Below are 230,686 nucleotides of genomic sequence, written 5' to 3'. Positions count from 1 at the left end.
ATTATCTACATAGATCCTTTGGTCCCCGCCAATACGAACCTTCTCGACGTTATCTTTCGAAGGTACATTTGTCGCATAACCATTCCAGTCTGCGACAGGCACGTAAAGAATAAGTGCAGCTGCAATCCCATATACAGCAAACTGTGGTAATAAGCTGCGGTTCCAGATCAACCAGGTTTTGCGAATAATCATCTCGGCTCCAACGTATCCCGCAACGCCTCCGATGATATATCCTGCGACGCCCCATTCTTCGGTGTTTCCAGGTGAAATCATTGAAAAATATGCGCCACTAAGCAAAACAATAGTGAACATCAATCCAAAACGGAAAATCGGTTTTACGATTTGGAATGTAATGGCTTGCGTTGCCGATTCCACATGCCGCTTGCGGTACAGGAGATACGATAGAGTAGAGAGTACCACTGTCAAGGTAGCATAGATTCCAATTTCGCCCCATCCCGGAATCGCATAACTTAAGCTACCCATACGGGAGATTGGAGAAATGGTCTCTATTTTGAATCGGAAAATGTCCACCGGATAACCATACAAAAAACGCTTCAGATGCATCTCAAAAGTTCCCCAGAAAATTAATGGAATCAGGCTGATACCATACACGGTAAGCCCTTGTAAGATCGACTGTCCAATACACATGCCCACCGCAACGGTCAGCGTAAACATGAACAAAGAAACAATGCTCATTGTTACTCCCCACATCCAAACAGCAGTACTGTCAAAACTGAACGTGGGCTCATCTAAAACTGCGGATACCCACCCGGTAACTCCAGCTGTAATCCAAATAGGAATCAGTATCATCGCATATCCGGTCATCAGGTTCATCGTGAGCATATGGTTACGTTGCAAAGGCAAACTATGATACAAATCCGCCGGCCCACCTGCTTGAATGTAACGGAACAGGAACAAGGCCATCACAACGGGAACCGTAATGGCCATTAGCCAATGAAATTCTCCGTTTGCTCTAAAAAGGCTGTTGATTTCCTCAGTATAGTCTCGATACTGTGTACCGATATACAACGGCAACGAAACTAATAAAAGTAGCAGATAAACAATACCTAGCCAGCCATGCTGCCTGAAATTTTGGTGCAGGATGCCGCGGTTAAAGTATAATCGGTTGAATGTCATACCCTGCACCCTCCATTTCATAGATAAAAATCTCCTCCAGTGTCAGCGGCAACACATCCAGCAGATACGGATCATGCAAACGAAATTGTGCCGTAACATCTTCACGATGACCTTTAACAATATACAAAGAGACACTTCCTCTTTTTTCTTCATGCAAAATATGAACTTGTTCTTTTAATAAATCGGCATGATCCGGGTGGCGGAAGGCAACCTGAATCTTATGTGTATCAGCCTTAAGGTCATCCAGATCCTTCTGCACGATGATTTGGCCTTTGTGCATGATCGCTACATGGTCACAAAGATCTTCAATCTCCCGCAAATTGTGAGACGAGATGATAATGGTCACTTGGCGCTCCGCCGCTTCCTGGAACAGCAGGTTTTTGATCTGCTGGCGCATGACAGGATCGAGTCCATCAATCGGTTCATCCATCAGCAACACCTCAGGCATACAGCTGAGTCCCAGCCATACCGCAGCCTGACGGCGCATGCCTTTGGACATGCGATGTAGCTTGCGTTTTACATCTAATTTGAAGACAGTCCCGAGTTGGTTGAAACGTTCCTCGCTCCAACTCGGATAGATTGAACGATAGAATGCGGCCATATGAGTAATCGAAGATTGCGGGAAAAAGGTTGGCGAATCCGCCATAAAAATAGTGCGGCCTTTCAGGTCTAAATTTTCGTAAATTTCGGCTCCGTTAATGCGTACCGTTCCACGGTCTTGACGATAAATGCCGGCAATGATTTTGAGCAATGAAGTTTTGCCTGCCCCGTTGGAACCGAGCAAACCATAGATCGATCCCTTATGTATGTACATGGTTACGCCATCGACGGCCTTTTCCTGTTCAAAAGCTTTGATAACTTGATTCAGCTCAATCATGAGGCACCTCCTTCTCTATACGGGCCATCGCTTCTTCGAATAAAAGAATCATCTCCGCCTTGGTTAAACCGGAAAACGAAGCTTCGGCAATCAGTTTCACCAAGGATTCTCTGATCTCGTCTTTCATAGCCTCCTTCGGATGTTCCACAGATGGTGATACGAAACTTCCTTTACCCTGCACGGAATAAATATAACCTTCCCGCTCAAGCTCACGGTATGCCTTTTGAATCGTATTCGGGTTCACGGTGAGCTGTGTTGATAATGACCGAACGGAAGGAAGCTGCTCATCGGGTTTCAGAATACCGTATACGATCATTTCTTTGACTTTATCCACCAGTTGCTCATAGATCGCCTTCCGGCTACGTACATCCAATTCGAACATCCCGCACCTCCTTTCTTAACTCAGTAAGTTGCCTTGCTTGTTTTGCTGTTAGTGTACTATCTGTACTACTATTAATAATACAGTTAATACAGTTTGTCAATCTTTAACTTTAACTCCATGCGTGAATTTGGGAATAGCAAAATGTATATAAAAATAATCAATATGGTATAGTTGACATATAAAAATGCGCGAGAAAATGCTCATGTTATTGTCTGAAATCATTTCCTAGAAACCGAAAGGGATATCCCTTTGAAATAGAGTTTAGCGAGAAAGATTGGATAGCTTCTACAACCAATCGTTCCTCCTTATTAGGCTGGTGCGATTATGCTCGAAACTGGCCTTGGTGCAAATATGTTCGAAAGGTTGTCCTGCGCCTGTCCCTTCGTTATGATGAGTTACAATGGCTTAGAATGAGTTAGGATGAATTAAGAAGAATTAAGATGAGGTATGACGAGGAATGGAAAGACATGACAAAGCACGACGAGATCTGAATAAGAGTAGTGAGTGTGGGTTAGATGTGGTGTGATAAAGTTAAAATGTTAGAATGAGTTAGAATGAGTTAGAATGAGTCAGGATGGGTTAGTGTGAGGTAGGAAGAGTTAAGATGGGTTGAGTCAGAGTCAGTGTCAGAGTCAGTGCCAGAATCAGTGTGAAAGTGATGAGTGAGTGTGAGTAACAGTATGGTGGAAAGTTTTCATTTTGCTATTCGGTGTTCCGGCTTTGGATAGGACATGATCTTGTTTATACCTTGTCCACTTGTCGTGTACATTTGAGGATTTTGTTTATCAAAAGGTGGACACTTTTTCAAAAAGAACACACTTCACCTACCAACCTACATATAGATAAAAAATAAAAAAATTGATTTTTCCATCTATATATGGTGTTACAATCATTAGCGGAGGGACATGCTCTTTTGGAGAGTACTGTCCACTCTTTGAAAGACAAAAAGGATCGTTTTGTTTCCATAGAGTGGACATTTATATATACGTATAATGTATGGTTACGAGTTTGAGTTCGGGTTATGTGTATGTGTATGTGTATGTGTATGTGTAATACTAAAGCAGATAGCCTTCTGAACACTATAACCTTATACATGCTGGGCTTGGCAACTGCGATCTATCTACTAATACAATTAAAATCGAGGTAAATAACCCATGAACATAACAAAAGGTACGATTTCTGATAAGGTTGCTTCTACAGCCGGGCTCTGGGCTTCTCCACGCATACTTATTGTAACGGCTGTGGACGCGGAAAAAGACGCCATCCTTCGCGGCTTGGGTAATGATGCCGCTACACAGTTTGATGTTATCGCAGCGGGCGTCGGCCCCGCCTCGGCCGCTGCCGGAACTGCCGCTGCGCTAGCTTTTGCTTCAGCAGCGGCACGTGAGCTGGCGCACGGCATGGCCGCGCCAGAGGAACTTGATGCGGCGCACGGCACAGCCGCATCTTCAGGGCCGGGGCCCGTTGCCGGAACCTGCGCCAGATCATCAGCCTATGGGCTGGTGATCAGTGCCGGCATCGGCGGCGGGTTCCCCGGCCGGGCGGACGTCGGCTCCCTCGTGGTAGCGGACGCCATGGTTGCAGCCGATCTGGGCTCGCAGACGCCAGACGGCTTCCTCTCTGTGGACGAGCTCGGATTCGGCTCGTCCCGTGTGGCGGCGGACGCGGTGCTTGCCGCGCGCCTGCGCCATGAGCTGCAGCGGGCAGGGCTCGCTGTCAGCGGGGGCACTGCGGTCACCGTGTCCACGGCGACCGGAACCGCGCAGACGGCCGCGGAGCTGCTGCGCCGCGTGCCGGATGCTGCCGCCGAAGGCATGGAAGGCTTCGGCGTAGCAACAGCTGCGCAGCAGTTCGGCCTGCCGGTGCTCGAACTGCGCGGCATATCTAACGCGGTCGGTCCACGCGACCGCGACGCTTGGCGCATCAAGGATGCCTTGGATGCGCTCCAGGTAGCAAGTTCTATTTTACGGGAGGTTATCACATCATGAATATTGCTTTTTCCCCTTGTCCTAACGACACTTTTATCTTTCACGCATGGGTACACGGTCTGATTCCAGGTGCACCTGAGCTTGAAGTTCGCTATGCGGATATCGATATAACAAACGGCCTTGCTGCAAGTCCAATCGGACCAGACATTCCGGAAGTGATGAAAATCTCTTATGCAGCGCTACCTTATGTATTGGAAAATTATGCTTTGCTACCTGCTGGCGGCGCTCTGGGCAGAGGCTGTGGTCCTTTGGTTTTGACAGCTAATGGAACAACTGACCCGTCATACCTGTCTGGACGAAGTGTTGCCGTACCAAGCGAGCGCTCGACAGCCTATCTGTTATTCCGTCTATGGGCCGCGCAAAATATTCCCGGCGGTGTCGGTGAAATTGTTGTCATGCCTTTTGAACAAATTATGCCTGCCGTTCGTGATGGTCATATCGATGCCGGGCTGGTTATCCATGAAGCACGCTTTACGTACCAAAACTATAATTTGCAACTGATGACTGACCTCGGCAATTGGTGGGAAAATGACACAGGCCTGCCTATTCCACTCGGTGCTATTATTGCCCGCCGTGATCTGGATGCTCACGCTCTGGCTGGATGGGCGCGTGCCTCTGTCGAGTACGCTTGGGCTCATCCTGAAGAGTCGCAAGCATATGTCATGGAGCATGCACAAGAGATGGACCCCAACGTAGCCGCTCAACATATCGACCTGTACGTCAACGAGTTCAGTGCTAATTTGGGTGAAGACGGTTATGCTGCGATTACAGCGCTGCTTGGTCGTGCCATGCAAGAAAAATTGGTTCCCGAGTTCGACCTGAACTTGTTAAAGATCTAACCGTCACGTTACGGTGCTCGTGCTCTCTGTATTGGGAGATAAGAATTGTTGTTGAACTGATATTGCCAATTTAGATACTGGAAATTTTAAATGCTATAGTTTAGTAGTTTAAATTTCCCCAACGTGAATGTTGACTTTCCATATCTCATTGGTATCTCAAGTACCATGTAAAACAAGTGTTACCTCACCTGTACCTAACTTGTATCTAAACTTGTATTTGACTTCAAGCATACCCATCGTTGCTGGATAGCTACACCTATATCTTTTATGTGCCGTCTTTCTCTAACGATCCTGACAGACCTTATTTGACTCATTTTTGCAGTCTGCAAATTCTAACGATCACCAGAAACCTTATTTAGCCGAAAATGGCCCTTTTTCATCTCAATCTGCTCTATTTTGGCGAAATAGCGTTCCTACGGATCGTTAGAATTTTAACACGCCCAAATTGGTATAAATAGCGTCTGTGGGGATCGTTAGAATTTGCACCAGATGATATTGAAGTATCATTGAGTCTAATACGCAGTAAGAATTGAGTCTAAACAAGGTTTTCGCCTTGATATTGGGTACTAGCTCGTAAAACTTCCCTCTGATTGGGAGATATATATTTAAAAATCAAACTAACCACATACCACATATGAATAGGGCAACTCCTCTCGCCACCTTTGTGACGTATTGGAGTTGCCCTTTATTCATTGAGTTGGGTTATGGCCATGGGTTATAGGTTTGTGCTACGGCTTATGGCTTGTGTTACCGCTTATGGTTTGTGCTACGGCTTATGGCTTGTGCTACGGCTTATGGCTTGTGCTACGACTTATGGTTTGTGCTACGGCTTATGGCTTATGTTACGGCTTATGGTTTGTGCTTCGGCTTATGGCTTGTGCTACGGCTTATGGTTTGTGTTACCGCTTATGGCTTGTGTTACCGCTTATGGTTTGTGTCACGGCTTATGGTTTGTGTTACGGCTTATGGTTTGTGTTACCGCTCATGGTTTGTGCTACGGCTTATGGTTTGTGTTACCGCTCATGGCTTGTGTTACCGCTTATGGTTTGTGTCACGGCTTATGGTTTGTGTTACTGCTCATGGTTTGTGCTACGGCTTATGGTTTGTGTTACCGCTCATGGCTTGTGTTACCGCTTATGGTTTGTGCTACGGCTTATGGCTTGTGCTACGGCTTATGGCTTGTGCTACGGCTTATGGTTTGTGCTACGGCTTATGGTTTGTGCTACGGCTTATGATTGGTTGTTTGTTGGTTTAATGATTACCTGGTTTTTGGTTTCCTCGTATTCGTTTATCATTGTTGTGCCTCGTTGTTGTCGGTGTGGTTATTATTTTCCTCGTTAGCAATTTAGTATAGTTGTTTGCCTGATTAGTGTTGATTGTCCGGGTTCGGTTTTGGTTGGTTACCTGGTTGTTGTGCCTCGTTGTTTGTTACTGCTTGGTATAATGGCAGTTTATTTATTCATTTGTTTATTTGTTTCCGTCTCTGACATCACCGTGCGAATGATGGATCGCAGTGCATCCAGCATCACCGGAAGTGGCAAAGATGGCACAGAAGGTGCCTGAACCGCCATTTCCGTCGACGCTGGAAAATGAACAAAGCCTGCCCGCACAGGCAACTGTTGCAACCGAATGTAATCGAGTATCCGGTACATCGTGTTATTACATATATACGTTCCTGCTGTATTGGATACCGTTGCCGGTATACCTGCAGCCGTCATATCATTAACCATCGCCCGGATGGGCAAGGTGGAAAATAAACCATCGGGACTTCCGGCTGCAATCGGCTCATCCACAGGGCGCTGACCCTGATTGTCCGCATATGATCCGGGCGGAATGTCCTTCACATTAATGGCGATGCGCTCTGGCGTAATTGCCGTTCTACCTTTTGCTAACCCGCAGGCGATAACGATATCCGGTTGAAAAACCTGCATCTCTGCAATCAGCATGTCTGCACACTCATCAAAATTCACAGGTAGCAACACGGTTTTCAATACTGCTCCCTCAATCACCTCATGCGCTAATGCCTCCATTAACGCTCCTGTCGGGTTGACGGCATCCCCGCCAAATGGCTCATACCCTGATATCAGAAACTTCATCATTTGTTGTACTCCCTCCTGCTGGAACAATTCAATTGCCACAACCTGCTTCGCCTCATTGAGTCGTTATTTAGTAACCTCGCTCTTCCTTTATACAACTGCAAGGCTTGTACAATTCCAGCGCCCTTTTTAACCAACCCTTTGTTTAGCTCTGCGGATTCAACAACAGATGCCATCACATTTAACTGACTGGACTACATCTCTGCAAAAAACACTCGCCATATGCGTGGAAACTCTCATTAAAATTAGATTACAAAAACAAATCGGATTTGAGATAACAAAGAAAGCGAACATCACCAATCATCGTCTCTAAAGCTGTAGCATTTTTTCACCCGCCCCGACCTTTCCAGCGTTCCATCCAGCTACCGTGCATTATAGTCACTATAAATAAGTGCTTCCCATCATTATCTAGCGACCTTACTCCGATCTGTAGCGCAATCCCCACTGCCGACGAACTGTATCCATCAGCTTCATGATCTCCAGAGATTCGTCCAGTTTCATGGTATGACTCTCTGTGCGGCCTTGTAGAATGCACCGTCCCGCCTCTTCTGCTTCAAACGCATACCCGAGACACGTCCGATCGTCCACAAACTTCTCTGGCTCGTCCTGTCCGTTCACATGTAAATAGGCTTCTTTGCCTGCGAGGAAAAAAGGCAGACGAATTCGGCCTTCCGTACCATAAATAACGGCCTCATTGTTCAGATTCAAACGAATGGCACCGCTCAGTGACGCCGAACGCCCCTCGGAATAAGACAACAATATCGAAAATTGCTCGTCCACACCGGTTTCCCCAATATGGGCCGTGCTCCATACATGCTGAGGTTGTTCACCGAAGATCATGGACGCGAAAGAGATCGGATATACCCCGGCATCCAGCAACGCACCACCGCCCAGATCCGGGTTAAGCAGCCGTCCTTCCGGCTCCCAGCCGATGCGGAATCCAAAGTCTGCCTGCACCATCCGTACTTCACCAATACGACCTTCCTCTATCCATGCCCGTGCCTGCGCAATTGGCGGCAGGAAGCGCGTCCACATGCCCTCCATGAGGAAAAGCTTCCGTTCTCGCGCCGTTTCCACGAGCGGCTCCAGCTGGCGTGAGTTCATCGTAAACGGTTTCTCACAAAGTACCGCTTTGCCCGCTTCGAGACAGGCCATCACATTCTCCTTATGTACCGGATGCGGCGTTGCCACATAGATGATATCCACCTCGGGGTCCCGCAGCAATTCATCATACGAGGCGTAAGCGCGTTCAAAACCATATTCGGCTGCAAACTTCTCTGCACTGCCCGCGGTTCGTGAACCGACCGCTGCTTTAACTGCATTCCCGGCATGAGCCAAATCCTTGGCAAACTGGGATGCAATCCATCCCGTGCCCATAATGCCCCATCGTACCTTATCCTGTCCCGCTGTCTGTGTCATACGTATATCCTCCCTACTGCCAATTTGCGTGTTACTAGGTTCATGATTCAGACCAGCCAACATGGTATCTCTCTTATTTTACCAAAAAGAAACGTTTTCGTCAGAAAAGCCTGCTTCCCTTTATCACATTTCAATTTAGCAACAGATTTGCTAAGATAACTTGGAGACATACAGTGAGCACATGTACCCTATTGAAGAACACAATGACCCCAATGAAAGGAAGGTACGCCATGATCTCCGAGCCAAAACAAGGCCATAACCGCATACCTTCAGATCTCAAACGGACTGTACGCCCTAGCAGCGATTTCAATCATATAAATACACGTGCAACGGCTCGCAATGAACTTCACCAGTTCCTGGATCATGCCCTGGTTGAACTTCGGCGGGCAGAACATATTAACACGCACCGCCAATTTCAATGGCATGCAGATGAACTCCCGCATCATACCTTCATCTACATACATCGATTCACGGGTACACAGATCGTGGACGGCGAGCCATCCCGTGTCGTTCGCAAAGCGGCCTGTCTGTATCCACCCGGAACCCGTCTGGAACTTGTATCTGATGCCGATCACGATGCTGAGTTGTATATTCTTGAATTCGACCTGTTTCGAGTGACGGAGAGAACCGAAGCGAAGCGCATCTATGAACGTGAACTTCATTCACCTGTTGCCGGATGGATTCAAGGGCCATTTTACGGCATTCAACGGATCGCTGCACAACTGACCGAACTTGCACATCCCGACAGCGAAACAGCATCCCGTGGAATCAAGGCACAATTGCTATTGACGGAGCTACTCTATCTACTCTGGCCTGAAAAACATGCAAGCCCTACGGAAGAACCGGAGCAGGACGATCCCGAGTCCTGGTTAAAATCAACATTGCAATATATACAGCAGCATTATATGCATGAGATTAAACTGGATACCTTAGCCGAGCTGGCTGGCATGCACCCGTCCTATTACTCTCAACTGTTCAAAAGCCGGATGCACAAAAATCCGATCGAATATATTACGCATCTGCGTATGAACCGGGCGAAGGAAATGTTACTGACCTCCGACCTGCGTATTCGCGATGTCGCCCGTGAGGTCGGTTACCGTGACGAGTTTTATTTCAGCAGACGGTTTCGTAACTATGCCGGCTATGCACCAACGGCTTATGCCAAGCAAGTTCATCGTAACATTGTGTCACTTTCTTATCCCTATACCGATCACCTCATGACACTTGGCATCACTCCTTGCGCAGCACAGATCCAAGGCCATCTGCCACATCTGCCCCGGTCGCTTACCATGCCTTTTCATGCCTATGAACCGTGGGAACAAGGGCGGCAGGCATTTCTTGATGTGAATCCCGACCTGATTCTGACCAAAGATAACGCTACGGCTAAAGCGATGGAACATATCGGTGATGTTGCCCCCATCATAACCATTCCGTGGAACCAGACCGACATGTTCGGCCATTTGGAACAGATCGCTTCGATTGTAGACCGGACTCAGGCGGCCAAAGAATGGCTGGAAAAGCATGAGCGCAAAGCAGAGCGTGCGCGCAAGAAGATCAAAGAACGGGCTGGCGGCCTCACTGTAGCTGTAGGCACGTTGACTGCCAAAGGGCCGCGGATGTACAGCCACCGCAACTTCGGTCATGTGTTCTACCGTACGCTTCAACTCCATGCACCACAGCGTATTCAAGCCGAACTGAAAGGCAAGGCTCCCGGAACAGGTTTCAACTGGATGCCCTTTACACCCGGAGAATGGGACGGTCTGGAGGCCGATGTTCTTGTGCTTGCGACAGACAATCTGCATAATCAAGCAGCATTGTTGCAAAAATTAAAGCATGATCCGCTATGGAACAGCCATCCCGCCGTTCGTAGCGGCCGTGTGCATCTTGTAGATTGGAACACTTGGGTTGTGTACGCTCCATATTCCATTAACATCCAGCTTGAGGAAGCGCTCTCGATGTTGACGAACAAGCCCGTACTTTTGTAATCTAAAAAATGTCCATTTCCCAAATCTTAATTTATGCCATGTACGGGCCTGGATTAAGATTTTATAATATTCACTAATTGATAATGATAATCAATAACAATGAATGTTGTTATTTGTTATAAAGGAGTGACCCGTATCCAACATCCGGGACTGCCTCATCGCCCGTCCAAGATTCAACGATCCGCAGTCACCGTTGGTCTGATGTTTCTGTCTGCCACCGCGTTCCTGCTGATCAGCATGTTTGTTGCTATCTCATTAGGAGCCAAAGGCTTGACACTGGAAACCGTGTGGACAGCTATTTTCCAGTACAACCCGGCTCTGACACCCCATCAGATCATTCATGAATTGAGACTGCCACGTGTGCTTGCTGCCGCTGTGATTGGAGCGGCCTTTGCTGTAGCCGGAGCCTTGATGCAAGGCATCACCCGGAACCCGCTGGCGGACACCGGCATCCTCGGCATTAACGCTGGAGCAACGTTTGTCGTGGCATTAAGCTTTGCGTTCTGGCCGGGATTATCTTACGGATGGATTATGCTTCTGTCGTTTATAGGAGCCGTGCTCGGCACATTACTCATCTTCCTGCTTGGCATGGCTGCTCCCGGAGGACTTAGTTCAATCAGACTCACAGTTGCAGGCGCAGTCATTGCTGCGATGCTCGGTTCTCTGAGCACGGGAGTAGCCATTTATTTTGACTTGAGCCAGGATCTGGCCTTCTGGTATGCGGGAGGTTTTGGAGGAATAGAATGGCGCCATCTGAAACTGATTCTTCCGGTGTTGCTGCTCACACTACTATTAACCATGCCGCTCGCACGTCGTATATCGCTGATGTCCCTCGGGGAAGAAGTCGCCATTAATCTCGGGATGAACCTGCGCTGGACTCGCTTTCTTGCTCTTGCTGCTGTCGTTGTGCTCGCAGGGGTGTCCGTCTCCGCTGTTGGTTCAATAGGATTTGTAGGACTGGTCATTCCTCATATCTCCCGTAAACTGGTGGGCGTAGATTATCGGTTGATCATCCCGATGTCTTCGCTGCTCGGAGCGATTCTGCTTGTGCTCGCTGATCTCGGGGCACGCATCGTGAATCCGCCTCAGGAACTGGCGGTAGGTATTATGGTCGCTTTTGTCGGCGTACCGTTCTTCCTCTATCTGGCCCGCAAAGAAAGGAGGGCTTTGTAGTGATGAAACGGGGAATGAAATCCGTCGTCAGATTTCCATTAGAGAAGTTGAATCAGACCTCTCGGGGCAAAAGAGCCGTAATCGTCGGCATTATACTGCTCTGTCTCGCAGCTTTGGTAGTTCTCATCAGTTTGAACACGGGTACCGTTCGCGTATCCCCTCTCGCCGCCCTGCAGACCTTGATGGGACAGGGAAGCGAACAGGATCAGATCATCCTGTTTGACTACCGATTGCCCCGCATTCTGGTCACCGTGCTTGCCGGGGCTGGATTAGGAATTGCAGGTGCTGCGCTACAAGGCATAACGCGCAATGCACTTGCCGACCCGGGAATTCTGGGTTTACATGCCGGGGCCGCTTTTGGGTTAATTGTTTTTGTCAGCCTTTCATTCAGCATGGATACCTCAGTAGCACTTTTGATCCCACTCTTTGCGTTTGCCGGCAGTGTAGCTGCTGCACTGATTATTATGCTACTGTCCTATGACCGAAACAGCGGTGTATCACCAATTAAACTCATTCTCGTCGGTATTGCTGTTGCTGCTGGATTTCATGCGCTTACGCTCTATCTGTCGCTACGTCTCGACGAGGACACGTATTCCTTCGCTGCACGCTGGCTCGCAGGCAGTGTATGGGGTCGTGACTGGATTCATGTACAGTCTTTGTTGCCTTGGACCGTGATCTGCATCGCCTATATCTGGAGCCGCTCCAAAACGTTGGACGCCTTCCATCTAGGCGATGCCGCCGCGACCAGCATCGGCACGCCTGTGCGCTCGCGACGCATCCTGCTTCTGCTCTGTGCCGTTGCCTTATCTGCGGTCAGTGTATCTGTCGCTGGAGGTATTGGCTTCATTGGACTCGCCGCCCCGCATTTGGCCCGCAGACTGGTGGGGCCACTGCACCGGCACTTGATTCCCGCCGCAGGACTGATCGGCATGGTGATTCTGGTGACGGCCGATACGGTCGGCCGGACGATATTTGCACCAAATGCTATTCCAGCGGGTGTTGTTGTAGCCGCGATTGGCGCGCCCTATTTTTTATACCTGCTTGTACGAACGAAATAAAGCTATCCAAAATATGAATTTCATCCATGAGATGTTTAAGGAGAACGCGAATTTATGTTAAAGAAAAATCTTATGCTTTTGCTAACCATCAGTTTGGTGCTGGTTCTTGCAGCCTGCGGGACAGCCAAAACGTCCACATCGGGCGCAAACGATTCAAACACCACTTCAAACCCAAGCACCTCGGCAGACAATACAAATAACAATGCAGTTTCGGGTGAGCCGCGTATCGCTTCCATGTCCATCCACCTGACCAATGATTTGCTTTCCCTCGGGATCACGCCTGTCGGTTCTGTCATCGGCGGTGAAGCGAAAGGTTTCCTGTCCCATGTGGCTGATCGCCTGAAAGATACGACACCACTTGGCCCCGTCAAAGATCCGGATATGGAAGCACTGCTCGCGCTTAAGCCGGATGTCATCTATCTCGATGAGGAGTTTTCCGGTGACGATGTAGCCAAATTCGAAAAAATCGCACCTGTACATGTGTTCAATCTGGACGACGGCACATGGCGGGATCACCTGAAAGAGATTGGCAAGCTGGTAAATCGCGAGAAGGAAGCGGAGCAATATATTCAGGACTACGAAACGGAAACGAAGGAAGTTAAGTCACTGATTCATGATCAGATCGGTGACGGCACCGTGATGGCGATTCGTGTGACCGCCAAGGAATTACGTGTATTCAGCACACGCCGTCCTATGGGCCCTATTTTGTACGATGATCTCGGACTGACTCCAGCCAAAGGCATCAAAGAAATGGACACTTCCAAACCGTATCAGGTTGTATCCCGTGAGGTGCTGCCGGACTATGATGCCGATGCGATCTTTGTCGTGGTTAACTCGGACGATGAAGCCCAAACGATGTTCAAGGAGCTACAAAACAATCCGATCTGGCAAGGGCTGAAAGCGGTCAAAGCAGGTCACGTATACCCAATCGGGGCACAGCCTTGGCTTGATTATTCTTCCATCGGGAACAAGATGGCTATGGATGAAGCAAAAGAAATGTTTTCCAAAAAATAAATCCAGCTTCGCCTATTTATAAAAACAACAAAAAACCTCGCTTCGGTAACGGAAGTGCGTTTGCGAGAGCACAGAGCAGATGAATCATGCTCCAGGCTTAATGAATGCAGGGATCAGACTTCGTAATCGTCTTACTCCCCGTCACTCGCACGCTTCCTTACCCAGCTGAGGTTTTTTATTTTAGATACAGCATACCGATTGTACTCCATCATACCGTACATACAACGATCTCGATATCCATCTCCGCAAACGTATTCTGAATAATGACGCTGACCTTCTCCCACTTCAATCTGTCCAACCCGCAACCGATTCGGGGCATAGCCAGCTCAGTAATTCCCTGCTCTATACAGACGTCCCGCATTGATTCAACCGCCTGGGTTAATGATGAATACGTAGGTTTATATGAAAATTTGGCTTTGGTCACCAGGTTCAGCGTCCTTCCAACCGGATAACATCGCCCAATGTCCAGCGGCTCCAGCTTCGCTTGCTCCTGAAGAGTCTGTAGATCAAACCGCTCTTTGAATTGCACCGCGATTCCTTTACCCATTCTCGCATCGGCTGATATGCAATGTGCCAGCGCATAGTGATCCTCTAGTTCAAACAAATCCTGTTGTCGTTCATGAAATTGCATGTTGGTTCACCCTTTCTATGACATGACGTCCGCGCTTCCCGACTTCCCCTGCTCACCCCAACGTTAGTAAACGCTTGAAGGTTTCCAACGTTCGCTGTCCTGCACTCCGGTCATATACGGCAAATACGATGTAATCGAAGTAGTCCCTGTATCCTTCTTCATCCAAGACCTCGGCAAAATACGAAGCGACCTGTTCCGGCTCATTCCGAAACACACCACAGCCAAAGGCTCCAAGTACGATGGTTCTATGGCCTTGTACAGTAGCGACCTCCAGTACATATCGAATGCGTTGCTTCATGACCGACTTGATCTCAGCATATGTTGCTTCCTTCCGCTCTTTGACCACACCTGCATTTACCGCTGGAGCGGTGATAAAGGCGGTTGTGTAATATTGATCCAGCAATCGGTCATAGTCGTCACGGATCACGGGAACACCTGGAGAATAGATCATATGGTCTGAGTAGAGGCAAGTCCGCTGCTTGCGATTATACTCATACATCTCTGTCATCTGTGCAATACATGGATACAGCCCCGTTGCCCGTGCCAAGCTTTCCTCCTGAGCCTGACTTCCACCAAGGAAACCACCGCCCGGATTTTTGGCCGATGCAAAATTTAAACAAACAACATCCGTTCTACCTTCCTCCAGGGTCAGACGCGCTGCTGCTGCAAGCGTCGTTTCACTGGTTACTTCTATCGGTGCCAGGTTTCCTCCGGACTCCATAGACCGGGATTCTTGCTGGTTCCCTGCCGAGCTTGCTTGCTCATCTATGCGTCCCCGTCCCCCTTTGCGTAGCTTCTCCCCTAGTTCAGAAAGCTCCGAGGGCCGATAGAGAACTGAATTCTGAATGGCTTGCTCCATGTCTTTCTTGATATGAACAGCACGATCATAACCGTTTACATACAAGCCTTCTTCCAGAATCTCCAACGTCTGATGCGCTATACGCGAGCGTCCGGAACGCGAGTTAATACCTGTGCCCTCTGCTGCTACGGTAGAATGACGAGACCCCGTAGTCTTATGAATTGAATGATTGATTTTGTTGTGTTTGTTTTGTTTATCGAAGTTACTCATTTCGATCCCTTCCTATCTCTTCTCTCAAACGAGTAAGAATCTCGCCTAGCCAGTTCGTTCCTCGCCATGTTTTTCGGTTACGAATACGCGGATCTTCCTCCGCCAACCACACCCCAGATTCGGTCATCCGGACTTGCTTCTACGAGTGTTGTGCCCCGGGTGGCAAGCAAAGCCGCCAGCAAATCCTCGTTCTGTTTAAATTTTGCCTGATTGCCTTCATAGACAATGCGCTGGCACTCGCTTTCCCATGTCGTCTGGTTGAAACCCGTGACCTGGCGGCCCAGCTTTTTTTGCACAGAAGCCGAACGGCTGTTCATGATTTTATCCGCAATCTGTTGATCGCCAAAGAGCAGCGCTTTCTGATGCATCATATATTGCTCTGCACTTGTATACTGAACCCCGTTCACCGTAAAGTCAGCCTTAAACCACTGAGAGAACGGCGATTCTGTCCGCCAGAAAAACGTAAATTTTTCCATCCATATCACCTCTTACTTCTATCTGTCCAACTATTGCTTACTTTCTTCGGATTGAATCATTTCTGCTCATTACTGAATCCGATTACTAAATTCAACTACCATTCTTCTCTCTCCGGATTTAATCGGTACAACCGGGATGGCCGATGCCCGGCACTACTTGCATATTCACCCGTCTCGATGACCCAATCCGTCATTTTGCGCCGAAATGCAGCTGCCAGCAGTTTTTTGCCGCTAATAATTTCATATACCTTCTGCAACGCCGTTAACGTAAATTTCTCAGGCATCAGATTAAACGCAATATCCGTATATTCAATCTTGGAACGCAGCCGCTCTAACGCATAATGTATAATCTGGGCGTGGTCAAACGCGATCCCTTGAACATGCACTATACTCAATTTACTGTTCCGCACGCGCCCCTCTACCTGCTCTTTGGTTTCTATGACGGCGGACAACTGTTCTGTTTCATTGCTCAAAATAAGTTGCAATCTGCGCTCTGTCACCCGTCCGCGTTCATGAATATGACGTTTCTCTTCGATGAGCTTCTGCTCTACCCGGAACCAGCTTGCATCGCTGGCATCATCACCCGCCTGAAGCTCCAGCTCACTGCTGTCCACCAAAGCCATGTAAGAGCAACTAATGACCCTTGTACGCGGATCGCGCCCTACATCTCCCCATGTATACAGCTGCTCCAAATAGATATCGTCCAGTCCTGTTTCCGTCTGTAATTCCCGCCGGGCAGCATCCTCCAGTGATTCATCCATGGAGACGAATCCTCCTGGCAGCGCCCACTGCCCGAGGTACGGATGACCGCCCCTGCGAATCAGCAGCAAGCCAAGCTCCGGTTCCGCCAGCTTACGGTAATTTTCCTGTTCTCCGCTTCGGATCGTAAATACAAGCATATCCACAGTAACCGAGGGACGTTCGTAATCTCCGGCATCATAGGTTTTTAGGAACTCCTCTTCGCTAATGTTAACCGGGTCAAGCGCTTTGTCTCCATGAGACATGATTCATGCACCTCATTCTGTTATTAACATTTTGTTATTAACAAATAGTTAATAACAATGTAGCACAACTGTAACCAGCAGGTCAAATCTTCCTTAAATCCAAAAAAACCGTTGCCCTTGCTCTTTACAGAGCTAAGACAACGGCTATAAACACTGTTTTAGAATTCCATAAGATAGATATCGCAATATAGTTCTCAGAGGCCCACCAAAACGTTCTTAAAATACGCTATCTGGAACGTAGTATATTTTCTGCCCATTTGGTTTGTTTCCCGGATCGGTCACAATCAGAAAATAAACGTTCCCGTTCTTCGTTTGCACACCCTCGATTTCATGTTTTCCGACATTCGTTATTTTTACAAGAGACTGATACGCGCCTGAACTTGAGATTTTAGCAATCTGAGGCGTATCTCCTTCTGCCCCACCGGATGTAAATATTTGAGTCTTACCCAGCAAGTCTACCCCTTGGAAAGAACCATTTGGCCGAATAATTCCGCTGCCAGACTGCGTAAAGCTGGAGACTGCTGCTTTAATTGCCGCTGGGCTGTCCATGCGAACCTGCTTGTTCTGATCAAGCAGCCTGTTTAAAGCAGCCGTATTATATACAGACCACACTACCTTATCCGTTTTGGATTGTCCGCCTTCCCTTGTCTGAATCCGGAACACGGTATAATTACTGTTGCCACCGCCATCCACTCGGTATGTCGTTCCCTGTTTTGTTCCCTTTTTATTTGCGTAGTTCATATAAGTAAACCGATGAAGATCGGTATAATCTACGGTTTTACCAGCCGAGTATTGAAGTCTCGCTACCTGAAGTGACCACACATTGGTAGGCGCTACATCCGCTTTGGAACTAAAATAAAAATAGTTCGATCCGTTATACGTATACATATCGAGCGTCTGGCAATGCCCGCTGTTGGTAATCGTCATATGATCCACGTATTCGGCATTATTACCTTTGATCAGTAGTCTGGACAGTTGACATGTCGTATTCACGCGCTGTGTAACGTATACGTACTTGTCTGCTATATAAGCCTTCTGCACAACTTTGTTAAACTTGAGTCCTTTAAGATTATAAGCCAACTTGGCTGAAGCATTTACGGTCTTTCCCGGAGAAGCTGCAAGAGCCGGGACAACGGACATCATAAATAACATTACTGCCAGAAAAGCAGAGATCATTGTTTTCCACTTCATTGTTACAGGGTTCCAAGAATGTTTTTTTATCACACAAGTGCCTCCTTTATGACTTGAATCCAAAGTACATTCGTTAAACTAGCCTGCCTCTGAGAATAAAGCGTATCTAATAGATAATACCATATTTTCCAAATTACAAAACATCGATTGCGAAACATGATATGTACCTGCCGCATTATCCATGAACCTGATGTCCATAAAATTTAATATTTCTTTTTAGTACATCTGTGTTATATTGTTTTTAATTCATATGTATCAAAAAAGGAGGACTGCATGAAACGTATTGCCTTACTCGATATCCTTCGGGGTTTTGCGATTATTGGGACCTTGGGAACCAACATCTGGATTTTTGCTTACCTTGGCGATCTGAATCTGGTATTCGGTAACGCGCTTGAACCGTGGTGGAGTTCAGGAGATCGTCTGGTGCAGACGATCATGCTCATCTTAGTGAATGGAAAATTTCTAGGCATGCTCACTTTGCTATTTGGAGCCGGCATGGAGTTGAAACGTCAAAAAGCAGCTCGTGAAGGCTATGCCTGGCCCGGTGTCTATATCTGGTCATGTGCACTTCTGCTGCTGGACGGACTCTTGCATTATATTTTAGTAATAGAGTATGACGTGTTAATGAGTTATGCCGTTACTGGCATGATTGTTTCCCTCATTATTCATCGCTCCAAACGCTTTATGCTAACGATGATGGTGATTGCAGGAAGCATACATGTGATCGCCGTTACAGGCATTACAGTCTTGCTGGCATTCGAATCCGGTTCATCCTTTAACGGGATGGATACCATTACTCATCTGTACGCTTCCGGAACGTGGTGGGAACAAGTGACGTTCCGGCTCAACAATTTTGGTTTTTTCCGTGCAGAATCGATAGCTATCATCCCACTGAATGTTTTTCTTTTTCTGCTAGGGGCACTGCTCCTGCGAACAGGTGTATTTTCTAACGACGAGTCTGGACGCCGTAAGCGCCGTAAACTGATGATGATCGGACTTGCGGCAGGTATTCCTCTGAATCTGCTTCTGCTCGTTCCCGGTGGAGTTATGGATATTTGGGTACGATATATCAGCGCGCCAGTACTTACGCTTGGTTATCTCGGAATCATTGCTTATGGGTTGGAAAAAGGGCTATTCCCCTCGCTGTTCCAGCGTTTCGGTGAAATTGGAAAAATGGCGCTAAGTTGTTACATTGTACAAAACATCATCGCTTCTGCGCTCTTCTATGGATGGGGAATTGGCCTCGGCGGACACCCGTCTTCACTGTTTATTTTGCTGATATGGCTTGGCATCTGTCTGCTCTTAATGCTTTTCTCTCACCTCTGGCTGCGCAAATATCCACTAGGTCCAGTCGAATGGTTATGGCGCAGATTGTCGCTCTCCCCTTCTCCCAGACCCGGAAGTACGTCTCAAGACACATCTGTATAAATGCGTTTCGCGCAAATAAGGGCATTCCGGAACTCCATCGATGATTGATCGTAATCAATGACCGATGGAGTTCATAGGATAGCCCTTGTTTATTCCATATTACTAAAAGACCCAGCACGCCTTCTCCCCCTTTTGCGCTGGTCTGGCCTATAAAGACCAAGCATTATTCGCCCGACTCTACGGGCAAACATAACGTGAAAGTGGAACCTGCACCCATTTCACTGTGAACGGTAATATTACCGTTATGATCCTGAGCAATTTTTTGACAAAGTGCTAGCCCCAGTCCCGTTCCCTCTTCTTTTGTCGTAAAGAACGGGTTGAAAATCGCGGTTAACGAACGCTCAGGAATCCCGCTCCCCGTATCCGCTATGGAGATCAACACGTTATCCCCTTCCTGTATCATATCGATATGTACCTCTCCGGGGTCTGACATCGCTTCAAAAGCATTACGGATCAGGTTGATTAGAACTTGTACAATTTTATCCCGATCCATGTTCACGCAAACCGACTCGTCCCGCACATGAAGGGTAATCCGGTGTCCTCTGGAAGCCGCATCCGATTCGGTCAGAGACATCACCCGTTCCAGACAAAGCGACAGCTTCTCCGGTTTCATATGATGGACTTGAGGTTTGGAAAATTGTAAAAATTCCCCCGTTAAATCAGTGACTCTTGTGACCTCACTCATAATAACTTCATACCACGGTGCGATATTAAAGGATTGCCCACGAGACAGTTGCAAAAATCCTCGGATTGCAGTGAGTGGATTACGGATCTCATGTGCCATCCCTGCAGCAAGCTCGCCTACAGCCCGCAGTCTTTCGGAACGGAACACTTCCTCTTCATTTTTAATCCACTGACTGCGCTGTTGCTCGATCAGTTGATCTTCCGCACTGGTCATGAATTGCTGCAAGGTCTGTGATGACCTCGGATAACGCGATAGGCTATAACTCGCTTGCAATCCCTGTAGCTGATTTAACAACAAGGAAGATATCCGTTCTTCGATATAGGGTATTTGCGGCAACACAATGGCAAATCGGTCACCCGCATACCTCGATATGCCATAAGATTCGGGGAACTGATTCGTGATCTTTTGTCCGATGCCCTTAATGACTGCACACCAGGGATCGTCTAATTCTTTTTTGTATCCACTAAAATTATTAACATTCAAAAGAATCAAGAGGAATGATCGTTCTTCCTCCAACGTCTTATGAAGCACCTGCATGTATCCTTCGTAATTCAACAATCCCGTAAGCGGATCATGAAGGGTAAGAAACCGATTTTTTTCCCGAAGCTTCCGTTGTTCAGACTCACTGTTCATTAAAGTATGATATAGCCAAATAACCAGTACCGCGGTCAGCAAATCAAATAAAGACACGAGCAAGCTGTATGGTTCTATCGGGACATATGACAACCTGATGATCGTATACTGGAGCATAAGCAGCAGTGAAATGGGTAAGGTCTGTACCATCCTCTGCTTGTTCTGAATCATTGAAATGATGAGCATATAATAGAGCAGATTACACCAGTTTAATTGACTGAAATAATGAAATGCACCAAGGATGAGCCATTGGGTCCATGTTAAAAATGGATAACGCCTTTCCGCCCATATGCTGATCATTAGCAGAATCCCTGTGACGATCATCAAGGTTGGATGCGATGCTTGTCCCAGTACAGTAGAGGATACAATGACAAGCAGACAACCTATTGGGAAAATTACCATCTTCATTGTGTAACTTAGCAAATAGCCTCGCCCCCTTAGACAAAAGTCACACTAACAAACATATACACAAATATTATATCGATTATGATTAGCCGATGTTGTCGATTATTGGAAGCTGTTAAAATTCGCAAGGATGTATAATTTTCAAAAACAATAGGACATATGAATGAATTGAAATGTTAGAATGTGTACATGAATATTGTTACACGTATTTCGCAACGCAAAATTTATCATAAAGTATTCAAAGCCAGCTCTCGTGGAATGAGGGCTGGCTTCTTTGTTGTTTTTCCATATTAGATCAATCGTTCTGGAAGATTAAGAAGATATCCTGTTATTTCTTAGCCATGTATTTGCGAATATCAAACGCTACAGCCGCAACAATAATCAATCCTTTAATAATCAATTGCCAGTAAGGACTTACCCCGATGAAGGTGAGGCCGTAGTTAATGACGCCAAAGATCAGCACGCCTGCCATCACACCGGGTACAGTTCCGATTCCGCCAGCCGTAGACACCCCGCCAACGACACATGCAGCAATGGCATCCAGTTCGTACATGTTACCGTAGTTGTTCGTCGCTCCACCGGTACGAGCCGCTTCCAGTACACCGCCGAGTCCATAGAGAGCTCCTGCAATTGCATACAGCGCAATCAGGTTTCGTGCGACATGAATACCGGATACGTGAGCGGCCTGAATGTTTCCGCCGATGGCATACATGTTTTTACCCAGACGGGTTTTGTTGAAAACAACCCAGCAGATCAGTGCTACTCCAATGGCGATGAGCACGATGTAGGGAATCGAATAACCTCCACCCAGATCAATATAACCTGATCCTATGGTCGTGAAATCCGGTCTAAGCCCTCCGATGGGTTGCGATTGGTTGGGTTCTGTATCGAAGTAGATCGAGTTCAGACCATAAACAGCGACCATCGTACCCAGTGTGGCAATAAAAGGGGGTACATGCAACTTGGCAACGATGAGGCCATTCACCAGACCAACGAGCAACCCTGCTATGATACCGATTACAATCGGCAAACCCACCCATAATTGCGGCAGATCCGGGAAAAAGCGATTGGCATAGGTATCAATCTGTAACATGGATGCTGATACCACCGCTGTCAGACCAACGACGCGTCCGGCAGACAGATCGACGCCTCCCGTCACCAGAATGAAAGCCGCGCCAAGTGCGATAATCGCGCGAGTAGAGGATTGTTGCAAAATATCTCTCAGCGTGGAAAATGCGAGAAAGTTCGGATCGGCAATGGCGATACCGATAACAAGCAGGATCAGCACGATAAAAATCGCACGCTGAGCCACGTATTGCTTCACTTGATGAACAAGGGTTGTATTCATGTGTGTTCCTCCTGACCAGCCATCCGCTGCTGCGCGGCCAGCCTCATAATATGCTGCTCCGTCGCCTCGGCTCCGTCCACAATGCCGGTGAGGCGTCCTTCGCTCATGACCATAATGCGATCTGACATTCCTAGCAATTCAGGCATCTCGGAGCTGATCATGATAATGCTTTTGCCTTGCCGGGCCAGTTCCGTAATGATCGTATAGATTTCGAACTTGGCCCCGACATCAATTCCGCGTGTGGGTTCATCCAGCAACAGAATCTCAGGGTCAGTCAAGAGCCAGCGAGCCAGCAGTACTTTTTGCTGATTGCCTCCAGACAGGTTTCGAATCAGCGTGTTAACCGAAGGCGTTTTGGTTCTGAACTTTTGCGTCTGTTCCTGCGCCTCTTCGCGTCCCTTCTTCTCATCCAGTAAACCCAGACGATTCCGGTAACGGCCAAGGCTTGCGATAATCGTATTCTCATAGACGGATAACACGGGGAATATCCCGGTCACTCGCCGTTCCTCGGTCAATAGTGCTATGTTATGACGTTTGGCTGCAGCGGGCGAGTTAATCTTCACTTTGCGCCCATGAATAGAAATCGTACCTGAAGCGAGTCCTCTTAAGCCAAACAAGGATTCCATCAGTTCCGTCCGCTGCGCGCCAACAAGCCCACCGATGCCAAGTACTTCGCCTTTGCGCAAATGAAACGAAACGTCCCGGAACGAATTCGGCTGATTCGACGTCAGCCCCTCTGCTTGAAGAATGACTTCACCGGGGACATTAAGCCTCTCCGGGAATCGTTCACTTAAATCCCGACCAACCATACGTGTAATGATCAGGTCTGTCGTCAGGTCCGCAGCGTCCCAGGTGCCTACAACAAAGCCATCACGCATAATGGTTACTTCATCCGAAATCGTTAAAATTTCCTCCATCTTGTGCGAGATATAGATGATGGACACGCCGCGGCTTCGCAGCTTATTGATGATCGTAAACAATTGCTCCACTTCTTTACCTGTAAGGGATGAGGTCGGTTCATCCATTACAATCACTTTGGAGTGAAACGATACCGCCTTGGCAATCTCCATTGACTGAATTTTAGACACAGACAACGTTCCAGCGAGTGCCTTCGGATCAATGTCCAAGTTCAAATCCCGGAACAGTGCCAGCGTATCGGCATACATCCGTTTCTCATCCACCAGCAGACCCTTCATCGGGAATCGTCCCAGCCATATGTTTTCCGTCACCGGACGGTGCGGAACCGGATTCAGTTCCTGATGAATCATGGATATACCCTGCTGTAACGCAGCCTTCGAATTCGGGATTTCTACATCCTTGCCTTCGATGCGCACTGTGCCTGCATCGGGACGATACATTCCAAACAAACATTTCATCAAGGTTGACTTTCCCGCCCCGTTCTCGCCCATCAACGCATGAACGGTTCCCGGCTTGACCTTCAGTGTAACTTCGCTGAGTGCCTGCACGCCGGGGAAAGCTTTGGAAATCCCGTTCATCTCCAGCAGATAAGGTGACTGCATCTTCTATCTTCCCCTTTCATCTGACCGGCAAAAAAAGGACGCTGCCTGGGTGACATACGTCCCTCTCTGCTGCTATTATTGGGCGTCGGCAATGTTGTCTTTCGTAATTTTTTTGTAAGCAATCCAGACATACTTCCCGTCTGTAATATCAAATTTGGTGTTTTCTTTGGTTGGTGTCTCGCCTTTGGCCAGAACAGTAGCCAGAGCAACCGTTGCCGCTCCCTGATTTTTGGCATCATTCAGCACGGTGCCTAACATGGTACCATCCTGCAGCGCCTGAATCGCCGGAGCTGTAGCATCCACGCCTACCACAGGCATGGTTTTGCCATCCTTGAAGTAACCCGCTGCTTTCAATGCTTCAATCGCACCCAGTGCCATGTCATCATTGTTCGCCAGTACCGCTTCAATTTTGTCGCCATGCGAAGCAAGGAAGGCCTGCATTTTCTCTTGGCCTTTTACCCGATCCCACATCGCCGTATCTTCAGCCAGCGCTTCGACTTCAATGCCGGCATCCTGAATGGCCTGAACGGAATATTTCGTGCGTAGCTCGGCATCCTGATGACCCGGTTCACCTTTCAGCATGACATATTGCAGCTTGCCATCGCCGTTTTTGTCAGCTTCCGGGTGTGCTTTCCAGTAGTCCACGATCAACTGACCCGAGATTGTACCGGACTCTTCCGCTTTTGCCCCGACATAATACACTTTATCCCACTTATTCATGTCCTCTGCTACAGGCTCACGGTTCAGGAACACCACCGGAATGTTAGCCGCTTTCGCCTTGTCGATAATGACACCTGCTGCGGTCCGGTCTACCGGATTCACCGCCATGGCATTGTATTTCTTGGATACAAACAGATCGACCTTTTCATTCTGTGTCGGTTGCGCATTCTGACTGTCTACAATATCAAGGGTAGCTACCCCCTCCGCTGCCGCAGTCATCGCGTTCCTTACTCCCGTCATAAACGTATCGTCAAACTTATAGATGGCAACGCCAATTTTCGGATTTTCCGTTTGCGTTCCAGCTTCTGCTTTCGTACCGCTGTCTGTTCCCGCATTTCCGTTTCCGCCAGAGCTATCTCCCCCGTTGCTGCATCCTGCCGCCACCGCCATGCACACCGTAAGCAACAATGTCATCCACGTTTTCTTTTTCATTCTTCATGACCTCCCCCAAGTTCATTCGGCTTTACCGATGTCTTTATTATGAAAGGGTTTACATTGTTTTCGAATACAATATCTTCATCTGTTCTATCGAAATCCTCATCAGTTCATTGCACAAACGGAAATAACAGCTTCTGGTTATCCATCCAGAACATATTGTCTGTGCTAACGACCTTGGTCTCCAGGATGACCCTTGTCTGAACATGCTCCCGCTTCAGTTTGGCAAGTGCCTGATTAAGCCCCAGGTAGCCAGCACTGTACCCATTCTGCACAATCAATCGTTGAAAAACGCCTTCCTGCAACTGCTCTAACTGTTGTTGTTCGCTGCCGAACCCAACAATGCTGATCTGCCTTCCATCCTTGCGGCGATGCAGTTCATCTGCCGCGCCGAGCGATGCCGACTCTTGCAGGGCAATGATTCCGGCCAGCTCATGCTGATCCAGCAACTGCTTGACTGTTTGCCAGCACGCATCCCTGTTGTTGCATACGGATTTGGGGATGATGTTGATACCCGAGTATTGCTGCAACGCTTCCACGATCCCTTGTTCCCGTAGAACCAGACCTGCACTTAGCGGGTCCGGGCCTACTAAAGCAATATGGCCATGGCCTTCCAGTAATTCGGCCATGGCCTGCCCGGCCTGACGTCCTGCCTCGAGATTATCCATGGAGATGACACTGGTGATGCCTTTGACGGGAAACTCATCGTTGAGCACAATAACAGGTACGATACTTCCATCCGTTCTCGCCGTCTCTGCCTCCCGAATGATATCAGCCAGGGTATCTTCACTTAACGGATCAACCAGTACCGCGGCTGCCCCTTGTTTCAATGCGAGTACGGCTGCCTGAACCTGTGCCTGTTCACGCTCACTGCGGGTAAAATCCCGATCTGCTGCGGCTGGTGTGCCCAAAGGTGGCGGACTTATCGCATAGTCCGCGTTGGGTGAGGTGTGTGAAGCGGAATCCACGGGATACGCTTCAACGGTAATGAGCTGTGCGCCGCGCTCTTTGGCGGCTGCCTCGGCTCCCAGGCGGATCGCTTCGGCGAGCTCCCCCGTGCCCGCAGGCGTAATCAGCGCTATGCGCTGCGGCGACGCCGGTTGATCCGCCCCTGCCATGCCGCAGGCGGCACAGATGAACAGACAGCAGGCTACCGCCGCTGCCTGGCACAAGGCTTTGAATAGCCAAAATCCCGGGGAACCGGGAAGAGTGGCCTGGCTTTTTTTTGCCAATACACGGCGTGTGCTTTTGCTCTGGTTATTGATCTTGTTGCTGGTTTCACCAGTGGTTTTGCTACTGATTGGGCTATCGTCCATCATTCATCCCGTCCTCCTTCTCTTCCTCCTGAACAGGAATCCGAATCCATACCGTTGTACCTTCCTCCAGCTCACTTGCAAATTCCAGGCCGTATCTCTCGCCATAATAGTGCCGGATGCGATCATGCACATTGCGTACAGCGACACCGGAGCCCGCCCCGCTCTTCACCACCGGACGGCCGCTGAGCAATCCCTCCATCTGTTCCTCCGACATGCCTACACCGTTATCTGTAATTCGAAATACCAGAATCTGCTCTTCTCGCTGCACATGCACCTCGATACGCCCCTCGTCCATGTGATACTCGATACCGTGCACGATGGCATTTTCGATGAGCGGCTGTAGTATCAGCTTCAGTGTCAGGCAGTCCAGTACCTGCTCATCCGCATGAATGGTGAAAGTAAACTTGTTTTTGAAACGCATCTGCTGAATGGTCAGATAATGACGGGCATGCTCCAATTCTTCACGGACGGTAATGATCGTTTTCCCCTGGCTGAGACTGATGCGAAATAACCGGGAAAGCGACGTAATCATCGTGATCACTTCGTCATTACGGCTCATGCCAACCATGCGTACAACCGAATTCAGCGTGTTATACAGAAAATGCGGATTAATCTGGGCTTGTAAGGCCTCCAGCTCCAGACGGCGTTTCTGCTCCTGTTCATGAATGATCTCATCCATGAGGTTACGGATTTTGTTCACCATCAGGTTGAACCTGCGCGCCAGGCGCTCGACCTCAAGTGGTCCCGTTATAGGCAGTTCCACGTTGAAATCCCCTCGTTCCACCGCCTTCATCTTCCGTTCCATAAGCCGGATTGGACGTGTCAGACTCGAAGAGAGAAACAGGGATACCACAATGACAAGCACCAGCACAACAACCAGCACACGAATGAGGTATCCGTTCACTTCCTGACGTGTCGTCATGATTTCATCCAGATACGCCACACCGACAATTTTCCAACCGATATTTGCCACCGATTTGACGGTATTCAGCCTTTTTTGCCCATCGGCCTCATCTTCGTAACTCCCCGTAGCTACCAATGCCTGCTCAATATTTTCTTTTTTCAGTCCCATATACATGAGTTGCTGCTGCGGATGATACACAATATTGCCTGCGCTCTCATCAATGATATAGACGTACCCCCGCTGTCCCAGGCTAACCCGACTGCTCAGTTCGTCCATTTGCTTGAAATTAATATCGACCAGCAGGATCACTTGCTTTTCCTGACCTTGCTGTTTGATGGTAATACCCTTGCTCATGGAAACGACCCATTGATAGGGTCCAGCATACATATTTTGAATATGAGGCAAGGAGAAACTTAGATGATTAGGTACACGCAGGGCTGATTGAAACCATCCTTGCTGCGTGACATGAGCACTGCGCTTCAGTTCAGCAGCCGGTCTGTTCTTGAGCAACTGTCCGTCCGCGTCGAGCAGTGTAATGGAGATGATGTCTTCCCGGCTACTGAGCAAGGTATCCAGCTGTTTGTCCACCTGCTCTCCTTCCCATGTACCGTCCCGTAGCATATGTTCCTCAATCGCACGGTACAGATGGGACATGCTGCGCACGTAATCCTCCAGGTTATAACTGACCTGATCCACAATCTGTCTGGTCGACAGTTCTGCACTGCGCTCCGCAGCCTGAGTGAATTTGTCATGCAACAATATCGCCATAATGGTGAGTACCAGTACAATGAAGATGGAGAAAGACCATGTAATAATAGAACGAATACTGCTGACCTTGGAGGAACGTACAACCAAGCGGAGCTTCATCACAATAGACTTGATTCGTGCGGTTAACGTGTTCCAACTCATTGAAGGGAACCTTCCGGGGTCGTAGTTGCCTGTTTCCGATACTCTTTGGGCGAGACGCCAATATGCTTTTTAAAACAAAAGCTGAAATAATTCGGCTCGGCAAAGCCTACCTTCTCGGCTATCTCAAACGACTTCAGCTCCGTGGAGCGAAGCAGTTCCCTTGCTTCATCCATTCGAATCTGCATCAGATATTGCAGGAAGGTAAGCTGTACTTCTTTTTTGAAAATACTGCAAAAATAACCGGAACTGATATGTAGATGCGCGCATACCTTCTGAATGGACAGATCCGGATCGGCATAATGTTTCTTCGTAAACGTGAGCGCCTGCTCCACAATATCTTTATACACATGCTGGCGCCCGCTGGAGATTCGCTGTTGTACAAGCAGACAGACTTCACTCACCTTATGTTGTGCCTCGGACAGACCCGGAAGTCGGAACAGATCCGTATACAGCTGGAATCCGGCACCGAATATATCCTCCATCTCTTCACCCGAAGCCTGTGCGGCCTTCCAAACGGTAGTTAATACCTCGATCAAATACAACTGAATATCACTGCGCCCATGCTCCACCGTAATTTCCCGGAAAATGATCTGTAGCCCTTGCTCCAGCTCTGCCTGAGTTCCCGCTTTCAAGCAGCGGGTTAACGTCTGTTGTTTCAATTCATCAAAACGCAGCTTGCCAGCCGCCTGACGCTCCACGTCGGCAATGTAGATCAGGGAATCCGTTCCTGGCACAAGTCGGTAATCCAGCGCCAGCAAAGCATCCTCGTAAGCATGCTTCACATCGGGAAGGGTGCCCACAAGCCGACTCGACCCAATCGTTACAGGTACACGTAAATAGTGACGGATGCTTCGCATTACATTTTCCAGTGCATGCTGTTGCAGGTTTTCCGCATTCCCTGCTACTCCGTCCAGCGGTTCCACGTAGAGTAATACAACCGTCTCTTGGTGCATAAAGGCATAGCCTGCCTTGTGATCTGCCCATACTTCTGACGCAATATTCAGCGCTGCAAACAGCTTCAATTCCGGATCTTCGGTCGGATGCAATGTTAGGATCGATACGCCATAACGTTTACCTCCCAGTTCCAGTCCGCACTGGCTTGCCCGGCTTAATATATATGCTGATGATTTTTGGCGATGTAACAACGTTGCAATCAAATCCGCCTGCAATAAAGGCAAGCTGGTGCGATAGTGTTCTCGTAGCTGCTGCACGTCCTCACGTTCCGCAATCTCCGACTCCATCTGAGCACGCAATCTGGTGAGCAGTTCGGTAAGATGTCCTGCCGAGAAGGGCTTCAGCAAATATTCATCTACACTAAGCGATACCGCCTGCCGAGCGTAATCAAATTCATCATATCCCGTTAAAATAACGACCTTCACCAGCGGATTCCGCTCCCTTAATCTTCGTGCCAGCTCCAATCCATCCATAAACGGCATGCTGATGTCGGTAATCACGATGTCGGGTTCTATCCTCTCTGCCATCTCCAGAGCCTCACGGCCATTCTCGGCCAGACCCACAATGCGTAGATCCAGTGCCTCCCAATCCACCTCGACAACCAATCCTTCACGAACATCTTCCTCATCGTCCACGAGCAGCACCCGGTACATGATATGATTCCTCCCTTTTTCTCTAACAAACGAATATGCACGGTCTTTAACCGATATCATAAAGCGCAAGGTTTCCAACATAATATACAATAAAATTTTATTTATGTAATCGCTTTCTTTTTAATGGGGAAATACGATCTATTGATGAAGCATTTTATCCGGTCTGGCAAGGGATTGTGCTTCCTTGGGCAATTTTTTTTTAGAAAATACATTCAAAAATTGACTTATATTGGTACGCATGTTATGATGATATAGGTCGATACATTAGTGGACAGAACGTCACGGTTTAACTACCGAATGAGCATTCATATCAGAATGAAATATTGCTCATACCAATGGTCGTACAAAACTTATTATTTTTGGAGGAATCACATGCAAACAGGTACAGTAAAATGGTTCAACGCAGACAAAGGATTTGGCTTCATCGAAACTGAAGAAGGAACAGACGTATTCGTTCACTTCAGCGCCATTCAAGGTGATGGTTACAAAACGTTGGACGAAGGTCAACGTGTAGAGTTCGAAGTAACTCAAGGTAACCGTGGTCCACAAGCGGAGAACGTTACTAAACTGTAATTGATACGAGGGCTGCCTCCGGCAGCTCTTTATTTATGCCCAATGACGCTTACTATGTTGTTTTATCTACATCAACCACTATATAAGTTTGGACTTTTTGTTTATACAACTTATATCCATTACAGAAAAGAGGTTTTTATTCCAACAGATCATTATAAATCCAGTGAACACGTTGTATTTTCCACGGTTGACGACATCATTAACTTCTACTCACCTCAGCAAACGAGCACTGAACGTACTGAAGCTCACTCACGTCCTGCGCGTGCGGCTGATCCATCCAAACACAAGGATCACACGGATTACAAGGCCGAACGTTAACCACGAAAAGAAAGCAACCAACCTATCCGACAAAAGCAGAAGGCCCTAAACCGCTTGAACGGTACAGGGCCTATTTCAAATTCGATTTGTAATCCTACATCTGTATGCTTATTTTACATAACCGTTTCGAATGGCAAAGACCACTGCCTGCGTCCGATCCTCTACCTGAATCTTCTGCAGAATGCGATGCACATGCGTCTTTACGGTGCTTTCGCCAATGAACAACTTTCGGGCAATCTCTTCATTCCTTAGCCCGTAAGCCATTTGTTGCAACACTTCAAGTTCACGTCCCGTGAAGGCATCTGCGAGTGGTTCGAGCTCTCTCGTTTCCTGTCCGAAGGTTGGATTCTCAGCTTCTCTTGCCTTTTTTTCGTCCTGGGCTGATGTTTCGGGCGATCGTACCGCAATGCCGATCACCTTCGCAGCAACAGCGGTTCTGTAGATCGCTTCACCGCGATAAGCCGCCCTGACCGCATCAATCAGTTCTTCCGGCGCGGCGTCCTTCAGCAGATAACCTACTGCCCCGGCACGTATTCCCTGATATACGTAATCTTCTTGATCAAACGTCGTTAAAATGACAACCTTGCATTCGGGCTGCAAATCCATTAAAACCTGTGTGGCTTCCAGTCCGTCACCGTCCTCCATCTGCACATCCATAAACACGACGTGGGGGTTTAACTCTGCCGCGAGCCTCACCGCCTCATGTCCGCTCCCTGCCTCACCAACCACTTCCATATCTTGCTGGGCATTAATTATAAAACGTATCCCATGCCTGACCAGATGCTGGTCATCCACCAGAAGCACACGAATGATTGGTTGCTCTGTCATGACTCACCACCTCCTGTTGCCGATTTTATGCCGCCATGTGGAATGCAGACAGTCAGCTTCATCCCGTGCGGATGGATCGCTTCGATAGTCAGTGATCCTCCAGCCCTTTCACACCTTGCTTTCATACTGGATAAACCAAAACCCGGTACAAGCGATTGTTCCTGGATGAATACGCCGTTATCCTCTACCTGCATGAACAGATCCTCTTCCTGTTCCTTGATATGTACGCTTACTTGGGTAGCCTGGGCATGACGAATAATGTTGGATAAGGCCTCCTGTAGAATCCGGTACAGTAGTTCGGACGTTTCCTCCGTCCACGCTTCCTTTGGCCCAGCATAGCGCAGTTCAATGGAACAACCCGTTAGCTTCTGTACTTCATTGACCAGACTGTTCAGCGCAACTAATCCAAGCCCTGCTTCACTACTCCCCATCTGGTGAGCCACCGTCCGCACTTCCTGCAAGCTTTGCCGCACCACGTCCAGCACGGTGCCAATGGTTTTATCCGCTTCAGTCGCGTCTACCTTCATCATATATGGAATGGCTTGAAGCTGTACAATGGCCGATGTCAGACGATTCCCGATACTATCGTGCAAATCCATCGATATTCGTCCCCGCTCTTCAAGCACCGCATAGTGCATTAAACGAACGGTTGCCCGTTCCAATTCTTCATGCGTATGATGAAGCTCGTCATGCGCCTGGCTCAATTCGGCATGTACAGCCTGTAATTCGGCATAATGACGTTCACTCTCTCGCCTGCTCTCCCGCTTGATCCGTGCTCCCCAGCAAAAAATGTACGTGACAATATAAGCCATCGTATATAACCAAATCAGATGTAACTCCACTCCAGCGGCATATAATAATAGCCCGTTACCCACGAGAATGATTAGACCCAGCCACCAGGAACGCAATACGGGCAGATTCAACGCGGCATATCCGATGAGATAAAAGGTAAGTTCAAAAATGCGGTACTCTGCATGGAACCATGCTGCATAGAGTAGCGTAGCCACCCAGGTTAAACCAATCATGATCGTACGAATCCGATCTTTTTTTAACCAGTTCGGTGTCCAGACCAGTACAAAGTATGGTAAACGGATAACAAGACCTGCACACAAACCGAGCCAGGTGAATGGTTCCATTGGACTGACCAGATTATACAGCAGCAACAGACTGAGAATCATATCCCCTGTATGATCAGCCATAAATTTTCGTATGTTATCCAGCGTGACAAGTTGATTCCGCATAAGTATTCCTTTCGCATCACCTTGAATCCACCAAGCCTGATCGGGTGACTTCTCGTGAGGATTCCAGTGTAATTTTGACTATACGTTGAACTAACTATACCTTGGTAGCTTGCATGTGACGAACCCGATAATAAATGATAAACCGACGTGCGGCAATACTTCCAAGCGGTATGAATAACAATGCACTGCTCAGAGCAACCACGCTGTGATGGACATCCATTGTACTGATGTAATGCTTAACCAGCATAATGATGATAAGTACAATAGCTGTGCCCATGGAACCTTTAGACATCACTTTGCCAGTCACCGTATCCACCCGCAACCGTTCCATCCAGGCACGCCACAAGCCTATCCCGCAGCCAATGACCAGAAACATAATATAAAAGAGCAACGTCAATCCTGTAAGAGGCACTTGGGAAATATTGAAAAAAATTGCGACCGCAACAATCACAGGCAGCATCCACATGCGATCAAGCTTAACCTCTTTTTCCCTCATCGATAACAATACAATAATCAAACCTGTAATCACCATATTCAACATCTAACATTCCTCGCTTTCTTTCATTTATCGTCTCTTCTTACCGCTCCGTCTAGAAACAGTATAACCCGCCCAAAGTAAATAAAAGTCCACCCGCAGGTGGACTTGATGCAAATTCACTTCAATCTGTAGGTGGATCGTGTTTGAAAGGCCAAGAAGTTCAGGGTGCATGTTAGATCTTGAAAGGTTTCAGGGATGCTTGCAGTTCTGCCGAAACGTCAGACAGCATCGATGCGGACTCTTTGATCTGCTCCACAGATTTGAGTTGCTCTTGTGCAGACCCGGCGGCATGCTGAGAATTGGCGCTGGCCGTCTGTGCATGACGTGCGATCTCGTTCACGGATGCCACAATCTGCTCCACACCTGCCGACATCTCTTCACTGGTCGCCGCCATATCTTCGATCTCTGTTGCAATGCGCAGGTTCGTATCCCGAATCTGGGTAAAGCTTTGCTCGGTTTCTTTGGTAAGTCGCAAACCTTCACTTACTTCTTGCTTCACTTTGGCCATCGCTGCCAAGGAATGCAGCATGTCCTGTTCCATCGCTCCGACAAGCGCTTCAATCTGGCTCGACGATTGCCCGGCCTGCTCAGCCAGCTTCCGCACTTCGGTAGATACAACGGCAAAACCTCTGCCTTGCTCTCCCGCTCTTGCCGCCTCGATGGAAGCATTAAGCGCGAGCAGATTCGTCTGGCCTGCAATGTCATGAATAGCAGATACCATCTGACCGATCTGGGCAGACTTCTCCTCCAGCATACGAATCACTTCATCCGTTGCACGGACGGAAACTTCAATAGCAGCCATCTGTTGCACCGTTAGCTGTACCGCTTGTCCCCCAGTATCCGCTTGATCCCGTGAGTACACTGCGGCATCTGCAATGCTGGAAGCTCTATCTGCTATGCGCTGTACGCCGATAGCCACCTCTTCCATCGCTTGCAGATTCTCTTCCGTACTTACTGTCTGACTTTCGGCCCCTCGCGCAACCTGTTCGACAGAGACAGCAATCCGTTCTGACACACTTGTGGTCCGTTCCGCAATCTGTAGCAGCAATCCCGTGGAATGACCTGCTTTGTCTGCTGCGTCCAGCCCGCCTTGAATAATGCCCTGCAAGCTGCTTCTCATTTCATTGTAACCTGCACCTAGCATACCAATCTCATCTCTAACATGATCGACCACTGGTTGAGTGAAGTCTCCCGTTCCCGCACGTTTAATGGCAAGGGATACCCGATTAATTCTGGCTCTCACCCTGCGAACGTACCAAACGATCAACACAATGGCAATCAACATTGCAAGACCCACAACGATGAGAAAGGTTCGAAGAAACGAAGAGATAATCACATCAATTAATGATTGGGAAGCACCCACATAGAAAATACCGATGATCTCTCCAGATGCATTTTTGATGGGTTCATACGCGGTTTGAGTCTTCTGTCCGACAACAACGGCTTCCCCGAAATACTTTTCCCCCTTCTGCAAAACGGTCTGTGCCACCTGTTCGGACACCTTCGTGCCAATGGCGCGTTTCCCGTCAACCATTACATTCGTAGCGATTCGTTCATCTCCGCGAAAAATGGTCACGGTATCCCCTGATGCGTTGCCGATTTCATCCACGAGATCAAAATTTTCTTCCAGCAATGCATCGCCTTTGTACAACTGCCCATCTTTAATGGCCCAGTCTCCAGGGTATTTATATGACAAGATGTGATTCGCCATCTCGAGGTCCCGTTTTGCCTTTTCGGTAGCGAAGGTCTTAATGCCATCTCTCATCTCCATCACGACGCTGACCGCTACAGCCGAGGAGAACAACACAAAAATGCCGATCACGATCAAACTGATTTTAGTACCAATGCTCATGCTACGCATGTGTGAGCCACCCTTTTCACGATTAAATTGTCTTGATCTCCGGCAGACTCAGTTCTGCCTGGAGAATTCACATATAGACTTATCGGTGGTGATATACACATTTTTAATAATTAAACTGTGACTTTTATCACATTTTTTCTAAAATATTAGCTAGTCGTTTACGCATTTTCCGTAATTGTGTCAAAAGATGTATGGGGCTGGGAGATTAGCAGTAATAATTACATGCCATATGTCCTGAAAGTGCAGATAACTCTTCGTTATGGAAAGTAAACCAAATAAAGCCGTACCCCCTCCGCTTATCAGGAGGAAGATACGACTTGGCGGGAATTTTACAATCGCTCGCTCACTTGCTTGCTCTTGTTGATCCGGTTCACCCACCCGGGTTTTCTATTCTGATGTCAGACTCACCAATGCATCGGCTGCGTTCCAATCCACCTTCAATCCCAACCCTTCCGAGATGAAGCGCAATGGAACCAGCGTACGATTGTTTTGAATAATGCTCGATGTATCCATCTGGAGTGCCTTACCATTCACTGTTACTGTGTTGCTGCCGATCTGGAGAACAAACGTCTGGTCATTCAGAACGGCTGTTACGGTTTTGGTTGCTGGATTCCACTTCACTTCCGCACCAAGAGCTTCAAGGAGAGCATTGACGGGAACCATCACACGACCATCTTGTACCAAGGGATTCTGATCGGGGAAAGTCATGTTCTTACCGTCCAGTAAAACAGTAATGGTTTGATTGGTAGTCCCGGCACCGCCGTTTGAGCTTGCCTCATCGTCAGATGTGTCAGGCAATGGAGTCACTTCACGGCCCAGCTGCTCCTGCAGATTGGCAAGGCGGTTAAGGGCAAAGGTTGTTAACGAACCTGCTGTCATGAGTCCCATATTCATCCCGAAGCCGCCAAAGTTACCTCCCGGACGAGTTGGCATATTATCGTTGCTGGCATCCGCACCAGATGTATTGTCTCCTGCAGTTGTCCCCGATTGAGCGGGAGGAGTCATCCCATTCGGCGGAGTGAAGCCTTCGAAGCCCTCTGGAGGCATCATGCCTTCCATACCTTCCGGCGGAGTCATGCCCTCGAATCCTTCAGGGGGTGTTCCCATACTACCTGCTGCATCTGTAGTTGCGGAATAAACAATGTTGGATTCGAATTGCTCCGTTGTGTAAAACTTGGTCGGGTCTGCTTCAATATACGGACGAATCTCATCTGCCAGACTTGTAATGCGATCCTGGATCCCTTCCAGATAGTCGGTCAACTCGTTGACGTAGGCAAGATACTTCGCTTTGTATTCCGGCACCGCAAGCAAATTATTAATCATCGGCACCTGATCCATGCGAATGCCCAGTACAGGCTTGTCTACCGATACATTCGTTGCGTTCGTATTCACTGCTGTGGTAGACGCTCCGGCCTGATTACGGCCACCGCCACCGAAACCTAAACCGTTAAAGGACATGTTGAAATCCCAAGGTACAACGGTGAATTTGCCGTCGGCATCGCTGTACAGCATGTAGTTGTGCCCTTTCTCTCCGTTGTAACTGTCGTAATTGCCCAGTACAACGTTACCAGCAATATATTGAAGAGCGGAATCAACATCCAGCACGCTTTCGATGTCTCCTTTTTCACCTGCGGGCATGTCGTTTAAGGTTTTGATAAAGTTTTTGAGCTTGGCCTTATCCTTGTCCGTTCCCAAATCCTTGGTGAGAGTGCTGTAATCGCTGCCATCTTTGTATTGAAGATAACTTTTTTCTTCTGTGTCATAGAGGACGCCCTCTTTATAGCTTTCACCGTAATTGCGCTCCAGGTAACTGTCATCTACCGCTTCCACACCTGTGTAGAAACCGGCCAGTTCCCCGTTGATATACAGATTGACGTAATTCGTCATAGGCACATCCATGCCAATGCTGCGCAGCGCTTCATAATGGAGCACCTCGCGCATATAAGAGGGATCGCTAAAATTGTTGTTCAGTACCATCTTGTCCAGACCAAGCAGTGTTTGTGTTTTATCATACTTGTCGAATTTCAGTCTGAAGCTGTAGCGGTCTGAATCCTTCATCGAAGAAACCGACATCAGAGTCAGGTTTCCTTTGGTGGAGAAACCGACATTGTCGAGCTTGTTGCCATCCACTTCAACACTGACATTCTTGTAATCCTTATCCATTGGGCTCTCTAGCATGCTTTTCCAATCGGCTTCGTCGATCGTAATTTTCACGTCAATCACGTTATCCGTTTGAAAGAGCGACTCATAAGCCTTTGTGACCCCTGTACTTTTCGCTGCTGTAGATGCCTCTGCGGCCCATGCCGCATTCGGATTCACAATCAGTCCATAAGAAGAGCCTACCAACGCTACGGACAGTGCCGTAATTGAAACTTTTCGTAATAAATGCTTCAAACGATAATTCCTCCTTTTGGTTTTCTAGGGCGTGTCTGAAAACGCTGAAGGAAGCCAATTTTGCTGCATTTTCGCTCCAAGCCAGGGAGTTTTCCGCAGGCATGCCGGGGCACGTCAAGGGAAAGTGACGCAGCAGGGGGCGAAAAGACGGTAAAAGATGCACTTCAGTAGGTTTCAAGACACGTCCCAGTAAGCAACTGAGGCTTGTAAAACCATGATAGAGGATAAACCTTTAGTGAATCTTAAATCAAATCTCACACCATATGTTCTGCGTAGATGCTGGTTCTCCGATTTTCCAACGAACATCCATTTATATGAAATTTTTTACGCAAAAATTAAGATGTGATTCAAAGGTTCCGGTTCATAAGTCCTATTTTAGTAGATAAACCTAACATTAATATGTCGAAATAACGATATAAGTGAGGAGTAGAACTTACCTGGATTTCATATACGTGAATATTAAAATGAGTATCGTTTAGTATTTTTATTTTTTCCGTAGCACCATAAAAGCATTTCCAAGCCATTGAGGAAGTCCATTCATTGTAATGGTAAAGACATACGCAACGTATACGACGTCCAGGTGAAGTCCTTTTAATTTTACAGGAGGAGTGAATGACCTTGTTTAAAAAGCTTCGCTGGAGTACCATGCCATTTTTCGTCAAAAATCTGATCATTTCATTCGGGAGCATCGCTCTGATTGGAATTATTCTGATCACTGCAGCTTATCAGTTGCAAAAAAGCATACTAATCAAGCAACTGCAAGATCAAGCCGAGATTACAACCTTGAAATGGTCTCAGGATCTGGACACAAGTCAGGTCGAACAAGCCACATCCGAAAAGAGTTATTCCGATACATATCAGAGTAAACTGCGGGAGTATCTGGATTCCATCCACACCTTTAATCCCAATATCGCGCAAGCTTACATTTTCAGTTCGCAGCTGGACGAAAATAACGGAGCTCCCATTTATGCGATTCCAACGAGTCTGGTCGAACCATTCGAGAAAGACAAGTATTTGCCCGGCACAAACTATCCGTTATCCAAACAGATTGAACATGGTATAGATGATATGAATGCAACGGGTAAACCTGCATTTAGTGATTTTTATACCGATGATTTCGGTACATGGACAACACTGATGTATCCAATCAAAAAAGCAGACGGCTCCATCTACGCAGCTCTATACTTTGATGTCGATGCAAGTGCAGTCCCTAACGGACTTAACAAATTGCTTATGTACGGCTTGATGTACCTGGTTGGTTTCCTGATTCTGTTCATGGTACTGCAATTTATTATGCTGAAAAAAACCATGCGCCCGATTCGTGACCTTATGAAAGGCATTGAAGAAGTAAGCACAGGTAACCTGAACGTTGCAATTCGGACAGGACACGATGATCTCGGGGTAATCAACGAGAAGTTTAATTCGATGATTGATCGTTTTAATACTACGCTTTTCAAGGTAAAGAATACGTCTCTTCATCTCTCGAATTCGTCCAGAGAACTGCTGGATATTTCGGCGAAAAACAATGATAACATTCAATCCATCAGCACCAACATCCGTGAGATCTCTACAGGTCTGGTGTCTCAGGACAAAGCAACGGTAGAAAGTGCACGCGCCATGACCGAGATGTCTACCGTAGTGCAGAACATTGCCGGAAGCTCAGCCGAAGTAGCCGATGAAGCGCTCAGCATGGAGCAGCGTTCGAATAGCGGACATGAAATTATGAAACAGGTGATTGATCAGATGGGGCTGATCTCAAGTGCAGTCCAGAACACCTACGCGTCAATTCAATCCTTGGAGAACCGTTCTAATGAAATTAGTAGCATTGTCGGTATCATTACGGATATCGCTGGTCAGACGAACCTGCTCGCCCTGAATGCTTCCATTGAAGCAGCACGCGTTGGAGAAGAAGGACGCGGCTTCGCAGTCGTGGCTGGAGAAGTCCGTAAACTGGCGGAACAGTCCCAAGAATCTGCAACTCAGATTCGTGCGTTGATCGATGAGATTCAGCGGGATATCGGACAATCGGCAGACGCGATGGAACGTGGTTCAGAAGAAGTGCAAAAAGGCCTCAACGTTACGCGTGAAACGGGTGTTTTCTTCGAAGATATCTTGACGGCAACCAACAAAGTCGCGAACCAGATTCAGGACATCTCCAGCTCCACCGAGGAAATCTCGGCAAGCACGCAAGAAATGTCCGCGACGGCAGACGAGTTGTCCGCAAGTGTCAGCAAAGCAGCCAGCAGCACCAAACTCATCGAGAACTCCATCACCGAACAGGAAACTTCCATGGCTGCCATCGTCAGCGCATCCGACGAATTAGCCGAAGTATCCGAGCAGTTGCAAGAACTCATCTCGTTCTTTAAGGTGAAGGAAGCGTAAACTGGGGAGCATTATATATTCCCGGGTATACCGCGGATGAGAGAAGTACAGATTATGCGGTGGTTGTAAATTGTATTGCATAAGAACCCATAGAAATTGCGGGGAATTGCAGGCATATCACCAAGTGCTGATCATAGGCGGTATGCGCCATAGAAGTAAAATGAAACCAAGGCTTGAGTGTTTGTGCACTCAAGCCTTGGTTTTTTCTAGCTTGCTCTGACATTGCATTCTAATTCTAACGATCTCAGGAGACGCTATTTGCCTGATTTTCTGCTTCATAGAATTCTAACGATCACCAGAAACCTTATTTGTTTCAAACACCCTGTTTTCCGTCGTTTTCTGCTGTATTTCTTCCAAATAACGTCTGTGGTGATCGTTAGATTTGGAAAAGGTCATAAACTGACCAAATAAGCTCTCCTGTGATCGTTAGCGCTCATCCGAGACTAGTTCATCGTATCTGCTATACTGCTCAAGCTGCTTCTAACTTCCTCAACGCTTCGATAAGCGCCAGCAATCTTAACCAGCTTCCATTTCTTTTTCTGCTTCAAGTAATGCAACGTCACCGCACTGGGCAAAAGGCATACTCGCTCATCACCCATTTCGAACCATTCCAGCTGCATTCCCACATTTGCCGCAAAACGTTGAATACCTTCCACTGTCTCCATTGCAGCTAATTTAGAAGTAACTAAAGTAGACTCTACTGAACCTGAATCTAAATCTGACTCTGACTCTACATCTATTTCTGTCGCTACTCCTACGCTGTTCCCTACTTCGGCCCAAACATCCACACTATCGAACAAATAACTTCCGTCCGTCCGGAATGTCATATTTACCGTATATCCTTTGTAATCCAAGCTGACTACTTCCAGTTTCTCTTTTTCCACACTCCATACTTCATCCGCCTGCGCCTTGGCCTGCTCCAGAGTGATCTGAGCATCTGCTGGTAAACATTGCGATAACTTCCCCTTTTGCACGTACTCTTCCAAAGAGATCGCGCCGATAAGTGACTTGGTTTGCTCGTTATTCATCGTTGTTGTCAGCACCTTTCTGAGTCTGTTGGTCAAGAACACACGCGTATAATTTCAATCCATGCATTCGTGTAGAGTGCGACAACAACCGCAAACTCACGAAATTCCCCGTCATTGCCATTTCAATCCACGCACTCGTGTAGAGTGCGACAGCGAAAAATAACGTATAAACATTTTCGTAAATGAAAATCTTCCGTAATTCCGCACTTTCTAACTATGATTTCACCTTATACAAAGCAAATAAATAATTCAATAATATGTTGCCAAAAGGGAATAAACAAAACTAAAAATGGTGCGAATCCCCCAGGAAATCATGTGAGCTTGGCATTCGCACTCAATCACTCTCATTAGAATTCAGCTTATTTATATGGAAATACTAGTATTTATTGAGAACGATCTAGTTTAAACCTCCTGTCTTACCGTTCCACAGTCCACAACAAAACATCTGTAAGAAATGTCAAAGTAGCCGTTCCAAACAATTGCTCTTCGTGGAATGGGCAGAGCAGAACTGCAAGTAATACATATTAGCCCACCTCTATCTTTATCTATTTTTACTCCGCTTTTACTTGCTCTTCTACAGAAATGAACAGATAAAGACGCTCGGTCAGGTGCAATATCCTGTCTGGGCGTCTTGTTTTATGGTGTAACTCTTTTATTTCAGGTATCCTTTGGATTTCCAATATCGCTTCGCAAAGGATTCAACGGCATAGGGCAGTTCCCCATCGAGCAAATCCCTATTCGCTTGCATCAGCTCTTTGCTTCCATGCTCCAGCAATTGAACGGCATGTAGTAATTGGGGACCACCTATATAATGTAGTTCAAGCAATAACGGCTCTTCCTCATCCTCTTTCTCCTGAGCCGAGTATTCAATTAACACAACTTCCGTGCCGTCCGCATGCTGGTGTAGCGTATAGAAGTATTTCTCGACCTTCGTCTCCCCTTGTGTATCCGTATACTCTCTACCAATACGCAGCATAGCTGGCTGGGGAACATCATTATACATTTGACCTGCTTGTCGAAATGCAAAGTAGAAGTCTTCAATCCACAACCCATGCCGGTCATCATCATAATAATCGTCATAAGGCTCCACGATAGGTAACGCTAATAAATCACGAATACGTTTCGGCGAAATCAAGGTGCGGGCATACTGGTAATTCGATACGGACTGCAGCAAGGTATCCCATCCACGGTTGCTTAACTGCTGAATATTCGAAGGTGAGTCTTCCGTAAATACGCTCCATTCGGAGTTCTCACTGTTCACATAACGATATGCGCCTGAGATCATCCAGATAGGAGTGCCCCCTTGCTCGGCAAGTTCATTAGGAAAGCTTGAAGATTGGTCTGCTGGCTCTATTTTGAGCAACAATGCACAGCCGTGGTCGTCTTGAAAATACAGACTCCGGAAATAGCCTTCGGTATACTCATCCCCGTAGACAGAACCTCGGCAAAACTTTCCATCTACCCAAAACTCATAGCTATTCAGCAACTCACCCTCCTCTCTTACAGGTAATAATGAAGGGTGAGTAAGACGCTCAATGTTCGCAGCTGTGAACTGATGATCTTCGAACCAATCCGGTACATCTGGCGCTAGTTCTGCGGCAAAAATATACTCTCGTTTAATGATAGGCTGTCCCTGCTGTAGCCTCTTTATCATCTCTTCTCGCCATGGAAAAGGCTCTTCTGTATCTTCGTCAATTACACACTCGGGAACAAATAACTCCAGCATGTCAAAGCCTTGCCATGGTCCGAGATCCTCCCAATCTTCAAGCTGACGCTTCACTTTCCGCTGTCCTTGAATCTGAATTCCATATTGCTCTGTACTTACTAGTAGCCCACCTTCTACGTTGCCTCTCACCGTCAATTCTCCATGGTTGTAATCTCCCCAGAACATATCCTCCACATAAAGATTACCTGTAATATATATTTCCTGCCCCCCCACGAGCATATAAGGCGTTGTAAGATCACCAAGCACAACCAGGTTAGAAGAGGCCGCGTCGGATTCTGTGTTTCCAATATAACGATCAACGATCAGATTTCCCTCCACCATAATTAAAAAAGGCCCCTCATCCAGCAACAGTTCATTGACATGAAGATCACCTGAATGCAGCCATACTTCCTCGGCATCAAATTCACCATCATGCGCTTCATTCTGTGTATACATCCAGCTTTCGTGAGGCAACCTCGTTTTGATATCGGCAAAAGTAACCTTTTGACCTATGTGATGTATGGACATGTCCTGACACTCCTCATCGGTTGATATACTACGGATAACATCTTCCAAACTTCTAATCTTCGAAACTCCGAATCTATTGGCAGCGTGACTAACCAGTTTAATTATACTAGAGGAAATTGAGTTGAGCTTTCTGCTGACTAATACTTTTGTAACGCTCTAATCTCCGTTGAAATCTCTCTTCTTCACGCCTAGCTTCATTTGGTACGCGCATTATCTTGATCCACTTCGAATTGCTTTTGAACAATGGTAGTAGCGAACCAATGAGGGAATACTTTTACCTTGTCGTTAGTTTTGAATCTTTTAACAAATTCCGATTGATTGCTCAGAGTGAGTAGCCGATTGTTCATTTTGATACCGACTACCCTCTATGATTTCAATCCACGCACTCCATACGGAGTGCGACAGCGAAAAAACACGTATAGTACATACCTATACGTCACAAAACTACGTTTTTACACTACTATTCTATGTGTTCCCGCCAACAAATTCAATCTTTTTCCAGCTCAATGATGCCAAAAGGTATCAAAATGCACTGTTTTCACTACTTTCAAGGTGCGAATCCCCCGGGGTTTTCATGTGAGCTTCACATTCGCACCGCATAAATCACTTTCTACTCTCTACTTAATCTTCCTACGTTTCTATGTACCTCCCCTCCTACTATCCTTTTCAAGTCTCCTCCTTTCCCTACTCCTCCAACTTCTCCCCACCCCACCATCACAACGTTCACTTTCCAAACTATGACATAGATCACATCCATCCTCATACACAAGTGCTACATTAAATAACGACCAACTGACCAAAACAGTAAAATGGTCAATCGAAAGGTTAGGTTCATCCTTTTCAAAACCAGTCATAATTGCTTCAACCTGTGCTTCAACCAGCTTCACCATTTTCAAAAGTTTCTACTGCTTAACACTGCTTCTTGTGTTTTACCCGCTTCACCCATTACACACGTCAGCCCCCAAGGAGGTGCATAGCCGTGAAAACGATAGATCGAAGGCAACAGGTGATGGACTCTGCCGAGAAATCCTTTGCCTTGTTTGGCTACAAAGCCACAACGATGGAGCAAGTGGCGAGACTGGCCAATGTGGGCAAAGGAACGATCTATACCTTTTTCGAGAACAAAGAAGAATTGTTTGATGAGATCCTGCGCTCGATTATTGCAGACATGAAACGGATTACGGAGCAGACGGTGAAGGAAGAACACTCTTTTCTGGATAACGTGCATCGGAGTATGGACTCGTTGCTGGAATATCGGGAGGAGCATGAGCTGCTGATCAAGCTTTTCCAAGAGGTTAACGATTTCGGAACACCCCAAGCGAGAGAGGGTCTGCAAAAAGTAGAGAAAGCCATTCTCGAATACCTCGAGCGTCAAGTGAGTCGGGCCATGGAATTACAGCAGATTCGTACCGACGATCCCAAGCTGGTCTCGTTTGTGCTACTGAAGTTATACGTCGGCCTAACATCCGATTGGAATAAAGCGCATCCTACTTTGCACAAGGATCAGATCAAAGCGTTTGTGGGCCTCTTTCTCAAAAATGGATTATCCCCCACCTAGAGAAACGCCCGCGGACGCGCACATACCATACTAAATAGAAAAACAAGGGATAAGCGTAAGATAGGGAGAGAACATCATGAAATCATTTCGTGTATTTGGGCAGGATCTGAAATCCGCCTTCAAGAAACCAAAAGTATTTATTCCAATTCTCGTTGTACTGTTCATTCCCGTGTTATATAGCGGACTGTTTCTGAACGCCTTCTGGGACCCATATGGCAAAATGAATGAATTACCTGTAGCCGTGGTCAACACGGATCGGGGTGCGGTTTACAATGACAAATCGCTAGAAGTCGGCCAGAATCTGGTCGATGAGCTGAAAAAAAGCGATGATTTTAACTGGCAATTCGTCACTCGCAACCAGGCAGAACAAGGCATGAAGGACAACAAATATTACATGACCATTGTCATTCCGGAGGACTTTTCCGCCAAAGCAACTACCCTGATGGATGAGCATCCGGCTCCGGCTGAGCTGATCTACGAGCCCAACGAAGGCTACAATTTCCTTGCAGGTCAGATCGGGGGCACGGCGGTCAAACAGATTCGCTCCAAAGTCTCTGCCAAAGTCACAGAATCATATACCGAAACCCTGCTGGATAAGGTCGAGAAAATCTCGGACGGTTTGGCGGATGCCGGAGATGGCGCAGGTAAGATTCATGATGGAGCAAGCAAATTAGACGAAGGGGCGGCTACGTTAAAAGAAAACCTGGCGAAACTGGCTGACGGTGCAGGCAAGCTGCAAACCGGCGCCGTTTCGTTAAAAGAAGGCACAGCCACCCTCGCCAAAGGCACAGGTGATCTTCACTCCGGCGCGAGCACATTATCCAGTGGTCTCGCACAATTAGCTGCTGCCGGCACCAAGTTGGGTGACGGCGCAACACAGGCGGCAGCTGGCAGCAAACAGCTGCATGCCGGTATCCAAGCTGCTCAAGAAGGCGCGTCCAAACTGGACGCCGGACTCGCAGCTACCGAACAAGGCAGTGCCAAGTTGACCGCCGGACTGCAAACTTCCGTGGAGGGCAGCGGCAAAGTCAGCGAAGGCGCCAAAGCGGTCGCCCAAGGCCTCGCCCAATTAGCAAAGTCCAATCCCGAACTGGCAGCCAGCCCCGCTGTTCAACAGCTACTCGCAGCTAGCCAGGCCGTTGCCGCTGGCAGTGAGCAGGTATATCAAGGCGGACAGCAGCTCGTTGCCGGAAGTCAGCAACTGCAAGCTGCACAGCAACAATTGCATCAAGGCAGCAGCCAGTTGGTTCAAGGTGAAGAGCAGCTAGTAGAAGGCGCAGCACAGTTATCCGGCGGACAAGAAAAGCTGAGCGCCGGGCTTAACCAATTCAATGCTAAATTGAACGAAGCCGCCGCTGGCGGTGCCAAACTGGCAGCAGGTTCAGAGCAATTGAATGCTGGAGCAAGTAAGCTTTTGTCTGGCGTAAGCCAGCTGGAGGGCGGAGTTTCCACCCTTACGGACGGATCTCATAAGCTGGCTGATGGTGCAGGTAAGCTACAAGAAGGCACGATCAAGTTAACCGACGGTTCCGGTAAACTCGCCACCAAATTAAACGACGCTGCGCAGCAAACGAGCAGTGTCAAAAAGACCGATGAACTAGTAACGATGTATGCCGAACCGGTTCATGTCGATGAACATAAATTAAACGAAGTGCCCAACTACGGCACAGGTTTTTCGCCCTATTTTCTCTCACTCGGATTATTTGTCGGTGCGTTGATTGCTACGCTGGTTGTGCCAACACGTGGTAGTAGTGTAAGTGACGCAAGTGGCTGGAATCGATTTGTCAGCAAAACCCTTGCGTTTACCATCATGAGCGGCGTTCAATCGTTGCTCGCTTCCGGGCTGGTATTGTACGGGCTTGGCTTGAAGGTACAGAGTGTGCCGTTATTCCTTTTGTTCAGTTTTGTAACGAGTCTGAGTTTCATGTACATCATTCAGGCATTGGTAACTTGGCTGGAGAATCCGGGACGGTTCATTGCTATCCTGTTGCTCATCTTCCAACTCACCACCAGCGCGGGAACGTTCCCACTGGAACTCATTCCGAACTGGCTGAAAGTGTTCAATCCATGGTTACCAATGACGTACTCCGTAACGGGATACAAAGCGGTCATCTCCAGCGGACAATTCGGCGTCGCCTGGGATCAGATTGGCATTCTGTGCATCTTCGCCGTTCTCGGTCTGGTCGGTACGTTAACGTATTTCCTGAAACATCGCACGGCCCGAAACGAAAGTCTTGGTAGTGAAGCTGTGCTTCAAGCTTAGGCCAGAGATTCTGATTTGGTATAGAAATGTAAAAGGCATATCCATTGTTCTGACTCGCTTCATCACAGCAAGTCTGACACAAAGGATATGCCTTTTTAGTATGCTTTTGTCAATTTGCTTTTTTAACTAATATGATAGCCTTTGCTGATTTCACGTTATACGCCAAAAGATTTTATACTTATCGTCAGGCTCTCACAACATGTTCTTCAACAAACTTTAGAAACACTGCTTGCATGGAGCCGAGCGTAAGCATTTTTTTGATGATGCTAAACCGATAATGAATACCATGAGACTGAAATGACCATATCGACGCCAACGAAACCCCGGATTTGAGTCGCTGTTGCTCCAGATCTGAAAGGGGTATTCGAACCATTTGGACAACTTTGGAAGAAAATAAATTAAGGAACAAAATTTTAAGCACGTCATGATTGATCAGCAATATAGCTCGAGTTGTCGTTGAGGAAATCCCTTGTGATGTAACGTAACAGGCCAGCATATCGGCTTCTTTGTAAGGTTCGATTAGTCGATCTATTAAGTTTCTAGTAATCAGCAGCATATTGATCGTACTCCTAATATGTAAAATACACCCGCAGTCAAAACTATAACACTAAAGACTGCATCAACCAACCGGCTCACAGTTTTATCAAAAATAGTGGTGCGTGTCTCTCGGGTAGAGTATATGAACTGGAGGTTTCTCCCACCTATATTTTCTCTGGGGAACGTTTCGTTCTAAATGAACACTAGTATGGGCGATCTCCGGTTTGCCAGATACCAGATTCACCCGACTGTGGACGATCTCCGGCTTCCCAAATTCTAACGATCACCAGAGACCCTATTTAACCCTTTTCAGCCATTTTAAAATTCTAACGATCACCAGAAACCTTATTTACTTGAAATACAGCGATTCACGCTACATTTTGAGGATTTCAGCCCAAATAGCGCTCGTGGTGATCGTTAGATTTTCAATGGTCGCTGAAATCGCAAAATAAGCTCCTGTGTGATCGTTAGCGTGTTAGGTGTAAGCGAAGCCGGGAAAATCAGACATGATATCTAAAGTTCCATATCCTATTTCGATCCACGCACTCTAAACAGAGCACGACTCGTGATCGGGACGGATAATGACGCGGCTGGTGAATTTCAATCCACGTACTCTATACGGAGTGCGACAACTCTCGTGATGTAAAACTGCCGTCACTCTTAATATTTCAATCCACGCACTCCATACGGAGTGCGACCGATGGATTCACACGAGTGGCACATGAGGTCATTATTTCAATCCACGCACTCCATACGGAGTGCGACATTGATCCGATTTACGAGTTGCTATCCTACGAGGAATTTCAAACCACGCACTCCATACGGAGTGCGACGTAGGAACAACGCGACCCGAAAATAAACCGAAAAGATTTCAAACCACGCACTCCATACGGAGTGCGACAGCAAAAAAACACGTAATAAAAGCATAGATTGTATACTTTATTACGTGTTCTCGTTTAATTCATACACTAATTAGTTTCATCTTAATATAAAAAACCTAAAATATTCAAGGTAAATTGCCAAAAGGGTTCAAATTAGCCTATGGTCAGGTGCGAATCCCCCAGGGATTTCATGGGAGCTTGGCATTCGCACCTGTTTTACATCACTTTCCACCGTTACTCTTCCATATCCACCCGTTTCAAAAACGTCTGGGTACGTGCGAGCTTTGGTGCACCAAAGAGTTGATCTGGCGGGCCTTGCTCGGCAATTTCGCCATTGTCCATGAAGAAGACGCGATCCGCCACATCGCGAGCAAAGCTCATCTCGTGCGTGACAATCATCATCGTCATGTTTTCCTGTGCCAGTTGCTTGATGACGCGAAGTACTTCTCCCGTCAGCTCCGGGTCGAGAGCCGAAGTCGGCTCATCAAAGAGCAGGATATCCGGTTGCATCATCAGAGCGCGGGCAATCGCTACGCGCTGCTTCTGTCCACCGGACAGATTCGACGGATAAGCATCGGCCTTGTCCGATAGTCCAACCTTGGCAAGTAATTCCGCACTGCGGCTACGAATGACTTTGGTACTCTCTTTTTTCAACGTCTTCGGTGCGAGTTCCAGGTTCGCCTGTACAGTCAGATGCGGAAACAAGTTAAAATGCTGAAACACCATGCCCATACGATCGGTAATCTTCCGAATCTCGGCAACCCCTGCGTACCTTCCATCGTCCACCAGCGACTGATTCTGAATGCGAATCGTTCCGCCCGTAACGTCTTCCAGGTGGATCAGGCTGCGCAGCATCGTGCTTTTCCCCGAACCGGAAGGTCCAATAACTGCAATCACTTCCCCTGGCTCCACGTTAAAAGAGACTTGTTTCAGCACATCCAGCGTGCCAAATGATTTTTTCAACTGATTTACTTCTATACTATAGGTCATATGCAGACAGTCCTTTGATTGAACAGATTTGATTTATTCATACGAAAAACGCTTCTCCAGAACCTTGAATAACAAGGTAAGCACCAGAGTCATAAGCAAATACATAATCGCCGCTACGAAAAATGGAATGAGTTGCAAGTCCCGATTCACTGCGGCTTGCGCATAATAGAGCAACTCGGGTACAGCTACAGCGTAGAGCAATGCCGTATCCTTAACCAGCGTAATTGCCTCATTTGCTGTCGCTGGCAGTACTACCCGAACCATCTGTGGAATGATGACCTTCGTCATGGTCTGCCACTTCGTGAGTCCAAGCACTTTGGCCGCTTCATGCTGCCCTTTATCAATGGACAATAATCCGCCCCGGAAGATTTCGGCGAAGTAAGCTGCATAGTTCAGAATAAATGCGATGGCCGCTGCAATGAAACGATCAAAGACCAGATACTCTCCGATGACTGGAAGTAATGGAAGGCCGAAACAGAAAAATAATACTTGCAAAAGTAACGGTGTCCCACGCATTACATAGACGTATGTGTGTGCAATCCACGCCAGCGGTTTGAACTGGCTCCGCATCGCCAACGTTACCGCGAATCCTAGGGGTACCGATAGCACAATCGCAAGTAAAAATAAGAAAATCGTCGTTTGTGCACCTTCCAGCATCGGTTTTATAATCGTTGAAATATAGTCCCAATTCATGAATTAGTTCTCCTCTAATCTGTTAACCCCGCACTCCTTGGAAGCATATCGCTCCAGCATGGAATACGGGGTCATCGTTTTCGTGAGTACAGTTTCCCCAACTAGGAAAAGCTCACATCATTATTTGTCAGGTGTGTTTCACCTGGCTACTTTCCAATTCGCAAATTCAATTCTAAATGATTCTTCTTACTTCAGAACCTTATCCTCACCAAGCCATTTCTTAGAGATTTCAGCGGCTTGGCCGTCCGTGTTCAGCTCATCCAGCGCATTTTGCAGCTGATTGAGAAGTTCTTCATTGCCTTTTTTGATCCCGATGCCATATTGCTCTGGCGCCAGCGATTCGTCCAGCAATTTGAAGGTGCCTTCTTCCTTCGACATATAATATCTTGCGACCACTTCATCAATGATGACTGCGTCCAGACGTTTCGTTTTCAGATCAGTCAGCGCCAGTACATTATCTTTGAATTCGGAAGCTTTAACTTTATCCTTTAGAGGACTTGCCGCCAGCGCATCTGCCGCTGAGGACAGTGCCTGCAATCCTACATTTTTGCCATCCAGTTCATCCAGCTTCGTAATCGGGGAGTCTGCCAGAGTAATCGCCACCTGACTGTTCTCCAGATAAGGCTTGGTGAAAAGCACTTTCTCTTTGCGCTCGTCTGTAATCGTGTATCCGTTCCAGATCATATCGATCCGGCCGCTGTTAAGCTCCGACTCTTTGGAAGACCAATCAATCGGCTGGAAAGTCACCTTTTTACCCATTTTCTCCGCAGCTGCACGGGCATAATCAATGTCGAACCCGACAATTTCATTCTTCTCATCCCGGAAGCCCATTGGAGCAAACTTATCGTCGATCCCTACAATGATCGTATTCTCGTCTTTACTTGCCGAGCTGGAACAGCCCGCCATAATGATCATACATATGCTAATAAATAATAGTAGAATTGCTTTCTTTCTCATCTCTCGTACCCCTCCATGTCTATGACCAAGCTCAAACGCTTTAGTTCGTTACCACGTTATCAGAGCCTTATAATAACATAGCATGAGAGAAGAGTCGAGCACCTTGCCCATTTCCAGCGAATTCAACCCTAAGAATTGTCAACAATTTGTGAAAATAAAGCCCGCACTTCAGCCGGTTCCACCAGCTTCTCGCGAACGGTAGAATCCCAGCACTCCGGCTTCTGTAGCGCATTAAGCTCTGTTCCAGCCCATCGCTGCGCGAGCTTACGTTCAAATACAACCCGTGTGTCTTTGAACTGGTAGACAATCTGTTCCAGATTATCGATCAGTACAAAGTTTGCAAGAGCGTTATACACGAGGATTCGATCAAGTTGCACCGCATCCATCTCATCTGTATTCACACTGTAATTAATCTGAGCGGTCAATGTCTCAGGAAACAGCTGATAGCCATCCAACTGCTCATGTAACGGCAGATTCTGATTCAGATGACTTAGATTAGAGAAATTCCCCATGTATGCATTCTGATATTTGGCCAAGGCGGTAAAATCATGCGTCAGCGGGCTATTCTGCTCGGCTTCATATCGACTCTGTTCTGCCGCAATTTTAGGATTAATGAACCCTTCCACCACGACAAGACCCAATAACCCGATAATAAATAAGGAAACAATCCACAGATTTTTCCTGTTCATATGCCATCACTCACTTCATATTTGCTAACGATCCGGTATGCCCGGTGAATAACCAACGGAATGAGGATACTAAGTAGCGGTAACGCAAAAGCAAACAAAATGACAGCGAGCTGGTAGGGTCCATTCACCTGAAAGGGTCGGTTAAACCAAATATTGCTTCCAAACCGCAAAGCCGCCTGCGTACCCCAAAGCGCAAGTACGACTGCCGCCCACAGCCACCATGCTCTGCGTTGCCACTGCTTCAAAATGGGCATACGAATCCGCGTTGTATGATCTGGATTGGAAGATCCATTGCCATTCTCCCTGTTGCTCATCAAATAAACGACATAAGCAGCGCCCACAATCAGGCTAATGATCAAAAGCAGATTGTTCAGAGCAGCACCGCCCAACATCACTCGTGTAGGAATCGTGATAATCCAGGCAACCAGGCTGTAGATCAAGGTCGATTGCCACAATGCTGTCCAGTAAGGAATACGTTTTACGAGTCGGTAATCACTCATGAATTGTTCCATACCATCCATATGCTGTATCGCTGTCTGGAAAGCTTGCTCCTCGCTCATGCCTTCGGCCAGATAATCATCTATTCGTGCGGCGAGGTTGCTGCGAATTTCTTCTTTCAACTCCCGATGCTCCAATGTATCCTGTACACCTGCAAACAAACTCTCCAAATGCCGATTCATCCGTCTTTCGAGCGTCATCCTTACTCATCTCCTTCTTCACTGGTGGCAATCATGCAATCGATTAAGGTTTTGGCTGCATGCCAAGCTTGAACCTGTAATTGATAAACTTCATGTCCTTGGCTGGAAATCCGGTAGTATTTCCGCCTTCCGCCCTGCGTCTCCTCACCCCAATAAGACTCCACGTACCCACTCTTCTCCAGCCGTTTCAGACTGGAATACAGCGTCGGCTCCTTGAGTTCAAACTGCTCCCCGCTTTTGCGATATATTTCCTTAATAATGCCATATCCATAGTTGTCTGCCGGAATAAGCACACTCAAAATAATGGGATCAATATTGCCCCGAATCAGGTCACTGTTAATCACTTGTACATCCATCTGTGCGTCTCACCGCTCTCCCTCTTACTCTGAGTATACTATAAGACATATTACTATGTCTGTAAAGGTAATATGTTGTGCATTGTAATTGAATTTATGTTCTTCTCTACCCCTTTGTTTTCCCATTCGCAATTTCCCTGCAATCCAAAAAAAACAAAAAGACGAAGCAGCCCTATTGCTGCTCCGTCCTCATTTCCTCTTCTTTTCCGCTTCTTTCTCTCTGTAATCTAAGTCAGATTATCAAGCTGTTATACTGCCTCATTCATGCTGTCATTTCCATCAGCAAACTTACCATCTAGCTGTTTGATGCTTTTGCGCTGGTTATTGTTATACCTCTGTACTGACTATTTTCCCCCGCATCCTCTACTGTTATCACACTCTCTACTGCTGTACCTTCTCCCGATCCTTGCCTTTGTCGGACTCACCTGCGTTTTTATTCGCGGCCTCCCGATCTTCCTGCATCTCTTCTACCGTTTTGACCTTCAGACGTGCAGCGCCTTCGTATGCCTTGGTTGGAATAAGATCGTCCTTAGCAAGTCTCTCTTCTGCAGCTGTAATCGCGTCACCGTACTGTGGCAACCACTTCGCCTGTGCAACCAGCATCTCATCGACCATCTGCCAGATTTCCTTCGGATTACAAACCGCGCCTACCAGCGGGTCCATCATAAATGCCTGTCGCAACAGCTGATCGTCCCCATGCACTGCAGCTTCCACCGCCAGACGTTGCACGGATATGCTTACATTACACACCGCCGCTGGGCCAAGGGGCAGTTCGCCGATATGCGGCATCGAGATGCCGTTACGATCTACATAACCCGGTGCTTCGATGATGGCATCATCCGGCAAGTTGGAGATCACCCCGTTGTTCACCGTGTTAAAATGACCCCGATACACACGTCCCGTCTCCAGACTCTCTATGATATAGGAGCCGTGCTCTTCGCCGCGTTTCTCCGGTAAATACTGCATCGGATCATCCTTCATCCAGTTTGGAAAATCCGTTTCGAACCAGTTGCGGCCCTCTGTACACACGCGTAGATATCCACCCGTTTCACCGTTAATCCAGCTTCCCATGTCAATCCAGTCATTAATCTCTTCAGGACGTTTGCGATACCATGGCACATATTCACTTAAATGACCATTGGATTCCGTACTGTAATAACCAAAGCGGCGCAGCATATCGATCCGAACTTTCTCCGTCCGGTTGTACTCGGGATGCTTCTCAAAAGCTTCCAGCAAACCTTCGGTAAGATCCCTGCCTTTGTGGGACGCCTGAATATACCATGTTTGATGATTGATACCTGCACAGACAATATCCACTTCACTCTTTTGCAGTCCGTACACTTCCGCAATCTGTTGATGTCCATGCTGAACGCCGTGGCATAGTCCGATCGTGCGCACACCACCGTATTTGTTACAAGCCCATGTCAGCATTGCCATTGGATTCGAGTAATTCAGGAGCAATACATCCGGCGCACTCTGTTCGCGAATATCTTTGCAGATTTCAAGCATCTCGGCGATTCCGCGCTGTCCATACATAATGCCGCCTGCACACAGCGTATCCCCGACACATTGATCCACCCCATATTTGAGCGGAATATCGACATCGGTTGCAAAAGCTTCCAGTCCCCCTACACGAATCGTACACAGAACATACTTGGCGTCTTTCAACGCTTCTCTCCGATTGGTTGTCGGCTGAATCCGAATATTCAATCCGTTCTCTCGGATATCCCGCTGGCACAGCTCGGTGACCATGTCCAGATTATGCTGATTAATATCGCAGAATGCGATCTCGATGTTATTAAATTCCGGTACGGTGAGCAAGTCACGCAACAATCCCCTTGTAAAACCAATGCTTCCCGCCCCGATAAACGCCACTTTAAACGACATGTACATGTCCTCCCGTAATCCGAACCTTCCGGCTTCGGTTAATGACTTGCTTCATGGGTTTATTGTAGCAACAGAGGTAAGGAGAGCGTTATCAAAATCATGACCTGTTCAGGAGCATGGTGTCAAAAATCCTAACTTAATTCTCCTATTCCTTTGATATTCACTTGTATCTTCTTACATATTCGATGAATACCTGCTAAACTCTGAAACGATGAACCGGCCGTGTCTCCCCTACAGCCGGCTGTAGCTAATGAGTTGAATACCTTGTGCTGTCACATATTCCCGTAGCGCGGGATTGATCAACACCGCAAGATCATGCTCACGCTCATCTACCAGAGATGAGATGCTGCGCAGTTCCTCATCCGCATAACCTGGATGTCCAGCAATCTCAACAATATTTTCCGTATCCTTATACTGATTCAGTACCCCGCGCAACCATGATTCCTGCAGAGTAGGCATAGCTGGATCACCACACAATATATCCGTAGTCCGAATCCCCGCATCCACAAGCTTGCCGTTCAACTCCGGAGATAAGATATCATCTCTTCTCATGGGAACGTTATATTCCCGAGCCAGTTCCATGACCAAGTCAAGCATTTGTGCATCTTTCACACTCACCCCATGATGGGTATCCAGATGATTCAACGTTAACCCGGAAGCCAGAAACTTCTCGATCTGTGCCTTCAACTCCGCGCGTACTTCCCCGGGATCATAGGTCGAAGGAATAAGTCCAGGTTTTCGATAGAAACGGCCCGACTCGTCCACGATACTCTGAACAGCCGAAGCTTCCAGCACAGGGGTCATGAACGTCAAGTTCAGATGAACCCCCATAGCCGTAATGCCCGCTTCAAGGGCCATAACGCTACTCTTCTCAAAATGTACCGAATTCACCAACGCCGAGGTATCTGTAATCAGACCGTGTTTCATTCCATGAAGGATGCCTTCGCTCACTCTCAGCGTGATACCGTAATCATCTGCGTTAACAATCAGCTTCATCTTGCTCTACTCCTCTCTGATCTGATTTAGGATCGAACAGATAACAGTTCCTCTGTGACAGCAACCGTTCCTTCTGACAGCAACGGCGTAATATCGCGGAATTGATCGGAGTTCGTCACCACAATTGGCGTGGTTAGCTTAAAACCTTCGTTCCGGATCTGATCCATATCAAATTCAATCAGTACCTCTCCCTTGCGGATTCGATTCCCCTGCTGCACCTTCTGAGTAAAATACTGCCCTTTCAATCTTACCGTATCTATGCCGATATGCATGAGAATTTCAACACCTTCATCCGAGGTGACTGCGATGGCATGTGCACTTTTCATCGTGACCGACACGACGCCGTCTACCGGGGATACCAGCTGACCTTTGGACGGAATGATGGCTACGCCCTTCCCCATCGACTCCGAGGAAAATACGACATCCTCCACTTCATGAAGCGGAATTACTTTGCCTTCGAGTGGACTCGTAATCAAGCTTTCCATCGCTACGTTCGCGTCGATCCCAGCCGCATTTTGTTCCATTTTCGCCGTGGACGATTCAGATGCTGAGTGCTGGTTACTTGCACTTTCACTTTTTCCTTCAACGGGGTTATTCTCGTCTTTCTGTACCTTCGAACCTTCAGCAACCTGATCATTTTTCTTACTCTCGTAGCCAAACAGCACCACACACAGGGCTCCGCCCGCAATCGCAGTCACTACCCCAATAATGTAATACAACATCGGACTCTGGGCTGGCAGTGTGAACACATTGAGGAAGAAATTGAACACAATTAACTTCACGCCGAGATACCCCATCAGACCACCAGCAATGGCTCCAGCGGCTACCAAATAAATAAGTGTTTTGCGATAACGCAGAATGATACCGTACAGAATCGGTTCAGTAACCCCGGACAAGATGGCAGAAAGGAAAGATGAACCGCTCAAAGCCTTAAGATCTTTATCCTTTGTTTTCAGGAATACCCCGAGACCAATCCCCATCGAAGCCGCTACAGATGTCGCCGCAAGAGGTGCAATAAGATCGCCGCCAGCGCTCAGATTCCCCATAATAATAGGCACCGTCGCCCAGTGTAATCCAAGCAATACAAGAAACGACCACGTTCCCCCCAGAATAATTCCGGCGATGACTGAGTTGCTGTTAATCAGGAAATTAACGATATCCCCAATCCATTGACCTACATACTGTCCGAAAGGACCAATCAACATGGCCGTGAGCGGTACCATAATGACAAGAGAGAAGAACGGGACCGCGAACAACTGCACATTTTTGTGCATCATTTTCTTCAAAAACTTTTCCAGAACCGCGTAGATGCTAACGGCGATAAACATCGGAAAGACCGACGAAGCGTAATTCATTAACGATACAGGTATTCCTAGAAAATGAGTTGTATTTCCTGCAGCTGTCAATGCCGTAAAATTCGGTTCCATCAATGCAGCCCCGATTGCAGCCGCCACATATGAATTCACATTTAGAACTTTGGCAATCGTGATGCCAAGAAGAATCGGCAAGAAATAGAAGATAGAGTTCCCCGCAGCAGCCAATATAGCGTATGTTCCGCTATCCACGGCAATCCAGCCTGCTCTTTCAAGAACAATTAACAATGCTTTGACCAGACCAGCTCCGGCAAATATCGGGATTAATGGCGTTAGGCTACCCGATATCAGACCAAAGATGGCTGAACGAAGGCTCTTCTTTTCTTTTTCAGAGCCTGCACCGGACCCTGCTTTATCGAATTCCCCTTCGGCAACGATATGTTTGTACACCTCTGACACGTCATTGCCTACAACAACCTGAAATTGACCGCCGCTTTCAACCACCTTCAGGATGCCTGCCGTGTTTTCGAGTGTGTCTGCATCGGCCTTCCGGTTATCGTTCAAGACAAATCGCAAACGGGTAGCGCAGTGCGTCAGCGATTGAATGTTCTTCCTTCCTCCAACGCGGTCTACAATGTTTTGAGCTAATTTGAGATGATCCATGTTGTTCCCCCCATACTTTGTATAATCTCTACAATTCAGAACTTTACTTCGTCCATTCGCATGACATATTACGATGACAAAATAAAAACCTGAACTGAAGCTCGTCTACTGACCTTAGTCAATACACAAGCCTCAGTTCAGGTTTCGCCTGCCGAACAGTCACAATCCCTAATGTATAGTTTGTATCAATATTTCTTCATTCTTCCGTCAGATCATGCTCACGGTTCGTGACCCGGTGAATGTGGATCATGAAATAAACCATTTCCTCGTTCGTTGTTTTCTTCTCGTAGTTAATCTCCAGGTAGTTTCTAATCTTTTTCGCGCACGCGTACGATTCGGGATACTTGTCCTTTACATGATCGTATAAAGAATCTCGATCCTCCGGAATCAACTCATCATGAAGGATTCGGTACGCAAAATACCGCAAATGTGTGAGGAAACGGCTGTAATTAATCGAGTTTTCGTCCAGTTTGATTCCAAAATGGTATTTCACAATGTTGGCCAGATCGTTAACAATCTTCGTCATCTGATAGGTTTGTTTCATATCCTGCCCACGCTGCTGTGCATTCACAAAATGAAGGGCAATGGAACCAGCCTCATCCTCTGGCAGCTTCACACCTGTTTTCTGTTCAATAATGTGGAGCGCCTTAAAGGCAACTTCATATTCGGCTGCATAAAATTTTTTGATCTCCCACAGCAAAGCATTCTTTACAATGATACCTTCAGGGAATCTTCTCAGTGCGAAGCTGATATGATCTGTCAGGGTAATGTAGATGTTGTCACTGAATTTGAGGGCAAGCTGTTGTTCCGCATATTCAATAATTTCGTTCGACAACTCCAGATGTTCGGTTGGAATCTCGCCAATCAGCCCCATCAGTTTGTCAGACGTCGCTTTTTCAACGACGAACTTTTTTTCCACTTGCGAAAAATCGATAACATCACTGTTATGTTTGTTATACCCGATCCCTTTTCCCATCACGATCATTTCGTGCCCGTTATCATCCGTCAGTAAAATTACATTGTTATTAAAAATTTTCCTAATCTTCATCTGCATCACCCCCAACTCATCACAGGCTCGTCCCGCTATAATATTCCATGAAATTTTCCAAAAAATTAAAATCTCCTATAAAAAAAACCTAAATTGAAGCAGTAACATGCACAACACATGTTTACTACGAACAATTTAGGTATCGCCTGCCGAACAGTCACAATCCTGAATATATTCAATTACTACTACATTATCGACGAATGGGTTACTTCTGAACAAAGGATATCATGAATACCCTTTCAGTTCAACATTTAGTTTCTACCCGCCTGTTCTGGCCCGTCGGCCCTGCTTTTACTCCAGTTCCTCGGGGTAGCTCCACTGTATTCGCTCCATGGAATCCCGGTATTGAACAGGCGTCTTGCCTGTATATTTTTTGAAAAGCATATGAAAATACTGCCGACTGCCCACACCCACATAGTCTGAAATTTCGGAGATAGGAATATTGGTCTGCTGGAGTAACATTTTGGCCTTCTCCATCCGTAGCATCGTCAGATAGTCGGTCGGAGTCCATTGCATATAATTACGGAAAATGCGGTGCAAATACCCTGGATGTAAATTGACTGCTGCCGCGATATCCTTCATCTGAATACTGCGATCCATATTGTGATGCATAAATTCAATCGTACGTTTGACATAGAGCTCTGTCTGATCCAGTGCACTTCGTTCCATCTCGCCTCGCAACCTGGCAATCCGAACGAGTAATTGGATAAAAAGGGTTCGTACTAACGTTCCCTGCTCCTGTCTCTGCCGTTGCTCCATCAGACCACGCTGATCCAGTTCAAGCACCAGGCTTTTCATGGTGTAATACACCTCTTCCGGGTCGGGTAATACAAGATAAGGCGCCATATGTTTCAGAAAAGCATGAACCGTATCCTCTTCCAGCGCAAGTTGCTTTATGGTAAGTTGTCCAGATGCTGTACGCGCAAAACCGAATTCCACATTGAGCATTCGGCACGGCACGCCGTCCTGCACCATCAGCCGATGGGGAACCCCTGCATCCAGCAGGATAAACTGTCCTTTTTTCAACACCGCCTGTTCCGAGCTTCCGTCTGCCATCATTACATCCACTCGGCACATGCCCGTAATGATATACATAATTTCCGTGGAGTCATGAGTGTGGTAGGACATCTGATAATCATCCCATTGTTTATAATAATAAGCGAAAAAACGCGGCCCCCAATCTTCGGTGCGAAGGCGTTCCTGAAAAAGACTGCCTGAAAAGGATTGTGTATGATTCGTTAACGATCCTGATCCTGATCCCGTTCCCATCCCTGCAACCTCCCTTCAAGCACGATATGGCGTGCAGAAGTATTCGCTCTATTTTTGAAATAAACATCGTTAAAATTGACGTTAGATGCTACTAATCCGGTACTGCTCCCCATCCATGACAATAACCTGGGAGTTCGTTATCGGCACGAGAGGCAGTGTGGACTGATACTCATCCATGACCTGAGCTGCCGACTCTACAAATGGGGGACACCCCACATGCGGCACGGGATAAAAATCAATGGCATTCAGCCCTTCGTAACTGGACAAGTCCGGTGCTACCGTGCAATCATCCATAGCTTTCACATATGCAATATCAGGGGCGAGAATGATGGAGCCTGCCGACTCTCCGATATATATTTTCCCCTCTTGAATGTGAGCCTGAATCCACTTTGCTGCTCCGCTTCTGCGAAGCTCCTGTAACAGAAAAAAGGTGTTGCCACCCGACACATAGATCAAGTCACTTTGTTGTAGCTTCGTTGCTACTTCTTCAGAAGATGCCGTGGATACTTCCAATTCTTGTACGATAAGTCCCCACTTCTCAAGCGCCTTTCTGCCCTCGTGTATATATGCATCATATGTCTCGGGAAACGCGGCTGTCGGAATAAAGGTGACGGTTCTTCCGGCTAACGTTGCTTCCAGTGTGTTCAACAAGCTTGCTGTGTCATCAAAAGAAGAAGACAAAAACAATTTTTTCATTTTAATATCCTCCAAATTGTAATGGATCGAAAGGTTAAGTTCCTATAAGCTTAGTATAAAATCATTATATCATTATCTGCCATTTCTAAATCCAATGTTGAAGGAGATTTCATGCGATGAGTACAACCTTTTATCTGGTCAGACATGGTGTCAAAAAAAGTGATATTGGAGACGTGCCGCTTACTGCCGAAGGTAGCCGTCAGGCCCAATTGACCGCCCGGCATTTCTCGAAAGCTCCATATCCCATCCACCGGATCGTAGCGAGTCCACTCCGGAGAGCACAGGAAACCGCCGAAGCCATTGCTTCCCTTACCGGGTCTGACGTCTTGGAAGATGCACGCTTGCGTGAGCGAGCCAATTGGGGTGATGATCCCGAGCAGACTTTTGAACAATTTGTAGCTTTGTGGGACCAGTGTACCGCAGACCCGGAGTTCATTCCACATGTTGGTGACTCCGCCAAACAGGCAGGTACACGGCTGGCCTCTTTGCTTGACGAACTGGCTGCGCAGGCGCCAACCGGCAGTCATATTGTATTGGCTACCCATGGCGGTCTGATTACCGATTTCCTGGTGCAAACGTTTTCCGAAGAAGAACTGAACAGATGGCATCCGAATTTCCTGGTTGAGCAGAAACGTCTCGTTCCCGAGTGTTCCATCACCAAGTTACTGATTCAGGACGGTCAATATACGCTGGAATCATTTGCTTCCGCAACACACTTGACTGAAGACATCGAGAAGTAGTTGAATGTACAAAAAAGCTCTGGAATGTCTCTGCGTGATCATTACACAGAAGCGAATTCCAGAGCTATTTGCGGTTAGCTTACATCTTTTCTCTTTCTATTCTAAGCGGACAGTCTTATTTATCCCCTTTGCCTTTCCCCGGAGTATAGAAGTTCGGCAACGTCACCTTCGACCAATCGATATCCGATGCCATGTAGAAGGAAGGATACGAAGGCTGGTTATATCCGCTATTCTGTCCAGCAATACCTACACGATACATCGCATCATGCATGAGCGTATACAGCTTGCGATCTGTTTTTTCGGTGCTCAGATAGATGCGGATCGCTGAACTGTCGGCTGTACGCACCAGCATCTCCTCACGCCAGTCTCCGAATACATCGGCAACCAGCGATGGTGTACCTTTCGTGTGGTTATTGGTTAAGGTTCCTGTCGCGGTCAGCACTGTGCCGCGTGTCCAGTCTTTGATTGTAGGCGTAACATCGATGGCACCGTCTACGATTTGGGTGGTCATGTCGGCGGCCCAGCGAATGCTCATATTGGTTCCAGGCGCCTGGTCACTTATTTTTTCGCCCTGTGCCGTCCATAATCCGACAGCCCATGTCTCCAGCCCGCGCCGGGTTGGATCGACATCTCCGACCATACCGCGTCCGGTATCTTTGCCTGTATATCCGCCATAAATCACTTCTCCGGTCTTGGCATCACGCAGGGAATATCCGTACGGCGCCCAAGGTCCGCCCTCATGCACCATAAAGATCTCCAGTCCCGGGCGATCCGGGTCGATATCCGCGACATGCAGTGCATCTCCGTGTCCTAGACGGGCAATCGTTCCCGGTGCAGCGCTCTCCGGCGGCATCACATCAGTGGAACTGTATAACACACTACCATCGTGGTCTATGGTAGCCGAACCATAGATGATCTCCTGTTTGCCGTCACCGTCTGCATCCGCCACACTGAAATAGTGTGCTCCCTGTGTTGTAATCGAACCGTACTGCGGGTCTGTACCATCTACACCATGCGGCCCGTCATTGAACGGATTTTTCATCGGTGTCCAGCCACTGTCTACCATCCACTCTTTTTTCAGTTTCTTGCCATCCCAGTTGTAGGTAGCCATGGTGGAGCGAGTATAATATCCGCGTGCAAAAATCGCAGACGGTTTCTTGCCATCCAGGTAGGCAACTCCGGCCAGAAAACGGTCTACCCGGTTTGCCGGTTCAATGCGTGCCATCGCGTAATCGCCCCACATCAGGCCGTCATCATGACGTTCGGGTTCATACGGGACGGTCTGTAATTCTTTTCCCGACTTGCCTTCAAATACGGTAATATACTCCGGCCCGTCCACAATAAACCCTTCGAACTTGCGCAGTTCATTGCGGGCGCTCCGTTGCGGTGCATATACATCTATAAAGTAGTCGGCCAGACTTTCCGCATCCTGCCCGGATAACGGATAGTTGTATTTCTTCTCGATTCCAAATGCCTCTTCCAGTGTCGCAGGCCAGTTTCCTTTTACAACCTCTTCGTGTTTATGCCAGTTCCGGAACATATCGACCACATGGTCATAGTACCCTTCCGCACTGAGGCGATAATCGTCCTCGTGTGTCACCCCCGCCTTGCGATCTTCCTTCGGCAGTGTGATGTACTTTTGTGAGGTTGGTTTGCCCTTTTTGTTGTACTTGATTATTTGTGTGCCCGGGGCAGTCTTGAACATCAGTTCAGCCTTGCCATCTCCGTCAAAATCATAGACAAGCATCTGTGTATAATGTGCTCCCGCACGAATGTTAACCCCGAGATCGATCCGGTACAACAGTTGTCCGTCCAGTGTATAACAATCGACGTAGGTGTTGCCGGTATATCCTTTTTGCGACACGTCCTTGGCGTTGGATGGGTCCCATTTCACAAAAAACTCGTACTGACCATCCCCGTCGACATCACCGACACTCATGTCATTGGCACTGTAGGTGTATGCTTCGCCCGCAGGCGTTACACCGTCAGCTGGCTTTTGCAAAGGAATATCAACATAACCGTTCGCCCAAGGACTGACGGATGAGCTACGTTTGCTTTCTTTGCCTTTGCTGTTCACGGCGGCAACTTCATAACGAGAAGATGTCGTGCCTGTGCTGTCCACATAATTGGTACTGTCTGTGACGGTTGCGATTCTTTTGCCATCCCGATAAACGTTGAAATCCGTCCCGGTCAGCCCCTTGTTGCTGTACCCTGTTGCCTCGTCCCCAAGTAATCTCCAGCTTAGAAACACACCTTCGGACGTCGAAGCCGCTACCAGCCCGCGATCCAGCTTCTCCAGTTGAATGCTTTTCTCCTGAGATTGGGGTTGGGATTGTGAAGCATCCGCTCCACTGATCCCGGCGGTTCCGCTTAGAATCAAAGCCAGGCTGAGTGCAGAAGAGAGCACTTTGGCCCCGAGAGGCATGCGTGATCGTTTTGCCCTATGAGTGCTAATGCTCTTCTTTTGGCTGACATTCGTACTGACATGGGTTCTGTCGCCGGTGCTGTTACTATGTTTAATTCGATTATCTTCTACTGATCTTAAGTTCATCAACCTTCACTCTCCTTGGTTAGAATGGGTAATAATGCTTCTACCTGAACAAGTTAATGGTCTGGTCAGTTTCGTGTTCATACGAAGATCAGATTCATGCTCGTTAGGTCAGGTTCATTTTCATACATCAAAGGAAAAATGGTTGCGCTTACATTATGGAGCGAAATGAAATTCAAGAAAGAATTTAGTGGGTCTGACGTACTTCTATCTCCGGTTCCTCCGATCCCCCTTCCGCTCTCTTTACTTCCTTCGTAGCAAGAGTTACCATCCATCGGGTACTATTATAGACATCCTTACCGCCTAACCATAGGCAAATATCCGTGCAAAACGATCAATATTCAGTGTATATCGGTCAGAGTGTACAACGGTGAATGATGAAAAATGGACCGTCTTCAAAGCCTTATCATTATAGCTCATTCATCCCAACCGTCGGATAGCGCTCCAAGCTCATTCATCCTGTTATGCTTTTTCAACAAACACGTCCTTCTAAAAAATGCTAAGGATCTCCACGGAGCCTATTCAGCCGTTTTCAGCCACTTTTGAATTCTAACGATCACCAGTGACCTTATTTCCTCCCAAACAAGGCAAATTACATGGAAATCACCAAAATTCATCGAGATAGCGTCGCTACGGATCGTTAGAATTTCATCATGCCTCTTTTTCACCAAATAAGCTCTCCTGAGATCGTTAGACAAAAACAGAGCTGCCTCCGGTCAATGGATGACCAGAAAACAGCTCTGTTTTGACAAGTTGTGGGTACACTCACACGTACCTTAGCACTAAATCACCAAATGAATAACCTTTAAGGCTCAATTCCCCATACAAGGCTGCCACCTTGATAGAGTGTGACTTTATTCCAATCCTGATAAGATGTTTTCGTTGGATCATAGGAATAGTCATCGCTCTCGTCAAAGTTGGACCAGTCCGTTTTGAACATACGAAGCTGAATATCGCCTGATTGCCCACCAGCAGCAATGCTTCCTGCTCCAGACTTAAAGCTCAGCTCAACATATCCATCTCCAAAGGTACGGTCGATGTTGGCTGCGCCAACCACTGCCCAGTCAATGGCAGAATCCATTGCCGCCGAACCTTCTTTGGTGAAATAATAACGAAGTTTCAAATCACTCAGATCCACTGCGGTGCTACCCAGGTTTTTGATGTTGAACAACGGTCTGATCTGGTTATCCGTTGCATTGGTATCCCCTGCACGATATTGCACCACCAGATCACTTGTTGGTACAACCACACCCGTTGGTGTTGCAGAGGCTACCGTAGAATTAGCACTTTGCCCAGCTGCATTCACCGCACTCACCACATAATAGTAGGTTGTGCCATTCGTCAGCGAAGTATTGATATACGACGTTGCCGTTACATTGGATGCAACCGTCGTGAATGGACCCGCTGCCGTCAGGGCACGTTTCACGTTATAGCTGGTCGCACCTGCCGATGCCGTCCAGGCCAGACTCACCTGTGCATTGCCAGCTGTTGCTGTCAACGCTGTGGGTGCCGCTGGAGCCGTTGCAACGGCTGCCGGTGTTGCCATAGCAGATGCAGAGTTCACACTCTCGCCTGCTGCATTACTTGCTGTCACGACATAATAGTACGTTGTCCCATTCGTCAAGCCCGTGTTGGTGTAAGTTGTTCCGCTGACATTCGCAGCAACCGTTACAAATGGACCGGATGCTGTCAGGGCACGTTTCACCGTATAACTCGTCGCACCTGTCGATGCCGCCCATGTCAACGTCACTTGAGCATTGCCAGCCGCAGCGGTTAACGTAGCTGGAGCCGCTGGTGCTGTATTTCCACCCGGAGGGTTACCTCCACCATTCTCGGAGAGTACAGGGAAGGAGTTCTTCACCAGTTGTACGAACTGATCATGGAACCAGTGACCTGATACCGGCGCGTTAGGCAATGCGCCAGTCAGCACGCCATCTTTGGTTGTATACGTTGGATCACACATCCGGTCGAAGCCTTTACCCTCATTATTCGGAATTTCAGAACTGGAGCCATCGGATTCACCTGGCGGTTTCACCCACACATACGCATCCAGATGCGCAGGTCCTGGAGCTGCCTTTGGCGCTTCTCCGATACCTGCTCCGCTTGCATTACACCAGTTACCCCGGTGCTCCCGGCGATCCACACGACCAGAATTCACATAATCATTGATATTGCTGCCTGTAGCCGTAGCTGGACGATTCACCCCGCCCCATCCGTTACGGCTGGTATCAATGAGGAAACCTGTGCTCGCTGGCCATCCTGCCTGTACGAAATCGGCATACAACTTCGCTGTGAAATCGGTTTCGTCAAAGTACGGATTCCATTCATAGAACTTCGCTGAACGGATCGGTTGTCCACCAATGTTCAGATCCGGGTTGGTGAGGTTTGGTTCGGACAGCGGTGTTGTATTGGCAGTATTCGTAATGAATCCATCCGCACTGCTCAGTCCACCAAGCGTGTCCCCTACTACATCGGTATAGAGCGCGACTGCTCCAGAACGGTTGTTATCCCATCCGAGCCAGCCGGAGTGACCGATATCGAGATAGTTGTATACGTTTGGAATCGCATGGAGCTTATCGAGCGTATATTTAATCCCGGCTTCATAAATCCCCGTTGAAGCCGCTTGACCACAAGCTGGTGTGCTCAGATTGGTTACCAGGTTAGGCAAACTATCTGGCTCAATAACAGCGATAATGCGGATGTCCTGATATTTGGGATCAGCAAAAATATCTGCGATCACGTCAATGTAATCCGTTTTATACGTCTGTAAAGCTGCCTGGGTTAAAGGAAGCTCACCGTTAGAAGCGAGGGCATGGCAGTCCCGACCCGGCAAGTTATAGATGACAAAGGAAGCCGTAATAGGTACGCCTGGCTTCTTCTGAGCGAGAACCGCATCCAGATGCTCTTCCACGCTCTTGCGACCAGCATTCTCGGCCCCGCCGTAGATGGCTGCAATACGGTCAATCCATACCGCGGTAGGGTAAGATTTCACCGTTTCCATCTTCGCTTTCAGCGAAGCATCGCTGGTAATTGCAATAGAGGTGTCCACAAGTGCAGAGTAGTCCTCATTGAGATAAGCCGTGGCGCCCACAAAAGGATTGTTCACATGTGCCTCCGCCGCCTGTGTCACACCTGGAGACATGCCGGGGAAAATTCCTGCCGCAAGCAGCGCAGCTGCCATCATTTGTTTTACACCTTTACGTAGCAGCTTCTGGCCTCTTGATTTGGTTTTCAATGTTTTCTTCATAGTTCCACCTTTCCCTTAGATAAGATTGGTCTCGACTCATGTCTGCTGTTCCTCTGTGTAGAAGCAGGATGCATGGCACAAAGTGCATGAAAGAATGTGTGGTGTTTCGGTCACCTCCATAATTAAAAGGGCTGAAGTCAAAGAGCAAATAAAAATAAACGTCGGGTGTTTTCAGTAGAATTGCTGTGTGTGAGCTTGTGTGGGGGTTGAATCTTGAGAGTAAACCGTGGTGGAGTAGTTAAATCATCATCTTGGAATTGAAGTGTGAAGAGAACGTTGAATGCAAACTAACTTTGCGTAAGCGCTTTCCATTTAACCTTTAAAAAAATTTGATCTCTCGTATGACTCCTTGCTCACCTCCTTATAGTGTGATTATACGACATGTAAATATTACAGTAAATTGAATTATATAAATTAAATTATATTTTTTTCCACATAAAAAGAAGGAATTTGCTTCTCTCTGTCGCAATAGAAAAAGCTCATTACGGCACAAAACCGCAATAAGCTTTTACCTCCTTCTATGGAATAACAACAACATCCCCTGGCTTCAAACCACTAACAACCTCCGTTTTATCTCCCGATTCCATGCCTGTCTTAACCGCTTGCTGCTCCGTCTGTCCGTTCCCTTTATCCAGTAGCACGTAAGGTTCGGGCTGATCACGCATAATGGCAAGACTCGATACGGCAGTCACCTTGTCCTTGCGCATCGTTTCAATGTCTCCTTCCAGACTGACACCTCCATACATGCGAACATCCGGCTTCAGATCAATGACAACATCAAACTGAGAGGCCTGCTTCAGATCGGTATCCGTGCTTTTCCGGGCAAATTTGGATACCTTGCTTACTTTTCCGGTAAATTTCAGATCCTTCTGCGCACTCATGCGCACCTGTACTGGCATGCCCTCCTTCAGCTTGAACATCTCTTCCTCACCAACAATCGTATTGAATTTCATTTTGCCCGTGTTCGTGATTGAGCCGATTAACTGCCCTTCCGTAACGGCCCGTGTTTTGTTATCCTGCTCGTTCAACTGAAATATTCCCGTGGTCGCAGCATACACAACTGCCTTGCTCATGACGTCCTGCTTCTTTCGGATCTCCTGCTCTTTGAGAACCAAAGCTTTTCGGCTAAGCTCGTTCGCCAGACGTTTGCTCTCCCGGTCCGCGAATGCTTTTTTACGTTCCTCTTCCGTCACACCTAATGTTTCGGTCATGCCGGCCTGGTCGATGCTAATCTGATTCATCTCCACATCTAACCGGGCTTTATCCAGATCACTCTGCATCTGACTGACTTCTGTCTGCAATGCCGACGTATCGAGCGTGAACAAAACATCCCCTTTTTTCACCTGTTCCCCGTTCTTGACATGCCACTGTTTAATGTTAGAAGTATACGGTGCAAACACATCCGTCTGCTCGGTATAGACCGATTTCCCTTTCACTTGAATGGTCTGTGTCATCGTCTCCTGTGTCACATCAAAGGTGATGGGCGGTGGAATCTCAACAGGCGCTTCGGGCTGGGGTTTGTATTTCTCATACACCCAGTATCCTGCGCCTGCCATAAGTACAATCGTAGTGATGATGCTGATCCATTTCTTCATGCCTGTATCCCTTTCACTGATAAGTTTGAGTCTGTTCATATTTCCAAGTGTCCCCACGTTTGGCCCTGCACGCTCGTCTCTCATTGAGCCATCACACATCACATCGATTTAATAACGCTTAGCGCGTTGGTTCGCGATGCACTGATGGCTGGATAGATACCCGATACCACACCGACGAGCACAGCAAAAACAATCCCCAATGGCAATGCCGATTGCTGAATAATCACCGTCATCGGTCCGCCTGCCTGATCCGCCATCTGACTCGCAAGTAGCTGGTTCACCCCACCGAGCGCAGCAAACGCAATGCCTACACCAGCCACACCACCAATGAATCCCAGCATGGCCGCCTCCGCGATAAACATCTGACGAATCTGCCACAGGTTGGCGCCAAGCACCTTCATAACCCCGATCTGTTTACGCCGCTGATGCGTGGACATGATCATTGCCACAATAATGGACAGTGAAGCCAGCACCATAATAAAACCGCCAATACCGATGGCTGCTTTCTGATACATCGCAAGCTGTCCAGCCATGGCTTCTTCCTGGAAAAGATTGCTTTGCGTGTTCAACGTGAGCTTTTTGATCTGCTCTTCCACCTGAGCCACATGCCGTTTGTTATCCACTTTCACTAATGCGGAATTGAGACGTTTGAGCGCCGGGCTGTCAGCCTGTTGTAGTCCAAGCTCATCCTGCAAAGCTCGTGCTGTATCCAGCGGCACATATACTTTCTTGTCATTCTGAGCGCTCATATCATCCATATTGGATGGTTTGGCTAGTTCACCCGATACACGTATCGTTCCACTCATCTTGGTCTTTCTGCCATTCGTAAAATCCTCATACCGAAATTGTATACGTTGCTGCATCAGTTGATCCTGCTTCATCATCATCTCGTTGTACTGCTGCAAAAGATCATTGTTATAGGGATCGGAATTTAACTGCTCAAACAGCTTCTGAGTTACTTTTGAATCAATAAATCCGTAGGTCGCTCCGTAATTCACAACGGCAACTCTGCCATTGCCAGTTCCGCTACCCTGTGCATATTTATATCCAAACCCGCTCAACGTCTGCATCTCGGTTCCAATCACTTCCACGTAGGAGCTGCGTCCATCCGGAAGCACCATATCGAGCGCATCCAGTTTCAGCATAGGAGCCACAGCGACAACATGCGGAAGGCGCTGAATAATCCGAATTTTCTCCATCGTCAGCGCGCCGCGTTCAAACGTACTCTTCGCGCCTCCGCCGCTTCCATTTCCCGTTTTGATTCCCTCGTTCGGGCTGATCGTAATCTCATCCATCTTGTAGTTATCATTTAACGTTTTCTCGCTGTATGTCTGTACCGACTGTCCCACACTCAGTGCAATAATCATCGCTGCCGAACCGATTGACAGACCGATCATACAGAGTAGTGTGACCACTTTGCGCCGAATGATCTGTCCCCAGGCCATGCGCACTACGTCCCGTATTCTCACTGTTCCTCTCCTTTTACATTAACTCTCATACATGCTGCAACTGGGCAACCTGTTGCTGTTCGACCAATCTCCCCTGCTGTAACGTCAGTACAACCTGCATCTGTTCGGCCACCTCGGCTTCGTGTGTCACAATGACAAAGGTTGTTTTCATCTCTCTGTTCAGTTGCTGCAAAATGGAAAGAATCTCTTCCTCGGTCTCCGTATCCAGATTACCCGTCGGTTCATCTGCAAAGATGACCGAAGGCTCCGTGATGAGCGAGCGGGCGATACTGACCCGTTGCTGCTGACCACCGGATAACTGCGACGGAAAGAGATTCGTCTTGTCGCCGAGTCCCACTTGCTCCAGCAGGCGAAGCGCCTTTTCTTTGCGTTTGGATGGTCTGATCCCCATAAATACCAGAGGCAACTCTACATTTTCCCGGATCGTCAGATTGGACAATAGCTCGTAGGATTGAAAAATAAAGCCAATATGGCTGCGCCGAAACTCCGCCAGGCGATTCTCGTTGAAACGCACAATATCTTGTCCCGCGATCCAAATCTTGCCTTGCGTGGGCTTCATTAGACCAGCCATCAGATTCAGCAGCGTGGACTTGCCTGAACCTGAACTACCCAGCAACGCAACCATCTGCCCCTCTTGAATCGTCAGATTAATATCTTGCAGCACGGGAACATCGCCCTGTGCATTGCGGAAAGCATGGGATACCTGTTCAACTTGAAGCATTCGCGCTTGTCTTCCTTTCCATTTCCTGATTATGTATTTCTGTGTATCTCACTTTATTATAGTGCGCAGATGTATCGGGGCAGGACGCAGTTGTATCCAACTTGTAACATGTCAACACAAAAAGCCCTGCGGCAGAGCGTACAACGCTTACCCGCAGGGATATATGTTCTTTCAAATTCAAAACCTACCACGCCTTAAAGCTAAAACGATACAACTCACTCTTGCTGGCGGTGCTGCTTGCCATGAACAGTTCTTCCTCAAACCATTTGAGCTTGATAAAGTTGTTGATATTACGGTAGATCACCGTATCGGAGGACAAGCTCTGATCATTCAGGAAGGCAATATGAAGCTCGTTTTTCTGATTCTCCAGTGTATTCAGATAAGCAATTCGGGATTCGTCCGCGCTCAGATCAAAATTCCAGAATGTGCCCTTGGCCAGCAAGTTCAGCTTATTTTTTTCCACCTGATATCGATATAGTCCCTGCACCTGATTCACTTCACCCTGAAAGATCATATCCCCATTTTTCATCAGATGGTATTGCTGAATATCCTTCGATCTAAGGTATAAGGACACGTCTGGATTTTTCGCCAGCGACACGCGATAGACGGCAAAATCATCCTTGTGCATGACCAGAACATACGCCTGCTTCATATCCTGACTAATCTCAAAACTGTCAATAACGATGTAATTCTTGCCCGACTTATCCTCATGCGTCTCTACTCCGACTTTCTTCATCATGGCCTCATCGGAAAACAGGATCTCTTCCTTGCCCGTTCTCAGATCGGTCTGAATGAAACCACGCTCATCATGACTGATGGATGTGTCGTTACTGAGAAACTCCCTGAAATAGGAATGTTCCTTGCCCAGTTTGTTTCGTTCGCCACTCTTCATATCGTATATATAAGCCGTGCGCTGGGCTTGTCCCGAGCGATACTGAGCATACATCAGCTTGGTTCGATCCGGGCTCAGTACAACGCCAAAATCGGTGTTGCCACTGATCTCCTTCACCTGGTTATCATCCAGATGCAGTTTGAGCAGCCGTAATCCTGTGTACGAACGTTCGGTACTGTTAACAACAATCGTATTCCGATCCCCGATATCAAAATCATAAATGACAAAATCATTCGGAATTTTAGTCGCTGACTCAATCTGGATTGTACTGCTCGATGGGGGCGCGAGACGACTGTTGAATTGTTCCCCAGGCAATATCACCGTACGTGGTTTAAGGTGACTCATGCTGAACAGACTGCCAATCCCGAATATCCCCCCCACAAAGGCAACGAGTAGCCCGGACAGCATCAGCTTATCGCGATGTTTACGCCAAAAGCCGGTATATTTCATGTGTTTCGATCCCCCGGCAGGCGGATATGGACTTGCGTCCCTTCCCGCATGATGCTTTTCATCTCCACTGTTCCTCCATGACGCTCCACAATGTTTTTCACAATCGACAGCCCCAGGCCTGCGCTGCCTTTTTCGACTCGGTTCACACCCTTATCTTGGTAAAAGGGTTCAAACACATGATTCAGGGCTTCTGCACCAATGCCTTCACCCTGATCTCGAATCATAATGGCAATAGACTGTTCTTCCCGCGAGGACTGCACTTCTATGATCGAATTCACATCACTATACTTGACGGAGTTATCCAGTACGTTCAGGAATACCTCTTTCAGCTTGTCCCGATCCCCCCGTACATATAGCTCTTCTTCAAGTTCATAATGAATGCCGATATTGTACTTGCCTGCCTTGATGGACATGTCCTCACACGCTTCGCGGATAATCTCCGAGACGTCTACCCGTCCGAAGCGATAGTTCTCAATCACTGCCGAAGACACGGACACTTCCAAAATATCCGCAACCATCGTATTCAGACGACGGCTTTCCTTGATGATATAATTCATGCCCTTGTCGAAGAAATCCGGGTCGGTGAATCCATTATCCCGCAAAATCTGTGCATAGCCCAGAATGGTCGTCAGCGGTGTTTTTAATTCATGTGTCACATTGTCAAAAAACACCTTGCTTCGCGCCTGCACTTGTTTCACTTCGTCCCGTTCTCGCTCAATCACATCAATCTGCTCTCTTACCCGGTCAATCATGACCGTGAAGCTCGCCGCCAGTTCCCCGATCTCATCCTTCGTCGCAATCTGAATATCCGCGTTCAGGCTACCTTGGGCCACTTCGGCAGAACGTTTCGTCAGCACACGAATGGGCTGCGTAATTTTCCGGGAAATAAAAATGGAAGCAATGAAAACAAACACAAATATCGTCGCTGCGAACAGCTTAATCGTATCCTGAAAGCGCATATTGCGTCGATAAAGATCCGTATAATCTTTTTCAAGCTGCACAATGCCGACAAGTTGCTGGTCACTCTGAAGCGGGAAAGAGAGGCTTGCTACAACCCGTCCTTGATCGACTTTTGTCGTATAGGCAATGCGGGATTGCATCGCTTCTCTCAAATCTTCTATGTCGGTGTGTTTAACCAGTTTTCCTGCACTCGTACTGGAGCCATAAGTGGAGGCATCGGGGCGATAGAGCGTAATACTTCCACCCACAGCAGAGCCAATCTGCTCTTCCAATTCGCGGCTACCCGCCTCCAGCGAATCTTTACTGATACGTTTGTTATGGATGAGAAAATACTGATTCAAGGCGATATCCAGATTTTTTTTGGATTGCACCATATCCTCTCGCACTTCACGGTACATATTCTCTTGAGCGACCTTGTTGGACAGAATCAGCAGTGCCGAGAAACCGATAAACACGATCACCGAGAACAGCACAACCATTTTGAACTGAATCGTCCATTTCATGTCTGCACCTGAATATTCAGCTTGTACCCTACGCCAAATACCGTTTCAATCATCGATATGCCTTGATCGCCGCTGTCCAGCTTTTTGCGAATGCGCTGCACATGGATGTCCACGGTACGCGTATCTCCTGCAAAATCAAATCCCCACACTTTGTCCAGCAGCTCTGAACGTGTATGTACTTTGCGGTGGTGGTTCACGAGGAAGAGTAGCAGGTCATACTCCTTGTTGGTGAGCCCTGCCCGTTCCCCGTCCTTCCACACCTCGCGCTCATCCTTACGAATCTCGATATGTTTGCCTAGTCTAACGACTTCGTAAGACTGGTTCTCCAGCGTTTCGCTGATGAGATCGATCCGGCGGAAAATAGCCCGGATGCGGGCAACCACTTCGCGGATATCAAAAGGCTTGGTAATGTAATCGTCAGCCCCCAGCTCCATACCAAGCACCTTGTCCAGCATATCGGACTTTGCCGTAATCATGATTACCGGGATTTTGGAATTCACAGACAACTGTCTGCACACGTCGAAGCCGCTCATATCAGGCAACATCAGGTCAAGTAGAATCAGATCCGGCCTCGACTCCCGAAGCAGATTCAGCCCTTCTCTACCGGAAGCCGCCTCCTTGATCTCGAAGCCTTCCTTGCGAAGCGAATAGGACAATATATCGCGAATGGACTCTTCATCTTCGATGATTAATATCTCTTTTGGTCTCATAATACATTCGTAATCTCCCTGCTCTATGAATTTCATCTGTCTATATTCTGTATCCCAAGCCGTCTGCTTGAACAGAGGAAATCAAGAAATGTTACAACTCCGATACAACTCTGAACCTTTTGGAAACAACCTCCCGCTATACTGGCATTAATAGAACGCCAAACGGACCGGAACCAAGGCTTGATCCATATCCAAGGGGGATTCACATCTTATGAACCACTCACAAATTAACGATGCTTACATTAACTATAAATCAGAAATCACCAGGTATCTATCCCAAATCGTCAAACAGCCGCAGGATGCGGAAGACTTGGCACAAGATTGTTTTATCCGTCTCATGAACGTCACTGTCCATATCCCTGAAGACCGAATTCTCTACTATCTCAAACGCATCGCCCGTAACCTGGCTATGGACAGCTTTCGCAGACGTACGCGCACTTTACGCCGTGACAGCAGGCTTGAATCCCCTTCATACCATGTTGATACCCCTGAGATGGAGATTAATGAAGGAATTAACGAAATCGTCTCCCATATCCACAACACCGAACATCGCCAAATTTTGGAACTGCGCCTGATCCATGGGTATTCCATTAAAGAAACAGCCCAGTTGGTGAACCGTAGTGAAGGCATGATCAAATCTTCCGTTTTCCACGCCGTCAATCGTATTCGTGCCAAAGTCATCTCGTAGAGATGGCTTTTTTTACGTTGTGTTCATCTCTTCTGTTCACGACTCGTAAGTTTCTAATCCACATGTTCTTTCCGCTCTATCTTTCCATGCTTGTTCCCCCATATCATTATTTCCATTCCTGTAATAACCAATAATCCAAATGGCCTATTCGTATGCCAAAATGCCTAATTTTACAAAGTTCGATCTAATTTTTACAAATTGTTATGACTATGTGAGATTTTCATGTGGTAGAATATGGACGAACTTATGAATCAACTAATATTTGGGAGGGATTTGGTTGGGTAAAATGAAACGTTTGCGGGGAGTTTGGTTAAAATCGCTCCTGGCATTAGCCGTGGCTTTGCCACTTCAAGTCGGATTATGGAACGGAGATGCTTCGGTTCATGCGGAAGGACCAACAGATCCGGCTCCATTCATTCAAGCCAAGGTCGTTAACGAGAACGCTGGCAAGAAAGTGTTGTTCGACAATTCGCACGGTCAGACTGCCGGAGCAGCCGACTGGGTCATTGATGGCGGTTTCTCCGACTTTGCCAACGCTTTGGCAAACGACGGTTATTATGTGAAGGAGCTGCGCAAAGCGACACCGTTTACCTATGATGATCTGAAAGAATACAACGTATTCGTCATTGCTGAACCTCAAATTCCTTTCAAAACGTCTGAACAGGCAGCTTTAAAACAATATGTAGAATCCGGCGGCAGCATCTTCTTCGTTGGAGATCACTACAACGCCGACCGTAACAAAAACCGCTGGGATGGCTCGGAAGTCATTAACGGCTATCGCCGCGGTGCATACGAAGATCCTGCTAAAGGCATGAGTGCAGATGAACGCAACTCCGAAGCCATGCAGAATATAACCAGTTCAGACTGGTTGTCGGATAACTTCGGCGTACGTTTCCGTTATAACGCACTCGGCGATATTAACGCCAATATCATCGTGCCAGCGGATCAAGCATTCGGCATTACGGAAGGCGTCTCTGCTGTAGCGATGCACGCAGGCTCCACGCTGGCGATCACAGACCCGGAGAAAGCCAAAGGTATTGTGTACTTGCCAAAAACGAATGCCAAATGGAATAATGCCGTAGACCAAGGTGTATATAACGGCGGCGGGATCGAAGAAGGTCCATATGTGGCTGTATCCAAACTGGGTGCAGGTAAAGCGGCCTTCATCGGTGACTCTTCCCCGGTGGAAGATGCATCCCCGAAATATTTGCGCGAAGAAACAGGCACACGCAAAACAACATATGACGGCTTCAAAGAAGTCGATGATGCGGTATTGCTCGTCAATACGGTAAACTGGCTGGCGACACAAGAAAACTATACTAAACTGTCCGAAGTAAACGGCCTTACATTGGATACAGCTACAGCGCTGTTGCCTTTCGAGGAGCCAGCGGCTTCGACTGAACCGCAAGCTGAACCTTGGGCTGCCCCGGCTGCCGGATACAAGTGGTATGATCGTTCCACGTTCAAGCCAGGCTCTTATGGCGGCCCTGCGTCCAGTGCTAACGCGGCTTACAGCTTCGTGAAGCAAAATACATTGCCTAATGCCGAAGACTTCCAGATTCGTGTAGTTGTAGAAAATATGGCTCCTAACACTACCGTTTCCGGTTACAGCGCCGGTATTTATCTGACAGGTGGAACACAGGTAGCTATGATCCAGAATGACAGTGGAACATGGCCAACTTCATACGGATACAGCTCTGCTTTTAGCGTAACATCGGATAGCAACGGACGCGGGATCAAAGATCTGAATGTACGCATCAAACCAGGCACGAATGGTAACGCCAGCCTGCGTCTGCGCCTGAACGGAAGCAACCTGATTACTAATGCGGTAAGCATTGCTAACGTACCTGCGGAGCCACTGCCAGAAGAACAAGGTCCAATTCCAGCAACCATTAGCGTAGCCGAAGCGCGCAGCAAAGCGGTTGGCGCTACAGTTACTGTTGAAGGTGTTGTCACAACCAAACCGGGTTCTTTCGGCGGACAAGCCTTCTATCTTCAGGATGATACAGCGGGAATCTACGTGTTCCAGCACACGAGCGGATTCGATGTAGGTGACAAAGTGAAAGTGACCGCACCAACAACGATCTACAACAGCGAGTTCGAGTTAACCGATGTGGTTGCGATTGAGAAAACAGGAACCGCTTCTGTTCCGGCTCCAGCACTGGTTACAGCCATTAACGATACCAACCAAGGTCAACTCGTTCAATTGAAAAATGTAACGGTGCAGAATATCATCAGCGCTACGCCTGCCGGTTCATTTGAATTTGATGCAGTGGCTGCGGACGGAACAAGCACACACGTGCGTGTGGATACGCGTACCGGTGTGAGTGAAACGACTTTCCCTTATGTTGCTGGTGACAAGATTGATATCACAGGTGTGTCTGCCATTTTCAAAGATGTCTATCAATTGAAACCAAGAAGCTTGGGTGACATTGTAGCTTCGGAAGAACAAGGTGGAGGCGAGAACCCTTCCACTCCAGCCGAAGGAGCGCCGGGTAAACCGGTGCTTTCTTCCGATAACGGACATACCACCGGGCTGTCTGACGGTTCGTTCAACGTGAGCATGAATCTGTGGTGGGGCGAAAATGCAACCGAGTACAAGCTGTACGAGAACGATGTCTTGGTAGATACGCAAAAGTTAACGGCGGCTTCCCCTTCTTCACAGTTTGCTAAAACGGCGATTAAAGGCAAAGCGAACGGAACTTATACGTATGTTGCCGAGCTGATCAACGACAAAGGCGCTACTCGCAGCGATGAGTTAACGGTTCAAATTACGAACGCGGCTCCAGGTAAAGCCGTTTTGTCGCAAAACAACTGGGACGGTGATGGCAACTACACCGTAACGATGAACCTCTGGTGGGGAACCAACGCAACCGAGTATCGCCTCTATGAAAATGATGTACTGATCGATACGCAAGCGTTGAACGCTGCTACACCATCTGCTCAAACGGCGAAAACCGACCTGAGCGGTCGTGCGAACGGAACGTACACGTATCGCGCGGAACTGATCAATGCTGCAGGTGTGACCAGTACGGAAACCGTTACGGTACAAGTAAGCAAAGCTACTTTGCCTTTGGCGAGCTAGTATAAATTAACATTAGGATTAGATGTAGATGCAGGAATAGAGTAGGCGCAAATGCCGAACCGAAGTAGCAATATAAGTAGAAGTAAACACACCGAAAATGAACAGAAACTTAGGCATAACGTAGATCAAACCGAATATAGTAACACCGATAGAAACGAATCCAGGAACGGAAGTAATTAATACCTTAAGTAGTAATGAAAACGGAAATTAATGAAGAGCAGAGCCTGAGTAGTAACGAAAGCAGTCACGAAAGTAATAATGAAAGTAGTAACGTAAACAATAACGAAAAACCGAAACCAACCCAACGGCCAGGAAAGAGGCTGCGGTGATTTCGGTTTTTTTGTAGTCTTTTTTAGGTCTTTGTAGTTTATGGAATGTTCTATTGTGGTTTTATTATGGTTGTATTATGTTTTCATTTCTGGCGCACCATTGAACCCTTGAAACTCTCTACTCCCTCAGCGCTAACGATCCTGAGAGAGCTTATTTGGCCCGTTTTGCCACATTTAAAATTCTAACGATCACCAGCGACGCTATTTGGCTATTTTTCAATATTTTGAGGGATAAATCGGGCTAATTGCAACAAATAACGTCTGTGCGGATCGTTAGAATTTTAATCCAGACTTTTTCGACTAAATAAGGCTTCTGGTGATCGTTAGCGCTTCAAGCTAGGTTCAACAGTACCCTGCCCCCTCAATCCATGAGAGTTAACTTCCTACTTGTACACATATCTCTACACGATCCATACACGTAACGTAAATCAGCTCATCTCAGTCGAGGTCTCTCATAACCTTCTCTTACAAAAAGAATGCTGTTCCACACCCCACTATATGCCGCTAAGGCCATGATACCAATAACAAAAATAAGGTTCATCTGCGTAAATGAATAGCCGCTCCCCGTAAAAATTATCAGAATCGCGCTAAGTCCGATATTCTCCCGGTTATGCTTTTTAAACTCCTGAAAGATCAATCGGTACAGCAATATAAGCACCATAAAGAGGAGCCATATCAAATAAAATTTTTCCATAGAATAGTTACCTCCTTGCAAAAAGGTCAACTTTAACGTTAAAAGTTAACGTTTCGAGCCACATATCCAACATCATTATGTACGTTCCAACTTGTCCAACGGCTATATTCATCAGGGCAACTGACTTCTCAAACTTCTTCGATTTACTCACCGGCACTATCTATTCATCTCGTCACTACTACAATTGTAACACAGACAACATTCTAATTTTACCAATATATCTGATTTCTAAGAATTAATGAACCACATAAACCCGACTATCCAGGATGCAATAAACAGATACACGATAATTTAATGAACATATATTCTTTTTTTTCGCTTAAGGAAATACACCACAACAACAAGTGGGAACAGGGTTACCGCCATATTCAGTATAAGACGAGTTCTTCAGCAACACTCAGAATGCCCGTTAGAATCAACAAAATAATCCGTATAATAACCCACACCCCCTTTAATTAGAGCATCTGTATCTTATACGGATAAATGAATGATAACTAGAAATTCTTGCGATCGGGAAAAAATATGTATAGTTAATTTTGATTTTAAATTCAGCTACCTACAATAATATTCATCACTACAACTTACTTCTTTTCCCTTGTCAATTACAATTGAGACATGATTGACATTCGCTTTGTCTATAATAACTAGTCTAACGTCTGTCTCAAATGACATACTAACTAGTGGCTTAATCTCGTTTTTTTGTAAATCTCCTTCCGTTGTCGTATTCATATAGACAACCGTCCGAATCGCTTCATCCTGGGTTTGTCTTTCACTTACTTTTGGATCTATAACAAATGGCAGTTGGTTACGATCAATAACTTGTTGAACTTGACTCTGAATCTCCAATTGGACATGTTTCGAAGGCGTTCTAAAAAAGTCTTCAATTGCGCTTTGGTTAAAAAGAATTATAAAATACATTACAACAGATGCTATAAAACAAACGATAATGGTTCCAATTATTCCTGACTTCTCCTTCTTGTTAAGTACATACACCGCGACAACAAACGGAAGAAGTGTTAACACAAGATACAAGAGAGTATGACTTGCTGGAGGAACATCAAAGATAATGAGGCCTTCGTCTCCAGATAGCATCAGTAGCATTATTAAATAGCCAAAAAGCCATCCTCCTCCAATACTCAATATCGACGCAATAATAGGTAAAATAATTCTCAAAATGAAATGCACCTCCTTTTCATATTAAAATCGATAAATTACAAAACGTACTTAGCGGATTTAAAAAGGACTGAACGTGCCCTAACAAATCGAAAAATCAGGTTTTCCAAACAGTTCTAAATTTTGCTTTTTGATGAGGAAACAATATGTAAAGTCACTACTAATTCTCAACTATCTACATAAGGATTCATTACTACAACCGCTCTCTTCCCCCTTATCTATTACTATTTTGAAAAGTTCGCCCTCTCTCTTGTCATTAAAAACCAGCAAAACATTCGTTTCAAATGTCGTCCCCAAAAATGGCTTGACTTCCTCCTTTTTAAGTTCCCCAGGTAGTGTTTTGTTTAAATAAACAACTGTTCGTATTACTTCGTCATCGGTCCAACTTTCACTTTCTTTCTGGTCTATGACATAAGGCAACTGTTGTTTATCAATAATTTGCTGCACTTGACTTTGAATCTCCAATTGAACATGTTTCGAAGGCGTTCTAAAAAAGTCGAGAATTGCAACTTGATTTGGTATTAATATAAAACTCATTACAAAAGATGCTACAAAAGAAGCGATTATTGTTTTTTTTATTACATGCTGCTGCTTCTTGTTAAGAACATATACCGCGACAACAAACGGTAGAATAATTAAGGCAAGTTTGAGAAGAGTCTCGCTTTTAGGCGGACCAATGAAAATACGAAATCCACCATTGTCTATAGATAAAAGCAGTATAAGTAAAAAATAGGCAAAAACTCCCCCTCCTCCAATACTCAATATCGATGCAATAATAGGTAAAATAATTCTCAAAATGAAATTCACCTCCTTCTCATATTAAAATCGGAATAAATTACAAATAATTGAATAGAGAATTAAGCAAATTGTACAACTATTATCACAAATTATTTCAAGAGAAAAATTAGGCAACTACCGACATATCACTAGATTTAGAGCCTGTGTATTTTAAAAACAACAGAAAAAAGACTATCCACTGCCGTATCATCCAGCAAAAGATAGTCCTTCTCTCTACCGCTTCATTCCGTTAGCTACACCAGCTTCTTCCGAATATACCCCGAGATCAGATCAATGATCGTGATCATCACGATAATGCCTAGTAGAATAATGCCGACACGCGGCCAGTTGCGTGTGCTGAGTGCAAAGATCAGCGGTGTCCCGATACCACCTGCGCCGATCACACCGAGGATCGTGGCAGAGCGAACATTTATTTCGAACCGATACAATGTATAGTTCAGGAATCCCGGGATGACCTGCGGCAAGATGGCAAACCAGAGTTGCTGCAACCGGGTTGCTCCGGAAGCCAGTAACGCTTCGGACGGGCCATAGTCAATATTTTCAACCTCATCCGCGTACAGTTTACCCAGCATCCCGATCGAGTGAAGTCCAAGGGCTAACACCCCCGCGAATGATCCGGGGCCTACAGCCTTGATGAACAAGAGAGCCATGATAATTTCAGGAAATGTACGGATGAAACTAAGCATCATTTTACCCGCACCCGAGATCGCCCGATGTCCACTCATGTTCCGTGCAGACCAGAAGGCAAACGGGATACAGAGCACAGCAGAGATTACAGTACCCAGTACAGAGATCGCCAGAGTATCCAGCAGTCCGCGCAACAAATCCTCGCCTTCAGGCAAATAAACGAAATTCCAGTCGGGCGAGAAAATACCCGCAATAATAGCTTTCATGATCTGTCCCGCAGTTTCCTTGAATCCGGTAAAAGGTACGCCCGCAAGCGCCCACGCATAAACCAGAATTAACAGCAGAATGATAAGCCAGCGGAGCGGATTTTTCCGTGGCTTGGGTCTTGGCCGAATACGGCTCGCTTCATTTTTCATCATAACAATTTCTCCCGCAGCTTAGTGCTCACATAGTCGATAATCAGAACGATGGCCAATGTGAAAATAATAATGGTATTCGTCTTGTCATACTCCAGGAATCCAAGTGTCGCTTCGTAATAAAGTCCGATACCACCCGCTCCAACGAGTCCAAGGATGGCGGCGGCACGTACGTTAATTTCGAAGGCATACAGTACATAGGACGTGAACTGGGCTGCCAGTTGCGGCACCACACCATAGACAATAAGCTGAATACGGTTCATGCCCACAGCAGTCATCGCTTCAAGCGGCCCTTTGTCAATCGTCTCCAGCGTTTCATAGGTGAGCTTGGCGATCAGACCTACCGAGAATACAGCCAGCGCGAGAATACCCGGAACCGGCCCCAGTCCAAATACAGCAACGAACAACGCCGCCAGCAACAAGTCCGGAACCGTCCGAATCAGATTCAGCAGAAAGCGTGCCGGATAATAGATCCAGCGACTTGGCATGAGATTCCCCGCACAGATGATGGAGATCGGAATGGCAAGAATGGCACCAATCGTGGTTCCGATCAAAGCCATCCGGATCGTCTCCAGCATGCCCTGCACGATATTGTCAAAATAACTCCAGCGCGGCGGAAACATCTCCTTCAGCAGCTTCCACATCTCCGGGCCACCTGTGAACAGTTCTGCAAAGCTCGCATCCGTCTGCTTGGCACTCGCCCACAAGAGCAGCACAATGATGACCAGCGTTAGCAGATGTTTGGTCTTTCCCGGTGGTTTGGGGCGATTCACGATCTGCTTCGGGCTGGAGCCAGGTTCCTTGCCTACGTCTGCACGCCCTTCATGTTCAAGTGAAACGCTGGTTTGTCCTTTCATACCAGTACTTCTCCCTGCTCATGCACTGCCTGCTTGTCCAGCAATTCATCCGCCAGAATCGGTCTGCCGTAAATTTCAGCAAAACGCTCATCCGTTGCCTCTTCCACCGGACCGTCGAATACAACTTCGCCTGCCCGCAAACCAACAATACGTGTCGCATACTCTCTCGCCAGATCAATAAAGTGCAAATTAACAATCGTTGTAATGCCGAGATCCTGATTAATCCGTTTCAGGTCATCCATGACCTGTTTCGTTGTCAGCGGATCAAGTGAGGCCACCGGTTCATCGGCCAAAATAATTTTTGCTTCCTGAGCGAGTACACGGGCAATCGCCACACGCTGCTGCTGTCCACCAGACAACTGATCTGCACGAGAGTAAGCCTTCTCGGAGATATTCACCCGATCCAATGCATCAAAGGCCAGTTCTACATCCTCTTTTGGAAAACGACCCATTATGGTACGAAGTGTAGAATGGTACCCCACCCGACCAGCCAGTACATTGCGTAACACGCTGGATCGTTTCACCAGATTGAAGCTTTGGAAGATCATGCCGATATCCCGCCGGATCAGACGCAGGCGTTTGCCCTGTGCCTTGGTGATGGAGCTGCCGTTAATCAGAATTTCACCTTCACTAATATCATGCAGCCGGTTGATCGACCGCAGCAATGTGGATTTGCCTGCACCAGACAATCCGACCACCGCGATGAATTCTCCCTGCTTGAATTGCAAATTTATGTTATTGAGGCCTTTCGTGCCGTTTGCATACGTTTTGGTCACGTTATGAAGCTCAATCATCGCGTTAATCCTTCTTTCATCCATAATATTTATCGATATAAGTTGAACTAAAGGTTGATTTACACAGGCACTTCGATCGCAGAATAATGTGTAAATTAAAAGTTCAACATATATCGTTTCCGCTGTTTCCAGCAGAAACTTATAATAACGGCACAAGCCAGAACAGCGTCAATTACGCTGAACTGGCCTGTTCACTGTGCAAAGTCATGATTTGCTTGTTGGAACGAAAAACTACTCGGTTTTCACTTTCTCGTTATACTGGCGAACGATATCAAACTTGCTGTCATCGGACTCCACATAACCTTCGTGCGTGTAGATTTCTTTGATGATCTTGTGACCTTCCGTATCTTTACCGATATCGATGAAGGCCTGTTTGATCTTCGCTGTCCAATCTGCGTTCATGTCGGTACGAACGGCGATCGTATCGTTAGGAATAGGCTCAGTGAAGGCAAGAACGCGTGTGTCTTTGAATACATTCGGGTAGTCTTTAGATACTGTGTTACGGGCATCCTGGAAAATAGCGGCTGCATCGACGTCACCGTTCAACACGGCCAGAACAGCTTGGTCATGACCTTTAACGGTCACAGGCTGTACATCCTTGAGCGGATCAATGCCGCGATCCAGCAACAAGGCTGCCGGCCATACATAACCAGCGGAAGATGTTACGTTCTGGTAAGCCATTTTCTTGCCTTTCAGATCCTCTACCGATTGGATCGGGGAGTCTTTTTTGACAATAATCATGGATTTATACGAATCTGCCAGTTGCTCTGTCGGAGCGCCAGTCTCATCATTCACACCGAAACGTTGTGCTTGCAAAATGACTTGTGCTGCTCCTTTTTCTTTCGCAAGTACATAAGCTGTTGGAGGCAAGAAACCTACATCTACTTTTTTGGAAGCCATCGCTTCGATAATCGTGTTGTAGTCCGTGGATACGCTGACTTTTACCGGGATACCCAGCTTGTCGCCAAGCAGTTTTTCCAGCGGTTTTGCTTTTGCTTCAAGGGTGTCTGCATTCTGTGAAGGAACGAATTGCACAGTCAGTTCCGTAGGGACATAACCTTCAGCGGTTTTGTCTTTCTCTGCTGTGTCGGTTGATGTGCCGGACGCGCTTGAATTGGCTTCAGCGCCATTTGACGAATTGGATGTAGCGTTAGACCCACATGCACTCAGGAACAGTACCAAAATCAACAATGGTAAGAATAAAGCAGACTTCTTCAATCGAACACCCTCCAAAAGTTTTTCTGATTTTCAATACTTGTCTACTATAATTGGCAAATATTTGCGCGATGTGAAACGAAATTTGGAGTTTTGTAAAGTTTCCTGGCAGGCTGTCAGCGTCACATTCTTCTGTTAAAATAGGCTCATTATGGTCGATGAATTCAGAGGAAATACGCCTGGATTAAGGCTTATCACCTGTTGTTAAGACGATTTCTTCTGCTTCTTTCTACGGTTTATGCCATATATCTAAACTTATATATTAGAGGAGATTGTAAAATGACACGCATTCCCCCTACGACAAACTTCGATATCCTGTTCACCAGTGACCTTCACGGGGCGATTCGCCCGATCCATTACAATACCAACGCATATCGTCATGCTGGTCTTGCTTTGCTGACTTCCCTGATTCGGCAGGAACGTGAACGGTCGCCCGAATTGCTATTAATCGATAATGGAGACTTGCTGCAAGGCTCCCCTCTGGCTTCTTACGCAGCTTCTCATGCACCCCAAGCGCAGACGCATCCTTTTATTCACGTCTTAAATGAGCTTGGATACGATGCGGCTGTGATGGGCAATCATGAGTTTAACTATGGTCAGGAGTTGCTACGCGGTGCGGTGGAAGGTTCCTCCTTTCCTTGGCTGTCTGCCAATATTCTGATGAAACGGGAAAAGCAACAAATTGTAGGACTGCCGCTTGCCCCTGAAGGAGCAGGTATTCCGGCTTTTGGCGAACCGTATCTGATCAAGACGCTCTCGACTGGCGTAAAAATCGCCTTGCTCGGCGCAACCACCCATTACATCCCCAACTGGGAGCATCCGAAAAATATTGAAGGACTTCATTTCATGGATGCACTGGATACGATTCGTACGTGGGTGAAATATATACGGGAATATGAACAACCCGACGTACTGGTGGTCAGTTATCATGGAGGATTTGAATGTGATCTAGACACGGGAGAACCTGCAGAGCGCTTGACCGGAGAAAATCAGGCATATGCCATCTGCCGAGAGATTGATGGCATTGACGTACTACTGACGGGTCATCAGCATCGCCAATTGACGGGCGAAATCCATGGGGTAACTGTAATTCAGCCAGGGTTTAATGGCAGTGGATTAGGTCAAGTGTCCGTGCAACTTCAGCAATCGCCGGACACGGGCAAATGGGTAGTAACGGAGAAAAAAGCGAAGTTGCTGTTGCTTGAGGATTACCCCGATCTAAAGCCTGATCCAGTAGTAATGAAGCTAACCACTGAGCTGGAGGCTTCGGCACAATCGTGGCTGGATCAGCCTATAGGTGAAGTAGCCGGAGACGGAGATCTATCGATCTCCAGCGCGACACAGTTGCGGCTTCAAGCGCATCCTTTTATTGACTTTGTACATCAGGTTCAGATCGAAGCGACAGGGGCACAGCTTTCCAATACGGCTATGCTTAGTGAAGAAGCTCGTGGTTTCGGCAAGCAGATTACGGTGCGTGATGTGTTATCAAACTTCATTTATCCCAACACTCTAACTGTGCTTGAACTCAGCGGAAGGGATATTCGGGAAGCTTTGGAGCAAACAGCACGATATTTCGAACTGGGCACCTCCGGCAAAGTAGTCGTTAACCCAGCGTATATGCAACCCAAACCTCAACACTACAACTACGACATGTGGGCTGGTATCGATTATGAACTGAATATTTCCCAGCCTGTAGGCAGCCGTGTTGTGAAACTGGAACGAGATGGAAAACCACTGGAGATGGATGGTACATACTCCGTCGTGATGAACAGTTATCGCGCGGCAGGCGGCGGAGATTATGCGATGTATCCCGGCAAAAAGGTGCTGCACGAAGGCGCCACGGACATGGCCGCTCTGGTGGAAGATTTCATTCGCAGGCACCAGCCGTTACAAGTTCGGGAAGTGCATAACTGGAAGGTCACCAACTGAAGTTTGGATTGTGAAAAACGAAAAATGAACAAGTACATGAAAAAAGGACGGAGCCGGGTTATCCGGTTTCGTCCTTTTAAAACAATGAATCCGAGAGAAGCAGTACAATGAGAAAAGCCCCTAACCAGAACAGAAACAAATTTGCAGTTGCGGTTGCCCATTTGCTTTTGCCCGAATGATAGAACGCCCAGCATAATAAGGAAGCTAACACACCAATGGGATACGTAGCCATGAGGACTGCCGCAATTGTATCTAACAATGGATGTGCACCTGATTCCCGATAGGCATATAAATACACACTCATGATCAGTACAACCGGATAGGGCAAAAGGGTTATTCCATAAATCGCATTGAAGAATATGAGCCGATATGCAAGTTTGGGATTTTTCAAAACAGATGAACAACCTCCTTGTGAACACCAAACTCATTTCAGTATATCCACCTGTTTCTATCATGTCATGGTATATTTTTCCATTAATTAATCAGTACATATCCACGTATATCTCCTTTCAAACAGCAACCTGTTTGTGCATTCTATTGATGCGTCCGTAGTGGTAAGCGAACAGGATCAGTCCCAGCGCACTTGTAATGATCTCCGTTACTGTCATAGACCAGATGATGCCTGTAAGGCCATAGAATTTATGGAAAACGATAATTACCGGAATAAACAGCGTGCCTTGGCATATTGCCATGATATTGGTCGGGATGCCTTCTCCTGCCGCTTTGAAAATACCCGTAAACAGTCCTGTTAATCCAGTGAACAGAGCAGAGATCAACATGGCCACCAGAATCGAACTTCCCGCCTCCAGTACGGCTATATCCGAAGAGAATAACCGAATTACAGATTCCTTGAACATATAAACGATGCCTATGAAAAGAACACCAATACCGATGATATACAGCGAAGCCTGCTTATACGTAGCCTTTAAACGACCAAACTTCTTACTCGCGAAACTGTGTGCCACCAGTGGGATAATCCCCATAAAGATACCCATCGCCAGAAATTCGGGAAGCTGCACAACCCGTAAAGCAATACCGAATCCAGCGACTACGCTTTCTCCATAGATCATGGCATAATGGTTCAGTAGCAGCGTAGATACGATTAGAAACGAGGTCTGCAACAACTCGGAAACTCCAATTTTGAATACTTCCATCTGGTCTTTGACCTGAAGTTTCCAATGTCCCAGAAACCCTCTCAAATTCTCGCTGCGGCGGGACAGAAACCAAACATAATAGGCTGCGGAACAAGCATTGGCTAATACAATGGATAATGCGGCTCCAATCACATGCCAATTCAATACCAGGATCAACAGCACATCCAGAACGATGCTGGCTGCGATGCTAATAAACATGCCGATCATGGATTCTTTCGAAGCCCCCTCCGACCGAACGAGCTGTTCCAGCGCAAAATTAAGAATAACGATAGCCCCTCCTGCCAAAAGTGTAATGGCATATTGACTGGTGTATTCATATACAGCCTGATCCGCTCCCAGTCCCTGAACAATAGGTGAGATGAATAACCAGGCAATCAGGGCAATGAGCAAACCGATACCTAAACTAGAATAAAAGGAATACCCTGCGACCCGTTTTGCTTTTTCCTTCTCTCCCGTTGCCGCCAAGCGTGTAATGAATGTGCCACCACCCACCCCGAACATATTGCCAAAAGCCATTAATACCGTAAAAATCGGCAGTCCCAGCGTGATAGCGCTAAACATGCCTGTATCATGAACCAGACCGATAAAAAACGCGTTGATAAGGTTATACACTGTCCCCGCAGACATACCAAGCATCATCGGAATGGACAGATGCATAATCGACTTGTGGACGGGCGCTTTGTCCAGATAATAGGAGTTTGAATGTTTTTCTTTCATGGTAACCTCCACCTTTCTTAACCACTTAACAATTAGATTTCTAAGTATTACTGCAAAAAAACACCAAGTTAAATTCATCATCATCTGCAAGGGAAATTAAAGCTTGATACACTTAATTCCATAATTCCATGATTACATGTAGAACTACGGCCACAATTACAGCTATATTTACAGTTTGATTAATAGAACACTAATAGTTCGAATTCTAAGTTTTTACCTAAGAGCAGTTCATCTGCTCTATATATCCCCAGTCATCGTAATCAGCCTTATAAATTCTGATTAACCTTGGTCAGCAAACGCATCAATGTTGCCTGCTCTTCCTCTGACAGGCTTTTCACGATCTCGTTCTCCACGGTCGAAAACATCTGCTCTATATCCTGAATCACTTTCTCGCCCTTCGGCAATACATACAGATTCTTTTGCCGCTCGTTATTCGCTGGAATTTTACGAACGATATAACCGTTCTTCTCTAGTCCTTTTAACATACTTGTAATCGTTGCATCTCTGCGGTTGAATACGTCAGCCAGATTTTTCTGAATTAATCCTTCGTCCTGGTGCTCGTAGATATATCCAATGATTCTTCCTTGCTGTGCGTTCAATCCCAGTTCGTTCACCTGCTCATCCGCTTTGCGTTTGATCTTGATGCCGATCGTTTGAAATAGATCCGAATACGGCGTATTTTCGCGCATAATTCTCTCCTTCCTGTTCTGCTTCCTCTCTAATTTGTTTCATCACTGTTCTCTTACTTACTCAATCTCTAACTCAGACTCAGACTCAAAATCTAAATGTTAGATATCTAACTATTCGCAAACTAAATATACAACTGCGGCTTCCTCTCTGTCAAGAATCAATTTTTCTTTCTTTACTGCACATATCAACATATCAAAAAAGGATTGAAGCCCCCTTCCGGGCTCCAATCCTTCCGCTGTTACACCGCTAGCCTGAGTCTACATTACCGTCTTTACACCGACCGGAAGGAACAGTCCCTCCCTCGCTTCCTACGACTCTCCTGCTTGCTTCAAGCCACCCGCACACTATTGCGCCTTTTTCCGCAACTGACTGTTATATAAATCACTATAAAATCCACCCTGTTTCAGCAGTTCATCATGTGAACCCTGCTCCAGCAGTTTCCCGTCCTTAAGTACCAGAATCCGGTCGGCCTGACGGATCGTATTCAGCCTGTGGGCAATGACAAAGCTGGTGCGGCCATGCATCAGACGTTCCAGCCCCTCCTGAATTTTGATCTCAGTCACCGTATCAATGCTGCTGGTCGCCTCGTCCAATACCAGAATGGACGGATCAGCCAGGATGGCCCGGGCAATAGCAAGCAATTGCTTTTGTCCTTGGCTAATACCGCTCCCGTCCGCCTGAAGCACCCGGTCATACCCGTTCTTCATTCGCATAATAAAGGAATGTGCATTCGCCAGCTTGGAGGCAATCTCCACTTCTTCATCGGTTGCATCCAGACGTCCGAACCGGATATTTTCACGAATCGTTCCCTGGAACAAAAATGAATCCTGCAATACAAACGCCATGTGCGACCGCAGGTTTTCCCGCCGAATGGTTGTCATCTTGTGCCCATCCACGGTAATCGTTCCACTTGTCGGATCATAAAAGCGGGACAAGAGCTGAATCAGCGTTGTTTTGCCTGCTCCTGTTGGACCGACCAGCGCTATCATCTCGCCGGGCTTCGCTTCAAAACTAATCCCGCGCAGAATATCACGCCCCTCATCATATCCAAAGGAAACCTTATCGAACCGAACGTTGCCCTGAATGTTATCCAAGGCAATGGCAGCCCCTTCATCCTTGGATTCCTCATCCTCATCCAGCACCTCGAACACCCGCTCTGCCCCCGCGATCGCAGACAACAGCGTGTTCCACTGATTCGCCAGATCGTTCAACGGACGTGTGAATTGACGCGCGTACTCTACAAAAATAATGATGACCCCTACCGTAACGGAACCCTGTATCGCCAAAATACCGCCAATCCCCGCGACGATTGCAAAGCTCAGGTTGTTGAGTCCATTCATCAGTTTGGGAATAAAACCTGAAATCGTCTGTGCCCAGAACGCGGAAATACGAATGCGCATATTACGCTCCTCAAAGCCGCGAATGACCCGTTCTTCCTGCGAAAAGGCCTTGATGATCCGCTGTCCGGATAACGTTTCCTCAATATAACCGTTGAGTTCACCCAGATTGCGCTGCCGCTCTTTGAAAAGCGGACCCGTTCTGCGCGTTATCCAGCGCATCCCCACAGCCATTAGAGGTACAACAATAAAGGTGAGTAACGTGAGCAACGGACTGAGCCACAACATCACGCCTAATGTGCCGATTAGCGTTAACACACTCGAAAAAATCTGAATTGCCGAGCTGTTCAGCGTACTGCTGACGTTCTCAATATCGTTGGTGACCCGGCTCATAATCTCACCTTGCTGACGCTTGCCAAAGAACGGGATCGGCAGCTTATGCAGATGAGCAAACAGATCATAACGCATACGGAATACCGTCTCCTGAGCAATCTCAATCATCCAAATATTCTGGAGCCAGGATGTAAGCGAAAAGAGTACATACACCGCTACCAGTCCGAGTAGAAACCAGGTCCAGCTGGAACTGGTCGACTCTCCTTCGATAAATTGGTCAACGGCCACGCCGACCATATAAGGCCCAAGCAGAGCAAGGGCTGAGCTGGCAAATACCATCAGTAACACAAGTGAAAGCTTGATTTTGCGGCGTGAGAGGTAGCTCCAGATCCGACCAAGCGTGCCTGACCAGTTTTTGGCTCTCGCTTTCGGCTTACGCTGGCCTCCTGAACGGAGTGACTCGGAATCCAGAACGGGCCGTGGCTGACGGAAAGGCTCAATGAGTGCTTTGAACATACTGTGCGCCCTCCCCATATTGTGATTCATGAATTCGGCGGTATAACTCCGACGACTCCATCAAGTCTTCGTGTTTTCCCTGTCCAATCAAGCGTCCATCATCCAGGAGCAGAATCAGATCGGCCGAAGTGGTTGAACTGATCTTCTGTGTAATCAGAAACGTCGTACAGGAGAGATCTTCCAGTGCACCTAGAAGCCTGCCTTCAGTAGCTACATCGAGAGCACTTGTACTGTCATCCAGAATAAGAATGCTTGGACGGCGTACCAAAGCTCTCGCAATGGAGAGGCGTTGCTTTTGTCCACCCGAAAGGTTAACACCCCTTTGACCGAGCAACGTATCGTATCCGTTCGGCAACTGCTCGATGGTCTCGTGAATCTGAGCCCGTTTTGCCGCTTCCACAATCTCTTCCATCGTGGCATCTTCTCGTCCCCAAGCAATGTTTTCACGCACAGAGCCCGTGAACAGTACGACTTCCTGAGGAACATAACCAATGGCTTTACGAAGGGTCGGCAGATCCAGCTCGGATGCATCTGTAGCATCAATACGCACCTCACCTTGTTCTTCCGTATACAGGCGTGGAATGAGCTGCACCAGAGAGGATTTTCCTGATCCGGTAGCCCCCATAATAGCAATTCGCTCACCTGCTTTTGCCGAGAACGTGATATCTTCAAGCACTTTAATCTCACTGTTGGGATAACTGAATCCTACACTGCGGAACTCCACTTCACCTTGTACGGTACGTTGGTCCTGCTCATGCACATGCTGTATGGAACCAGAACTATGCAAAGGAGCCAACGAACTTTGGGTATCCGTATCCGTGTGTCCGGCCTGTTCCCGCTGACCCGTACGCTCCGTCTCTGACGTATCCTCGGTTTCAAACACTTCATTCAGACGCTGTGCTGAAGCACTCGCCCGTGAAAATGTAACCAAAATCCAGGAAAGCGCCGACATCGCCCCAATGGTACGCAATAGATAGTTAATCACCGCAACGACTTCACCAACGGTTGCCGAGCCTGATACGATGTCCTTCCGCCCAAACCAAAGTACGGCGATAATACAACCGTTCATCATCAGTAGCATGAATGGCATCGTGGTCTCCGTCAGGCGCAGCGCGGAGATCGTGCCTTTCATCAGCTTGCCGCTGAAGCTGGCAAAGCGTTCAATCTCGTGGCCCATCCGTACAAAAACACGGATCAGCCGGATGCCTGTCAGATTCTCCTGGATGACACCGTTCACGGCATCCAGTCTGCGCTGCACATTGCGGAACAGCAGCGCTGCCTTTTTAATCATCCAGATCACAACAACCAGCAACACCGGCACCATAACAACAAGCAACAATCCCAGCCTCGGACTGACCACCACTGCCATGATCATGCTTCCAATCACCACGAGCGGAACACGGGTCATAAAACGAAGACTCATAAAGATGGTATCCTGCACCTGAGTCACGTCACCGGTTAACCGGGTGATTAGCGATGAGGTCGCGAAGCGATTAAACACTGCATAGGAAAACGTTTGCATCTTGTCATACAGCTTCTCTCGCAGATCATACCCGAATCCAAGACTCGCATGCGAGGCAAAAAACGAACTTGCAATCCCGGCGGCAAATGCGATGACCGCACTGCCAACCAGCACGCCCCCCCACATCCATACGACGGTCAGGTCTCCCTGCTGGATGCCATTATCAATGATTTTCGAGATCAGATAAGGCTGAGCCAGCTCCACTGTTAATTCAATCAGCATCATAACTAACGCTGCAATGGCGGCGACCCGGTACTTTTTCAAGTGAACGAACAGCTTGAGCATTCCCATACCTCCGGCCCGGAGCACGTTACTGGCGATACCGCATTACAATCACACCGTCAGCTCCGTTATTCTCTTTCTTTAAAGCTATGTAAAATTTCACGTAACCAATACGACTATTATATCGCATTTTCCATCTGCACACCGTTATGTTCTTCTCATTCTTAGTATTAACCTCAAATTTTAACCTGCAATCGAATCCTGAAGAACATGCTGGCTTAATCAAAATAAAATACCCGAGGCAGCGTCGCCCGTTGCCTGGGCATCCTTTTACAGCTGTTTCAACGCGGTGCCCACGTACTCACGGCGTTCTTTCACATACGTGCGAATCTTCTCCGGTTCATTCAGAAAGACATTCATGGGCCACTTCATATAAGGGTCGTTCCCTACATCTTCCCGAATTCCATCGTGTAATCTATATACTAGCGGCATGATTCTTTTCTCCGTGAAGGCACGCTCCAGATGCTGTTTCATTAGTCTTTTATACTGCTCACGAAACGTACGAAATGCGAGTATTCGCCCCGTCAGTTTGTTATACCCCTGAATGCGAACCAGATTCGGATTGACCTTGGCCCCGTAACAGTTCCTACCCCAGGTTCCTTCGTAATCCCAAGGCAGAATGCCATATTTTCCACTTTTCACTTTTTCGTACCATGTATAGTTCTGATGAAATCCGTCAAAATTGCCTGTCAGCACAGCTCCGCTCAACCAGCGCAAATAGTTGTCAATATCCACCCGTGATTGTAAAAAACGAAACAGATCCATCTTGGACTTCATATTCAATTGTTGAATAAACCTGCGTAGTCTTTGGCGGTCCTCCACATTGCCGCGAATCAGGCTGTATCCGGACAACTGGCTGTTTTCTGAATGAGTTGATCCGGTTGATAATGCAAAATTGGCGTTGTCGTTGACGGCGTAGAAAATACTCCGGACAGGCATTCTCCGCTGGCGAAAATAAGAAGACTTCACGCCTTCAATTCTTACATACACCCCCGCGAGTTGATCATTGAGATACAGCACACAGTGGCGCGTAGCAGGCGCCGGAACTCGAATGGATTCAAAGAACTGAAATGAAAGTGCGTTCCGCAGCAGTGAAGGGTCATCATATTCCGCATTGAAGTGGAACGTACGGCTTGCCGTGCGAATCTCGAATGATTTTTTCTCATAAGCGCGTGTATGTCCACCCCGGTACCGAATTCGAATGGGAAGCTGCTTGCCGTCCATCTGCATCGTGCCGTTCACAAACGTTTCTGACCATATGTTCGATGTTAATCGCTGGTATTCATTCGTCGACACATGGATGTGGTAGACAGGTAGAGTCATTTCCATCCGCCTTTCGGTCACCTGTGAGTTAAGCCCGTAGGCTATTACATCATCCTATGCACAAGCACAGCAGGCCGTAAGGGCTAATGCACAGCCCATTTATGGAACCATCCGCGAAGTCACAGTGTAAATTTGCTGAAAATATATCACACCAATCTAAAAATTACCATTTTTCTCATAGATTACTGCCAATTTGCTATACAAATGGTTGTCTGCTGGTTCCTCAGATGCTAGGTACACATATGATTAAACTACAGACAGACTCCAATGACGAGTGGCAGGGATTCAACGAACATCAGCGAACAACCGTCAGCGGCCTATCTGAACTTATATCTGGGAAGGGGCAAAATACAATGTCTATGAATGGTCAGGGAATGAGAGGTTTGGTTGGAAGAGAAGTCAAGATTAATCGCGGTGGACCCGATTCAATCCAAGGCACATTAATGGATGTACGCTGGGACTACATGGCTGTGAGCTGCAAAGAAGGTATGGTGTATGTGAATGATGCTCATGTCAAAAGTATTACTGACACAGGTCGTTCCGGCGGAGCCAGAGGACCTATGGGGAATCCGATTCCGGCGAACACATTCCTTGGCGTGATGCAGGCACTTCGCTTCCGTCCTGTACAGATCAACCGCGGAGGCCCGGAAAAAGTGGAAGGCATCCTGGCCGATGCCAACCAGAGTCAATTAATTCTGACTTTGAAAAATCAGGAGATCATCCGCATTCCTTTACAGCATGTGAAATCCGTCTCCCTGGTTCGCGGAAGCAGCAACAACAATAGCAATAACAACGGCAACAACGGTAAAAACACAAGCCAAGGGAATAAAACACAAAATACGCAGTCCGGCGGCAATCGTTCCCAAGGGAATCGCAGTGCAGGCAACCAAGCGTGCGGAAACAAATCACAGGGAAATAAATCGGGCGGAAACAAATCACGGGGAAATCAATCACGCGGAAATAAGTCCGGAGGCAGACGGTAATTTGTAAACAACAACAAACGAAGCTACTACCAGTTTAAAGGGGGGAATGATCATGCTGATCTTTATCGCAATCGTCTTGACAGGTGTGCCTTTGTATTGGATTGTTATGCCGGGAAGGCCCACTTCGACTCATGAACATCTGAAACAGTCTTCACAAGGACTTCTCCCCCTGGGAGGTGAATCACAGTAAATGCCTGATTACCAGTTGTGGTTAACCTTCGGGGTATTTATCATCACAGTCATTTTCCTGATGTGGCGGCCTGGCGGATTAAATGAATCGATTCCCACTTCGCTTGGGGCGCTGCTTCTTATCCTGACCGGTGTAAGCAGTTTGGGGCATATCCTGGGCATTTTCGAAATTGTATCCGGCGCAGCGATTACGATTCTCTCCACCATTGTCATGTCCATTATTCTGGATAGCATCGGCTTCTTTCGCTGGATCGCTGTGAACATGATTGAAAAGGCACGGGGTTCAGGCTTCCGATTGTTCTGGCTGATTCTATTACTTTGTTTTCTCATGACCATCTTCTTCAACAACGACGGCAGCATACTGATCACTACCCCCATCATCATTCGAATCTGTTCCATGTTACGTCTGAAAATCCACCAGCAGTTGCCCTACCTAATCTCCGGTGCACTCATTGCTACGGCTTCCAGCGCTCCGATCGGACTCAGTAATCTCGCTAACCTGATCGCCTTAAAAATGGTTGGATTAAACCTGAACACCTACACTCAGATGATGTTTGTGCCATCCATGCTCGGAATTATCGCCATGACTTTGCTGTTACTCTATTATTTTCGCAGAAGCATACCCAAGGTTATTCACCAGTTCCCCGTATCCATGCAAAGTTCATCTCGATCAAGTTATCACCCACTGAAGACAACAGAATCCGAATCGGATAACTCCAAAACGAACGTAGACTGGTGGTTGTTCCGTGTCTGTATCGGGATTGTTGTATTGATCCGGGCAGGATATTTCCTCGCTGAGCAAATCGGTGTACACATGGAGATTGTCGCCATTACCGGTGTGGTTCTGATGCTTGCTGTACGGTGGTATCGTACACGATCCGGACTGAAAGATGTCGTCACACAGACGCCGTGGCATATTCTTCTCTTTGCCTTCAGCATTTATATTATCGTGGACAGTCTTCACCGAGCCGGGATGACCACATGGATTACCGAATTTACAGGCCCGATTGCCGAAAGAGGCAATGCCAGTCTGATTGCCGTATCCGGATTATTACTAACGGTGCTGTCTAATTTGTTCAACAACTTGCCCTCGGTCATGATTGGAACATTCGCCGTTACTGATCTTCATTTGAGTGATACTCAACTTCATCTGGCATATCTCGCTAATATACTAGGCAGTGACATCGGAGCATTATTGACACCCATAGGCACACTTGCCACCTTAATCTGGATGTATATATTACGGACCCACCATATTCGAGTCTCATGGAAACAGTATATGAAAGTAACCTTCATTGTGATACCCATCAGTTTAATTATCAGCCTATTTTCCTTATATATTTGGGTGGCTATGCTGTATTGAGAGGAGGTATACTGTGAAATCTGCAACGACGTGGTTAGGTAAAACGATAGAGTTTGAATTATCCGGCTGTAAACTACCGATCCAAGGCGAGGTTATTGATGCAGGAGAGGACATTATAGTGGTTTATGGGAATCAACGCTACATTTATGTGCCGCTTCACCATATTCAAACGATGCATTTTACGAAATCAGAGGAAACTTCAACTAGCTCGGACGTACCTGCACCTGATCCCGAAATGGACCATGACAACATCTCTTATCGAAAAGTACTAATGAATGCCCGCGGAAGATTCAGTGAAATTTCCATTGGTGGGCGAACGCTGCATGGTTATATTACCAGCATCATGAACGATTATTTTATCTTCTATTCTCCGTTGCACCATTCGGTCTATGTCTCCATCCATCATCTGAAATATATTATCCCTTCTCCCTCCAATAGCAGACCGTATGCGATGGAACATCAACATTTCCCCATACAGCCATCATCCATCTCACTCTCTCGCACACTCGATCAACAGCTGCAAAAAATGGCCGGAGAACTCGTCATCTTAAATCTGGGTTACAAGCCCGAACAGACAGGATTGCTCAAAAGTATCAACGACAAGTTGCTTGAAGTCATTGATGCTGAAGGTCGTGCGCGGTTCATGCACACCAGCCATGTTCAAACGCTTCATTTACCGTAATGGTTAAAATAGAACGCAAACAGGGATATTCCGGAGATTGGCATTGTGACCTGGAATATCCCTGTTTCATTTTTTTTGTGACTCATTATTCCATTCTTCCGCTCGCATCTTTACTTGTTAATCATTAATCTGTGTGCTGGCGATTTAACTGTCTATATATTGCTTATTTAATTCCTTTAGCCTTAGCCATGTGCTCGGCCCGAATCTGATGATCCGTTGAATTCACTGCGTTCAGCATGTTCCAGATCGCCTGAGTATCCTGTTCTTGATATAAGGTCTCCGGAAGTTCTGTCTCCAGTCGTTCTGTTTTGCGTTGAATGGTCTCCACCAATTCATGATCATAAATAATCATTTCATCGGAATTGACATACCTTACGGCTGGATCAACACTGATCCGGCATCGATTCGTGAACGTCACCATGGAAACCAGCCGAACACGCTTGTAATCCCCGAGATGTGCCTGAATCGCTTCAACATGGGCGCGGTGCTGCAAGAGCGGATTATACATTTTGACCCTGCTGCTGCTCACGGACCAATTCGCTTCGCGGCGGCCCCCACGAATCTCTCCAGTTGTCAGATTCCGGGTTTCGATGACAAAGATCGCCCGCGGGCCAATCACGACATGATCAATCTGGGAATATCCCGAACGTGACTTCGGATTGGTAACCAGCAGATCGTTCAACACTTTATATTCACTGGGCAAACCAAGCAGTAATTCGGCGGTTGTTGGTTCTTGCGGTGTGCTGATCCAATCGGGTTCAGACTTCTTCTTTTTGCGCCGACTACGAGCCAGACGGGGAGGAATTGCTGTAACTGGCGGCAGAGCCGAAGCTGCAACAGAATCGGTAAGCGGGCTCACAAGCTCTGGCTGCGTCTTGAACAGAGACCAAATTTTCTTGAACATGGGCAAGCTCCGTTCTATTTGGAATGGTTAATGAAATATGGCTTATGAATTATGGTTTATGTAGATGTTTAGTACCTTTCACATGTAAACTTCTATACCTTATGTCGGATAAAGTCGAACAAAAATAAAGAGACATTGACCAAATTCATTGTTTCGTTAAATGCGCACGACAGTATATACCCAAACCCGAGACTTTAGACGCACAACAAACCCACCAATAAGTCCATATCCAATCCATACCCAGTTCATTTCAAATCCATATGAAGTTCCCTTCAATTCCAATATATAAAGAAAAAGCAGCATCCCCTTTTCCCTAAGCAAAAGAGTCCGCTGCTGTCTTCCCATGTTCATCTTCTACGCCTGGAGATAGTACGTGTACAGTACTTGTGTACCTTTCTCATCCAAGCCATCCTTCGATATTTCCTGATAGAGCGATTCCGCCAGAGCCAGTCCCGGTGTGTTCATGCCCATCGCTTGAGCAGACTCCAGTGCAATGCCCATGTCTTTGATAAAATGTTTCACATAGAATCCAGGCTCATAGTCGCCTGCGATCATGCGCGGACCCAAGTTGCTGAGGGACCAGCTTCCGGCTGCGCCGGTCGCAATACTCTTCAGCACATTCTCCGCGTCCAGTCCCGACGTCTTGGCATAGGCGAGTGCTTCGCATACGCCGAGCATGCCAGAGGCGATAGCAATCTGGTTGCACATTTTGGTATGCTGTCCGGCGCCCGGCTTGCCTTGTAGCACAATGTTGGTGCCCATCTGTTCAAAAATCGGACGCACCGCTTCAAAAGCTTGCGCGTCACCACCCACCATAATGGACAGCCTGCCGTCCCGTGCGCCGATATCGCCGCCGGATACAGGCGCGTCCAGAGCATGCAAACCTTTAGCCTCCGCAGCTTCGGCAATGCGCGCAGCCAGCAGCGGGCTGGAAGTGGTCATGTCAATCAGTGTTGAACCTGGTTTGGCATGAGCAACAAGCCCGCCTTCTCCGAGATATATCTCCTCGACATCCTTCGGATAACCGACCATGGTAATGATTACATCACAAGCAGCAGCGAGTTCCGCAGGCGTTTCATGCCAGACAGCTCCTTCTTTTACGAGCGCTTCTGCCTTAGCGGCAGTGCGCGTGTATACATGAAGCGGATAGCCTGCACGCTGAATGTGACCAGCCATGCTTTTTCCCATAACGCCTGTTCCAATAAAGCCTACATGAATCTCTTCAGGTGATTTAGTTGATTGTGTCATCGCAAGTTTCCTCCCTTTTATCTTGAGTGATCCACAGTGATTGATTGATCGATAGTGATATTTAGTGCTGTATAGTTCATTTGAGTGCTACATAGCGTTGTTGAGTGATGCAAGTGCTTGTCCATACTCTGGTGAAGAGAATGTAGATACGGAGTCGATTGCGATTAGGGACACCGATGTGGGCGAGTAAGTGGATACTGATGCTACCATCCGCTAACGATCACCAGAAACGCTATTTGAGCAGAATCACACCTTTTTATACTCTAACGATCTCAGGAAAGCTTATTTTCGGGAAGTGGTTCGAAAACGGGCGTTAATCTTCTCTTTTCAGTAAAATAAGGCTTCTGGTGATCGTTAGAATTCCAAAACTCCCCATTTCGCTTAAATAAGCTCATCTGAGATCGTTAGAATATTTAAGTGGTGAGCGAGTGCTCACTTCTCATACCTTCTACTCCATACCTTGACCAATACATTATATCGTATATGTTATATCTTTCTTTCCCCTCCGTCCATCTCGGGCTGCTTTTTCTGTGAAAAAAACTGAAAAACGAATCATTTTCTCATAGACTGTACAATCTAACGAAAACACATTGAATGGGGAGGGGATGGACATGGGGCAGGAAAAAGGACAGATCACCATCTGGTTATCCATCTCCATTATTTTGCTCAGTGCCGGACTGGTCTGTCATGTCTTGTCTGTCCCCGCCATTCTGGATGTGGCCGGAAGGGATGGCTGGCTCTCTGTTCTCGCGGCAGCGCCATTGTTCCTGTTGTTCCTGGGTATGATGTACATCATCATCCGGCGTATTCGCGGACAGCGACTGACCGATTGGATTACCCGTGAGTTTGGCTTGGTGCCCTCCTGGATCTTTCGCATGACTGCGGTCTTGTTGCTCTTCTCACTAGGTACACACACCTTATATGAAACAACCAATTGGACGGTATCCACCTATCTCCCTTTTACACCGACCTATGTGCTAGCTGGAGGAGGTGCGTTGGTAGCTGCCTGGTCGGCAGCCAAGGGCATTCGCTCGATTGCGATGACTTCCAGCATCCTGTTGCCTCTGGTCATTCTGCTTGGCTACTTTGTCATGTCAGCCAATATGAAATACAAAGATTACAGCCAGCTCTTTCCCATCATGGAACACGGCTGGACTCCCGTTGTCCGAGGAATGATCTACTCTCTAGCCGGACTCATGGAGATTTGGGTGCTGATGCTCTTCCAACATGACATTAAAGGCAAACTACGCTGGTGGCATGTGTTGTTGCTTGGCCTCTTCATGATCAGCATGGCACTGGGGCCTACGCTAGGAGCCATTGTTGAATTCGGGCCAGAAGAAGCGGCGAAACAGCGGAATAGTCCATACGAACAGTGGAAACTCGTCAATATCGGCAAGCTCTTTCAGCACGTTGATTTTCTCTCGATCTACCAATGGCTCAGTGGTTCCTTTGCGCGTGTCGCTATCTCCATGTATCTGATGGTTGATCTGCTGGATATTCGAAAACCCAAAAAGAGATACATTGCTATCCTCTGTCTCACGCTGATCATGTGTGCTTTTGCTATTCAGTGGTGGCGTATTGATTACGTTGATTATTATGTCGATCACATACAATTTCCGGCCATGCTCGCTTATGTGGCAACCATCACCACTCTTCTGACACTGGCCGCTCTTATTCACAAAAAGGACAAGGAGGCTCCTGCTCATGGTTCAGACGCCGCGAACGATACCACCCCGTCCAGAAACTAAACCGTTCCGTATCGATCAGCATCATCTGGAAACCTATTTCGCAGGCTCCGATGATGTTATTATCGACAGCCACCGGCTTGGTGACGGACAGATGAAGCTCGTTGTCGCTTATTGCAGTGGCATGATCGATACACAGATTATCCATGACATCATCTTGCCGGAAATGAAACGAACCTACGAAATCACACATTTCATTCACAAGCCTGACATTGAAAAAAATATTAACCTGCAATGGAACAACGTTGACCTTGATGATGCGCAGTATGGAACGGAGTTAATATCGCTTCGTGTTTTTGAAGGGCATCTGCTCCTATGCCTCCCCTCTCTGCAGACCATGTGGAGCGTCGATATCTCCAACATGGCTACACGAACACCAGAAGAATCAACGACAGAGGTCTCGATCCGCGGAGCAAGGGATGGTTTTATTGAACCACTCGCTGTCAATGTATCCTTGATCCGTAGCCGTTTGCGTACTGCCGAACTTGCTTGCAGCATCGAACTCATCGGATCACGTTCAGCAACCAAAGTGGCTCTGATGTATATGAAGAACATTGCCAATCCAGAGTTGATCAAGGATATCAAACATCGTCTCCATGCCATTCAAACCGAACGCCTGATGACGGCAAATGATCTGGAAGAGTTGCTATCACCCGCCAAAATCACCTTGTTTCCCTTAACGCATTACACGGGTAGACCGGATTTTGCATCGGAATGCTTGCTGAGCGGTCGCTTTGTTCTAATCGTAGATGGCAACCCCAGCGTGATCATTGGCCCTGTGAATCTGTTTCTGCTACTCAAGTCACCAGAGGATGCCAGTTTCCCCTTCCTTCCGGTGAACATGGGGCGCTTGCTTCGATTCATCGGTCTATTTGTCACTATATTTCTGCCCGGTTTCTATATCGCTCTGACATCTTTCCATATGGATCAAATCCCGTTTCCACTCGTCGCAACGATATCTGTCGGTCGCATGGGACTTCCCATGGAGTCTGGCATTGAAATGTTTCTCATTATGCTACTGATGGAGCTGTTCCGGGAAGCAGGCGTCCGTTTGCCCAGCGCCATTGGACAGACGTTAACCGTGGTCGGTGGTCTGATTATCGGAGATGCCGCCATAAGGGCCGGTATGGTCTCTCCGCTTATGATTGTCGTCATCGCCATCACTGTTGTAGCCGGAGCAACCATTGTCAATCAAGTCATGACCAGTTCTATACTCATTTTGCGCTTTCTTTGCTTTATCTTGGGAGCGACACTGGGGATTTACGGGTTCATCCTGTCCATGATCCTGTTCCTGATCTATCTGACGGACTTGAAATCGTTTGGCATCCCTTATCTTACGCCCTTAACACCGCTGAATTTTAAACAAGCCATTGCCTCTCTGTTCAAAGTCCCGACGGGTTTGGGGAAACGCAGACCTGTCTACCTGGAGACACAAAAACCCCGTAAGGATGGCAAAGGTCGATGAGCCGCGTACTACACCGCTGGTTGCTAGGTGTGTTAAGTCTGGTATTTTGCCTTATGACCACGGGGTGTTGGAGTGCATATGAGATCCAGCAGGTGGATTATGCGAAGGCGATTGGTATTGAATATAAGGACGGCATGTATCATATTTACGTGCAAACTCTTGATTTTTCAAGTATAGCCAAAACGGATAATTCAGGGAAAACAGCCGAATCCCCTCCCATCTGGGTCGGACATGCTCAAGGGAAAACGATGAGCCTTGCCATGAACGAGTTATGGCGTGCATCACAGCTCCACATTGCTTGGGGGCATGTGACAGCCATCGTTATGGCAGAGAGCGTGCTGAACAACCAGCACATCAAGGATGTTTTCGACATGCTCGGACGATTTCCGGAAGCACGATATACCACATGGGTATACGGTACGCGGGAGCCTTTGCTGGACATTCTGAGCACCGCTTCGATCTACAACTTGTCTCCACTGGACAGCATTTTGCACAATCCGTTGCCCAGTTACATGGAAAATTCGCTGTTTGCGCCTGTACTCAGCTTCGAACTGATTGCCAAGCATAATGATCCTGCAACTACGACGTATCTGCCTGTCATTGCCTTAAACAAGGACTTATGGCTGCAAAATAAAAAAGAACATGACTTGTTCCTGATTGAAGGAGCTTATTTTGAAAAAATGGGAGAGAAGTTTAAATTTTTGTCGCGAGACGAATTGTCTGGCTATCATTGGTTGATCAAAGGTATGCGCCGGGCTCCTCTATTGGTTCAAAAAAACGGTGTAATCTACGGGGCACTCAGTGTCGGTCTGCCCACAATAAAAATAGAACCGATCATCCGCGGAGAGAAAGTTACCTTCAAAATTGACGCCAAATATCTGACCGCCCTGTATGAATATCTCGTTCCCATGTCATATGACGAAATGACCCGAGTAAGCGAGGATACGCTTAAAGAGCAGATCATGGAAACTTATCGAAATGGATTACAACGGGGAGTGGATGTCTATGGTCTACAAGAAAAACTGTATCGCAAAAATCCAAAACTGTGGCACAAGTTATCCGGAGATGGGGAAAACCTCATTCTTACGGAGGATTCCATTGAAACTTTAAATATTCACCTGACGATTCCGTATACTGGGAAATACAAAAGGAAAGTGTAAAGGAAGAAACCCTTCTGCCGATAACAAAACATGTTCAGCAGGAGGGCTTTTAGGCATCTTTTTTTCAGATCAGATGGTTACGAAAGCAGGTTTTCCGCAACCAAGCACTGCAATCTGACAAGTAGTAAAATGTTGCTATCAGGCCTTGGAGTTGGTGCGTAAGCGCTGCACCTGTTCCAGCACCCAACCGATGATGACTGCGAAAGACACGCCAAACAGCAAAATCGGGAAGTTGTAGTATAGCGTATTCGTATATTGGTTCAGCCAGCCAAAACGATACACTGCCGATTCCGGGTCATGTGTATAACCGTTAAGCTGCACACGCAGGTCTTCAAAGATGTAGATTTCCCAGAAGACAGACAATACACACAATGCTGCCGCAACAACACTGACCACCGCATTGCCCCATTTGCCCCAGTACTCACGTTGGTCATAGAACCACCATTTCGTGACATATGCCGTCCAGAAACATAAGATCAGAAAAGTAAGCACGGATGGAAATAAAGCAAGAATGCCCAAATTGCCATTCCCAGATACACCTTTACCCATTTCATGCTTGATCGTCATTCCATCTACGGCAAAAACCATGAGCACATTCCATATCAGGAAGATCAGATACGGCTTGTTAATGCGTTTGATTGCCTTCATTTTACCCTCTCCTCTCCTATCCCGGCTCACTTCCAATAATAATCCATCACTCGTAATCGAGTAACGAGAATCATAAGTTGTGGGATAAACACAAAGGCAATATACACCAGAATAATTAACCACAGATGGGCGGCAAAATGTTCAGCACCAAACGATGGCTTTGGTCGCTCCACAAAGTACCACCATATTGGAATAGCCACGACCCATGTTAAGGATGTCGAAGCCAGCATGTCCTTCACACCACTCCAGAGAAAGCAAAATAACGCAGCAAATAAGATTGGAACCGTCCATGAGTTCAATATAGGGCCCCAGCTCTGAAAATAGAAAATGATGGCGGGATACAGAAGAATAGTCGTCCATCTCCAGATTGGATTTTTATAAATCCTCATATTTGACCTTCCTCCTTGTTTAACCTGTGTTTAACATCGATGCCCTCATGCCCTGCCTTGTTACATCCTAATTATTTCGATAGGGATGCATCGCATCCTTAAAATTCAGGCATGTTTTTGGAAAAAATAGCTCATACTACTTTCAGGAAAATATTGAAGGAGTGACAACATGAGTTTAAAACGTATCGTTGCTATTGGAGCGATTCTGGCATGTACATCTCTAGTTTGGGGATGCGGTAACGGCAACAACAGCAATAACATGCCTACTGCCGAGCAAACGAACCCGAGCGAACAACAAACCCGAAGCTGGGGAGATCCCAAACGGTTAGAAGCTTCTCACCTGGAAGCTCTGGAAAGAATGGAGAAGGATCATATCCATCGCATGGTTTCTCTGAGCGTTAACACGGATGGCGATCAGGTCATGACAACGCTGGAGCGTTCAAGTCAAAAACTTGAAGAGATGAGACCACTCGCCGAGATGCTCCAGTATGAAGGCCACCCTGCTTTGTTACAACGAATTCAGGAAATGTCAGGAGATATTGAGGGCTCCAAAAATGCAGTCACCGAAATGAAAAACAATCCTCCATCCGGAAAAATTAAAATCCAGTCTGCGAAGACAGATGCCCTGCACCATATCAACAGTTTTCGTGACTATCATGAATATGTACAAGGTCAGGTCAAGGTGATGAATAAGTAACAACAAGTCTCCTTTATCTCAGGCCAGCCACATATATTATAAATAGTTAGACTCGGAGCCTTTGATCTGCCGATTCTAACTATTTCTTCGTTATCGTCATATCTATGGTTATTGAGACATACGCCTTGCTTTGCGATCTTCCCGATCCGCTTCCTCCATTTTACGAATATATCGTTTGAGTTCCTCTTTATGGGCTTCAAGTTCGGCAAGTTTAGTGGAGGCTCCTTCTACAAAAGACTGCATTTTGGAGGTTAATTCGGTTGCCGATACCCCTACCCAATCCTGCTGCAATCTTCCATGGATCGTTCGCATTTTCTGCTCCTGCTGCATAAGCCGTTGTTGTAACTGTTCACATTGCTGAACTGCTCTTCTTAAGTCTGATAAGGATACGGAAATTCTGCCCATGTCCTTCCTCCTGTTAGTCTGAATAAGATGCCTTGTGCTTTACTGCTGGTCTGCAATGACAAAATCTTCTCGCTTACGCTCAATGTAATCTGCAATCTCACTAATCGATTCCTGGTACCAACGATTGATCCGTTGCAGAGTCGCTGTCGCGTTATAAGCAATCGGAGTAAAAGACTGACTTTCGCTTGTGGAAATATGCGTCTGAAACATCTGAATCGAAGCTTGCGCATCGCTTGAAAACCCAGTTAGACTCATTCTCATTTCACGAGCAGACTGTGCCAACTCTTCCGGTGTTAATTGTATCTTTCCTCCGCCTAGTCCCCCTTGGTTGCCAGCAATAGCAGATATCAAAGTGCCGACTGCTCCTGAGGTGATCTTAGAGAAGGCCGCAAGAGCCTCTTGGTGGGCAGTCCATCTTGGAGAGATATCCAGTGTAGCACCTGTTTTCCGATCAATTAATGGACCAATCAAGTTCCCTCTCTCATCAAAACGATATTGTTTCATGGAGTGGTACCCTTTCCCCTCATCCTTGGAAAAGGAATCCATGAGTCTGACAATGTTGCCCATTTGTAGTTTATCCAGATCAAAACCGAGTTTTAAATCATGCACCAGCATCGGTGATCCAGCCCCCAGAGGTTGAAACGGGATTTTCAGCTGTAATTGGAATTTCCAGTTTTGATACATCGCGTTGGCCGTCTCGAAATCCTGCCCTTTATATACGGTAACACCGACATGTCTGTCATATTCACTTAATCCGCCCGCACCTACAGAGTCATTGGGATGAACGACATTAAGTATTTTGTTATCGAAGTGGCCTTCATTGACTTTAGCAATACTGGCATCATCCAGCAGATTCATCACACTTGGGGCACTGTAGGTCATCCCGGATACATCATTCCGAGCTGCAACATATTGAGCCAAGCCACCACCAAGAGAATGACCTGTTACCGTAATATCGGAGTCAGGATATGCCTTCTGTACCACCTCATATAGTTCCTCGGCTTGGTGAAACTGGTTGTTCTCCCAAGACATTTTATCCATAAGAAGTTTGAAGGGACTATTTTTAAAAATGTTATGGCGTCCCGGGTCAGTTACTGCATCTTCGAGTCTTCTAGTTCTGCCACCTAAAACATCGAAGGCATCTGTTTCCCAATCCGCAGCCATATCAGTCACGTTACCTCCTGGTTCTGTTCCACGATAACCTATAATTACTTGATTCGTTTTTGGATTCTCAAGTACAACTGCATCAAATCCTGAATACTTTCTATGCAATTCTGCACCAACAGGTTCGACTGTAGTCCAATCTTTATATTCATCCTTATCTAAAATATTACTTCTTCCAGCAGGGACATTCGTATAAGCAAGTTCTGATATTTTCATATATAATTCGTCCGGCTTGTAAGAATTCAATCCAATCACCCTTTTCTCAATTTAGAAGAAGTTGTATAATGCACAATATCTAACGACAACATTAGGAATATGAGGTGAAATATTGAAAAAGTCGTTTTTTCTTTTTCTAATACTAGGCACGGTTGCACTTACTTTATTAGGTTGTATGTCCAGCGAAAAAAAGGAGATTATCCAAAAGGCCGAGGAAGTAAGCTTGGCTTATTTCAAAGAAACCTACGGCATTGACGTTGTGTTTACAGATCACAAGTTCATCCCCGCGGATCTATCTCATACGGTTTCACTGACAGGGTATGTACAAGGACACAAAGATCAGGAAATTTTTGCAATGGTTGATTATGATACGTATACGGTAAAAACCGGGTCAGTACCTGATGAGATCAAATCTGCCAAATAGAATATAATGTCTACCAGCTTTCACCCTGCGTAAGAGCCTGATACTCCATCAGGCTCTTTTTGGTATAAACGTATAGGATTGAAGCTATCCTGCATTTTCCAAAGAAGTAGAATCATTATAGATCATCTAATACATATCGTGTATAACAACGCCTATAAATGAGTAAAAGGTCATTATACACATCCTAATCTAAACCTAGTTTATTTGGTTTATTCATAGGACGTTGTTACCAGAACATTAACATCATATTGCATCTTTACACGTACTCTATCAATACTTCTTCATCGACCACATCTTGCGCTTCACTCCACCCAAAGGGATGCCCAGATAAATAAGCAGAAAAATACAACGGGAGCCAGCGCTCCAGCGGCAATCCAGATCCATAACTTAACTGGCCTAGCGTCCCTCCCATACTGCTTTAGCCCATTCAAACGTGCATTGCGCCAGTTGGCGGACTTTAACTGACGAATCATTCGCCGCATCGCTTGCTCTCGTTCTTTCCCTTGCGGTATGCCTTGCAATGCACGACGAAGCTCCTCATATAAACGAGTCTCTTCCTGACTTGTTTCTTCTATATGTAGATTACTCATCTTCTAACCTCCCCAAATCATGATCCCTATACCTACTCAACAAACGAACCCAGCCTAAAGTTTGGTCCATTCCATGAAGAAGACAAGTGAATGACACTAAATCCAACATTAAAAAAAGAAAAAAGCCCAAGTGTTCCTGGGCTTGTTAACTTCTTCTCAGGCATATTGAAATTTTAGCAAATCCAAGTTAATTCACATTTGGTTCTACCATCTCTTGCGCGGATGATCTCCAAAATGATGACCGTTAATATCACCCAGACTTTCAATGGTATCTTTATAGATCTTAATGAGAGACTGAACCTTGCGAAAATCAGGATCTTCAGGTCCGATTCCCTCCATAAACATTCTCTGAATGATCTGTTGAAAAAAGTCCACCCTTGCACCCAGCTGCTGTTTCTCTAGTTCAAGCACCTCTTCAAAACTATGATTCTCTATGTAATCCATTAACTCATCGTTCTGTGATGACCGATCATCCCACCGATGATCCCTCTCGAACTCTTCCGAATCATCTGGTTGAAGATTAACCGTGGTTCGCAGACGCGATAATACGATTTTTTCTTTGGCAAGCATCACATGAAAATCCTTGTTTTGTAACAGATCCGAAACGATCAGGCGACACATCTCCCGATTCTCAATCAGAATGCCATCAAACGGATGCAACTTCCATTCTCCATTGGAACAGAACAGATTAAAGTTAAAAAACTGACTACCATACTTGTATTGAATGTTAATTTTGGCCTCATCAATGATTTCGAAAGTAAACTCCAGCATGTTAGGCGGCTCCTTCTTCGACTTCCAAAGTTTACCTTCATCTTATCAAAGACTTCCCGGAAAATACAGCATATTAACGGTCATTTAATTCCGCAACAGACTCTGCCTTTTCACTGCTTGCTACGACGATCAGAACACCCACGATACCGGCAATAATGAGAGATAACATGTCCTGCCTGCCCCCTTCACGATGAAGATGTACATGTTCACAGTGTATGCAACAAACTTCAATCTATGCCCAGTATCGCCCGCTAGAGATTCGAATAAACCTGTGCCAATTTCGGACTTGAGAGTTTCTTCTCTTCGATGCAACTACAGAAAAGCAAAAAGAGACGCCACGGCGCCTCCTTCTGACAAACTATGATAAATACATAAGCTAACTTACTAGCAGCCAGGCACCGAACTAATCCAGATAAGAGCTTAACGCGTTCGCATCCGGTTGATTTTTAGCCTGGATACTGCCAGCTTTGGGAGACTCCAGACCTAACCGTTCACTCATGCCTGCATTAAGCGCAGTCATCTTGGCTGTATAATCATTGCAACTTTCGATAATACGGCGGTTCGACTGCTCCGAGAGATCCAGAGCAGACATCAAATCTCCAATAGCCTGATTAACCGATTCCATCGACATCGCCGGTTTGGCTAACAGATCATTTGTCTTTTCGGTCGTGGTGCGTAGCAATCTTGCATTCTCCTTGAACTGTTCCTCAATCGTTCTATTGGTAGCTTCCACAGCCGAAATGACCTTTTCCTGATCATTCAACGCCATCGCAATCATGGCCGATACCGTGATCAGATTTGCCGTTTTATCAATCGCATTGTTTACGGAATCGATCAGTTTATCGTTGTTATCATTAATAATATCGGTAGCTGCAATGGCCTGATTGTAGAGCATAATCATCTCGGTCATGGATTGCGTACGCGTAACGACCTTTCGCAATCCACGTTCCAGGTGAGCCTTGCGGTTCTCATTTTCCGGCTTGGCAATCTCTGCCTCGAATAGTTCCTTCAACTGATTACCAAAAGCAATTTTGGTTTGCAAGTTATAGATTTCCTGAATCGAAGAGCGTTTTAATTGACGCATGCTTACAATGCTCTCTTCCAGATTGTCCTTACCATCTCTCAACCCATTAATGATACTATCAATGTTGGTTCTGACAGATTGGTAGCGATAGACATAGTTTTTCAGAGGGCTTTTGCGCAGTAATCGTCCTACAAAACTCACATTTTTGCTCTGTTGCAAGCTTTCACACTCATCACGTAGCTTCAAGATCATCGTTGACACTTCTGCCCGGTTACCAGACATCAGATCATTGACAGGTCGGTCCAGCATTTTTAGCGTTTGGCCCGCTTTTTCTTGCGTTTTGACACCCAGTTTGCCGATATCGTCCATTAACAGATCCAGCTGGACAACATCCGTCTGTGACACCTTCTGGATTAATTGGCTTGCTTCCTGGTTAATTCGCTGCTGATCATCCTGCTTCAGTTGAATATATTCCGTTGCCATCTCTGACCATCCCTCCTATAATTCGGAGCTACTATACCTCTGATGAATAAGCTCCGCTTTATTCTGAAGCTCCATTAAATCCTTATGTTCAATGGTAGATACAATCTCTGAAACTTTGGAATCTACATCCTTCAAACCATTTAACAACATCCGGCGATTATTACGCTTCGCTTCTCCACTCAAACGCAGGAAGGGATTAATAAATCCATTGAGATCTTTCAAAATCAATCTGCGCATCGTATGGTTAATATCACCATTGTTTAACTCTTTCAGTGCCGGAATGACTCGTTGTAATCTGGCAAACAAAGCTAACGACTTCTCTACAATTTCATTGTCCAGTTCATTCTTTTGCCCTTCGGAGATCACCATATCCTCGAGCACCTCAAGATACTCAATGACCGGCCCAAAAACAGGGTCCATATCCGTGTGTTTATGCTTTGAACTGACTTCGGAAGCGCTGGTCGTCTCTGCTTGTCCGGTTGTTGGATGAATTCGCTGATTAGACGAACGCTCAACACGTTCAACTGTCCCCTGCTCACTGGATGCATTATTCAACGCCGAAGGTTCAGGGTATCGATTTGAATCCAATGTCTTCACTACGGGCTCATGCGGCCTGGATGGAATCAAGGCACCGACCATTGTCGCCACAGCCGGGATGGCCCAGGTTACAAATTCAGGGACAAAAAAGCTGCTTACAGCGGCGAGTCCATACCCGATCAGTGCACCTAATCCGATTTTTGTTTTGCGTAACATCTGCTTTCCTCCTGCCTGTAACAACACTATCGTATACAATGAACAAATGAAGATTACACTTGATCACTTCGCTGCGGTGTACCTCTCAAGATCATCTATATAATCGTATTGTAAAAAAATCAGTCAGAAGGTGTCAATCTTTGGCAACGGTTCTTTAATGGTTCCTAACCTTCTGCTCATCCATAATGAGTGGCTGCTCCACATGACTACCCAATATATCATACTGTGGGTGTAGTGGCCCCACCTCATAACCTAAAGCTAGCTTTACAGCCAGATAAGGGAAATTGATTCCTGAAAGACAAGACACATGTAGCCCTCCGGACATCCTTGGATTAATCTCTAGCAGTTTGGGCGTTTCATTCTGATACTTCATCTGAATATTAAAGTTATATGGAATGCGATATGCGCTAGCCACCTCACTCGCGATGTTCAACAGGTCTGCATTTTCCTCAAGTTTTCTTAAACGCCCGCCTGCTTTGCGGCGAGGCACAGCTACCAGCAGATTCCCTTCGCTGTCAGCCAGACAATCGATACTGTACTCATATCCCTGAAGTCTCTCCATAACCATAAGATTCGGAAAAGATTCTACAGAGGAAAACGCTCGAAATGCGTCTTCAAATGATATACGATTCTGCGTATGTCCAGACAGTTCTTCCAGCGGATTACGACTATTATCAATCACCCTGAAGCCCATACCGCCCTCACCGTTACAAGGCTTGAAGCATACTTCATGTCCTGCGCTAGTGAGTGCTTCATAAGCATGTTTGAATTGAGAGGCATTGCTGACCGTAAAGTAATCTGGAATGCTCATGATTCCAAGTTCACGAACAGATTCGTAGAAGTGATCCTTCTCCATTAACTGTTCCATTAATTCTGTATCTCTGCAAACCAAGACCTTGGTTCCAACCTCCTCAAAGAGGTGTATATTCCGGCTGATATCCAGCATGTGGAGACGTGGGATAAATAGATCAATCCGATGTCTGCGGCAAAAATCAACACAGAAATCGATATACTCTTTTCCCGTCACCTTCGGCTCCAGCTCTGCATGATCACATGCCTGAAGCGCCATGTTATTCGGATCAGAATGTGTGCCATAGATTTCGAACTGCATCCCGTCTTCGTTGTTTCGAATCATATTCATATAGTGATATGCCACCGAAAACCAGCGATTAAAATATATACGAGTCTTGGTCATGAGACAACATCTCCTATCGCAGCGTGGTGTATAGAGCGAACATAGTTTAATATCTCGTCAGCGGCAAAAATACCGGATTGTTCGGTGAACTGGTAGTGAACTGCATCAGGATTCCGCTGTTTCTCGCGGTATAACTCTCCATGGCGTGGAGCAATCGCATAATCTGCATAATCGAGCAGACAACGATCCAGTAAAGAATCACCGGATGCAACAACGGGTACATCGCCGATCTGATGGCGAATATGTTCTACCGCAGCTCGTTTATTCACCGCCGAAGGAACCAGATATAACTTGCGTCCTTGAACGGAAGCCTCCCAGCCGAGGGATTCCACAAGCTTGATCTTTTCTGTAACCTCTTCTACCGGCATGCGATCACGATGGATGACAAAAGCAAAAAACAACTCATCACATAGTCGCTCTCCTACAACCCATTCCTTGTTCAGTACACCGTCAAATATCTGGCGCACCTCAGCAGCCGTTGCTGCATGCTCTTGAAGCTTGGAACGAACATATTCGTTCCAAGAGGGATCAACCTTGCCATTCATCAGAATGTTGCCACCATTGCTAGTTATCGCATAGGACGGAATAACCTCTTGCTGAAAGATCTGTATCCGCTGATACTGCGCCACTGTCCGTGTCGTTACAGGAATAAACAGGATATCCTTGGGGAGTGTCATCAGTTGATTCAACGTCTCGGCTGACATAAAGGCAGACAACTCACCACGGATCCATTCTGCAGGAACCAACCCGGGCGCATCCTCGGCAACGCCCATAGAACGGCGAGAATAGACCAGTGTCTGATCCAAATCACTTGCGTAGATCATTCGCCGCCCCCCTTTACAGATCGAATAATGCCACAACATGAATAACTTAGCCCAGGGAATACCTCAACGGGAACTCCACGATCTTGAGCAAGTAACATGATATGCTTCAGGTTCGGATTGTTCGGACGGTCAATCAGTATTTTCCAAGGCACACGGCGCAGCAGTACCCGCGTCGTCTCTCCAATTCCTGGTTTGATCAGATTTACATCCTGGATATCAAACGCCTGTTGAATGGATTGAATATCCTTCATTCCCTGCCATGTGACTTCCGGAGGATCGGCTAGTGCATCCTTTGCTTGAAGCGAGGCCTCCGTTTCAACTTTGGTAAAATATTCTGAAATCTTGTCTACATACATCGTCGACAGATCAGAAGAAGTCCACTCCTTGTACCATTTGGCTCCATGGAAGTCATTCGGTCCAATAAGATCATCCCGTAGCACAGTCCGACTCATCAAGCCCGATACGGTCGAGTTGAGACAGGCACTTGGAATCAAATAATCTTCTCGGGTGCCATAGGTATCTGAGCAATGACCGGGGTCAGCGAGTACGGCCAGATTATCATTCAACCGAATGCCATAACGTTGATCCAGGCTGTCGCAGGCATCGACCAGCACCTTGCGGATGGCACCTTTGCCTGTCCATCCGTCGATGAATTGGATTGGCATATCTACCCCATGCTGTTGCCAAATATATAGAATGGCATTCTCATCTATTCCTTTGCCACGGATAATCGAAATGCTGTAATGAGGCAAGTCCACATTATATTTCATGGAAATATAACGTTTCACCAGAATGCCAATGGGCGTTCCTGCACGAGCCAGCGAGACAAGAACGGTGTTCAATCCCCGCTTGCGTACAATAATCTCCGCTACCGTTGCGGCAGCTCTGGCTACTTTTTCAGCGGATTGTGCTAATGTCTCGTGAAATAGCTCAATATATTCATCCGAAGGGTGGTACTCCACAGGCAACATCTCTGAATAATGCACGCCCGACTGAATTGCATGTTCACGCTCTCCGGTCTCTTTTTCTAATGAAATATTACTTAGATCCTTCAACAAAAATATAACATCGGACGGGTCATAACTCCCCATGGGTTCAGGAGGTTTAATCTGCTTCTTGATTATGCTTTCCATTGCAGGTAAGTTCATCGCTTGTCTTCTCAGCCTTCCTGTGGAGCACCGCAGTACACCACATGTATTTGCTTACATCCGAGTTGTAACAACACATCAAGCATAGGCCGCATGCGTTCCTCCGGCATATGTCTTTCCATCAAAACAAAGATCTCATCATATTGCCCAGGCAATATATTGTAAATATAATTTCGGACAGCCGGATCTTCTGGAGAAGCATATCCTTCACCTGAAACAACAGCATATCCCGGGCGATTCACCGTATAGATCGGACTTCGAGTCGTAGACTGATATAGAACGCCGTCGCCCATTTCAGCCGCAATCCGCATCGGGATATGCATAAACTCCCCCGTTCCCATGACAAGGGTTCGTTGTCCTTTTCTTTTTTCACGTAAGATGGATGCGATCCTTGAGATGCCTTCATTCAGTATTGAATTGAGGCCGGAATGAATGCCGAATCGTCCCGAATATTTCAGGTAGGGCAGTGAACAGCGATTCCCTTCGGAATCTGCGGACACCATAGCCCAAGGCTCCAGTTCCCCTGCTACAGATATAACACTTATCAGAGATGTGGATTCAGGGATTTTCTTTTCCCCAGAGATATCAATGGTTGGCTCACCCGTGACCTGAATTTTTCCTTTTAACAAAGAGAGAGCGGTGATGGTTATTCCGAGCTCATCTTCTAATGAAGAAAATTTTTGCTCATCTGCATCCGTACGCCAATCCAGTAATGACGCAATATAATAATGTTTACGCGGATAATTACGCTGAATATCCCGAATGATGTTTAACGTGGTGTTGCCTGTTGTAATCTCATCATCCACGAGGACTAACGGCCCACCCTCGGCAAGGGCGGAAGAGTCCATTGCATAACAGCGATGAGACATCGCATGGGAATGCTCCTCCTCGAACTGGATATCCGGCTCAATCTCGGGAAGGTATTCTCTCGTAGAATGAATGTACGTTGCACGGTTAGCAAATAGCTCGTACATGCTGTGTCCCAAAGCTGTGGCCGTCTCGGCAAAACCAACAAAGCGAACCTCTTCAGGCAAACTCATCTGCACACCCATTAGATACTCATAAGCCTCACGGGCCTGCTCCGGATCGATTAGTCCACGGACCATTTGTTGCTTCCACTCTATAATACGCTTGTCTTCTCCGTGCGTTACATCCTCATACAATAGAACGGCCAGAGCAGCTCCGCTTAGGAGTGAAGTATATGGATTAACAGCAATATGCTTGCCCAGCAGCTTGCTGACAAAGAGAAAAGATCTCTTTTTATTCAGGCGTGCCGCCATAGAGAACAGATTTTCCAATGGGATTGCAAGCGGATTATGTGTAGCTTCAACAGAGACTTCAAACTGATCAAGAATAGGAAACGTAAGTCTGTTCGTGTTTGGGCAGGAGCCCGACAAAATGCTGCTGTTCATGTAACACCCCATATATTTGTGATCGGATCAAGATTCGTTTAGCCCAGCTTAAATGCGGTTTAATTTCGTTCATTTTATTGGTATACGTGCTTTTAAAAACACCCAGGCTCCCATCATTTCGAGCGATAATCCCCTGTGCATCCATGAATTCCTCATGCGTAACCACATACATCGCCTGAACAGGCTTGATCTGTGTCGGATGGATGATCGTTTTACCTACGATGCCGTTCTCCTTATCCATCATCACTTCACGCATAAGCCCGTCCATGGAGTTCGTAATATATTTCATTCTGAGGTTCCGACCTGTCTTGCCCAGGGATTCCTCGAATGGCGTCTGTCTTAATTGGGGTTTGAATACACGTTCACGCTGGCTAAAATACTCCCAGACCGGCCCGGATATCACATATCCCTGATCTGCACGCCCGAATAAATTGACAATATCAGCTATGCAATCACGTATCGTTGCAATGTCGTAAATCGTAAGCTCCGGGCTTCTTCTCAGTCCGAACAGGCTTGAGAAATCTGTAGCTCCAATTCGGATATTCAGCACGTATGGTGCATATTCATCCACAATCTGTTTCAGGTCAATTAATGTCTGCCAACGTGTCTCACGGTAAATGACCTCCGCCGTCTCCAAAATGGGCATCGCATATAAGAGTGGATGTGAGCGATCTTTCTGCTGATTATACTGGTGAACAAGCTGCAAATAAGCGCGTCCATTCTCACAGCTAAACTTCGGCAGTACAACACCTGTTAATAACGAGATTCGTTCTCCCAACATTTCGATAAGGTGTTCCAACTGTTTAGGGGATCTCATCCGGATGAATAATAAAGGCATGTCATTGGTGTTTAATTTCCCTGCCTCCATGTAATCCGCGATATGTCCAAGTTGCTGAGACAAACATTGTTCCGCAAATTCGACTTGCTCGTCGCCTACCGCATCTTCCAGATCAATAACGATGGTTGTAAGTCCTTCATGTTTACGTTGTAAAATATCGTCCGCGATATGCGGACGTGTGGCCGGCATGTACAAAGCAGCCCCAACAGCGTATGCCAGTATTTCTTTGGAGGTCCGGTGACTAAACGATATGGGCGAAGAAAAAAATAAAGCTTCTTCTTCCTCTGCATTCAAAAAACTAAAATATTTCAGGTTATTCTCCTCCTTGCACTTCTGACTTGAAGTCAGTCTGCATCATAAAATGAATGCTGTCGGGGTATAAAAACCAATCCCTCCAAGGTGCGGAGGGATTGGTAGTAGATGTGGCGATTTTTAAAACTAAGCCTGGCCTTGATTTTCTTTTTTCTTTCTTGCGGAACTTATCAGCATAGCTCCAACAAAGACAACAATCAGTAATGAGAAGAAGAGTACGTTAGGGATATGGAAGCCAAAAGCACTCAACATCATTTTTACAGAAATGATCGCAATAAGAATAAATGCCGCTTTTTCCAATTCAGGAAATTTGTCAATGAGTTTGAGGAACACTTGTGCAACTCCACGCATCATGAGTACCCCGATAATACCTCCGAGGAACAACACCCAAATCTGCTCACTGATACCAAATGCAGCAATAACACTATCGATACTGAAGGCAATGTCCATCAGTTCGACCATAAGTACGGTTTTCCAGAACGAGTATTGCTTTCCTTCCTGATTCTCCTCTTCCTGAGGCTTGAATAGTCCCTTGTAAGCAATGTAGAGAAGGTACAACGCCCCGAGGACCTTGACCAAGGTAATCTTGACAAGGAATGTTCCGAGCCCAATGGCAATAAACCTGAAAATATACGCACCTAAAATACCATAGAACAATGCTCGTTTCTGTTGCTCCTTAGGCAAGTGCTTAACCATTACGGCAAGTACCAGCGCGTTATCTGCGGACAAAAGCCCTTCCAGCAAGATCAAACTGCCGATAATTCCCCAACTTACGGGGTCGGAGAGTGTGGCTACGATTTCGGTCCAAGAGAAAAAATGACCGTAATTCTCACTAATACTTCTAAAGAAATCACTAAACATGAACAGAGAGCCTCCGCTAACTCAAATTGTTATTTACTGCCGGCAGTCCAGCGCATGCCCCATCCATGGGCTTCATCCAGAGCGCGGTGTCCATTATAGAACTGAACAATCCTCTCAATACTAAATGTTTCATCATCCACGTTGCTGAACATAGCGATTCCGCACATCCCTAAGGAACTTCCATATTCATTCATGCGCACGATAATATCCGGGCCGTCTTTCTGGTTAATGGTAACGACGCCATCCGCCTGTGACCAATTCGTAACCCCTTCATAAATGTAGGTGAATACGAGGAGTCGTTTGATTTCGGAAATCCGTGCACCGTTAATACGCAGATTCTCTCCCGTCTTCACGGAACCTGTCCGGTCATCGCCATCCAAAGCAATATAAGGATATCGATTCAAAGAACCAAACGATTCACCTAACGCCTGGATTACCCCTTTGCTGCCATCCTTCATTTCGAAAAGGCAACCCAGATCCAGATCCACGCTTTTGTTTCGCCCGAACAATCCCTTGCTCGTCTGTTGATTCCAGTTCAGATTAATTAGAATCTCACCAAGTCCACCTGCATTTTTCTTCAGGTTGATGGTATCGCCCTTTTTCTTCAGCTCAATCTTGCTCAGGTTCAACTCGATCTTGGGTTGAGGCGTCGGGGGTGGAACTGGTGGAGCAGGAGGTTTAGGTGTAGGCGGCTGAGGCACCGGAGGGACAGGCTGTGAAGAGGATGTGTCGTTCTCCACACTCACGCCAAAGTTACTGCATAATGCATTCAGTCCACCGGAAAAACCAGCACCTACAGCGTTAAATTTCCATTCTCCGTTATGTCGATATAATTCACCAATAACGATCGCCGTTTCCACAGTAAAGCCGCTATTCAAATCATAACGAAGTGCTTCCGGTCCGCCATTCGTATGACCAAAACGAATATAGGTGTTCTGAACCTGGCTAAAACTCTGGTTTTTGGACTCTCCTTCATAGATCGTCAGACTGAACGCAATCTTTTCAATACGGGCAGGAATTAGGCTCAGATCGAGTTCAAACTGCTTTTTATCTGATTGTTGCGGTGTATCCTTGTAGGTAATAAAACCGCCTGTTGGCTGGTTATAGAAGATAAAGTCTTTATCACCCGATACCTTTCCGCTAGCACCAAGAAGAAAAGCTGATGTGTCTAGATCAAGCGCAGGAGAAGAATCCCAGCCAATGCCCACCGTCAGCCGGGTCAGCCCGGGATTCGTTTTAGTGAGGTCCGTTTTTTGCCCTTTGACGACTGTTACAGCCATAACAGATTCACCTATCCTTCTCTTATTTCGCGTCTAGTCCATAATTCTGGCATAACGCGGCGAGACCGCCTGCAAAACCACTGCCGATCGCCTGGAACTTCCAATCTGCGCCGGAACGATAAAATTCACAGAAAACAACAGCCGTCTCGGTAGAGAAGTCTTCGCCCAGGTCATAACGTAAAACTTCACGGTCACTAGAAGCATCTACAACCCGAACAAAAGCGTTGGATACCTGACCAAAATTTTGTGCGCGTGCTTCATAATCGTAGATCGTTACTGTAATACCGATTCTCGTGATGTTTGCGGGAACCTTGCTGAAATCCACGATGATCTGCTCATCATCCCCGTCTCCCTCACCCGTACGGTTATCTCCTGTGTGAGTCAGTGATCCTGCGCCGCCTGTTGGATTGTTATAAAAGACAAAATCATCTGTTCCTTTGGCTTTGCCATCCTCATGAAGCAGGAAAGCGGAAGCATCCAGGTCGAAATCGACTCCGCCACTATATTTGTTGGTATCCCATCCCAGGCCCACCACAACTTTAGTCAGACCAGGGTTTGTTTTCGTAAGGTCAATCCGCTGTCCTTTAGCCAAGCTAATCGTCATCTATTCGTCCGCCCTTCTTTTCAGCAAAAGATTTTAAAAGATCTTATTGTAATGAAAAGGAAAACCGTCAGATCGACGGCTTTCCGGTATTGCTATACATTCACAAGTTGATTAACAATTCTATTGCAAGCCATAATCCCGAGTCAGTCCAACCAGACCGTCTTGGTAACCACTACCGATTGCGCTGAATTTCCACTCACCGCTATGACGGTACAACTCTCCAACGACAACACCTGTCTCGATAGAGAAATCTTCGCCCAAGTCAAAACGGATCAATTCTTCGGAATTTGCTTCGTTTACAATACGCACGTAAGCGCGTGATACTTGTCCAAAGTTCTGGCTGCGCTCCTGCGCTTCATAGATCGTAATGGTAAATGCAATTTTCTCAACATCAGCCGGAACGTTAGGCAGGTCGATTTTCACTTGCTCATCATCGCCGTCCCCTTCTCCAGTGCGGTTGTCACCTGTGTGCACGACAGAACCGTTCTCATTTTGAGGATTGTTGAAGAAAATAAAGTTTTTCTCCCCGTTTACTTTACCGTCAGCGTTAGCACAGAATACGGAGACATCGAGGTCGAAATCTTTACCGCCATCATATTTGTTTGTATCCCAGCCCAAACCTACAGTGATTTTAGCCAGTCCCGGGTTCGTTTTTGTTAAATCAATCTTTTGACCTTTAGACAAATTAATAGCCATTCAAGATTCATCTCCGCTCACTATAATTTTAGTTGCTGCATTTATTTCAGGTAATCCTATTTTTACGTATAACGACGAGCAAGCTCATCGATATGTACAGCATGAGCACCTTCCCCAATAGCTGAGAATTTCCATTCGCCGCCATGTCGGTACAGTTCACCACAGATGAGGGCTGTCATACCCGCATAGCTATCGGAGAGGTTAAAACGAACCAATTCTTGCGAATTGCTACCATCCAGAATACGAATATAAGCACGTTCAATCATTCCAAAATCCTGTTTACGATTAACACAATCATATATGTTCACGACGATCAGAATTTTATGAACATCAGCAGGTACGACGGAGAGGTTAATTTTGATTTGCTCATCGTCCCCTTCACCTTCGCCCGTCAAATTATCTCCGGAATGAACGACAGATCTACATAAACTCGTTTTATTATGAAAACAAACCAGATTTGTTTCTTTGGTTAACTTTCCATTTTCACCTAATAGCAAAGCTGAAGCATCACAATCGATATTGGCTTGTTTTTTTCTTCCGAAAAACCCCTTTGAAGCTACAGGGTCCCAACCCAAACCGGCGATCACATGGGTTAATCCAGCTTTACCTTTGGTTAAATCAATTTTCTGTCCCTTTACCAAGCTAATACCGGCCACTAATATTCACCTCCTTTCAACTTCTCTATCAAACAGACTCTAGAGACTAAACTCACCTGGATTCAGGCCCAGAACAGTACAAATTTCCGCCACTACTCTGCGCTCTTGATCATCAAAGTTACCATCAGCAGCACCAATGGCACTGCATACACCTACAATGACACGCCCTACTTCAGGTTTGGACTTGAACTTGGCAATCGCCTTCAATGCTTCCTGCTTCCCGATCTCAGGGGAAAATTCGAAATTATTCACATAATGATTGAATCTTTCAATCACCGTTGTCATATCAAAAACTTTTAATTCCTGACTCAGGTTAATGTAACCCGCCATTTTGTTCTTCTCCGAGGCATCGACGGACCCATCTGCGAATGCTACCAGGGCACAACCAGCTACTACGGCATCCATGAAATCTTTGTTCTTGAATCGCTTGACTTGATCCTCTAACCCTTGCTTGGTTGAATTGAGCCAATTCTTGAAAGCACTCATATGTAACCTCCGTTAAATTCATATTAAATGTATTTATTTGGTTCAACACACTGTAAAATACCAGTATATTGTTTACAACCTAAATGTCAGGAATAAATAGTTAAATTCTTCCTCAACTATACTCTTTTCCGTGCCAATTTTCTACAATAAAAAACAAAAACCAATCTTTTATACCACTTCATGTTTTTTTCTAATAAAAATCGTATTCTTTTCATTCGTTCTACAATTTATTACAATATTCGACATCATAATTCGACAATAAATGCACTTATGAACAACACCTCTTGAGGAAAATAGGGATCATATAATCTCCAAAATTTGCGAATTTCTACTAAATAACATAAATTGGTACTAGAGAAAGCCTTTAATTTAATCTATTACATGAGAATCCTATCTACACGCTACATACCAGAAGCATATCTACGAACGGAGGAATATATGAAATCAAAATCAAACTACTCCAAGCTGTTCGGTGCCTTTTCCCTTACTTTTCTAGGCGATGGATTAACTCTTGCCGCCGTACCTTGGCTTGTCTCCACCCTAACAACGGATACGTTATATGCATCCATTACGATGACTGCCCTGCGATTACCTTGGCTGATTTTTAGCCTGCCGGTTGGCGTATTGATCGACCGATATTCACGCAAACATATGCTGGTTGGAGCCAGCTTTACCCGGATGATATTTCTATTGTTCCTAACGATCTGTATCTGGGGAGGCTGGATCAGCATCCCTCTGCTTGCCTTGTTTATGTTCGGGATTGGTCTAAGCCGCGTTGTCTTTGACAGCACCGTGCAGACGATTATTCCTCAGGTTGTGGAGGAGAAAAAACTGGAAAAAGCCAACGGCCAATTTACTGCCGGGCAACTGATCACCAGTGATATTCTGGGCGTAGCGCTGGGCGGCTTCATTATTACGATGCATATCGTTTATCCTTTTGCCATCGACACCGTGACGGCTATACTCTCGTTGTTACTCATTAGTGGCCTGCGCGGCAGCTTCCGACCCGCGAAATCAAACGAATCCCCAGCTCAGGAAGCATCAACGGAAACTTCTAAGCAAACGACTCAGGATGAATCGGAGCAGAAAGCTCGCCCGATGAAAGATTGGAAACGCGAGATGTGGTCCGGCATCCAGTATGTGTTTCAAGACCGTTTTCTTCGCGGTCTGGCCATCTTGTCGGTGACTATTACGTTAATGTTCTCGATGATTCTGGTGACTCAAATTTTCTTTGTACGTGAAGTATTACAGCTGGAAGCATATGCCTTCGGCATTCTGATTTCCATTGCAACCATCGGCAGTATTCTGGGCAGTCAGGCTGTAGCTTATATGCGGAAACGCTGGAGCTCCAAGCAGCTCATTCTGCTCTCCATCCTGTCGATGGGTCTGCTCTATGGAGCTGTTGGTCTGACGTCCAATGCGTACGTGGTCGGTGGTCTATACTTCTGCGCAGCCTTCTTCATTGTTGTCTATAACGTAGTCCGTTCGTCGATTCTGCAGCGCTCCGTTCCAAATGAACTGCTCGGACGGGTAGGCAGTGTGTTCCGTTTCCTGTCGTTTGGTATCAGCGCCATCGGCACCTTGCTGGGCGGATTGCTCGTTCGCGTGAGCGAAACCTTTTTCGACCGTCTGTTCTCGCTGCAATTGCCCTATCTGTTACTTAGCGTGGTTTACATTCTGGCTTGCTTTCTGTTTGCTTCCAAAATGCGCAATATACCTGAGCAGTAAACAGCAGCAATCGTCAGCATAAACATACCCTATCGTTGATTCGTTTCCTTCAAAAACAGTGACCATCTTAACTACCGTTTCAGTATGAGGCTATTCGTGAAACTCCATTTTCAAACAAAAAAGCGGACTCGGAAGGAATATCCTAACCGGGTCCGCTTTTGAATTCATTCTGTCTTTATATAGCTATAATCAAGCCGGATTAATTCAATTCTGCATTCAAACAGATCGATCCGTGCTGACGCACGTTAACGACAATGACTGGTGTATCCAGCATACCGTGCATCCAGTTCATATACTCTTCAGCCTTCTCGTTTGGCACAATCGCCAGAATAACACCTGCGAATCCACCACCATGCACACGACATGCGCCATCGCCAAGGTTGCTCAGGTAGTTCTCGGTTAAGGCAAGTGCCACGGAAATCTCTTGTTCACGGGAAGCCCCGCCTTGATACACGTTCTGCAACCATTTCCATGAAGAGTTACCCGATGCAGTGATCAGTGACAAGAAATCAGCAAAACGTCCTTCACGCAATGCGGATACCTGTCCATCCACACGTTTGTTCTCAGCCAGGAAATGCAATGCACGTAATACCGCACGGTCTCCTGCTGCTTCACGAATCGCTGGCAATTTTGCGTAAATATCTTCTTCTGAGATTTCACGCACGTATTCAGCGCCAAGTGCTTTCGCAACAGCTCTCATCTCGTTAGGTACAGAAGCATAATCTTCTGTCAGATCGGCATGGTTTCCACCTGTATTCACGATGACCAGGGAATATCCGTTCTCTTGGAAATTCCACTCCACAGGCTCAATCACAGGTTCAGCCGGATTAGCAAAATCAATCGAGATCAGACCGCCGTATGCACAAGCCATCTGATCCAGCAGGCCGGACGGTTTGTTCCAGTAGTGATTTTCCGCATATTGTCCGATTTTGGCCAGCGTTACGACATCCAGCTTGCCATCGTTATAGAAATGGTTAAGGATCGTACAGATCAACATTTCGAAGGATGCAGAAGAACTGACACCCGAAGCCGCAAATACGTTACTGGAGATATCCGCTTGGAACCCACCAATGTTGAATCCAAGCTCTACAAAGCCCGCTGCCATACCACGAATCAATCCGGTAGTACCATCATCTTCTGCGTTAGGTTTCAAGTCCGCAAGGTTGATGACATACTTTTTGTCGTATCCCTCGGAGTAGAACGTAATCACGTTGTCGCCTGTCGGCACAGCCACGGCAATCGTGTCCAGCGTAATGCTTCCCGCGAGCACTTTACCATGGTTATGATCTGTATGGTTACCGCCGATCTCACTGCGGCCCGGGGAACTGAATAGATGCATTTGCTCCTGCTCACCGAAATGCTCGCGGAACGAAGCATCCAGCTTCTCGTAACGGGCACCCTGCTCCTCTACATGCTGTGGTCCGTACATTTGCGCAAGCAAAGCTTGTCCCTGTTTTGATTGAATGAGTTCTGTTACCTGTGTGGTCATCTCTATTCCTCCCATTTCATATGCAAGCGGCATGTAACCGCTATCCCTTATGTCGTCTAAAATCCTTCATCGGATTAGCCATCCCCATTATCTCAGCTTCTGAGCCGAAAAGGTAGGGCAGAATTGAAATTTTGGAAGCGTTTTTTGAAACATGTGTCCATTTGGGAAAATGCGTAATCCCTAACTTGAGGGAGATTATGGAATATGAATCTTGATGGAGTATTTTCTTCCATATCTTTGTTGAAAAGGAGCGGTAATATACATGCCGATTACAGTAATATACGTGAGTAATATAAGGGCTGTAATGCTTTAGGCTGTTTGGTTGCGTATCGGGTCTGATCTTATTTTGTTTTGTTGATTTGTTCGCCCGCCTGAAAAAAGAAAAAACCTTTAAGACTTATGCTCCGTTGTGGGAGCATGTCTTCAAAGGTAAGGTTCGGATGGATCGGACTTCCTTCCATGAACAGTCTGCAAACATCGACCCATATCGTATCTAGCTCAAACATCGTTGTGAACATGAAGCTATTGGATGCTCGACATTTGCGCCGAGATGGACACGTTCCCCTCTTTTACAACTACCTCGTTGAAAAAAGGTTCAAAGAATGCAGCAGGCACGTACGTTATGCCTTTTCTGGATTGAACGGGTACAGGCAACTCCACATCCTGAGTCAGATTGATGACTTTCAGTTTTCCCGTAAACTTAGCCAGCGTACTGCCATCCTTCACGAAAACGGATTGGATGCTGTCTTCTACACGAATGGCCTTCTCTGCCGGCAACCAGCTGACCTTGTAGCCCAAAGACTCTGCCGTAGCGCGCAAAGGCACCAAAACCGTTCCTTTATGCTCGAAAGGCATCAATTCCGTTTTACTCGTCTGTATCTCTTTGCCGTTCACGGTTAAGGTGTAGGCCGGTGTGGATGCCGCTGCACTAGCTTTGGTAGCTGAAGCATACAGCGCACCGGCTACGGTGACAACGCATAGTGCGGTAGCAAACAGTATCCATTTTTTCATAAAAGTGTGCTCCTTTCTCGCTTATCCTCGGTTTGGGATTTATGTTTCAGACGTGAGTCGTAGCTGTTTTGTTTCACAGCATACTTTATAAGCCCCAGTCTAATTACAAGCCTTGTAGCTCATAACTATGTGCCAAAGCCCTATTGCAAAAAAAGCTTATCTGCTTCGTTAATGATGAAGCAAAGATAAGCTTTCTTAATGGCCTATTTTTAATCAGTCCAATTATATCTTACATTTTATTGTGATTAAAAAATATGAATCTCCCAAGAAATAAAATTAGCTGTACATTAAACAAATACTTCAGTGATTTCCCCATAACTACACGCTCTAATTTTAGTAGTTATCTGAACTCACCAGCTAAATCAACTCCATCGAATGTAGCTTTAGGATAGTAAAACACAAAAATAGGTAACCCAGTGAAGGAATCCGTCTTATTCAACGTCAGATAACTTACTTTACCAGATGAAGCCTGGCTCACTGTATTATTATAAATCTTCCCCATTGAACCATTTTCAAAGTTGACAATACCTACACAATCAATCTTGATTTCTGCTCGAATATTTCTTTTTATTGCACTAGTGTCCCATGCATCCATGTATAGTTTCCAACTATTTTTACCAAAACTAGAGTCATACTCTACATATCCGGTCAAGGCTAATGTTTTATCATTTCCTGTGAAATATTTCTTTGATGTAGATAAAATTGAAACTTCACCTTTATTTTGATTATATGTTATATTATTGTTTAAAGATGAATACTTTATTAAAATTTGTGTGTCCTCCTCAGAGAAAGGTTCGTTTATATCATACTTGTCCAAAATATTTTGTATTTTAGATGTAATATCTTCTTCTCCAACACTTGCATATGCTGAATTTGTAAAAATAGTAGAAATAGATGTAGAAACAAAAAGTATAATCAAAAATATACTAATCTTCTTCATTGCACTTCCTCCTGAGATTTATTTTATGAAAGGGGTTTAGACATGGATATTGTTTGGAGCAATATAATATTCTTCATTCTTGGTCCTATAGGTTTAGGAGTATTAATCTTCGGAATAATTTATTTTAGTAAGAAAAAGTCTTAAATTTATCACCTCCTACAAACAAACCTCCTCCCATATAATATTATATATTCAATAATTATCCTTTTAACCCTTTTTATAATTTTATTTTCCTACAAAATAATTGTGAATATATGTTTTATTCATTCTTATAACTTCAACATACCAATAGTATGCTAATTAAAAATCCATCAATACCCTTGTTCACCTTGAAAGGGGTATTGATGGATAAATTCTAAAAGCAAGTATATCTATATAAAATACCTTGTACCTTTAAGTTCCTCTGATTTTTCTCCCCCGCTCAAAATACGCATGCAACCGATACAGACATATTTCCCGTGTCCAGCCATGTAACACTGCTCGTTCCTCTGCATCCTCCAATTCTACATTCAGCGAGAACACACCATTTTCAAACCGCGTCATACTTCCCTTTGCCCCGCTCCACTTAGACATAGGCATGTCAATGATTAGCTTCTCAATCTCCCTTGCCGTCTTCTCATTCCATTCCACGAGTGAAGCCTTACCTTCGTCCGAGAAGTCCTTTCGTTTCCGATACTCCTTTTCCGTCAGGTACGTATAGAAAAATTCAAAAGCTTGTCAGTGGCTTGGAACTGCTCATGCTTCTTACTATGCTGGAGATTGACCGCTGTATTCATTCCATCCATCTTTACTGCTCTATAGTAAATCTCATTATCTTCTACTGCAATATATTCGTCTGTCTCTACATTTTTCACTTTAAATAATTTTGTGCCTTTTTTATATTTGTTGGAGAACAGATTGGGTAATTTATCGCTCTCATTTGTAGAGTGTTTTTTAATTGTTCCAATTTCGATTTCCACATCAGTTGTAGGAACAGTTTCAGTTGTCACCTTGTAAACCCCATTCTCCCAAGTTACGACATCAAATGCCCAACTTTGAAGTTCATTTTGCCCTGAGTTTGAGCATGCCACAAGTAACAACATAGAAGTCAGAATGAATACAAAAGCCCTTCTCATAAAAATCCTCCCACTACAAAATAATGTTATATCATAATCCGGATAATTATCATTATGCCAGAAGTATAGTAGTAGGATAGTTAAAAACTTAGAATAAGAACCTCCAAATTCTGTTACCTATAAGGAGTTCGGGTTCACATAACACCAATCAGACATTTTTGAAGTTTTCAAAGCTTTCTCCAGATCAGACAATGTATACACCCAATCTTCCTCCATCCAAACCATCATCTGTGGGTATCTCGTAAGAAAATGATACAGAAAGATTAGGGTGATCTCTTCATTTTGATAAACCTCATCGATCATAAGCGTGTTAAAGTATACCCGCCCGTCCTCTCTCCATTCCAATTCTATGTATTGATATGGAGCAAGCTCATCATATACATCGACTCTAATCGTATTATTTACCGTATCAAGGTCTGATACTTCTTGCTCTGAAAATGAAATTCCAAAGGCACCATGTTTCAAGTTCTGTTCTGAATCTACATCTTGTATTCCAGAAAAAATATGTAATCTCGCTTCCCTACAGGCTTGTTGTACATCTCTCACCAAACGATCTATCGGTATTTTACTGTTCTCTTCTACTAACACAAAAGCGGTTGCCATTCCTTCATTACCTCCAAACGAAAACAGCCCATCACTCCTCTACTAGAAGTTGAGGCGGGCCTTTGATTTAAACTTATTTATTTATTGAATACGGTATTCTGCTGTTCACTCTCAACAATCTTATTCTCATATATCTGCCAGCACCAATGATAATCTCCATCATAATCATCTATCAGAAAATATCCTGTTACATCTTGAATGTTAGCCATCTCAGAAAGCTGCTTTTTCATAAAATCAAGATGATACTCTCTGACATCTGCCCCATAAAATACATAAGCTGTCCAATTAATTTGCCTCTCCGGGAATGTCCAGCCCGACTGATACATTTCCAATTTATCTTCTTCTAGTAAACCTTCATTAGAACTCGCTGTGAAGTCATCCCTTATCTTTTTCACTTCGTTAACTGTATGCTCATCACACTCCAGCCAACCTCTAACAGATACATACTTCCCCATGTCCAAAACTCCTTTGGTCAGTAAAAATGCAATAAAAATCATTACGTCCAGAATGACTCTATATAAGTTTACAGGGCCTGGACTGAAATTCCGTGTTGTTAGATCAATCTCTCAATATCTCCATCCATTTGAATATTCCATCTTTTAAGGATTCATCACATTGTTCAAGAGCTCCATCTAACAATAGGTTAAACATCTCTTTACGACTTCCCGTTGTCAGCCACTTATCTAATTCAATCTCCTTTAATCCTGGTGGCAACTCTTCAAAATCACTCCACCACTCCTCTATTGCATGCAATAACCACCCGATTTCGTCAGAAAATTTCGTGGCATTTTGATCTACAACTATAAAAACACACTGAAGTACTGCACCTAATTGAACAGCTTGTATATAACGTGTTCGCTGATTATAACGAATTGCACTTTGTGACAAACGAATCTCCCCCTACTCACTCATTCGGTATGGTAGGTGGATAGAGTTGTTTATGCTCCAGCTCGAACCATTGCTCAATATGGTTGCATAATAGAGGTATATCTTGAATTGCCAGTTCACAGATGTCCTTATACGATTCTTGAAGCACTTTCTTCAGCTCCATATTCACCTGATATGTCTCGGCTTGTTTCGCATAGTATACATCAGCAGGTTCAACAACATAATTTTGATGTCTGGTTACAGGACTTACATGAATTATCCATTTCAAGTTACCTTTGAACTCCTCAATACATGGCTTTAATTGTTCATAAACCTGATCGGCATTGTGAAATCTGAAATAAAAACCAGCAGGACGCTCATAAATCCGATTCGGTTTGTACATCTCTGTCCTATTCCATGCGTAAGATCCTAATTTGGCCAATGTATAAGCCATAAGTTCCTGTGGCAATAACTCTTCTTTGTTCTTTAGATAAATACTCTTTGACACACTATCCACCAACCTCTAGCAGATTCACACTTCCACTATATCCACTTTCCATTTCAGTTATGAAGCAAAGTAACTACTCACAATTTTTGTTAGTTTATCATTTCCAAGTTCAATATTGGTCAAGTAATCTATAAAAAATGCATGGATATATTCTTCTTTGAATAAACTCAAATACTCGAATGCAGTTATCAACAAATCATCTTCTGAATAGATATGCTCTACCAGCCTTGTCTTGGCGAACTGAATTACTTCATGTGTGAATATGTCACACTTCGTGCGTATTAACATATTAAAAACAAAGTAAATCTCATCTTCGTTGTTACTCTCCAGAATATCTTTAGTTTCGAACGCTTCTAATTCTGCGAGATATAGTCTAGCCTTAACTTGTCTAAAAGCACGTAAAGCCCTTGGATCATCATTATAAAACTCTTCCCAAAATGGGATATAAGCGAACTCCCCGGGAACTCTGGCAGATGATTGATTAGACTTGTTTAAGACCGTCCATTCACCATATAATTTATCTGAAACTACATCAAATAACATCGAATCATACGGAACAACCTGCTTCGCTTCATTTTCAATTCTATAGTACTTATTTCCTGAAGCCGTAGATTCTATCTCATATACGATATAGCTTTGATCCAATGATAAATTGCTTTGTAATGTTACTGTATCTTTAAGCTGCACTCTCATCATCTCACTCCAATCCGTTATTCTTCAAACATGTTAGAAGAAGCATTTCATATATGTCAGCCTAATATATTCTAATTATAATCCCAAAAAATTATCTTTAAGTACATTTATCGAACCCTTCTCAAAAGAAATCTAGTCATCCTAAACGTACATTGGATCTCTAGCTTATGCTAGCTCTGATGTAGCTTACTTTGATCGGTTTTCTAACTCTTTCAGTATTTCTTCTGTTCGTTGAAGTAGTTTCTTAATGTAATTTGGTTTTATTGTCTGCCCTTGATCAAACTTCTCTAAGGAAGATATATGTTGAATCGTACCAATGAACAAAGCAATATCCAGCCCGGGCTCAGTATCCGTATGCACTAAAGGCAAAATCTCATTCATGGTGAGCTCCTCCGGCGGATGTACTGCATGATACTTTTGGATATATAATGCTTTGACCATGCAAGCTAGTGCCCAATCGCAGAGGATGAGACAAGCTTGGAATTGATTGTGACTATGCATAATGTTGGCAAGTTTGATGTGATGATTGGAAAGTTTCTGATATTCAATTGTCTCAGTCTTTAAGCGAGACAAACTATCATTCAGGCCAATAGCAAATTCTTCATTCTGCCGATTCGTGTAGGAGTAAACGTGATTCATATCAATCAACTCCTCAATATATTAGTTTAGAAATCACCCATACATTGAACACCCTGTTATGATATTTGTTATTTTGGACAAGATATAACTGAAATATTACTACATAGTAGTTTTTATTACAAATAACTTATTTTCTGTTAGTTAAATAACCATAGTTCTTTCTCTACACTTCTAATTAAAGAGAGGTGTTCATATGTCTGAACTTTTGGAACTGGTGGGCGCGAGGATCAGAGATCTAAGAAAGGCTAAAGGTCTTTCTCAAGAGGTATTAGCTGAAAATGCGGGATTTAATCCGAGTTACATTGGTTTCATTGAAAGAGCAGAACGAAACATATCATTGAAAAATCTAGAGAAGATTGCGGCTGCCCTAGATGTCGGCGTATACGAACTGTTTACATATGTTAAAGAGCGTGAAGAGCTCTCACATTATGATGAAAATATTGTTAAGATTATTTCTCTTCTAAGAACCCACGAACCTAAGCACACTCTAATGGTGCTTAATGTCATTACGGAAATCTTTGATACTTACGATAAAAACTAAAATAACGAGGTACATCGATCCAAGAAGATCGAATGTACCTCGTTATTTCATTATGTCTTCATCTTTTATTCACGTAATTACGTACTATATTTACTTTATTATGTAATTTAGACATTGAACATTCGTTCGTATTACGATAAAATCAATATACATTCTACGTTATTACGTACGTAAAACAGGAGGATGCCTATGAATTTTAGTTATAGTTTTCCAGCAATTCGCGGGATTCAAGCTGGAAGAGATTTTTATACAGTAATGTGTCCATTGAAATTAATACCCAGGATATTCCTTTTTGATGAGGAGGAAATTCCGGCCGATCACCGTGCACAACGCTTAATGAATAAATCAAGAATTCCGGATATTACAAATTATATTCTTGAGAATCCTGGAGATTATATTTTTTCTTCCTTAACAGCGTCGGTAAATGGCGAATTGATTTTTCAGCCACAGTCGGAAGAGTTTAAGGACCTAGGATACTTAAATATTTCTTTAGATGCTCAATTTCTCATTAATGACGGGCAACATAGACGAGCAGCTATTGAAGAAGCTCTCAAAATCTCACCCGAACTTGGTGATGAGACAATTTCTGTAGTTTTCTTTCACGATCTCGGACTGGTGCGCTCCCAGCAAATGTTTTCGGATCTGAACCGTCATGCGGTAAACACTACGTCTTCGATCGGAATTTTATATGATCATCGAGATCAACTATCCTTGATTACCAAAAGTCTAATTAATGAAATCCCTTTGTTAGAACGTTATACAGATCGTGAAAAAGTTTCTTTGTCTAAAAATTCTCCAAAATTATTTGCACTGAATCACATATTTAATACAATATGTAGGCTTTTAGGAAAACGTAAAGGTGAGTTGATTTCGGAACCGGAGAAGAAATTCGTATCCGATTTTTGGGCTCTTCTTTGTGTTTCTATTAATGAATGGCAAGATGTATTTAATAAGCGAACCTCTCCAAGAGATCTTCGTGTTGGCTCCGTTGTCGCCCATGGTGTATTTCTAGAAGCTGTTGGTATAGTCGGTCACTATCTTTATCGTTATCATGCAGATGAATGGGATTCATATGTTAAAAAGTTCTCAAAAATTGACTGGAATCGAGATAATAAAGCGGATTGGCTAGGGCGAGCTTACGGACAAACTGGACGTATAAATAAGACTAATGAGACCATTCAATTGACTGCTAATCTTATAAAAATCAAACTTGGTCTCCCCCTCACAGAAGCCGAGCAGAAAATTGAAAATAAAATAAAAGAAGGTATATCTGCTGATGTTTAATATATTTGATACAGGAACAAAGTTTATAGAAGCCAAAGAACTTGTTAAAGAAGTCTATTTAGCTGATGAACGGCCGTGGGTCGTCGGATTCAGTGGAGGAAAAGATTCAACAGCGGTTGTACAGCTGGTTTTCCAAGCCTTGACCGAATTGGAACCTTCTCTTCTGAAGAAAAAGGTATACGTTATTTCATCCGATACGCAAGTAGAAACACCTCTAATTATTGACAAAATTACTAGAACTCTTGGACGCATACAAAACAAAGCACTTGCAATAGGTTTGCCTATCGAAACTCACAAAGTACGTCCAAAAGTTGAACAAACGTTTTGGGCTTCTATTATCGGAAAAGGGTATCCTACTCCTCGTCAAAAATTCAGATGGTGCACAGATCGCTTGAAAATTGAACCTGCAAACCGTTTTATTTTGGATAAGGTAGATCAGTTTGGTGAAGTCGTTATGCTACTAGGAGTACGCGATTCAGAAAGTTCAACAAGAGCAGGAGTAATGCAATCTCATACTATAGAAGGTTCAAATTTAATGCGTCATTCTACTCTTCGTAATGCATTTGTTTTTGCACCGATCCGCTCCTACAATCTAGATGATGTATGGGAATTTTTATTGCAGCATGAATCGCCTTGGGGCGATGACAATAATGAGTTACTTCAACTCTATCAAGATTCAAGTAGTGAATGCCCCCTCATCGTAGATAAAGAGGTTAAAGAAAGTGCAGGATCTTGCGGCAATAGTCGTTTTGGTTGCTGGACTTGTACAGTTGTCAGTGAGGATAAGGCTTTAAGTGGGTTTATTAACAATGGCGTGGACTGGTTACGACCTTTATATGATTTCAGAAACTTCCTAGTTCAAATTCGCGAAGACCGTACAAAAAGACAGAAACATCGGATGAATGGCGAAGTCTATTTGACGAACAATTTAGGCGGTATAGATCCTGAAGATCTGAGTAATGCAAGAATTTACAAATCTGAAATCAAACATTTCATTGAAGAAAACAAAATCGATCTTGCCTCAGTTGAAGAATTGGATGTTTTAATTTTTGATGATTCAAATCCAGATGCTCCTCCAAAACGCTTTGGTGTTGGTCCGTTTACAATGAAAGCACGTGAAGAAATCCTAAGAAAGCTATTGCAAACTCAGGAAGAAATACGCCGCTTGCATGATCCTAATGTCGAAGTGATTACTTTTGAAGAACTTAAGGCAATTCGTAAATACTGGCATGATGACTTGCAATGGGAAGATCGACTCCCACTAATTGTTGAAGAAGAAACAGGTATTTCCTACGACTGGCATCAAAATGATCGTCCTGTTTTTAAAGAAGATCAGGTTACTGATCTAGAATCTCTCTGTCAAGAAGAAGGGGTCAATCTTAATTTGCTTAAAGAGTTAATATCTGTTGAAAAAGAATATTCAGGTGTGAAAGTTAGAAGAGGTTTATTCCAAGCATTTGATAAAACACTCAGACAAGATTTCTTACATTTATAAAGGTGGATTAACAATCAATGCACATTCAAAAACTTGCTCTTCGAAATATAGGAGCTTACCATGGAGAGCTTAATAAATTTGATTTTCGTACAACAACTAACCGTAATGTAATTCTACTCGGCGGTAAAAATGGTGCTGGTAAAACAACAATATTAGAATCATTAAGAATCGTTTTGTTTGGTTCAATGGCATATGGTTTTGTTACAGAAAATGAACCTTACTATCGTAAAATTAGAACACTGCTGAATCGTAAAGCCATTAATGAAAATGAGACTGATGCATTTCAGATTACTCTTGATTACAGTTCTACTGAGGATTTCGAATTACATGAATATTCATTAATAAGAAGCTGGCGAATAAAAAATGATCGTATTCGTGAAAGTTTTTCAGTAAAAAGAGATAATCAATTTTTAACAGCGCAACAGACTTCCGATTTCCAGAGTCGTTTACGGGAAGAAATGCCTCCAAAATTGTTCGAACTTTGTCTTTTTGATGGTGAAGATATATCACGAATCGTTTCTGAAGAAAAAATTCCAGAATACTTGAAAGAATCAGGTAAAATACTCTTTAACCTTGATCTCTTTGTGAATCTCGAAAAAGATCTGAACACATATCGAATGCAATATGCTCAGCAAAATGCTAGTGCAGCGGAAGAAGTTGCTCAGTATGAGAGACTTGAGAATGAAATTAGGCAGCTCCAAGAGACCATTGAAGAAAAGCAACTACTTTCAATTTCATATGAAGATGAAATCAACGATCTGAATCATGTAATTAAACAAGATAAAAAAGATTTTGAGACTCACGGGGGCTTATTACAAGAAAAGAGACAAGAAATCGTTTCACGGATCAATGTGATTGAAAACAAACGCAAAGTAAATTCAGAACATGTTCGCCATTTCGTTTCTTCCCTTCTTCCCTTTTTTATAGCAAGAAAACAGCTCCAACAAGTGGATCATCAGTTAAATGCAGAAAAACAATATGAGTCATATGAGTATGCTGCGAATACGCTTAAACAAGACAAACTAACTTCACTTCTGACAAGTACTCTTGGACAAACTAAAGAAATTGAAAGTTCCGAAATGAAGTCCATTTTCGAAGGTATCCTGGATTTAATCAAACCGAATCATACGGAATTAATACATCGTGCATCTTTTGAGCAACGTAGCGAGATTCATAATTTGAATAAACAACTTGAAGCTCTTAATATCACCGATTATGTTAACCGTTTCGATGAAAACGCCCTGCTGTTAAAAGAGTCTCAAGAACTAAGGACTAAATTGGAGACCAATGATCAGGCCAGCGAATTTAAAGAACTTCTTGAACGTATTGAGAAAAAAACAAAATTATCTGAACAACACAAGATATTAGTTGAACAGCTTGGATCGGAAATTCATAATCTCACAGAAACCTTGCACACTAAGCTGTCTCAAAAAGATAAAGTTGAAGAAAAGATTAGAGAATATCATAAATCAGAAAAGTCATATGAAATGACTGAGAAATTATTGATAGTTAGTCAACGTTTCAGAGAACGGCAATGGCGTAAAAAACTTGATGATGTAGCTAATGAAACAGTACGTATGATTGACGTACTGTTCCGAAAGAAAGGTTTTATCAAAAGAATTCACATCGACCACACTTCTTTTGAATTAAAACTGTATAACTTAATGAATCAAGAAATTTCAAAAGAGCGCTTATCTGCTGGTGAAAAGGAAATGCTCATGCTCACTGTCATATTGGCAATGTTTAGAGTATCCGGTTGGAAGCTGCCTTTTGTATTTGATACGCTTATGGGAAGATTAGACCAAGACCACAAAAAGTCACTTATTCAACATTTTATTCCGCGTTGTGGAGAACAAGTCCTTATGTTTACAACGGACTCTGAAATAACGTTAGAACAGTTTCCTGTGATTGAAGAAATTACAGCACGTTGTTACACCTTAGAATATGATGCCTCTCAGGAAAGTGCAGTTATTGTGAAAGACCGCTACTTTGATATTATTAGAGAGGCGGTACAATAATTATGAATTTCACCTTAAGAACATCAAAATACGCTAAAGAAATTCTTACGCAACTTCATGCCTCTACTGGAATCACACCTAATATCCTAATCCGGTATGCTGTTGCTTTATCCCTAAGAAACACTACTGAGATTGTGCCTATTACAAAGGATTTTACAGATGGTTTAGTATTGAATCGAAGTACTGTTACTGGTGAATATGACTATGCCTTCCGAGCGATGATTACTCAGGCTGCAGGCTGCGAATTGACAGATGAGGAGTTTTTCCCTGCTTATTTTAATGCTCATTTGGAACGTGGTATACGAATGTTGGCTTCAGAATATAAAGCGGCAGGAAATTATGAGAAATTCATTCGTAATTTGTTATCTTAACGAAAGTAGTGATCCTAATGCTATATCTCGACAATAGCGCTACAACAAAGATCCATCCTGAGGTTTTGGAAGCAATGCTCCCTTATCTCCAAGAGGAGTTTGGTAATCCCTCCAGCAAGTTTTACTCCTTGGCGGAGAATGCTAAAAAAGCGGTGGCTACTGCAAGAGAACAAGTTGCTCAACTTTTAGGGTGTGACCCGGACGAGGTTGTATTCACAAGTGGGGCTACTGAAAGTAACAATATGATTATTAAGGGTGTAGCTGATTATTATAGTCATAAAAACAATTCTTCTAAATATTTGTTAACCTCTGCTGCTGAGCATCCTTCTGTACTCGAAACAGTAGAGTTTCTCGGTGAACGTGGGTACAAAACGAAATTCCTTGAAGTGGATAGTTTTGCAAGAGTTACTATTCAGAATGTTACTGAAACAGTTACTAAGATCAAGCCTCTGCTTACTTCATTTATGTGGGGAAATAATGAGATTGGGTCGTTAAATCCGCTTAGCGAACTTTCCGAATTTTTCGAAGCGAATAATTTTTTCTTCCATACGGATGCAACTCAGGTTATAGGTAAAGTACCTGTTAATTTGCGGAAGCATAGTGGAATTCGCTTTCTCTCTATGTCAGCACATAAAATAGGCGGCCCCAAAGGAATCGGGGCCGCCATCATACGGAAACAGTCGAAAGAGATTTTCACTCGCCTTACCCCGCTTTTACACGGGGGAGGACAGGAGAACAACTATCGAAGTGGAACTCTTGCTGTTCACAACATTGTTGGACTAGGCAAAGCTGCTGAGCTAGCTTCTCAGCATTTAGAGGAAAACGTCATCCGGCTGACTCAATTGGAGAACTATTTAGTTGATATATTAAAGAATAATCTTAGAGACAAAATTATTTTCAATAGCGATGATCACGACAAAATTCCGGGATTAATTAGTCTTCAATTCATAGGTGTGAACAATGAGTTGTTGCTAAAAAAACTCTCTGGTCTCATTGCACTCTCTTCAGGTTCTGCTTGCAGTTCTAGTAAGCCAAGTCATGTTCTAAGTGCCGCGGGGAAAACATTGGAAGAGGTTCGTCAGACGATTAGAATTACTTTGAGTGCTGATATAAGCGAAGCTGAGTTGGACTTGTTTAGTAAGATTAATTGAATTTAATTCTGGTCACGATTTAGATAAAACTGAAACTTCATCTGACTCGTGGCCTGTCAGTTTTGCTTAAAAATTTTATTCAAAAGTTGGTCAACATCATTTTTCATCGTAAACATCGCGCCTTCTAACTTCTTCAGTTCGTATTTCTCATCAAATTCACTTAATAATCCTTCTAATTCTATGAGATTACTATCTAGCTTTGATAGCAACTCTTCATTACAAAAAAGTTTATTACCGTATTCCTCTATTTTATTTAGAATAAAAGGATTCATCCTAAGATGGTCCAAATTTAGGTAATAATTAAATCCAGCAAATCTTGATAATATTCCAATAATTTCAAAAAAATCTACATAAGTTGCCTCATGAACTTCTAATATATGCTGAGTTCCTTTACTGTTAAACTCCAACTTCATTCTACAGAATGAAGTTCCTAAACTTGGAAAATGAGCAATTGAAAGCTTTAACTTCTCTCTACCCAACACGAACTCTTTTCCTGAATTTAATAGACTTAACAGGGTTATTTCTGTTCTAATTTTCTTTAATACCGAAGAGGCTAACTCCTCATACTTTATAAGATCACTCTTTGTCATTAAGCAATGATTGTGTGCCCAAGGGTTTCTAAAATTATACAATTCCCCCCATTCTTTTGCTAAATCTGAAGTGATATGTTTATATAATTCTGAAACTTTTAGTTCTGTTTTTTTAGAGTGTGTAAGTTCTTTAATTTTACTCAATTCAACTATCATAAGTTCTAAGTCATCCCTTGTGCCGCCTACAGTAGTATTCGAGGTCAATAAATCTTCAATTATATTCAATCTGTCGGAAATGCTAGAGCTAGAAAATCGTATCCTTTCTTCCACAAAATTTTTCAGATGGACAAAATCTAAATTATCCAGTGGATTATCAATTAATTCTAAGATGTTGTCTCGATTAATCGTTCTTTTCTTTTCATTATCTTTATTGTGAAAATAATCTTTAAACCAGTTTGCCCCTTTTTCCCTTAAGAAAATAATTTCTATTAAAGTACGAAACTCACGTTCTAATACATATACACTCTCTGAAATTTTCCTCATGTAATCAATAGTTTGATTATCGTAAATGATTGAAATGTAATCACAAACTGGTTTTATTTTCTCTAAATATCTTTTTTTATTTGTATCAAACTTTCTTTCTTTATTATCTATAGGGTACATTGTGATAAATATTATCTTACCCTCCTTATTAAGTAGAACTTCAAGTTCTTCATGAAAATTTCCTGTCTCAAATATATCGTGTAATGTTTTCTCACTATAACCTGGTTTGCACGAAACAATCAGACTTGTCTGAAATTCTCTATATCCCGTTAGGAAACTATTCTTAATCTTTAACATATCACAATTCCTTTCTTCTCAAGCTTAAAATTTCATCCATTATTGTTTGTTTAGTAGCTGCAATTTCTTTTACTGCGCTAACATTATACTCAAGGAACTCTTCTTTATTTGATATTATTTTAGTAATATACTCCTCGAAAATTTGTCCGTCGGTTGTATGTCCTGTTGTGGATAACGTTAAAAGTTTCCTCTCATCATAAAATGCTTCAAAGATTTTTTCTAAAATCTGCTGTATGATGCTATTATTGATTATCTGCTCTGTATATGCTTGAAGCAGGCTATTAAAATAAAGATAGTTCCTTAATGATTTATATACATCTTTTCGGACATTCTCCATCCCTGTATACCTAATTGGCATCTTATTAATCATTTCATTTAATGAATTTGTAATAACCTGTTTTATCTGATCTATAAGGATTTCTTTATCTTCTGCTTTTGCTTGTAATTCTTCCTGTCGCTCTCTTATCCTAATGGATAAATTTTCAATCAGCGCTCTTAAAGTGATTTTTTTTCTGAAAAAACCTTGCTCTTCTTGACCGAGAGTATCAATTAATTCAAAGTAACAGAGCCAGTATCCTTCGACTATTCCGTAGTATTCTGCCTCTTGATAAATTAGGTCTCTCTCACAATCAAACCAATCTTTTATTAACGGATATATGATAAGATTTAACTCCCTAATGCAGTCGGTCATATGTAAATAAACTATCTTCTCCCTAGACTGCTTATCATTCCATTCTATGCTATTAAGAAACATTTTATTATTTGAGATGAATTTTAAACCCAACAGATTTTCTAATTTGGGAGCAAATCGTTCTGAGACATTACTCTCAACATTTTTAGGAGTTTCATTAATCATATAGAACAGATCTCTATGCTGATAATCTTCTAATCCTTCAACAATAAAAATTGGAAGTTCCATTCTATTTAGTAAATCTCTTTGCTCACTTCCAGATTCATTCATAAGTGAAATGATGGCTTTTATCCTATGTTGTCCATCAATAACAGTAAAACATCCACGCTTCACTTCCAGAACATTTTGATCTTTATACGAGATTTCAGCTTTGCTATTAAGTATAGTAGGCGGAAAAAATGTAGCTGGTATATCATTTAAAATATACTGTTTTATTTTATCAACTCGTCTTTCATCTATCTTTCTATTCATTGAAATATCTGATCGAATATCTACTATACTTTCAAGTTCCTTGTATCTAACTTTACCTATATAACACATATGATCATTCCATTTATAAGGCACAACATCTAGCTTTACTCCCATGTAACTCCCTCTTTTCATACTCTTTTTTGGGTTATGCTTAGATAGCATAACCCAGTATTATTAATTATTATAATTCCCAAAAAGCCATATCTCGCATCCAAATGGGTTGAATCGAACCAGCCTTCACAAGGCTATAATGCTTCTGCAACGATTTAATCCTACTCATAATGTTATCCTCTTCTGACTTACTCTGCGTGCTGAAAACCATTCGAATTTCCTTCGCAGACATTTCAGACACATTATGCACAATCCAGGTCAAAATGTAATTCGCATAGTCATTATCAGAAGTTGAGAAATGGCTTAAGAATTGCGTAGATAGGATTGTGCCAACCCCATACTCTCTTCCTTCCTTCAGAATCTTTTTAATCGAAGTGAAGTCTTTACTGAGAAAATTATCCGCCTCATCAACCAAAATCATTCGCGTAATTTCACGATAAGCTCCATCAATTGCACTGTGTCCAAACATTTGCATTTGGTTGTAGAAGACATCGAGCGTAATGGATACTACGAGGTTTTGAATACTCTCACTGTATCCAGACAGATTAATTACCGTGATCCCATCAATCATGTCGAACAATGAGATGGTTTTGGAGGAATCTGTTTCAAACACTTCGGTTTCATATAGCTCTTTCAGTGCCGCATACAGAGAATCAATTTTAGAGTTTTCTTTACTAGCATAAAGTTCGTATATATCACTCATCGTTGGAGCTGGTAAATCCCAAGTCGTAGAATCCCCTTTAATAATGCCTTTATTAGCGTATGCTTCCATCATTAAATCCTTCAATGTTATTGCTTGAACTTGTCCAAGATTGAAAGACCTTACAATTGTGTCTGTTAGAGAGTTACTTGTATGAAGAGGCAGCAACGGTTTAATAGGCTCTGCCATGTATAAAGACAAGGGATTAAACGGTAAATGAAATAGATTATATACCTTCGCATTTGTCTTTTCAGTAAAATCAGGCTTTATATAATCACCTTTATAGTCAAAAATCAAAATACCAATAGGAGTTTGATTCACGTTGTCACAGCTATTACGACTTAACTGCGTAATCAATGATTTCGTGAATTGAGTTTTTCCTGTTCCCATCGTTCCAATAATTCCTGTGTTCGTGTGCATAATTTTATCCGTTGAAGTAGGGAACCATTTCACTTCTTCTTTAGAAGTTGCATTATGTCCAAACAAGACTTCTAGTGGTTTTGCCGGGGCCTTTAAATCTACAGTTCTCTGAGACTTATCATTTATTTCATCTATTGAATTCTCATCAGATCTAAGCATAGTCGCTGCTACTTCATACATTCCCAATTCATAATGTCCGCTATTCTCAGCAACAAGTAGTGTCGATTCCTCAATATCTTGTGCTATTTCAAAACGTCTGGAAGGATCATATAAATTACTCAGTAATTGCTCAGGAGACAAATCCCCTTGATCACTCTGTATATATTCCTTCATCTCTTCAACACTTTTGAGTATGAATTCATATCCACTTTGTTCAGGGTAGTCATAGACCATAACATAATCGTTCATTTTAATATCCGTAAACACGACATCCTTCTTAAAGGAAATCACAGCACCTTGACCAATGTGCTGATCCAATGTATTTACGATTGTGTATTTATCATTAAGGAGAAACTCACGAACATCACTTTCCGTAATTTTACTCCATGATTGTTCAGGCCACACCGAATAAAGCTTCATTTTCTCTGCACTTGCAATTGCTAATTGCATAAAGAAATTACGATATAATACAGCTTGGAAACTCTTTTCATCACCAGTTAAAAACTCCATCAATAACTGCTTGGTTTCTTTTACTTGTTTTACCGCTTTCTCTTGCACGTTAGCACCGTTATGTCCTATCTTGACCTCAATAGGGTAAAAGTGAACAAACATCTCCTGATCAGAAGGCTCAATCCCAATCAATAACAGATCATCACTGTATGAACCAAATTTCCCTAGTTTTTTAGCAGAAAATAAACCTTCTGATTGTCTTAATCCAGTCCCACCTGAGATTCTAAGAATTTCTTCCATTGAGATAGGAATCCATATAATATTGCTGTGTGCATAAGCAGCAAGGGATAGTTTTACTGCTGAAAGAATACTAATTTTTTCCTTCGGAAAATAGTTCTTCTGAGCCAACAATCGAAGCAGCCAATTCCCATTAATAGCATTGAAGAAATTAATGATTGGAGGTAACACATGATCGTCAACATACAACCTCTGATGACCAAGGAATTCTTTAATTAAGCGCTGATATTGTTTTGATCGTCTGGTCACTGTGATCGCATCAAACCCACTTGAGGATGTATATTGATCGCTGTAATGAATAACAAGCAGCTCTTTTTGAGCATCACTGTTCTTGAAGAAACTCAGATCTACTTTAGGCTCAATAAAAGTAACCCAATGGGCTGAATCGTAGACTTGATCTAATTGCTGTTTATGATCAGCAGAGATCGCAGTAACAATATTTATATCCTCTTGATAATTATCAAGAGTTCGGGCAACTCTCAGCAATGAATTCAACTTCGGTACCATTTTCAATAGCGGAGCTTCTTGTATGGGATAATATCTCGTTCCGAATCCCGTTTTATAATCTTCGTTTATGAATACAGAAGGAACACCTGAAACAAGACCTAATAATGAAACTCCAGTAGTAATTTCCGCAGCATTGCTAGTAGCAATCTGTTCAATTTTATTCATCTGATAGAAAGTAACGTGACTGTACTCGAAATGATTAGTGTCCGAACTTTTAGAATAAAACTTCACTTTATCTCGGAAAACATTCAATAATTCTTCAGCATGATATCCATCCAGTTCCAATCGAAGATTGAACTGTTTGGCAATCTCTTCTGCATCTGTATATTGTGACATCTCCTCAAATACATTGTTGATACCTTTTTCAGCATAGATGTGAATTTCAATAGGTAGTAGATTTCCTTTTTCCAAATTATCTTTAAGTTGCTTCTTGTAGTATTCAAAAAGACCTTGAAGAATTTCCTGACAGTCCCCCATATTAATCGTATTAATTTTGAGGGGAGCACGACGATCTAATTCAAAAAGATATCCGAAATGGCCAGTAAACTCTTCGATTTTTTCTTGAACCAATTTACTTACAAATGTTTTGGATGACTCGAATCTTGGTAAACTTTGATCCAAGTAAGAAGCCCACTCATATGAATCCATCATTTCAATTGCCTTGTATAGTTTGGAATTGAAATTAACATAAGGCAATAAATTCGTAGGTCTCATGGAATGCAGCAATTCATCATTTATTAACTCATCACCCACCACTTCATTTAATTGTAATTGGTACGCCAAATGAAGAGGATGTAATGGTGTAAGTAGCCACTCTGGATTTATATGACTTTTCTGAATAGTTCCAATTAGAACAAGGTCTCTTTGGATCTGGTTTAATGACTGGCCGTTTTGCAATTGTTCAAGCTCCTGTAAATACACATCTATATAGTTACGGGCTAGTGCAGTATAATCTGCATCAAAATAAGCTAAACTCGGGAGTAAACCGTTAGTCCTGAAATATCGCAATAAATCGCAGTATGCCTCTTTTAACGGTTCAGGAACTGAGATCGATTGAGGAACAATCTCTCCTAAGCTATCTTCTAGAAAAAACAAATGATTGGTTTCTAAAAGTTTTCGTTCCCTCTCTAAATTACGCTTGAATTCTCCTTGAGCATAAGTCTCCCTCGTTCCTTGTACAATCTTCATCTTCTCATTCTCTATGCGATAGATGAAGTGTTCTTGCTTTTCACGCTTTAGCTTCCACACACTAAAACCACCAATCGGAACAGGACGTTCAACTAAATCCTGCACAGCAAATGGAATGCCTGTGTGAGGAAGTTTAATATTAAAATAAATCATTTCTTCATCACTATTATTTTCATCATTACGAGATACCTCTAATTCCTGGTCCTCAGAAATGTCAAATGTGCTATGAGATTCTGTTAAATTAACTTTGGTGATTTCTGATGCATCTTTATTGAAAAACCAACGTTCCGCATCTGAATTAATTAAAAGATACGAACTTTTGGATTTTGATAACGTAATGGCATAGGCCGTTTGTATCGACTGAAGAAACTTGGGCTGAGTCTCAACCACTGTAATTCTAATTTCATAAGCTGGAGATACCTCTGTTTTGTATTTCACACCGTAAAATGTAGTTTGTCCAACTTCATGCTTTAAGCGTACGCGAATCTTTTTACCTGCTTGTTCCGCCAGTATTGAATGTTTAATTTTAGTTTCATTGATATACTGATTTTTGATAAAATCATTAAATGTAAATTCTAACGTGATATCTTCTTCTTGATCAGGATTGAACACGATAATGTTTCGTTTACGTTGCTTACTCTTGGTTTCGCCATCGGCTCTCTCCCAATACTCTAATCCTTCCAAAGTCAATTTCTTACCAGCCTCTACATACTCTAGACCTTTTCCTTCTAATTTTTTTTGATTCGATCTTCGTACTGAACCAAAATCAACATCCTGCCATGTCTCTGACTCCGATAAAATCTTAACCCCTTGATCATCAAAGTACCGCTCGAGACTGACCTCAGCAGAACCATATTGATGGGCAATTTCAACGTCACTATAAAGAGAATGATTTTCTTTTAATCTTTCTTTAATTTCCTTAGGAGTTCTAGGGGTATTAAAAAGTTCGGCATCATAAAAAAGTCCAAAGTTTTTATATTCATGCTTTTCCAATTTCTCATTGTTCAGCACAGTAAGTATATTTTCGTAGTCAAATAAGTTCACTCTCTCATGAAGTCCTTGTTGGGCTTTCATTGACTCAATGGAGAAGTTAAGAACTTGTTTCTCTTCTGAGGATAGATTCGTTTGCTTCATCATTTCTTGCAAATCTTTTTCAATTGAATCAATATGAAAAGGCATACCTTCTTTTGCAAACGAAGTCATTCCTTGAACCAAACTATCTAAGTTTGAATTGTGGATTAAAAGCATAGCCAGATCTTCGAAATGTTCTTCATGTATGCCAACTTTATTCCTTAATGTTGTAAGAAAGTCTGGAGTGGTCTCCTCAATATTTGATGCGATTAATACCTTGGTTTGATCATAATCTAAAGTTTGAGATTGATAGAATCCATCCTCCGTTGGCATTGAGAACGGACTAACTCGATTCATACCCTTAATTTGATTTACCAGATTTACTACTTGTTCTTCACGTTCAAATTGAATATGATATTTTTCTCCTGCCTGAATGTTAACTTCACTCAAAAAACGTTCCACGAGTTGAGCAAGATAACTATAAAAATGCTTTGACATAAATAGCATCCCCACTATCACTTTTTTTCTCTAGCAAATTCAACTTCTCGAAATACTCAATGATTGAAACCTGAGTATCCCTATCATAGATAATTCCTCTTACTTCGAATTGTTCAAATAGTTTCTTCAATCTGATTTTATGCTCATCTTTAATGATGATTTTAGTCAGGAATAATAAATAATCTGTATCCAGAATTAACATTTTTCCAGATCTCCCCCTAGATTTGAGGAATGTTCTCTGACAAAAATGTGTAAACCACATCTTATATTCGTTATACGGTTTGGACCGAAATGAATTATTGAACTGGTATTCAATCATTTGAAATAATATAGATAATTTATTTAACACAGGTAGGTCATATGTTTCGGGATTTAAGCTCATTTGACTCCACTTCACATCGGATAGCCCCTCACGATATTGCTCTATCACCTTATCCACATCTTCTTCGATTGCAAGAATTTCTTCATTTGTTCCTGTGCGAAGTACTTCAGCAATTTCTTGATAAGAAAGTACCTCCTCTACTCCCTCCACTGAAATATTAAGCATTTTGAGAAAATTCACATGTGTAAACATTCTATTAATCGATCTTTCAATGTTTTTCCATCCGTATTCGTAACTAACTCTGGTTTTCGATAATCTTTCTTCTTCTTCAAATGTAAAATAAATAGGCACTATACTCTTCTCGTATTTGGCAAACAAAGCTTCATTTCTACGTAACATTTGAGTAATATAGAAAAAATAATAGTAAGATAGAAGTTTCTCAAATTGTTGAGTAAACAAATCCTGTTTCGTAGAAAGCCATTCAAAATCAACAGCAAATAATTCCGATATTTCTGGTAATAACACCGCATACTTAGGGGATTGTAACTCCTCACTTTTCAACTCTGGTAAAGCTTTGAATATTAACGAACTCATCAAATCATCCGTCTGATGTTCTTCATTACTAATTTCCCATGCAGCGTTTCCATTCCATAAAACCGCAAAGAGAAACTCAGCCAACTTTCTGTTCTCGTTCTCAACCGTATTGATGTAATAAAGCGTCTGAGGATGGAATAAGAATAGTTGGTTGTTTTCGTCAATGAATAAAGTTCTAATCATTTGCTTGAATTCGTTTTTTTGATTTATATCTTTGAAATCAATAGATTTTAATACGGCTTCAACTAGTTGTTCGGGATTCGCTTCTGAGGACATTTTTTTTTGCCCCACCAGACGCAAAAACTCACCTACAACTTCCTTAAGGTTAAATTGCATATCTTTGAATTTTGTATTGTAAGGTAAGAGTTCAACAGTAATTTTAGGATTATGCCTGATGGAAGAATCAAATTTGAACTTGTCTATAATGGTTTTTAAATCCAACTTAAACTCCATATTTTCACATCTCCGTATATGAATATTGGTCGAATAAATCATCGTAAGTCAGTCGATAACGCTGAGACTTACCGAACTTCTTGCTTTCAAAAATAAGCTCATTTTTGTCGTTCCCTTTACTACTCAACTGATCTATGAATTCAACAAACTTGATATATTGGAATTTGTCCTTTTTATTCGGGCGATAACCGTTTTTGATTCGAATCAACAAAGAATATAATGAGAAATCGATGTCTATTTCAACGGGTGCTCCACCCTTAGGTCTGAAGGCAATCGTTAACATCGGCAAAAACTTCATTAAGACATCTTCTGCTCTAGCCTCTACTCGTTCAAGCGCAGGTTCAATCTCAAGTTTTTGCAAAGCATAATAGTGCGTCTGCGGTTGTCCAATCTGAACATAAATAAGTCCGCCTTGGCCTTCACCATTCCATTTATAGATCGCATCACGAACGTCCTCTCTGTAAAGCTTGGATAACATACTCCATGATCTTCTATTCCAATGAAACAAGTAATTCATATATTGATCATAGTCCTGATCTTTGAACGAATTATGTTGTTCCCTGGGAACCAAATAGTATAAATATACAAATAACTTAACTAACTCATTTCTGAAAGAAACGCTCTTTTTGTCCTCATCTTTCCATGGAGAATGCGGAACAAGAGATTTCGCAAAATATGGTGCTCTATTTACATCAATATATTGACTAAATAAATATGCCCCGTCCTTTCTAGACTTAAAATCAATGAGGTGCTGGTCAAGCAACTCTGTACGATATTGCGTAGGATTAATATGATTTATAGCTTGATGTATAGCAGATGCATCCTCACGATCAAATAGTTGGAAAGGCAACAAACATGACGTGTAAGATTGAAAATCTTGATTTATGATTAATTCCATCAATTTCTCATGCTCTATGTTATCCATTGAAGAAGGAACTATAATATTGTATATAAAATCAAGCAGCGCCCGAGTAGAAATAATAAGTTTTTCTTTTACCATCGCTTGAATCAATAAATCAATGATCTTGTCCTGAATATCATCATATTGTAACAACTCATAATTTTGAAGAATTGGATTTTTTAAAGCTACTTCGGGATAATTATCTTTTTCTCTGAGATAAGACTTGTAGAAAGGGTTTTGTTCTGTATTCTGAGTAATTCTTTGTAGAATTCCCTTAATGTAACTAGAGCGAGGTCCATGTTCCGTTAACTCATACATATGATAATCACTAAAATTCACATATTTGAATATGTGATCATCTTGAGAAACTTCCTCCGTGATCACAGACTCTATGATTCTCTTTGCATGTACAAATTCTCTAATCCGTGTGAACTCTTTTCCTTCATCTGCATCAATGAAGTTATTCAGAGCACCCAGATTAATAGCTAAAACAATGGTTATATTCGAACCCTTTCCAATCTCTTGATCTGAAAATGGCTTCAGTATCTTGGCCAATGTTTCAATTGAAGTTTTCCGAGGAGAGAAACTTTCCGTTGCATCATTATGTAAATAAAATCGTTCTGGATCTTCTAAAAAATCATACTTATCTTTTAAGTAAGATAAAATATGTGATTTACCATCGCCCACTCCGCCACATACCAATATTAACTGTGGTTCTTTTGTCCGATTAGCTTCTAAAATATAGTTTTCAAGTTCTTTCTCAACTGGCCTCTGAACATGCATATATTGTTTAAATTCGCTAAATCCCTCAAGATTCTCCACAGCTTCCTTAGAAGACTGTTTACAGCGCTTAAGAACATCAATGAAATGAGTATTTGTAGACATGCCTTATCCTCCAAAACACTTAATGTATTTCACAACAAAAAAAGACACAGTTCTCCTATTGGAACCATGTCTGTCATCATACGCTGTTTACTGTGTAATAGACCATGCTTTGGTCCCGCATACATAAAGTTAAAAATAAAATAATTCATTAACTGCAACAATGCGAAGTACTAATCTACAATAAATGACTATTTATAGGATAAATATACCACACTTATGGTTCTTAAGGTACAAAATTAAGATTTATAGGTATTATTTCCAAGCTGAAATTATGTCTATGAAAGTAATCCAGAATAAGACTTGCTAACATAGCAGGTTTCTTAATAATGCTTTCTCAAACAATACACTTATTCGCCACCGCCACCATCTTCGCAGGCATCTCTTCCCGCAGTCGCCATACAAAGCTCATCGGTTTGTTCCCCTCATGACTCACATAATCCGCTTCACCCAGGAAGACAAATGGAGACGTGTAGCCATGCTCCTCCTTATACTCCCGTACGAACAGCGCGATACGATTCCCCGTCCCTCGATGATGAATATACCGCTGTGCAGTTGCCGTATGCTCAGATACCCGGCTCTGAGTCTGCCAGTGGAACAAACGCTCGTTGATCGCATAATCCTCATACAACGTGGATGGAGAAAAGTCCTTATCCGATTTGTTCAATGTAATGAAGAAAATATCCGTCTGTTCATCGGCAAAATATTTCACGCCTTCGCGGAAGGTTGGCGAGTGCTCGCCATTCCAGTAGCCGAAAGCAGCAAGCACTTGGTCGATGGAGTACATACAGTGGATATCCAGTGGACAAGTGTACGGGAACGAATTGCTTTTATCCACAAATCGCAGATGAGCCAAGTTATATTTGAAAATATCCACAAGCTCGTCCCGGAATGCTGCGCAAGACAGGACGCGTGTAATCCCTTCTTCGATGCTGCTTAGCCCCAGCTTCTCCGGTGCAGCCCGGTGGAAGGTGTAATAGAACATGATCAACATACGCTGTTCATCAGCATTGATAGGCTCTTTACCTTTTTCAATATACTCGATCAGGAAATTCAGCCAGCTTCGGGAGTTGATTGACAGCACAGACGGCAGTCTGCGGATATATTCCTCCTGCTCATCCTCTACTGGCTCGGTTAGCCCCGCTTCGGCCAACAGTCCGCGGAAATACCTTTTGCCCGAACGACCACCATATAGTTCATATAGTGTCATCCCGTGATGCTCTACAAAATGAGCCAGCGTCAGCGGCAGTCCAGTGTCCTGCTGGAATGTTTGCAGCTTCTGGATCAGCGCTCTGCGATTACGGCTCATTTGTTTCAGATTACGCATAACGTAATCCTTGGCCTGCTTTTCCAACTGAATAAACGTGCCACGAGGCAGGTTCGAAAAGCCGTTCTCGACATAGTACGAGATGGAATGTTTGGTCGCACCGATCAGGGCTCGGAATTTATCCTGGTATCGGTACTCCTGATGCGCTTGCCCGATGAAGTCGAGCACGGTCAGGCACTCTTTGCCTTCTGCCATCCGTAGTCCACGACCGAGCTGTTGCAGGAATACGGTTAAACTTTCGGTCGGACGCAGGAACAAAATCGTATTCACCTCAGGGATATCCACACCCTCATTGTACAGATCGACAACAAAAATCAGGCGTAGTTCTCCGTTCACCAGTTTTCCCTTGGCAGAATGACGCTCCTGTTCACTTGATCCGCCATGCAAAGCTATAGATGGAATGCCGGCTTCGTTGAAAACTTTAGCCATATACAGCGCATGATCTACCCCTACGCAGAAACCAAGTCCTTTCACATCATCCAGATCGGTGACATATCGGTTCAGACTTTGCATGATCTGATTGGCACGGATTTTGTTATGGGTGTAGAGCTTCTCTAGCTCGTTCAGATCGTAGCCTTTACGTGACCATTTCACTTGGGAAAGATCGACGGTATCGGTGACACCGAAATATTGAAACGGACTAAGCAGCTTCCGGTCGATGGCATCGGTCAGACGGATCTCGGCGGCAATCGTATGATCGAAGTAAGGGGTTATGTCTTTGCCATCCATCCGTTCAGATGTTGCTGTGAGTCCCAGCAAAATCTGGGGCTCGTAGTGAGACAGCAGTTTCTGGTAGGAAGGTGCAGCAGCATGGTGGAATTCATCCACAATGATATAGTCGTAATAGTCTGGACTGGTGATATCCGTTAACTTCATGGCGTTCAGGCTCTGTATACTGACAAACAGATGCTCCAATGCCTCCGCCCGATGACTCCCGACGTGTAGCTCGCCAAAGTTCATGTCCTTCAGGATATACCGGAACGTGTCCCGGCTTTGCTTCAGAATCTCTTCCCGATGGGCGACAAAAAGAAGCTTGGCTCCCGCATGGCTTGCTCGGAATCGCTTGTAATCGAAGGCAGAGATGACCGTTTTGCCAACGCCTGTGGCGGCCACGATCAGGTTACGGTGTCGTCCATACAGCATGCGCTCGGCGCTCAGCTGTTCCAGCACTTCCTTTTGATAATCGTAGGGCTGGATGTCGAGGTGGAAATGTCCGGATGGGTCTTTTTTGCGATTCAGGGCTGCTCTCAGCTGGGCCTCATGCTCCTGATCCTCAGGAATGTACCTCGTAAATTCGCGGTCATTCCAGTAACTCTCGAAGGTCGCTTCAATCTTGCGCAGCACATCCAGGGAATCCTTCTCTGTCACCTTGAGGTTCCACTCCATGCCACTGGTCAGGGCGGGGTTGGACAGGTTCGAAGAGCCGACATAAGCGGTGGTGAATCCCGTATCGCGATGGAAGATATATGTTTTGGCGTGCAGCCGCGTAACTTTGGTATCATACGAAATCTGGATTTCAGTGTTCGGTAATTTGCTAAGTTCGGTAATCGCCTTGAGGTCGGTTGCTTCCATATAGGTGGTTGTGATGATCCGTAGTTTTCCCCCACCCAATGTGAACTGCTGAAGTTGTTCCAACAGCAGGCGAAGCCCACTGAATTTGATAAAAGACACCAGCCAATCGATCCGGTCGGCGGTCACGATCTCTTTTTGCAACTCCAGCAGCATACTTGGTTCAGACTTGGCCCCTGTGAATAACGAGCTTTGGGCAATCGGCGTATCCGGGCGAATGATTTTGGTATCCCGAATGGCACGAATACTGTTCAGCTTGGAATACACATGGGTCAGCACCTCCCCCTGCTCATCCAGTTGCAATTCGTTATATTCCTCTTCCCCCAACGTGTCCTTTAAAGTTGCTATGATCTCATTACAGGTTCGAATCTGCTCTAATACAGCCATTTTGTCTTCCGTCTGTTCACGTACAATCTTGAGCGCTCGCCGGGTCACCGCTGCCAGATACGTGGATAGCAGCTTACGCGCTTCCTCCGCATCCAGCTTCTCGGTCCCAATGTGATACACATCTGGGTCCAGCGCCGAAATCTCCTGTCTGGTGATTGTGTTGATAAGCTGTTCATATATACCTTGTTTCATGAATGTACCTCGCGAAGGTTAGGATGGTTGTGGATATGTAGTTGTGCTCTATTATGTAATATCTTTAGAGTCTTCTATACTATTATCGACAAATGAAGAGAACTTTTCATTATAGTTTACGATTTAAATAATATCTATCAACTTATGGGGGGATATGGAAGCAAGTTTAAGATAGGTTGTGGATACGGTACAACGATTAAGATGCACAGGATGATATGTCAAAATACGCCTATACTTCACATTTTACATATCCTTAATTTGTATATACAATGAACGACTGTTATATCAAATTTATGAATCTACAAGTTATACCTAAGCATAGTTAGAAATAAAGAGTGCACAGACTCTATATGTCCTTTATTACGAAAGGAGCACGACACTTTATGAATAAAAAGAGCATAGTCATTGCCTTGGTCCTTGGTATCCTTATATTCGTTCTTCCCGCTGTCTTTTACTTTTTTACTGGATCATCAGAAGAATCAGCGCTGCCTGAACCTAATATCCCCACTCAAACCAAAACCGTAAATGGCATCACCATAACGTTACAAAATGCAACATATAACAACAAGGAATTGCATTTGGGATATGAAATAGAGGGAGGCGGACAGGCCGAGAACGATTTGGGATATACCTTCTATAATGAAGGTGAACCTTTCGCTGAATCTGTAAGTGGAACCCTTCTACAACTCGGAGATAAACATTATTACATTACAGCAAAAACGGATCAAATCCGTGATCTGCCAGAATCATTGAATCTCACTTTTGAGATTAAAGCACGTCCAAACTTGGCTGAACAACATAGCATTATTATCCCGTTCGAACTTGTACTAGAGAAAGAAAAGAGTTAATTCATGATCCGGATTCATCCCTCAACTTCTCACGCATCTACGGGATTCTTACACCTCTTTATTCTGATCGTTAAAATAAGAAAAACGGCTCCTATCACAGATAGAAGCCGTACAATGCTTTGTTAAATCACTTCAAGCAATCCTTATGACACTACAAATTGTACGACAATTGGAGTGCCATCATTTAATACATCTCCACCGGGGATAGTAAGCGTGGTGGTGGTAACTGAGGATGTGTCAGCTGTTTGCATAAGGCCATTAACGTAGAGATTGTAGTAATTGAACGTGCCTGGAAAAGCTGTTGCGGCTGTACCTGCATCATTTGTAAAAGCCGTCGCAGCGATTGCAAATGTTGCTCCGGTTCCGGTTCCATCCCCTATAGTCGCGGCGAATCTTAAACTGTTCTGAAATGGTGTAACCAGTGGCATGTTTCTCACCTCCTACCTGACATAGTATATGTAGTAGATTTGAGAGTAGTGAAGGCAGAGAGATGAGATGATATAACCATTTTCAAAGGTTTAGAATTATCGCTGTTAATTGAACGATCTCAATAATGACTGGTGTTTCAGCAAACAGGACACCGCTTTGAGATGGAATAAATAAACTATCTGTAGTTAACACATACGAATTGCCAGGTTGTACGATCCCATTAATATAAAGATTGTAGTAACTCGTCATGCCGATCCCTGCAAATTGAGATATACTTCCTCCCTCATCATTAACGAATTCACCAGCAGCAACTGTAACCGAGTTCGATAAATCCAAATCGGTGTCAGGGAAATAAAAGTAGCGGTCTGATGTAGGAATGATCTGAATTCCGGGGATACTGCCCGGCGGGCCTTGCTCACCTGGAGGCCCAGTTGGCCCCTGCACTCCGGGAGGCCCCTGCTCACCTGCTACACCTTGAGGACCAACCGGACCTTGGGCTCCTGTACTTCCCGGTTCGCCTTGTTCACCACGAGGACCAGCAGGTCCCTGCACTCCGGAAGGCCCCTGTTCACCGGCGACACCCTGAGGACCAACCGGACCTTGAGCTCCCGGACTTCCCGGTTCGCCACGTTCACCGCGAAGACCGGCGACACCTTGTACTCCTGAACTGCCTGCTTCACCCTGCTCACCCCGAGGGCCTGCCAAGCCTTGGGAACCTTTTTGTACGATCAGTCCCTGCGTTTCGGGAAGACTGACTGTTTTTATTTCTTCAATTTTAACGGGGACAGAATCCAAAGTGGGCTCAGGACAGGCCAGGGGAACATTGCCTCGTTCAGGGACTGCAATATTTCTGTATCTGCGGGATACTTTCTTTTGTCTCACACGTTGCTTACAAGCACATTTTGTTCTTCCCAAAGCTTTACGTATCGCATACCGTTTCTTACGTTTTCTTGGAATATTGTTACAGCGTTTCACTGAAGGATGTCTCTTTCTTAATGAGTGAAGAGTCGTTTTCACCTTGTTCGTATGCTTCAAAGTCGCCACACTCCTTAGGCCAGTAAACACAGTATATATGCCCTATACTATGTCTTCTAAACATGCGGAGAGTGTGCGAATAACTATGACCACAGCCCAATAAAAAAGAACTACAGCTTCTGCTATAGTCCTCCCTCTTACCTGCTTTACTTCAGCAGTCTGGATATCTCCCACCAGCACTCTCTCCAGTTCACATCCATACACTTATTTAGTTTAAGTGAATACTCCATAGACTTGTCTCCTCTACTTTTTATGTAGTAGAAGTTATTCACTGATATTATAAGGTTCAGTTGTTGAAAACGTATCATACCAGTTGTTTAATGGTATATACTTCACATTTTGTATTTCTAATTCTTGTGGCCTAAGGACGAAAAATCCTCCTTTTTCCAATATTCTGATTAATGGCTCATATACATGTAAATAAACAGTGTATTCCGGTTTTTTTTCAACAAATATTGATAATTGCATATAGAATTCAAATATTTTTTTTAAATACTGATAATCATCAACAAATTCCAGAACTTCTGGATTGCAGTACATAGCAATCGGAAATTCATTCTCAGTATCACCAAGTAATTTGGCTATATTAGTAAACATCGGTGGTTGGGGTCTAAGACCCTCATTTTTATAAAATAAAGCCAGCCTTCTTAGAAATTCATACCCTAAATCTGCATCTTCATTTGACACAATAGTACCAACTTTTCTCCAGTTAATTTCGTTTATTCTACATACCGTATCATCTAGGTACATGTTTCTCACCTCTAAGATTGCCCAATCTATTCACATCCCACCATGCCTCAAATAACATTTCAACAGAGAATTACTTTCTCTTAATGCATTAGTAAATCATTCAAGTAAGTTCTCTTACAAATCTATGGGATTCTTATAGCACCATTCATTGTCCAATGGCTTATTTTTTATTTTTTCTAAATCCTTTATTGTATAAAACCAATTATCTTCAATCCATACTTTTGCAGAAGGATATATTTTTAGAATTCCATAAAGTATCTTAAATAATAAATCTTCATTCTCATAGAAATCTTCAGATACTAATGCCTTAAAATATTGGCTTTTGGAATCATCCCAATCAAAGTCTACGGTTTGAAATTTATAAGGCTCATCATACAAATTCCAAGGTATTTGCCTTGAATAACTGTCTTCAAACGGAATGTCACTAATATATATTGAGCAAAACTTTAATTTCCCAGTTTCATCATACTTGTCATAATTGTTAGCAAAGTAGAGCCTGTAATTAATAGATATTTCTCTAATAATTTTTAATAAATCGCTTGCCGAGATACTTTCTCCTTGCCTAAATAATACAAAAGTTGAAATTCCCATTATTTCAGCCCTCTTAACTCAGATAACTTTTTCACTACACCACTTAGGGTTATAAGGTCTTTGACTTAGTCTAAAGATATCATCAGCCGTGTAGTACCACTCAGCATCATCAAACCACAAGTAATCTTCTGGATTATCTTTAAAATACTCCACTACAAACTTGTAAATAAATTCATACTCATGATTGATATTCACAATATCCATCGCCCAAAAATAATCCGTTGATTGGGTGAGCCACGTGAAACTATCATATGAATTTTCAACAACTTTGTTTACGTTAAACGTAAAGTACCTAATTGTATCTTCATTTTCAGAACTTAATAGAGTCTCTTCATCTACTTCAGATAAGGTGCCTTCTGCAGATTGAAAGTTCTGATCTTTATCAAGTTCAACTGTAATGTGAAAATAATACATATTCGCTCTCCGCGCTGCCTTCTTGAAGTTCTCAAGGGTCTGCTCTGGAGAATAATTTGATATTTTTTTTAGAACTATTACTGAACTGATCGCCTTTAAACCTCCTTGAAATTCTTTACATCTCCTGATAGTTTCGATTTTGAATCAACGTTCTGTACTCTTCCCGATTCCAAAATCCCTCTTCGTTATTAATTCTCAGAATTCCGTCAATTCTGTAGAAGCATTCATTATCGTTATGGGAAAAAAGTAGATTACTATCTGTTGAATCAATGATTTCGAAGACGATCAATAGAATATTCTTGGTTGCTTCAATGCTATCCCACTCATTATCTAGGCGAAAATTTAAACTTTGAGTATATTCAAAATCACTAAAGAGGAATTTCGACTCGTATCCAAAGGGATCATCTGACGTATCAATTAAAGAATTAGAGAAGCCATATCTGCTAATCGTTTCATCAATCTCAATTCCTTTCTTAAATTGGATCACCTCGTTACAAATAAACCCAATCTTATTTAATTTCTTTATTTGCGCTTCTTCTATAAATACAACGTACAGACATTCAACACAAGAAGTCCCTCTTACATTTACATGGCAGAAGTGCCTTTAAATCTAACTTTAACGTTCCATAATGTTCTCATATTCAATATGCTCAAGAAGCTCTCCATAATTCGTCTGAAGCATTTCAAGGTAAGCTATGTTGAACGTATATGTTCCTTCTGCATAAAAAAATATTTCCTCTCCGGATGTGTGATAGAATATTCCACTTACATGGAGCGATTCTAGAATTGCAAATGAGATTTCGTACATCATTTTATAACAGATTTCATAATGTTGATTGTTTTTTAATTCGTAAGATATAGTCTGTTCATATATAAAATCCTCTTCTTGGAACATCGTTTCATAAGAAGCGGCTGGATGATTTGGCGGGAAATGATTATCATATAAAGTTATTTTCAAACCGTTACCCAGATCAAATTCATCATTGTTTTCATTTTTTCTATAATTCACCTTAAGATTTTTACTTATTAGTAGATTCTTTATCCATAAGGCATCCTGTCTTCTGTTTAGTTTAAGTGAATATTCCATAGACTTGCTCCCCTACTTTTATATGTAGCAGAAGTTGTTCACTGATTATTAAAAGGTTCAGTCGTTGAAAACGTAGGAAATTCATTCTCAGTATCACCAAGTAATTTGGCTACATTAGTAAACATCGGTGGTTGGGGTCTAATACCCCCATTTTTATAAAATAAAGCCAGCCTTCTTAGAAATTCATACCCTAAATCTGCATCTTCATTAGACACAATAGTACCAACTTTTCTCCAATTAATTTCGTTTATCCTACATACCGTATCATCTAGGTACATGTTTCTCACCTCTAAAATTGCCCAATCTATTCACATACAAAACCCCATTCTCTTTTCTCAACACTTGTGTTGAATCAATTAAAAGTCTAAGGTTGCATCCGAATCAATCAATATTTTAGCAATATACACTGCTTCATAGCTCGAAAATATAAATAACTCATACTCCATATTCATCTACCTCTCGAATTGTCCGTTCCCACCGTGTACCTCATCTATCTAACAATTCAATATCGTATTCAAACAGGTCAGTTAGAATGGGTGTTATGGAGACAAAATGGTTATAATTCTGGATCAAGTATATATCTTTTCTTTAATTTGTTTTGTTCATCAAACACATAGATAGTTTCACAATTAGGACAACGCCATACACTGTTTCTTGGGTTAGGTAAATCTATAATATCTGTAATATCACTTGTGATTTCATCCCACTCACGATCAGTATAAGCCCATATAGTTACATCGTCTGGTGCTTGGCTGTTCGAAAGAACATATCCACATTTGCATTGAAAAGACGCCATTTATTCCATCCCCTTTTATTAATTTTTAATAACAGATCCGTCATTTATCCAAATCTCTGGATTTCCTTTTCCTCCCGTCTTTCTATTGATTATTTCTATAATCCGTTTTGCATCTTCAACTGTATATCCAACTTCTCTACCATCTATTACAACATTTTCTCCCTGTCTATTGATTGCCTCAATGGCTTTTTTAGAAGTGGTATTTATATTTTTACTTTTAGCTGTTTTCGCTTCAATAATTACTTCATCTACATTAAAGTCAGCACCTGGAACTAAGTTCCCATCCTTGCCCTTAACATCAGCTAACTTTTCTACATTTTTCCCCTCTCGGAGCCATCTATCAGCTATTTTAAATTCATCAACGTTCTTAAACTCTTTCACTCCTGATATAGTTCCTGTCCATTTTTCAGGATTAATAACTCCATCACGTGCTCTTTGCATTAGAGTATTTTTTTCAAAATCACTCAAATGTTTAAAAGATTTAATTATTTCCTTTTGTTTCTGAACAGTGCCTGCATTCCCTTCTTTCACATTCCCCTGCTCAGTCTCCTTCTTACCTCCCCCTCCTCCACCCGATTCATGACGTTCCTTCGGGTGTAAGGCTCTCCCGAAGATAAAATAAGAGAGGGCTTGGCCGACCATCGCACCTTTAACAAAAAGGTGACACTGTGAATTATTAATCTTATTTTTGACAGTCAAAAATGAGGATTCCGTTACATTTCTAGCTTGAGAGCTCTTTTTCAATATAAGGATAATTAAGGATACTCAGCAGGCTTGGAGTAAAATATTTAGTTTGATACTTATCTAATCGATTATTGACCGTTAAAGAACCATTTTCCATTCTAAGTAACTGAGTAGAACCATCTTCTAAGAATAATAGATTCCCTTCAGTATCTTTCATAAGTTTACTAATCACTTTGAACAGATGCCCGATACCATCATTAAAAGTACGGCCAAACAGTTGAATTCTAATGCATACATTCAAAGCCAGATTATAATGTTTTTGAACAAACGTGATATCAGAAACATCCTCAATCTCAATGAACAATGTGAAAAATCTACAGCCAACTACGATTTCATCTTCGTTAATTTGGAGTGAACTGTTCTCCTTAACCGTTTCAGTAACATATTGATTAATCATTTCTCCTAAAGATCTATGATATAAACTGGATTTTACAAACAATTCATAGTTCATAAGTTTGCTCCTGACCTGCTATGTTGACCAATTTAATAGCATCTCTTATACCGCCATTTAACTGTACCCACTTTGTTTGTAGAAATTGAACAGAAGCAACACCTCTACGTTAATGTGGAAAAATCTCCAACTATAAGCTCCACATTTCATTAGTGACATCCTTATCTAAACATCCTTAGGATCCGTGTAACACCAACTGTTATTGTATGAATCCTTTATCCTTTCGAGATCCTCTAAAGTGTAGAACCAATCTTCCTCAATCCATACTTTTGCATCAGAGATTTCATTTAGTAACGCAAACAAAAATTGAAACAATAAATCCTCATTCTCATCAAAATCGTCAGATACTATTGCTTTAAAATATTCATTTTGCATATTGTCCCAGTCAAAATTCACAATTTGAAAATCGTATGGTTCGTCATATAAACTAAAACTGATCGTTCTTGAGTAATCTTCCTTAAATGGCTTGTCACTAATATATATTCGAGTATATTTTAATACTCCTTCAATATCATACTTTTCGTCGTCACTGTCGAAAAACAAATTTTCTTTGATACATATATTTTTAATTGTACTCAGCAAACTATTTGCTGATTTGCTTTCCCCTTGTTTAAATACAATGAATGATGACATTCCCATTACTTTATTACCCCTCCTAATTCTTCGAGTGAATTCACAACACTTACACCCTTATTATTAAATTCTCGAATCATTTGTTCTGTGTACTTATTTGACTTATCAAAACTCTCATCAATATAAAGGACTACTTTCTTTCCCTCATAATTAAAAAATTGAGAGTGATCTGGATTAACATACTTATCAATTTGATCCATTTTGACAGAAGATATTGACTTTTTAACCTCAATGATTTGATTGTTTGTCATAACATCAATATCTCCAGCCGGCTTTCCAGTAGATATATTGTCCAACTTAAGACCAAATCCAGTAACTTCAGTTTTCCCCTGAACGAAGCTTCCTACTTTACCTTCTATTACTTTACCTGGAGTGCTACTGCTCATAGCACTTTCAATAGCAATAGGTATATTTTTAGAGTTTTGTTCAGTCCATTTTATTATACTGCCATGAGGATTTGTAAATTCAATCTCTATGCCTTTATTAGTTTTCGTTTTCATTGGCTGATTGAATTTTTCTGTACTTCTCTCACCCGTCTCCTTCTTACCTCCCCCTCCTCCACCCGACCCATGATGATCCTTCGAGTGTAAAGCCTTACCAAAGATAAAATAAGAGAGGGCTTGGCCGACCAACGCACCTTTAACATAACCTGACTCGTCCTCGTCGAGTTGCTTTTTCTTCTCATCCACAAACTGCTCGATGTCAGACCTTGCCGTTCCGTTGCCCCAGGCCGCATCCCAAGCAAAAGCGAGTCCACGTCCAGCGTCAACTACCTTACCTATAGTCATCGCATAAGCCAAACTGCCTAATGTACTTAACGGATTATAGATGAGTGCTTCGGCTGTCTCGCCCAGACCTGTAACGGTGTCACCAATGGCTTTGTCCACGGCTCCAGTGAAAAAACTTGGTTTCAACTCATTGGGGATGTACAGAGCCACCTCGCCTGTGCTGTCTGTCGTTCTGAAATTATTCGCAATAAAGGTAAACTCCTTCTGAATATTATCCAGCATGCCGAGTGTTGACGGGAAAACATGCTTGACCTCCATGAAATCCCAGAAGAATCGTTCTTGTGTAACCCCAGACCATTCGGATTGTAACATATTCAGAGATTTGTCCAGTTCACGAACCATTCGATCCAAATCCAATTTGCATTGCTGAACATAACGTGCCTTGGCATCCAATTCATCGGGGTGTACCTGAATCCGCAACATGCCGTTTTCACCACCAAACCTGATCATAGTCGTTATACCCAAATTTTAACAAATGGAAATTGTCTTTGAAATTGAACAGAAGGATCATTTTCTCTCTCAGCAATTCGGTAATTAGGTAACCACTCTAGTCAGCCAAGCTTGCACATGTACGCATGCCCTAACTAATTTGATGTATTTATTCCGGTTCCTCCACGTGAAGATCAGGCCCCCAGCGGAGGGATCAATCCAATCATATTTCCAATCCAAAATAATTAATTAATCTCCACCGCCACCCGAGTCCCCGCCTCCGCCGGAATCTCCGCTGTCTGATCCGTGGTGATGACCGCCCCCGCTGTAGCTATCCGTATTGACCGAAGTGTGACCGCTGCTTCCACCCGAATCAGGGAATAACGTGGCGAAGACATAATTGGTGCGATCAAACGGAAATTCTGCCGCAAACATCGCCCTGAATATGCCTCGCAAATGCAAAGCTAGCACCAATAGAGGTGTATGTTTTAATGTTGTTGATCCAGGTACACTGTTATCTGATGCAGGTTCACGATCCGCAAGGCGTCTGAGCTCCGGATCATGATGTTGCTGTAACACAGACCAGTCTGTTTTGCGCACGCATCGTGATCCGATGCCCAGCACCAGAGCCGTCTGAATGATCTGCTCCAGCACTTCTGCAGACTCACTCAAACGCTCGACTGGAATGCCTTTTCTGTATCGTTTACGCCAGTTACGCATAGAGGCCTCCCAATCTCTCGCAGACGGGGCAACTACTCTAGCAGGTAAGAACAAACGAACAAAAATGGACAGAAAAATCATACTGTATAGCGATGAAGTAAAAGCTGAATTGCCATCGATCGCCAAGGTGAGACTGATCATTAATCCTACGCAAGCCGCTTGATAGAGCAAACGCATATGAATTTTCCGAATAGCCAAACACCAGATTACCGTCGTAACTGCCAGGCCTATCACACCCGGTATAGACACACGCTCTACAAAACACACGATACCTGTAAAGAGCATCAGAATAGGAAACATGACATAGACAAGCAATCGCAAAAGCATCGGTGTTCGAATCAGCTGTTCCCAGCCTCTCGTCTCTACGACTTGTTCCTTCCACGACTGAACGCCTTCGCTCAGCGCCTTCTCTTTAAGCTGGTAGTACTTCATGGCTTCTCGCCGCTTACTTTCCCCTTCGCTTGGTCCAGCCAAAGCATCGAGCCTCAGCCGTTGTTTACCGAAACCATAGGTAGAGAACAACCATTGTAGCAGACCCTGTTCATCCGGCGAACTGCTAGCAACCGAGGATTCCACACTGTACTCCAATGTTGTTTTGGGTCTAAGTTGAGGATTGCTTTCCCCCGGGTCATTCCGATATCGTCCTTTGGTTTTCACAACTCGCATCGACAATATGCCTTTACGTGTTAAATGGAACATGGTCGCCTGCGTGTCCTTCAACTTCAGCTGGCCCTTGCTCCGCAAATAGGCTAGAAACAACGGATCTGCTTGCTCCACTTCTTCGTCTGTAAAAGGCCCCTTGCTTAAGCGAGCCCTCACCCAGAGCAGTAACTGAACAGCAATAATGCCCAGAAGCACCCACATGATCCCTTCCATAAACTGCTTCAACCATGCCTCCTGCAAGATCGGGGCCAGCTGTCTCTGGACAAGAACCGAATGATAGAACTGAGATGAAGCTTGCCCGTCTGTTAGTGCATTTCTCATGTGATGACCCCTTTCATAGGAAAAATAAAAGTTCGGTAATCTACCCTACTCTATATAAACCTGTTCATCTCCCAAAAGAATCCCAACCGAGCGCTTCTTTTTTATAGGTACTCCTTTTCGTGTTCATCCTTTCAATGTTCATCCTTCCAGAGTCCATCCTTTCCTTTCACATTCTTCTTTCATGCTTCATCATTCTTGACTCTTCTCTTCCTCCTGCATGTTTGGAATGTAGAATACATTTTGCTTTTCACAATCGGTTAAGACGTACAATGATTCTCCTCGCTCGATTTTGGTCAGTTCCAATCCCTTGCAAGTATTCGTCGTGATCTCTTCTCTGGAGCCATACTTATCTCTTGTGGCATCATAGGTGGATTGAAACAGCGTACCGTCATAGATTAGCTCATGGATGATCGGATCGCCTTCAATTGTATACATGGTGACCCGGACATGATCCGGTTGATTCTTTTTCACATTTTGCATAAAAGACTCCCACTTATCTCGGTTTCGCATCTGCCCCAAAAGAAAGACAACATCTCCACTTTCTTCTGCTTGCTCCCCGTTATGCGGTTCAACGATGGCAGGAAAAGGGCTTCTTTCCTCTACCGGATCGGCAGTCTGCTGCGAATCATTCGAACTACAGCCTGTTACGAGTACAGTTGCCAAACATAACATCATTACGTATTTTCCCATTGCAATCACCTCATATGTACAACGTGACCCGGGCTGGATAAGTTACATTTTTAGAAAATGAGTGTCCAAACTCTGCATCATCCCCTGCAACTTTTTTTAGTGAAATCTTCAATTCGTGTAACCTTTATGCTAGTTCTTACGTTTATTTAACAGCACTTCCATTTTTACCATCATCCTTCCAAAAGAGGCGATCTTATGTATTCCGATAATCAAGCTAATCATGTAACAACAGAAAAAGCATCCTCTTCCTCGCTGGCCAATCCGGCCCGCACGCAACAAAGTACATCCCTTCGCCACTTCGGTAAAATTCTGGTTTCAGCTGGTGTTGTCTCTACTTTGCTCACATCTACGCTGCCTTCGGTCTCTACTACGTACGCAGCCAATGACGAGCAGGCTTTCACAGGGAGCGCTCTGGATCGAGCAGTCTCGGCCTTCTCTTCAGGCTCCTCCCCCGAATCCTCTGTAACTTCCAATACGGCTCAGAAGCTTCACTACACTCAAGTAGAAGGGGGGCAATATTACACGGTAGCTTTAAGAAGTGACGGTTCTGTCTGGAAATGGGGACGAAACCTGTTAGGAGAGCTGGGAATCAGCGACACAGTGAGATATCGCCATACATTCAGTCCTGTCCGTATTCCGCAGTTATTCACTGTCACGGCCATCTCTACCTCCGGTGAGGGATACAGTATAGCTGTTCAAGCAGACGGAACCGTGTGGCAGTGGGGAGCTGGCAGAGGCCCCAGTCAAGTTCCTGGAATCACCGATGCTAGACGTGTTACCGCAGGAACTTTTACGAACGCAGCCCTCCTTCGGGACGGTACCGTTCAATCCTGGCAGACCCCACCTCAGAAGCTTCCTAACACGGTGAACGAGGATGCTGGGAAGAAGCCCACCCTGCACCGAATCAGCGGTTTGAAAGATGTCGTGCAAACCACGCTTTCTGGTTACGATGGATATGCGTTGAAAAAAGACGGTTCTGTCTGGACATGGAAAGAAGCGGATAAAGCGGGCAGTCCGCCTTCCAAAGCAAAGCCAGTCAAAGGCCTCACCAATATCACGTTCATCACGAGTAAAGGCGGGCAACTGATGGTGCTCGATTCGAAAGGTAGAGTTTGGAGAATGGATGTGCAAGGAAAACGGATTCCATATCACCACGAACTTAAAGTGAAAACGTTGGATGCAAGCTCCAATTATGTCCTTCTGGTGACTACAAAAGGCGAGGTATACAGCTTCGGGAAAACCGTAACGGGCAAACAAGGGAAAATAAAGCAGTTATCGGATATCAAAGGTGTGTCTGCCGGGTACTACCATAGTCTTGCACTTTCCTCCGATGGAAACGTCTGGGGATGGGGTGGTGACAAATATCAGGAGGCAGGTGCACCGGCCACATCACCGGGGGGAATGGTGTACATCCCTGTTCAAGCTAAGCTAGGTACAGATATCTATGTGAACGGCAAACTGTTGCAATCCGTATATCCTGCCGTAGAAACGAGCGAAACGCTCCAACTTCCGATCAAAACGATTGCGTTAGCACTTGGAGCAACATTTGAAGTGCATACCGCGGATGGATTCATAAGCCACTATACCTTAAAATATAACGATCGGATCATTACAATTAAACCGAATGAACTTCAATACACGGTATCTAGCTTGAATAAGCTTGAACCGCAGGAAGAACAGGTCATATCACTACGTGAACCCATTGGAAACTACTCTGGAGCTACCACAGCACCTTATGACATGTTTCAGGGGCTTGGGCTGAACGTAACCTGGGACAGTAACACCGCCAAAGTAACGATTGATGAAGTCAAGTAGAGTAGAGTACAGGCAATACCAGATGCGATGCACATACGCATATAAATCGATACTTGTAGAAAGCTTAGAATGCTGAGCATACACACGAACTGAAAAAAACCTCCTGAAATCAATGGCTGTTAAGAAGCAACATCCGAGAGTTCAGGAGGTTTTATTTATAGTCGCTAGAGGTGTTTTTTTATATGCTCTTATAATTCGTACGTATAGGAGTGCATGTGTACTTAGGTATATGTGCTCTTCCTTATTCCTTCTCGAACCGGAACCAGCCAAAATCAAACTGACTACCCGGCAGAAAAATAAAAGTTACCTTTTGCTCCCCGTATACCGGTTCTAATTCGAATGTCCGTTCCTCGTATCCTTCGGATTGAGTAAACTCCACCAGTTGGTTGCACTGTCCGTCTACCCCAGCGAAGCGGATATGAATCGTGTTTTTATCTATCGCTGAAGCGCCATAGATCACTAGTTTTGACGTACCTTCACTTGTGAAATTCATCTGTTCAAACTCCAGCGAAACGTTATTCCCGATGCCTGCCACACGGTCGTCCTCAATCGTGAACGTATCTCCGTACAGATGATCGCAAGACGCAGCTGCATTAGTTTCAAAAGCCCTGCTTTGGCGTTCAAACGAGAAGCCCTTAATATGAATCTTCTGTTTCAGCACAAAGCAGATCGACGTAATGCCGCTGAGTCGTTTGGATAGACGGTACGTCTCCTCCTGGTATACATTCCATATCGATTCCTTGTCATATATAACATCGGCAATCATCACACTGCCCTCTTCACCCGGCATACCTTCCCAGATTTGAATGAAATACGTTTCACTCGACAGCGCAAAAATGGGAATCGTGATCGTATCCGAGCCGTATGGGCCGAAGTCGATATTACGGAAGCCCACATGAGTTTCGCTGTCCCTGCTGGTAGCTACGCCACGTTCATTACCGTTGCCCACATCACCTTTGGTATAGTCGTACAGACCACCTGAGATAAATCCATATGGATCTTTGTAGGCTGTACCCAAACCTTCTGCTTTGAACTCCAGTTGGGAGATGAGTTTGGGTTTGTCTGTACCGTTGTTGCTGGTTGCACGCAGGCGGAACGCCCCGTCGCCCATAGCTGATACTCTGACCCTATGCCTTTTCTCGTCTACGTCTACACTCTGTGAACCTGGCTCGTCGCCCGTTCCAGAAGTGATCACTTCCACCTTGGCAATATTGGATACGATGCCAGCATCGTTTACAACAGACCATTGCACATCACGATAAGTGGTATCCTCCGGGTACAGTTTGGCTGTAACCATCACTTCCGGGTTAGAGGCATCAAGAATCTGTCCTGATCCACTGATGATTTCAATTTTCCGCAGAGGTATTTCCTGAGCGTTGCCCGTCAGTACCGGACGCTTTTCATTTTTCATGAATACAGGTTTCGCACCCGCTGTTATGGATTCTCGCCCCTCACTCACTACTTTAGATTCGAATGTAGCTGTTGCTCCTTCTAATCCTTCCGAAGACACCTCGATCTGGATTATTCCTGCCTCATGGGTTGAACCGATAATTGCCATCAATTTACCGCTGAACAATCTTCTGCTTAACCCTTTATACGGGTCATAGTCCGTGCTGTCCCCGTTATCCAGACCGAGCAAACGTCCCGCACCGGACACCTTCACCTGCACACGGTTATTCGCATTGTGCACCGGATGACCTGCTTCGTCTTCAACCGAAATTTCCACAAAAATAAGGTCTTTGCCATTGGCTTGCAACTCCTGACGATCTGTGAACAGGTGCACTTTCTTCGCATCGGTAAAAGAACGCTGTACATCGGTGGCAATCACCGTACCATGCTCATCATAAGCGATGGCTTTCAGCTCACCTTCCTCAAACGGTACTTTCCACCAGCCGGACAACTGGGTTCCATGGGCATGGTCGATATCATACGTGCCGATGGTTTCGCCATTGAGTTGCAATTCAATTTTGGGTGCGTTACTGCACACACGAACATCAATGATCTGACCAGGGCTGAAATCCCAGTAAGGGAATAGATGCACCATTGGACTTTTTTTATAATCCGTCCAGGCGGCTTGATAGATGTAATACGAGTCTTTCGGGAACGTAGCCGTGTCCAGCTGTCCAAAATATGAATTTTTCGTATGATACGGCGTCGGTTCGCCGATGTAATCGAATCCTGTCCACAGGAATTGCCCCAACGAAAACGGATGATCGCGCTCAGCGATGATGCAATACTCCGGCGATTTCGCTCCCCAACTGGTCGTACTGTTTCCGAGTGCCGAGCACTGCTCGTCATCATCGTCCAAAACAGGTTGTTCGTATGGGAAGTGATAAATGCCCCGACTTTGCACGACCGAAGAGGTCTCACTGCCATAGATAATCCACTCCGGGTGTTCGGCATGGTGCTGGTCATAATATTTTTCCGCATAGTTGTAGCCAGCCAGCTTCACGATATCCGCACATTTCTGAGCATTTTCCCAAGGCATGTAGTTCGAACCAATCGTCACCCGTGCGTTTCCTTTCGGATCAAATTCCTGCACATACTCCATCAGCATGCGAGTCACTTCCTGCCCACGCTCATCCGCATGGGTATCATAGATTTCGTTCCCGATACTCCACATGATCAGACTGACGTGATTCCGATCACGTCTCACCCAACTTCTTACGTCGGCATGTGCCCACTCGGTGAAAAACCTGGCATAGTCATACGGCGTCTTCGCCCGTTCCCACATATCAAATGCTTCGGACACCACCAGCATGCCCATCTCATCAGCCAGTTCCATGAACTCTTTCGCCGGCATGTTATGCGCGGTTCGAATTGCATTGACCCCCATCTTTTTCAGCAAAACAAACCTTCTTCTCAGCGCTGTCACGTTAAAAGCAGACCCTAATGCGCCGAGATCATGGTGTTCGCAGACACCATTCAATTTCATTTTGACATCGTTGAGGTAGAAGCCTTCGCTAGCATCCAGTCTGACCTGTTTGAACCCGATTCGCTGTGGAACAGACTCGATAAGCTCCTCATGTTGCTCTCCCGAGATCAGACGTAGTTCTGTTACGAGATCATATAAATGGGGTTTATCCGGGCTCCATAGGTTGGGATTAAGGACGTTAAGCTGCTGGCTGTTTGTAAACTGAATTGGATGTTCATGTGCTTCAACACCTTCATCTATAGTGCTCCCCACCATCTCCGCCTGAGAGGATGCAATGACTTCACCGTTGTACAGAATCGTATGCACCAACTGCGCACGCTGATTCTGTTCCAGACACAGCTCTGTATCTACCTCCACCTGCCAACCATCGGGTTGCTGCTCTATGGAAACATAGATGCCGTCCGTTACGATGTGATTGCGACTCCTCGTTTTCAGCCACACATTACGATAGATACCCGCCCCGGAATACCATCTGCTGTTCGGACTCTGATGCACAACTTTGACCAAAATTTCGTTAACCCCGTCCAACAACGCATTCGTAATTTCGTGCTCGAACGCAGAATATCCATACTTCCACTCCCCTACAAACTGCCCATTCACATACACCGAGGAATCCATGTATACCCCATCAAAACACAGAATCACCTGCTGCTGATCATGCTTCACATAATGAAACGTCTTACGATACCACCCGATACTGTTCTCATATAAATTTAGCGTATTATAGATCAGCCAATCATGGGGAAGCTCAACCGCCTCGAAGGAAAGCTTAGTCAGATCAATAGGTTTAGTAAGTTCAGTATCAACAGTAGGGTCAGTAGAATTGGGAAGATCGGTAAAGTTAGCAAGTTCAGTGGCATTCATATTTTCAATGGAATCTATAGCATTAATAAGGTCAATACGCCCCGTTGGCTCAGTGTGATTAGTTTGCTCAGTAAAATTCACATCTTCAGTAATTTCAGTTCCTGTATTAGGCTCCGTCAGCTTTGCAACACTTAAGTCACTTTTGGCAAATTGCCATCCCTCATTAAAAAGTCTCTTCACATTCATGTCATTTCTCACTCTCTTCTGGTTGAATAGTTATTACGTTTAAATGCCTGATTTCATTCCCATATCGAAAACCTTTTCGTTAAATGATAAAAAGATACAACTTGCTAGTTAACAATGCAATAATTATACCATTTGTCTCATCTTTGTAACGTAATTTAATCTAACTAATCAAACAAAAAAAGTGAACGTTTTCATCCCTCATCTTCATTCTTTACGTCAATCTTTTCTCGCATGCTACCTTAATCTGACCTCACGGTCTACGACGAAGCCAACATCAAAAAGAAAAAAAGAAGGCAACCCGCGCACGGGCCACCTCTCAATGGCTGATACCAGTTGAAATTCTGTTTTTATCCCCACTATATTTATGCCTCTCTGACTACATTACGGCTCTCTAATTAAGCTTCGCTAACTTCAGCCCCTCCCCTTACCACCTGTCCTTTTTTTTAACGATCACCAGAGACGCTATTTAGGTAAAATTACACCGTTTTATGTTCTAACGATCGCAGGGAACCCTATTTGGAGAAAACGAAGCGAAAAGAGCTGAAAATCCTATGTTATTTGCGAAATAAGCTTCCTGGTGATCGTTAGAATTCCGGTGGCCCCCATATCACTCCAATAAGCTCATCTGAGATCGTTAGCGTTGTTCAGGTATCGGAGGAGCACTCACTCCCACCCAATCCTATGCCTTGTAAAAAGGGTTCCACCCTTGGCCTTTGCCCGATGGCATCGCGCCTGGCACACCGTCCGCCTCAAGCAGCGGACGGACAACTAACTTCACAGGCCACGCCTCGCTCTCGAAGATCACGCGCTCCAGCGTGGCCCGATCCGTCTCGGGAAGCTGCACCTGGTGCAGCGCTTCCCGCCAGGCCTGCTCCGTGATCTCCCAGAACTTCGTTTCCGGGATGTCGTACACTTCGCTCATCGCCTCCATGATCGCAGCCAGATTCACCTGCGTCCCAAGGGACTGCACATAAAAAATCAGCTTCTGGATCGTCTCATTATAGAGACTGTTCGAATACCCCGGACGAATATGGTATCCAGGATCAGCAATCCCGTGCTTGTCCAAATACGGTTGATGCAAACGCACGGAGTCATGATCCCGGAATAATAGTCCCTTCACCTGATTATGCTCTAACACCAGGCAGCAGTTCTGACCATGAATCTCCGGTACAACCCCCACCTTGAACAAACGCATCACGATATCATAAAATGTAGTCGCAATTCGATTGTAGAACTCCAGGACATCTTCTACTCTCAAATTCCCGCCAGCAATTTCGCTCAATAGATGATGCCCATCCAGATTGACGCCAAGTGCAGCCATTGGCACAATTTGGTAGGCATCATCCAGCAGTTCTGCGGGATAGACACGAATCTGTGCCGCCAGATGCCGCGGGTGATCGTCGAACAATCCCATCGATTCGGGCATGAAGCCCCACCAGTTCTGCTCCTCACACATGTATACCTTGTCTTTCAATGTCTCGTCACAAGCCACTGCCTGTCTTAACATCTTCTCTCCCACAAGTCCATTCAGCAGCTTAACAACCGGAAGATATCGTGCAGCACCAAGCGACAGGACACTAACGGGCAACTTGAGCATGAGTGCAGACTCAGCAGTCTGAGCCATCGACCGTAGAGATGAGGTAGCAAATGCATCTCCAATCTGCACGTCAAGCACCACAACGCTGCCTTCTACGATTTCTTTCGTAAACCGCGGCAAAATGATGTGTTCCAGCTGCCAAGGATGCACGGGCATAGGCAAGTACTCGTTCATCGACAAACCTCTGCGAGAGCATTCAGCCTGGACTTCCTCTCGCTGAGCATCATAGAGCATATCCAGAATCGACAAGCCGTCCTCACATCCTTGCTGCACAGCATCCCGCTTGATCGCTACCCAGCGTAGCCGGATCACTTTCCCGAACTCAGCCGCATATGCCTTAACATCTTCGGCGCTGAATCCAATCTTTGCTTTGGAGGAAGGATGGAACGGGCGATCCCGGAGTGCTGCAATGCGCTCACTTTTCACAAACCATTCATACGCAGACTTCGGATGGTAAGCGGACAACGTCTGAACCTGATTCCAACCAAGTTCATACTGCTCTACAGCCAGGTCCAAACTTGACAGAAAATCTGCCACACCCGGTTGCTTAAATTCATCTTCGGATAATGCCCGTTGTAATACCGCACGCCCCACGGCCGCCGGAGTATCCAGCATCGCCCAGCTTCCATCCGATTGTTGCTGATAGATCGGTGATCCCTGAACCCACTGAATGCCTTGTCTTACTCCGTTTTCAACTAGACAAAGCACCCCTTCGGTATGCAAACCCAGACTGAAAGGCAGCGTAACTGCGGACGTATCCCGAATAGAATCAACCTTATTGGAGTTGTTTTTATTGAAGCTATGGTTATTGATATTGTTGCCACTGCCATTGCTCGCAATGGAGTTACCCCCACTGGAGTCGATCCCAATAAAGTTATTCTCACTGGAGCTATTCCCAGTAAAGCTATCCTTCACAGAGTTATGCTCATTGGAGTTATGCTCACTTAAGTTATACTCAATATGGTCATGCACACCAGATACTTGATGGGTTATACGTTTTTTCTGGTGTTTCTTTTCCCAGTCAGCTCCAACTCCCTGATATAACTGTCGAAGCTGTGCGGGTGCAGTAGCAAAATCAACAAAACGATGACCTTGCAGCGGAAGTAACTGCTCAGCGAGCAGACTATTCATCAGATCAGACATCACCTGCTGTTCAGCAGTTTGCTGACTGGAACGTTGCATTAACGTTGACATGTTCATCACCCTCCATCAAATAGTGGAATGCCGGATGCGGATGCCCCAGGAAATCATGGTGCGAGATCGTCCAGGCGTACGCACCGGATTTTTCGAACACAATCACATCGCCGACTCTTAAACAGTCAATCTCTGCATCGGAGTGCATCCGATCCTTGGGCGTACATAATTCACCTACAATATGGACTCGCTCTCCTCGCACCTCGGGTCTTGTAAACTCGTGCTTCCATCGATCCGTATATACAATGTGGAAAGGATGATTATGTCCCCATGACGCAGGCAGCCGATGATGATGTGTCCCTCCCCTTAAAATGGCAAACATCTGTCCGTGCGAACGTTTAATATCCGTCACCTCGGCTGCATAATAACCGTGATCTGCCACTAACAAGCGACCTGATTCAAAGAACAATTCTCCACCATGGGCAGCAAGACGCTTTCTGGCCTCACTCTGCTGCAAAAGAGTGGTAAACAAAGACCAGTCGAAGCCTGGACTGCCGTCATACGTCACACCAAAACCTCCGCCTGCATTGACCACGTCCACCTGCAAGTTATGTTGCTGTTGCCAGCGCTCTACCTTTTGCAAATATAGCTCGATCATCTCGGCATGCAGCCTTGCGTCCATATTGTTGGACAGAGAATGGAAATGGAATCCGCATAACCGCACCGCACCCGCGCCTTCCACACGAATCAGCTCAATCGCTTCCTCCACCGCCTCTTCGTCGATACCAAAAGGACTGGGACCACCGCCCATCACAATTTTGGTCTGTGGCAGCGTATTACTTCGCAAGTTAATGCGGAGCAACACACGCACCTCGGGCTGCTGTCGCTTTTTCACAATCGCAATGATACGGCGCAACTCCAGCAGGCTTTCTACATGGATATAACTCACGTTATGCTCGATCGCCAGCTTCAGCTCGCTCTCCTTCTTGCCCGGGCCGCCAAACAGGATCGGAACTTCATAGCTCAACGCCCGAACCTTGAGCAGTTCGCCAATGGAAGCCACCTCGAAACCCTTCACGAGTGGAAGCAGCGCTTCAATAATGCGTGGATCGGGATTGGCTTTGATGGCATAAAATAACTTCGTATTCCATGGCATCGTTTGCAACATGCCGCGTACCTGCTCCTGAATACCTCCCAGATCGTAAATGTACGCGCAGATCGGTTCATTCTTTTCGCGTTGGATCGCATCTAAGGCTTGTTGTACACTGGTTTTCATAACTGTCCACCTGCACTTCCGTAGTCATTCCGCTTTTGGGCGTAAGCCCGAAATGCCGTATTCCGGTCATCCCCCAGCACATAGATGTGCACACCACGCTCACGCCATACCGCCATATCTTCGATGCCTCTTGTGACTGTTGCATAAGGTACGCCTAATTGTTGCGCGTTCTCATACAATACGCCTATTGCTTCTCTTACATCCGGGTGATTGGTCTGCCAGGGCACACCAAGTGATTGTGATAAGTCCGCTGCACCTTCAAGCACAAAGCTCACCTGCGGATGAGATAAAATCTCCGAGCTCTGACGTATCCCTTTCACACTTTCAATCATCGGTACGATCATCACCTGCGAGTTGGCTTCCGTAATGTACTCCGTTAGCGGGAATTTGCCGAATACACCTGCACGTCCGCTGTTCAGACTACGCATACCCAATGGATGGTAATATGCATGATGTACAGCTTCTTTCACTTGCGCCTGCGTCTCCACATGTGGAATCACGATGCCCTGTGCCCCGCAGTCAAGCACCCTCAAAATTTCTGTGCGCTCGACCCTAGCAATCCGTACAAGTGGTGTGATGCCCACCAGTTCGGCTGCGCGAATCAAATCTTCTACCGATTCCATCGACGTTGACGTATGCTCCAGATCAATGATGACAAAATCATAATTGGCATGACCAATCATCTCGATGATAATCGGATGCGGAATCGATACAAAAAGGCCATATACCTGCTGCTCACGAGCAATCTTTTCCTGAAGTGTGTTCACTCTCATCGATCTGCTGCCTTCTGTTCAAGCATATCCTTGGCTAGCCGGAGTGGATTGTTTGTTTTGCGGAAATATAACTCTCCATCCCCATACAAACGCCTTTTCGTCATCTCTTCAATCAGGGCATCCTCTGCCAAAAGATCAAACATGTCAAACCGCTCGGCATACTCGGGATGTTGTTGCTGATAATCCATAATTACTCCGGCACACAGTTGCCAAAAAGCTTCTTCGGACAAACCATAAGGCTCCAGCGACAGCGCAATATCCGTCATGCAGATAAAAAAGAACGCATCGTACGTATAGTCGCGTACCTCCGACACATCGCCAGCATAGATGAACGAATATCGATTGAATTTGCGATGAGTTTCCGGTTCAGGATGCAACTTCGGTGCACGTTCCGGGTGTAGTAACCGATCCGGGACATAACGAACGCCATCATGTAAATCCTTAAGGATGATGCGTTTCGGCAACTCGTTTTCCAGCACCAAAATGATATTCTGTGCGTGGCATTCAAACGCAATTCCGTGCGCATACAACAGATGAATGACAGGCAATGTGAGTGTACGCACCAAGGCCTCTGCCCATGGCTGGACCCCATGACGTGCGATCGCCTCCTGGATAAAAGGAACGCCGTTTCGTTGCACCAGCATAAGCGCATTCAGTGGCCAAGCCGTCTCGCCCTCATTCAGGTGAACGGATACATTTTCCCGCCAGATCGCACCCAGGGTGCCGTAAGCGCGGCCGTACTGCGTAACAGGTAATTGTTCGTAACGGAACGAAAGCCCCATGATTTCTTTTAAAATGGCAAACTGCTCGCGCTGCAACAGCTCATCTTCACGTATCAATTGACCCAGCCAGTCACTGATCAGGGGGGCGTTTTGCGTCGTATGTTGGGCAAGAATACGTGTGCTAGATGTGTTCGTAATACTTAAAGCCAGCTTGATGTAAGGTGCTTCTGGATTTTCACGATTCGAGAGGGAACGAATGGATTGTTGCGCACGATAGGCTGAGGCTGAAGCCCCCAGATATATGATGTCTCCATCCATAAGTTGTTTGGCAAATACGGACTCCACCGCGTGCTCCCATTGCCACGGATGAATCGGAATCAAAACGTAGGCATCCATACGTAGCGGAGCCGTTTTGTCCAAAATCACCTGACCGAATTGCTGCAAATCCTCCTTGGTCAGATGCTGTTCCAGCAGTGCTGCCAGATCATACCCATCGGATGTAGCCGTTTGAGCCAATTCTTTTCTCACCGCAACCCAAACGAGGGGAACGTCGGCATTGAACTCCGGGCCATAGGCAAGATTGTCTTTCAGCGAGAATCCTAACCTAGACTTGTAGCTCGGATGATACAGATGACCATCGGTCATGTGACTTTCGAGCGCATCGTAGTGACGATCCTCTGCCGGAATGCGAAGAGGCAACAAAGCCCGGCACTGACTGTCTTTGGCCATCGTTTCTTGCAACTCCTGAACAAATGCCGTCAGTTTCGCACCCTGCAAACGATTCAGCACCATCTCTTCCAAAAATAAATCCAGATCCGTGCAGGTAACACCTTCGCGCTTGATCGATCCAACCTTCACCTTCACCCTTCCAAACGAAAACTTCTGCTCTGCGTCACACGTATACACCACGGATTCACCATTTGCAGTAACACCGCAGGTCGACCACTCACTCCCGTTCACTCGACGATCCAAAATATCTTCAAACCACATCGCTTCCAGTGCCTGGCGTATGATCCTTTCCTGAACTTCCACGTACACAGGGACTGCGTTGTCATTTGGCGTTCTACGTCTTTCATCCGCTATATTTGATTGGGGTGATTCATGTGATTCGTGTGATTTATTAGGTTCGTTTTGTTCGATTGGTTCACTAATGCTGTTCATCTTATTTGTTCCACTTGTTCCGCCTATTTCAGTTGGGTCTGTTTCTATTCTGCCTGCTACTTTACTTCCCTTTTTTTCTTCTGCCTCATTGCCGATTTCCACGGATCTCACGTGCTTCACTCCCTAAACGTTTCATGACGTTACCTACCGGCACATAAACCGGGGTCTGACTAATGCCCGTGAGACAACTCACCAGATTTTGTTTGGCCAGAAAAGCGTCTGCAGTCAGCAAATGCTCCGCATAAGCGTTACCTGTTCGTGCCCATTCTTCCTCAAGCACCTCACGTACCTGCATCCAGAAGTATTCCTCCGATACGTTCACATCCCGAGCCAATACATGAATTAACGATCCCAGATGGTTGACGATAAAATAATACGAGGTTCGCGCCCATGCCTTCTCACGTGAATAACGTAACAACTCAGACGGTTTTGAACTTAGAACCTCCCTCTGCTCATGCCGCTGCCATTCATCCACCAACTGCTCATCCACACTGACCCCTTCCAGATCACGTACGATAAAAGCAACCGGCATGCCCTGCTCCAGCGTCACCAACGTATTCTGCAAGTGGGCCTCGAAATGAATGCCCTTCTCTCCAGCCGCCCGCACAAGCGGCAACAGTGAACATTCCAAGTATCGTGACAGCCACTGCTCTACCTTGTCACGATCAACGACATCGGCATCATCCTGTCTACCACACAGCATGGTCACTAATCGGGATGGTGCTCCTGGCAATGGCGACTCCACCAGACTGGACAATACATAGGTGCTCGCAGCATCGAACTCAATCGGACGATAAGCAACGGTGAATAAACGGGTAAGTTCTTCGTCCTCGAACCTGCATGTCGCTACACCTGTCTCATATGCGATATGGATATATGGCTCCGCTTCGAAACAGCCCTGCTGCCACACATAGCTGGACGCATCCAGTGTCCGCCGCATCTGCTCGGCACTGTTGGTGCGAATCATGTTGGTAATCTGCATATTGAGCGATAGCTTGATGTTGCAGTTCCAGTCTGGAATGTACACTGTACGTACCGAAGAGGTCGGGTAAGCAAGCGGCCCTGCGCTGCCTAGCAGCAGTAACTTCTCTTCACGGATATACGACTGGACCTCGTCCAGACCGGAGATGTGCGCATACTGCCACGGATGGATCGGCAAAAGCCTGTACATGTCCAGCTTTTCTTTGGAAACAGACCAGTCTTGGCCTGTCAGAAGCTGTTGCATATCCATTTTTTCTGCATGTTGCACCCATTCCTCTGCATATACCTCCTGCCTTACGGCGATATAACAGAGCTGGAACGAGGTTCGAAGTTCTGGACTATATCGCTGCACATCCTGGGCAGTGAAACCTCTGGAGTTTTTCGGAAAAGGATGAAACGGATGACCGTACAGCAGGGATTGTTCAGAAGTAATATAGTCATATATCCCGAGATCGGACGCCTGCTCCATAAACAAGGTCAGGTTAGCCACACTGTTCTCCACTTTTTGAGTAAATTCACGAACACGTTCGGCACCCCGGCCTTGATCTCCACTAATTTCAGACGAAATCCAGCGCACCAGATCCCGGTAATGCACGGCTTGTCCATTCCAGTTCATGCTGAGATATTCATGCTCCCCCATCGCCGAGTAGTAGGATAGCAACCCCATGACGCTTACACGGCTGGTTGGAAAAGCAATCATATACGTCAGCGTATCCGGGTTAAGCTGCACATGTTCTGCTTTTTTCGACCCAAGCTCACGGATATAACAGTTCAGCAGCAACTTGCAGGAATGCTCATCGGCCTGTTGCTCCGCCTTGGACCGGAGTTTGTTTTCCATTTTGAACAATGAAGCCAACCTTCTTTCGAGTTATAAGTAAGACTAGAGGTAACGTCAGCAGAATAGCACAACCAAGACCTACGCATATTTCTTTAACGGCCCCCCATTTCGCTAGCTCAAGCTCTCTGCCATGTTCGGCGAGCCATTGCCAGCGCACATCGTAATACAGCGTCATGCCCATCACTGCAAACGATGAAGCCAGTCGTTCAATCGTTGTGGACAGCACCGATCCTTCATGCATGTCTTCCTCAGGTAACGCCTGCAGTCCAATTGCAGAAATGCTCATACCGGACAGGCCTACGCCAATGCCCCGGCACGCCATCAGCAACCCGATGATCCATACGGACGCCCCGATGGGAAGAAAGGCAAACGTGAGAATAGATACCGATACCAGCAATGTTCCCCAAGCGATAAACTGAAGTGACCGCCCGCGATCCAGCAAGTTTCCTCCGACCCACATGAACAGACTCGTGGAGATGGAGAGCGGAATGAACAAGGCACCGGAAAGCGCCGGAGACAACTGAAATACCTCCTGAAAAAGCAGGGGGAGCGCAAAAATCACGCCAAACATGACACAATCCTGAATCGTAGAGATCAGAACGGTAAGAGGAAATACACCTTTTCTCCGCAGTAACGAATAACGGATCAGCGGTTCATCACGTTCATTCTCAACCTGGATAAAACGAATAACCAGCACTACGCCAAGCACAATCAGTGTCCAGGATATCCATGGAGCTACTCCCGGGCTGGCGTACACCTGTACGCCCAGACTGAGTGCACCCACTGCGCTAACAAGCCGTATCACACTGGATGGATGCCACTTTTTCCTGCGAGCAGGTGTGTAGGCTTGAATCACTCGTCCACAGCCGATCAGTGAAAAAACAGCCAAGGGTACATTCAGCCAGAACAGCATCTCCAGCCTTCCATACTGAATGATAAATCCGCCAAGGGTCGGTCCAGCCGCAGGAGCAAGCATCAGCAGCAGTCCCCATGCACCCGTAATGCGTCCCCGAACCTCCGGGCCGTAGACATCAAACAGCAACACAAGGGATAAAGGAATCATCAGGCCAGCAGCCACACCATGCATGAACCTTACAATCAGCAGCACTTCAATGTAAGAATGGAGCAAGGCACCGAGCACAGAAAATATCCCGTAAATGCAGATGCCCAGCATGTACGTCCGCTTGCGTCCCAACCGGTCTACGATCAGGGAAGCCAGTGGCATCGTTAATGTCATGGCGAGCATATACAGGGCAATGATCCACCCGCCCGCCGTGGCGGAAATGTCATAATATTGGATAAAATACGGAAGCAAGAGGTTAAAGGCACTGTTGGTAAGCACAAGCGTGAAGGCTCCCAGCAGAATGGCAAGTAAAACCGCATGCCGCCGAAGCAACGATACACTCAGCATAAAGTTGTCGTTAATGCAATGGCGTCCGATACCGATTGCTCAAAGATCGCGAGTACTTCGCCTGCTTCCTTCTCCGTAATATTCAGGGGCGGCAAGAAACGAACAACCGCAGAATGGCGTCCGCCGACTTCCACAATGAGTCCGTTACGGAAACATTGTTGCTGAATGACAGACGCTAGCTCGCCATGCTGCAGATAATGTCCAAGACGATCCTTGCCCCCTTGCGGGTTAACCACTTCAACACCGATCATGAGCCCTCGGCCACGAACATCACCAATCTCGGCAAAACGGCTTTTCATCGCTTGTAACCTTGCCATGAACTGCTCACTACGCAGGTGCACGTTCTGCATCACATTATGCTCCCGGATATAACGGAGCGTGGCTAGACCGGCTGCCATGGCCAGCTGATTGCCACGAAATGTGCCTGTATGCGCACCGGGTTTCCACTGATCCAGCTCCTCCTTATAGATCACAACCGACATGGGAAGACTTCCACCTACGGCTTTCGAGCAAATAATGACATCAGGCACGATGCCCGCATGTTCAAACGAAAACATCCGACCCGTACGTGCAATACCCGTCTGCACTTCGTCAATAATGAGCGGAATATTTCGTTCCGCAGTGATTCGGCGTAACTCTTTCAGCCACTCAATATCTGCAGGAATCGCACCACCCTCGCCCTGTACCGTTTCTACGATCACTCCGCACGGTGCAGCTATTCCGCTCTCGCAATCATCCAGTACATTCTCGATATACTGTGCACTTAATCGGGCAGTCATGCCTTCACCAATGCCAAACGGACAACGATATTCATAGGGAAATGGCAAGAAATGCACATCCGGCAGGAGACTTTGCAGGTTTTCCTTTTTACTCAAATTACCGCTCATGGACATCGTCGCTTGGGTTGAACCGTGATATCCACCTTGGAAAGCCAGAATGGACTTCCCGCCTGTAGCATGCTTCACCAGCTTAATTGCGGCTTCGACCGCATCCGCTCCCGTTGGGCCGCAGAACTGAATTTTGGATGTATTCCGCATCTCTTCGGGCAGTAAAGAGAATATCTCTTGCATAAACGAAAGCTTAAGTGGTGTGGCCAAATCGAGTGTATGTAATGGAATCTGCTGATCCAGAACATCTCGAATAGCGCCAACGACTGATTCATGGTTATGTCCAAGCGCGAGTGTCCCCGCACCTGCCAAGCAATCGTAATACTCACGGCCTTCCGTATCCGTGATCTTGATGCCTTGAGCTTTGCTGATGACGAGCGGGAAATGCCGTGGGTACGCTCGTGCGTTGGACTCCTTTTCGTTCTGCAGCTTCAGGTATTCCGTCTGAACCTCTACTGACATAACTCTCTAACGCCCCTTATCGTCGATTCAGGCCCAGATGCCTGTTCATTCGTTATTGAATCGTGCTAACCGCTAACTCTGACTGAGATATTCCAGATATTGACGCACAACGTCTCTTGTCGTGCCGCCATGTGGATATACATGGTGAGTCAGATCTGGCAGGGCGTTGACCTCCAGAATGCCTCCCTGTTCCGTTGTAATAGGTACTCGGATGTCCTTGCAACGGACATCTATACCTGCAACGTCAATCTGGAGCGCTTGGGCTGCCTGTATCATCATACGGGCATTATCAGGGTGAATATCATCCGTGCAATCCCTGTAAAATTCACTGATCTTCCCGGCCGCCGAATTACGGAGATCATACAGCTTAATCTCCTGATCCACGGGGGCCACATCATTCAAAGCAAAACCTTGCTTACGCAGCGTATCCAGCAAATGTGCATTTTCGGGATCAATCGCGGGGAAAGCTTCGTACGCACCGATCTCTGTGTCCTGGATGCGGTTCCGGTTCAGCATTTCAATCAGTCCACGGACAGATGAACTGCCGTTGCCCGTCACATACACAGGACGGTATTGGTTAACCGCCGCTACCTGTTCGTTGATAATTAACACCCGGTAGTCGGTTCCAATGACATATTGTTGTAGCAGGATGCTACTGCCGTATTGGGTTGCGAGCTGAATTGCCGCTTCCAACTCAGCAACGGTGCGTACATCCAGCGTAACCCCCTGACTGCTGCTCGAATCCAGCGGTTTGACTACGATGGAACTGTATTGATGAAGGAAAACTTCGGCCTCTTCTCCCATACCTGCTACAACGATATGAGGGGGAACGGGCATCCCCTGTTCATGCAGGATCAGATTACATGCCTGTTTATTCTTGGCAAGCAACCCTGCGATCAGCGGTAGCCGGTGAGTTCTCGTTTTGTTAATGATGATCTGTTTGTGCTCCAGGGACAGTTTTAGAAAATCCTCACAACCATCCACCAGCAACTCGCACCCGATCCCCATCTCTCTTGCTTTGTTCAGAATCAGCCGATTCTGTAGATTCTCAAAACCTTCTGGAAATACGGAACATTTGGAACGAAGTAAATTCATATCCGACCTTCCTATCGGTTGATTTTATTGATAATGATTATCAGTATCACACAAAATCTATTTTATGGTAATTATTCACCCGTTGTCAATATGAAACTTTTAAGGAAAAAATATCTTTATTTAAGAAGGGTATTGGCATTGTAATCGTGGAGTATTGGCATACTTAGGCATAACAAACAAGGCAAGCTATGGAGTTTCCAAATCCTCTGCTTGCCTGTTTCGTTATCCCCATGACAATATATTATGGTACTGAGGAATAATTTTGGGGATGGATGGCCGTAAGAACATGACGTATACGCCTGTGTCCATGATGTTATAAGAATCGTAGCATTTGCCAAAAAGGCATAGCAAACGTACCGATTCAGCATTACGTGTATCTTTGACCAACAGGTGCCTCTAAGCTCTTGTTTATCAAGCCATCTGTGTATAACGTTGCTGCGTTTCATGCAGCTTCCTGCCTCTTCCGTGCGGGATACAGGTGGGTGTACCGAATAACGGATCTACAGCAATGTCACACTCCATCTGAAAAACGTTACGCACGAGATCACGAGTAATAATATCCTCCGGTTTGCCCTCTGCGTAGATGGACTTGTTGTGCACCGCAACGATATGATGTGCGTATCGACAAGCCAGATTCAGGTCGTGGAGCACCATCACGATGGTACGCCCCTCCCGTTCATTTAATTCAAACAGTAGATCCAGAATATCAATCTGATGTGTCATATCCAGATACGTTGTAGGCTCGTCCAGCAGCAATGTTTCTGTACCTTGTGCCAAGGTCATCGCGATCCATGCACGTTGACGCTGACCACCGGATAACGCATCAACAGGACGATCTGCAAGTTCTGTCAGATGTGTGGACGCAAGAGCCAGTTCAACCATGCGCTCATCCTCACGCGACCATTGTTTAAGCCATGTCTGATGAGGATAGCGTCCTTGGCGAACCAGCTGATTCACGGTCAGACCTTCCGGTGCCGTCGGTCCTTGAGGCAGAATAGACATGCGTCTTGAGATTTCTTTGGTGGGTAGCTTTGCAATCTCTTCACCATCCAGCAACACGGTGCCTGAACTGGACTTCAACAGTCTAGCCATCGTGCGTAGCAACGTCGATTTTCCGCAACCATTACTGCCGATCAGGACGGTAATCTCTCCCTTCGGGATGGTCAGGTTCAGGTTTTCTATAATCGGATCTGCTCCATAGGAGATGGTAAGCTCCTTGGCTTCCAGAATACTCACGGCTCTCTCCCCCTCAATAATGGTTTCGATTCTTAAATAATAGATACAGGAAAAACGGTGCTCCAATACCTGCGGTAAATACGCCTGCAGGGATATCCAGCGGCAGAAACGCCGTTCGGGCAATGAGATCGGCTATACATACCAATAAAGCACCTACAAAGCCGGATACCAGTAGCAAGCTGCCAAACATCCGCCCTACCAGTTTTCGTGCGATATGCGGGGCAATTAAACCCACAAAACCGATCGTACCCGCGACAGACACAGCAATCCCGGCGAGAAGCACACTGCACAATAACAAGGCAGATCGATGCCACTGCACCGTCACGCCAAGCCCTGTGGCAAGGTCATCTCCGAACTCCTGTGCATTCAAACTGCGACCAAACCATATGGCGAGGGGCAGAACGATGACAATCACAGGTAATATCGTCTGAATATCTGTCCATGTGGCTCCATAGATGCTGCCAGTTAGCCAGATATAAGCCTGACTTGCTGTATAAAAAGGGCTTAGAATCAACATAAAGGTCGTGCCAGCGCCCGTTATAGCCGATACGCCTATACCGATCAGCACCAGCCGGATCGGACTGACTCCTTTTTTCCAGGCAAGGATATAAATGATGAATGCTGTTACCATTGCACCCATGACCGCAAAGAGTGGCAGTAGCTTAATGCTTACGGTCCCACCCAGTAATGTTACAAAGCCTACGGCTGCTACCGCAGCACCGCCAGTTATGCCAATGACATCAGGTGAGGCAAGTGGATTACGGATAATTCCCTGGAGCAGTGCACCCGACATCCCCAGTGCGGCCCCGACAAGCAGAGATAACAATACCCGTGGAAGCCGAAGTGTCAGCACGACGAAATCATGCTCTCCTGCATTCAGTCCAAAGATGGTGCGAAGGACGTCCAGTGGAGATATAAAGTCACTGCCTAAGCTTGTTCCGACTACCCCTGCTACCAGAAACAGAATGAGGCATACAATGATGACAACCATCGACTTACGTTCCACTTGCATGGAGACTGTGTCCTTTTTATTCCGATACGTCAGCATCTTCCTCATATTTTCGTCACCCCCTTACGGGCGATATAGATGAAGAAGGGTCCGCCGATCAATGCGGTCATTACACCCAGCGGAACTTCCTGCGGCATAATGACAAGCCTTGCTACGACGTCAGCTGACATTAACAATATCACTCCACCCAAGAAGCAATACGGGACAAGCCAGCGGTAGTCATTGCCAACAAAAGCACGCATGATATGTGGTACGACGAGACCCACCAAACCTATGGAACCGGCAACTGCTACAGAACCTCCCGCGAGTACTACCGTAACGATTCCCATCATTACTTTCACCAGAAGTACGTTTTGTCCCATGCCTTTTGCAATGTCATCCCCTGTTAACAATAGATTGATAGCTCGGCCCATAAATAACGACATCAGTGCGGCTGCGGCCATATAAGGTAGAACCGGATAAAGCATATCCAGCGTTCGTCCACTTACCGAACCGGCAAGCCAGAACAGTACATCCTGCAGTCCCGTGCCGTCCAGCACAAGAATCGCTTGCGTAAAAGAGGCGAACAAGGCTGAGATAGCCGTGCCCGCTAATACAATTTTGATTGGAGTCAGGCCATCACGCCCAAGTGACCCCAAACCATATACAATAGCTGCCGATATGGCTGCCCCGGCAAATCCAAACCACATCATCGTCGTTAAAGAAGACACGGACAATACGACAACAGCAATAACAATAAAGAAAATCGCACCTGCGTTGATCCCGAACACACTCGGGGATGCGAGAGGATTACGCGTCAGCGCCTGCATCAGTCCGCCTGCAACAGCCAGACTTGCCCCTACAACGGCCGCGATAATCGTTCGTGGCAATCGCTCTGTCAGTAGCACCACATGCTCCACTGACGTTTCATCATAGGACTGAACCGCATCCCACAACATATGAAACGTAATCGGCGTTCGTCCCAGAATCATGCTGGCGGTTGCAGCGAGTAACATAAGAATGAACAATCCCAACAATCCGTATATTTTGGCACTCGCCTTGGTAAAAAGAGGAAACATACTCTCACTCTCTCATCTATGAAGTGAAACAAGACCTGCCTGCCCATACACTTTGCTCACGAAAGTTCTGGTGCATGGCAGATCCTGATCCGGTTATTATTTATTCAGGTTGAACAGCTTGTATAGATCGTCCAGCATCATGTTGGCTGATGTATATCCGCCTGCCATGTTCCAGGCCACCTCATCGACCTGGTAGAGCTGATTGTTTTTCACAGCGTCAAGGTTTTTCCAGAGCGGACTGCTTGTCCAATCTTTATAATTCTTCTCGATCGCAGCCGTATCCGTACCTGAATTGAAATTAAAAATCATGTCTGCATTCATATCCGGAATAGCCTCCTTGGATGTCAGTTCAACACCCCATTTATCTGCATCGTGGCCCGCTGGTCTTGTAAATCCAAGTTCCTTCAGGATCTTACCTGCATATCCCATGTAGAAAATGCGAACCTGATCCGCTCTGAAGTTGGTAATGGTTGCCTCAATCGGCAGACGGTCACCCATTTTCTCTTTGAAATCCGCTACACGCGTCTCCCAATCGGCAATCAGTTTATTCGATTCCTCGGTTTTGTTCATGGCTTCCCCGACCATCTTCAATGTTTCTTTCCAATCGAACAGCGTTTCGGTCACGACCGTTGGTGCGATCTGGGACAACTGATCATAGATCTCTTCATCTCTGATTTTGGTAGCAATAATGAGGTCAGGCTTCAACTTGTTGATTTCTTCCAGATTCGGCTGGGATTCCTGACCTACTTGCGGTACACCATCCAAGTCTTTACGCAGATATTCATAAACAGGCTGCTGAACCCATGATTCCACGACACCTGCCGGCTTCACGCCAAGTGCTACCACAACATCATTCGCACCTTGGAACAGTGTCACGATCCGTTGCGGAGTTCCCGTGATTTTGGTTTCCCCCATGGCATGTTTGATCACCCGAGTCTCGCCTGTAGCTTTGACCGCTTGATCTCCCTCTGTGCTACTCTCAGCACTTTTACCACTTGTTGCCGAGCTTGCTGTATTGGTTGTACCCGCACTTCCCCCTGAAGCACAGCCAGCCAGAAGCGAAATCATAAGAATAAGTGATGCATAAATATATAACTTTTTGCTGAATCGAAACATGGAATCCGTCTCCCCTTTTCACTCTAAATGATATTGAATCTCATTATCAATTGTATTGTAATAGAGTTGGGTGATTTAGACAAGCACATATTCGGAAAAATATTTACGACTAGTAGCCAGCTTCTTTTTTCTATAAACGCTGCTGTAAAAGCATATTTGAGGTGAATGCATATAATATTAATCGATATTATCAAACGTTGGTGTAACCACTTATGTCAATTGTCGCCTACTTCTTCTGGGCTAAATGCAACTTGAACTATCCTTCTATTTCATGATGTGACGATATCCAAGAGTATTAATATTTATACATTATATTCTTATATTTATGAATAATCCGACCATACTTTGTACTTTTCGTACTAGAGTAGGTTCATTTAACTCATCACTTATTCCTAAATTATTCCTGTAAATGAAGCTCTTCTTATGTTAGATTATCCCTTGGAATAAAATCACATATAGAGACAGGGGACGGACATTATGAAAAAACATTGGATTCTTTCGATTCTGATGAGTATGGTATTGATCGGCGGCATAGTTCTTCCAACAGGGCATTACGCTGCTGCAGACAATTCCACTGTGATTTCGGACGAGGTAAATACGGAAGAGACAATCAACCAGGAAGAACAGGAACTTACGGCAGATGATCAAGATTTTCTGGATTATTTGGATGCCTTGGAGGCAGCAGCTGTTTATGAAACAAAAGCTATGAGCGCCATAGGCGGGAACACATACATCACCTCCTCCAATCGGAAATCTTTCTTTTTGACGTTAAACAACACAGCTATCCCGAATTACACGAAATATGTTTCCATGCTGAAGCAGATCAAACCGGAGAATGCCCAGTTGAAAAAAATCCATGACAAATTGATTAAAGGCAGCTACGCACAGCTGGAAGGTTATCAATTGTTCAAAAAGGCTGTTTCCAAAACAACAGTAAACCGCACGTTCCTCAAGCAGGGCAATGACAAGATTGCTACTGGCAAAAAGAGCATCGAGCAGTACCTCAAAGAAGTTAAGACATACGGAGAACAACTGGGATTCGAGATGTAGCACACTCGGCTCCATAATTAATTGATAATTAAGGAAAAAAAGTGTTTTCTTTTGCAATAAAAATTCGTATAATAACCGTATAATCAAAAGGCTATGCTGCCGAAAGGTACAACCTCGTGAACATGAGAGGTTGTGCCTTTTTTGCGTTTTCTACGCGTTTTCCACGGCATTCTCTAGCCCCTAATTTGCATTTAACCATGTGCCAAGGAGTGATATCTATGATTTTAGAAGCCATTTATCATCGCCCCAAACTGAACTGGTCTTATGCGTATAATCGAACAACCATGCATCTTCGCTTGCGGTCCAAACGAGGAGATTTGGATGCCGTCATTGCCATTACCGGGGACAAATATGCCTGGGATCGGACGATCACACATATTCCTATGCGAATTTTCGCACGGGATGAAATGTTTGACTACTGGGAAGCCGAGACATCTCCGCCTTACCGCAGACTTCGTTATGCCTTTCAGCTAATCCAAGGGGAAGATTCCGTGTGGATGACAGAGCGAGGATTTGAGCAGGTACTGCCGGATCATCCGCTGGAAATGTTTGATTTTCCGTTCATGAATCCGGTTGATATTTTTGAACCGCCTGCATGGGTTAAAGATGCTGTATTTTATCAAATTTTTCCCGAACGTTTTGCGAATGGTGACCCATCTCTAACGCCAGCAAATGCTGAGTCTTGGGGCGGTACGCCTACGCCTACCAATTTCTTTGGCGGAGACCTGCAAGGTGTGATGGACCATCTGGACCATCTTCGTAAACTCGGGATCACAGCCATCTATTTCTGTCCATTGTTCGAGGCCACGACCAACCATAAATACAACACCGCCGATTATCTGAAGGTTGATCCTCAGTTTGGTACGAATGAACAATTGAGAATGCTAGTGGACGCATGCCATGCTCGCGGTATACGAGTCGTTCTGGATGCTGTATTTAACCATTCGGGAAGAGAGTTTCCTCCTTTTGTCGACGTAATGAAAAATGGGGCTGATTCTCCTTATGCAGACTGGTTCTACATCAAGGATTGGCCGCCACGGGTTGAGGATGGCATTCCAACCTACGAAACCTTTGCCTTCGAACCGCTTATGCCGAAGCTCAACACGGAGCACCCGGATGTCAAAGCTTATCTACTTGAGGTTGCACGCTACTGGATCGAAGAGATGGATATTGACGGTTGGCGACTGGATGTAGCCAACGAGGTGGATCACCAGTTCTGGCGTGAATTCCGTCAGACGGTCAAAGCGATCAAGCCAGATGCTTATCTGCTCGGTGAAATCTGGCATGATTCATTAATGTGGTTGCAAGGCGACCAGTTCGATGCCGTCATGAATTACCCTTTTACCAACTCCGTACTGGATTATGCCGTGCATGGCAAGCTGGATGGACTCGAATTCGCCAACGAGATTGGCAAACTGCTTGCTGCGTACTCCCAACCCGTTACCGAAGCCGCGTTTAACCTGCTGGGCAGCCACGATACGCCGCGGTTACTGACGTTATGTGATGGAGATATACGCAGGATGAAATTGGCTGTAACGTTGCTTTTCTCTTATCCGGGTGCGCCTTGCGTCTATTATGGGGATGAAGTTGGACTGGACGGTGGATATGATCCCGGTTGCCGCAAATGTATGGAGTGGGACGTGAGCAAACAGAACCGGGAGTTGCTTGAGTTTTTCATCCATACGATTGAGGTACGAAAGAAACATCCCGCTTTGCGAAGCGCAGGGTTAAAGATTGTTTATGCCAAAACGGGCGATCCGTGCTTTGCTATGGAGCGTATGGATTCGGAAACGGGAGAACGCATGCTGCTGGTGATCAATGCCAGTGACGAGCCTTGTACACTGGAGCTTGGTTGGGCAGATCATAATGTATGGCGCGACTTGTACACTGCGGCTTCGGTTGAGGCAAGACAGAACAAGTTAACCTTGGATCTCGAAGCATACGGCTTCTCTTTGTTGCAATGTGAGGTGAAACAGCCAGCAGAAGCATGATTTTGGTAAAGGGCTTTTCAGATATCTGCCATTAATCTCACTGTGTTTCTGTGCACTTAACTGCTGGCAACATGCTGTGAGTCATCCCATGCTTCCCTTTCCTTTACTTGATAATGTAGGCATGGATATTGAAGGGCTACATGTGAAAAGGAAGATTCCGAAGGGCTGAACGTGAATAACGTCCGGCCCTTCTTGGTATAAAAAAGCACACTATTACGTCTAGCAGCGCCATATGCTCTTTTTCTGTATTTCTGTATTTCTGCTTGTCTGTTTTCCTGCTTTCCTCCCTCCCTTATGTTGTTTCCTGACTCTAACGATCACAGATGACCTTATTTGCCCAATTTCAGCGCTTTTGGAATTCTAACGATCACGATGGACCTTATTTCATTAAAAAACCTCCATAATTGCACTTTTCACAGTGAAATCTGCCAAATAAGGCTTCTGGTGATCGTTAGCGCTTGAAAAGCCCTTATTCGCTACGAATAAGGTTTCTGGTGATCGTTAGAATATTACGTTGGACTTTCCTCAGACTTGGTTTTTCATTTTTGAAAATTTGGGATATACGGATAAATGGTGGGTTGGGTTGGGTTGGGTTGGGTTGGGTTGGGTTGGGTTGGGTTGGGTTGGGTTGGGTTGGGTTGGGTTGGGTTGGGTTGGGTTGGGTTGGGTTGGGTTGGGTTGGGTTGGGTTGGGTTGGGTTGGGTATGTTGTCTCGAATGGCAAACAAAAAAAAAGACCACCTTACACACGAAGAGGTCTTCCATTCTAAGTTGTATTTATAGGTTTTGCTGGATCGCTTCCCAACCGTTTGTTGTTGCCGCGGCGTACACCCTCAGGGGACTCACTGTTGCTAAGTGCCCTTTCAGTAGCCCGTCTCTCCCTCTGCTATCAGGCTTGTCCATCTACCATCTAGGTTAACACACCTACATAGAAACCAATCGAGATAAACACAACGCACCAAACAAATGCACCGATTCCAGAAATAACAGCATATCTCCCCATCCTCATGCGGCTCATGCCGGAGAAACAGCACATCAGATTCCGCACGCCTGGGATGAAGTAACCCACAATAACGGACCAGGACCCATATTTGAGAAACCACGTTTCTACCCTGCTAAATCGCTTGGCATTTACCCCAATCCATTTACCGTACTTGTCAAACAGGGGCCTGCCGGCTTTTCGGCCAATCGTATAACTCAGTATGCCTCCCGTAAACGCACCGCCAAAGCAAACAGCGATGGATGCGGAATAATCCAGAACGGATATCGAGGCGAGATAACCGACAAAGGTCATCAACACCTCATCCGGAATGGGTAGCCCAATAACACCAAGAGCGAGTAAACCATATATTGCGAAATACCCATATTGACTAATAATTTCTTTAGCAAATTCCATAACTTGACTCGCTCCTTATTTCGGTTCCACAATATCCTTCTCATGAGAGGGCAGTATTTGCTTCAATGAAGGGAAACGGATTTGACTAACCATGAGACCGGATAATACCACAATTACAAGATATGCTACAGCATGATTAAAATAAGGGCTCCATAGAGCGAAGAAGGACATCAGTCCACCTGCAAAGGTAATCGGCATGCCGACAAAACCGCTAACCGGTGTTTTCTGGCAGTTGTAACGCGCAAGACGAAGCGCTCCGCACACCGGGAACAGGGCCGTCAATGCCATACCGAGCATACCCACTTCTGTCATCGAATTCAGGTAAAGAATCAGCACAGGCGCTGTACCGAAGGAAACCACATCCGCGAGTGAATCCAGCGCCTTGCCAAATTCCCCTTCGCAATGAAGCTTGCGTGCTGCATAACCATCAAATAAATCAAAGAACATCGCTACCCATATCATCGTCACAGCCAAGGCAAACTCCCCATGAATCGCCATAATGACCGCAAGCATCCCCGAACTTAAATTCCCCAAGGTTAAAATGGATGGTAAAGACTTCATAAAATTTAACTTCCTTTCATACTAGGCTTTAGGAAATGTAATATAAAAACGTACGCCATCCGGTGTGTTCTCCACACCGTAACCACATCCGTGCAGATCCAGGATCTGTTTCGCAATGGCCAGGCCTAGCCCGGTCCCTCCCATTTTACGATTGCGCGAGCGCTCTACACGGTAGAACCTCTCCCATATATATTGCCTTTCCTCTTCCGCGATGTGTTCACCTTTATTCTCGATTGTAACGTGAACACAACCTTCATGTCTGTTAATCTCAATCATTATATCGGTTTGCGGAACCGCGTGACGTATAGCATTCATCATGATATTGTAAAATACTTGCTCAAGCTTGCTTCGATCTCCTTCAATGGTCTGCTCCGTAGTCGATACAAGCACCACTTCAAGTCCTTTATCTTTCAACTGAGGCCCAAGGCGCCCAGCAATATCTTCAATCATATCAGCCAAAGCAATCGCTCCGGTATTTAATTGGATCGCGGCAGATTCAAGTCTGACCAGATCCAGCATTTCCTCAACCATTGTTTCCATCTTGATCGCTTCGTCAACAATAACCTCAATGTAGCGCTCCCGCTTGTTTTCACTGACACCGTCTTTCAGACCTTCGGAATATCCCTTAATAATGCTGATCGGTGTCTTGAGTTCATGAGAGGCATCGGCAAAAAATTTGCGCTGACGCTGTTCAATCTGCTGCTTCATCTCCATATCGGTACGCATCTGGTCATTGGCTTGCTTGAGTTCCTCCAATGTTTTACCTAAGGTGCCTGATAAGGCATTGAGACTTTCGGAAAGACTACCGATCTCGTCCTTACGCCGAATCGGAGACTTCACCGTAAAATCTAGCGTAGACATCTTCTTCGCCACATGATTTAGAGCGAGCAATGGCTTGGTTATAATTCGGGACAATAACAGTGCGAGCAAAAGAATCAGTACAAACGCGCCTATACCAAAGTATCCGTAAAATAAACGTGTTGCCTCGTTGGCTTCTCTCATCTCCTGTAGTGAAGTCAGTGAGAAAATCAACTGTTGCTCCGCTCCGGAACGGTGCACGGGAGCAATCGTAATGACGTTACGAACACCACTCCAGCTGTCCATCCACTCTTCATTAATCATCTTCCCGTTAGACAACATCTGCTGATCGTCTGACGATAAGGGGAATCGACTTTCGAGAGCCTGCACGAGAAGCCCCTGCCTCTGACTCCACGTAGCAAGGTCAGGCAATACAACTTCCGTTAGCACCCCCGTCCATTCCTGAACGGGTAGCAGTGATTCCTGAAAAGTTTCTGTGCCCCATGCTGCAGAAGCTCCATCCTGAATTTTAAATGGGTACACCATAGGTTCCGGCTTCTCCTCAACGCTGGAGGGCCCTTTTACAGTCAGCTTTTGCCCAAATTTGAGATGAGACCTAATCCACCCAGCATTTTCACTATTGATGAATAGTGACAAGGACACCTTCACACGTTTGCCGTCCTCCTGAAGTAGCGTAATGTGAAAGGGATCATCCACCAACTTGCCTGTGTTCGTCAAAATGACGAGATGGGACTGATTTTGCCTCATGAACCTGCCTGTTTCCTTCGCAAGCTGCAGATCACTCCAGCGACTGGCCGAATACTGCTGTTCGAACTTGGATAGTTTCTTTTTCATACTGGTAATCTTCTGATGCTGGTAGAAATCGGGAAACCAGATCAACTGGGCAAGCACCGTTGTTCCGTATAATAGGAGCAGAAATCCGGCCATGACCAGAAACAACTTCATCGTTACGCCATTTCTTCTCATGCTTCTGCCTCAAAACGATACCCCGTACCAATCACAGTACGAATGCACTTCGCTTCATCGCCCAGTTTGCTACGAAGCTTTTTGATATGTGTATCCACCACACGGGAATCCCCTTCAAAATCGAATCCCCATACCCGATTTAATATGGCTTCCCGGGATAAGACAATGCCAGCATTGCGAGCCAGATAGAGTAGCAGATCATATTCTTTAGGCGCAAGCTCCAGCTCAATCCCGTTTCTCTCCAAACGTCTGGCCCAGGGGTCGAGAGTTACATCGCCAAAGCGAATCAAACCCTGCTCTCGCCCCATCGCACCTTCCACTCGTTTCATCAACGTGTCCGCCCGTGCAACCAGAACCCGGGGGCTGAACGGCTTCGTAACATAATCATCTACACCTAATTGGAACCCGTGGATCTTATCATCATCCTCAGACTTAGCGGTGAGCATGATAATAGGTACGGTGGAAGTGGAGCGAATATGCCCGCATAATGTCCATCCATCCATTTCAGGCATCAATACATCCAGAATGACCAGGTCTACCTCATGTAAAGCTAGTTGTTCCAGCGCCTGCACGCCATCCTCGGCTTCAATTACATTCCATTGTTCTTTTATAAAATAATCGGCCACAATCTCACGAATGCGGCTTTCGTCTTCTACCAGAAGCACGGTTCTGACCATGACCGACTCTCCTTCTTTATTTCTATAGATAACATACCTGCTCCATGTGTCGTTCATGTGTCCTGATTCATCCATATAAATCCATTTATATTCGGGAATAGCTCCATCATATATACGATTAATATATACCAAAAGTTACTATTTTTTATCAAAATACGCAAAAAAAGAAGCAGCCAACAGATACTACGCTGTTCGTTGACCGCTCCTGAGATGAAATTCGGGATATGCTTATCAAAATTATAGCTCTGCTGCAACCTGTCCTATTGAGGACAAACTTATACAAAACAGAAATTAACGTTGGTGCTCCAAACGATGGGCTACGTGCAAAGTAGGCCCAACAAAGCGGTTCAACGGGAACCCGCCAGCAATCGCTTTGGTTACAAAAGCTTTTCCTTCACGTACAGCCTCTTTCACGGAGAGTCCACGAGCGAGCCCGGCAGTAATAGCCGCAGATGTTGTGCATCCTGCACCATGGGTGTAACCGGAACCGACAACATCAGCTTCGAACCAATCGTAATTGGTTCCGTCATAGAGCAAATCCATGGCTTTACCCGGGTTAATTACACCGCGGTCTTTAATCAGGACATGTTTGGCACCATGCGCGTGAATAGTGGCTGCCGCAGCTTCCATCTGCTCTTTCGAACGAATCGGGCCACTCTTTGCCAGTTGGGAAGCTTCGAAGAGATTAGGTGTTACAAGATCCGCACCCGGGAGCAAAAATTCGATCATGGCTTCGGTGTTTTCCGGCTGTAGCACCTCATCCGTACCTTTGCACACCATAACTGGATCGATAACGATTTGCGGCAGACCGCTACGGCGAATATGTTTGGCAACAAGCTCAATGATATCCACTGAACCGAGCATGCCCGTTTTCATCGCGTCAAAACCAATCCCGTCCAGCACCGTGCGAAGCTGCGCCTCGACTACATTTAATTCTACAGGAAAGACCTGGTGATCCCATGTCTCAGGTTCCATGGAAACAACCGTTGTTAATACGGTCATGCCGTATACGCCTAGCTCCTGGAATGTTTTCAAATCCGCTTGAATGCCTGCGCCACCGCTCGTATCCGAGCCAGCGATTGTTAATGTTTTCGGAATCGTCATGGTCGTTCTATTCTCCTTCGTGTTTCAGTTGACACTATCCTATCCCTTGTACGAGCGGATGTCAATGGCATGTGAGGCCATACGTATCATGCTTTTCAGCAAAAGAGAGATCATATCTTAATTCAGATCTTTGGTTTCCAACCTTGTCATGGAACGTGTAGCGATCCATAAGCCGATTGCACCCAAGGTCAACGGAATTACGATGATGTTATTGACCGACATGGTAGGTCCATTGGAACCGCTGAAACCCGAGCATACGATGAGAACAAGAAAAATGGAAGCAACCATTGTAGCCGTCACCGAATGCTTGCGCATACCGAAGAATAGAGGAATCAGAGCCATGGCGGCGGCAGATAGGGAACTGATGGTATATTTCAGCACGGTCTGTCCCAAAGCTGCTGGTCCCAGCGGCTCGGTAATAAAACCGTAATACTGATTTACGACTAGCAGGAGCGCACCCATTAAAATGTCCGTAAACATAATCATCGCAAACGTAAACACAAACACTAACATTAACTTTGCACCAATGATTTTATGCCGTTTGATCGGATAGGTAAACATTACATTCATTGTTTTGTCCCTATACTCGCTAATAATCAGTTTGGATATCAAGGAACCGGCAAATATAATAAACACGGCCCTGGAAAATGTATCAATCAGCGTAAAGGCCCCGTGGTAATCGGCCAAGGCATAATCTTCAGCCCCAAAATCTGTGACACCAATCAGGATCATAAATAAAAGAATGCTGACAATGGCGATACCCGCGCCCACGAAATTCCGGGCAAAGCGATGCTTGCGCCATTCCAGACGAATGAGTTTAAGCAACGTCATCAGCTCCTTTCATCAGACCCATGAAGTGCTCTTCCAGGGAGTGCGAACGTTTAGAGATCGACTCCACCTCAACCCCGTGCTGAACCAGCTTGCTGTTAAGATCGGAAGCCGTTATATCTGGGTCATAGACACGAAGCGTCTTCTCATCAAACAGCTTATAATTGCTCAGATGCAACAAATGTTCTACGACGTATGCAGCCCTCCTAGGATCCGCAGCCTGTACTTCAATATAATCGGTATGACTGCCACGAATACTCTCCATGGATACTTCTTCGACAAGCCTTCCTTCACGAATGATACCAATCGTGTCCGCAACCTGCTCCACTTCACCCAGAATGTGACTGGAGATCAACATCGTAATGCGATATTCTGTGCTCAATCGTTTAAAGAGATCACGCATCTCTTTGATCCCCACCGGGTCAAGTCCATTGATCGGTTCATCCAGAATTAACAACTCGGGTGTCGTAATCAGCGCACGAGCCAACCCAAGACGTTGCTTCATACCGAGAGAGAAGTCCTTCACAGGTTTTTTGCCCGCATCCTTCAAACCGACCATTTCCATATATTTTCCAATCACCTGTTTGCTCGTGAACCCCATATACTCACAGTGCAGATCCAGATTTTCCCATGCAGACAGCTTGTCATAGAAAAAGGGGTACTCGATAATACTGCCCATTCGTTTCAATAATTCGTAAGAGTCCGGGTTTAGCTTTTCGCCAAAGAGTTCGATCTCACCCGCAGTAGGTTTAACAAGGTTGGTTAACATTTTCATTAACGTTGTTTTCCCTGCTCCGTTTGGCCCTAAAAATCCATAGATTTCACCTTGCTTAATATTCATGTTAACGCCAGATACGACCTCTGTTCCTTCGTACACCTTGGTAAGATTTATGGTCCGTGCTATATAACTCATCTGGTCATTCTCCTTTACGTCCCCTGCTCGGGTGCTTATATCTGTATTGTAAAGAAAAAAGTCTGCTTTTTTATTAATCAAATCTTACAAAAATCTTAAGTTGGAACGCGTGCTGATTTATTCAGACACTTCAATGGAAAATTGACCTGTATACGAATAACCAGCAACTTGGAATAGTTAAGTCTTTACGGCTCTACAACCATTTCTTCCAATGTAAAAGAAAAAACCGTACGCTGATGTGGCACGCTATGCACTTCGATACGTCCACCCATGCGTTCAACGAGCCGCTTCGTGATAGTTAAACCGAGACCGCTACCCTGATACATCCGATTACGGGAATCCTCCAGCGTGTACATTCGTTCAAAGACACGACTGTGCTCCTGTTCCGGGATACCTTTGCCACGGTCCCATACCTGCACAGTAACGGGCTCTCCTTCTCTGTTCAGTATAGCTATTCCGAGTTCCTTGCCGTCGGCGCCATATTTCATCGCATTGGTGATCAGGTTGTCCAGCACGCGATCCAGTGCCTCTTCGTTTGCGCGAACGAACACATCCTGCTCCGGAATGCTCAGCTCCACTTGCAACCCCAGCTTCGTAAGCAATTCGTAAAACGATAACATTTTCACCCTGCACAACTCACTAATATTCACCCGGCTAAGTTCCAGCTGACGGTCTCCCGATTCAAGCTTGGCGAGATCAAAAAAGGAATGCATCAAACGCAGCACTTCCTGTGCTTTATCCTGTATTTTCTCCGTCATTCCCCTCCGCTCCTCATCGGTCAGAGAAGAACTGTGCAGCAGCGTTTCACTGTACCCGAGTACAACCGTAAGCGGGGTCTTCAAATCATGTGAAATGTTGGAGAGCATATGACGCATTTCTTTCTCCTGGTTGGCATAATCTGCTTTGGCCAGATGGGCGTGTTCAAGCAACCGGTTCATGTCGTTTAACAGCCGGCTTACCTGTGCATCACTATCAAATACAAGCAGTCGTTCAAACGAACCTTGCTCGAGAATACCAGACACTTTATTGTGAATATACGTTAGATGCGTACTTCGTTTACGAAGCTTCGATGCAAGCGCAATAACAGCACTCAAAAGCAGAATCGTAGATACAGCAAGCGACCACAGCATAATGTTCATAGCGGTTCCGCCTCCAGCTTATACCCAATGCCCCATAACGTTTTAATGTAACGTGGAGAAGAAGGATCAACTTCCAGCTTTTCTCGCAAGCGGCGCATATGTACGTTGATAATATTTTCATCGCCATAATAGTGATCATTCCAGACGGATGCGTAAATCTGAGCCTTGGTGAACACTTTACCAGGATGGGTGACCAATAATTTTAAAATGCCGAATTCCTTGGACGTTAACTTGATGGGCTCTCCTTCACGCTCTACCTCATACGTTTCCATATCTACCACAAGTCCGCCAAGGATTATTCTGTGGTCATGTGTCTCTTCTTCCGCAGGCTGGGCGGTGTAATTGGCACGGCGGATGGCCGCTTTGATGCGAGCTGTCAGCTCAATCAGCGAGAACGGTTTGCTCAGGTAATCATCAGCCCCGAAGCCAAGGCCCAGTGCTTTATCTACGTCCCCATCTTTGGCAGATAGAATTAGCACGGGGACCAGACTTCTCGCGCGAATGGTTTGCAGGACGTCCATCCCGCTGCGATGCGGCAGCATCAGATCAAGAATAATCAGGTCAAAACCAGGCTTCGCCTCGTTGAACAGCCGTTCTGCCTCCAGACCGTCATAGGCATATGTAAGGTCAAAGCCCTCTTTTTCCAAATAGGGACCGACCATCTCGCTAATCGAACGATCGTCTTCCACAAGCAACAAGCGATGACTTGACATAAACTCCCCTCCGGTAAAAACATTTTCTATGAAGCTATTCTATAAGACCGTTTTCTTTATTACCTCACAGTTTGATGAAATTGGCAATGATCGTTCAAAAAAACCTGACCAAGCAGGCACTTCAGATTCAAGTGTGCTTCATCAGGCTTATATGACGTAATTAATGACGTAATTTATGTTGTTAATTATGGTGAGGTTTTCTCTCACTTCATTGATATAACCAGTATTGATCAACGTTCATTCAATTGCTATGCATGTTCCCCACGAATCCAGCACAATCCGATTGTCCCGGCCCCGGCATGAATGCTGACTACTGGAATAAATGGCATGATTTCTGTTTTCAAACGCGGAAGCAGCTCCGCAATCTGCTGTTTGATACTATGAGCTTCGTCTTGATTGTTTGCATGCATAATGCATACATGTTTTACCTTTTCCATATCTTTTTTCAGCATCTCAAGCATGCGCTCTTTGGTACGTTTGAACGTGCGAATCTTCTCATTCACCACCACTTTCCCCTCTTCGAATCGAAGCAACAAGTGGATCTTTAGCAATTGGCTGATGATTAATTGTGTCCCTGTCACACGACCGCTGCGATGAAGATTTTGAAGACTTGCAGGAATCAGATAGAAAGACATGTTATCAATCATCTGTTCGATACGTGTTTTAATTTCAGCAGCCGAACATCCCTGTTTCTGCCATTCCAGACCCTGCAGAATCATCTCCCGAAGAGGATAGGCTCCTGCCCTAGAATCAATTGCGGTAACCGTCACGCCTGCCATCTCCGCTGCCTGCATCGAGGTGTGGAGCGTTCCGCTAAGTGCCGTGGAGCAGTGAATCGTTATAATCTCATCGTACCGATCCTTAATGGATTCATACAGTTCGATAAACTCGCCAATCGGCGGTTGTGAACTGCTCGCGCGCGATGAAGCTGCCAATTTCTCATAAAATGTATCGGACGAGATTTCCTCGGTCTCCCGGTAACATTCCTCGCCAAATACAATGCGCAGCGGCACGATGTAGATATGATTTTGCTCCGCAAAAGCGGAATCCAGTGTACTGGTGCTATCGGTGACCCATGCAATTTTCTTCATGACATCCTTCTCTCTTGCCGGATTGTTCGTGCTGGTATTATACCCATCGTCAGGCACATGCCCGGCGGTTATTTTAAATTTGAATAAACACAATTGTAAACGCTTGCTGTTTTACCTCTTCATTATAAAGGAATTCTCCCCTGCCTGTCTTGTGGCGCATTCATGAACACTCCCTCACGTTCCAGTATTCGCTAAAAAAATGTCTTGCCTGTGAAGGAATATATTGGTATGCTGTTGTCCTTCTCTCTTTTTCGCCTTGACTGAAGTGAACGGGTCCGCCGTTCAATCCACTTATCGGAGGTGTCATATGCTTTATTTCACGTTGGCTTCCAAAGCCTACGCCCGAAACCTGCAATATCGCGGGGCACACATGGTACATAACCTGGCAAGCGCCATGTTTGGCTACATGTATGCTTGTCTCTGGATCGGTATCGGGGCCGACCACCAGCTCGGAGAATACGGAGTTCAGGGGATGATCAGCTATATTGCCTTCACGCAAGCATCACTCTGGATCTCAGGCTTTCTGACCAACGGACTCGGTATTCCGCTCAGTGTCAGGACAGGGCAGATTGCACTGGATCTCATGCGTCCAGTACATCTGTTTACTCACCTGATGGCACGGGAATGGGGGCAGATCGCCTACCAGTTCGTGTACAAAAGCCTTCCGATCTATCTTCTCTACTCTATCGTTTTTTCCCTGAAATGGCCTTCAGAGGCCTGGACTTTAGGTTATGCCGCACTTGCACTTGCCGGCGCAGCGTACTTGTCCATCTGCATGAACTATATCATCGGAGTCACATCGATGTGGACTACGGAATCGTCCTGGCTGCACTGGGCCAATCATGCCCTGATGAACCTGATGGCCGGTTTCTTTATCCCGCTGGAATGGCTGCCGAAATGGCTGGAACAACTGGCCTGGCTGTCGCCTTATCCATTTCTGCTTTACGTCCCTACCCGAATTTATCTTGGTTTTGAAGATGGCTCCTTGTTATGGGGAACCTTGCTTTGGTGTGTAGTCATGACGTTAATCTGTCTTGCCCTTACCCAAGTGTTACGCCGTAAAGTGGAGGTGCAGGGAGGATGAAACCTATCTCGTGGTTCCACTTATATAAAATACTCATTCGAACCAGCATCCGCAGCCGGATGCAGTACAAGTTTAACTTCGTGCTGGGAGCCATCCTGGCCGCACTGATTCAAATCTCCGAATTTCTGATGGTCGCGTTAGTACTGCACAAATTCGGTGCAATTAAAGGCTGGTCATTACATGAAATTGGTTATCTCTTTGCCATCATGACCTTATCCAAAACGTTATATCGCACATTCGGCAATGAAGTGCATCATCTGGAAAAATATTTGGTGGGCGGCGAGCTGGATCAACTGCTGACACGACCTATGCCTGTCCTGCTGGCACTGATGCCGCAGAACTTCCGCATCATGATTGGCGAAGTACTTCAAGGTGGATTCATTCTATGCTGGTCGCTTGCGGGGATGATGCACAGCGGTCAGATCGGCTGGACGGTTATTCCTCTCTCCCTGTTCGTCATTGTGACCGGAGCCATCATTCTTTTTTCCATCGGACTCGCTACAGCGACTCTTGGTTTCTGGACCACACGCATCGAGGAGTTGCAAGTCATCACAGAGGATGCAGCCCGCACCGCGGCTCAATATCCGCTCACCCTCTATCCCAATTGGATGTCCAGCCTGCTGTTGACCGTCATTCCCGTCGGATTTGTAAACTATATTCCATCCCTCTACTTGCTTCGCGGTGAAGGCGGCGCTTGGGTGCTAGCCGTCATTGCTGCGGTAGCCGTGATATGTCTGGTAGCCAGTTTGCGGTTCTGGGCGTTCGGCATGACTAAATATCAAAGTACGGGTAGTTAGAGAAGTTATATACATTGAACGATTTATTTACACATTAACGGAGGAGGCGAAATACACATGGATATGATTACAGCACGCAACCTGCAGAAACAATTCAAAACCCCTGTCGTGCGGGAAGGGCGCTTCTCAGGGGTACGCACCTTGTTTTCACGCCAGTATGTAACCAAAGAAGCGGTACGTGATATCAGTTTTGATGTCAGGCAAGGAGAGTTTGTTGGTTACATCGGCCCCAATGGGGCTGGTAAATCCACTACGATCAAAATGCTGACAGGCATTCTTCACCCGACTGCGGGCGAGGTGATGCTTGGCGGGATGAATCCACATGAGGAACGGCTTAAAACGGTTCGCAAGCTCGGCGTTGTGTTCGGACAGCGAAGCCAGCTCTGGTGGGACTTACCCGTGAAGGATTCCTATGATATTTTGGCAGAGATGTACGGCGTGAGTTCGGATGTCAAAAAGAAACGGCTGTCCCAGTTCGCTGAACTGCTGGATCTCGAATCATTCTGGGCGACCCCGGTTCGCAAGCTCTCTCTTGGGCAACGCATGCGGGCCGATCTGGCGGCATCCATGTTGCATGATCCAGAGTTACTCTTTCTCGATGAACCCACCATCGGACTGGACGTGAATGCGAAGCGAAATATACGCCAGTTCCTGCGCACATTAAATGAAGAGTTTGGCAAAACCATTCTGCTCACTACACACGACATGGATGATATCGAACAGCTATGCAGCCGCGTCATGGTTATTAACCACGGACAACTGACCTATGACGGAACCATCGCCTCCCTTCGGGATACGATCGGTCTGCCTACATTGATCCGTGTGGCCTTCCGTGGACGGATTCAACTGCCAGATGCGTTGCCTTCCGCCATTCAGGTTACAAGTATGGACAATCAGGTGCTGACGGCACGGGTGAACCGGAAGGAATGGCGTACGATGGACATTTTGAAAGAGCTGGAGCAGTGGGGAGAGATTGACGATATTGAGATGAAGGAACCTGACTTCGAGGATGTCATTCACAAAGTCTATTGATTCGTCCAGGGGTTGGCCTATTTTATAGTGAAACGGGTTACAGGACTGTTCGAACGCCGTTACAGGAGAGAGGGACATGACGTACTGTAGTAACGGAGGTGAGGGTCATGCTTGTGACCAGACATGTTCTTGCTGCACCCAGTCCCTATGCTACGCCTTATTACATCGTACGCGGAACCAATCCCGGACCCGTCATGATGATTACATCCGGAGTTCATGGCAATGAAACCGCGAGCATGGCCGCTGCGCAGAAGCTTGCCGATGATTATATGGCGGGACGACGTGTGATCCATCGCGGAACGTTGATTATTGTGCCGAGAGTCAACCAGCAGGCTTATGCCAAAAAAATCAGAGGCAAACCTGACCTGAACCGCACCTTTCCTCGTCGAAAGTCAGGAAAATCAAAGCATCCACTGGCAGCCGCCGTGTTCAAGCTTGCACGCGAGCATCAGCCTGACTGGTGGCTCGATCTGCATGAGGCAAACGGTCTGTCACAGCTCAGTCCACGTGTGCTTGGACAAACGCTGATCACCAATCCCGGCAGCTCCAGCGTGCCGATCTGCCGCAGGGTGATTGAGCGCATGAACCGCTCTATACCGGTGGGCAAGCATCATTTTAATCTGAAGCGGCATGAGTTGCCGGGCTCCGCTCGGACAGCGGCTTCAAGGTTGCTACATGCGAAGTCTGTCACCGTGGAAACGTGCTGGAGCCTGAAACGCGCTGTACGGATCAAGTACCAGACGGAGATTGTACATTCTTTTCTACGTGAAGCAGGCATGAGTTGAGCGAAAAACAAAAACCACCTCCAATGCAGCAAAGCCGATGAATGACATCGACGGGCGCAATGGAGGTGGTTATTTTAGTATCATTGATTCTGCATCACGAATTCCAGTAAGTTCCGACCTTCTTAAAAGGTATACCGATCTGTTTTCCAATACCAGAATTTCTCTCCCTGAGAGAGAATAAATCGCTCCAGCCATGTTTCCAAATTAGTTGCTCCAGGTTTCAACCTGTTTATAGCTGTCATCTTCCCCGCAGAAGTAAATATTTCAATCTGGCCATCATTTTGGTCAGACCATTCTTTAAACGCTTTGAATAACTTCATCATAAGGCTCCTTATCAGTAAACTGACTTGTGAAATCAATCTTGAAGCAGCGATTCTATGCTTTATTTCTCCATGTTTTTTATATCAGAAACAACCTGAAAACCTTTAGCTTTTCCGCTCAAGTACCCCTGTTCATAAAAATCAATTCCATCGGGGGTTATTGTAATTGCCACCATTTCCACATCATTTTCTACCGAATCGGCTACAATGTATTTTCTATCTAATAAATAGGTTATCGCCCTATGTTTTTCGATGTGTTCCGTTTGGTAAAATACGCTTTTAGAAACAACGGCAGACTCACTTGTTGTAAACCATATGGTATAAAGCTCTGCCAGAATATCGTACCTTTCTTGTATCCTCTCTTTTATGGCTACTTCTAGATCATCAAGCATACTGAATACCTCCTTTAATATATAGGAATAAGCAAATATTCTGATCCAACGCCGTATCCTCTTGCCAACCGAAATAAAGCTCTGATTCTCCGATTCGAATAGGTACGTGACGCTAACCAACCTCGAATGGAGGATTCAAACGTTGTATTCATTATAATCGTTTCTCTCCCCACATTTCCTGCACGTTACATACGACTTGTCTACTCTTAAAATAGAAAAAAAAGAGCCGTGATTACGGCTCTCTCTTCTCTACTCTGAAGGACTGGATGTAACTATCGATTTCGTCCTCAGGTACAAGCAACAATCCGGCCAGATGTTTTTGCATCTGCTCCAGATGTTCGATGTGCTGTTGAATGTCGGTGATCCGTTCACGGACAAGGGTCTTCAATGTTTCTTTTTCCATATCGTTATTGCTTAGCAACTCTAGCGTTTCCTTTATTGCTTTCAGCGAATAACCAAGCGTCTGTGCACCCTTGATAAACTTCACTTTGACCAAATAATCCTCGGTGTACACGCGATATCCGTTGGAGGATCGGTGCGGAGCAGGCAATATGCCGCTATCCTCATAATATCGAAGCGTGGCCATACTTACTCCCGTCTCTTTAGCCAATTGGCCTCTTGTCATGGTCTGCACAACGCTCTCCCCTTTCCAACTGGCTCATTGCGCTTGTTTGTTACGGATCTGCGTATATTCATCATCATAAGATACCTCGGGAAATTTCGCTGAACTTCCTTGTAGCAGAGGTTGGGCTTCACCTTTCAGGTAACGGTCAAAAAAGGCAAGTGCATAACTTCTCGTAATATCGATATTATGCTCCGCAGACATATTTTTGGCAAACAAACGCGGTGAGATCAACGCAATATCGGTGAAGCTCTGATGGAAAAAACCATCCACGGTCAGATAATAAGTATCATTCAGACTGTTCTTCATAACATGTTTTAGATCGGGTTCAAACTCGGGATAGAACAATTTTTCATGCTCGGTAGGGTTGGGTCCCAGACTTTTAGCTGTCTTGCCAGACATGATGTACATAAACGGCTGTTTTAGCGACGACTTCGAAACAGTGCCCCAGAAACCGCCTTCCAAACTGAGTCCTGCTTGCAAACGTTCATCCTGCGCCAGTGCTTCGGCTGTTGTCGCCCCGCCATACGAATGTCCCATAATGCCCGTGTGGTTCAGGTCAAGTCTGCCCTCCAGCACCTGATTCGGATCACTCACGTTCCACTGTTCAAGTGTGTCGAGTATAAAACGTGCATCGGCCGCACGAATGCCCACTCCCTGTACATTATATTGATACAACTCTTCCGATGTTGCAAATTCTGGCCCGGCATCATAAGAGACCTTATGTCCATCCGGAAAGGTTACTCTAGCTGACGTATACGGATGATCCATCCCTACAACAATATAGCCATGGCTGACGAGTTCCTCCACCGCAGTCATACTTTGAAAACGGGCAGACCGGACACCGGGAGAGAACAGGACAACAGGATACGAGTTACTTGCATTAGACATCGCTGCACCTTTTACCACATGGGTCTGTATCGTATCCAGATAACTGAATACTTGTGACGGGATGCCAAATACCAGACTGATCGCTTCCCCCAATTCCGCAGGGTATGACTCCGGTCTAATGCCTTTTGCAACTTCCGGGTCTACGGGATACCACACATTAATCATCAGTTCCCGCTTGTCCCCGGCTTCGGGTGAAAGAGTCTCCTCACGAGATTCATCTACGATTTGTTGTGAAAATGTACCGATGGCAAATCGCCCCGTTGGCTCGGGCATTGTAAATGCCGGGAAATACCTCGTAAGCATTCCTGATCCAATGCCCGAGAAAGCAGCAAGAAGAAGGATGAAGAGGCCGCGCATCCAGGCACGTCCTTTTGACTTCTTCTTATGTATTTCTGGTGCTATGCTTCCAATACTGCGAATCCATTTAATCACTTGAATCATTAACAGGATAAATAGAATGAGCGCGACAATATAAGACGGCAGTAACATCACCCGTACGAAATCCATGAGCGCATGTAGCAGAAAAGCAATCACCAAGGCACTGAGCATGCCTATCGCAAGCTTTCGCTTTTTCGCATAAAAAGGTAAACCCAGCGCCCCCACTATCGTTACTAGTACGAAAATCCATTCGAATATCTTCATGATTTTTCCTCCAAACGTTGTTAATACAACAACAATAAACCTTGAAGTATACTTCAAGGTCAAGGATTAAAATGAAGATCATAATATTATTCGACAGTCACCTTCGTACGCGGCATGGTGTGCATTGCGCCTGAGGTTACATGTGCCTGAACAACATATACCCCCGGTTCCTGAAACGTATGCTTCACTTCATATATGCCGTCACCTACAGAACTAGCCTTCACTGCCCCGCGTGCCTCAAGCTCATCGGCGTTCATCATGCCTTCTTCGATGGAGGGTGCCGCAGGTTCGTTCTGTTCGTTCCAGATTTGGAACTGTACATGATCGGCATCGTCTACAGGCTTCTCTCCCTGGGTTAGTTTGATCTGTAGAGCGACTTCTTCGTTCACCTTCGCCTGATCCGGCATCATGAGCTTCACACGAATCATCTCCGGCATCTCACCTGTGGCAGACTGCTCGGTGTACGAGCAGCCAGCCAGAATAAAAATCAGGATGAGCAGAGGCGTAAACCAGCGAGCTTGTCCCTTCATCACCGTTGGTCCTTTCTGCGTATAAAAGATTTAAGAAGAACATTTAGTTAGAAGATTTAGGTGTTTTACCGATTCCCCACAACATCACGATAATAATGATAAATGCGATCAGAGCCAGCAATGGAATCGTGATAAAACCAAACCAGTTCAAATAATCGGTGTAACATGGCACCTTACCACATGCCACCGCGTTGCCGGTAGCCGAGAAGATCCGCTGAATCGTTACGTGATACAAGGAAATGCCGCCCCCGATAACGCTAAGCGGAAGCACGTACTTGGCAATCCCCACGTCATCCTTGAAGTACGCAATACCTAGCAGAATCGTTAACGGATACATAAAGATGCGCTGGAACCAGCATAGATCACATGGCAGAAACTGCTTGATCTCGCTCAAATACAGACTTCCCAAGGTTGCAATGACGGATACAGCCCAGGCAATAAACAATCGGGTATCTACACTCCGTGCAGGCTTCTCTGAATTGGATGTTGCACTCATACCTCTGTCCTCCTCTTCATCTTGTTCTTTTGGAATAATCGAACACTACTTTGTATTGCTTGAGTTATTCAAATCCTTATGTAATTGATCATGCAATTAATTATACCAAATATTTGCTCTTTCAGGCGAATACAAAAAAAGCTGCCACATGGGCAGCTTTTTCGGTTTGAATGTGAGATTAGTTATATCAACTTAAGACAGTATAGAATCACAGTGTTGATTTTGCATTACGCCTGCATTACATTGCTTTAGTCAATGTAATAGAACCATCTTTTTGAGCCCATTTCACATTCCATTGCAGCAATTCAGCAATGAAACGCAGCGGTACTTGTGTACGTCCGTCTTTGTTAACAAACACGGTAGAACCTACGTTTTTCTTCATACCGTTGACTTCCATGACCGTGTTATTCACCCAGAATACGAGTGTATCATCACCAGCCATAACGGTCACTTGTTGTGCTTTTTTATCCCATTTCACCGTTGCACCGATTCCCTCACTCAGGAAACGGAGCGGGATGTATGTTGTATTTTTCCAAAGCACAGGTGTGGTGTCCATGTTCGTTGTTTTGTCGTTAATTTTCAGCATTTTGCTGTTCAGCTTCATCCAAACGGTTGTCATATCTGGTGCTGGTGTTGGTGCAGGCGTTGTTGGTGCTTCCTCTTGGAACTTGTCGTTGAATTGAGTCACAATCGCGTTACCCAGTGCTTGACCTACCCCGAACATCACTTTGTAGCCTTCGCGATTCGTAGTGTATGAAGCATCATAGTTGCCTGCTGCATATTGATCCAATACTTTTTGCACCTGGTTTTCATGTGTTGTCAGCGCTTGTTGTGCTGCGGATTTCGGCAAATTGCCCGCTGTTGCGGAATCCAGGAATGTAGCAAACTCTGTTGTAAATCCGTCGATCCGTTTTTGCACAGCTGCACGGGCGGTAGCATCATTATCTTTTACCGCTTTAACATAATCACTCTGAGCGTTAACATGGTTAGTCACCCAGATTTTTTCGAACGCATTCGCTCCTTCATTACCATAAATGGAAGCAATCGCAGCTTTGAAGTCCGCTGTATTTCCAGCTTCTGCGGTTACGAGGGCATTCGATGCCGCTGTGCGTCCATCATATTGCTCTTGCATCTGCAGAGCGGAAAGCGCAAAGTGTTCCGAAGCCAAGTGGTTGAGCGCAGATCTCAGGTCAGCTGCTTTGGTATCTGCTTTGGTATTGTTAAATTTTTCTGGCATCTGTGTCGTAATCGCGGTGGAAAGTGCCTTACTTACGTCAAACATCTCCTTGAAGCCTTCACGATATGCCTTGTATGCATCGGTGTAATCTCCAGCTACGTACTCGTCGAATACTTTTTGCACGAGATCTTCATGCACTTTCAATGCTTGTTTTGCTGCGTCTTTCGGCAATTTGCCTTCTGTCGCCGTGCTCAGGAATGTGGAGAATTCATCCACAAATCCGTTGATGTTATCCTGAGCTTGCTTGATGCCAGCCTGGTTACCCATCTTGGTTGCTTTCACCAGATCGTCAGTATACTTGTTATGTGCGCGGAAAATGCGTTCGAATTCTTTGGCACCCGCTTCACCGTAAAGCGAAGCAATCGCCGGTTGCATATCCAGTGCATTCTGGTCGAGTGCTTTGTACGCTGCATCTGCATCTTTGGCTCCATCATAAGCTTTCGCCATAGCTGTCACCGCAAGAGCAAAGTGCTCAGACAACAGATGATCCAGATTCGCTCTCAGGTCAGCCGCAGGGGTGTTCACAGATGCTTTCATCATGGTCATGGAAGTGGAAGTCTGGGGTGCAGCAGCAGCTCCCGCGATTCCTGGCATTAACAGCGACAAGCTAAGTACTGGTGCAATAAATGTTTTCATTTTCATCTTCATTGGTGAGTCACTCCTTAAGTATGTTTTTGGTTCCTTTGTTTCTTTGTCGTTGTCTTCATAGGGTGTAACGCACGGTTTTCCATTCTGGATCACTCCGCAGGCAAAAAAAATTACAGCTTTCGATAAAGAAAGCCGCAAACGCTTGATACATCTATGTTTTTTTATCTAAAAAAAAATTAAAATTCTAGTGATCTGAGTCAGAAATGCACAACTTATCTGCAATATACCGTATAGATTTAATTCACTCGTCCATCCACAAGTGCGTCTACATCCTTCAAATTCAAATCACACAAATTTCCTATATTTCTCAATAATAGCTTACATTGCGAGTGAACCTGAGATACAATAGAGGCAAACGCTCTCTATCGACTGGAGAAGGAGGTCGACTCATGACTTGGCTACCTTATGCATTGGTTATCGGCATCGCCTTATTCGGCGGAATTGCTACGCTTATCATCGGGAATTCGAAAGCCAATCGCATCAGTAACCCCGAATATGATCGCCGTACACGGCAAAATCTGAGTAAACTTACATATGTATACGTCGGTGCTGTGGTATTGGGCATAGGCGGGTTTGTCCTGTATTTGTACAATTGATTGGGTCCATGAACACTACAGCAACATCTTCTTGAAAGTGGCAACTCTTCGCATGCCTTGCTCAATATACTCCACCATCGGGGAGGTAACTCCCCTCTCCCTGATCGATGCCAACCAGCCGCGTAGCATCCAAAGGTGAATATGTTCATACAACTGTTCTCTCGTGAGCAGTCCCCCGGCCTCAGCATATCCTTTCATCACTTCTTCTATTATACATAAACACTCATTCGCTCTTGCGGTTGCAGGGATCATCGAAGTAAGCGCGGCAGCCACATCAAAATGCGGATCACCTCTTCTCACCTCTCCAAAATCGATCAAAAGCGTCTTTTGTTTCATAAATAACATATTCCACACACCCAGATCACCATGAATCAGGCTATCATTTCTCACGACATACTCTGTACATTGCTCTACATGCCCCTCAAGTGAACCGATAATAGCTGACGAAGATCCCCTGACTTCATCACAGACTTGTGACCATAATAGAGATAACGCAAAACGATCCGGCTGATCCACGATTTCAAGTTTGTGAGCGGCATGGTGGAAGCGAGCAAGCATTTTTCCAAACAAAACAAAATCCATCGTTGCATGATCGTATGGTATCGTCCCTTTTACATAGTGCTGCAAGTTATATATCTCATCATTCCAATGAGCGTAGGACAACTCGTTCCGCGCAATCACCATTGCTGGAGAGATGTTTTGCAGTGACAGAACGTGATGAAATCTCTCTTCGTTTACAGCCTGCTGCTCATCTCTAAGTCTACGCAACACAAATCTACCTGCTGAAGAATCAATGCATTTGGCTTCAGAACTCGTCCCCTGTTTCATCACTTCCACGCGCTGTATCCGACCAATATCATAAAACTCTTCAATAAATTCTTTCATAACGCGATGATCCATCCATGTCCCTCCTTAATGATGAAACTCAAACAAGATGCTTCCCCTATAAGCTATACATGAGAACTACCCATCATGATGCAAAGATCGTTACACATGTTTACAAGTTGGAGATAATTCAGAATTATTCTGGATAAGTTCGGGGGGTAATATAAAGCCATAAGGAACAGCAAGACAACAAATAACCCCAACTTAAAGGAGAGATATATGATGAAGAAAAACATGAAGAAATCCGTAGCTACAATGATGGTGCTGGGTATGACCTTAACCGGAGCAGCCGGTGTATACGCCGGAACGCAATTAGAGAAAATCTCGGCTTACCTCAATCATGGGATCGGCTTTAATGTAGACGGTGCAGCCTACTCGCCGACTGACGGGAACGGTAAAAAACTGGCTCCCATCACGTACAATAACTCGACTTATCTGCCAGTTCGCGCACTGGCCGATGCACTGCATGTGCCTGTAACGTACGATGGTGTCAATAAACAAGTGATTATTGGTGAAGCGAACAGCAATCCAACTGCACTAACCAATGTAACCTATACCGCGGCGCAAAAAGAATCGATCCAGAAGGCATTTGCTCAATTCGACGGCTTCGAAACAGCCTATGCGCCGCAGCAAATGGCTACAGGTGATACATTCAAAAGCGTAGCCACAGGCGGAGATGGAGTAAGCTTCATTTTCAATCACATGAAAGTGGAGGTTTCTCCAAGAGATTATTCGGACGGCTACACGAGCAAAGAGATTAAACTGTCCAACGGTGTTAGTGCAAAATGGTATACACCGAGCGATATCGGCATGTTAACCTTCGAGCTGGATGATCGGTATGTGACACTCAGTTCACCAGATCATAAGCTGTCCCAAACACAGTTGCAACAAGTCGCTGTCTCTGTACAAAAAGTAAAGGGCGGCAATGATCAAGGCATTACTGCTTTTGAAAATGTAAGTTACTCCAAACAGCAACTGGAACAGATCCGTAAATCATTTGCTCAGTTCGATGGTTTCACCACCGCTTATGCACCACAACACATGGTTGCGGGAGATGCATTTAAAAGCGTGGGTGCCGGCGGAGATGGTGTGAATTTTGTCTTTAACCGCATGAATGTAACGGTGTCTCCTAGAGACTACTCGTTCAGCTATGATGGCCAAACAGTAAAACTGCCTAACGGCGTATATGCCAAATGGTACACTCCGGACAAAACCGACATGCTTACGTTCAAGCTGGATGATCGATATGTCACACTCAGCTCGCCAAATAACCAATTGACGCATACCCAACTGGAGCAAATGGCTGCAGGCGTGCAAAAGTTGAAATAAATCTCAGCTTCTTTAGGGTAACACCATAAGATAAATACTAACAAATAAAACACATACCATCTCGGCTCATCCGTTCTCCAGACGTAAAAGCCGACCTGGTATGTGTTTTGTTCATGAAAAAGGTACAGCCTTGAGGCTGTACCCGTAATCAGTGCCTATTCAAATTTGTTTTTATCAAACGGGGCTGGAAGTTTCACCGAGTGCACATAGGTTGAAATTCCTTTTTTCCTAGGAACAATTACATTCACAATTCCGTCTTGTATTACATTCGCAGGGATTTTAGCTGTGGTGAACCCCCACTTTTTCTCGGGAATATCGGATACAGACAAGGTTCCAATGACGGTATTAAAATCCTGACTGGTAAACCATAATTCAGTCAAAGTTGATTCAGGAGAATCATACGTGATCGTCCCGTCAAAATTTAACACTACACTTTCTAATCGGTCCGATACTGGTGATTCCACTGTTCTTGTATTTACTATATCTAACTGGTAACCGTCGCCAACACTCTTCATCCATCGTGCATATGCTCGAAACGCAAGATATTTAGGAGCCATTGCCAGTTCACTACCCTTTTCTTCATCACTCAAAATTAATTCTCTACTATGAATTCCGCCCTTCGTTTCTGAAACCTTCAATCCCAGATCCTTATTCCATTGACCTAACGGAATAAAGGTCTGATTGTATAAAGTTATCGATTGGCTAGAAGGTTTGTTTATGCTGGAAGAGCGCTGACCACGAGTAAAGGTGATCCGGTCTTTGCTCAGCTGATATTGAATATGGAAGGCTTGCGTAAATTCTTGCAAAGGAACATAATTCTGACCTCCCATATAGAAGGATGGCTGGCCTTTATACGCTAATACGCCATTACCGGACTTAATTGCTACAGGCTCCATTGGAAAGAAAATCGTAGAAAACTGAAACGAATTCCAGTGATTTTTCCAGTCACGATAAGTGTCATATCTCAATTTGAGATGTTTGTTCTCGGAAATTACATATAAAGATGGCGGATATCCGCCTGGATTGGAAAAGTATTGCTCAATCACATACTCATCCTCGGTAACCCATTGAATACTTTCTGTACGAGCTTTATACGGTGAGTCATAGGAGCGAATTTTCTTTAGTGTTTTTAGATCATAGAGATGTACTTTCGACGATTCCATTTTACTATCCAGACCACTCTCTGTGACCAATACCAATGTCTTTCTTTCAGGGGATACAAAAGAATGCACATAGCCAACACGCTCTTTAATCAGTGTCGTTTTTTGGCCATTCTTGGTTGCAATCACAGTCCAATCCGATTTCCGATCATGTACATTTCCCTGCGAAACGCTAAGTTGCACATCTGAACTTGCTTGAAATGTTTTTGATGTTAGCTTTGTCTTCATATCATGCATCATCTGTAAATTGCTAACTTTGGCCTTCTGTCCCTTTATTCCACCATACTCCAGATAGTGGCAATCTTTTAACGTCAATGTACAATATACTCCGAAATCACGATTCTTCGGTATTGGCGATACCGCATATTTCGTGTCAGTAATCTCTCTTTCTTTATATATTTTCCCGTGAGTATATACTTTTTTTCCCGTTGCCATCGAATAATACTGATACTTCACTGCATTTTTCTCATACATGGTGTAAAACATGCCCAGCTGCGGTTCGATATATATACGATTTTCACTCTCATGAACCTTGCGAAGGGTGTTGGAACTATAATCATACTCATACAAAACATAGTATTGCTCGTTCTTTTCCGTTGCGTAATAAACCATGTATCCTTTTAAACCTGATGGTGTATCACTGACGATCGGATCATAATGGTGAGAGGTTGTCGTCAAACCCGTATGTATTCGTGGAAGAACCGCTGGATCTGTAAAATGGTAATTGTTTCTTTTCATTTCACCGGTATCAAAACTGGTCTTCACGGTCGAAACTTCAACTTCGGTGCCTCGGATTGCAAAACGAATGTTATGTTGCACCCGATCCGCAGATGAGCTCACTCGTTCTCCAGTCTGTGCACTTGGAGAAAGTGAGGCAGCGGATGCCTCGGAGAATCCATACACGTTAGACATCAAGATAAATATAACAACAACACTGACTACAAACCACTTGTACTCTTTGGACATACTTAACTCCTTCTCTATATAATGGATTGGATTGAGACTTGTTAAGTATATTTCCTTTATATAAAAGTTTCATCACTAATTATTCCATATATGAAAACTTTTTTAATAAATAAAAAACGAGATATTCGTTTAGCTTCATTTTTCATTCATGACTCGGCGCAGCCAGTAATATCGATGCAAGTCCATAACAAAGTGAAACACAACAAAGATAAGCATGTTATATACGCAAATCAAAATAACAACTACCGTCTGTTCTGTAACGAAAGCCAGTGAAATGTTAGCCATCAGGTATGCCCCTCCTGAAATCACGGCTATGACAGCGATAGGCATCCTGAAGTTTTTGTCTATTTTGTTAAGCCGAGGCGACTGCTTTAATTTTCGCAAACGAAACCTCACATATTGAATTAAAGTAAATACATACATCACGAAGGAACCAATCACATACCATGGCGTTGTCATACCCAACGTCCCGTACGCAAACTTCTGTATAACCACCATAAAAGTGACTGAACACACAAGCCCAAATACACCCCGGAACAATACATAATTTAATTGAAGTCTGCGTGGAGCAATAATTAGAGCGATGGCCCACAGGTTCAAGATCACTAATGGTGGCAAAAGAAGATATGCATAAAGAGATTGATATGGAACACTAAAGATCGGAATAAGCAGAAATACATTCAGAAAAAACAAAACCAGCGTGCCGGCACTCAGCCGAATTCCGTCGGATGCATAAATAACCAAATAGTTCTCGAACGTTTCCTTCGGATAGGTTTTTCCCTTAAACATCACGGCACCATTTGTAGCATTCACCTCATCATCCGAAGGTTCTGTTTGATTGTTGTTTGTCATGTACTCCGCCATACTACACTACTCTCCATTAATCTTTACATCCCTCAGACGGATGACCCGGCGATAATACAACGCATCCATCAATTCCTCCCAATCCAGTTCATCCACATTCATATCCCGAAAAAACACCGAAGCAGCAGGCAGGAAGCTAAGCAATGGCCCTGTTCCTCCACAGATCAGAGCCCCGCCATCTCCGCCTTTTGGCATCACTTCATCATCTGCACCCAGCGTAAGCTCGTATTTATATGGATCTCCGGTAAACTGTATACCGAAGAAATTCGGCAACTCCAAATCATACTGGTGATGATTTGCTCCAGCTCGCGAGGATTCAGTCGGCTCCGTAAGTGCATTTGTCCCAGTATCCACGGCTGTATCTGTATCTTTTTCTGAATGAACAAACGATTGATCTAGCTGATCTTGATTTTGAGGTATTCCCAAATGTCTTAATCTCATCGTATAGTCAAAGCTGTCTCCCCAAGGGAATAACGTGCGGCAACCTCCACCATAGATATACTCCCACTCGTCTTCCGTCAACAAACTAAATCCAGCCGCTGTTTCTTCCTTTACAATGTCCTCCAGTTCGATCCCTTCATTAAACCAGAGAATGCGAACCTCTCCTTGGTCTTGAATCAGTTTGAATTCCAGATGAAGTTCATATTCATTCAGCCCTGATTCCTTGAATTCGGCTAAGGCTTTAGGAAAGTCATCATGCTCCTGAGCAAATGCTTCTTCCTCGGTTACCTCAATCCACCCCAGGGAGGTGGTCTCACACTCCACAAGCATCGGGCCAATATTGACCGCTCTCACAGGTGACATCTGGCCTGCCAGAAACGATTGTACGTCCTCAATCCCGTAACTGCTTGCAGTTTCGTGCAGATCAGCAGTCGTTTGCTCATCCATTCCGTGATGCCACTTTTCCCAGCCTAATGTTACCTGATCACCTGGAACAAATACGAATCGCTGCTCATCGTGTGTAAACACCCCGGTTTGAGTCCGCTGCCCATATCGTTCAAACGTCTGCAATCCCTCATACTGCATCCCTTCAGGCAACTGGAGCACAATACGTTGCATCCACTCTTGCTTGTCCTGCTCGGACAGCCCCTGCCAAACGCTTCTTGTTAAAGCTTCCATCCTAACTCCACCTTTCATCACATCTCATGGTGTCTACTGTACTATTCAATGGATCGCCAAGGTCATTTATATGAATTGGTTTAATTGGTAAAAGAATCGTTTATTGGCCTGCGGCCTTCGACAGCCTCAGTAATAATTCTTTTCGTTTCCCCTCCGCCTTGCGAGCCAGTGCAACCAGTTTCTCCACCTTGCCAAAAATCGGATAGAGCACACGCTGAACTTCATAGGATTCCAACTCCTGAACCTGTTCCAGCAGCCATTCAAGCTTCTCTTCCTGCTCGAACTCCGGCAACAATTTGAGCTTCAGTCCGTCCGTTGAACGCCGCAAACTCTGAACGAGAACCGGCACTGAGTCTGCTGTCACCCCATATTTATCGGCAAAGGCAGCAATAAATTTGTCCTGAATCATCTGATGCTCATCATCGACCTGCCCCATATAATCGTGAATCAGAGGAAAATACTGCTCGCTCGTAAGTCCAAGCCCAAAAGCTGCATAACTTCCAGGCATTCCACTCTTCTCCCCTTCTGTATCAGCATAAAACTCAAATTCCTGGATGGCTACTCGTGCGTATTGTTCCAGAAGTGAATACAGCTCCGGATATGCCAGAGCATTTGCAAAGAATCGGTGTGTATCTGATTTGGCAAGTCCCTTGATTGGAAGATACTGTTTTACTTTAGATTTCAGTTTGATGTGATAACTCTTGGGGAAACCCTGCTCCAGCAAACGACTAATAAAGGCTATCGCCTGTTGATATGCTCCTGGTCCTTCCTGATGTATCTGAATCGTTATCCTCGCAAAAACATCATTGGCCTGGCACTCCACCTGCTCCGTTTTAACATAAGTATCTTCTGGCTTATATGCACCACTGCCCTCAGTTAACATCCGATCTGCCTGCTCACTACCGAGTTGCTTCGCGAGTTCCAGAAATTTAAGCCCCCTTGGCTTGCTGTAGCTAGGTTCGAAACGCAAAATCATCACCGCTGCATAGAGGAGCAGATCGATGGGGTGTGAAGCCACATCCTGAGCCTGAGCCAGATCGAAATCCTGATCCATTTCCTTATCCTTACTTATATTTATATCTTTAACAAGTCCGCCCAGCTTCTGATCCGGCTTCAACGTGTATTCATTTTCACAATATTCTGAAATCTGCACGTCGAAATACTGTGGTAAAAACTGCTTCTCCGCCCATAGCGTCAAGGCATAAATGATCGTATGACGATGCTCGGCGAGAGCATCCTTTCGCTCCCGATTTAACGTTTGAATCTGTTCATATTGTCTAATGATCCATGTTGCATCCATAGATGGAAACAACACGGGATCAAGCAGATGTTTTGCCAAAAAGGTCGTTTCAAGCGGCTTGGTCGGGTACACACCATTCTCCAGTTTATGCTCTGTATACGTACGAATTCGTTCCAGCAACTGCTGTCTTTTCTCTTCGTTGATGTATTCCAGCAACGTCAGTTTCAGCATCCCGTTGCTTGTAGGAAACTTCCCTCTAAACGTAAACCGGTAATCAATCAGCGGTGTATCTGCCCATTCAGCCAATTTTTCCTGAACCACTTCAACCAGCCTTGGCTGGATTTCGGCGCGTACCATTTCTTCTGTAAACCGGATCGCCTGCGTCGATAATGAACCTTCATCCCATCCCATATCCAGACTATCCACGATCGTTCTTCCCGGCTTGTACAAAACAAAGATATCATCGAATATGCCCATCTGCAGTTTCGTTCGTTGGATCGTCTGCTCTAAATCCTTACGTGCCGTTTGCTCATCAAACCATTCATGAATGGCCTGAATCATCTCTTCCAGTGCTTGTTCCAATGCTGCTGTCATTCTATCTCCTGCCTTTCTCGTAAAACATGTTGTATGTACTCTTGTTTCAACGCCACGACGGCTTCTATCTCAAACTGCCTGAGCAGTCTGTACATTAAATGATAAAAATACGCATTAACGTTCGCATTCCACCTATATTTTACACGCCCGGTCATACTCGCAACAATAAGTCTTACGCACGGTTGTCCCGAAACTAATCCTGATCAAGAGTTCCTTCTCTGGCGTGAAACTTCGGAGGAAGCACAAAAAATACACCGAAATGAGATGTTAACAACGTCGTTTCAGTGTATTTATGAAATTGCCTATATCCTTGTCGGACTTTCGTACGATTACTTGAAGACTAAACTCCTACAGCTAAGCAAAACAGAAATCATTTAGTTTATAAAATATTCAGGTCATGTATGATATAGCTATCCCCAAATTTTAACAGACGCTATATAATGTAAATAGATATTGCATACCACACTTATGAAGGAGGATCCAATGATGAAGTTGACAGAACAAGGTGTGTTAGTGGTTGAAGAAAAGGATATTGACTCTCTGTACTGCTACAGGGATCGAGATGGAACGAGGTTTGATGACTCATTTCTCTTTGAATTAAAATTTCTTCAAAAAATGACACTGTCTGAAGGCGATGTCCGAACGATTCACTTTCAGTTTGATGAAGAAGAGATGCCACTCTACGAAGAACGCGAACGACTTGTTTCGGAGGTTCAGTCAGCCGTTCGTACACTTGACCCTAAATATGATGGTTCCTTTGTGAAATGAAGCGTTTGGCATCGTTATATTCATTAATTAATTCATCCAGCACCATCGACTGACGAATGACTTCTGGATGTTGCAGATTCGTATATTGGTTTGCCATCTGGTAAAGTCTCTGCCTTGCGTTTTCGATACATTCCTGAAGGGTTTCCGGGTTCCGTACCATCGTTCTGCCCCCATTCATTCCTTGAATTCACCATCCAAATAAGACCATATATTATAATATTCGGAATGAAGCAGGATTCAGATTACCTTTATTTCAAATTTTATATATTATTTTTATAAAAGCAGCGTTTATCCTTGTTGAGTTCGAAACTTGGATGGATACGCAAAAAGACACCAGACTGGCTCATCGCCTCTCTGGTGTTTAACGTGTCATCGGCTGTACAGCTCATTTGATGTTAAAGTGTCGTAGTGTTATCTTAGCCCAATATCCGAGAAGCGATTGTTGATCGTTTCGGGAAAAGCATGTTTAATTGCATCAATGGCAGCTTGTTCTGCCTCCCCTGCGCTTCGAATGAGTTCGCTAACTCGTCGTACACTTTCCGGTTTCCTTGCATCCCATGCTGCGGCGGAATCATCCAGTACTTCAACTATTGATGTATAGAAATCAGCAAGCTGTGTGTATTTTACAACCACTTGATCCATATGCGGCGATAAATGTTCAAGTGCTTTAACATATGAGGCGATGTCCCCTCTTGTATCAGCATAATAGCGAAGCACCGTTGCCGCATGATTGCTCTCATAGTTTCCGGACTGCAGCACATCCGCAACCACGGTGTATGCGGCAGAACCGCAAGAGTAATCCTGCGCTGGCAACATATAGTCGTGCGTTTCCCATTTGTATACGGCCTGTATTAACGACTCCTTGCACACTTCCCACATATCGATGGATTGGTGAGCTTCCAACACTTGATAATACCAATAGGGTGAGTTATTCCGGCCGACTAAGGAATAGGGTAAACGAAGCATGTCAGGATCATCTCCTGTGCAGAGAAATAGGACTTCCTCGTCATCGTCGTATCCGACAACCACCACAAATTGATCATGCCACAGCACCGCCCCGGTTCCCCGGTCAATCGAGGCCTTAATATCATGCAATGCCTGCTTCTGATAGAGTGGGAACGTCGGTTCAAAAGAAAACCCGGCAGCCTGACTCGCTGTCACGCCGATGAAATCAGCAGCAACAAAGTTCTCTGCCATCCAGTTATATGCCGAGATGGATTCTGTCGTCAGACGACGGTCCACCACGAAACGAAAAAGACTTGCTGTCATGCCTGCAATCATATAGCGCGGAAGATGTGTCCACTTTTGGTGTAATAAAATAGGATATAACGCATCTGCATAGGTGCTTGTTGCGTATCGCCATGTATCCGTGTTTGTGATCTCCGAATTGCTCTGAGGTAGTCGCTGCATTAAATCAGCTAAATCAGTCAATAACCTCATTTTGTTCATTCTTTGAGCCCCATTCCTGCATCCATTCTGCCTTCCTTTTCTTCATCGTACGTCCCCATCCCAGTTCTAACGTGCGGAGTGTGTGCCCCAGCGGGGTACCGTAGATCCTTTACGATCGGCATACTGCGCGGATATATTACGAAAAGAATCAACCGCCTGTTCTTCAAGTAACTTCGCCTGTCCAAGCCACTGCGCAAGTTGCTCATTGGTATCCTCCCGCAGTACAAGCCCGTTTTCTTCCCTTACCAGAAGTGCTCTCATCTGCTGGATGCGTTCAGCAATCTGGGTATAACACGTTAATGCCAGATCCAGTTCAGTCCATAAGCCGCGAACATCATGTAAGTACATTTGAATCTCGGTACGCGATTGGCAGTATGAATCCAGAAGGTAGGCTGCTCCTGCACCATCGTAATCTCCAGAGCGAAGTGCTTCAATCCAAACATCATATGCCAGCCGTCCGGAAGCTATATTTTGATCAGGTAACAAACGGTACGGAATATCCCAATCCTCCATTGCCAGGCGTAAAGATTCCAGCACCATCTCCTGTTCTGTAAGCTGTACCTGGTCACCAAAGATCTGGCAGTACCAGAAACCGGTGAAATTCAACCCGAAATTGTCATACAGTAAAATATGCGGCTCTTTGCTCCAACCATCCTGCACATAAAAGACCCGATCTGCATCATCGTATCCATAAATGACACCAAATTCGGGCATCCAGTAGATGACGCCTTTGCCTTCATCCAGACTCCGTCTGACCCAATTCACTGCATCCTGTTGATAATAAGCAAATGTCGGATGACGACTGCGTCCCCCATCATATATTGTAAATAGGCCAAGATTATCGATTCCGCCTTGATGAGCCACTCCCCACTGTCCGTAAGCCGTCACGGACATCGGCAGTAATCTCTTATGAACCGATAATTTAAAGGCCATGCCGGTATACCCTGCAAGCATATACTTCTCACCCTGGAATTGACCTGTATGCCGCAAAATCGCATGTAGGCTGTCCACAAATGATTTGGACTCCCTTGTCATCACCAGATGCTCCAGCATGTTCTCAGCCATCCTGTTCTCTCCCTTTCTGTCCCCTGCTAAGCCGCTCTGTCATTTCTCCTACCCGCTTCATCAGCTTGCGTCTGAGCCATCCTGGGGAGAGTAGTTCCTCCCACTCCGCAGCATACAGATGTTGCAAAAATACGTCCGCATCGTAAAATTCTATCAAGCAGACCTGACCCTTTCGCTCCCGAATCCGGAACCCTTGCCACAGCTCTGATCGCTGCATTTCATGGAAACGAATCTCGGCCACAAACGGTTTCCGCACAGGCAACGTATCTTCCCAGCTACTGATCCATGTATCCTGGTTGCATTCAAAGCGTTCGTCCAGCAGCGTCAGCTGCATGATGCTTTCCAGCCGAATCGGTGTCTGTTGTAGCGGGTCTGTCTCATAACCGACTACATAGTCTGCATTAAATTGAGCAGTCAGCTTCACTGGACAGAAGGTGATCTGGTGCTCCCCCTCATGATTCTTGTAATAGATATGCACTTTTCGTGCATCCTCTATCGCATGGGACAACAATTTAAACCATTGAAGGTGCCTAGGCGATGCCGCAAACACCGGATACTGCTCTTTGGGCAGATGCTCCTCCATCGTAAAACGTTCCAATAAGTGTGCCACCCGTTTCACCGTATCCGAATGCTCATAGTCATAATGCCGATATCGGTGAGCCAGATATTTGAGAACGCCTTGTTCCTCATCCGTCATATATAAATGCGGCAAACGAAAGGTCTGATCCTCGTAACAATACCCTCGATACTTGGCTACATACACCAATGGGGCTCTGAGGGTATTTACCATATATTCAATATCACGCTGCGCCTGACGCCGAGATATCTCGAATTGTTGGGCCAGGCCACCGCTGTTCGGAAAACGCCCGCTTCGAATCTGTTCATCGAACCAATGAATCCGATGCATACTACTCAAGCGATTTCACCCCCTGAATCATTCCAACGTTTATTCCTGTATTATAACAAAAGGGCATAGCCTGTTCCGAAGAACAGGCCATGACAGTTTATCCGTATAACATTTACGTACACGTATGTTAGCTTTCAACGCTACACATTTGCTTCTGCCAGATCTACTCTGGACTGCACTGCTTTGGAGCATTTTTTGCAAACTTTCAGACTCGTGCCATCTGTTTTCGTTTGCGTATACAACAATTTGATTCGTGTACTCTTGCATATTGGACATGTTCCCCGTCCTCTGGACGGAAGACTCCATAGAACGCGACCTCTTTTTGTTTTAGCCAATGATTGTGAACCTCTTTTCAATAGGGTTTATGTGTTTTTGTTCACCATCATTATAGAGGCATTGGGACGACACAGAATGTCGCATCAGGAGCAATCTTTTATCGAGTTCAATATGGAGTCTTTCATGGGCATCTATCCAAAAAATAAAAAATGCCCCTTCTTCATATAGAAGAAAGGACATTCATTCAGCCGATTCTGTGCTTGTCAGTGCTGCAGCTTGGAGAAGAGGCTGTAACAACCCTGGAAATCTCTCTTCCAGATCCTCCGACCGTAGTGTAATAAAATGCTGTGTACCCTGTACTCGGACGCGAATGACACCCGCCTCCCGTAAAGTACGAATATGGTGCGACATCGTTGATTTCACAACACGAGCATGAAAATGACTGCATGGCTGCTCCCCGCTTCTGGCGGATTCAGCCACAATGCCCAGCCGTGTCGGGTCGCTGAGCGCATAAAGCACGGAAGAAAGCTCAATATCCGCCACTTGTGGATGATGTAAAATTTTCATAAGGCAGTCTCCTTTTTTTAAGACTATGCATTGTATTCTAACATACATCCATGATATATTTCTAATGTTCGATACCAATCGAACTTATATCATTTCGCATGCATCCCTTGTTGTGGAACACAGGGGCTGACATTATACACCATTTTGCAAATGTTACAACCGTTTCTGAAATGTTGCGAAATACACATCACGATAGGAGGTTTTTATGAACAACACGGCTACGGCAACTCCGATGGAACGGACTAGCATACAAGAAGGATTAATTGTGGCCTTACTTGGTTTCACCGTTGTACTCGTCGTGATGAACACGATGATGTTTAATCTGGCTCTGCCCAAAATTGCATCCGAATTCAAGCTGACCTCTGTCGCTTCATCCTGGATTGTTACGGGTTATTCCATCGTATTTGCGATATCCTCGATTACATTCTCCCGTTTGTCCGATTTTGTGCCGATACGTACTTTATTTACTACTGGACTGACCCTGCTCGGAGCCGCATCTGTCTTGGGTTTCTTCAGTGACCACTTCATTGTTCTGCTCATTGCGCGTCTGGTTCAGGCGGCAGGTGCAGCTTCCGTTCCGGGACTTGCCATTGTGCTGATCACCCGTTACATTCCGAATGATCGCCGGGGTAAATCGATGGCCGTTATTATGTCCGCCAGTTCGCTGGGTCTGGGACTCGGCCCGGTACTTGGCGGAAGCATTACACAGTTTTTGGGATGGCATGATCTGTTTATCGTTACCGGTTTAGCGCTGTTTTTAATCCCTGTTTTTTATAAACTGTTACCGCGAGAGACGCCGCAAAAGGGTTCCTTCGACATGCTAGGCGCGGTTTTGCTTGCCATCGGTACAACCGGGATTCTGTTATTTCTGACTTCTCGTCAGATCATTACACTCATCATCGGGATAAGCGCACTGTTGCTGTTCTGGTTCCGCATTCGCCGTGCAGCTGATCCGTTTGTGCAACCGGCATTGTTCAAAGACAAGAAATATATGATCCTCAGCTCGCTGGGAATTGTATCTTACATTAATAACTTCGCTACCTTGTTCCTGCTGCCGCAGGTTCTTGCACATCTCTATGGACTGACACCGGCACAATCGGGACTTGTCATCTTCCCGGGTGCGCTTGTGTCCATGCTGCTGTCAAACCGCATCGGGCGTATGATTGATCGTCATGGCAATACGTTGTTATTGAAGTTTGCTCCTTGGCTACTCCTGGCCGCTGCCGGACTGTTCGCTCTGTTTGCAGACCAAAGCATCTATGCCATCATGGTTGTATATATGCTACTCAGCGTCGGTTTCTCATCATTGACGACTAGCGTATCCAACGAATTATCAGGCAATCTGTCCATGGATCAAGTGGGCGCAGGCATGGGACTGTTCCAGCTAAGTCAATTTTTCAGCGGTGCATTCAGCGTAGCTGTAACCGGAGTTGCTTTGACCGCGATGCAGAACATGCAGCTAGCTTCGGCGTATAGCTTTATTTTCTGGGGCATGACCGTGGTGGGCCTCGCATCCGTTATCTTTTCGCAAATTTATCTGAGAATGCAGTCACGGAAACATACTTTAGCCTAATTCGAAATTGGATTAGCTTGACCAAGCCAGAAGGTACTGTCATCCGACAGTTCTTCTGGGTTTTTTATTTTCTCGGGGATATGTTTAATGATGTCATCGCTACAAAGAAAACAAACCAAAGAGCCTGATCAAGATCAGACTCTCCGTGTGAATTGTATAATCAATTAGCGGTTGCTTATTCGAACAGATCCAGACGCAAACGTTTCAAGCTGGTATGCTGAATACGCCACTGTCCATCGATCTTGACAAATGTTTCGTGATAATGCCCGAATCCGTGGAAAGATTTGTTCTCGTTGCCTTCCGGGAACGTCACCCAGTCCTCCATCGGAGAAATAACCTTGGCTTCAGTCGCAGATACAAACTCCACCTCCGCACTATGTACGTGATGCACAGTCACCGCCGGGTCTACAAGGTCACGGAACACTTGTACAATCGTGTCACGTCCAGTCAGAACGGGAATCGGATTGCCTTCCGTACTGAAATCGGCAACGGCATCGGGAGCAAATACGTCACCGAGTTCGTCCCATGCTTTCGTATCGATATAGCGGCAGTAACGCGCCTTGGTATTTCTAATATTTTCAAGTGCAAGCAGTTGCTCCAGTTCCGTCATCGTCGTCGTTTGGCTCATGTGTATTCCCTCCAGAGATGTAAGATGTGATTAAGTATGTATAGATAATATCTTCCTTATTGTAGCATTGCCCTTCTGTCAGGCACAACGTTACAACAAGTGAGAAATCTAGAAGCATTACCCAATCTTACTGGAATAGAAACATTCAAGAGCCACACTAGAGCCGCAAAGATTACAGCGAATGAGCTTCCCTCATCTGGGACGCGAGCTCAGACATTTTTTTATGTTGCAGGAAACTTTCCATCTCTTCTTCCGCCTGAACCATCACCTGCTGGATCAAACACGCTGCATTATGATTCTGTGAGCATTCAAACAAGGAAGCCTTGCCTTCGATGGCATGAATGATTTCCAGAAAAGAAGGATCAGGGTTCTTGCGACTAAGTCGATAACCACCATTGGCACCGGAAGTGGATTCGATCATGCCCGCTTTAACGAGTTTGGTCAATATTTTCGACAAGTACGTTGGAGATACTTTCTGGAATTCAGCCAGTTGATGCACGCTAATCAGTTGCTCAGGCGCAGTGCTAACCAGATACAACATTGTATGCAACGCATAGTTGGTCGCTTTGGAATATTTCATGAGAGGACACCTCATATATACGGATTTAATTTATCCATAATAGACCTGATTAAAGGCTCTGTCAAACGAATACACATGAGAGTCGCAAGGTAGATGGCGTTTCTGCGTTGCTGGAAGTTTGCTTCATCCATTTTTCTTTCTTATTTATGGTATAACCCTCGGTAATCGGTAGGTGTCATGCCCTCGTGCGCCATAAACTGGCGGTTAAAATAACTTGCATTGGGATATCCCGCTTCCTCGGCAATCTGCCCAATGTTGGCCGACGGTCGTTCAAGCAGCCATTGCTTGGCCATCTGTAACCTGGAACGTGTGATAAACTCCATTGGCGTCATCTCTACGGCATTCTTGAACATTTTGCAAAAATAATACGTACTCACTCCTGCGCGATCCGCCCAGTCTTGTAACAGAAAAGGCTCACAAGCCTCCTGCTGCATCTGCGGCAATAACGACAGCACTCTGCTCTCCGTTTTGCTCGTGGTGCGTGTGTTCTTGAGCGGTACCGCATGCTGTACAAATTCCGCCAGCAAAGCATAGGTCAACGTGGACAACTGGGCTGGACGAAGCATCCGGTTCTGTTCCACCTCTTCAAGCAACGCCAGATGAGCGTCTTCCCAAGAAGTACGTTGTCTCAGCATCCATAAAAGGTTGCGGTGCAAGCCTCGTTCCAGCATATAATCATGCAACCGTTCCCCATAAAAATGAACCCAGCGTACGTCCCACGGCTCATCTTTGCTACTATAATAATGCTGCCGCTGATGCGGGAAATAAAGCACTGCTTGACCTGCCCTGAGCTCATGCACCACCCCATCAGCCTCTACATATCCTTTGCCTGCCGCAACATAGTGAATGTTAAAATTATTAAGCACCCCTGCCTCACGTAATACAGCGTGCTGGGCATGATCCGTATAGTGTCCAACGGACTCAGGATAACAGAAATATGGGATATCCTGCAGGGTCAGCAATACGGTTTGTCTCATCATGGTTGGTTCACTCCATTAAACAATATTGTGTTAATTCAATTCAATATATTATCATTTTAATTCATTCATCTATTCTTTATAATCACAATATACATTTAAATACAGGAGGAAACAAGTTATGAATTCTGTTCAAAAGTTACGCTGGGGCATTCTCGGCAGCGCCAACATTGCAATAGGTTCCGTCATTCCTGGCTTGCAGCAATCGGAGTTGAACGAGGTTACCGCTATTGCCAGCCGGGATCTCGATAAAGCACAGCAAACCGCTGATAAACTTGGAATTGAAAAGGCTTACGGAAGCTATGAAGCCATTTTGGAAGATGATTCAATTGATGCCGTTTACATTCCACTTCCGAATCATCTGCACCGGGAATGGACGATCCGCGCGGCACAGGCTGGCAAACATATTTTATGCGAAAAACCACTCGCTCTCACGGAAAAAGAAGCGCTCGAGATGGTTGAAGCTTGTGCAGATGCAGGCGTGCATCTGGCCGAAGCGTTTATGTACCGCCATCACCCGCGTTATGACCAGATTAAGGAGATTATTGCCAGCGGCGAGATTGGCGAAATCCGTGGCATCCACAGTACGTTTTCGTTTAACAATTCCGGGTCATCCGGCAATGTTCGTTTCCGTAAGGAATGGGGCGGCGGCGCGCTGTACGATATCGGCTGTTACTCCATTAGTGCGGCTCGCCTCCTGCTGGGACAGGAGCCGAAGGCCGTGACTGTTATCGGTATGTTCTCACCAGAGCATGATCAGGTGGATATGATGGCTTCCGGACTGCTTGAATTCGATAACCATGTTGGCGTTACGTTTGACAGCAGTATGTGGGCAGCCTTCCGTAATACGCTAGAGGTGCTTGGCTCTGACGGTATTATCGAAGTCCCTTCTGCCTATATTGCTCGTACAGACAGCAGTTCTAACTTCTATGTTACGGCAGGCGGTGAACGCCGTGAGGTTGAGGTGCAACAGGTCAATCACTATGCATTACAAGGTGACGATATGGCTCGCGCTGTACTTCAAGGCAAGGAACTTCGTTTCGCTCCTTCCGATGCGGCAGCCAATATGAAAGTCCTTGAAGCTTGTCTTCGCTCGGCAGAAGAACGTACACGAATTACATTGTGAGGAACCTTATATAAGAGAGGACGGTTTATCTATGGAATATATTGAAATCGCCGGAGCTGGCAAAAAAGTCTCAAGGCTAATCAAAGGAACAGATTATTTCTTCCATGATACGTATGAGAAAGCTGCAACAAACCTGGATGCGTTTCTGGCGATCGGCGGCAACACGGTGGATACAGCGCACATCTATTGCGGCGGTCAGAGCGAAGAGGTACTGGGACGTTATATGAAGGAACGCGGCAATCGCGACCAGATGGTGATTCTCACCAAAGGGGCACACCATGACCAGAACGGCCCTCGCGTGAATGCGGATGCCATTCGCAAAGACCTGACAGAAAGCCTGGAGCGTTTACAGACGGAGCGTGTCGAGCTATACGCACTGCATCGGGATGATCCTAACATGCCTGTGGCTGCCATTCTGGAGGCACTGAACGAACACATCGAGTCTGGCAAAATCGGCGCCATCGGCGCCTCTAACTGGACCTGGCAACGGTTAGAAGAAGCTAACGCTTATGCCGCCTCCCATGGTCTCAAAGGATTTACGTTTAGCAGCCCCAATCTCAGTCTCGCCAAAGCGAACGAGCCATTCTGGGCAGGCTGTGTATCGGCGGATGCCGAAACGCTCGCATGGCATGAGCAAACAAAACTGCCGCTCCTGTCCTGGTCTTCCCAGGCTCGCGGTTTCTTCACTGGTCGATTCACACCAGAGGTACGCGACAATGCGGACTTGGTGCGTGTATTCTACAGCGATGGCAACTGGGAACGACTTCGTCGTGCCGGGGAATTGGCTGCATCCAAGAATACGACGGCGATTCAGATTGCGTTAGCATATGTATTGAATCAGTCCTTCCCGACCTGTGCCTTAATTGGTGCACAGAATCAAGCAGAGTTGCTCTCCTGTGACGAAGGCTCCCGCATCACGCTAACTTCGGAAGAGATCGCCTGGATCGATCTGGCGAGTGAGATTAAGCCAGCCGGCATCTGAAGATAACGTCCTGAAATTCTAACCTTGCTAAACGCCAAAAACAAATCTTTTAAATAAACCACAACAAATTTCAAGCTAAAAACGGGATCAAGGTAACGGAATTTCCGCCTTGTCCCGTTTTTTTGATAGCTGTGGAACTGGAATAATGGAGAGAGACCAGATACAACGTGACTCAAGCAATAGAACATTAGCTAGCTTGGGCCTACCCTTGTTGGCAATATTACCTCATAATCGCACACGCACACGTACACGCACACGCACACGCACACGCACACGCACACGCACA

At 45.3% G+C, this 230,686-nt stretch carries 199 protein-coding genes and 1 pseudogene (1 of these 200 cut by a window edge); 45 read left to right on the top strand and 155 right to left on the bottom strand.

Features of this window, described 5'->3' with window-relative positions; genetic code table 11:
- The 3 genes in view from Q9R46_RS00995 to Q9R46_RS00985 are tightly spaced (each overlapping or abutting the next) and all read right to left on the bottom strand, a layout consistent with a single transcriptional unit that may run on beyond the window.
- Nucleotides 1–1,137, bottom strand: partial view of a hypothetical protein gene (locus tag Q9R46_RS00995; protein ID WP_311278615.1) — the 5' portion only. Its footprint begins 903 nt before the window's first position; 1,137 of the gene's 2,040 nt are visible here — the first part of the coding sequence; the start codon lies at nt 1,135–1,137; its stop codon lies beyond the left edge, outside the window.
- Nucleotides 1,112–2,014 carry an ABC transporter ATP-binding protein gene (locus Q9R46_RS00990; protein ID WP_311278614.1) on the bottom strand — a complete coding sequence of 301 codons (903 nt, stop codon included), beginning with the start codon at nt 2,012–2,014 and terminating at the stop codon, nt 1,112–1,114. The genes Q9R46_RS00995 and Q9R46_RS00990 overlap by 26 nt, the downstream gene beginning before the upstream one ends.
- Complete coding sequence (locus Q9R46_RS00985; RefSeq protein WP_311278613.1) at nt 2,007–2,396, bottom strand: GntR family transcriptional regulator; 390 nt, start codon at nt 2,394–2,396, stop codon at nt 2,007–2,009. Before Q9R46_RS00985 ends, Q9R46_RS00990 begins: the two co-directional genes overlap by 8 nt.
- Before the next feature lie 1,154 nt (nt 2,397–3,550).
- Here Q9R46_RS00985 and Q9R46_RS00980 point away from each other — a divergent pair.
- Nucleotides 3,551–4,384 carry a futalosine hydrolase gene (locus tag Q9R46_RS00980; protein WP_311278612.1) on the top strand — a complete coding sequence of 278 codons (834 nt, stop codon included), beginning with the start codon at nt 3,551–3,553 and terminating at the stop codon, nt 4,382–4,384.
- Nucleotides 4,381–5,223 carry a 1,4-dihydroxy-6-naphtoate synthase gene (locus Q9R46_RS00975; protein ID WP_311278611.1) on the top strand — a complete coding sequence of 281 codons (843 nt, stop codon included), beginning with the start codon at nt 4,381–4,383 and terminating at the stop codon, nt 5,221–5,223. Before Q9R46_RS00980 ends, Q9R46_RS00975 begins: the two co-directional genes overlap by 4 nt.
- Nucleotides 5,224–6,674: 1,451 nt before the next feature.
- Here the strand turns inward: Q9R46_RS00975 and Q9R46_RS00970 are convergent.
- Together Q9R46_RS00970 and Q9R46_RS00965 are read right to left on the bottom strand one after the other, a co-directional pair.
- Nucleotides 6,675–7,319 carry a pyroglutamyl-peptidase I gene (locus Q9R46_RS00970; RefSeq protein WP_311280916.1) on the bottom strand — a complete coding sequence of 215 codons (645 nt, stop codon included), beginning with the start codon at nt 7,317–7,319 and terminating at the stop codon, nt 6,675–6,677.
- Nucleotides 7,320–7,736: 417 nt separating this feature from the next.
- Complete coding sequence (locus Q9R46_RS00965) at nt 7,737–8,738, bottom strand: Gfo/Idh/MocA family protein (RefSeq protein WP_311278610.1); 1,002 nt, start codon at nt 8,736–8,738, stop codon at nt 7,737–7,739.
- Between the two features lie 230 nt (nt 8,739–8,968).
- On the opposite strand from Q9R46_RS00965, the gene Q9R46_RS00960 reads away from it, so the two are divergent.
- From Q9R46_RS00960 to Q9R46_RS00945, 4 genes are all read left to right on the top strand, one after another.
- A complete protein-coding gene (locus Q9R46_RS00960; protein ID WP_311278609.1) occupies nt 8,969–10,723 on the top strand; it encodes a helix-turn-helix domain-containing protein in 1,755 nt (584 codons plus the stop codon).
- Nucleotides 10,724–10,924: 201 nt separating this feature from the next.
- Nucleotides 10,925–11,896 (top strand): FecCD family ABC transporter permease, encoded by a 972-nt coding sequence (locus Q9R46_RS00955; RefSeq protein ID WP_145333485.1) that lies wholly within the window; start codon nt 10,925–10,927, stop codon nt 11,894–11,896.
- A gap of 14 nt (nt 11,897–11,910) precedes the next feature.
- The gene (locus Q9R46_RS00950) at nt 11,911–12,954 is read left to right on the top strand and encodes a FecCD family ABC transporter permease (protein ID WP_311280915.1); all 1,044 of its coding nucleotides are present in this window, start codon (nt 11,911–11,913) and stop codon (nt 12,952–12,954) included.
- A 54-nt stretch (nt 12,955–13,008) separates the two neighbouring features.
- Nucleotides 13,009–13,968, top strand: a complete 960-nt coding sequence (locus Q9R46_RS00945; RefSeq protein WP_311278608.1) for an iron-hydroxamate ABC transporter substrate-binding protein — start codon at nt 13,009–13,011, stop codon at nt 13,966–13,968.
- A 208-nt stretch (nt 13,969–14,176) separates the two neighbouring features.
- On the opposite strand, the gene Q9R46_RS00940 is transcribed toward Q9R46_RS00945, so the two are convergent.
- The 5 genes and pseudogenes from Q9R46_RS00940 to Q9R46_RS00920 form a co-directional block, all read right to left on the bottom strand.
- Complete coding sequence (locus Q9R46_RS00940; protein WP_311278607.1) at nt 14,177–14,599, bottom strand: macro domain-containing protein; 423 nt, start codon at nt 14,597–14,599, stop codon at nt 14,177–14,179.
- A gap of 52 nt (nt 14,600–14,651) precedes the next feature.
- Nucleotides 14,652–15,668 carry a TIGR02452 family protein gene (locus Q9R46_RS00935; protein WP_311278606.1) on the bottom strand — a complete coding sequence of 339 codons (1,017 nt, stop codon included), beginning with the start codon at nt 15,666–15,668 and terminating at the stop codon, nt 14,652–14,654.
- Nucleotides 15,661–16,144 (bottom strand): annotated as a pseudogene (locus tag Q9R46_RS00930) (NADAR family protein). Before Q9R46_RS00930 ends, Q9R46_RS00935 begins: the two are co-directional and overlap by 8 nt.
- 95 nt (nt 16,145–16,239) lie before the next feature.
- Nucleotides 16,240–17,148, bottom strand: coding sequence for an NUDIX hydrolase (locus Q9R46_RS00925; RefSeq protein ID WP_311278605.1), 909 nt, complete (start codon nt 17,146–17,148; stop codon nt 16,240–16,242).
- Nucleotides 17,149–17,364: 216 nt separating this feature from the next.
- The gene (locus Q9R46_RS00920; protein WP_311280914.1) at nt 17,365–18,339 is read right to left on the bottom strand and encodes a helveticin J family class III bacteriocin; all 975 of its coding nucleotides are present in this window, start codon (nt 18,337–18,339) and stop codon (nt 17,365–17,367) included.
- 273 nt (nt 18,340–18,612) lie between these two features.
- Between Q9R46_RS00920 and Q9R46_RS00915 the strand changes: the two genes are divergently transcribed.
- A complete protein-coding gene (locus tag Q9R46_RS00915) occupies nt 18,613–19,767 on the top strand; it encodes a DUF418 domain-containing protein (RefSeq protein WP_311278604.1) in 1,155 nt (384 codons plus the stop codon).
- A gap of 163 nt (nt 19,768–19,930) precedes the next feature.
- On the opposite strand, the gene Q9R46_RS00910 is transcribed toward Q9R46_RS00915, so the two are convergent.
- The 7 genes from Q9R46_RS00910 to Q9R46_RS00880 form a co-directional block, all read right to left on the bottom strand.
- Nucleotides 19,931–21,508: a sensor histidine kinase gene (locus Q9R46_RS00910; RefSeq protein ID WP_311278603.1), complete on the bottom strand. Its 1,578-nt coding sequence runs from the start codon at nt 21,506–21,508 to the stop codon at nt 19,931–19,933.
- Between the two features lie 310 nt (nt 21,509–21,818).
- Nucleotides 21,819–22,838, bottom strand: coding sequence for a galactose/methyl galactoside ABC transporter permease MglC (gene mglC, locus Q9R46_RS00905; protein ID WP_154890711.1), 1,020 nt, complete (start codon nt 22,836–22,838; stop codon nt 21,819–21,821).
- Complete coding sequence (locus Q9R46_RS00900) at nt 22,835–24,358, bottom strand: sugar ABC transporter ATP-binding protein (protein WP_311278602.1); 1,524 nt, start codon at nt 24,356–24,358, stop codon at nt 22,835–22,837. Before Q9R46_RS00900 ends, mglC begins: the two co-directional genes overlap by 4 nt.
- A gap of 75 nt (nt 24,359–24,433) precedes the next feature.
- A complete protein-coding gene (locus Q9R46_RS00895; RefSeq protein WP_311278601.1) occupies nt 24,434–25,510 on the bottom strand; it encodes a galactose ABC transporter substrate-binding protein in 1,077 nt (358 codons plus the stop codon).
- Between the two features lie 113 nt (nt 25,511–25,623).
- Nucleotides 25,624–26,832, bottom strand: a complete 1,209-nt coding sequence (locus tag Q9R46_RS00890) for a substrate-binding domain-containing protein (RefSeq protein ID WP_311278600.1) — start codon at nt 26,830–26,832, stop codon at nt 25,624–25,626.
- Nucleotides 26,819–28,642 carry a cache domain-containing sensor histidine kinase gene (locus Q9R46_RS00885; protein ID WP_397386313.1) on the bottom strand — a complete coding sequence of 608 codons (1,824 nt, stop codon included), beginning with the start codon at nt 28,640–28,642 and terminating at the stop codon, nt 26,819–26,821. The genes Q9R46_RS00890 and Q9R46_RS00885 overlap by 14 nt, the downstream gene beginning before the upstream one ends.
- On the bottom strand, nt 28,639–30,249 hold the full coding sequence (locus tag Q9R46_RS00880; RefSeq protein ID WP_311278599.1) for a response regulator: 1,611 nt from the start codon (nt 30,247–30,249) through the stop codon (nt 28,639–28,641). Before Q9R46_RS00880 ends, Q9R46_RS00885 begins: the two co-directional genes overlap by 4 nt.
- A gap of 372 nt (nt 30,250–30,621) precedes the next feature.
- On the opposite strand from Q9R46_RS00880, the gene Q9R46_RS00875 reads away from it, so the two are divergent.
- Entirely contained in the window at nt 30,622–30,822 is a 201-nt protein-coding gene (locus Q9R46_RS00875) for a cold-shock protein (protein WP_090917732.1), read from the top strand.
- A 426-nt stretch (nt 30,823–31,248) separates the two neighbouring features.
- Here Q9R46_RS00875 and Q9R46_RS00870 read toward each other — a convergent pair whose 3' ends face one another.
- The 5 genes from Q9R46_RS00870 to Q9R46_RS00850 form a co-directional block, all read right to left on the bottom strand.
- Nucleotides 31,249–31,968: a response regulator gene (locus Q9R46_RS00870; RefSeq protein ID WP_311278598.1), complete on the bottom strand. Its 720-nt coding sequence runs from the start codon at nt 31,966–31,968 to the stop codon at nt 31,249–31,251.
- Nucleotides 31,965–33,209 (bottom strand): sensor histidine kinase, encoded by a 1,245-nt coding sequence (locus tag Q9R46_RS00865; protein ID WP_311278597.1) that lies wholly within the window; start codon nt 33,207–33,209, stop codon nt 31,965–31,967. The genes Q9R46_RS00870 and Q9R46_RS00865 overlap by 4 nt, the downstream gene beginning before the upstream one ends.
- A gap of 94 nt (nt 33,210–33,303) precedes the next feature.
- Nucleotides 33,304–33,750 (bottom strand): hypothetical protein, encoded by a 447-nt coding sequence (locus Q9R46_RS00860; protein WP_311278596.1) that lies wholly within the window; start codon nt 33,748–33,750, stop codon nt 33,304–33,306.
- A gap of 169 nt (nt 33,751–33,919) precedes the next feature.
- Entirely contained in the window at nt 33,920–35,608 is a 1,689-nt protein-coding gene (locus Q9R46_RS00855) for a methyl-accepting chemotaxis protein (protein ID WP_311278595.1), read from the bottom strand.
- Nucleotides 35,609–35,995: 387 nt separating this feature from the next.
- Nucleotides 35,996–38,002 carry a CotH kinase family protein gene (locus Q9R46_RS00850; RefSeq protein WP_311278594.1) on the bottom strand — a complete coding sequence of 669 codons (2,007 nt, stop codon included), beginning with the start codon at nt 38,000–38,002 and terminating at the stop codon, nt 35,996–35,998.
- 612 nt (nt 38,003–38,614) lie between these two features.
- On the opposite strand from Q9R46_RS00850, the gene Q9R46_RS00845 reads away from it, so the two are divergent.
- On the top strand, nt 38,615–40,384 hold the full coding sequence (locus Q9R46_RS00845; RefSeq protein ID WP_260984837.1) for a methyl-accepting chemotaxis protein: 1,770 nt from the start codon (nt 38,615–38,617) through the stop codon (nt 40,382–40,384).
- A gap of 443 nt (nt 40,385–40,827) precedes the next feature.
- Here Q9R46_RS00845 and Q9R46_RS00840 read toward each other — a convergent pair whose 3' ends face one another.
- The gene (locus Q9R46_RS00840; RefSeq protein WP_311278593.1) at nt 40,828–41,412 is read right to left on the bottom strand and encodes a hypothetical protein; all 585 of its coding nucleotides are present in this window, start codon (nt 41,410–41,412) and stop codon (nt 40,828–40,830) included.
- Between the two features lie 652 nt (nt 41,413–42,064).
- Nucleotides 42,065–43,645 (bottom strand): hypothetical protein, encoded by a 1,581-nt coding sequence (locus tag Q9R46_RS00835; protein ID WP_311278592.1) that lies wholly within the window; start codon nt 43,643–43,645, stop codon nt 42,065–42,067.
- Between the two features lie 979 nt (nt 43,646–44,624).
- Here Q9R46_RS00835 and Q9R46_RS00830 point away from each other — a divergent pair.
- Both Q9R46_RS00830 and Q9R46_RS00825 read left to right on the top strand, forming a co-directional pair.
- The gene (locus Q9R46_RS00830) at nt 44,625–45,203 is read left to right on the top strand and encodes a TetR/AcrR family transcriptional regulator (RefSeq protein ID WP_311278591.1); all 579 of its coding nucleotides are present in this window, start codon (nt 44,625–44,627) and stop codon (nt 45,201–45,203) included.
- Nucleotides 45,204–45,279: 76 nt separating this feature from the next.
- A complete protein-coding gene (locus Q9R46_RS00825; protein WP_311278590.1) occupies nt 45,280–47,466 on the top strand; it encodes a YhgE/Pip domain-containing protein in 2,187 nt (728 codons plus the stop codon).
- A 184-nt stretch (nt 47,467–47,650) separates the two neighbouring features.
- Here Q9R46_RS00825 and Q9R46_RS00820 read toward each other — a convergent pair whose 3' ends face one another.
- The 13 genes from Q9R46_RS00820 to Q9R46_RS00760 form a co-directional block, all read right to left on the bottom strand.
- Nucleotides 47,651–48,022 carry a hypothetical protein gene (locus Q9R46_RS00820; protein WP_145333100.1) on the bottom strand — a complete coding sequence of 124 codons (372 nt, stop codon included), beginning with the start codon at nt 48,020–48,022 and terminating at the stop codon, nt 47,651–47,653.
- 1,096 nt (nt 48,023–49,118) lie between these two features.
- Nucleotides 49,119–49,874: an amino acid ABC transporter ATP-binding protein gene (locus Q9R46_RS00815; RefSeq protein ID WP_311278589.1), complete on the bottom strand. Its 756-nt coding sequence runs from the start codon at nt 49,872–49,874 to the stop codon at nt 49,119–49,121.
- Nucleotides 49,875–49,907: 33 nt separating this feature from the next.
- Complete coding sequence (locus tag Q9R46_RS00810; protein ID WP_090917706.1) at nt 49,908–50,567, bottom strand: amino acid ABC transporter permease; 660 nt, start codon at nt 50,565–50,567, stop codon at nt 49,908–49,910.
- 186 nt (nt 50,568–50,753) lie between these two features.
- Nucleotides 50,754–51,524, bottom strand: a complete 771-nt coding sequence (locus Q9R46_RS00805; RefSeq protein WP_090917704.1) for an amino acid ABC transporter substrate-binding protein — start codon at nt 51,522–51,524, stop codon at nt 50,754–50,756.
- Nucleotides 51,525–51,652: 128 nt separating this feature from the next.
- Entirely contained in the window at nt 51,653–52,213 is a 561-nt protein-coding gene (locus tag Q9R46_RS00800) for a DUF4825 domain-containing protein (protein ID WP_311278588.1), read from the bottom strand.
- Nucleotides 52,210–52,911 (bottom strand): permease prefix domain 1-containing protein, encoded by a 702-nt coding sequence (locus Q9R46_RS00795; RefSeq protein ID WP_311278587.1) that lies wholly within the window; start codon nt 52,909–52,911, stop codon nt 52,210–52,212. The genes Q9R46_RS00800 and Q9R46_RS00795 overlap by 4 nt, the downstream gene beginning before the upstream one ends.
- 2 nt (nt 52,912–52,913) lie before the next feature.
- Entirely contained in the window at nt 52,914–53,267 is a 354-nt protein-coding gene (locus tag Q9R46_RS00790) for a PadR family transcriptional regulator (RefSeq protein WP_311278586.1), read from the bottom strand.
- 381 nt (nt 53,268–53,648) lie between these two features.
- Nucleotides 53,649–55,154, bottom strand: coding sequence for an alpha-glucosidase/alpha-galactosidase (gene melA, locus Q9R46_RS00785; protein ID WP_311278585.1), 1,506 nt, complete (start codon nt 55,152–55,154; stop codon nt 53,649–53,651).
- Between the two features lie 231 nt (nt 55,155–55,385).
- Nucleotides 55,386–56,150: a ChbG/HpnK family deacetylase gene (locus Q9R46_RS00780; protein WP_311278584.1), complete on the bottom strand. Its 765-nt coding sequence runs from the start codon at nt 56,148–56,150 to the stop codon at nt 55,386–55,388.
- Between the two features lie 26 nt (nt 56,151–56,176).
- Nucleotides 56,177–58,126, bottom strand: a complete 1,950-nt coding sequence (locus Q9R46_RS00775) for a beta-glucoside-specific PTS transporter subunit IIABC (RefSeq protein ID WP_311278583.1) — start codon at nt 58,124–58,126, stop codon at nt 56,177–56,179.
- A gap of 196 nt (nt 58,127–58,322) precedes the next feature.
- On the bottom strand, nt 58,323–59,174 hold the full coding sequence (licT, locus tag Q9R46_RS00770) for a BglG family transcription antiterminator LicT (RefSeq protein ID WP_311278582.1): 852 nt from the start codon (nt 59,172–59,174) through the stop codon (nt 58,323–58,325).
- Nucleotides 59,175–59,465: 291 nt separating this feature from the next.
- Nucleotides 59,466–60,443 (bottom strand): AraC family transcriptional regulator, encoded by a 978-nt coding sequence (locus tag Q9R46_RS00765; protein ID WP_311278581.1) that lies wholly within the window; start codon nt 60,441–60,443, stop codon nt 59,466–59,468.
- Nucleotides 60,444–60,524: 81 nt separating this feature from the next.
- Nucleotides 60,525–61,139: a Type 1 glutamine amidotransferase-like domain-containing protein gene (locus Q9R46_RS00760; RefSeq protein WP_311278580.1), complete on the bottom strand. Its 615-nt coding sequence runs from the start codon at nt 61,137–61,139 to the stop codon at nt 60,525–60,527.
- Nucleotides 61,140–61,255: 116 nt separating this feature from the next.
- Here Q9R46_RS00760 and Q9R46_RS00755 point away from each other — a divergent pair, with 116 nt between their 5' ends.
- Nucleotides 61,256–61,879 (top strand): histidine phosphatase family protein, encoded by a 624-nt coding sequence (locus Q9R46_RS00755; RefSeq protein ID WP_311278579.1) that lies wholly within the window; start codon nt 61,256–61,258, stop codon nt 61,877–61,879.
- A gap of 115 nt (nt 61,880–61,994) precedes the next feature.
- Here the strand turns inward: Q9R46_RS00755 and Q9R46_RS00750 are convergent, their stop codons facing one another.
- From Q9R46_RS00750 to Q9R46_RS00715, 8 genes are all read right to left on the bottom strand, one after another.
- Nucleotides 61,995–64,304, bottom strand: a complete 2,310-nt coding sequence (locus Q9R46_RS00750) for a rhamnogalacturonan lyase (RefSeq protein ID WP_311280912.1) — start codon at nt 64,302–64,304, stop codon at nt 61,995–61,997.
- 928 nt (nt 64,305–65,232) lie between these two features.
- Nucleotides 65,233–67,674: a glycoside hydrolase family 6 protein gene (locus tag Q9R46_RS00745; protein WP_311278578.1), complete on the bottom strand. Its 2,442-nt coding sequence runs from the start codon at nt 67,672–67,674 to the stop codon at nt 65,233–65,235.
- A 518-nt stretch (nt 67,675–68,192) separates the two neighbouring features.
- Nucleotides 68,193–69,308 (bottom strand): efflux RND transporter periplasmic adaptor subunit, encoded by a 1,116-nt coding sequence (locus tag Q9R46_RS00740; protein WP_311278577.1) that lies wholly within the window; start codon nt 69,306–69,308, stop codon nt 68,193–68,195.
- Between the two features lie 59 nt (nt 69,309–69,367).
- On the bottom strand, nt 69,368–70,738 hold the full coding sequence (locus Q9R46_RS00735) for an ABC transporter permease (RefSeq protein ID WP_311278576.1): 1,371 nt from the start codon (nt 70,736–70,738) through the stop codon (nt 69,368–69,370).
- 25 nt (nt 70,739–70,763) lie between these two features.
- On the bottom strand, nt 70,764–71,459 hold the full coding sequence (locus Q9R46_RS00730; RefSeq protein WP_145333086.1) for an ABC transporter ATP-binding protein: 696 nt from the start codon (nt 71,457–71,459) through the stop codon (nt 70,764–70,766).
- 184 nt (nt 71,460–71,643) lie between these two features.
- Nucleotides 71,644–72,801, bottom strand: a complete 1,158-nt coding sequence (locus tag Q9R46_RS00725; protein WP_311278575.1) for a hypothetical protein — start codon at nt 72,799–72,801, stop codon at nt 71,644–71,646.
- Nucleotides 72,798–74,264 (bottom strand): sensor histidine kinase, encoded by a 1,467-nt coding sequence (locus tag Q9R46_RS00720; protein ID WP_145333084.1) that lies wholly within the window; start codon nt 74,262–74,264, stop codon nt 72,798–72,800. The genes Q9R46_RS00725 and Q9R46_RS00720 overlap by 4 nt, the downstream gene beginning before the upstream one ends.
- Nucleotides 74,261–74,974, bottom strand: coding sequence for a response regulator transcription factor (locus Q9R46_RS00715; RefSeq protein ID WP_090917674.1), 714 nt, complete (start codon nt 74,972–74,974; stop codon nt 74,261–74,263). The genes Q9R46_RS00720 and Q9R46_RS00715 overlap by 4 nt, the downstream gene beginning before the upstream one ends.
- Nucleotides 74,975–75,185: 211 nt before the next feature.
- On the opposite strand from Q9R46_RS00715, the gene Q9R46_RS00710 reads away from it, so the two are divergent.
- Both Q9R46_RS00710 and Q9R46_RS00705 read left to right on the top strand, forming a co-directional pair.
- A complete protein-coding gene (locus tag Q9R46_RS00710; RefSeq protein WP_311278574.1) occupies nt 75,186–75,662 on the top strand; it encodes an RNA polymerase sigma factor in 477 nt (158 codons plus the stop codon).
- Nucleotides 75,663–75,948: 286 nt separating this feature from the next.
- Nucleotides 75,949–78,747: a DUF5689 domain-containing protein gene (locus tag Q9R46_RS00705; RefSeq protein WP_311280911.1), complete on the top strand. Its 2,799-nt coding sequence runs from the start codon at nt 75,949–75,951 to the stop codon at nt 78,745–78,747.
- Nucleotides 78,748–79,509: 762 nt separating this feature from the next.
- Here Q9R46_RS00705 and Q9R46_RS00700 read toward each other — a convergent pair.
- The 7 genes from Q9R46_RS00700 to Q9R46_RS00670 form a co-directional block, all read right to left on the bottom strand.
- Nucleotides 79,510–79,770, bottom strand: coding sequence for a hypothetical protein (locus Q9R46_RS00700; RefSeq protein ID WP_311278573.1), 261 nt, complete (start codon nt 79,768–79,770; stop codon nt 79,510–79,512).
- A gap of 552 nt (nt 79,771–80,322) precedes the next feature.
- Complete coding sequence (locus Q9R46_RS00695; RefSeq protein WP_311278572.1) at nt 80,323–80,943, bottom strand: hypothetical protein; 621 nt, start codon at nt 80,941–80,943, stop codon at nt 80,323–80,325.
- A 171-nt stretch (nt 80,944–81,114) separates the two neighbouring features.
- Nucleotides 81,115–81,738: a hypothetical protein gene (locus Q9R46_RS00690; RefSeq protein ID WP_311278571.1), complete on the bottom strand. Its 624-nt coding sequence runs from the start codon at nt 81,736–81,738 to the stop codon at nt 81,115–81,117.
- A 236-nt stretch (nt 81,739–81,974) separates the two neighbouring features.
- Nucleotides 81,975–82,787 carry a phosphonate ABC transporter, permease protein PhnE gene (gene phnE, locus Q9R46_RS00685; RefSeq protein ID WP_090917666.1) on the bottom strand — a complete coding sequence of 271 codons (813 nt, stop codon included), beginning with the start codon at nt 82,785–82,787 and terminating at the stop codon, nt 81,975–81,977.
- Nucleotides 82,784–83,641 (bottom strand): phosphonate ABC transporter, permease protein PhnE, encoded by an 858-nt coding sequence (gene phnE, locus Q9R46_RS00680; RefSeq protein ID WP_311278570.1) that lies wholly within the window; start codon nt 83,639–83,641, stop codon nt 82,784–82,786. Before phnE (Q9R46_RS00680) ends, phnE (Q9R46_RS00685) begins: the two co-directional genes overlap by 4 nt.
- Complete coding sequence (phnC, locus tag Q9R46_RS00675) at nt 83,638–84,435, bottom strand: phosphonate ABC transporter ATP-binding protein (RefSeq protein WP_311278569.1); 798 nt, start codon at nt 84,433–84,435, stop codon at nt 83,638–83,640. The genes phnE (Q9R46_RS00680) and phnC overlap by 4 nt, the downstream gene beginning before the upstream one ends.
- 231 nt (nt 84,436–84,666) lie before the next feature.
- A complete protein-coding gene (locus Q9R46_RS00670) occupies nt 84,667–85,653 on the bottom strand; it encodes a phosphate/phosphite/phosphonate ABC transporter substrate-binding protein (RefSeq protein WP_090917662.1) in 987 nt (328 codons plus the stop codon).
- A gap of 276 nt (nt 85,654–85,929) precedes the next feature.
- Here Q9R46_RS00670 and Q9R46_RS00665 point away from each other — a divergent pair, with 276 nt between their 5' ends.
- Nucleotides 85,930–87,579 carry a bifunctional metallophosphatase/5'-nucleotidase gene (locus tag Q9R46_RS00665; protein WP_311278568.1) on the top strand — a complete coding sequence of 550 codons (1,650 nt, stop codon included), beginning with the start codon at nt 85,930–85,932 and terminating at the stop codon, nt 87,577–87,579.
- Between the two features lie 76 nt (nt 87,580–87,655).
- Here the strand turns inward: Q9R46_RS00665 and Q9R46_RS00660 are convergent, their stop codons facing one another.
- The 6 genes from Q9R46_RS00660 to Q9R46_RS00635 all read right to left on the bottom strand — a co-directional run bounded on the left by Q9R46_RS00660 (nt 87,656) and on the right by Q9R46_RS00635 (nt 95,459).
- Nucleotides 87,656–87,970 carry a hypothetical protein gene (locus tag Q9R46_RS00660; protein ID WP_311278567.1) on the bottom strand — a complete coding sequence of 105 codons (315 nt, stop codon included), beginning with the start codon at nt 87,968–87,970 and terminating at the stop codon, nt 87,656–87,658.
- Between the two features lie 118 nt (nt 87,971–88,088).
- Nucleotides 88,089–89,450 carry an MATE family efflux transporter gene (locus Q9R46_RS00655; RefSeq protein ID WP_311278566.1) on the bottom strand — a complete coding sequence of 454 codons (1,362 nt, stop codon included), beginning with the start codon at nt 89,448–89,450 and terminating at the stop codon, nt 88,089–88,091.
- A 266-nt stretch (nt 89,451–89,716) separates the two neighbouring features.
- A complete protein-coding gene (locus Q9R46_RS00650) occupies nt 89,717–90,139 on the bottom strand; it encodes a MarR family winged helix-turn-helix transcriptional regulator (protein ID WP_145333077.1) in 423 nt (140 codons plus the stop codon).
- Between the two features lie 345 nt (nt 90,140–90,484).
- On the bottom strand, nt 90,485–92,326 hold the full coding sequence (locus Q9R46_RS00645) for an ABC transporter ATP-binding protein (protein ID WP_311278565.1): 1,842 nt from the start codon (nt 92,324–92,326) through the stop codon (nt 90,485–90,487).
- A complete protein-coding gene (locus Q9R46_RS00640) occupies nt 92,307–94,133 on the bottom strand; it encodes an ABC transporter ATP-binding protein (RefSeq protein ID WP_483874817.1) in 1,827 nt (608 codons plus the stop codon). Before Q9R46_RS00640 ends, Q9R46_RS00645 begins: the two co-directional genes overlap by 20 nt.
- Before the next feature lie 267 nt (nt 94,134–94,400).
- Nucleotides 94,401–95,459 (bottom strand): CotH kinase family protein, encoded by a 1,059-nt coding sequence (locus tag Q9R46_RS00635; RefSeq protein ID WP_311278563.1) that lies wholly within the window; start codon nt 95,457–95,459, stop codon nt 94,401–94,403.
- Between the two features lie 347 nt (nt 95,460–95,806).
- On the opposite strand from Q9R46_RS00635, the gene Q9R46_RS00630 reads away from it, so the two are divergent.
- From Q9R46_RS00630 to Q9R46_RS00615, 4 genes are read left to right on the top strand one after another with little or no spacing between them, the layout of a single operon-like run.
- Nucleotides 95,807–96,436 (top strand): LSm family protein, encoded by a 630-nt coding sequence (locus Q9R46_RS00630; protein WP_311278562.1) that lies wholly within the window; start codon nt 95,807–95,809, stop codon nt 96,434–96,436.
- A gap of 52 nt (nt 96,437–96,488) precedes the next feature.
- Nucleotides 96,489–96,626: a hypothetical protein gene (locus Q9R46_RS00625; protein WP_167375667.1), complete on the top strand. Its 138-nt coding sequence runs from the start codon at nt 96,489–96,491 to the stop codon at nt 96,624–96,626.
- Entirely contained in the window at nt 96,627–97,988 is a 1,362-nt protein-coding gene (locus Q9R46_RS00620) for an arsenic transporter (RefSeq protein WP_311278561.1), read from the top strand.
- Nucleotides 97,989–98,001: 13 nt separating this feature from the next.
- Nucleotides 98,002–98,670, top strand: a complete 669-nt coding sequence (locus Q9R46_RS00615; RefSeq protein WP_311278560.1) for a DUF2642 domain-containing protein — start codon at nt 98,002–98,004, stop codon at nt 98,668–98,670.
- Between the two features lie 163 nt (nt 98,671–98,833).
- Here Q9R46_RS00615 and Q9R46_RS00610 read toward each other — a convergent pair whose 3' ends face one another.
- Both Q9R46_RS00610 and Q9R46_RS00605 read right to left on the bottom strand, forming a co-directional pair.
- Nucleotides 98,834–99,574 carry a nuclease-related domain-containing protein gene (locus Q9R46_RS00610; protein WP_311278559.1) on the bottom strand — a complete coding sequence of 247 codons (741 nt, stop codon included), beginning with the start codon at nt 99,572–99,574 and terminating at the stop codon, nt 98,834–98,836.
- A gap of 354 nt (nt 99,575–99,928) precedes the next feature.
- On the bottom strand, nt 99,929–100,822 hold the full coding sequence (locus Q9R46_RS00605; RefSeq protein ID WP_311278558.1) for an NAD(P)-dependent oxidoreductase: 894 nt from the start codon (nt 100,820–100,822) through the stop codon (nt 99,929–99,931).
- Between the two features lie 611 nt (nt 100,823–101,433).
- Here Q9R46_RS00605 and Q9R46_RS00600 point away from each other — a divergent pair.
- The 3 genes from Q9R46_RS00600 to Q9R46_RS00590 are packed head-to-tail and all read left to right on the top strand — an operon-like array spanning nt 101,434 to nt 105,192.
- On the top strand, nt 101,434–102,570 hold the full coding sequence (locus Q9R46_RS00600; protein WP_186331891.1) for a GerAB/ArcD/ProY family transporter: 1,137 nt from the start codon (nt 101,434–101,436) through the stop codon (nt 102,568–102,570).
- On the top strand, nt 102,527–104,032 hold the full coding sequence (locus Q9R46_RS00595) for a spore germination protein (protein ID WP_311278557.1): 1,506 nt from the start codon (nt 102,527–102,529) through the stop codon (nt 104,030–104,032). Before Q9R46_RS00600 ends, Q9R46_RS00595 begins: the two co-directional genes overlap by 44 nt.
- Nucleotides 104,029–105,192, top strand: a complete 1,164-nt coding sequence (locus Q9R46_RS00590) for a Ger(x)C family spore germination protein (RefSeq protein ID WP_311278556.1) — start codon at nt 104,029–104,031, stop codon at nt 105,190–105,192. Before Q9R46_RS00595 ends, Q9R46_RS00590 begins: the two co-directional genes overlap by 4 nt.
- 138 nt (nt 105,193–105,330) lie before the next feature.
- Here Q9R46_RS00590 and Q9R46_RS00585 read toward each other — a convergent pair whose 3' ends face one another.
- Together Q9R46_RS00585 and Q9R46_RS00580 are read right to left on the bottom strand one after the other, a co-directional pair.
- Entirely contained in the window at nt 105,331–105,840 is a 510-nt protein-coding gene (locus tag Q9R46_RS00585) for a hypothetical protein (protein WP_311278555.1), read from the bottom strand.
- Nucleotides 105,841–105,866: 26 nt separating this feature from the next.
- On the bottom strand, nt 105,867–106,229 hold the full coding sequence (locus Q9R46_RS00580) for a hypothetical protein (protein ID WP_311278554.1): 363 nt from the start codon (nt 106,227–106,229) through the stop codon (nt 105,867–105,869).
- A gap of 169 nt (nt 106,230–106,398) precedes the next feature.
- On the opposite strand from Q9R46_RS00580, the gene Q9R46_RS00575 reads away from it, so the two are divergent.
- On the top strand, nt 106,399–106,926 hold the full coding sequence (locus tag Q9R46_RS00575; RefSeq protein WP_311278553.1) for a hypothetical protein: 528 nt from the start codon (nt 106,399–106,401) through the stop codon (nt 106,924–106,926).
- 108 nt (nt 106,927–107,034) lie between these two features.
- Here Q9R46_RS00575 and Q9R46_RS00570 read toward each other — a convergent pair whose 3' ends face one another.
- Nucleotides 107,035–107,331, bottom strand: a complete 297-nt coding sequence (locus Q9R46_RS00570) for a WXG100 family type VII secretion target (RefSeq protein WP_311278552.1) — start codon at nt 107,329–107,331, stop codon at nt 107,035–107,037.
- 39 nt (nt 107,332–107,370) lie between these two features.
- Nucleotides 107,371–108,711, bottom strand: coding sequence for a lipase family protein (locus Q9R46_RS00565; protein WP_311278551.1), 1,341 nt, complete (start codon nt 108,709–108,711; stop codon nt 107,371–107,373).
- Between the two features lie 112 nt (nt 108,712–108,823).
- Here Q9R46_RS00565 and Q9R46_RS00560 point away from each other — a divergent pair, with 112 nt between their 5' ends.
- Nucleotides 108,824–109,135, top strand: a complete 312-nt coding sequence (locus Q9R46_RS00560; protein ID WP_311278550.1) for a DUF1433 domain-containing protein — start codon at nt 108,824–108,826, stop codon at nt 109,133–109,135.
- Nucleotides 109,136–109,437: 302 nt separating this feature from the next.
- Here the strand turns inward: Q9R46_RS00560 and Q9R46_RS00555 are convergent, their stop codons facing one another.
- From Q9R46_RS00555 to Q9R46_RS00485, 15 genes are all read right to left on the bottom strand, one after another.
- Complete coding sequence (locus Q9R46_RS00555) at nt 109,438–109,725, bottom strand: hypothetical protein (RefSeq protein ID WP_311278549.1); 288 nt, start codon at nt 109,723–109,725, stop codon at nt 109,438–109,440.
- A gap of 204 nt (nt 109,726–109,929) precedes the next feature.
- Entirely contained in the window at nt 109,930–110,496 is a 567-nt protein-coding gene (locus Q9R46_RS00550; protein WP_145333057.1) for a hypothetical protein, read from the bottom strand.
- A gap of 403 nt (nt 110,497–110,899) precedes the next feature.
- Nucleotides 110,900–112,003 carry a toxic anion resistance protein gene (locus Q9R46_RS00545; RefSeq protein WP_311278548.1) on the bottom strand — a complete coding sequence of 368 codons (1,104 nt, stop codon included), beginning with the start codon at nt 112,001–112,003 and terminating at the stop codon, nt 110,900–110,902.
- A gap of 15 nt (nt 112,004–112,018) precedes the next feature.
- Complete coding sequence (locus Q9R46_RS00540) at nt 112,019–112,756, bottom strand: hypothetical protein (protein WP_311278547.1); 738 nt, start codon at nt 112,754–112,756, stop codon at nt 112,019–112,021.
- A gap of 154 nt (nt 112,757–112,910) precedes the next feature.
- Complete coding sequence (locus tag Q9R46_RS00535; RefSeq protein ID WP_311278546.1) at nt 112,911–113,951, bottom strand: ATP-grasp domain-containing protein; 1,041 nt, start codon at nt 113,949–113,951, stop codon at nt 112,911–112,913.
- Complete coding sequence (locus Q9R46_RS00530) at nt 113,948–114,775, bottom strand: HAD family hydrolase (RefSeq protein WP_311278545.1); 828 nt, start codon at nt 114,773–114,775, stop codon at nt 113,948–113,950. The genes Q9R46_RS00535 and Q9R46_RS00530 overlap by 4 nt, the downstream gene beginning before the upstream one ends.
- Entirely contained in the window at nt 114,772–115,923 is a 1,152-nt protein-coding gene (locus tag Q9R46_RS00525) for a cysteine protease StiP family protein (protein ID WP_311278544.1), read from the bottom strand. The genes Q9R46_RS00530 and Q9R46_RS00525 overlap by 4 nt, the downstream gene beginning before the upstream one ends.
- A gap of 11 nt (nt 115,924–115,934) precedes the next feature.
- Nucleotides 115,935–117,335, bottom strand: coding sequence for a phosphoribosyltransferase family protein (locus Q9R46_RS00520; RefSeq protein ID WP_311278543.1), 1,401 nt, complete (start codon nt 117,333–117,335; stop codon nt 115,935–115,937).
- Nucleotides 117,271–118,425: an HpcH/HpaI aldolase/citrate lyase family protein gene (locus Q9R46_RS00515; protein WP_311280910.1), complete on the bottom strand. Its 1,155-nt coding sequence runs from the start codon at nt 118,423–118,425 to the stop codon at nt 117,271–117,273. Before Q9R46_RS00515 ends, Q9R46_RS00520 begins: the two co-directional genes overlap by 65 nt.
- A 186-nt stretch (nt 118,426–118,611) precedes the next feature.
- Complete coding sequence (locus Q9R46_RS00510; RefSeq protein ID WP_145333050.1) at nt 118,612–119,346, bottom strand: TerC family protein; 735 nt, start codon at nt 119,344–119,346, stop codon at nt 118,612–118,614.
- 29 nt (nt 119,347–119,375) lie between these two features.
- The gene (locus Q9R46_RS00505) at nt 119,376–120,626 is read right to left on the bottom strand and encodes a TerD family protein (RefSeq protein WP_311278542.1); all 1,251 of its coding nucleotides are present in this window, start codon (nt 120,624–120,626) and stop codon (nt 119,376–119,378) included.
- A gap of 22 nt (nt 120,627–120,648) precedes the next feature.
- Nucleotides 120,649–121,230 (bottom strand): TerD family protein, encoded by a 582-nt coding sequence (locus tag Q9R46_RS00500; protein ID WP_145333048.1) that lies wholly within the window; start codon nt 121,228–121,230, stop codon nt 120,649–120,651.
- A 120-nt stretch (nt 121,231–121,350) separates the two neighbouring features.
- Nucleotides 121,351–121,926, bottom strand: a complete 576-nt coding sequence (locus Q9R46_RS00495; RefSeq protein WP_090917591.1) for a TerD family protein — start codon at nt 121,924–121,926, stop codon at nt 121,351–121,353.
- A 62-nt stretch (nt 121,927–121,988) separates the two neighbouring features.
- On the bottom strand, nt 121,989–122,582 hold the full coding sequence (locus Q9R46_RS00490) for a TerD family protein (RefSeq protein WP_145333047.1): 594 nt from the start codon (nt 122,580–122,582) through the stop codon (nt 121,989–121,991).
- Between the two features lie 39 nt (nt 122,583–122,621).
- The gene (locus Q9R46_RS00485; protein ID WP_090917587.1) at nt 122,622–123,068 is read right to left on the bottom strand and encodes a tellurite resistance TerB family protein; all 447 of its coding nucleotides are present in this window, start codon (nt 123,066–123,068) and stop codon (nt 122,622–122,624) included.
- 438 nt (nt 123,069–123,506) lie between these two features.
- On the opposite strand from Q9R46_RS00485, the gene Q9R46_RS00480 reads away from it, so the two are divergent.
- Nucleotides 123,507–124,796 (top strand): MFS transporter, encoded by a 1,290-nt coding sequence (locus tag Q9R46_RS00480; protein ID WP_311278541.1) that lies wholly within the window; start codon nt 123,507–123,509, stop codon nt 124,794–124,796.
- A 199-nt stretch (nt 124,797–124,995) separates the two neighbouring features.
- On the opposite strand, the gene Q9R46_RS00475 is transcribed toward Q9R46_RS00480, so the two are convergent.
- From Q9R46_RS00475 to Q9R46_RS00425, 11 genes are all read right to left on the bottom strand, one after another.
- A complete protein-coding gene (locus Q9R46_RS00475; protein WP_311278540.1) occupies nt 124,996–126,285 on the bottom strand; it encodes a galactokinase in 1,290 nt (429 codons plus the stop codon).
- A 522-nt stretch (nt 126,286–126,807) separates the two neighbouring features.
- Entirely contained in the window at nt 126,808–127,296 is a 489-nt protein-coding gene (locus tag Q9R46_RS00470; protein WP_311278539.1) for a copper amine oxidase N-terminal domain-containing protein, read from the bottom strand.
- 340 nt (nt 127,297–127,636) lie between these two features.
- Nucleotides 127,637–128,236, bottom strand: coding sequence for a hypothetical protein (locus tag Q9R46_RS00465; RefSeq protein ID WP_311278538.1), 600 nt, complete (start codon nt 128,234–128,236; stop codon nt 127,637–127,639).
- Between the two features lie 393 nt (nt 128,237–128,629).
- Nucleotides 128,630–128,866: a hypothetical protein gene (locus Q9R46_RS00460; protein ID WP_311278537.1), complete on the bottom strand. Its 237-nt coding sequence runs from the start codon at nt 128,864–128,866 to the stop codon at nt 128,630–128,632.
- A gap of 56 nt (nt 128,867–128,922) precedes the next feature.
- Nucleotides 128,923–129,351, bottom strand: coding sequence for a hypothetical protein (locus tag Q9R46_RS00455; RefSeq protein ID WP_311278536.1), 429 nt, complete (start codon nt 129,349–129,351; stop codon nt 128,923–128,925).
- Nucleotides 129,352–129,468: 117 nt separating this feature from the next.
- Nucleotides 129,469–129,954 (bottom strand): hypothetical protein, encoded by a 486-nt coding sequence (locus tag Q9R46_RS00450; RefSeq protein WP_311278535.1) that lies wholly within the window; start codon nt 129,952–129,954, stop codon nt 129,469–129,471.
- Between the two features lie 77 nt (nt 129,955–130,031).
- On the bottom strand, nt 130,032–130,409 hold the full coding sequence (locus Q9R46_RS00445; protein ID WP_311278534.1) for a hypothetical protein: 378 nt from the start codon (nt 130,407–130,409) through the stop codon (nt 130,032–130,034).
- 103 nt (nt 130,410–130,512) lie between these two features.
- Complete coding sequence (locus Q9R46_RS00440) at nt 130,513–130,842, bottom strand: hypothetical protein (RefSeq protein ID WP_311278533.1); 330 nt, start codon at nt 130,840–130,842, stop codon at nt 130,513–130,515.
- 16 nt (nt 130,843–130,858) lie between these two features.
- A complete protein-coding gene (locus tag Q9R46_RS00435) occupies nt 130,859–131,329 on the bottom strand; it encodes a hypothetical protein (protein ID WP_311278532.1) in 471 nt (156 codons plus the stop codon).
- Nucleotides 131,330–131,386: 57 nt separating this feature from the next.
- Nucleotides 131,387–132,025 carry a hypothetical protein gene (locus Q9R46_RS00430; RefSeq protein WP_311278531.1) on the bottom strand — a complete coding sequence of 213 codons (639 nt, stop codon included), beginning with the start codon at nt 132,023–132,025 and terminating at the stop codon, nt 131,387–131,389.
- Between the two features lie 183 nt (nt 132,026–132,208).
- Nucleotides 132,209–132,661 carry a hypothetical protein gene (locus Q9R46_RS00425; RefSeq protein ID WP_311278530.1) on the bottom strand — a complete coding sequence of 151 codons (453 nt, stop codon included), beginning with the start codon at nt 132,659–132,661 and terminating at the stop codon, nt 132,209–132,211.
- A 193-nt stretch (nt 132,662–132,854) separates the two neighbouring features.
- Here Q9R46_RS00425 and Q9R46_RS00420 point away from each other — a divergent pair, with 193 nt between their 5' ends.
- From Q9R46_RS00420 to Q9R46_RS00395, 6 genes are all read left to right on the top strand, one after another.
- Nucleotides 132,855–133,202 (top strand): helix-turn-helix domain-containing protein, encoded by a 348-nt coding sequence (locus Q9R46_RS00420; protein WP_311278529.1) that lies wholly within the window; start codon nt 132,855–132,857, stop codon nt 133,200–133,202.
- 189 nt (nt 133,203–133,391) lie between these two features.
- A complete protein-coding gene (dndB, locus tag Q9R46_RS00415) occupies nt 133,392–134,486 on the top strand; it encodes a DNA sulfur modification protein DndB (protein WP_311278528.1) in 1,095 nt (364 codons plus the stop codon).
- Entirely contained in the window at nt 134,479–135,981 is a 1,503-nt protein-coding gene (gene dndC, locus Q9R46_RS00410; RefSeq protein ID WP_311278527.1) for a DNA phosphorothioation system sulfurtransferase DndC, read from the top strand. The genes dndB and dndC overlap by 8 nt, the downstream gene beginning before the upstream one ends.
- A gap of 17 nt (nt 135,982–135,998) precedes the next feature.
- The gene (gene dndD / locus Q9R46_RS00405; protein WP_311278526.1) at nt 135,999–137,999 is read left to right on the top strand and encodes a DNA sulfur modification protein DndD; all 2,001 of its coding nucleotides are present in this window, start codon (nt 135,999–136,001) and stop codon (nt 137,997–137,999) included.
- 2 nt (nt 138,000–138,001) lie between these two features.
- Entirely contained in the window at nt 138,002–138,370 is a 369-nt protein-coding gene (gene dndE / locus Q9R46_RS00400; protein ID WP_311278525.1) for a DNA sulfur modification protein DndE, read from the top strand.
- Between the two features lie 17 nt (nt 138,371–138,387).
- Nucleotides 138,388–139,521, top strand: a complete 1,134-nt coding sequence (locus tag Q9R46_RS00395) for a cysteine desulfurase family protein (RefSeq protein ID WP_311278524.1) — start codon at nt 138,388–138,390, stop codon at nt 139,519–139,521.
- Nucleotides 139,522–139,577: 56 nt separating this feature from the next.
- Here Q9R46_RS00395 and Q9R46_RS00390 read toward each other — a convergent pair whose 3' ends face one another.
- The 6 genes from Q9R46_RS00390 to Q9R46_RS00365 form a co-directional block, all read right to left on the bottom strand.
- Entirely contained in the window at nt 139,578–140,891 is a 1,314-nt protein-coding gene (locus Q9R46_RS00390; RefSeq protein ID WP_311278523.1) for a hypothetical protein, read from the bottom strand.
- A 1-nt stretch (nt 140,892) separates the two neighbouring features.
- A complete protein-coding gene (locus Q9R46_RS00385) occupies nt 140,893–142,167 on the bottom strand; it encodes a DNA sulfur modification protein DndB (RefSeq protein ID WP_311278522.1) in 1,275 nt (424 codons plus the stop codon).
- 67 nt (nt 142,168–142,234) lie between these two features.
- Nucleotides 142,235–147,454 (bottom strand): DNA phosphorothioation-dependent restriction protein DptH, encoded by a 5,220-nt coding sequence (dptH, locus tag Q9R46_RS00380; protein WP_311278521.1) that lies wholly within the window; start codon nt 147,452–147,454, stop codon nt 142,235–142,237.
- Nucleotides 147,435–148,823 (bottom strand): DNA phosphorothioation-dependent restriction protein DptG, encoded by a 1,389-nt coding sequence (dptG, locus tag Q9R46_RS00375; RefSeq protein WP_311278520.1) that lies wholly within the window; start codon nt 148,821–148,823, stop codon nt 147,435–147,437. Before dptG ends, dptH begins: the two co-directional genes overlap by 20 nt.
- A 4-nt stretch (nt 148,824–148,827) precedes the next feature.
- A complete protein-coding gene (gene dptF, locus Q9R46_RS00370) occupies nt 148,828–150,609 on the bottom strand; it encodes a DNA phosphorothioation-dependent restriction protein DptF (RefSeq protein ID WP_311278519.1) in 1,782 nt (593 codons plus the stop codon).
- A 334-nt stretch (nt 150,610–150,943) separates the two neighbouring features.
- Nucleotides 150,944–154,081, bottom strand: a complete 3,138-nt coding sequence (locus Q9R46_RS00365) for a DUF3427 domain-containing protein (protein WP_311278518.1) — start codon at nt 154,079–154,081, stop codon at nt 150,944–150,946.
- A gap of 383 nt (nt 154,082–154,464) precedes the next feature.
- On the opposite strand from Q9R46_RS00365, the gene Q9R46_RS00360 reads away from it, so the two are divergent.
- Nucleotides 154,465–154,929, top strand: a complete 465-nt coding sequence (locus tag Q9R46_RS00360; RefSeq protein ID WP_311278517.1) for a SurA N-terminal domain-containing protein — start codon at nt 154,465–154,467, stop codon at nt 154,927–154,929.
- Between the two features lie 143 nt (nt 154,930–155,072).
- On the opposite strand, the gene Q9R46_RS00355 is transcribed toward Q9R46_RS00360, so the two are convergent.
- The 15 genes from Q9R46_RS00355 to Q9R46_RS00290 form a co-directional block, all read right to left on the bottom strand.
- Nucleotides 155,073–155,357 (bottom strand): DUF4183 domain-containing protein, encoded by a 285-nt coding sequence (locus tag Q9R46_RS00355; RefSeq protein WP_311278516.1) that lies wholly within the window; start codon nt 155,355–155,357, stop codon nt 155,073–155,075.
- Between the two features lie 82 nt (nt 155,358–155,439).
- Complete coding sequence (locus Q9R46_RS00350) at nt 155,440–156,393, bottom strand: DUF4183 domain-containing protein (protein ID WP_311278515.1); 954 nt, start codon at nt 156,391–156,393, stop codon at nt 155,440–155,442.
- Nucleotides 156,394–156,657: 264 nt separating this feature from the next.
- Entirely contained in the window at nt 156,658–157,143 is a 486-nt protein-coding gene (locus Q9R46_RS00345; RefSeq protein WP_311278514.1) for a hypothetical protein, read from the bottom strand.
- A 114-nt stretch (nt 157,144–157,257) separates the two neighbouring features.
- A complete protein-coding gene (locus Q9R46_RS00340; RefSeq protein ID WP_311278513.1) occupies nt 157,258–157,734 on the bottom strand; it encodes a hypothetical protein in 477 nt (158 codons plus the stop codon).
- 18 nt (nt 157,735–157,752) lie between these two features.
- Nucleotides 157,753–158,148, bottom strand: a complete 396-nt coding sequence (locus Q9R46_RS00335) for a hypothetical protein (protein ID WP_311278512.1) — start codon at nt 158,146–158,148, stop codon at nt 157,753–157,755.
- Nucleotides 158,149–158,263: 115 nt separating this feature from the next.
- Nucleotides 158,264–158,635 (bottom strand): SitI3 family protein, encoded by a 372-nt coding sequence (locus tag Q9R46_RS28545; protein ID WP_397386312.1) that lies wholly within the window; start codon nt 158,633–158,635, stop codon nt 158,264–158,266.
- A gap of 129 nt (nt 158,636–158,764) precedes the next feature.
- A complete protein-coding gene (locus tag Q9R46_RS00330) occupies nt 158,765–159,235 on the bottom strand; it encodes a hypothetical protein (RefSeq protein ID WP_311278511.1) in 471 nt (156 codons plus the stop codon).
- A gap of 38 nt (nt 159,236–159,273) precedes the next feature.
- Nucleotides 159,274–159,513, bottom strand: a complete 240-nt coding sequence (locus tag Q9R46_RS00325; RefSeq protein WP_311278510.1) for a hypothetical protein — start codon at nt 159,511–159,513, stop codon at nt 159,274–159,276.
- 278 nt (nt 159,514–159,791) lie between these two features.
- Nucleotides 159,792–160,031: a hypothetical protein gene (locus Q9R46_RS00320; protein WP_090917538.1), complete on the bottom strand. Its 240-nt coding sequence runs from the start codon at nt 160,029–160,031 to the stop codon at nt 159,792–159,794.
- Between the two features lie 18 nt (nt 160,032–160,049).
- On the bottom strand, nt 160,050–160,730 hold the full coding sequence (locus tag Q9R46_RS00315; protein WP_311278509.1) for a CdiA C-terminal domain-containing protein: 681 nt from the start codon (nt 160,728–160,730) through the stop codon (nt 160,050–160,052).
- Nucleotides 160,731–160,752: 22 nt separating this feature from the next.
- Nucleotides 160,753–161,226 (bottom strand): hypothetical protein, encoded by a 474-nt coding sequence (locus tag Q9R46_RS00310; protein ID WP_311278508.1) that lies wholly within the window; start codon nt 161,224–161,226, stop codon nt 160,753–160,755.
- A 165-nt stretch (nt 161,227–161,391) separates the two neighbouring features.
- On the bottom strand, nt 161,392–161,865 hold the full coding sequence (locus tag Q9R46_RS00305; protein ID WP_311278507.1) for a hypothetical protein: 474 nt from the start codon (nt 161,863–161,865) through the stop codon (nt 161,392–161,394).
- A complete protein-coding gene (locus tag Q9R46_RS00300) occupies nt 161,865–163,097 on the bottom strand; it encodes a WXG100 family type VII secretion target (protein ID WP_311278506.1) in 1,233 nt (410 codons plus the stop codon). Before Q9R46_RS00300 ends, Q9R46_RS00305 begins: the two co-directional genes overlap by 1 nt.
- 228 nt (nt 163,098–163,325) lie before the next feature.
- Entirely contained in the window at nt 163,326–164,780 is a 1,455-nt protein-coding gene (locus Q9R46_RS00295; RefSeq protein ID WP_311278505.1) for a DUF2207 family protein, read from the bottom strand.
- Between the two features lie 189 nt (nt 164,781–164,969).
- Nucleotides 164,970–165,470: a DUF4362 domain-containing protein gene (locus Q9R46_RS00290; protein WP_311278504.1), complete on the bottom strand. Its 501-nt coding sequence runs from the start codon at nt 165,468–165,470 to the stop codon at nt 164,970–164,972.
- Nucleotides 165,471–165,665: 195 nt separating this feature from the next.
- Here Q9R46_RS00290 and Q9R46_RS00285 point away from each other — a divergent pair, with 195 nt between their 5' ends.
- Nucleotides 165,666–167,285 (top strand): stalk domain-containing protein, encoded by a 1,620-nt coding sequence (locus Q9R46_RS00285; protein ID WP_311278503.1) that lies wholly within the window; start codon nt 165,666–165,668, stop codon nt 167,283–167,285.
- 241 nt (nt 167,286–167,526) lie between these two features.
- Here the strand turns inward: Q9R46_RS00285 and Q9R46_RS00280 are convergent, their stop codons facing one another.
- The 13 genes from Q9R46_RS00280 to Q9R46_RS00220 all read right to left on the bottom strand — a co-directional run bounded on the left by Q9R46_RS00280 (nt 167,527) and on the right by Q9R46_RS00220 (nt 188,026).
- On the bottom strand, nt 167,527–171,270 hold the full coding sequence (locus tag Q9R46_RS00280) for a glycoside hydrolase family 2 TIM barrel-domain containing protein (protein ID WP_311278502.1): 3,744 nt from the start codon (nt 171,268–171,270) through the stop codon (nt 167,527–167,529).
- A gap of 679 nt (nt 171,271–171,949) precedes the next feature.
- A complete protein-coding gene (locus Q9R46_RS00275) occupies nt 171,950–174,061 on the bottom strand; it encodes an IucA/IucC family protein (protein ID WP_311278501.1) in 2,112 nt (703 codons plus the stop codon).
- Complete coding sequence (locus Q9R46_RS00270) at nt 174,021–175,277, bottom strand: type III PLP-dependent enzyme (RefSeq protein ID WP_311278500.1); 1,257 nt, start codon at nt 175,275–175,277, stop codon at nt 174,021–174,023. Before Q9R46_RS00270 ends, Q9R46_RS00275 begins: the two co-directional genes overlap by 41 nt.
- A complete protein-coding gene (locus Q9R46_RS00265) occupies nt 175,274–176,050 on the bottom strand; it encodes an HpcH/HpaI aldolase family protein (RefSeq protein ID WP_311278499.1) in 777 nt (258 codons plus the stop codon). The genes Q9R46_RS00270 and Q9R46_RS00265 overlap by 4 nt, the downstream gene beginning before the upstream one ends.
- Nucleotides 176,047–178,044: an IucA/IucC family protein gene (locus Q9R46_RS00260; RefSeq protein WP_311278498.1), complete on the bottom strand. Its 1,998-nt coding sequence runs from the start codon at nt 178,042–178,044 to the stop codon at nt 176,047–176,049. Before Q9R46_RS00260 ends, Q9R46_RS00265 begins: the two co-directional genes overlap by 4 nt.
- On the bottom strand, nt 178,019–179,752 hold the full coding sequence (locus Q9R46_RS00255; RefSeq protein ID WP_311280909.1) for an IucA/IucC family protein: 1,734 nt from the start codon (nt 179,750–179,752) through the stop codon (nt 178,019–178,021). Before Q9R46_RS00255 ends, Q9R46_RS00260 begins: the two co-directional genes overlap by 26 nt.
- Nucleotides 179,709–181,163 carry an MFS transporter gene (locus Q9R46_RS00250; RefSeq protein WP_311278497.1) on the bottom strand — a complete coding sequence of 485 codons (1,455 nt, stop codon included), beginning with the start codon at nt 181,161–181,163 and terminating at the stop codon, nt 179,709–179,711. The genes Q9R46_RS00255 and Q9R46_RS00250 overlap by 44 nt, the downstream gene beginning before the upstream one ends.
- On the bottom strand, nt 181,157–182,512 hold the full coding sequence (locus Q9R46_RS00245) for a diaminobutyrate--2-oxoglutarate transaminase (RefSeq protein WP_311278496.1): 1,356 nt from the start codon (nt 182,510–182,512) through the stop codon (nt 181,157–181,159). The genes Q9R46_RS00250 and Q9R46_RS00245 overlap by 7 nt, the downstream gene beginning before the upstream one ends.
- A gap of 72 nt (nt 182,513–182,584) precedes the next feature.
- Complete coding sequence (locus Q9R46_RS00240; RefSeq protein WP_311278495.1) at nt 182,585–183,607, bottom strand: ATP-grasp domain-containing protein; 1,023 nt, start codon at nt 183,605–183,607, stop codon at nt 182,585–182,587.
- Between the two features lie 411 nt (nt 183,608–184,018).
- Nucleotides 184,019–184,843 carry an ABC transporter ATP-binding protein gene (locus Q9R46_RS00235; protein WP_090917513.1) on the bottom strand — a complete coding sequence of 275 codons (825 nt, stop codon included), beginning with the start codon at nt 184,841–184,843 and terminating at the stop codon, nt 184,019–184,021.
- Nucleotides 184,844–184,856: 13 nt separating this feature from the next.
- Nucleotides 184,857–185,900, bottom strand: a complete 1,044-nt coding sequence (locus Q9R46_RS00230; RefSeq protein WP_311278494.1) for a FecCD family ABC transporter permease — start codon at nt 185,898–185,900, stop codon at nt 184,857–184,859.
- Nucleotides 185,897–186,910, bottom strand: a complete 1,014-nt coding sequence (locus tag Q9R46_RS00225; RefSeq protein ID WP_311278493.1) for a FecCD family ABC transporter permease — start codon at nt 186,908–186,910, stop codon at nt 185,897–185,899. Before Q9R46_RS00225 ends, Q9R46_RS00230 begins: the two co-directional genes overlap by 4 nt.
- Nucleotides 186,911–187,006: 96 nt before the next feature.
- Nucleotides 187,007–188,026, bottom strand: coding sequence for an ABC transporter substrate-binding protein (locus tag Q9R46_RS00220; protein WP_311278492.1), 1,020 nt, complete (start codon nt 188,024–188,026; stop codon nt 187,007–187,009).
- Nucleotides 188,027–188,503: 477 nt separating this feature from the next.
- On the opposite strand from Q9R46_RS00220, the gene Q9R46_RS00215 reads away from it, so the two are divergent.
- Nucleotides 188,504–189,076 (top strand): hypothetical protein, encoded by a 573-nt coding sequence (locus tag Q9R46_RS00215; protein ID WP_311278491.1) that lies wholly within the window; start codon nt 188,504–188,506, stop codon nt 189,074–189,076.
- A gap of 218 nt (nt 189,077–189,294) precedes the next feature.
- Nucleotides 189,295–191,067, top strand: coding sequence for an alpha-glycosidase (locus Q9R46_RS00210; RefSeq protein ID WP_311278490.1), 1,773 nt, complete (start codon nt 189,295–189,297; stop codon nt 191,065–191,067).
- 909 nt (nt 191,068–191,976) lie between these two features.
- On the opposite strand, the gene Q9R46_RS00205 is transcribed toward Q9R46_RS00210, so the two are convergent.
- The 10 genes from Q9R46_RS00205 to Q9R46_RS00160 all read right to left on the bottom strand — a co-directional run bounded on the left by Q9R46_RS00205 (nt 191,977) and on the right by Q9R46_RS00160 (nt 201,273).
- The gene (locus Q9R46_RS00205) at nt 191,977–192,462 is read right to left on the bottom strand and encodes a DedA family protein (RefSeq protein WP_145334762.1); all 486 of its coding nucleotides are present in this window, start codon (nt 192,460–192,462) and stop codon (nt 191,977–191,979) included.
- 15 nt (nt 192,463–192,477) lie between these two features.
- Nucleotides 192,478–193,023 carry a CDP-diacylglycerol--serine O-phosphatidyltransferase gene (pssA, locus tag Q9R46_RS00200; protein WP_123065912.1) on the bottom strand — a complete coding sequence of 182 codons (546 nt, stop codon included), beginning with the start codon at nt 193,021–193,023 and terminating at the stop codon, nt 192,478–192,480.
- Nucleotides 193,024–193,044: 21 nt separating this feature from the next.
- Nucleotides 193,045–194,808 carry a sensor histidine kinase gene (locus Q9R46_RS00195; protein ID WP_311278489.1) on the bottom strand — a complete coding sequence of 588 codons (1,764 nt, stop codon included), beginning with the start codon at nt 194,806–194,808 and terminating at the stop codon, nt 193,045–193,047.
- Nucleotides 194,805–195,485, bottom strand: coding sequence for a response regulator transcription factor (locus Q9R46_RS00190; protein WP_311278488.1), 681 nt, complete (start codon nt 195,483–195,485; stop codon nt 194,805–194,807). The genes Q9R46_RS00195 and Q9R46_RS00190 overlap by 4 nt, the downstream gene beginning before the upstream one ends.
- 291 nt (nt 195,486–195,776) lie before the next feature.
- Nucleotides 195,777–196,589, bottom strand: coding sequence for a bifunctional hydroxymethylpyrimidine kinase/phosphomethylpyrimidine kinase (gene thiD, locus Q9R46_RS00185; protein ID WP_145334753.1), 813 nt, complete (start codon nt 196,587–196,589; stop codon nt 195,777–195,779).
- Between the two features lie 117 nt (nt 196,590–196,706).
- Complete coding sequence (locus tag Q9R46_RS00180) at nt 196,707–197,414, bottom strand: ABC transporter permease (protein ID WP_311278487.1); 708 nt, start codon at nt 197,412–197,414, stop codon at nt 196,707–196,709.
- Nucleotides 197,407–198,330 (bottom strand): ABC transporter ATP-binding protein, encoded by a 924-nt coding sequence (locus tag Q9R46_RS00175; RefSeq protein WP_311278486.1) that lies wholly within the window; start codon nt 198,328–198,330, stop codon nt 197,407–197,409. The genes Q9R46_RS00180 and Q9R46_RS00175 overlap by 8 nt, the downstream gene beginning before the upstream one ends.
- A gap of 185 nt (nt 198,331–198,515) precedes the next feature.
- Nucleotides 198,516–199,460 carry a sensor histidine kinase gene (locus Q9R46_RS00170; RefSeq protein ID WP_397386360.1) on the bottom strand — a complete coding sequence of 315 codons (945 nt, stop codon included), beginning with the start codon at nt 199,458–199,460 and terminating at the stop codon, nt 198,516–198,518.
- Between the two features lie 5 nt (nt 199,461–199,465).
- A complete protein-coding gene (locus tag Q9R46_RS00165; RefSeq protein ID WP_311278485.1) occupies nt 199,466–200,182 on the bottom strand; it encodes a response regulator transcription factor in 717 nt (238 codons plus the stop codon).
- Nucleotides 200,183–200,430: 248 nt separating this feature from the next.
- Complete coding sequence (locus Q9R46_RS00160) at nt 200,431–201,273, bottom strand: DegV family protein (RefSeq protein ID WP_311278484.1); 843 nt, start codon at nt 201,271–201,273, stop codon at nt 200,431–200,433.
- 307 nt (nt 201,274–201,580) lie between these two features.
- On the opposite strand from Q9R46_RS00160, the gene Q9R46_RS00155 reads away from it, so the two are divergent.
- The 4 genes from Q9R46_RS00155 to Q9R46_RS00140 all read left to right on the top strand — a co-directional run bounded on the left by Q9R46_RS00155 (nt 201,581) and on the right by Q9R46_RS00140 (nt 204,971).
- Nucleotides 201,581–202,357 (top strand): ABC transporter permease, encoded by a 777-nt coding sequence (locus Q9R46_RS00155; RefSeq protein WP_145334739.1) that lies wholly within the window; start codon nt 201,581–201,583, stop codon nt 202,355–202,357.
- Nucleotides 202,354–203,154 carry an ABC transporter permease gene (locus Q9R46_RS00150; RefSeq protein WP_311278483.1) on the top strand — a complete coding sequence of 267 codons (801 nt, stop codon included), beginning with the start codon at nt 202,354–202,356 and terminating at the stop codon, nt 203,152–203,154. Before Q9R46_RS00155 ends, Q9R46_RS00150 begins: the two co-directional genes overlap by 4 nt.
- Nucleotides 203,155–203,217: 63 nt before the next feature.
- Nucleotides 203,218–204,186, top strand: coding sequence for an ABC transporter ATP-binding protein (locus tag Q9R46_RS00145; RefSeq protein WP_311280907.1), 969 nt, complete (start codon nt 203,218–203,220; stop codon nt 204,184–204,186).
- 107 nt (nt 204,187–204,293) lie between these two features.
- Nucleotides 204,294–204,971, top strand: coding sequence for a M14 family metallopeptidase (locus Q9R46_RS00140; RefSeq protein ID WP_311278482.1), 678 nt, complete (start codon nt 204,294–204,296; stop codon nt 204,969–204,971).
- Between the two features lie 122 nt (nt 204,972–205,093).
- Here the strand turns inward: Q9R46_RS00140 and Q9R46_RS00135 are convergent, their stop codons facing one another.
- The 7 genes from Q9R46_RS00135 to Q9R46_RS00105 all read right to left on the bottom strand — a co-directional run bounded on the left by Q9R46_RS00135 (nt 205,094) and on the right by Q9R46_RS00105 (nt 210,743).
- The gene (locus tag Q9R46_RS00135) at nt 205,094–205,291 is read right to left on the bottom strand and encodes a hypothetical protein (RefSeq protein ID WP_311278481.1); all 198 of its coding nucleotides are present in this window, start codon (nt 205,289–205,291) and stop codon (nt 205,094–205,096) included.
- A 62-nt stretch (nt 205,292–205,353) separates the two neighbouring features.
- Complete coding sequence (locus Q9R46_RS00130) at nt 205,354–205,683, bottom strand: hypothetical protein (protein ID WP_311278480.1); 330 nt, start codon at nt 205,681–205,683, stop codon at nt 205,354–205,356.
- 232 nt (nt 205,684–205,915) lie between these two features.
- Complete coding sequence (locus Q9R46_RS00125; RefSeq protein WP_311280906.1) at nt 205,916–206,308, bottom strand: MerR family transcriptional regulator; 393 nt, start codon at nt 206,306–206,308, stop codon at nt 205,916–205,918.
- A 33-nt stretch (nt 206,309–206,341) separates the two neighbouring features.
- Nucleotides 206,342–207,838, bottom strand: a complete 1,497-nt coding sequence (locus Q9R46_RS00120) for an alpha/beta hydrolase family protein (RefSeq protein ID WP_311278479.1) — start codon at nt 207,836–207,838, stop codon at nt 206,342–206,344.
- An 86-nt stretch (nt 207,839–207,924) separates the two neighbouring features.
- Nucleotides 207,925–208,368 (bottom strand): FixH family protein, encoded by a 444-nt coding sequence (locus Q9R46_RS00115; protein ID WP_311280905.1) that lies wholly within the window; start codon nt 208,366–208,368, stop codon nt 207,925–207,927.
- Between the two features lie 43 nt (nt 208,369–208,411).
- Complete coding sequence (locus Q9R46_RS00110; RefSeq protein ID WP_311278478.1) at nt 208,412–208,864, bottom strand: disulfide oxidoreductase; 453 nt, start codon at nt 208,862–208,864, stop codon at nt 208,412–208,414.
- A gap of 238 nt (nt 208,865–209,102) precedes the next feature.
- Entirely contained in the window at nt 209,103–210,743 is a 1,641-nt protein-coding gene (locus Q9R46_RS00105) for a copper amine oxidase N-terminal domain-containing protein (RefSeq protein ID WP_397386359.1), read from the bottom strand.
- 395 nt (nt 210,744–211,138) lie between these two features.
- Here Q9R46_RS00105 and Q9R46_RS00100 point away from each other — a divergent pair, with 395 nt between their 5' ends.
- Entirely contained in the window at nt 211,139–211,345 is a 207-nt protein-coding gene (locus tag Q9R46_RS00100) for a hypothetical protein (RefSeq protein WP_311278476.1), read from the top strand.
- 15 nt (nt 211,346–211,360) lie between these two features.
- On the opposite strand, the gene Q9R46_RS00095 is transcribed toward Q9R46_RS00100, so the two are convergent.
- A complete protein-coding gene (locus Q9R46_RS00095) occupies nt 211,361–212,245 on the bottom strand; it encodes a phosphotransferase (protein ID WP_311278475.1) in 885 nt (294 codons plus the stop codon).
- 204 nt (nt 212,246–212,449) lie between these two features.
- Between Q9R46_RS00095 and Q9R46_RS00090 the strand changes: the two genes are divergently transcribed.
- Entirely contained in the window at nt 212,450–213,559 is a 1,110-nt protein-coding gene (locus Q9R46_RS00090; RefSeq protein WP_311278474.1) for a stalk domain-containing protein, read from the top strand.
- A gap of 155 nt (nt 213,560–213,714) precedes the next feature.
- Here Q9R46_RS00090 and Q9R46_RS00085 read toward each other — a convergent pair whose 3' ends face one another.
- The 4 genes from Q9R46_RS00085 to Q9R46_RS00070 all read right to left on the bottom strand — a co-directional run bounded on the left by Q9R46_RS00085 (nt 213,715) and on the right by Q9R46_RS00070 (nt 219,502).
- Nucleotides 213,715–215,685 (bottom strand): hypothetical protein, encoded by a 1,971-nt coding sequence (locus Q9R46_RS00085; protein ID WP_311278473.1) that lies wholly within the window; start codon nt 215,683–215,685, stop codon nt 213,715–213,717.
- 135 nt (nt 215,686–215,820) lie between these two features.
- Nucleotides 215,821–216,549, bottom strand: a complete 729-nt coding sequence (locus Q9R46_RS00080; RefSeq protein WP_311278472.1) for a hypothetical protein — start codon at nt 216,547–216,549, stop codon at nt 215,821–215,823.
- A gap of 6 nt (nt 216,550–216,555) precedes the next feature.
- On the bottom strand, nt 216,556–217,668 hold the full coding sequence (locus tag Q9R46_RS00075; protein ID WP_311278471.1) for a hypothetical protein: 1,113 nt from the start codon (nt 217,666–217,668) through the stop codon (nt 216,556–216,558).
- A gap of 100 nt (nt 217,669–217,768) precedes the next feature.
- The gene (locus tag Q9R46_RS00070) at nt 217,769–219,502 is read right to left on the bottom strand and encodes a DUF6138 family protein (RefSeq protein ID WP_311278470.1); all 1,734 of its coding nucleotides are present in this window, start codon (nt 219,500–219,502) and stop codon (nt 217,769–217,771) included.
- Between the two features lie 483 nt (nt 219,503–219,985).
- On the opposite strand from Q9R46_RS00070, the gene Q9R46_RS00065 reads away from it, so the two are divergent.
- Nucleotides 219,986–220,270 (top strand): hypothetical protein, encoded by a 285-nt coding sequence (locus Q9R46_RS00065; protein WP_311278469.1) that lies wholly within the window; start codon nt 219,986–219,988, stop codon nt 220,268–220,270.
- Here Q9R46_RS00065 and Q9R46_RS00060 read toward each other — a convergent pair.
- The 6 genes from Q9R46_RS00060 to Q9R46_RS00035 form a co-directional block, all read right to left on the bottom strand.
- Entirely contained in the window at nt 220,242–220,430 is a 189-nt protein-coding gene (locus tag Q9R46_RS00060) for a Spo0E family sporulation regulatory protein-aspartic acid phosphatase (RefSeq protein WP_311278468.1), read from the bottom strand. The two genes, Q9R46_RS00065 and Q9R46_RS00060, sit on opposite strands and share 29 nt — an antisense overlap.
- A 251-nt stretch (nt 220,431–220,681) precedes the next feature.
- Nucleotides 220,682–221,719, bottom strand: a complete 1,038-nt coding sequence (locus Q9R46_RS00055; RefSeq protein ID WP_311278467.1) for a hypothetical protein — start codon at nt 221,717–221,719, stop codon at nt 220,682–220,684.
- Nucleotides 221,720–221,785: 66 nt separating this feature from the next.
- Nucleotides 221,786–222,784: a cysteine peptidase family C39 domain-containing protein gene (locus Q9R46_RS00050; protein WP_311278466.1), complete on the bottom strand. Its 999-nt coding sequence runs from the start codon at nt 222,782–222,784 to the stop codon at nt 221,786–221,788.
- Nucleotides 222,777–223,691, bottom strand: coding sequence for a helix-turn-helix transcriptional regulator (locus tag Q9R46_RS00045; protein WP_311280904.1), 915 nt, complete (start codon nt 223,689–223,691; stop codon nt 222,777–222,779). Before Q9R46_RS00045 ends, Q9R46_RS00050 begins: the two co-directional genes overlap by 8 nt.
- Nucleotides 223,692–223,831: 140 nt before the next feature.
- Nucleotides 223,832–224,026 (bottom strand): hypothetical protein, encoded by a 195-nt coding sequence (locus Q9R46_RS00040; RefSeq protein WP_123065938.1) that lies wholly within the window; start codon nt 224,024–224,026, stop codon nt 223,832–223,834.
- A 181-nt stretch (nt 224,027–224,207) separates the two neighbouring features.
- Nucleotides 224,208–224,534 carry an ArsR/SmtB family transcription factor gene (locus Q9R46_RS00035; RefSeq protein ID WP_145334701.1) on the bottom strand — a complete coding sequence of 109 codons (327 nt, stop codon included), beginning with the start codon at nt 224,532–224,534 and terminating at the stop codon, nt 224,208–224,210.
- A 205-nt stretch (nt 224,535–224,739) separates the two neighbouring features.
- Between Q9R46_RS00035 and Q9R46_RS00030 the strand changes: the two genes are divergently transcribed.
- Nucleotides 224,740–226,107, top strand: coding sequence for an MFS transporter (locus Q9R46_RS00030; protein ID WP_311278465.1), 1,368 nt, complete (start codon nt 224,740–224,742; stop codon nt 226,105–226,107).
- Nucleotides 226,108–226,282: 175 nt separating this feature from the next.
- On the opposite strand, the gene Q9R46_RS00025 is transcribed toward Q9R46_RS00030, so the two are convergent.
- The 3 genes from Q9R46_RS00025 to Q9R46_RS00015 form a co-directional block, all read right to left on the bottom strand.
- Nucleotides 226,283–226,735 (bottom strand): nuclear transport factor 2 family protein, encoded by a 453-nt coding sequence (locus tag Q9R46_RS00025; protein WP_123065941.1) that lies wholly within the window; start codon nt 226,733–226,735, stop codon nt 226,283–226,285.
- 172 nt (nt 226,736–226,907) lie between these two features.
- Entirely contained in the window at nt 226,908–227,315 is a 408-nt protein-coding gene (locus tag Q9R46_RS00020) for an RrF2 family transcriptional regulator (RefSeq protein WP_090924327.1), read from the bottom strand.
- Between the two features lie 140 nt (nt 227,316–227,455).
- The gene (locus Q9R46_RS00015) at nt 227,456–228,295 is read right to left on the bottom strand and encodes an AraC family transcriptional regulator (RefSeq protein ID WP_311278464.1); all 840 of its coding nucleotides are present in this window, start codon (nt 228,293–228,295) and stop codon (nt 227,456–227,458) included.
- 118 nt (nt 228,296–228,413) lie between these two features.
- Between Q9R46_RS00015 and Q9R46_RS00010 the strand changes: the two genes are divergently transcribed.
- Nucleotides 228,414–229,418, top strand: coding sequence for a Gfo/Idh/MocA family protein (locus tag Q9R46_RS00010; RefSeq protein ID WP_145414474.1), 1,005 nt, complete (start codon nt 228,414–228,416; stop codon nt 229,416–229,418).
- Nucleotides 229,419–229,449: 31 nt separating this feature from the next.
- Nucleotides 229,450–230,400 carry an aldo/keto reductase gene (locus tag Q9R46_RS00005; protein WP_311278463.1) on the top strand — a complete coding sequence of 317 codons (951 nt, stop codon included), beginning with the start codon at nt 229,450–229,452 and terminating at the stop codon, nt 230,398–230,400.
- Nucleotides 230,401–230,686 lie beyond the last annotated feature (286 nt).

This window comes from Paenibacillus sp. RRE4, assembly GCF_031844205.1.
Classification (GTDB): Bacteria; Bacillota; Bacilli; order Paenibacillales; family Paenibacillaceae; genus Paenibacillus; species Paenibacillus xylanexedens_B.
The sequence above is the reverse complement of the archived record's forward strand: the minus strand, read 5'-3'. Positions and strand labels throughout refer to the sequence as shown.

What these genes read in the sequence shown, in the direction of transcription:
- Q9R46_RS00990 (WP_311278614.1), bottom strand. Translation starts at nt 2,014, where the DNA reads ATGATTGAGCTGAATCAAGTTATCAAAGCTTTTGAACAGGAAAAGGCC.
- Q9R46_RS00985 (WP_311278613.1), bottom strand. Translation starts at nt 2,396, where the DNA reads ATGTTCGAATTGGATGTACGTAGCCGGAAGGCGATCTATGAGCAACTG.
- Q9R46_RS00980 (WP_311278612.1), top strand. Translation starts at nt 3,551, where the DNA reads ATGAACATAACAAAAGGTACGATTTCTGATAAGGTTGCTTCTACAGCC.
- Q9R46_RS00975 (WP_311278611.1), top strand. Translation starts at nt 4,381, where the DNA reads ATGAATATTGCTTTTTCCCCTTGTCCTAACGACACTTTTATCTTTCAC.
- Q9R46_RS00970 (WP_311280916.1), bottom strand. Translation starts at nt 7,319, where the DNA reads ATGAAGTTTCTGATATCAGGGTATGAGCCATTTGGCGGGGATGCCGTC.
- Q9R46_RS00965 (WP_311278610.1), bottom strand. Translation starts at nt 8,738, where the DNA reads ATGACACAGACAGCGGGACAGGATAAGGTACGATGGGGCATTATGGGC.
- Q9R46_RS00960 (WP_311278609.1), top strand. Translation starts at nt 8,969, where the DNA reads ATGATCTCCGAGCCAAAACAAGGCCATAACCGCATACCTTCAGATCTC.
- Q9R46_RS00955 (WP_145333485.1), top strand. Translation starts at nt 10,925, where the DNA reads ATGTTTCTGTCTGCCACCGCGTTCCTGCTGATCAGCATGTTTGTTGCT.
- Q9R46_RS00950 (WP_311280915.1), top strand. Translation starts at nt 11,911, where the DNA reads ATGAAATCCGTCGTCAGATTTCCATTAGAGAAGTTGAATCAGACCTCT.
- Q9R46_RS00945 (WP_311278608.1), top strand. Translation starts at nt 13,009, where the DNA reads ATGTTAAAGAAAAATCTTATGCTTTTGCTAACCATCAGTTTGGTGCTG.
- Q9R46_RS00940 (WP_311278607.1), bottom strand. Translation starts at nt 14,599, where the DNA reads ATGCAATTTCATGAACGACAACAGGATTTGTTTGAACTAGAGGATCAC.
- Q9R46_RS00935 (WP_311278606.1), bottom strand. Translation starts at nt 15,668, where the DNA reads ATGAGTAACTTCGATAAACAAAACAAACACAACAAAATCAATCATTCA.
- Q9R46_RS00925 (WP_311278605.1), bottom strand. Translation starts at nt 17,148, where the DNA reads ATGTCTCATGGAGACAAAGCGCTTGACCCGGTTAACATTAGCGAAGAG.
- Q9R46_RS00920 (WP_311280914.1), bottom strand. Translation starts at nt 18,339, where the DNA reads ATGAAGTGGAAAACAATGATCTCTGCTTTTCTGGCAGTAATGTTATTT.
- Q9R46_RS00915 (WP_311278604.1), top strand. Translation starts at nt 18,613, where the DNA reads ATGAAACGTATTGCCTTACTCGATATCCTTCGGGGTTTTGCGATTATT.
- mglC (WP_154890711.1), bottom strand. Translation starts at nt 22,838, where the DNA reads ATGAATACAACCCTTGTTCATCAAGTGAAGCAATACGTGGCTCAGCGT.
- Q9R46_RS00900 (WP_311278602.1), bottom strand. Translation starts at nt 24,358, where the DNA reads ATGCAGTCACCTTATCTGCTGGAGATGAACGGGATTTCCAAAGCTTTC.
- Q9R46_RS00895 (WP_311278601.1), bottom strand. Translation starts at nt 25,510, where the DNA reads ATGAAAAAGAAAACGTGGATGACATTGTTGCTTACGGTGTGCATGGCG.
- Q9R46_RS00890 (WP_311278600.1), bottom strand. Translation starts at nt 26,832, where the DNA reads ATGATGGACGATAGCCCAATCAGTAGCAAAACCACTGGTGAAACCAGC.
- Q9R46_RS00885 (WP_397386313.1), bottom strand. Translation starts at nt 28,642, where the DNA reads ATGAGTTGGAACACGTTAACCGCACGAATCAAGTCTATTGTGATGAAG.
- Q9R46_RS00880 (WP_311278599.1), bottom strand. Translation starts at nt 30,249, where the DNA reads ATGTACCGGGTGCTGCTCGTGGACGATGAGGAAGATGTTCGTGAAGGA.
- Q9R46_RS00875 (WP_090917732.1), top strand. Translation starts at nt 30,622, where the DNA reads ATGCAAACAGGTACAGTAAAATGGTTCAACGCAGACAAAGGATTTGGC.
- Q9R46_RS00870 (WP_311278598.1), bottom strand. Translation starts at nt 31,968, where the DNA reads ATGACAGAGCAACCAATCATTCGTGTGCTTCTGGTGGATGACCAGCAT.
- Q9R46_RS00865 (WP_311278597.1), bottom strand. Translation starts at nt 33,209, where the DNA reads ATGCGGAATCAACTTGTCACGCTGGATAACATACGAAAATTTATGGCT.
- Q9R46_RS00860 (WP_311278596.1), bottom strand. Translation starts at nt 33,750, where the DNA reads ATGTTGAATATGGTGATTACAGGTTTGATTATTGTATTGTTATCGATG.
- Q9R46_RS00855 (WP_311278595.1), bottom strand. Translation starts at nt 35,608, where the DNA reads ATGCGTAGCATGAGCATTGGTACTAAAATCAGTTTGATCGTGATCGGC.
- Q9R46_RS00845 (WP_260984837.1), top strand. Translation starts at nt 38,615, where the DNA reads ATGACCTTGTTTAAAAAGCTTCGCTGGAGTACCATGCCATTTTTCGTC.
- Q9R46_RS00840 (WP_311278593.1), bottom strand. Translation starts at nt 41,412, where the DNA reads ATGAATAACGAGCAAACCAAGTCACTTATCGGCGCGATCTCTTTGGAA.
- Q9R46_RS00835 (WP_311278592.1), bottom strand. Translation starts at nt 43,645, where the DNA reads ATGTCCATACATCACATAGGTCAAAAGGTTACTTTTGCCGATATCAAA.
- Q9R46_RS00825 (WP_311278590.1), top strand. Translation starts at nt 45,280, where the DNA reads ATGAAATCATTTCGTGTATTTGGGCAGGATCTGAAATCCGCCTTCAAG.
- Q9R46_RS00820 (WP_145333100.1), bottom strand. Translation starts at nt 48,022, where the DNA reads ATGCTGCTGATTACTAGAAACTTAATAGATCGACTAATCGAACCTTAC.
- Q9R46_RS00815 (WP_311278589.1), bottom strand. Translation starts at nt 49,874, where the DNA reads ATGACCTATAGTATAGAAGTAAATCAGTTGAAAAAATCATTTGGCACG.
- Q9R46_RS00810 (WP_090917706.1), bottom strand. Translation starts at nt 50,567, where the DNA reads ATGAATTGGGACTATATTTCAACGATTATAAAACCGATGCTGGAAGGT.
- Q9R46_RS00805 (WP_090917704.1), bottom strand. Translation starts at nt 51,524, where the DNA reads ATGAGAAAGAAAGCAATTCTACTATTATTTATTAGCATATGTATGATC.
- Q9R46_RS00800 (WP_311278588.1), bottom strand. Translation starts at nt 52,213, where the DNA reads ATGAACAGGAAAAATCTGTGGATTGTTTCCTTATTTATTATCGGGTTA.
- Q9R46_RS00795 (WP_311278587.1), bottom strand. Translation starts at nt 52,911, where the DNA reads ATGACGCTCGAAAGACGGATGAATCGGCATTTGGAGAGTTTGTTTGCA.
- Q9R46_RS00790 (WP_311278586.1), bottom strand. Translation starts at nt 53,267, where the DNA reads ATGGATGTACAAGTGATTAACAGTGACCTGATTCGGGGCAATATTGAT.
- melA (WP_311278585.1), bottom strand. Translation starts at nt 55,154, where the DNA reads ATGTCGTTTAAAGTGGCGTTTATCGGGGCGGGAAGCATTGGTTTTACA.
- Q9R46_RS00780 (WP_311278584.1), bottom strand. Translation starts at nt 56,150, where the DNA reads ATGAAGCTGATTGTTAACGCAGATGATTACGGTATCACGCTGAGAGTG.
- Q9R46_RS00775 (WP_311278583.1), bottom strand. Translation starts at nt 58,126, where the DNA reads ATGGATCATCTCAAATTAGCTCAAAACATTGTAGACCGCGTTGGAGGA.
- licT (WP_311278582.1), bottom strand. Translation starts at nt 59,174, where the DNA reads ATGAAGATTAGGAAAATTTTTAATAACAATGTAATTTTACTGACGGAT.
- Q9R46_RS00765 (WP_311278581.1), bottom strand. Translation starts at nt 60,443, where the DNA reads ATGGGAACGGGATCAGGATCAGGATCGTTAACGAATCATACACAATCC.
- Q9R46_RS00760 (WP_311278580.1), bottom strand. Translation starts at nt 61,139, where the DNA reads ATGAAAAAATTGTTTTTGTCTTCTTCTTTTGATGACACAGCAAGCTTG.
- Q9R46_RS00755 (WP_311278579.1), top strand. Translation starts at nt 61,256, where the DNA reads ATGAGTACAACCTTTTATCTGGTCAGACATGGTGTCAAAAAAAGTGAT.
- Q9R46_RS00750 (WP_311280912.1), bottom strand. Translation starts at nt 64,304, where the DNA reads ATGCCTCTCGGGGCCAAAGTGCTCTCTTCTGCACTCAGCCTGGCTTTG.
- Q9R46_RS00745 (WP_311278578.1), bottom strand. Translation starts at nt 67,674, where the DNA reads ATGAAGAAAACATTGAAAACCAAATCAAGAGGCCAGAAGCTGCTACGT.
- Q9R46_RS00740 (WP_311278577.1), bottom strand. Translation starts at nt 69,308, where the DNA reads ATGAACAGACTCAAACTTATCAGTGAAAGGGATACAGGCATGAAGAAA.
- Q9R46_RS00730 (WP_145333086.1), bottom strand. Translation starts at nt 71,459, where the DNA reads ATGCTTCAAGTTGAACAGGTATCCCATGCTTTCCGCAATGCACAGGGC.
- Q9R46_RS00725 (WP_311278575.1), bottom strand. Translation starts at nt 72,801, where the DNA reads ATGAAATATACCGGCTTTTGGCGTAAACATCGCGATAAGCTGATGCTG.
- Q9R46_RS00720 (WP_145333084.1), bottom strand. Translation starts at nt 74,264, where the DNA reads ATGAAATGGACGATTCAGTTCAAAATGGTTGTGCTGTTCTCGGTGATC.
- Q9R46_RS00715 (WP_090917674.1), bottom strand. Translation starts at nt 74,974, where the DNA reads ATGAGACCAAAAGAGATATTAATCATCGAAGATGAAGAGTCCATTCGC.
- Q9R46_RS00710 (WP_311278574.1), top strand. Translation starts at nt 75,186, where the DNA reads ATGAACCACTCACAAATTAACGATGCTTACATTAACTATAAATCAGAA.
- Q9R46_RS00705 (WP_311280911.1), top strand. Translation starts at nt 75,949, where the DNA reads ATGAAACGTTTGCGGGGAGTTTGGTTAAAATCGCTCCTGGCATTAGCC.
- Q9R46_RS00700 (WP_311278573.1), bottom strand. Translation starts at nt 79,770, where the DNA reads ATGGAAAAATTTTATTTGATATGGCTCCTCTTTATGGTGCTTATATTG.
- phnE (WP_090917666.1), bottom strand. Translation starts at nt 82,787, where the DNA reads ATGATGAAAAATGAAGCGAGCCGTATTCGGCCAAGACCCAAGCCACGG.
- phnE (WP_311278570.1), bottom strand. Translation starts at nt 83,641, where the DNA reads ATGAAAGGACAAACCAGCGTTTCACTTGAACATGAAGGGCGTGCAGAC.
- phnC (WP_311278569.1), bottom strand. Translation starts at nt 84,435, where the DNA reads ATGATTGAGCTTCATAACGTGACCAAAACGTATGCAAACGGCACGAAA.
- Q9R46_RS00665 (WP_311278568.1), top strand. Translation starts at nt 85,930, where the DNA reads ATGACACGCATTCCCCCTACGACAAACTTCGATATCCTGTTCACCAGT.
- Q9R46_RS00655 (WP_311278566.1), bottom strand. Translation starts at nt 89,450, where the DNA reads ATGAAAGAAAAACATTCAAACTCCTATTATCTGGACAAAGCGCCCGTC.
- Q9R46_RS00650 (WP_145333077.1), bottom strand. Translation starts at nt 90,139, where the DNA reads ATGCGCGAAAATACGCCGTATTCGGATCTATTTCAAACGATCGGCATC.
- Q9R46_RS00645 (WP_311278565.1), bottom strand. Translation starts at nt 92,326, where the DNA reads ATGTTCAAAGCACTCATTGAGCCTTTCCGTCAGCCACGGCCCGTTCTG.
- Q9R46_RS00640 (WP_483874817.1), bottom strand. Translation starts at nt 94,133, where the DNA reads ATGCTCAAGCTGTTCGTTCACTTGAAAAAGTACCGGGTCGCCGCCATT.
- Q9R46_RS00635 (WP_311278563.1), bottom strand. Translation starts at nt 95,459, where the DNA reads ATGGAAATGACTCTACCTGTCTACCACATCCATGTGTCGACGAATGAA.
- Q9R46_RS00630 (WP_311278562.1), top strand. Translation starts at nt 95,807, where the DNA reads ATGTCTATGAATGGTCAGGGAATGAGAGGTTTGGTTGGAAGAGAAGTC.
- Q9R46_RS00625 (WP_167375667.1), top strand. Translation starts at nt 96,489, where the DNA reads ATGCTGATCTTTATCGCAATCGTCTTGACAGGTGTGCCTTTGTATTGG.
- Q9R46_RS00620 (WP_311278561.1), top strand. Translation starts at nt 96,627, where the DNA reads ATGCCTGATTACCAGTTGTGGTTAACCTTCGGGGTATTTATCATCACA.
- Q9R46_RS00610 (WP_311278559.1), bottom strand. Translation starts at nt 99,574, where the DNA reads ATGTTCAAGAAAATTTGGTCTCTGTTCAAGACGCAGCCAGAGCTTGTG.
- Q9R46_RS00605 (WP_311278558.1), bottom strand. Translation starts at nt 100,822, where the DNA reads ATGACACAATCAACTAAATCACCTGAAGAGATTCATGTAGGCTTTATT.
- Q9R46_RS00600 (WP_186331891.1), top strand. Translation starts at nt 101,434, where the DNA reads ATGGGGCAGGAAAAAGGACAGATCACCATCTGGTTATCCATCTCCATT.
- Q9R46_RS00595 (WP_311278557.1), top strand. Translation starts at nt 102,527, where the DNA reads ATGGTTCAGACGCCGCGAACGATACCACCCCGTCCAGAAACTAAACCG.
- Q9R46_RS00590 (WP_311278556.1), top strand. Translation starts at nt 104,029, where the DNA reads ATGAGCCGCGTACTACACCGCTGGTTGCTAGGTGTGTTAAGTCTGGTA.
- Q9R46_RS00585 (WP_311278555.1), bottom strand. Translation starts at nt 105,840, where the DNA reads ATGAAGGCAATCAAACGCATTAACAAGCCGTATCTGATCTTCCTGATA.
- Q9R46_RS00580 (WP_311278554.1), bottom strand. Translation starts at nt 106,229, where the DNA reads ATGAGGATTTATAAAAATCCAATCTGGAGATGGACGACTATTCTTCTG.
- Q9R46_RS00575 (WP_311278553.1), top strand. Translation starts at nt 106,399, where the DNA reads ATGAGTTTAAAACGTATCGTTGCTATTGGAGCGATTCTGGCATGTACA.
- Q9R46_RS00570 (WP_311278552.1), bottom strand. Translation starts at nt 107,331, where the DNA reads ATGGGCAGAATTTCCGTATCCTTATCAGACTTAAGAAGAGCAGTTCAG.
- Q9R46_RS00565 (WP_311278551.1), bottom strand. Translation starts at nt 108,711, where the DNA reads ATGAAAATATCAGAACTTGCTTATACGAATGTCCCTGCTGGAAGAAGT.
- Q9R46_RS00555 (WP_311278549.1), bottom strand. Translation starts at nt 109,725, where the DNA reads ATGAGTAATCTACATATAGAAGAAACAAGTCAGGAAGAGACTCGTTTA.
- Q9R46_RS00550 (WP_145333057.1), bottom strand. Translation starts at nt 110,496, where the DNA reads ATGCTGGAGTTTACTTTCGAAATCATTGATGAGGCCAAAATTAACATT.
- Q9R46_RS00545 (WP_311278548.1), bottom strand. Translation starts at nt 112,003, where the DNA reads ATGGCAACGGAATATATTCAACTGAAGCAGGATGATCAGCAGCGAATT.
- Q9R46_RS00540 (WP_311278547.1), bottom strand. Translation starts at nt 112,756, where the DNA reads ATGTTACGCAAAACAAAAATCGGATTAGGTGCACTGATCGGGTATGGA.
- Q9R46_RS00535 (WP_311278546.1), bottom strand. Translation starts at nt 113,951, where the DNA reads ATGACCAAGACTCGTATATATTTTAATCGCTGGTTTTCGGTGGCATAT.
- Q9R46_RS00530 (WP_311278545.1), bottom strand. Translation starts at nt 114,775, where the DNA reads ATGATCTACGCAAGTGATTTGGATCAGACACTGGTCTATTCTCGCCGT.
- Q9R46_RS00525 (WP_311278544.1), bottom strand. Translation starts at nt 115,923, where the DNA reads ATGAACTTACCTGCAATGGAAAGCATAATCAAGAAGCAGATTAAACCT.
- Q9R46_RS00520 (WP_311278543.1), bottom strand. Translation starts at nt 117,335, where the DNA reads ATGAACAGCAGCATTTTGTCGGGCTCCTGCCCAAACACGAACAGACTT.
- Q9R46_RS00510 (WP_145333050.1), bottom strand. Translation starts at nt 119,346, where the DNA reads ATGTTTAGTGATTTCTTTAGAAGTATTAGTGAGAATTACGGTCATTTT.
- Q9R46_RS00505 (WP_311278542.1), bottom strand. Translation starts at nt 120,626, where the DNA reads ATGGCTGTAACAGTCGTCAAAGGGCAAAAAACGGACCTCACTAAAACG.
- Q9R46_RS00500 (WP_145333048.1), bottom strand. Translation starts at nt 121,230, where the DNA reads ATGACGATTAGCTTGGCTAAAGGACAGCGGATTGACCTTACGAAAACA.
- Q9R46_RS00495 (WP_090917591.1), bottom strand. Translation starts at nt 121,926, where the DNA reads ATGGCTATTAATTTGTCTAAAGGTCAAAAGATTGATTTAACAAAAACG.
- Q9R46_RS00485 (WP_090917587.1), bottom strand. Translation starts at nt 123,068, where the DNA reads ATGAGTGCTTTCAAGAATTGGCTCAATTCAACCAAGCAAGGGTTAGAG.
- Q9R46_RS00480 (WP_311278541.1), top strand. Translation starts at nt 123,507, where the DNA reads ATGAAATCAAAATCAAACTACTCCAAGCTGTTCGGTGCCTTTTCCCTT.
- Q9R46_RS00475 (WP_311278540.1), bottom strand. Translation starts at nt 126,285, where the DNA reads ATGACCACACAGGTAACAGAACTCATTCAATCAAAACAGGGACAAGCT.
- Q9R46_RS00470 (WP_311278539.1), bottom strand. Translation starts at nt 127,296, where the DNA reads ATGAAAAAATGGATACTGTTTGCTACCGCACTATGCGTTGTCACCGTA.
- Q9R46_RS00465 (WP_311278538.1), bottom strand. Translation starts at nt 128,236, where the DNA reads ATGAAGAAGATTAGTATATTTTTGATTATACTTTTTGTTTCTACATCT.
- Q9R46_RS00455 (WP_311278536.1), bottom strand. Translation starts at nt 129,351, where the DNA reads ATGAGAAGGGCTTTTGTATTCATTCTGACTTCTATGTTGTTACTTGTG.
- Q9R46_RS00450 (WP_311278535.1), bottom strand. Translation starts at nt 129,954, where the DNA reads ATGGCAACCGCTTTTGTGTTAGTAGAAGAGAACAGTAAAATACCGATA.
- Q9R46_RS00445 (WP_311278534.1), bottom strand. Translation starts at nt 130,409, where the DNA reads ATGGGGAAGTATGTATCTGTTAGAGGTTGGCTGGAGTGTGATGAGCAT.
- Q9R46_RS00430 (WP_311278531.1), bottom strand. Translation starts at nt 132,025, where the DNA reads ATGATGAGAGTGCAGCTTAAAGATACAGTAACATTACAAAGCAATTTA.
- Q9R46_RS00425 (WP_311278530.1), bottom strand. Translation starts at nt 132,661, where the DNA reads ATGAATCACGTTTACTCCTACACGAATCGGCAGAATGAAGAATTTGCT.
- Q9R46_RS00420 (WP_311278529.1), top strand. Translation starts at nt 132,855, where the DNA reads ATGTCTGAACTTTTGGAACTGGTGGGCGCGAGGATCAGAGATCTAAGA.
- dndB (WP_311278528.1), top strand. Translation starts at nt 133,392, where the DNA reads ATGAATTTTAGTTATAGTTTTCCAGCAATTCGCGGGATTCAAGCTGGA.
- dndC (WP_311278527.1), top strand. Translation starts at nt 134,479, where the DNA reads ATGTTTAATATATTTGATACAGGAACAAAGTTTATAGAAGCCAAAGAA.
- dndD (WP_311278526.1), top strand. Translation starts at nt 135,999, where the DNA reads ATGCACATTCAAAAACTTGCTCTTCGAAATATAGGAGCTTACCATGGA.
- dndE (WP_311278525.1), top strand. Translation starts at nt 138,002, where the DNA reads ATGAATTTCACCTTAAGAACATCAAAATACGCTAAAGAAATTCTTACG.
- Q9R46_RS00395 (WP_311278524.1), top strand. Translation starts at nt 138,388, where the DNA reads ATGCTATATCTCGACAATAGCGCTACAACAAAGATCCATCCTGAGGTT.
- Q9R46_RS00390 (WP_311278523.1), bottom strand. Translation starts at nt 140,891, where the DNA reads ATGTTAAAGATTAAGAATAGTTTCCTAACGGGATATAGAGAATTTCAG.
- Q9R46_RS00385 (WP_311278522.1), bottom strand. Translation starts at nt 142,167, where the DNA reads ATGGGAGTAAAGCTAGATGTTGTGCCTTATAAATGGAATGATCATATG.
- dptH (WP_311278521.1), bottom strand. Translation starts at nt 147,454, where the DNA reads ATGTCAAAGCATTTTTATAGTTATCTTGCTCAACTCGTGGAACGTTTT.
- dptG (WP_311278520.1), bottom strand. Translation starts at nt 148,823, where the DNA reads ATGGAGTTTAAGTTGGATTTAAAAACCATTATAGACAAGTTCAAATTT.
- dptF (WP_311278519.1), bottom strand. Translation starts at nt 150,609, where the DNA reads ATGTCTACAAATACTCATTTCATTGATGTTCTTAAGCGCTGTAAACAG.
- Q9R46_RS00365 (WP_311278518.1), bottom strand. Translation starts at nt 154,081, where the DNA reads ATGAAACAAGGTATATATGAACAGCTTATCAACACAATCACCAGACAG.
- Q9R46_RS00360 (WP_311278517.1), top strand. Translation starts at nt 154,465, where the DNA reads ATGAATAAAAAGAGCATAGTCATTGCCTTGGTCCTTGGTATCCTTATA.
- Q9R46_RS00355 (WP_311278516.1), bottom strand. Translation starts at nt 155,357, where the DNA reads ATGCCACTGGTTACACCATTTCAGAACAGTTTAAGATTCGCCGCGACT.
- Q9R46_RS00345 (WP_311278514.1), bottom strand. Translation starts at nt 157,143, where the DNA reads ATGTACCTAGATGATACGGTATGTAGAATAAACGAAATTAACTGGAGA.
- Q9R46_RS00340 (WP_311278513.1), bottom strand. Translation starts at nt 157,734, where the DNA reads ATGGGAATTTCAACTTTTGTATTATTTAGGCAAGGAGAAAGTATCTCG.
- Q9R46_RS00335 (WP_311278512.1), bottom strand. Translation starts at nt 158,148, where the DNA reads ATGTATTATTTTCACATTACAGTTGAACTTGATAAAGATCAGAACTTT.
- Q9R46_RS00330 (WP_311278511.1), bottom strand. Translation starts at nt 159,235, where the DNA reads ATGGAATATTCACTTAAACTAAACAGAAGACAGGATGCCTTATGGATA.
- Q9R46_RS00325 (WP_311278510.1), bottom strand. Translation starts at nt 159,513, where the DNA reads ATGTACCTAGATGATACGGTATGTAGGATAAACGAAATTAATTGGAGA.
- Q9R46_RS00320 (WP_090917538.1), bottom strand. Translation starts at nt 160,031, where the DNA reads ATGGCGTCTTTTCAATGCAAATGTGGATATGTTCTTTCGAACAGCCAA.
- Q9R46_RS00310 (WP_311278508.1), bottom strand. Translation starts at nt 161,226, where the DNA reads ATGAACTATGAATTGTTTGTAAAATCCAGTTTATATCATAGATCTTTA.
- Q9R46_RS00305 (WP_311278507.1), bottom strand. Translation starts at nt 161,865, where the DNA reads ATGGGAATGTCATCATTCATTGTATTTAAACAAGGGGAAAGCAAATCA.
- Q9R46_RS00300 (WP_311278506.1), bottom strand. Translation starts at nt 163,097, where the DNA reads ATGATCAGGTTTGGTGGTGAAAACGGCATGTTGCGGATTCAGGTACAC.
- Q9R46_RS00295 (WP_311278505.1), bottom strand. Translation starts at nt 164,780, where the DNA reads ATGAGAAATGCACTAACAGACGGGCAAGCTTCATCTCAGTTCTATCAT.
- Q9R46_RS00290 (WP_311278504.1), bottom strand. Translation starts at nt 165,470, where the DNA reads ATGGGAAAATACGTAATGATGTTATGTTTGGCAACTGTACTCGTAACA.
- Q9R46_RS00285 (WP_311278503.1), top strand. Translation starts at nt 165,666, where the DNA reads ATGTATTCCGATAATCAAGCTAATCATGTAACAACAGAAAAAGCATCC.
- Q9R46_RS00280 (WP_311278502.1), bottom strand. Translation starts at nt 171,270, where the DNA reads ATGAATGTGAAGAGACTTTTTAATGAGGGATGGCAATTTGCCAAAAGT.
- Q9R46_RS00275 (WP_311278501.1), bottom strand. Translation starts at nt 174,061, where the DNA reads ATGTCAACGTTAATGCAACGTTCCAGTCAGCAAACTGCTGAACAGCAG.
- Q9R46_RS00270 (WP_311278500.1), bottom strand. Translation starts at nt 175,277, where the DNA reads ATGAAAACCAGTGTACAACAAGCCTTAGATGCGATCCAACGCGAAAAG.
- Q9R46_RS00265 (WP_311278499.1), bottom strand. Translation starts at nt 176,050, where the DNA reads ATGAGAGTGAACACACTTCAGGAAAAGATTGCTCGTGAGCAGCAGGTA.
- Q9R46_RS00255 (WP_311280909.1), bottom strand. Translation starts at nt 179,752, where the DNA reads ATGGAAAACAAACTCCGGTCCAAGGCGGAGCAACAGGCCGATGAGCAT.
- Q9R46_RS00250 (WP_311278497.1), bottom strand. Translation starts at nt 181,163, where the DNA reads ATGCTGAGTGTATCGTTGCTTCGGCGGCATGCGGTTTTACTTGCCATT.
- Q9R46_RS00245 (WP_311278496.1), bottom strand. Translation starts at nt 182,512, where the DNA reads ATGTCAGTAGAGGTTCAGACGGAATACCTGAAGCTGCAGAACGAAAAG.
- Q9R46_RS00240 (WP_311278495.1), bottom strand. Translation starts at nt 183,607, where the DNA reads ATGAATTTACTTCGTTCCAAATGTTCCGTATTTCCAGAAGGTTTTGAG.
- Q9R46_RS00230 (WP_311278494.1), bottom strand. Translation starts at nt 185,900, where the DNA reads ATGAGGAAGATGCTGACGTATCGGAATAAAAAGGACACAGTCTCCATG.
- Q9R46_RS00225 (WP_311278493.1), bottom strand. Translation starts at nt 186,910, where the DNA reads ATGTTTCCTCTTTTTACCAAGGCGAGTGCCAAAATATACGGATTGTTG.
- Q9R46_RS00220 (WP_311278492.1), bottom strand. Translation starts at nt 188,026, where the DNA reads ATGTTTCGATTCAGCAAAAAGTTATATATTTATGCATCACTTATTCTT.
- Q9R46_RS00215 (WP_311278491.1), top strand. Translation starts at nt 188,504, where the DNA reads ATGAAAAAACATTGGATTCTTTCGATTCTGATGAGTATGGTATTGATC.
- Q9R46_RS00210 (WP_311278490.1), top strand. Translation starts at nt 189,295, where the DNA reads ATGATTTTAGAAGCCATTTATCATCGCCCCAAACTGAACTGGTCTTAT.
- Q9R46_RS00205 (WP_145334762.1), bottom strand. Translation starts at nt 192,462, where the DNA reads ATGGAATTTGCTAAAGAAATTATTAGTCAATATGGGTATTTCGCAATA.
- pssA (WP_123065912.1), bottom strand. Translation starts at nt 193,023, where the DNA reads ATGAAGTCTTTACCATCCATTTTAACCTTGGGGAATTTAAGTTCGGGG.
- Q9R46_RS00195 (WP_311278489.1), bottom strand. Translation starts at nt 194,808, where the DNA reads ATGAGAAGAAATGGCGTAACGATGAAGTTGTTTCTGGTCATGGCCGGA.
- Q9R46_RS00190 (WP_311278488.1), bottom strand. Translation starts at nt 195,485, where the DNA reads ATGGTCAGAACCGTGCTTCTGGTAGAAGACGAAAGCCGCATTCGTGAG.
- thiD (WP_145334753.1), bottom strand. Translation starts at nt 196,589, where the DNA reads ATGACGATTCCGAAAACATTAACAATCGCTGGCTCGGATACGAGCGGT.
- Q9R46_RS00175 (WP_311278486.1), bottom strand. Translation starts at nt 198,330, where the DNA reads ATGAGTTATATAGCACGGACCATAAATCTTACCAAGGTGTACGAAGGA.
- Q9R46_RS00170 (WP_397386360.1), bottom strand. Translation starts at nt 199,460, where the DNA reads ATGCTGTGGTCGCTTGCTGTATCTACGATTCTGCTTTTGAGTGCTGTT.
- Q9R46_RS00165 (WP_311278485.1), bottom strand. Translation starts at nt 200,182, where the DNA reads ATGTCAAGTCATCGCTTGTTGCTTGTGGAAGACGATCGTTCGATTAGC.
- Q9R46_RS00160 (WP_311278484.1), bottom strand. Translation starts at nt 201,273, where the DNA reads ATGAAGAAAATTGCATGGGTCACCGATAGCACCAGTACACTGGATTCC.
- Q9R46_RS00155 (WP_145334739.1), top strand. Translation starts at nt 201,581, where the DNA reads ATGCTTTATTTCACGTTGGCTTCCAAAGCCTACGCCCGAAACCTGCAA.
- Q9R46_RS00150 (WP_311278483.1), top strand. Translation starts at nt 202,354, where the DNA reads ATGAAACCTATCTCGTGGTTCCACTTATATAAAATACTCATTCGAACC.
- Q9R46_RS00145 (WP_311280907.1), top strand. Translation starts at nt 203,218, where the DNA reads ATGATTACAGCACGCAACCTGCAGAAACAATTCAAAACCCCTGTCGTG.
- Q9R46_RS00140 (WP_311278482.1), top strand. Translation starts at nt 204,294, where the DNA reads ATGCTTGTGACCAGACATGTTCTTGCTGCACCCAGTCCCTATGCTACG.
- Q9R46_RS00135 (WP_311278481.1), bottom strand. Translation starts at nt 205,291, where the DNA reads ATGAAGTTATTCAAAGCGTTTAAAGAATGGTCTGACCAAAATGATGGC.
- Q9R46_RS00130 (WP_311278480.1), bottom strand. Translation starts at nt 205,683, where the DNA reads ATGCTTGATGATCTAGAAGTAGCCATAAAAGAGAGGATACAAGAAAGG.
- Q9R46_RS00125 (WP_311280906.1), bottom strand. Translation starts at nt 206,308, where the DNA reads ATGACAAGAGGCCAATTGGCTAAAGAGACGGGAGTAAGTATGGCCACG.
- Q9R46_RS00120 (WP_311278479.1), bottom strand. Translation starts at nt 207,838, where the DNA reads ATGAAGATATTCGAATGGATTTTCGTACTAGTAACGATAGTGGGGGCG.
- Q9R46_RS00115 (WP_311280905.1), bottom strand. Translation starts at nt 208,368, where the DNA reads ATGAAGGGACAAGCTCGCTGGTTTACGCCTCTGCTCATCCTGATTTTT.
- Q9R46_RS00110 (WP_311278478.1), bottom strand. Translation starts at nt 208,864, where the DNA reads ATGAGTGCAACATCCAATTCAGAGAAGCCTGCACGGAGTGTAGATACC.
- Q9R46_RS00105 (WP_397386359.1), bottom strand. Translation starts at nt 210,743, where the DNA reads ATGAAAATGAAAACATTTATTGCACCAGTACTTAGCTTGTCGCTGTTA.
- Q9R46_RS00100 (WP_311278476.1), top strand. Translation starts at nt 211,139, where the DNA reads ATGACTTGGCTACCTTATGCATTGGTTATCGGCATCGCCTTATTCGGC.
- Q9R46_RS00095 (WP_311278475.1), bottom strand. Translation starts at nt 212,245, where the DNA reads ATGGATCATCGCGTTATGAAAGAATTTATTGAAGAGTTTTATGATATT.
- Q9R46_RS00090 (WP_311278474.1), top strand. Translation starts at nt 212,450, where the DNA reads ATGATGAAGAAAAACATGAAGAAATCCGTAGCTACAATGATGGTGCTG.
- Q9R46_RS00085 (WP_311278473.1), bottom strand. Translation starts at nt 215,685, where the DNA reads ATGTCCAAAGAGTACAAGTGGTTTGTAGTCAGTGTTGTTGTTATATTT.
- Q9R46_RS00080 (WP_311278472.1), bottom strand. Translation starts at nt 216,549, where the DNA reads ATGGCGGAGTACATGACAAACAACAATCAAACAGAACCTTCGGATGAT.
- Q9R46_RS00075 (WP_311278471.1), bottom strand. Translation starts at nt 217,668, where the DNA reads ATGGAAGCTTTAACAAGAAGCGTTTGGCAGGGGCTGTCCGAGCAGGAC.
- Q9R46_RS00070 (WP_311278470.1), bottom strand. Translation starts at nt 219,502, where the DNA reads ATGACAGCAGCATTGGAACAAGCACTGGAAGAGATGATTCAGGCCATT.
- Q9R46_RS00065 (WP_311278469.1), top strand. Translation starts at nt 219,986, where the DNA reads ATGATGAAGTTGACAGAACAAGGTGTGTTAGTGGTTGAAGAAAAGGAT.
- Q9R46_RS00060 (WP_311278468.1), bottom strand. Translation starts at nt 220,430, where the DNA reads ATGGTACGGAACCCGGAAACCCTTCAGGAATGTATCGAAAACGCAAGG.
- Q9R46_RS00055 (WP_311278467.1), bottom strand. Translation starts at nt 221,719, where the DNA reads ATGAACAAAATGAGGTTATTGACTGATTTAGCTGATTTAATGCAGCGA.
- Q9R46_RS00050 (WP_311278466.1), bottom strand. Translation starts at nt 222,784, where the DNA reads ATGGCTGAGAACATGCTGGAGCATCTGGTGATGACAAGGGAGTCCAAA.
- Q9R46_RS00045 (WP_311280904.1), bottom strand. Translation starts at nt 223,691, where the DNA reads ATGCATCGGATTCATTGGTTCGATGAACAGATTCGAAGCGGGCGTTTT.
- Q9R46_RS00035 (WP_145334701.1), bottom strand. Translation starts at nt 224,534, where the DNA reads ATGAAAATTTTACATCATCCACAAGTGGCGGATATTGAGCTTTCTTCC.
- Q9R46_RS00030 (WP_311278465.1), top strand. Translation starts at nt 224,740, where the DNA reads ATGAACAACACGGCTACGGCAACTCCGATGGAACGGACTAGCATACAA.
- Q9R46_RS00025 (WP_123065941.1), bottom strand. Translation starts at nt 226,735, where the DNA reads ATGAGCCAAACGACGACGATGACGGAACTGGAGCAACTGCTTGCACTT.
- Q9R46_RS00020 (WP_090924327.1), bottom strand. Translation starts at nt 227,315, where the DNA reads ATGAAATATTCCAAAGCGACCAACTATGCGTTGCATACAATGTTGTAT.
- Q9R46_RS00015 (WP_311278464.1), bottom strand. Translation starts at nt 228,295, where the DNA reads ATGATGAGACAAACCGTATTGCTGACCCTGCAGGATATCCCATATTTC.
- Q9R46_RS00010 (WP_145414474.1), top strand. Translation starts at nt 228,414, where the DNA reads ATGAATTCTGTTCAAAAGTTACGCTGGGGCATTCTCGGCAGCGCCAAC.
- Q9R46_RS00005 (WP_311278463.1), top strand. Translation starts at nt 229,450, where the DNA reads ATGGAATATATTGAAATCGCCGGAGCTGGCAAAAAAGTCTCAAGGCTA.